The sequence below is a fragment of the Pedobacter miscanthi genome, assembly GCF_003315595.1.
Lineage (GTDB): Bacteria > Bacteroidota > Bacteroidia > Sphingobacteriales > Sphingobacteriaceae > Pedobacter > Pedobacter miscanthi.
The window spans coordinates 1-180,972 of the sequence record NZ_QNQU01000014.1 but is presented as its reverse complement, the minus strand read 5'-3'; the positions used below and the strand labels follow the sequence as shown (position 1 = coordinate 180,972).

At 38.9% G+C, this 180,972-nt stretch carries 170 protein-coding genes and 1 riboswitch; of the genes, 72 read left to right on the top strand and 98 right to left on the bottom strand.

Translation table 11 applies throughout. The features are described from left to right. Positions 1-882 precede the first annotated feature (882 nt). The 3 genes from DRW42_RS17100 to DRW42_RS17090 are packed head-to-tail and all read left to right on the top strand — an operon-like array spanning position 883 to position 2,293. Positions 883-1,686 (top strand): hypothetical protein, encoded by an 804-nt coding sequence (locus tag DRW42_RS17100; RefSeq protein WP_113950051.1) that lies wholly within the window; start codon positions 883-885, stop codon positions 1,684-1,686. Positions 1,687-1,727: 41 nt separating this feature from the next. Continuing rightward, positions 1,728-1,967, top strand: a complete 240-nt coding sequence (locus DRW42_RS17095; protein WP_113950050.1) for a hypothetical protein — start codon at positions 1,728-1,730, stop codon at positions 1,965-1,967. 32 nt (positions 1,968-1,999) lie between these two features. After that, a complete protein-coding gene (locus DRW42_RS17090) occupies positions 2,000-2,293 on the top strand; it encodes a type II toxin-antitoxin system RelE/ParE family toxin (protein ID WP_113950049.1) in 294 nt (97 codons plus the stop codon). Positions 2,294-2,306: 13 nt separating this feature from the next. On the opposite strand, the gene DRW42_RS17085 is transcribed toward DRW42_RS17090, so the two are convergent. The 6 genes from DRW42_RS17085 to DRW42_RS17060 form a co-directional block, all read right to left on the bottom strand. Further along, positions 2,307-3,515 carry an MFS transporter gene (locus DRW42_RS17085; protein WP_244215306.1) on the bottom strand — a complete coding sequence of 403 codons (1,209 nt, stop codon included), beginning with the start codon at positions 3,513-3,515 and terminating at the stop codon, positions 2,307-2,309. A 109-nt stretch (positions 3,516-3,624) separates the two neighbouring features. Next, entirely contained in the window at positions 3,625-4,278 is a 654-nt protein-coding gene (locus tag DRW42_RS17080) for a TenA family protein (RefSeq protein ID WP_113950048.1), read from the bottom strand. Continuing rightward, positions 4,275-5,090 (bottom strand): bifunctional hydroxymethylpyrimidine kinase/phosphomethylpyrimidine kinase, encoded by an 816-nt coding sequence (gene thiD, locus DRW42_RS17075; RefSeq protein ID WP_113950047.1) that lies wholly within the window; start codon positions 5,088-5,090, stop codon positions 4,275-4,277. Before thiD ends, DRW42_RS17080 begins: the two co-directional genes overlap by 4 nt. Before the next feature lie 420 nt (positions 5,091-5,510). After that, positions 5,511-7,058 (bottom strand): choice-of-anchor I family protein, encoded by a 1,548-nt coding sequence (locus DRW42_RS17070; protein ID WP_113950046.1) that lies wholly within the window; start codon positions 7,056-7,058, stop codon positions 5,511-5,513. Positions 7,059-7,488: 430 nt separating this feature from the next. Continuing rightward, complete coding sequence (gene lpdA, locus DRW42_RS17065) at positions 7,489-8,895, bottom strand: dihydrolipoyl dehydrogenase (protein ID WP_113950045.1); 1,407 nt, start codon at positions 8,893-8,895, stop codon at positions 7,489-7,491. A 348-nt stretch (positions 8,896-9,243) separates the two neighbouring features. Further along, positions 9,244-9,642, bottom strand: coding sequence for a hypothetical protein (locus DRW42_RS17060; protein WP_113950044.1), 399 nt, complete (start codon positions 9,640-9,642; stop codon positions 9,244-9,246). 146 nt (positions 9,643-9,788) lie between these two features. On the opposite strand from DRW42_RS17060, the gene DRW42_RS17055 reads away from it, so the two are divergent. Both DRW42_RS17055 and DRW42_RS17050 read left to right on the top strand, forming a co-directional pair. Further along, positions 9,789-11,804 carry a tetratricopeptide repeat-containing sensor histidine kinase gene (locus DRW42_RS17055; RefSeq protein WP_113950043.1) on the top strand — a complete coding sequence of 672 codons (2,016 nt, stop codon included), beginning with the start codon at positions 9,789-9,791 and terminating at the stop codon, positions 11,802-11,804. Next, positions 11,797-12,429, top strand: a complete 633-nt coding sequence (locus tag DRW42_RS17050; RefSeq protein WP_113950042.1) for a response regulator transcription factor — start codon at positions 11,797-11,799, stop codon at positions 12,427-12,429. The genes DRW42_RS17055 and DRW42_RS17050 overlap by 8 nt, the downstream gene beginning before the upstream one ends. Positions 12,430-12,915: 486 nt before the next feature. Here the strand turns inward: DRW42_RS17050 and DRW42_RS17045 are convergent, their stop codons facing one another. The 7 genes from DRW42_RS17045 to DRW42_RS17015 all read right to left on the bottom strand — a co-directional run bounded on the left by DRW42_RS17045 (position 12,916) and on the right by DRW42_RS17015 (position 18,079). Continuing rightward, entirely contained in the window at positions 12,916-13,272 is a 357-nt protein-coding gene (locus tag DRW42_RS17045; protein ID WP_113950041.1) for a bleomycin resistance protein, read from the bottom strand. 62 nt (positions 13,273-13,334) lie between these two features. Then, complete coding sequence (locus DRW42_RS17040; protein ID WP_113950040.1) at positions 13,335-13,883, bottom strand: Crp/Fnr family transcriptional regulator; 549 nt, start codon at positions 13,881-13,883, stop codon at positions 13,335-13,337. Between the two features lie 127 nt (positions 13,884-14,010). Continuing rightward, positions 14,011-15,942, bottom strand: coding sequence for an outer membrane beta-barrel protein (locus tag DRW42_RS17035; protein ID WP_113950039.1), 1,932 nt, complete (start codon positions 15,940-15,942; stop codon positions 14,011-14,013). A gap of 61 nt (positions 15,943-16,003) precedes the next feature. Beyond that, positions 16,004-16,456 carry a carboxypeptidase-like regulatory domain-containing protein gene (locus tag DRW42_RS17030; protein WP_113950038.1) on the bottom strand — a complete coding sequence of 151 codons (453 nt, stop codon included), beginning with the start codon at positions 16,454-16,456 and terminating at the stop codon, positions 16,004-16,006. 44 nt (positions 16,457-16,500) lie between these two features. Continuing rightward, positions 16,501-16,887, bottom strand: coding sequence for a hypothetical protein (locus DRW42_RS17025; RefSeq protein ID WP_113950037.1), 387 nt, complete (start codon positions 16,885-16,887; stop codon positions 16,501-16,503). 40 nt (positions 16,888-16,927) lie between these two features. Then, positions 16,928-17,470, bottom strand: a complete 543-nt coding sequence (locus tag DRW42_RS17020) for an outer membrane beta-barrel protein (protein WP_113950036.1) — start codon at positions 17,468-17,470, stop codon at positions 16,928-16,930. A gap of 153 nt (positions 17,471-17,623) precedes the next feature. Then, positions 17,624-18,079, bottom strand: a complete 456-nt coding sequence (locus tag DRW42_RS17015) for a hypothetical protein (RefSeq protein ID WP_147243769.1) — start codon at positions 18,077-18,079, stop codon at positions 17,624-17,626. Between the two features lie 247 nt (positions 18,080-18,326). On the opposite strand from DRW42_RS17015, the gene DRW42_RS17010 reads away from it, so the two are divergent. Next, entirely contained in the window at positions 18,327-20,273 is a 1,947-nt protein-coding gene (locus DRW42_RS17010) for a sensor histidine kinase (RefSeq protein ID WP_113950034.1), read from the top strand. A 37-nt stretch (positions 20,274-20,310) separates the two neighbouring features. Here the strand turns inward: DRW42_RS17010 and DRW42_RS17005 are convergent, their stop codons facing one another. Continuing rightward, positions 20,311-20,787: a LysM peptidoglycan-binding domain-containing protein gene (locus tag DRW42_RS17005; protein WP_147243768.1), complete on the bottom strand. Its 477-nt coding sequence runs from the start codon at positions 20,785-20,787 to the stop codon at positions 20,311-20,313. Positions 20,788-21,036: 249 nt separating this feature from the next. On the opposite strand from DRW42_RS17005, the gene DRW42_RS17000 reads away from it, so the two are divergent. Beyond that, on the top strand, positions 21,037-22,986 hold the full coding sequence (locus DRW42_RS17000) for a sensor histidine kinase (protein ID WP_113950032.1): 1,950 nt from the start codon (positions 21,037-21,039) through the stop codon (positions 22,984-22,986). Then, complete coding sequence (locus DRW42_RS16995) at positions 22,973-23,608, top strand: response regulator transcription factor (protein ID WP_113950031.1); 636 nt, start codon at positions 22,973-22,975, stop codon at positions 23,606-23,608. Before DRW42_RS17000 ends, DRW42_RS16995 begins: the two co-directional genes overlap by 14 nt. A gap of 3 nt (positions 23,609-23,611) precedes the next feature. On the opposite strand, the gene DRW42_RS16990 is transcribed toward DRW42_RS16995, so the two are convergent. The 3 genes from DRW42_RS16990 to DRW42_RS16980 all read right to left on the bottom strand — a co-directional run bounded on the left by DRW42_RS16990 (position 23,612) and on the right by DRW42_RS16980 (position 26,620). Continuing rightward, positions 23,612-24,277: an HAD family hydrolase gene (locus tag DRW42_RS16990; protein ID WP_113950030.1), complete on the bottom strand. Its 666-nt coding sequence runs from the start codon at positions 24,275-24,277 to the stop codon at positions 23,612-23,614. A gap of 24 nt (positions 24,278-24,301) precedes the next feature. Further along, positions 24,302-25,462, bottom strand: a complete 1,161-nt coding sequence (locus DRW42_RS16985; RefSeq protein WP_113950029.1) for an esterase-like activity of phytase family protein — start codon at positions 25,460-25,462, stop codon at positions 24,302-24,304. A 336-nt stretch (positions 25,463-25,798) separates the two neighbouring features. Next, on the bottom strand, positions 25,799-26,620 hold the full coding sequence (locus tag DRW42_RS16980) for a DUF6515 family protein (protein ID WP_113950028.1): 822 nt from the start codon (positions 26,618-26,620) through the stop codon (positions 25,799-25,801). 382 nt (positions 26,621-27,002) lie between these two features. On the opposite strand from DRW42_RS16980, the gene DRW42_RS16975 reads away from it, so the two are divergent. The 4 genes from DRW42_RS16975 (at position 27,003) to DRW42_RS16960 (ending at position 33,468) form a co-directional block, all read left to right on the top strand. Beyond that, positions 27,003-28,874, top strand: coding sequence for a CocE/NonD family hydrolase (locus DRW42_RS16975; RefSeq protein ID WP_113950027.1), 1,872 nt, complete (start codon positions 27,003-27,005; stop codon positions 28,872-28,874). A 117-nt stretch (positions 28,875-28,991) separates the two neighbouring features. Continuing rightward, positions 28,992-30,857 (top strand): CocE/NonD family hydrolase, encoded by a 1,866-nt coding sequence (locus DRW42_RS16970; protein ID WP_113950026.1) that lies wholly within the window; start codon positions 28,992-28,994, stop codon positions 30,855-30,857. Between the two features lie 70 nt (positions 30,858-30,927). Beyond that, the gene (locus DRW42_RS16965) at positions 30,928-32,580 is read left to right on the top strand and encodes a M1 family metallopeptidase (RefSeq protein ID WP_113950025.1); all 1,653 of its coding nucleotides are present in this window, start codon (positions 30,928-30,930) and stop codon (positions 32,578-32,580) included. A gap of 156 nt (positions 32,581-32,736) precedes the next feature. After that, positions 32,737-33,468 carry a head GIN domain-containing protein gene (locus DRW42_RS16960; RefSeq protein ID WP_113950024.1) on the top strand — a complete coding sequence of 244 codons (732 nt, stop codon included), beginning with the start codon at positions 32,737-32,739 and terminating at the stop codon, positions 33,466-33,468. A 496-nt stretch (positions 33,469-33,964) separates the two neighbouring features. Here DRW42_RS16960 and DRW42_RS28825 read toward each other — a convergent pair whose 3' ends face one another. Beyond that, complete coding sequence (locus DRW42_RS28825) at positions 33,965-34,120, bottom strand: hypothetical protein (protein WP_158544361.1); 156 nt, start codon at positions 34,118-34,120, stop codon at positions 33,965-33,967. Positions 34,121-34,473: 353 nt separating this feature from the next. On the opposite strand from DRW42_RS28825, the gene DRW42_RS16955 reads away from it, so the two are divergent. The 3 genes from DRW42_RS16955 to DRW42_RS16945 all read left to right on the top strand — a co-directional run bounded on the left by DRW42_RS16955 (position 34,474) and on the right by DRW42_RS16945 (position 36,519). Beyond that, a complete protein-coding gene (locus DRW42_RS16955) occupies positions 34,474-35,238 on the top strand; it encodes a hypothetical protein (protein ID WP_113950023.1) in 765 nt (254 codons plus the stop codon). A gap of 9 nt (positions 35,239-35,247) precedes the next feature. Further along, positions 35,248-35,697 (top strand): DinB family protein, encoded by a 450-nt coding sequence (locus DRW42_RS16950; protein ID WP_113950022.1) that lies wholly within the window; start codon positions 35,248-35,250, stop codon positions 35,695-35,697. A 441-nt stretch (positions 35,698-36,138) separates the two neighbouring features. Next, entirely contained in the window at positions 36,139-36,519 is a 381-nt protein-coding gene (locus tag DRW42_RS16945; protein WP_113950021.1) for a helix-turn-helix domain-containing protein, read from the top strand. A 16-nt stretch (positions 36,520-36,535) separates the two neighbouring features. Here DRW42_RS16945 and DRW42_RS16940 read toward each other — a convergent pair whose 3' ends face one another. Continuing rightward, positions 36,536-37,426, bottom strand: a complete 891-nt coding sequence (locus tag DRW42_RS16940; protein WP_244215305.1) for a hypothetical protein — start codon at positions 37,424-37,426, stop codon at positions 36,536-36,538. A gap of 85 nt (positions 37,427-37,511) precedes the next feature. Further along, positions 37,512-38,219 carry a DUF2490 domain-containing protein gene (locus DRW42_RS16935; protein ID WP_113950019.1) on the bottom strand — a complete coding sequence of 236 codons (708 nt, stop codon included), beginning with the start codon at positions 38,217-38,219 and terminating at the stop codon, positions 37,512-37,514. Positions 38,220-38,780: 561 nt separating this feature from the next. Between DRW42_RS16935 and fabV the strand changes: the two genes are divergently transcribed. From fabV to DRW42_RS16910, 5 genes are all read left to right on the top strand, one after another. Continuing rightward, on the top strand, positions 38,781-39,974 hold the full coding sequence (gene fabV / locus DRW42_RS16930) for an enoyl-ACP reductase FabV (protein ID WP_113950018.1): 1,194 nt from the start codon (positions 38,781-38,783) through the stop codon (positions 39,972-39,974). Positions 39,975-40,090: 116 nt separating this feature from the next. Further along, positions 40,091-40,621 (top strand): GNAT family N-acetyltransferase, encoded by a 531-nt coding sequence (locus DRW42_RS16925; protein ID WP_113950017.1) that lies wholly within the window; start codon positions 40,091-40,093, stop codon positions 40,619-40,621. Positions 40,622-40,996: 375 nt separating this feature from the next. Beyond that, on the top strand, positions 40,997-41,449 hold the full coding sequence (locus tag DRW42_RS16920) for a cold-shock protein (RefSeq protein ID WP_113950016.1): 453 nt from the start codon (positions 40,997-40,999) through the stop codon (positions 41,447-41,449). Positions 41,450-41,890: 441 nt separating this feature from the next. Next, positions 41,891-42,577, top strand: a complete 687-nt coding sequence (locus DRW42_RS16915; RefSeq protein WP_113950015.1) for an SIMPL domain-containing protein — start codon at positions 41,891-41,893, stop codon at positions 42,575-42,577. A gap of 97 nt (positions 42,578-42,674) precedes the next feature. Beyond that, entirely contained in the window at positions 42,675-42,989 is a 315-nt protein-coding gene (locus tag DRW42_RS16910; protein ID WP_113950014.1) for a hypothetical protein, read from the top strand. A gap of 234 nt (positions 42,990-43,223) precedes the next feature. Here the strand turns inward: DRW42_RS16910 and serS are convergent, their stop codons facing one another. Continuing rightward, a complete protein-coding gene (serS, locus tag DRW42_RS16905) occupies positions 43,224-44,495 on the bottom strand; it encodes a serine--tRNA ligase (protein WP_113950013.1) in 1,272 nt (423 codons plus the stop codon). 99 nt (positions 44,496-44,594) lie between these two features. Here serS and rsmI point away from each other — a divergent pair, with 99 nt between their 5' ends. The 6 genes from rsmI to DRW42_RS16875 all read left to right on the top strand — a co-directional run bounded on the left by rsmI (position 44,595) and on the right by DRW42_RS16875 (position 49,655). Next, complete coding sequence (gene rsmI, locus DRW42_RS16900; RefSeq protein ID WP_113950012.1) at positions 44,595-45,308, top strand: 16S rRNA (cytidine(1402)-2'-O)-methyltransferase; 714 nt, start codon at positions 44,595-44,597, stop codon at positions 45,306-45,308. Positions 45,309-45,347: 39 nt separating this feature from the next. Further along, positions 45,348-46,001 carry a PH domain-containing protein gene (locus tag DRW42_RS16895; protein ID WP_113950011.1) on the top strand — a complete coding sequence of 218 codons (654 nt, stop codon included), beginning with the start codon at positions 45,348-45,350 and terminating at the stop codon, positions 45,999-46,001. A 123-nt stretch (positions 46,002-46,124) separates the two neighbouring features. Continuing rightward, complete coding sequence (lnt, locus tag DRW42_RS16890; RefSeq protein WP_113950010.1) at positions 46,125-47,741, top strand: apolipoprotein N-acyltransferase; 1,617 nt, start codon at positions 46,125-46,127, stop codon at positions 47,739-47,741. Between the two features lie 30 nt (positions 47,742-47,771). After that, positions 47,772-48,293, top strand: a complete 522-nt coding sequence (gene lspA, locus DRW42_RS16885; RefSeq protein ID WP_113950009.1) for a signal peptidase II — start codon at positions 47,772-47,774, stop codon at positions 48,291-48,293. 99 nt (positions 48,294-48,392) lie between these two features. Then, entirely contained in the window at positions 48,393-48,809 is a 417-nt protein-coding gene (locus tag DRW42_RS16880; protein ID WP_113950008.1) for an OsmC family protein, read from the top strand. A gap of 156 nt (positions 48,810-48,965) precedes the next feature. Further along, positions 48,966-49,655: a lipoprotein gene (locus DRW42_RS16875; protein ID WP_113950007.1), complete on the top strand. Its 690-nt coding sequence runs from the start codon at positions 48,966-48,968 to the stop codon at positions 49,653-49,655. Positions 49,656-49,746: 91 nt separating this feature from the next. Here the strand turns inward: DRW42_RS16875 and DRW42_RS16870 are convergent, their stop codons facing one another. Continuing rightward, positions 49,747-51,387 (bottom strand): NAD+ synthase, encoded by a 1,641-nt coding sequence (locus DRW42_RS16870; RefSeq protein WP_113950006.1) that lies wholly within the window; start codon positions 51,385-51,387, stop codon positions 49,747-49,749. A gap of 135 nt (positions 51,388-51,522) precedes the next feature. Continuing rightward, positions 51,523-52,194 (bottom strand): porin family protein, encoded by a 672-nt coding sequence (locus DRW42_RS16865; RefSeq protein ID WP_113950054.1) that lies wholly within the window; start codon positions 52,192-52,194, stop codon positions 51,523-51,525. Between the two features lie 30 nt (positions 52,195-52,224). Here DRW42_RS16865 and gldB point away from each other — a divergent pair, with 30 nt between their 5' ends. The 4 genes from gldB to DRW42_RS16845 all read left to right on the top strand — a co-directional run bounded on the left by gldB (position 52,225) and on the right by DRW42_RS16845 (position 56,229). Beyond that, the gene (gldB, locus tag DRW42_RS16860; protein WP_113950005.1) at positions 52,225-53,259 is read left to right on the top strand and encodes a gliding motility lipoprotein GldB; all 1,035 of its coding nucleotides are present in this window, start codon (positions 52,225-52,227) and stop codon (positions 53,257-53,259) included. Between the two features lie 109 nt (positions 53,260-53,368). Further along, the gene (locus DRW42_RS16855; RefSeq protein ID WP_113950004.1) at positions 53,369-54,142 is read left to right on the top strand and encodes a patatin-like phospholipase family protein; all 774 of its coding nucleotides are present in this window, start codon (positions 53,369-53,371) and stop codon (positions 54,140-54,142) included. 311 nt (positions 54,143-54,453) lie between these two features. Then, positions 54,454-55,248 (top strand): M12 family metallopeptidase, encoded by a 795-nt coding sequence (locus DRW42_RS16850; protein ID WP_113950003.1) that lies wholly within the window; start codon positions 54,454-54,456, stop codon positions 55,246-55,248. Between the two features lie 69 nt (positions 55,249-55,317). Further along, positions 55,318-56,229 carry a hypothetical protein gene (locus tag DRW42_RS16845; RefSeq protein WP_113950002.1) on the top strand — a complete coding sequence of 304 codons (912 nt, stop codon included), beginning with the start codon at positions 55,318-55,320 and terminating at the stop codon, positions 56,227-56,229. Between the two features lie 474 nt (positions 56,230-56,703). On the opposite strand, the gene DRW42_RS16840 is transcribed toward DRW42_RS16845, so the two are convergent. Then, positions 56,704-57,420: a 2-phosphosulfolactate phosphatase gene (locus DRW42_RS16840; RefSeq protein WP_113950001.1), complete on the bottom strand. Its 717-nt coding sequence runs from the start codon at positions 57,418-57,420 to the stop codon at positions 56,704-56,706. 103 nt (positions 57,421-57,523) lie between these two features. Continuing rightward, complete coding sequence (gene gcvT / locus DRW42_RS16835) at positions 57,524-58,603, bottom strand: glycine cleavage system aminomethyltransferase GcvT (protein ID WP_113950000.1); 1,080 nt, start codon at positions 58,601-58,603, stop codon at positions 57,524-57,526. Positions 58,604-58,812: 209 nt separating this feature from the next. On the opposite strand from gcvT, the gene DRW42_RS16830 reads away from it, so the two are divergent. Beyond that, complete coding sequence (locus DRW42_RS16830; RefSeq protein ID WP_113949999.1) at positions 58,813-59,064, top strand: hypothetical protein; 252 nt, start codon at positions 58,813-58,815, stop codon at positions 59,062-59,064. A 66-nt stretch (positions 59,065-59,130) separates the two neighbouring features. Here the strand turns inward: DRW42_RS16830 and DRW42_RS16825 are convergent, their stop codons facing one another. Then, positions 59,131-60,333 carry a glycosyltransferase gene (locus tag DRW42_RS16825; protein WP_113949998.1) on the bottom strand — a complete coding sequence of 401 codons (1,203 nt, stop codon included), beginning with the start codon at positions 60,331-60,333 and terminating at the stop codon, positions 59,131-59,133. 22 nt (positions 60,334-60,355) lie between these two features. Further along, entirely contained in the window at positions 60,356-60,964 is a 609-nt protein-coding gene (locus tag DRW42_RS16820) for a ribonuclease HII (RefSeq protein WP_113949997.1), read from the bottom strand. 281 nt (positions 60,965-61,245) lie between these two features. On the opposite strand from DRW42_RS16820, the gene DRW42_RS16815 reads away from it, so the two are divergent. The 3 genes from DRW42_RS16815 to DRW42_RS16805 all read left to right on the top strand — a co-directional run bounded on the left by DRW42_RS16815 (position 61,246) and on the right by DRW42_RS16805 (position 62,925). After that, positions 61,246-61,587: a TfoX/Sxy family protein gene (locus DRW42_RS16815; protein WP_113949996.1), complete on the top strand. Its 342-nt coding sequence runs from the start codon at positions 61,246-61,248 to the stop codon at positions 61,585-61,587. An 87-nt stretch (positions 61,588-61,674) separates the two neighbouring features. Further along, positions 61,675-62,286, top strand: coding sequence for a carboxypeptidase-like regulatory domain-containing protein (locus DRW42_RS16810; RefSeq protein ID WP_113949995.1), 612 nt, complete (start codon positions 61,675-61,677; stop codon positions 62,284-62,286). A gap of 108 nt (positions 62,287-62,394) precedes the next feature. Continuing rightward, on the top strand, positions 62,395-62,925 hold the full coding sequence (locus tag DRW42_RS16805) for a DUF4251 domain-containing protein (RefSeq protein ID WP_113949994.1): 531 nt from the start codon (positions 62,395-62,397) through the stop codon (positions 62,923-62,925). A 191-nt stretch (positions 62,926-63,116) separates the two neighbouring features. Here the strand turns inward: DRW42_RS16805 and DRW42_RS16800 are convergent, their stop codons facing one another. The 14 genes from DRW42_RS16800 to DRW42_RS16740 form a co-directional block, all read right to left on the bottom strand. Next, on the bottom strand, positions 63,117-64,199 hold the full coding sequence (locus DRW42_RS16800; RefSeq protein ID WP_113949993.1) for a glutaminyl-peptide cyclotransferase: 1,083 nt from the start codon (positions 64,197-64,199) through the stop codon (positions 63,117-63,119). After that, positions 64,177-64,542, bottom strand: a complete 366-nt coding sequence (locus tag DRW42_RS16795) for a YraN family protein (RefSeq protein ID WP_113949992.1) — start codon at positions 64,540-64,542, stop codon at positions 64,177-64,179. The genes DRW42_RS16800 and DRW42_RS16795 overlap by 23 nt, the downstream gene beginning before the upstream one ends. Positions 64,543-64,697: 155 nt before the next feature. Continuing rightward, entirely contained in the window at positions 64,698-66,680 is a 1,983-nt protein-coding gene (gene dnaG / locus DRW42_RS16790; protein ID WP_113949991.1) for a DNA primase, read from the bottom strand. A gap of 423 nt (positions 66,681-67,103) precedes the next feature. After that, positions 67,104-67,403, bottom strand: a complete 300-nt coding sequence (locus DRW42_RS16785) for a GIY-YIG nuclease family protein (RefSeq protein ID WP_113949990.1) — start codon at positions 67,401-67,403, stop codon at positions 67,104-67,106. A gap of 238 nt (positions 67,404-67,641) precedes the next feature. Then, the gene (locus DRW42_RS16780) at positions 67,642-68,301 is read right to left on the bottom strand and encodes an SGNH/GDSL hydrolase family protein (RefSeq protein WP_113949989.1); all 660 of its coding nucleotides are present in this window, start codon (positions 68,299-68,301) and stop codon (positions 67,642-67,644) included. A gap of 40 nt (positions 68,302-68,341) precedes the next feature. Further along, a complete protein-coding gene (locus tag DRW42_RS16775; RefSeq protein WP_113949988.1) occupies positions 68,342-69,910 on the bottom strand; it encodes a serine hydrolase in 1,569 nt (522 codons plus the stop codon). A gap of 199 nt (positions 69,911-70,109) precedes the next feature. Continuing rightward, positions 70,110-71,051 (bottom strand): hypothetical protein, encoded by a 942-nt coding sequence (locus tag DRW42_RS16770; protein WP_113949987.1) that lies wholly within the window; start codon positions 71,049-71,051, stop codon positions 70,110-70,112. Between the two features lie 101 nt (positions 71,052-71,152). Further along, entirely contained in the window at positions 71,153-72,337 is a 1,185-nt protein-coding gene (locus DRW42_RS16765; protein ID WP_113949986.1) for a M20 metallopeptidase family protein, read from the bottom strand. Further along, complete coding sequence (locus DRW42_RS16760) at positions 72,324-72,767, bottom strand: SPOR domain-containing protein (protein ID WP_113949985.1); 444 nt, start codon at positions 72,765-72,767, stop codon at positions 72,324-72,326. The genes DRW42_RS16765 and DRW42_RS16760 overlap by 14 nt, the downstream gene beginning before the upstream one ends. A gap of 153 nt (positions 72,768-72,920) precedes the next feature. Beyond that, a complete protein-coding gene (locus tag DRW42_RS28820; protein ID WP_158544360.1) occupies positions 72,921-73,079 on the bottom strand; it encodes a hypothetical protein in 159 nt (52 codons plus the stop codon). A 167-nt stretch (positions 73,080-73,246) separates the two neighbouring features. Further along, positions 73,247-73,459 (bottom strand): hypothetical protein, encoded by a 213-nt coding sequence (locus DRW42_RS16755; protein WP_113949984.1) that lies wholly within the window; start codon positions 73,457-73,459, stop codon positions 73,247-73,249. Between the two features lie 224 nt (positions 73,460-73,683). Continuing rightward, positions 73,684-74,061 (bottom strand): PEGA domain-containing protein, encoded by a 378-nt coding sequence (locus DRW42_RS16750; RefSeq protein WP_113949983.1) that lies wholly within the window; start codon positions 74,059-74,061, stop codon positions 73,684-73,686. 227 nt (positions 74,062-74,288) lie between these two features. After that, positions 74,289-77,765, bottom strand: coding sequence for a preprotein translocase subunit SecA (locus DRW42_RS16745; RefSeq protein ID WP_113949982.1), 3,477 nt, complete (start codon positions 77,763-77,765; stop codon positions 74,289-74,291). A 140-nt stretch (positions 77,766-77,905) separates the two neighbouring features. After that, a complete protein-coding gene (locus DRW42_RS16740; protein ID WP_113949981.1) occupies positions 77,906-78,205 on the bottom strand; it encodes a hypothetical protein in 300 nt (99 codons plus the stop codon). 631 nt (positions 78,206-78,836) lie between these two features. Here DRW42_RS16740 and DRW42_RS16735 point away from each other — a divergent pair. From DRW42_RS16735 to DRW42_RS16725, 3 genes are all read left to right on the top strand, one after another. After that, a complete protein-coding gene (locus DRW42_RS16735) occupies positions 78,837-79,568 on the top strand; it encodes a dioxygenase family protein (RefSeq protein WP_113949980.1) in 732 nt (243 codons plus the stop codon). A gap of 70 nt (positions 79,569-79,638) precedes the next feature. Then, the gene (locus tag DRW42_RS16730) at positions 79,639-80,145 is read left to right on the top strand and encodes a hypothetical protein (RefSeq protein ID WP_113949979.1); all 507 of its coding nucleotides are present in this window, start codon (positions 79,639-79,641) and stop codon (positions 80,143-80,145) included. A 1-nt stretch (position 80,146) separates the two neighbouring features. After that, entirely contained in the window at positions 80,147-80,839 is a 693-nt protein-coding gene (locus DRW42_RS16725; protein WP_113949978.1) for a pirin family protein, read from the top strand. A 223-nt stretch (positions 80,840-81,062) separates the two neighbouring features. Here the strand turns inward: DRW42_RS16725 and DRW42_RS16720 are convergent, their stop codons facing one another. Together DRW42_RS16720 and rsgA are read right to left on the bottom strand one after the other, a co-directional pair. Further along, entirely contained in the window at positions 81,063-82,016 is a 954-nt protein-coding gene (locus tag DRW42_RS16720; RefSeq protein ID WP_113949977.1) for a Smr/MutS family protein, read from the bottom strand. A gap of 98 nt (positions 82,017-82,114) precedes the next feature. Next, on the bottom strand, positions 82,115-83,035 hold the full coding sequence (gene rsgA, locus DRW42_RS16715; protein WP_113949976.1) for a ribosome small subunit-dependent GTPase A: 921 nt from the start codon (positions 83,033-83,035) through the stop codon (positions 82,115-82,117). 267 nt (positions 83,036-83,302) lie between these two features. Here rsgA and fumC point away from each other — a divergent pair, with 267 nt between their 5' ends. The 6 genes from fumC to DRW42_RS16685 all read left to right on the top strand — a co-directional run bounded on the left by fumC (position 83,303) and on the right by DRW42_RS16685 (position 87,926). Beyond that, positions 83,303-84,700, top strand: a complete 1,398-nt coding sequence (fumC, locus tag DRW42_RS16710) for a class II fumarate hydratase (RefSeq protein WP_113949975.1) — start codon at positions 83,303-83,305, stop codon at positions 84,698-84,700. A 100-nt stretch (positions 84,701-84,800) separates the two neighbouring features. Next, a complete protein-coding gene (locus DRW42_RS16705) occupies positions 84,801-85,154 on the top strand; it encodes a hypothetical protein (protein WP_147243767.1) in 354 nt (117 codons plus the stop codon). Further along, positions 85,155-85,670 (top strand): fumarate hydratase, encoded by a 516-nt coding sequence (locus DRW42_RS16700; RefSeq protein ID WP_113949973.1) that lies wholly within the window; start codon positions 85,155-85,157, stop codon positions 85,668-85,670. Between the two features lies 1 nt (position 85,671). Further along, a complete protein-coding gene (locus DRW42_RS16695; protein ID WP_113949972.1) occupies positions 85,672-86,478 on the top strand; it encodes a S1/P1 nuclease in 807 nt (268 codons plus the stop codon). Between the two features lie 206 nt (positions 86,479-86,684). Then, on the top strand, positions 86,685-87,119 hold the full coding sequence (locus tag DRW42_RS16690) for a low molecular weight protein-tyrosine-phosphatase (RefSeq protein ID WP_113949971.1): 435 nt from the start codon (positions 86,685-86,687) through the stop codon (positions 87,117-87,119). Between the two features lie 39 nt (positions 87,120-87,158). Then, entirely contained in the window at positions 87,159-87,926 is a 768-nt protein-coding gene (locus DRW42_RS16685) for a ThuA domain-containing protein (protein WP_113949970.1), read from the top strand. A 244-nt stretch (positions 87,927-88,170) separates the two neighbouring features. Here the strand turns inward: DRW42_RS16685 and DRW42_RS16680 are convergent, their stop codons facing one another. Then, the gene (locus tag DRW42_RS16680) at positions 88,171-88,650 is read right to left on the bottom strand and encodes a hypothetical protein (RefSeq protein WP_208643579.1); all 480 of its coding nucleotides are present in this window, start codon (positions 88,648-88,650) and stop codon (positions 88,171-88,173) included. A 163-nt stretch (positions 88,651-88,813) separates the two neighbouring features. Between DRW42_RS16680 and DRW42_RS16675 the strand changes: the two genes are divergently transcribed. Continuing rightward, positions 88,814-90,265: an alpha-L-fucosidase gene (locus tag DRW42_RS16675; protein ID WP_113949969.1), complete on the top strand. Its 1,452-nt coding sequence runs from the start codon at positions 88,814-88,816 to the stop codon at positions 90,263-90,265. Positions 90,266-90,275: 10 nt separating this feature from the next. Here DRW42_RS16675 and DRW42_RS16670 read toward each other — a convergent pair whose 3' ends face one another. The 3 genes from DRW42_RS16670 to DRW42_RS16660 form a co-directional block, all read right to left on the bottom strand. Further along, on the bottom strand, positions 90,276-91,799 hold the full coding sequence (locus tag DRW42_RS16670; protein ID WP_113949968.1) for a rhomboid family intramembrane serine protease: 1,524 nt from the start codon (positions 91,797-91,799) through the stop codon (positions 90,276-90,278). A 7-nt stretch (positions 91,800-91,806) separates the two neighbouring features. Beyond that, positions 91,807-92,556 (bottom strand): class I SAM-dependent methyltransferase, encoded by a 750-nt coding sequence (locus DRW42_RS16665; RefSeq protein ID WP_113949967.1) that lies wholly within the window; start codon positions 92,554-92,556, stop codon positions 91,807-91,809. Positions 92,557-92,970: 414 nt separating this feature from the next. Beyond that, positions 92,971-96,168: a S41 family peptidase gene (locus DRW42_RS16660; RefSeq protein ID WP_113949966.1), complete on the bottom strand. Its 3,198-nt coding sequence runs from the start codon at positions 96,166-96,168 to the stop codon at positions 92,971-92,973. Positions 96,169-96,242: 74 nt separating this feature from the next. Here DRW42_RS16660 and DRW42_RS16655 point away from each other — a divergent pair, with 74 nt between their 5' ends. The 4 genes from DRW42_RS16655 to DRW42_RS16640 all read left to right on the top strand — a co-directional run bounded on the left by DRW42_RS16655 (position 96,243) and on the right by DRW42_RS16640 (position 100,215). Further along, positions 96,243-97,523 carry a glycosyltransferase family 4 protein gene (locus DRW42_RS16655; RefSeq protein ID WP_113949965.1) on the top strand — a complete coding sequence of 427 codons (1,281 nt, stop codon included), beginning with the start codon at positions 96,243-96,245 and terminating at the stop codon, positions 97,521-97,523. 111 nt (positions 97,524-97,634) lie between these two features. Next, the gene (locus DRW42_RS16650) at positions 97,635-98,726 is read left to right on the top strand and encodes a PDDEXK nuclease domain-containing protein (RefSeq protein ID WP_113949964.1); all 1,092 of its coding nucleotides are present in this window, start codon (positions 97,635-97,637) and stop codon (positions 98,724-98,726) included. A gap of 2 nt (positions 98,727-98,728) precedes the next feature. Beyond that, positions 98,729-99,475 carry a glycosyltransferase family 2 protein gene (locus DRW42_RS16645; RefSeq protein WP_113949963.1) on the top strand — a complete coding sequence of 249 codons (747 nt, stop codon included), beginning with the start codon at positions 98,729-98,731 and terminating at the stop codon, positions 99,473-99,475. A gap of 179 nt (positions 99,476-99,654) precedes the next feature. After that, positions 99,655-100,215 carry a type 1 glutamine amidotransferase domain-containing protein gene (locus tag DRW42_RS16640; RefSeq protein ID WP_113949962.1) on the top strand — a complete coding sequence of 187 codons (561 nt, stop codon included), beginning with the start codon at positions 99,655-99,657 and terminating at the stop codon, positions 100,213-100,215. Between the two features lie 146 nt (positions 100,216-100,361). Here DRW42_RS16640 and DRW42_RS16635 read toward each other — a convergent pair whose 3' ends face one another. From DRW42_RS16635 to typA, 7 genes are all read right to left on the bottom strand, one after another. Then, positions 100,362-101,405 (bottom strand): hypothetical protein, encoded by a 1,044-nt coding sequence (locus tag DRW42_RS16635; RefSeq protein WP_113949961.1) that lies wholly within the window; start codon positions 101,403-101,405, stop codon positions 100,362-100,364. A gap of 198 nt (positions 101,406-101,603) precedes the next feature. Continuing rightward, positions 101,604-102,794, bottom strand: a complete 1,191-nt coding sequence (locus tag DRW42_RS16630) for a serine hydrolase domain-containing protein (protein WP_113949960.1) — start codon at positions 102,792-102,794, stop codon at positions 101,604-101,606. Positions 102,795-102,824: 30 nt separating this feature from the next. Then, positions 102,825-103,739: a lysophospholipid acyltransferase family protein gene (locus tag DRW42_RS16625; RefSeq protein ID WP_113949959.1), complete on the bottom strand. Its 915-nt coding sequence runs from the start codon at positions 103,737-103,739 to the stop codon at positions 102,825-102,827. 85 nt (positions 103,740-103,824) lie between these two features. Then, the gene (locus DRW42_RS16620; RefSeq protein WP_113949958.1) at positions 103,825-104,751 is read right to left on the bottom strand and encodes a lysophospholipid acyltransferase family protein; all 927 of its coding nucleotides are present in this window, start codon (positions 104,749-104,751) and stop codon (positions 103,825-103,827) included. Positions 104,752-104,904: 153 nt separating this feature from the next. Next, complete coding sequence (locus tag DRW42_RS16615) at positions 104,905-105,483, bottom strand: NAD(P)H-dependent oxidoreductase (protein ID WP_113949957.1); 579 nt, start codon at positions 105,481-105,483, stop codon at positions 104,905-104,907. 63 nt (positions 105,484-105,546) lie between these two features. After that, complete coding sequence (locus DRW42_RS16610) at positions 105,547-106,107, bottom strand: Crp/Fnr family transcriptional regulator (RefSeq protein ID WP_113949956.1); 561 nt, start codon at positions 106,105-106,107, stop codon at positions 105,547-105,549. Positions 106,108-106,428: 321 nt separating this feature from the next. Next, positions 106,429-108,234: a translational GTPase TypA gene (gene typA / locus DRW42_RS16605; RefSeq protein WP_113949955.1), complete on the bottom strand. Its 1,806-nt coding sequence runs from the start codon at positions 108,232-108,234 to the stop codon at positions 106,429-106,431. 233 nt (positions 108,235-108,467) lie between these two features. Here typA and DRW42_RS16600 point away from each other — a divergent pair, with 233 nt between their 5' ends. Beyond that, positions 108,468-108,827, top strand: coding sequence for a DUF4180 domain-containing protein (locus DRW42_RS16600; protein ID WP_113949954.1), 360 nt, complete (start codon positions 108,468-108,470; stop codon positions 108,825-108,827). A gap of 270 nt (positions 108,828-109,097) precedes the next feature. On the opposite strand, the gene DRW42_RS16590 is transcribed toward DRW42_RS16600, so the two are convergent. Then, on the bottom strand, positions 109,098-109,550 hold the full coding sequence (locus DRW42_RS16590) for a VOC family protein (RefSeq protein ID WP_113949952.1): 453 nt from the start codon (positions 109,548-109,550) through the stop codon (positions 109,098-109,100). 132 nt (positions 109,551-109,682) lie between these two features. Here DRW42_RS16590 and DRW42_RS16585 point away from each other — a divergent pair, with 132 nt between their 5' ends. Further along, complete coding sequence (locus tag DRW42_RS16585; RefSeq protein ID WP_113949951.1) at positions 109,683-110,360, top strand: TIGR02117 family protein; 678 nt, start codon at positions 109,683-109,685, stop codon at positions 110,358-110,360. Positions 110,361-110,468: 108 nt separating this feature from the next. Here DRW42_RS16585 and DRW42_RS16580 read toward each other — a convergent pair whose 3' ends face one another. After that, positions 110,469-111,281, bottom strand: a complete 813-nt coding sequence (locus tag DRW42_RS16580) for an alpha/beta hydrolase (RefSeq protein WP_113949950.1) — start codon at positions 111,279-111,281, stop codon at positions 110,469-110,471. Positions 111,282-111,461: 180 nt separating this feature from the next. Between DRW42_RS16580 and DRW42_RS16575 the strand changes: the two genes are divergently transcribed. The 11 genes from DRW42_RS16575 (at position 111,462) to DRW42_RS16525 (ending at position 124,089) form a co-directional block, all read left to right on the top strand. Then, entirely contained in the window at positions 111,462-112,169 is a 708-nt protein-coding gene (locus DRW42_RS16575; RefSeq protein ID WP_113949949.1) for an esterase family protein, read from the top strand. A 123-nt stretch (positions 112,170-112,292) separates the two neighbouring features. Beyond that, a complete protein-coding gene (locus tag DRW42_RS16570; protein ID WP_113949948.1) occupies positions 112,293-113,348 on the top strand; it encodes an ATP-grasp domain-containing protein in 1,056 nt (351 codons plus the stop codon). Positions 113,349-113,377: 29 nt separating this feature from the next. Then, positions 113,378-114,478, top strand: a complete 1,101-nt coding sequence (locus DRW42_RS16565; protein WP_113949947.1) for a carboxylate-amine ligase — start codon at positions 113,378-113,380, stop codon at positions 114,476-114,478. Positions 114,479-114,485: 7 nt separating this feature from the next. Next, a complete protein-coding gene (locus tag DRW42_RS16560; RefSeq protein WP_113949946.1) occupies positions 114,486-115,337 on the top strand; it encodes a type 1 glutamine amidotransferase in 852 nt (283 codons plus the stop codon). Positions 115,338-115,528: 191 nt separating this feature from the next. After that, positions 115,529-116,716 (top strand): ATP-grasp domain-containing protein, encoded by a 1,188-nt coding sequence (locus tag DRW42_RS16555; protein WP_113949945.1) that lies wholly within the window; start codon positions 115,529-115,531, stop codon positions 116,714-116,716. Positions 116,717-116,977: 261 nt separating this feature from the next. After that, complete coding sequence (locus DRW42_RS16550) at positions 116,978-117,136, top strand: FeoB-associated Cys-rich membrane protein (protein WP_082458743.1); 159 nt, start codon at positions 116,978-116,980, stop codon at positions 117,134-117,136. Positions 117,137-117,148: 12 nt separating this feature from the next. Beyond that, entirely contained in the window at positions 117,149-117,736 is a 588-nt protein-coding gene (locus DRW42_RS16545) for a Crp/Fnr family transcriptional regulator (RefSeq protein ID WP_113949944.1), read from the top strand. Positions 117,737-118,137: 401 nt separating this feature from the next. Next, a complete protein-coding gene (locus tag DRW42_RS16540) occupies positions 118,138-118,668 on the top strand; it encodes a YceI family protein (protein ID WP_113950053.1) in 531 nt (176 codons plus the stop codon). Positions 118,669-118,735: 67 nt separating this feature from the next. Then, a complete protein-coding gene (locus DRW42_RS16535) occupies positions 118,736-119,605 on the top strand; it encodes a pirin family protein (protein ID WP_113949943.1) in 870 nt (289 codons plus the stop codon). 216 nt (positions 119,606-119,821) lie between these two features. Next, entirely contained in the window at positions 119,822-123,226 is a 3,405-nt protein-coding gene (locus DRW42_RS16530) for a trifunctional glycoside hydrolase family 18/polysaccharide deacetylase/glycosyltransferase family 2 protein (protein WP_113949942.1), read from the top strand. A gap of 404 nt (positions 123,227-123,630) precedes the next feature. Continuing rightward, positions 123,631-124,089, top strand: a complete 459-nt coding sequence (locus DRW42_RS16525; RefSeq protein WP_113949941.1) for a DUF1440 domain-containing protein — start codon at positions 123,631-123,633, stop codon at positions 124,087-124,089. Here the strand turns inward: DRW42_RS16525 and ispF are convergent, their stop codons facing one another. Together ispF and porV are read right to left on the bottom strand one after the other, a co-directional pair. Then, positions 124,090-124,569 (bottom strand): 2-C-methyl-D-erythritol 2,4-cyclodiphosphate synthase, encoded by a 480-nt coding sequence (gene ispF / locus DRW42_RS16520; RefSeq protein WP_113949940.1) that lies wholly within the window; start codon positions 124,567-124,569, stop codon positions 124,090-124,092. 48 nt (positions 124,570-124,617) lie between these two features. Further along, positions 124,618-125,808, bottom strand: a complete 1,191-nt coding sequence (gene porV / locus DRW42_RS16515) for a type IX secretion system outer membrane channel protein PorV (RefSeq protein ID WP_113949939.1) — start codon at positions 125,806-125,808, stop codon at positions 124,618-124,620. Between the two features lie 643 nt (positions 125,809-126,451). On the opposite strand from porV, the gene DRW42_RS16510 reads away from it, so the two are divergent. Next, positions 126,452-128,137 carry an SUMF1/EgtB/PvdO family nonheme iron enzyme gene (locus DRW42_RS16510; RefSeq protein WP_113949938.1) on the top strand — a complete coding sequence of 562 codons (1,686 nt, stop codon included), beginning with the start codon at positions 126,452-126,454 and terminating at the stop codon, positions 128,135-128,137. A 191-nt stretch (positions 128,138-128,328) separates the two neighbouring features. On the opposite strand, the gene DRW42_RS16505 is transcribed toward DRW42_RS16510, so the two are convergent. The 28 genes from DRW42_RS16505 to pckA form a co-directional block, all read right to left on the bottom strand. Continuing rightward, a complete protein-coding gene (locus tag DRW42_RS16505; RefSeq protein WP_113949937.1) occupies positions 128,329-128,829 on the bottom strand; it encodes an acyl-CoA carboxylase biotin carboxyl carrier protein subunit in 501 nt (166 codons plus the stop codon). A gap of 3 nt (positions 128,830-128,832) precedes the next feature. Then, positions 128,833-129,417, bottom strand: coding sequence for a DUF4159 domain-containing protein (locus DRW42_RS16500; protein WP_425273478.1), 585 nt, complete (start codon positions 129,415-129,417; stop codon positions 128,833-128,835). 128 nt (positions 129,418-129,545) lie between these two features. Beyond that, positions 129,546-130,250 (bottom strand): 16S rRNA (uracil(1498)-N(3))-methyltransferase, encoded by a 705-nt coding sequence (locus DRW42_RS16495; protein WP_113949935.1) that lies wholly within the window; start codon positions 130,248-130,250, stop codon positions 129,546-129,548. 8 nt (positions 130,251-130,258) lie between these two features. Next, positions 130,259-131,569: a hemolysin family protein gene (locus DRW42_RS16490; RefSeq protein ID WP_482811916.1), complete on the bottom strand. Its 1,311-nt coding sequence runs from the start codon at positions 131,567-131,569 to the stop codon at positions 130,259-130,261. 116 nt (positions 131,570-131,685) lie between these two features. Beyond that, positions 131,686-132,237 carry an inorganic diphosphatase gene (locus DRW42_RS16485; protein ID WP_113949933.1) on the bottom strand — a complete coding sequence of 184 codons (552 nt, stop codon included), beginning with the start codon at positions 132,235-132,237 and terminating at the stop codon, positions 131,686-131,688. A gap of 2 nt (positions 132,238-132,239) precedes the next feature. Beyond that, entirely contained in the window at positions 132,240-132,899 is a 660-nt protein-coding gene (locus DRW42_RS16480) for a DedA family protein (protein WP_113949932.1), read from the bottom strand. A gap of 47 nt (positions 132,900-132,946) precedes the next feature. Continuing rightward, a complete protein-coding gene (locus DRW42_RS16475) occupies positions 132,947-134,320 on the bottom strand; it encodes an NADH-quinone oxidoreductase subunit N (protein WP_113949931.1) in 1,374 nt (457 codons plus the stop codon). Between the two features lie 3 nt (positions 134,321-134,323). Continuing rightward, the gene (locus DRW42_RS16470; protein ID WP_113949930.1) at positions 134,324-135,787 is read right to left on the bottom strand and encodes a complex I subunit 4 family protein; all 1,464 of its coding nucleotides are present in this window, start codon (positions 135,785-135,787) and stop codon (positions 134,324-134,326) included. Between the two features lie 20 nt (positions 135,788-135,807). Beyond that, complete coding sequence (gene nuoL, locus DRW42_RS16465; protein WP_113950052.1) at positions 135,808-137,700, bottom strand: NADH-quinone oxidoreductase subunit L; 1,893 nt, start codon at positions 137,698-137,700, stop codon at positions 135,808-135,810. 19 nt (positions 137,701-137,719) lie between these two features. After that, positions 137,720-138,049: an NADH-quinone oxidoreductase subunit NuoK gene (nuoK, locus tag DRW42_RS16460; protein WP_055908793.1), complete on the bottom strand. Its 330-nt coding sequence runs from the start codon at positions 138,047-138,049 to the stop codon at positions 137,720-137,722. Beyond that, positions 138,049-138,552, bottom strand: a complete 504-nt coding sequence (locus DRW42_RS16455; protein ID WP_113949929.1) for an NADH-quinone oxidoreductase subunit J family protein — start codon at positions 138,550-138,552, stop codon at positions 138,049-138,051. The genes nuoK and DRW42_RS16455 overlap by 1 nt, the downstream gene beginning before the upstream one ends. A gap of 106 nt (positions 138,553-138,658) precedes the next feature. After that, on the bottom strand, positions 138,659-139,162 hold the full coding sequence (locus DRW42_RS16450) for a NuoI/complex I 23 kDa subunit family protein (RefSeq protein WP_113949928.1): 504 nt from the start codon (positions 139,160-139,162) through the stop codon (positions 138,659-138,661). 2 nt (positions 139,163-139,164) lie between these two features. Further along, positions 139,165-140,202, bottom strand: a complete 1,038-nt coding sequence (nuoH, locus tag DRW42_RS16445) for an NADH-quinone oxidoreductase subunit NuoH (RefSeq protein WP_113949927.1) — start codon at positions 140,200-140,202, stop codon at positions 139,165-139,167. Beyond that, positions 140,202-141,212 (bottom strand): NADH-quinone oxidoreductase subunit G, encoded by a 1,011-nt coding sequence (locus DRW42_RS16440; protein ID WP_113949926.1) that lies wholly within the window; start codon positions 141,210-141,212, stop codon positions 140,202-140,204. Before DRW42_RS16440 ends, nuoH begins: the two co-directional genes overlap by 1 nt. Before the next feature lie 70 nt (positions 141,213-141,282). After that, a complete protein-coding gene (locus tag DRW42_RS16435; protein ID WP_113949925.1) occupies positions 141,283-141,822 on the bottom strand; it encodes an ORF6N domain-containing protein in 540 nt (179 codons plus the stop codon). A gap of 109 nt (positions 141,823-141,931) precedes the next feature. Further along, positions 141,932-143,299 (bottom strand): NADH-quinone oxidoreductase subunit NuoF, encoded by a 1,368-nt coding sequence (nuoF, locus tag DRW42_RS16430; protein ID WP_113949924.1) that lies wholly within the window; start codon positions 143,297-143,299, stop codon positions 141,932-141,934. 75 nt (positions 143,300-143,374) lie between these two features. Beyond that, positions 143,375-143,890 (bottom strand): NADH-quinone oxidoreductase subunit NuoE family protein, encoded by a 516-nt coding sequence (locus tag DRW42_RS16425; RefSeq protein ID WP_113949923.1) that lies wholly within the window; start codon positions 143,888-143,890, stop codon positions 143,375-143,377. Continuing rightward, complete coding sequence (locus tag DRW42_RS16420; protein WP_113949922.1) at positions 143,883-145,097, bottom strand: NADH-quinone oxidoreductase subunit D; 1,215 nt, start codon at positions 145,095-145,097, stop codon at positions 143,883-143,885. Before DRW42_RS16420 ends, DRW42_RS16425 begins: the two co-directional genes overlap by 8 nt. 3 nt (positions 145,098-145,100) lie before the next feature. Further along, a complete protein-coding gene (locus tag DRW42_RS16415) occupies positions 145,101-145,601 on the bottom strand; it encodes an NADH-quinone oxidoreductase subunit C (protein WP_113949921.1) in 501 nt (166 codons plus the stop codon). Beyond that, entirely contained in the window at positions 145,601-146,143 is a 543-nt protein-coding gene (locus tag DRW42_RS16410) for an NADH-quinone oxidoreductase subunit B (protein WP_039472971.1), read from the bottom strand. The genes DRW42_RS16415 and DRW42_RS16410 overlap by 1 nt, the downstream gene beginning before the upstream one ends. A 227-nt stretch (positions 146,144-146,370) precedes the next feature. Next, positions 146,371-146,742 carry an NADH-quinone oxidoreductase subunit A gene (locus tag DRW42_RS16405; RefSeq protein ID WP_113949920.1) on the bottom strand — a complete coding sequence of 124 codons (372 nt, stop codon included), beginning with the start codon at positions 146,740-146,742 and terminating at the stop codon, positions 146,371-146,373. Between the two features lie 81 nt (positions 146,743-146,823). Then, a complete protein-coding gene (locus DRW42_RS16400; RefSeq protein WP_113949919.1) occupies positions 146,824-148,545 on the bottom strand; it encodes a tetratricopeptide repeat protein in 1,722 nt (573 codons plus the stop codon). A gap of 84 nt (positions 148,546-148,629) precedes the next feature. Continuing rightward, positions 148,630-149,526, bottom strand: a complete 897-nt coding sequence (locus DRW42_RS16395) for a PstS family phosphate ABC transporter substrate-binding protein (protein WP_113949918.1) — start codon at positions 149,524-149,526, stop codon at positions 148,630-148,632. A 241-nt stretch (positions 149,527-149,767) separates the two neighbouring features. Beyond that, positions 149,768-150,586, bottom strand: a complete 819-nt coding sequence (locus DRW42_RS16385) for an energy transducer TonB (RefSeq protein WP_113949916.1) — start codon at positions 150,584-150,586, stop codon at positions 149,768-149,770. Between the two features lie 18 nt (positions 150,587-150,604). Beyond that, positions 150,605-151,111, bottom strand: coding sequence for an ExbD/TolR family protein (locus tag DRW42_RS16380; RefSeq protein ID WP_113949915.1), 507 nt, complete (start codon positions 151,109-151,111; stop codon positions 150,605-150,607). 3 nt (positions 151,112-151,114) lie between these two features. Then, a complete protein-coding gene (locus tag DRW42_RS16375) occupies positions 151,115-151,729 on the bottom strand; it encodes a biopolymer transporter ExbD (RefSeq protein WP_113949914.1) in 615 nt (204 codons plus the stop codon). 78 nt (positions 151,730-151,807) lie between these two features. After that, entirely contained in the window at positions 151,808-152,638 is an 831-nt protein-coding gene (locus DRW42_RS16370) for a MotA/TolQ/ExbB proton channel family protein (RefSeq protein ID WP_108197404.1), read from the bottom strand. 298 nt (positions 152,639-152,936) lie between these two features. Continuing rightward, complete coding sequence (pckA, locus tag DRW42_RS16365) at positions 152,937-154,532, bottom strand: phosphoenolpyruvate carboxykinase (ATP) (protein ID WP_113949913.1); 1,596 nt, start codon at positions 154,530-154,532, stop codon at positions 152,937-152,939. Between the two features lie 319 nt (positions 154,533-154,851). Here pckA and DRW42_RS16360 point away from each other — a divergent pair, with 319 nt between their 5' ends. The 6 genes from DRW42_RS16360 (at position 154,852) to thrC (ending at position 162,003) form a co-directional block, all read left to right on the top strand. Then, positions 154,852-155,652, top strand: a complete 801-nt coding sequence (locus DRW42_RS16360) for a hypothetical protein (RefSeq protein WP_113949912.1) — start codon at positions 154,852-154,854, stop codon at positions 155,650-155,652. Between the two features lie 27 nt (positions 155,653-155,679). Then, on the top strand, positions 155,680-156,333 hold the full coding sequence (locus DRW42_RS16355; RefSeq protein WP_113949911.1) for a hypothetical protein: 654 nt from the start codon (positions 155,680-155,682) through the stop codon (positions 156,331-156,333). Between the two features lie 423 nt (positions 156,334-156,756). After that, positions 156,757-159,210, top strand: a complete 2,454-nt coding sequence (thrA, locus tag DRW42_RS16345; RefSeq protein ID WP_113949909.1) for a bifunctional aspartate kinase/homoserine dehydrogenase I — start codon at positions 156,757-156,759, stop codon at positions 159,208-159,210. A gap of 4 nt (positions 159,211-159,214) precedes the next feature. Beyond that, complete coding sequence (locus DRW42_RS16340) at positions 159,215-159,667, top strand: DinB family protein (protein ID WP_113949908.1); 453 nt, start codon at positions 159,215-159,217, stop codon at positions 159,665-159,667. A gap of 21 nt (positions 159,668-159,688) precedes the next feature. Next, a complete protein-coding gene (locus DRW42_RS16335) occupies positions 159,689-160,621 on the top strand; it encodes a homoserine kinase (RefSeq protein WP_113949907.1) in 933 nt (310 codons plus the stop codon). A 71-nt stretch (positions 160,622-160,692) separates the two neighbouring features. Then, complete coding sequence (thrC, locus tag DRW42_RS16330; RefSeq protein ID WP_113949906.1) at positions 160,693-162,003, top strand: threonine synthase; 1,311 nt, start codon at positions 160,693-160,695, stop codon at positions 162,001-162,003. A gap of 230 nt (positions 162,004-162,233) precedes the next feature. Here thrC and DRW42_RS16325 read toward each other — a convergent pair whose 3' ends face one another. From DRW42_RS16325 to murQ, 8 genes are all read right to left on the bottom strand, one after another. Further along, positions 162,234-162,647, bottom strand: coding sequence for a tail fiber domain-containing protein (locus tag DRW42_RS16325; RefSeq protein ID WP_113949905.1), 414 nt, complete (start codon positions 162,645-162,647; stop codon positions 162,234-162,236). 79 nt (positions 162,648-162,726) lie between these two features. Continuing rightward, positions 162,727-163,029: a hypothetical protein gene (locus tag DRW42_RS16320; protein ID WP_147243766.1), complete on the bottom strand. Its 303-nt coding sequence runs from the start codon at positions 163,027-163,029 to the stop codon at positions 162,727-162,729. 45 nt (positions 163,030-163,074) lie between these two features. After that, a complete protein-coding gene (locus DRW42_RS16315) occupies positions 163,075-164,472 on the bottom strand; it encodes a pyridoxal phosphate-dependent decarboxylase family protein (protein ID WP_244215304.1) in 1,398 nt (465 codons plus the stop codon). Positions 164,473-164,696: 224 nt separating this feature from the next. Then, a complete protein-coding gene (gene metF / locus DRW42_RS16310) occupies positions 164,697-165,650 on the bottom strand; it encodes a methylenetetrahydrofolate reductase [NAD(P)H] (RefSeq protein ID WP_113949902.1) in 954 nt (317 codons plus the stop codon). A gap of 74 nt (positions 165,651-165,724) precedes the next feature. After that, the gene (gene metH, locus DRW42_RS16305; protein WP_113949901.1) at positions 165,725-169,432 is read right to left on the bottom strand and encodes a methionine synthase; all 3,708 of its coding nucleotides are present in this window, start codon (positions 169,430-169,432) and stop codon (positions 165,725-165,727) included. A gap of 121 nt (positions 169,433-169,553) precedes the next feature. Next, positions 169,554-169,657, bottom strand: a riboswitch (SAM riboswitch). A gap of 287 nt (positions 169,658-169,944) precedes the next feature. Further along, positions 169,945-170,700, bottom strand: a complete 756-nt coding sequence (locus DRW42_RS16300) for a Bax inhibitor-1/YccA family protein (RefSeq protein WP_113949900.1) — start codon at positions 170,698-170,700, stop codon at positions 169,945-169,947. Positions 170,701-170,738: 38 nt separating this feature from the next. Continuing rightward, positions 170,739-171,305, bottom strand: coding sequence for a hypothetical protein (locus DRW42_RS16295; RefSeq protein ID WP_113949899.1), 567 nt, complete (start codon positions 171,303-171,305; stop codon positions 170,739-170,741). Positions 171,306-171,509: 204 nt separating this feature from the next. Next, positions 171,510-172,313: an N-acetylmuramic acid 6-phosphate etherase gene (murQ, locus tag DRW42_RS16290; protein WP_113949898.1), complete on the bottom strand. Its 804-nt coding sequence runs from the start codon at positions 172,311-172,313 to the stop codon at positions 171,510-171,512. A gap of 190 nt (positions 172,314-172,503) precedes the next feature. Here murQ and DRW42_RS16285 point away from each other — a divergent pair, with 190 nt between their 5' ends. The 4 genes from DRW42_RS16285 (at position 172,504) to DRW42_RS16270 (ending at position 176,911) form a co-directional block, all read left to right on the top strand. Continuing rightward, the gene (locus DRW42_RS16285) at positions 172,504-174,111 is read left to right on the top strand and encodes a S41 family peptidase (RefSeq protein ID WP_113949897.1); all 1,608 of its coding nucleotides are present in this window, start codon (positions 172,504-172,506) and stop codon (positions 174,109-174,111) included. Between the two features lie 152 nt (positions 174,112-174,263). Further along, complete coding sequence (locus DRW42_RS16280) at positions 174,264-175,397, top strand: histidine decarboxylase (protein ID WP_113949896.1); 1,134 nt, start codon at positions 174,264-174,266, stop codon at positions 175,395-175,397. 53 nt (positions 175,398-175,450) lie between these two features. Further along, the gene (locus tag DRW42_RS16275) at positions 175,451-176,074 is read left to right on the top strand and encodes a short chain dehydrogenase (RefSeq protein ID WP_341866235.1); all 624 of its coding nucleotides are present in this window, start codon (positions 175,451-175,453) and stop codon (positions 176,072-176,074) included. A gap of 330 nt (positions 176,075-176,404) precedes the next feature. Continuing rightward, positions 176,405-176,911, top strand: a complete 507-nt coding sequence (locus DRW42_RS16270; RefSeq protein ID WP_113949894.1) for a GNAT family N-acetyltransferase — start codon at positions 176,405-176,407, stop codon at positions 176,909-176,911. 219 nt (positions 176,912-177,130) lie between these two features. Here the strand turns inward: DRW42_RS16270 and DRW42_RS16265 are convergent, their stop codons facing one another. The 4 genes from DRW42_RS16265 to era form a co-directional block, all read right to left on the bottom strand. After that, positions 177,131-177,640 (bottom strand): GNAT family N-acetyltransferase, encoded by a 510-nt coding sequence (locus DRW42_RS16265; RefSeq protein WP_113949893.1) that lies wholly within the window; start codon positions 177,638-177,640, stop codon positions 177,131-177,133. 296 nt (positions 177,641-177,936) lie between these two features. Beyond that, a complete protein-coding gene (gene der, locus DRW42_RS16260) occupies positions 177,937-179,238 on the bottom strand; it encodes a ribosome biogenesis GTPase Der (protein WP_113949892.1) in 1,302 nt (433 codons plus the stop codon). 155 nt (positions 179,239-179,393) lie between these two features. Continuing rightward, positions 179,394-179,903, bottom strand: coding sequence for a TlpA family protein disulfide reductase (locus DRW42_RS16255; protein ID WP_244215303.1), 510 nt, complete (start codon positions 179,901-179,903; stop codon positions 179,394-179,396). 23 nt (positions 179,904-179,926) lie between these two features. Beyond that, on the bottom strand, positions 179,927-180,823 hold the full coding sequence (gene era, locus DRW42_RS16250; RefSeq protein ID WP_113949890.1) for a GTPase Era: 897 nt from the start codon (positions 180,821-180,823) through the stop codon (positions 179,927-179,929). Positions 180,824-180,972 lie beyond the last annotated feature (149 nt).

Genomic DNA, 180,972 nt, shown 5'->3' with positions numbered 1-180,972 from the left:
TGCCCCGCCGTGGTTCGCATCGCCACAAACCATTATTTTATACCATCTTCCAAAGAAGTCAAGTTTTAAGATGATGTTGTATACAACTGATGTACAAACTTAACTTCTTTAAAATAATGCCGCATCCCGCCGTGGTTCGCATCGCCACGAACCATTATTTTATCCCATCTCCCAAAGAAGTCAAGTTTCAAGATGATATTGTATACAACAGATGTACAAACTTGACTTCTTTAAAATAATGCCTCCCGTGGTTCGTGTCGCCACGAACCATCATATTATACCACCTCCCAAAGAAGTCAAGTTTTAAGATGATGTTGTATACAACCGATGTACAAACTTGACTTCTTTAAAATAATGCCCCGCCGTGGTTCGCATCGCCACAAACCATTATTTTATCCCATCTCCCAAAGAAGTCAAGTTTTAAGATGATGTTGTATACAACTGATGTACAAACTTAACTTCTTTAAAATAATGCCGCATCCCGCCGTGGTTCGCATCGCCACGAACCATTATTTTATCCCATCTCCCAAAGAAGTCAAGTTTCAAGATGATATTGTATACAACAGATGTACAAACTTGACTTCTTTAAAATAATGCCTCCCGTGGTTCGTGTCGCCACGAACCATCATATTATACCACCTCCCAAAGAAGTCAAGTTTTAAGATGATGTTGTATACAACCGATGTACAAACTTGACTTCTTTAAAATAATGCCCCGCCGTGGTTCGCATCGCCACAAACCATTATTTTATCCCATCTCCCAAAGAAGTCAAGTTTCAAGATGATATTGTATACAACAGATGTACAAACTTGACTTCTTTAAAGATAATTCTACAATGCTGTATCCAAACAAATTAGGTGCCCATATTGTATATTAGGGATTATGTTCAAAATCATTTTTAGCCTGTTCCTGATCTGTTTTTCCCTCGTTGTTAAAGCCCAGCACCCTCCTGTTTTCTCAGCAATGGAAACGGATTCGAGCTTTATTAAAATTTACAATTTCGATATCACCCTGGTAAAATATAGTTATAAACCCAATGGTGTAAAATTTTTAGTGGTGCACGACAACGAAGATACTGGTGTGAAAGCAGGTTTTGATTATATCCGCTGGAACGGCGGCGAGCTGATCGACAGTCAATATGGTGGTGTGCGCGATTATTATTTCAGTTATATGGACGATCAATACCGTATCGATCCGAATGCAATATATACCGAAGTGGGAGTAAATACCAGGTTAAAGAAAGACCTGTTCAGTTCTAACGAAGTTGAAAAAGCATTATTGGGCGCAGGCAAACAAATTGTCGATTTTTACGACCCCAAATCTACCGGTTACTTTTTAACCCTACATAACAATGCCGATGGCGGTTTTGGTATCTCCTCCTATCTTCCCGGGTATGATCTGGCCAGCACAGCCGATTCTGTTTACATTAACTTTCAGATGGATGGCGACGACCTGATTTATGTAACCGAACCCAGGTTATTTACAAGCTTAAAAAAAGCCAATGTAAATGTAATCCTTCAATCTAAATTTGCCTCTAATGATGGTTCGCTTTCAGTTTATGCCATGCAGAATAATATTCCTTACATTAATGTAGAGGTACAGCATGGCCATCTGGACGAAAATTTGAGGCTAATCGAACTCGCCGTTGCCACTTTAAAAGAACACGGGCTGGTTAAGAAGGAGTAGGATAGCCTATATTTATTCGTAAAATTTCGTTAAATTTGAGTATGAGTATATTGGTAAATACAAAGAACGAACAGGAAGAAAAAGTTCTTATTGCTTTTTTGGATAGCTTAGACTATAAATATCAATCTGATATTAATAATGATCCTGTGAAAGTTGACGAAGCATTCTTGAACCAGTATAATGATGAATTAGATCAGGCGGATAAAGAAATTGAAGCTGGAGACTTTATTTCACATAAGGATGTTGAACAGCTTTTTGAGAAAAGACGTAAGGTTTTTTAGTTAAAAATGATTGCTAAACCCAGCAATACTTGATGAGAATAAAATGGAATAAACTTGCAGTTAAACAGCTATTAGAAATTATTCAGTATTTAGAAGATAACGAACTTATTGACTATGCTGAAAAAATTGAAATTAGAATTTTATCAAAAATAAAAGGTCTTCCAAATCATCTTGATACTTTCCAAGTAGATCGCTTAAAGAAAAACAATGATGGAAGTTTTTTCGCTTTTGAAATTGATCGATACAGAATATCTTTCAGAAGAACCGATAAAGAAATTAGAATTCTTAGGGTTAGACATTCCAGCCGCAGACCATTTACGCGCTAAGCCATAAACAAACCTAATTTATCCCCTTTATTTTTGTAATTAAAAAAGTAATCAGGAGACCGAAAACAGAAATTATCCCAAAAGAATAACGCAAACTCGACAACTGCGAAACATAACCGATTAACGGTGGTCCGAAGAGAAATGCAAAATACCCGATACTAGAAACCATTGTTATCGCTTTACCCGCAGGCACTTTTTTATTATTTCCTGCAATACTGTAAACCATCGGTACAATACTGGAAACCCCCAAACCGATAAGCATAAAGCCAAAAATTGCGACAATGATATTCGGGAATATTACTGCGAGTGCCATGCCGATTGATATAATTGCACCACTGATTTGCAAAAGGTTTTTACGCCCAAATTTACCGATCAGATACACGCCTAAAAACCGGCCACTGGCCATCATAAACATAAAGGAAGCATAGCCGATAATTGCCTTGTTATGTGGCAATTTTACAACATCTTCGAAGTAAATGGCGCTCCAGTCGAACATGGTTCCTTCGGTTGCCATACTACAAAAAGCGATTATCCCCAATAAAACCAAAATTCCCTGGGGCATGGTAAAAAACTTTGTTTTTTCAGTCTGAGTATCTGGTTTAGGATTATGGTCTAATAATTTTTTCGAGCTAAGTACCACATTCGTTAGCGATATTAAGGCAATAATCCAGAAGTGGGTATACATCCCCAATTTTAAATTAACCAAACCCAAAGCAATTAAAGCTCCGGTTAAATTTCCGATACTCCAGGCTCCATGGAAAGAACTCATAATCGGTTTGCCATAATAATTTTCGCCTGCAACGCCCTGTGTATTTAAAGCAATGTTACAAAGGTTACCGGTTATACCAAACAGCACTAAAAAAGCGGCCAATTGCCAGCCTGCGGTAGCCAGTGCCAAAAAAGTTAAAGCAATTGCATAAAGTGGTGCAGTTGCCCTGAGCATTTTTTTACTACCAAAATGTGTAGTCAGCTTTGCAGAAAAGAACATCGTAATGATTTGCCCTGCTGGCAACGCGAAAAGAATTGAACCCAGTTCGGCATCGTTTAAACCCATCGAAGCTTTAAAAGTTGGAATCCTGCTGGCCCAGCTTGCAAAGCAAACCCCCTGCATAAAGTAAAAGGCAGAGATGGCTAAACGTACTTGTTTTGGAGAACTTTGCGCTAATACAGGCTTATTTTCTTGGTGAACTAAAATTTCCTTGTCTTGCGTATTGTCTTCCAAAATTGATTTCTTAATAATAGATTAAGCTACAAAGTTCCTTAAATCTATTGGAAATACAGACATTTTTTTGAATTTATATCAAAATATTTGCACAAAAACCTGTTAAAGTTTAAATTTTCCATTTCTCCATTTGGTACGCGCTGTCCCAGAACATCCATTCCAGCCGTGTAGCCATCTCGAAAGCAATCAACATTTTTTCCCTCATTGCACTGCTAGCCTGCGTGGCTAATTGATCGGTAATATCGATCGCTTTTTCTACCGCAGCTGCAAATTCGGCACCAGCATACATATCAATCCATCTTTTATAAGGGTTCTGATCGCCTGCTTGTTGGGCAAAAATATAATCACCTACCATCTTATAAATCCAGAAACAGGGTAAAACGGCCGCAGCGGCAACTTCAACATTGGCATAAGCCGCTTCACTAAGAATATAATTGGTATATAATAAGGTAGATGGTGTAGGCTGTACCTGATTGTTTAAACCAAATTCTACAAAATAACTTTCATGAAGGCTGCGTTCAGCAAAAATGGCTCCTGTAGCAAATCCGGCAAAATCCAGTATCAGGTCAGCATCTTGCATGCGACTGCTAATGGCACTTAATGTCCGGCCAAATGCTAAAAGATAATAGGCATCCTGTGCCAGATAGAAAATGAATTTTTCTTTAGGTAATGTACCATTGCTCAGTTCCTGATTAAAAGGCATGGCTAAAATCTGGTTATAAATGGGTTTAGCTCTTTCCCAGGCTTGTTCACTCCACTTCATTGTATGATTAGTTTTAGGGGATCAAAAAAATGATTCAGCGGACCGTTGCCTTTACCGGTTTCAACACTGCTACCAAATTGCAAAGCCTTACCGATGTAATCTTTGGCATTTTTTATTGCAGCGGGCAGGTTATTGCCTTTCGCCATTTCAGCTGCTATGGCCGATGACAAAGTACAGCCAGTTCCGTGCAGGTTTTTAGATTGGATAAAATTACTTTCCAATACCACAGGATCATTGTTACCATTTATATAAACATCGTAAATAACTGGTCCGGCCAAATGCCCGCCTTTTACCAGAACAGCTTTTGCCCCTTTTCCGACAATTTTTCTGCCCGCAGCAATCATATCATCTAGGTTATGGATTTCCTGGTCTGAAAGGATAACGGCCTCATCAATATTAGGAGTAACCAAAGTTACAACCGGGAATAATTTTTCGATTAGCTGATTAATGGTATCTGGTTCAATCAGCCGATGCCCGCTGGTAGCCACCATCACAGGATCTAAAATAACAGGAATATGATAATAAGCTTTTAGCTCATTTTCGATCACCTGCACCACTTCGGCACGGTTGATCATTCCTATTTTTATCGCTATTGGTGAAATATCTTCTAATACGGCCTGAAGCTGATCTTTAATCATTTCGGAAGGAATGCCATGTACCGACCTTACGCCCATGGTATTTTGAGCAGTTACCGCGGTAATTACCGAAGTGCCAAAGCAACCTAAAGCAGAAAATGTTTTTAAATCGGCCTGAATACCTGCTCCACCCCCACTATCAGAACCAGCTATGGTTAATACGTTAATATAATTCATAAGAGAAGACTCGTTTTGTGATATAACTTCAGGAGTCCTCAAATGCAGAACGCATTGTGCACAAACGTGCAGACAAACTAATTTCCTACGCCGGCATTATCCGGATCAGGTTCATTTGAAGTTGACGGTTGGAGGATTTTAAGGCCGGAAGGAGTTACCCTCTACCTTTATACCTTCTGCCTTTAACCTCAAAACGGGTATATTCTCAGCCTAATGATTTGAAGGCACCCCTAAAGTTTTATTTTGAGCGCAATATAGGGCTTAGTTTTTATTGTTGGGAGAAAAAAGGAAAAAAGACTGAAGTGGGAGGACTAAAGACCAAAGCGCCCCACTTCGCTCGAGATGACAGCAGGCTTAAAACAAAAAAATCCCGGTATCAATACCGGGACTAAAACATAATAATTAATAAAGGGATAGGGACTATATTTTATCGGGCTGATAGAACCGAACAGTTCCATCTGCTTCGTTAGAAACAATTAATAAACTTCTACCGTTGGGGCTATCTTTTGGTTTTACAAATAGCAAACCTTCAGGTGCATCACCAGTAGAAAACAGCTGAACAAATGTAGGTGCAGCCGGATTGGTAACATTATAAATGGCAATTGCATCGGCACGTTCCATACCGATAAAAGCCAGGGTTTGCCCGTTTACCTGCGCAACGGTTACACTTTCTACTTCAACACCTTTGTTATCAGAGCGGTCATCATCATACATATTGGCATCAATTACATGCTGCTCTAAATCTTTACCAATGTTTGCTACTAAAGCCCCGGTGTTTGCATTAAGAATGCTAACCGACCTGCCACCTGTTGAATATAATTCCTGATATACTTTATTGGCACCAACCATTGTAAAACCAGCGGTATTGGTTACAGTAAGCCGGCCTAAATTAGCATCTAACTGAAGGGTTGCAGCATTCGGAAATTTAACCGGATCCAATATAAGATCTTTTACACGTACTTCTTCTTTTGCATCTTTTGGGGTATAATCCTGCCTGGTATCTCCTTCATTGGCTAAAGCCAGATAGGCAGTACCGTTAGTAGTAAAATACGAGATTGCATCGGGCAGATAATAAGCCTTGATTGGCCAGGTACCCAGTACTTTTTTATTGTCTTTATCGCTTACATCAAACGCATTTTCTGCCAAACTGATATCCCTTGTACCCAAAGGATTAATCTTGGTAATCGTTCCGGCAATAATATCTACTTCGGCAACACCATTATTTTCCTGCAGGGTAACGTATGCCTTTTTAGAATCGCTGCTAATAGCAATATATTCTGGTTCAATATCCTGCGTAAAACTTGCATTATAACCATAAATCCTGAAACCACCTGCCAATAAAGTTGCTTTTTGCGATTCAAAAGCTGAAAAATCAAGGGTTTTTACTGAATAATTATCCTTAATGTTGATGATGGAGATGGTACCTTTCGGGTCAACGGTATAAGCAAGATTTGGTTCTCCCTCATTGGCCGATAAAATGTAATTTCCATCCGGACTGAAAGTAACCATATCGGGCATGGCACCTACAGTGATTTTCTTTACTTCTGATAAATCGGATGTTTTTAAAACCAATACGTCGCCATTGCCTTGTTTATCGGCACCATCCAAGGCGATAGCCAACAATCCATTGCTTACTGCCACACTATTGATTCCTGCGTTGTTTGGATATAATAAAGTTTTTAATTTAGTAACCGTTGGATATTTACTCATATCCACTACATCAACTTTGGTTCCGCCATCGTTACTTACTACAAATAATTGTTTGGTTAACGGATCGTAAGCAGAAATTTCTGAAGCAAACTCTCCGCCCAGATCGATAGAAACGATTTCTTTAAAGCTGTCGATTTTTTCCGGAACAACGGCTTCAACCGGAGGATCTACAATTGAATCATCAGTTTTATCTTTTTTGCAGGCAGCAAATGCCAACGACGCAATAAGGATTGCACCAAATAGTTTTTTACAGTTCATGGTTTATTTAAATATCTGAACCGCAAAAATAATCTGCTAAAACACTGTTTTTCAGCCTTCAGATGTTATCATTTGGTTAAGGAATTGTGAAGAAAGACTAAAGGGGAAAGACTAAAGACCAAAGCGGAAAGACTAAAGACCAAAGGGGACAAGATCTATCTTGCATGAAAGACCCTGAAACAAGTTCAGGGTGACGATGCGTCTAGAATGATCATCAAGACCTAGTAGTTTAAGTAGGAAGAGACCGCTAAATAAAAAGTGTTCTTGAGCCAGATTTCTTCGCTATGTTACCGATGTTAAATCGGAACAAGTTGCACTTCGCTCGAGATGACGGAAAGGGAGTAAAAACAAAAAATCCCGATATCAATACCGGGATTTTTTAAGATTTACTAAGCAAATACTGAAACAAGTTCAGTATGAGGCTTTGTGATTAAATATGTATCGCCCTGTTATCAGTTGCCGCAAGTGCAGCTTCTTTTAAGGCTTCGGTATAAGTTGGGTGCGCATGGCAGGTACGTGCAATATCTTCGGCAGATGCGCGGAATTCCATAGCGATCACTGCTTCTGCAATCATATCTGCAGCACGTGGACCAATCATGTGTACGCCTAAAACTTCGTCAGTTGCAGCATCGGCCAACACTTTGATAAAACCATCGGTATCCATACTTGCTTTCGCACGTCCGCTGGCTTTGAAAGGAAATGAGCCTGCTTTATATTTTACCCCTTTTTCTTTCAACTGCTCTTCGGTTGCACCTACTGAAGCAACTTCCGGCCAGGTATAAACTACGCCAGGGATTAAGTTATAATTAATATGTGGTTTTTGTCCGGCAATGGTTTCGGCAACATAAGTACCTTCATCCTCTGCTTTGTGGGCTAACATGGCTCCGGTAATAACATCACCAATGGCATAAACACCTTTAACCGAAGTTTCTAAATGTTCGTTAACCGGGATTTTTTTACCTCTTTCTTCTACGGTAATTCCAATTTTATCTAAACCTAAACCTTCGCTATATGCGGTACGGCCAACAGCAACGATACAATAATCAGCTTCTAAAGAAATGGTTTCTCCTTTAGGGGTTTCGGCAGTAACCGTTACGGTTTTACCTTTAGTGGTAGCGCCGGTAACTTTGTGGCCCATGTAAAATTCCATGCCCAAAGTTTTCTTTAAAACGCGTTGAAGTTCTTTACCTAAACCGGCATCCATGGTACCGATAATTGATGGTAAAAACTCAACTACAGAAACTTTTGTACCTAAACGGGCATAAACCGAACCTAATTCCAAACCGATAACACCACCACCGATTACGACCATCGATTTTGGAACTTCTTTAATATTTAAAGCTTCGGTTGAAGTAATGATACGTTTTTTATCGATTGGTAAAAACGGTAAAGCTGTTGGTTTAGAACCAGTAGCAATAATTACGTTTTTTGCACTTAAAGTTTCGGTAGAACCATCGGCTTTGGTAACCAAAATGGTATTTTTATCTACAAAAGAACCTACACCTTCGTATGAATCGATTTTGTTTTTCTTAAACAGGTAAGTAATACCAGCAGTATTTTGAGCAACAACATCGTCTTTACGGGCGATCATCTGTTTCATATCAACTTTTAAATCTTTTAAGTTGATACCGTGTGTGGTAAATGTGTGTGCAGCGTTGTGAAAATGCTCTGATGAATCCAGCAAAGCCTTAGATGGGATACAGCCTACGTTTAAGCAGGTACCTCCAAAAGTTTTATATTTTTCTACTACTGCAGTTTTTAAACCTAACTGAGCACAACGGATTGCGCCTACATAACCGCCCGGCCCTGAACCGATAACAACGACATCGTATTGCATAATTTCTTGATAATTTTAATTAGCCAAATGTATGGAAAAAAGGCGGAAAGCTGAAAGTGAATTGGCCAAATGTAAAGGGGCTTTTAAGTGGGTTGTAAACCGAAGTAATCAATAAAATGCCTTTATAAAGCCCAAAAGTCCATCGGCTTGATGAGCGTACCAAAACATTTTACTTTCAATGTATAAAATGTTCCGATAAACCCAAACCTGATGGACTAATGAGCAAAGGTTAGTAACCAATTTATCAGTTCGCAATTAGCAATTTACAGTGGGCGATTTACAGTGGGCGATTTACAGTTGGCAATTTGCTTTACCAATGAACAAATGACCAGTGAACTAATGACCTGCTTACAACCCAAATGATGCAGATGCACTTAAAACTGTGCCGCTTGAATTACCTTCAGCTTTCATTTCGCCATCTACAAAAATCTGGGCTTTCAATGTTGAATTTGCATTGGCACCTGTTGCGCCAGCGGCAATATTTAATGAAATGGTACCTGCAGGCGCAGTAATTTCGGGGCTTGTCCAAGTAGTTCCGCTTAGGCTGGTGGCGGTGGTAACCTGGCCATCATAACCATAAACCACGGTACTGATATTGCTGCCGGCAGAGGCCACAAGTTTAAACACAACCTTATGCGAACTTTTTGAAGGTGTTTCCGCATCATCTTTTTTACACGACATTAAGCCGGTAACCAGGATCATTGCAAAGAAAGAAAGTACAAATGTTTTAATTTTGATGTTTTTCATAATTAGACTTTAAAAAATAGAACTGCAAATAAACAAAGCTGTGTTTTGTTGTACAATAACCACAAAACACCATTTTTTTCTACCTGAATTCAGGTATATTTTGGTTTTATTTCGGGTTGATAGATAAAGCGTGCATTTTTAGTTCAATGAAACATTACATCCTTCTACTTTTATTACTGATTTTTTGCCGATTAACCATTAAAGCCCAGCTCCAGTCTGCCGATCAACAATATACCGATAGCCTCAACAGGATTGTTAATGGCGATATGCCCGACAGTTTAAAAGCTGCAGCTGGCTTTAAATTAACCGATTTCTGGGCTGAACTTGATAGCACAAAAGCCGTATTTTATCTAACGAAGGCCAGAAACCAGAGCCAGAAATATCCGCTTCTTTTTGCCAGATCCTACTGGTACGAATCTTTGATCTACATTGAAAAAGATTATACCAAAGCAGAAAAATTACTTATCCATGCCGATTCGTTATTGGCAAAGTTCAACACAAAATATGTTTACCGGTTAAGATCGATGGTTTGGCATAATTATGCGCTGATACAGCAGCATAAAGATGATCTGAAAACCACGCTCGACATCCTTATTAACCGTGTTTTACCACTTTCCAAAAAAGCCGGCGATAAGGAATTTACGGGAACGGAATATGTTTCTATCGGTACAATATTCACAAACATAGGTCAGTATGATAAGGCAGCTCCATACCTTCAAAATGGTCTTAATGCATTAAAAGATGCCAGTCCGGATAAATACTATCTTCTTGTCAATGTATACATATCCATATCACAAAACTATTATCACCAAAAGAATTATAGCCAGACCAAAAAGTATCTCGACCTTGCAAAAATAGTGCTGGATAAATCAGACCATGTTCGCACAGGTTACCCAATGGCTATATTCTGGCTCGATTATTATAAAAGTACCACCCGATATTTCATTAACACCAAACAGAAAGAGCTTGCTCTACTGGATGCCGAGAAAGCCATTAAACTGGCTGAAGAATTAAACGACAATTATACACTGCAGGAAATCGTTTTTGAGAAATACAGAATTCTTTTTGAGCAGAAAAAATTTGATCAGGCAAAAAAAACGCTGCTACAAATAGTTAACCAACCCGAAATAAACACCCTTGCTGCCAATAAACTAAAATTAACCGAATCGTTGTCGGAAGTAAACTATGCGCTCGGAAACATTAAAGAGGCATACGAGTTGCTCAAAAAAAGTAAAGTACTAGGCGACAGCCTAAACGAAGATAAAACCAAAGAAGAAATTAATGCCTTAGAAATTAAATACAAGAATGCCGAAAACCAGAAAAAGATTACCCACTTAAACGCAGAAAGGCGACAGAATGAAGTAATTATCAAAAAAAGCAAAACCACTACCCTGCTATTGGTTGCAGCATCTTTTTTTCTTCTGGTGATTATTGCGCTCCTGTATTTTTATTTTAACGGTTACAAAAAGCTGGCAGAGCAACGGGCCATTAACTACAGGCAAAAAGTAGCCGATATGCAACAAAAACAGCAATTGGAAATTAGTCGCGCCATGCTTAATGCCGAAGAAAAAGAAAGAAACAGAGTGGCGCAGGATCTGCATGATGGACTTGGGGGCATGCTATCGGGCCTAAAAATCAATTTATCCAACTGGGCCAAACACACTGAAATGCAATTGCACGATTTAGAATTGCAGCGCATTGTTAACCAGCTTGATAGTTCGGTTACTGAACTAAGGCATATTGCAAGAAATATGATGCCACAAACATTGTTAAAATTCGGCCTTGAAGTTGCGCTTAAAGATCTGGCAGAATCGGCAATGGGCAATAACCTGCATATCGATTTCCAGGCATTGAATATCTCCAAAAACATTGCACTTGAAGAACAGATTATCATTTACCGCATTGTACAGGAAATCCTCACCAATACATTAAAACATGCCCGGGCAAGTGAAGTAGTTTTACAGTGCAGCGAAAATGAAAAACACTTTTATATCACCATTGAAGATAATGGAATTGGTTTTGATACATCAACCTATAAAAAAGGAATGGGAATCGAAAACATTAAAAACAGGGTAGCCTATCTTAAAGGAAATTTAGAAATCGATTCCCAACCCGGCAATGGAACCAATATTAATATCGAAATCCCCATCAGTTATGAATAATATGATCAGATTGGCAGTTGTAGACGATCATCCGATCGTAATCCAGGGCATAGTATCGCTCATCAATAACTTCGATAATATGATGGTGACGGGTAGTTTTCAAACGGGAAATGAATTGATTTCTTTTTTAGAAAACAATAAGCTCGATATTGTATTGCTTGATATTATGCTGCCCGACATCAATGGTATCGAACTCTGTGCCCAGGTTAAAAGATTGTCGCCATCTACGGCTGTAATTGCCATTAGCAACCATACCGAAAGAAGCATTATTATGCAGATACTGCAAAATGGTGCCTGCGGGTACATCCTGAAAAATGCTTCGGTAGAGGAATTAAAAAACTGTATCGAAACCGTACTTAACGGCGAACTGGCTTTCAGTAAAGAAGTGATAGAAATTATTGCCAAACCATCCGTTAACGACTTAAAGGGGCGTGCAAAATTTACGAAACGCGAAAAGGAAATCCTGCTGTTAATTGCCCAGGGCAAAACAACCGCCAGCATAGCTGATGAGCTTTTTTTAAGCCCGCTTACCGTAGAAACGCATCGCCGTAATATGATGCAGAAACTCGATGTCAAAAACTCAATCGAACTTATTAACCTTGCTACTGAGCAGCTGTTGATTTAAATTACAAATGGATTAATGCTCAATAACCAAATCACAATGATCAATGAAACAGTTACCAGTTGGGAATTTGTTTTACCAATGAACTAATGACCAGTGAACGAATTAAAATGTTCAATAATCAAATCACAATGATCAATGAAACAGTTACCAGCTGGCAATTTGTTTTACCAATGAACTAATGACCAGTGAACGAATTAAAATGTTCAATAATCAAATCACAATGATCAATGAAACAGTTACCAGCTGGCAATTTGTTTTACCAATGAACTAATGACCAGTGAACGAATTAAAATGTTCAATAATCAAATCACAATGATCAATGAAACAGTTACCAGCTGGCAATTTGTTTTACCAATGAACTAATGACCAGTGAACGAATTAAAATGTTCAATAATTAAATCACAATGATCAATGAAACAATTACCAGTTGGCGATTTGTTTTACTAATGACCAATGAACCAATGAACTAATGACCAATAAACCAACCTAAACTCCCTGTCCGAAGGTTAATAAATTACTGTCCGGGTCGAGCATGGCAAATTCCTTTTGCCCCCAGGGTTTGGTCTGCAGGTGCCCGTTAGGATGAATTCCGTCTTTAACACCCGACATTGTTTTATAAAGTGCCTCAATATCATTGGTACGGATATACACCTGTCCGTAATTTTCTTTGGGGTTTAGCGCTTCAAATTCAAAAAAATGGATCTGGATATTGTCTTTTTGCAAAATCAGGTAATCTTTATAGTCGGTTTCACCAACATCCTTAAAACCTAACTTATTCACATAAAAATCTCTCGTGATCCTTTTATCACGCATCGGCAGTTTGGGATTAATTTCTGTAAGCATATCTTTTTTTAACAAAGGTGTATAATTTCCCCCGAAAGCACACTTGATCGAAATCAGGAAATTTAATGGTTTGCCCTTACACGGCTCAATGTTTCGGGGGCGATTTTAAGATAAGAAGCAATCATTTTTACCGGAAAAACCTGAGCAACGAGCGGTTTAACATTTTTTATGTAATTATATTTTTGCAGAGGATTAAATGAACTATCAAAAAGATAGGTTCTGGCGCTGGTTTGATTAAAAATTTTGGTCAGGAACAAAAAAGATTGAGATTTGGCTATCAGGTAATGCAGGCTGCTCAAACTCAACTCAATAACTTCTGAATTTTCGAATGCTTTGATCGTGGTTTCCGATGCGCGCTGTTCAATCAGGCTGGGATGGTTAAACATCCACTCGCTGGTTACATGTAAATCGATAATGCTTTCGGTAATTCCTTGGCTTTGATATTGGAAAAAAGATCCTGATAAAACAAAATAAACAGATTGGCAAACTGCTCCCTGCTTCAATATTATTTCATTTTTCCTGAAAGTTCTCCTAACAATATTTTCTTCGAAAAGAAGGGCCTCATTGGCTGAAAATTGCCTAAAACTGCTTAAAATTTCTTTTATCAACATACTACAAAAACTACTTTACGATGAGGCATTGTTGATTACAATATAGCTATTTTTCCAGAGATCAAAAAAGGCTGGTATTTCTACCAGCCCCCAATCACTAACAAACATTGAAGAGCATTTTTATAAATTAATTGTTGATCAAATCATCATTGTTCACCCCTTTTTTCTTCGACAGATCCTCTTTCAGCTTACCGAAATTATAAGTAGCCCCAACAAAAACAACCCTGAACGGAATGGTAGTGGTAGCATTTGTTGTGAAGTTAACATCTTCGGTATATAACCTGTTGGTAAGCGACTTACTAAAAAAATTATTGAAATTTACCGTCGTACTCAACTTATCATTAAAGAATTTATAACCTATGTTTACCTGGTAATATGGATTCGCTTTTAAAGTATTGATTAAATTATATGGCTGCCTGGAAATCCCCCCGCTTCCGCTTAATGAAAAAGATTTAGCCGGCTTATAAAAGAAGAATCCCCCTACCTGACCACTAAAGCCTTCTTCATGCTGTGTTAAAACTACCGTATTTTCAATTTTATTGTAACGCACAGTAGTATATGCACCACAATTGAGCTTTTTTAACGAAATAGCGGATGTAAACATAGCGCTTACCTCTCTGTTTCGTCCTGTATTGCCATATTGAGTAGTACTAACACCAGTATTTTCATTAAATATGGTGTATTGTACAATCATATTGCCCGAATAAGAGGCATTTAGCGCCAATGCAATAAAATTATTCCCACTGGCCAGCCGGTTCTGAAATGACAGGTTATGGATGGTTTGGGCATTCAGATCAGGGTTACCAAAAGAAATATTTAAAGGATCGTTATTATTGATAAACGGATTAAGTGCATTAATATATGGCCTTTGCAACCGCTTATTATACCCCATAATTATCGTATAATTTTTGCTTAGTTTGGTATTCACAGAAAAATCAGGAATCAATGTCGTATAATCCTGTTTTACGTTTGTTTTCGAACTAAAAAAATCCCCATCAACTGTTGTATGTTCTAAACGCAAACCTGTACGGAAATTAAGTTTATCCAGTGCAAACGATAGTGAGCCGTAACCACTGTACACCTGCTGTTTATAGGCAAAACGATCAGAATTTGAGTAATCAGGCTCAAAGGGCGATTTTTCATCCGTCCGGCTCAAACTTGAATAGTCGGCATTGGCATCCCTAAAAATAAATTTCGCCCCGGTTTCCAGTTTAAGTTCTTTGCTAAAAGGTTGTATAAAATCTGTTTGTAAGGTATATTCCCTGTTTTCCGAAAAGCTATCATTCTGCCTGAACAGATCGGTACTGGCCATATCGAGCATACTTGTATTCAATCCGTCGTTCCTGCTAAACTGACCATTAAATCTAAAACTCAGCTCTTTATCCGGATTTCCCTTAAATTTCTTGATAAAATCACTTCCGAGTCCGTAGGAAGGAAAATTATTCTTTAAGTTTTGCGTAAAAAAATCCTCCTGTGGCAATTTATCTGTAAAACTGGTGGTAATATTCTGCGTAAACCTGCTTTTGTTGTTACCCCCATCCACATTGGCATAAAGTACAAGGGTTTGCAACGAATCGATGTTGTAGCTCATTTCCAAAATCCCGCTGTTCGAAAAACGATTGGTTATGCGCTCACCATCGAGAAACCTCCTTTGATAAGCAGCCGTTTGCACCGGCAGGGTTTCGCTGGTTACCTGAGCTTTGTTGTTATGGTTTCCACTTAAAAAATAGGTAGCTGTAACTGCAAACCTGCCTTTCCGGAAACTCAGATTAGTATTGGCAGAATAATTTATATTGGAATAATGAAGTCCCAAATAACCATTATAACCGAATATCGCCTTTTTGGTAATAATATTGATCAAACCTCCGATACCTTCGGCATCGTATTTTGCAGATGGGGAGCTAATCACCTCAATTTTTGATACTACAGCACCGGGAAAGCCATTAAGTGCATCTTTTACGCTTTGGGCAAACATGGCGGTTTCGCGTCCGTTTAATAACACCTTAAAATTACCCTGCCCGTTTAACCGTACATTACCTTCGCCGTCTACGCTTAACATGGGTACTTTCCTAAAAATTTCAGTCAGGCTTTCTCCTTTGGCAGCCGGATCCTGCTCTACATTATAAAACCAGTTTATCCCTGTCTTGCTCTATCAAAGGTTTTTGTGCCGTAATATTTACCTGCTGCAACTGATTGGCTGATGGTTTGATTAAAAAAGTGCCCAGTTCGGTCAACATTCCCGCGTAAACCCTGATGCTCCTGGTTAACCGGTTATACCCCATCAGATCAACAGAAAGCATATAATTGCCGGTATCGCTGTTAAGGATAAACTGCCCTTTGTTATCCGAAAATGTATTGATAACCAATGATTTAGCATCATATTTTTTAAACAAGCTCACGGTTGCGTAAACGATTAACTCCTGGTTTACACTGTCTTTAACTAAACCCTGTAACTTTATTTTTTCCTGTGCCTGAGCTGGTAAAACAGAGAAGAGCAACATGGCGCTTACAACTATGAATATCCATTTATTCATCATTATGCTGATAAAAACAGTGATAAGAATATTGCCCATCTGTTTATTTTATCGATAGTTACTTTATTGAAATGCCCGAAATATTATTTCTCCAATTCAGCTTTTACCTCTTCGGCAACCTTCTTTAAATTTAAGAAACCAGTGCCTACTTTTACAAAGGTGATTGTAACCTTGATCTTTCCATCTGCTTGTGCAGCTGTAGCATCGGCAACAAAATAATCGGCTTTAGACATGGTGGTCCTGATCGCATTAAGAGAGTTTTTTTGAACACCATTGGCGGAAATAAATTTCTTTTGAAGCAAAACCATTTTTACCGCCGTTAGTGCTTCCTCTATCGTTTTCTGCCTGGCGGTTACTTCGATCACAACAGGGTCTTTGGATTTGTAACTGAATGCCGACGAATATTGAGGCAATAAACTTCCTAAAAGGATTAACAGGGTTAAGGCAATTAATTTAACTTGATTTTTCATATTTGATTGGATTAGATATAAACATTAAGAATTTTTTATGTTAAAATTTAAAGGCGATCCCAACATTTAAAAAGGAGAGACTCTGATAACCCAATTCTGAGTAAATGGCCGTACTTTTTCCCAGGTAATATTTTCCACCGGCATAAAAACCAAATCCGAAACCACTTGCTGTACCTGTAACAATGCTTTCGCTATCACTGATGCTTACCGTAACATACCCCAAACTTAACCCGCTGTAAAGGTCGAATTTTGGGTTAAGTTTAAGCAGTTGGTTAAAATGGTACGACCCCCTCGCCCCAAAGTAAATGGCACTTTCTTTAAAAGTATAGTTATAGCCGTCGTATTTAGAACTTGCACACGAAACCTGTCCGCCAACACTAATTGCGTTAGATACACCAATTTCATAACTCACCGATGGATTAACCGGCAATGATGAGCTATAACCAGTTCCAAAATACGGACTGCCAATGCCTACGCCAACGTTAAATAGATTGTCACCTTTGCTAAATGAAGATTTAGACTGAGCGTTAACGGCTGATACAGAAAAGATAAATAATGCAATAAGTAATAGTTGTTTTTTCATGTTGGTTTGATTAAGTAGCTATTTAAAATAGATTTTCTGATTGGAATTAGGTAAGCTGCATAAAATTTGAGGCACTACTGTGTGCCCCAAACCCATTATTAACTACCTAGTTTTATAATTTTGAGCTCTAATTAAGGCAATACAAGTACTAACCTAATAATCGTAAGCTTGATAGAACGTTTGTGTAGTAAAGGTTTTAGATACTGTTGTTGCGGGTGTGCCATCAACTACGGGTACTACTTTTACAACAAAAGTATGCCCTGCTGTACCACTAAAGCCACCAAGGTCAAATCCACATACAATCAAAGGCAAAGCTGACTCTACAACTGTACCACCCGATTTTGTAATTTGTGCCCTAGTAAGCGTTACTATCTGCTGGTTATCTTGTGTTACACCATCAACTTTAAGTAATGTTTTAGCATTGGTTGACGATCCTCCTTTAAATGTAACATCTATATTATCTGTCGCTAGTATGCCTGTGCTGGTAACGGTAAACTTATATGTTTTTCCTCGTACATCAGGTTCATCAACGTTACCTTTCTTTTTACAACCATTAAAAACTAGTGTACTAAATCCTAATAGGCATAACACTAAACTCAATTTTTTCATAGATATTTGTTTTTCAATAAGCCTACTCTTATCAACAGTTTTCGGCATCCCTGATCATCTGTAATCAAAGTTACCTTCATCAAGCCGTATAATTATAGCTACAAATAACTGTTTTCCCGTATAGCTATAAATAGCTATATAATGTGTTTTTTTTAGTTTAAATTAGATTGTCCCTTGAATTATTGTTATGGCCTTTGTGCTTATCCCCTTAACTACCGAGCATTAAATTAATCTTGAATTTTAACAGATGAGAAAGCTATTTTTATTTTGTTTGTTATTGGCTAATAGCTACCTGTATACATTTGCACAGCTTCGGGTGACGGATAAGCGATACCCTGATAGCTTATTACAACTTTCAAATAATCTCCAAAATGATAGTGCAAAAGCACAGATTTTGTTTAAGCTAGCTGATTATTGGGCCAAAATAGATTCCACAAAAGCCAAAATTTATCTTGCCAAATGCTTAAAGCCAGGATTAAAGAACCCTTATCTCGAAGCTCTTTATTATTATTTTCGAGCACGGGTTTATAGCCCTTTAAATTCAAAAATAAGTGAACAGTGTTACATAGAAGCTGATAAGCGATTATCTAAATTTAATACCAACGAGGCCTTTTTGATTAGGGCCAAAGCGTGGGCTAATTATGCCAACATACAGCAAAAAAAAGATAACGAAGACTTAATGGTCTATATTCTACTCAACAAAGCCATACCCATGGCTAAAAAAGCAAATAGTAAAGAATATTTAGGCAAGTTTTACGGTGATTTGGGCCTTGTATTCGGGAATAAGTTACAATATAACAAAGCAGAAGAATATTATCTCATGGCCATAGCAATTTTAGAACATACAGAAATCAGCGATAAAAGTATTCTGTTTTTGATATACCTCTATATTTCGAAAGCATACATCCACAATCACAATGATAAAATATCCTCAACGAGAAATATATTGGATAAAGCTAAAAACATTTTGCCATCTTGTTCAACCCCTATAAATCAAATCGAATATTACTGGGTTGAAAGCATGTATTATCGAAAAATAAAAGCTTATAACAAGGCTCTTAGCTATATTGCCGCAGGGATGAACTTTGCAAAAAAACAAAAACCATATTATCAAGAGAAGCTGAATGGAGAGAAAATAAATATCTTAACAGCCAAAGGTGATTTTAAAAAAGCGGCAATTTTTTTAGAATCACTTATTAAAAATCCACAGTCTAAATACTCCATTAATTTATTAAATTATTACAAAGAACTAAGTCGTGTTTATGATACGTTAGATAACAGTAAAGCAGCCTATCAATGGCTCAACAAATACTCAAAAATAAAAGACAGCCTAACAGAGCGGGGTTTCTTTGACCGTATAAATGCCCTCGAAATAAAATTCAAAACTGCCGAAAACCAGAAAAAAATTGCAGAATTGAATGCGGCCAACCAAAAGGCCAATTTATCAGCTAAAAATAGTCGGTTGCTAAACTGGTTATTGGGTGTAGTAAGTTTATTAATCTTATCTGTATTTATTTTTGGCTTTTATTATTACCGCAATCAGAAAAAACTTGCTACACAGCGTGAAGAAATCAGGTTAAGCAATGCCATGCTCCAGGGCCAGGAAACCGAACGTTACCGTGTAGCAAGGGATTTGCATGATGGTTTGGGAAATTTACTTACCGTAATAAAATTTAATCTTGGACAACTGGCGAAAGAAAAGCCAGCTATTGAAGTTAATGAAATTGCCCGTCAGCTGGATCATTCCATCAACGAACTGCGCCGTATTGCACATGATATGATGCCCGAAATGCTCCTAAATATCGGTTTGGAAGCCGCACTTAAAGATCTTTGCGAATCGCTCACATCCAATGATCTGGAAATAGATTGTCAGCTTATTAAGCTGAAAAGTACCATCCCACAACCAACCCAGGTATCCATTTACCGCATTATACAGGAACTGCTAACCAATGTGGTGAAACATGCCCAGGCTAAAAATGTACTGCTGCAATGTACCCAGCATAAAAATACATTTTATATTACGCTCGAAGACGATGGTAAAGGATTTAATACTGATCAACTCAAAGAAAAAGCTGGAATCGGGCTCAACAATATCAAAAGTCGAGTAAATTATCTCAACGGAAAGATGGAAATTGTTTCCCGAACAGATCAGCCGGGCACTTCTCTCAATATAGAATTAAATGTAAAAACTTAACATTATGTGCCATCCCTATTTTAAATAAGAAATGTTGTTATTTTTTTATGCCAATTGATATCGATATCTGCCCCTCTTCCATTCCTGAAATATTTTTTTCGGCAAATACGGTAGGGTTGGTTCTTTGAAGGGCTTTTAACAAATCCTCAGAGGTACCGCTGTGCTGTACCTTAATGCTGGAACCTCCAGTACTAAATTTCGTTTTTGCACTGGCAACGCCTTTTGTACTTTCTGCCTTTTCTGCAATGCTTTTTAATGTAGCAAAATCAACCCCATTGATATTGATAGTTGTTTGTGTTTCTGCTGTTACACTGTTTTTATCTTTCTTTTTACCAAATAAACTACCGATTTTACTACCGGTTTTCCCAGCTTTATCCGCCGTACTTCCTGCCTTATCAACTTTCTCACTTGCCTGATCTATTTTACCCAACAAGCGATCAAGAGCACCTTGTGCATTTGCATTTACTACGCCAAACAATAGCATGGCGAAGCATAAAATTCCAATCTTTTTCATTAATAATTGTTTTTATAATGAGCCTACTCTTTACCAACAGTTTTCGGCATCCCTTATCATCTATCACCAAAGTTAACTTCAATAAAATCAGGTAACTATAGCTATAAGCAACCTTTTTCTTATATGGCTATAAATAGCTATATAAAGTGTTTTTTTTAGCTTAAATTAGATTATCCCTTGAATTGTGTTATGGCCTTCGTGCTTATCCCCTTAACTACCGAGCATTGAACTAATCTTGAATTTTAACAGATGAGAAAGTTATTTTTATTTTGTTTGTTATTGGCTAATAGCTACCTGTATACATTTGCACAGCTTCAGGTAACGGATAAGCGATACCCGGATAGTTTGCTGTATCTGGTTAAAAATGCACCCACAGACAGCATTAAGATTGTATCCAATTTAGCTTTATCAAGATTTTGGAGTAAAAACGGAGATACAATAAAAGCAAATTATTTTTTGGCTCAAGGAAAAAAACGCATAAAAAAAACCGGCTATCTCTATGCTTTATACTTTTATTCTATTGGCACAAATGCGGCATACCAGAATGATAACCGAACAGGTGCAAAAAAATATTTGTTAAAGGCAGATAGTATTTTTGCACATATCAAGACCAAAGAATGCTATATCTTAAGGGCCAAGCTTTGGAATAACTATTCTATTTTATTATCAAGGGAAAACAAACAGCAACAATCAATAGATGTGCTTATAAGTAAGGTAATTCCTTTATCCCGTGCTGCAGGAGACCCATTGATGGAGGGAGTGGCATATCATTCTATTGCTGTTTTTCTCGATCTGGTGGCAGAAAATGAAAAAGCTTCAATATATTTCGAAAAAAGTATTGGCATACTGGAAAGTATCAAAACTGACACAATAATGCTGGCAAGGGTTTATAACAATAGCGCAAGAAATAGTATGGCCAGAAATAAATTTAATGAGGCCAAAATTTTACTTGATAAATCTAAATCATTATTAAAAAACCAGCTAAACACACCATCTTATATTTATTTCTGCGGATTCGAAAGTTATTATTTTTTAAAGTTGAAACAATATGACAGATCGTTAATAGCCTTAAATAAGGGACTGGAAATCGCAAAAAAATTAAACCTTGTTAAAGAACGTAATGATCTTTTAAACCAAAAATATAATATATTAAATTCTCAGTTCGACTATAAAACAGCCAAAGACGTTATTTTGGAAATCATAAAAAACGACGCTAATACATATCTCGAAAACAAAGCAAATCATTATAAACAGGCTTATGAAAGTTATGAACTACTTAATGATTTGCCAGAAGCTTTTAAGTGGTTGAAAAAATATGCCATTTTAAGAGACAGTGTTAATGATACTAAATTAAAAACGGAAGTAAATGCCCTCGAAATCAAATTCAAAACTGCCGAAAACCAGAAAAAAATCGCAGAGCTTAATACGGCCAACCAAAAGGCAAACCTATCAACCCAAAATAGTCACTTGCTAAACTGGTTATTAAGTGTAGTAACCTTATTAGTCTTATCTGTATTTATTTTTGGCTTCTATTATTACCGCAATCAGAAAAAACTTGCTACACAGCGTGAAGAAATCAGGTTAAGCAATGCCATGCTCCAGGGCCAGGAAACCGAACGCCATCGGGTGGCCCGCGATCTGCACGATGGTTTGGGCAATGTGCTGGCGGTGGTTAAATTTAATTTGTGGCAATTTGCAAAAGAGAAACCTGCTGCTGAGCTCGATGAGATTATAAATCAGGTAGATCATTCGGTAAGTGAACTCCGGCGTATTTCGCATAATATGATGCCTGAAATGTTATTGAATATAGGCCTCGAAGCTGCGCTTAAAGATCTCTGCGAATCATTAAATTCTGATGAACTGGAAATCGACTGCCAGCTTATCGATATCAAAAATAATATTCCACAACAAACACAGGTATCTATTTACCGCATTATACAGGAACTACTTACCAATGTGGTAAAACATGCGGAAGCAAAAAGTGCATTTCTGCAATGCACTCAGCATAAAAATGCTTTTTTTATAACACTTGAAGATGATGGCAAAGGATTTAACAACCCTCAACAAACAGATAAAACAGGTATCGGACTTAACAACATTAAAAGTCGAATAGCTTATTTAAATGGAAAAATGGAAATCGGGAAACGTATAAATCAGTTTGGTACTTCAATTAATATAGAACTCAATGTTAAAGCTTAAACCAACACTCGTTATTGCTGATGATCATCCGATTATTATAGAGGGATTGACCAAGTTACTAGGCAAAAACGAAGGATTTGAAATTATAGCCAGTTTTAGCAACGGGCAGGATCTGCTTACTTATATTAAGAAAAAACCCGTCAGCATTACCCTTATTGATATCATCCTGCCCGATATCAATGGCATGATATTATGCAAGGAAATTAAAAGGATAGCGCCCGATACCATCGTAATAGCTTTAAGCAACCACCAGGAAAGGAGTGCCATTACCAAAATGCTCGAGAACGGTGCAAATGGTTATATCCTAAAAAATGCATCGATAGATGAAATCGGCAACTGTATAAACGAGGCACTGGAGGGCAAAATCACCTTTAGTAAAGGGGTTACCGATGTAATATCGAAATCGCCGGCGAAAACCAAATGGGGCTTTGTAAAACTCACGTCGAGGGAAAGTGAAATCCTGAAACTGGTTGCACAGGGTTTAACTGCCTCAAAAATTGCGGAAATCCTTTTTCTGAGCAAGTTTACCGTTGATAACCATAAAAAGAACCTGTTGCAAAAACTTCACGCTAAAAATATTGCCGAACTGATCAGCAATGCAACAAGCCAGGGATTACTTTAATGGTTAGATCAATTCCTTTTGAAGCATAAATTCTTTTGCGTTGGCAAAACTAAGAAACAGTTCATCAGCAATCTTTAATTTTTGGTGTGCACGCACATTGTTCTGAATTGCATAACAGGTTATACCCGCGGCCATGGCCGATTTAACACCATTCAGGGTATCTTCAAAAACTATGCACTCGTCTTTTTGCATGCCTAAACGCTCCACGCAGAGGTTGTAACTTTCAGGATCGGGTTTTGATTTACTTACATCTGTACGGGTAATGAACAAACTGAAATATTTTGCCAAACCATTGCGTTCAAAAACCGCTTCAACATCCATTTTGGGGCTGGCCGTAACCACCGCCAGCGTAAGCCCTTTTTCGTATGCAAACTGCACAAATTCTAAAGCATGAGGCATTAACCGGATATCGGTTGTCCTAAAACCATCAAAGGTTATTTTTTCCCTTCTATCAATAAAGCTATCTAAATCTTCATCAATTTTATACCGGTCTATAATGGTTTTTGCATTCTTCGGCAACGGGATTCCTGCATAATTGCTTAGCCAGTCCTTAAAATCAATAGTCACACTATACGCACTTAAAAACGTATTCCAACAATCGAAATGAAATTTTTCTGAATCAATTAATGTACCATCTAAATCGAAAAGCAAAGCTTTTATTTTACTCATTATCTATTTTAAATTGGAACTGGATTAGGGAATAACCTCAAAAAGAAAAAACTGCTGTACCTGCGATTTTCCGAAATTATTATCTACACAAAAAATTAAAGATTGATGTCCGTTTGCAAGTTTCGGACCAAATGTTACCCCTTCGAAATTATCGATATGCCTGTTTAAGGTATCAAAATCGAAAAGTAATTTCTTGGTTAAAGGTTTTGGAGGATTTTTCAGGAATGATGCATTATTAATCTCGTTTTCGGCACCTTGCAGATCAACCAAGTAAAGTTTTAGAAAAGTATGATCATCGTGTCCTTTTGCCCAGGCCCTTTCCATTACCAGAAGAGTATGTTTGTTAACCGCCAGTATTTCGGAAATGCCATTTACATTCCAGTCGTTATCTACAGTAGGTTTAACCGGCAGAGCCCCCAGGTTGTAGGCGTATTGCGCAATGTTCTTTTTCGTAGCGACATCAAACTTTAAAATCCGCGTTAAAGCCTTATCGTAACCAAAAGAAGATTGTGGTCCATCCTGATAAAGGGGTTCTTCCAGGCTGGCATATAATGTTTTATAATTATCGGCATAAGTTAACCCTTCGAACAGTGCATTTTTACGCGGACCGCTCTCCGTCTTTGTAAAGTGAAAACCCTTGGGCAACGGAATGGTATCTAAAAACTTGCCTGCTGTAGAAATAAAAGTTAAACCAGGCTGAACAATAATGGTATCGCCATTTTTAAATAACCGCTCCCCTTCACTACTCCAGATCAATTGTTTGGTATTCGGGTTGTAACGTACCGATTCGCCATCCGGCTTTACCGTTTTATCGGTTCCATATTTAGGGTATTGTTTCCCATTTTCCTGTAAGAGATAACTAACGCCTATGATGCGGATGGTATCGATTTTATTTTCTTTAAGATCAATTTGTGCCGTGTAAATCCTTGCCGGACTAAACTGCGATGGATCATCGCTGATGAGGTAATATTGATTTTGTGCTGCATCATAATCAATCCCCGATAAACCGCCAACAACCGAATTCTCAAAAACCGGGTTTAGCGGCATCACATATTCGTGCAAAAATTTAACCGACGAAATACTCGTTTCGTTTTGCCTAACCGCCACTTGCTTTGTTGCAGTGCATGAAGAAAGCACAATCGCAAAAAAAGCGTAAACAAAAAAGTGCTGAGCTATGGATTTCAAATCGACATGTTTAGGATGTAAAAATATGGATTTTTGGTGGCCCGCAGTACGTCAACCTGAATTTATTTCAGCGTCTTCCTGCTCCCACGACGGCGGTGCAAACACAATCCGGCCATGGAGGCACAGATTAACCCGGAGAGCCTAGCTCGAAGTGGTTTTTCGCACACATACATTGATATATTTATTAGCGTAAAAATCTATGTTAATCCGTGCATCCGTGGCTAACAAATAGTTGACCACAAACGAATTGAAATAAAATAAAAACAGTCGGATGTTTCCATCCGACTGCACTTCTTTTTTAAAAAGATACTGAAACAAGTTCAGTATGACGTATTGCTAAAACAACTTACCTATTACGCGATAAGTAATGTTTGTTCCATCTACTATTTCTTCGTAGTAAACATCATCAGGCGATACAAAGTATTTTTCGTTTTTAATCGTCACTTCCCTGCATCCTTCCGGCAATTGATTAATAATATCACCAATATTGTGTGCATCAGCGGTACCATCGCCTGTGTTTAAAACACCATCTTTTCCGGCAACCACATAAACCGTTTTGCCGTCGGCATTTTCCTTCTGGGTATAATAAACGCCTTTGTATTCATAATAATCAACACCGTTAATGGTTACCCTGTTGGCATCCGATGGTAAATTCGGAACTTCGGCACCAACTGGTGGGGTTACCACTTCATATTGATCATTATTTTGTTGGTAGAATAATCCGCCAGAATAGTAAAACTGGTTCGGGCCATACCAGAACGGATAATAACCATAAGGCAATACGCCGATCCTGAAACCTAAAAACGGTCTGTAAAAATTATAATAACTGTAGTAGGGTCTGTAATATGGTCTGCCGAAACCTGGTCTGTAACTATAACCTGGTCTCACAAAACCTGGGCGATAACCCGGTCTGCCATATCCATAGCTTGGTCTTACCGATCGTACCCCTGGAGAAAAACTGCCCCTTCCTGGTGATACACGTGCAATAGAACCTCCTCCTCTTAACGAACCAATAGAGCCTGATCGTCCGCCACCAAAAGAGCCTCCGCCACCTCCACCCCTGCTTGGTCTTTGTGCAGAAACATTTTCGATACTCAAGGTTGCTATCATCGCTGCTGCAGCAAAAACAACCAATCCTTTATTTAATAACCTATTCATTTTTTTGTGTTTAATTCGATTATCAATATGACGCTTAAAATGTTTAAAAGATTATCCCTTAACAAGATTTAACTAAATTTTGATAAAGCAATGACGAATAGCGGGTTAAGCTACATCATTTACCATCAAGGCAAGCCAACACAAAGTTTTTTTTGCACACCAGGCTTCCGACTTTCTGACTACTCCATCATTCATCACACATCTTCCATCTTACATCATTTCACTACTAAGTTCTTTTACACACCAGGCTTCCGACTTTCGGACTATTCCATCACACATCTTCCATCATACATCACTTACTAACAAACCTTTTACCGGCTATTTTCACTAATCAATCCCGAATCACCTATATTTAAAATTTTATTCCCAAAAACTAAAACAAATGAATCTTCAAAGAATTTTCGGTCTTCTATTTTGTCTGTTTATTTCCACTGAATTACTGGCCCAGCAAACTGATTCGGCCTATGTGAGAGAAAACTACACTAAAATAGAACGCAAAATCCCTATGCGCGATGGGGTTAAGTTATTCACATCCATTTACATACCCAAAAATCAAACCAAAAAATATCCATTTTTAATTAACCGTACCCCTTACACCGTTGCCCCTTATGGCGAAGATAAATATAAACTAAGCCTGGGTAATTTTCCGGCGATGATGCGTGAAGGATTTATTTTTGTTTATCAGGATGTGCGTGGCCGTTGGATGAGTGAAGGAACATTTGCCGATATCCGCCCACAGGTGGTGGGTAAAAAGGGCAAAACAGCCATTGATGAGAGTACCGATACCTACGACACCATTGATTGGTTGGTTAAAAATATAAAAGGCAACAACGGGAACGCCGGTATTTATGGCATTTCTTATCCTGGTTTTTATTCTACCACTTCATTACCCAATGCGCACCCTGCCTTAAAAGCGGTATCGCCGCAGGCACCTGTTACCGATTGGTTTTTAGGCGACGATTTTCACCACCGCGGCACCTTATTTTTAATGGACGCTTTTAGTTTTATGGGCAGTTTTGGTGTACCGAGACCTAAACCGATTACACCCGATAAAGGCCCTAAGGCTTTCCAGTTCCCTATTCAGGATAATTACCGTTTTTACCTGGAAGCTGGCTCGGTTAAAAACCTAAAAGACCGTTATTTTGCCGACAGCATTAAATTCTGGAACGATTTATTTAAACATCCTGATTTGGATACCTTTTGGAAATCGCGTTTAATTACCCCACATTTAACCAATGTAAAACCTGCGGTTATGGTAGTTGGCGGCTTTTTCGATGCCGAAGATGCTTATGGTACATTTGCTACTTACAAAGCAATAGAAAAACAAAATCCAGCTGCAAATAATATTTTGGTTGCCGGCCCATGGTTTCATGGTGGCTGGGTACGCAGCGATGGCTCTTACCTTGGCGATATCAACTTTGGCAAAACCACCAGTATCGATTATCAGCAACAGTACGAATTACCATTCTTTAAACATTATTTAAAAGGCGAAGGCAATTTCGATGCTGCAGAAGCAAATATTTTTATTACCGGCAGCAACGAATGGAAAAAATTTAAAACCTGGCCACCACAGGAAGTAGAAACCAAAAACCTGTATTTGCAACCCAACGGGAAACTGGCTTTCGAAAAAGTAGGCAGAACCGATAGCTGGGACGAATATGTAAGCGATCCGAATAACCCGGTGCCTTACCAGGACGGTATTCAGGCTAAACGTACACGCGAATATATGATCGACGACCAACGTTTTGCTGCCCGCAGGCCAGATGTTAAAACTTATCAGACTGATGCCTTAACAGAAGATATTACCCTAACCGGTCCGGTATTGGCCAATCTTGTGGTTTCTACCACCGGAACAGATGCCGATTATGTGGTAAAACTGATTGATGTTTATCCAGAAGATGCACCAAACCCGGTTCCTAATCCTAAAAATTTAATGATGGGCGGTTACGAAATGCTGGTACGTGGCGAAATTATGCGTGGTAAATACCGCAACAGTTTCGAAAAACCAGAAGCTTTTGTTCCCGGAACCATTACCAAAGTAAATTATCCTTTGCCTGATGTAGCGCACACCTTTAAAAAAGGACATAAAATTATGATCCAGATCCAGAATTCATGGTTCCCTTTAGCCGATCGTAATCCGCAGAAATTTATGGATATCTACCAGGCCGAACCAGGCGATTTCCAGAAAGCAACACATAAGATTTTTCACGATGTACATAACAGTTCGTTTATTACTGTTTCGGTATTAAAATAAACCCGCCCCCACTCCGGTTCGTGTCCTCACGAACCGGAAGGCAAACTTTAACTATTGAGTTGTCATCCTGAGCCTGTCGAAGGACTACAACAACAACTTAACTTTTATTCAAAAAAAATGAAATATCTTAAACTCATCATCATCCTGCTATCGGCATCTTCTGCCTTTGCACAAAGCGATACAGGATATCCCAAAGCAAATTATACTAAAAAAGAAGTTTATATCCCCATGCGCGATGGCACTAAACTTTTTACCGCAATTTACACCCCTAAAGATGCGGCAAAGGATAAAAAATATCCTATGATTATGCAGCGTACCTGTTATGGAGTGGCGCCTTACGGGGAAGATAAATTTCCGGCACGTTTAGGCCCTTCAGAACTGATGATGAAAGAAGGTTATATCGTGGTCATGCAGGATGTGCGCGGACGCTGGAAAAGCGAAGGCACCTGGACAAACATGACACCAGTAATCGACAATAAAAAAAGCAAAAAAGATGTAGACGAAGGTTCGGATACTTACGACACCATCGACTGGCTGGTTAAAAATGTGGCCAATAACAACGGTAAAGTGGGGCAATGGGGAATCTCTTACCCGGGCTTTTACACCGCAGCAGGAATTTTAAGTAATCACCCGGCGTTAAAAGCTTCATCTCCGCAGGCACCTATTTCTGATTTCTTCTTTGATGATTTTCACCACAACGGATCATTTTTGCAGAGTTACTTTTTTACTTTCCCTGTGTTTGGTGTACAGAAAACAGATACCACCTCAAAACCCTGGTACAACAACCAGATGATTTTACCAAAAACCAAAGATGGTTATCAGTTTGCTTTAGATCTTGGTCCTTTAACCAATGCCGATAAATATTATAAAAATAATTTCTACTGGCAGGAAACCGTTAACCACCCAAACTATGATGAGTTTTGGCAAAAACGTGGTTTGTTAAAACATTATAACACCATTAAACCTGCAGTAATGCTGGTAGGCGGCTGGTACGATGCCGAAGATTTATCAGGCCCGTTAAACATTTATAAAACCATCGAAAAGAAAAATCCAAATGCCTATAATACCATCGTTATGGGACCATTCGGGCATGGCAGATGGAGCCGCGAAACAGGCCATACCACGCACAGCAATGTATATTTCGGCGATAGCATTGCCACTTTTTACCAAAAAGAAATTGAAGCTAAATTCTTTAACCATTTCTTAAAAGGCAATGGCGATAAAAACTCGGGCCTGCCAGAAGCCTATATGTTTGATACCGGCAAAAAACAATGGGAAACCTTTAGTAAATGGCCGACAGAAAAAGCCAGCAAACAAAAATTATATCTGGGAGTAGATGGTAAACTGAGCATGACTGCTCCTGCAACTGCGGGTTCTGTAAACTACATCAGCGATCCGTTAAAACCTGTTCCATATACCGAAGATTTAACCACCACATTGGGTTTTACACCGCACAATTACATGAGCGAAGACCAGCGTTTTGCAGGCAGAAGGCCTGATGTTTTGGTATATCAAACCGACATACTGGATAACGACATTACCTTGGGTGGCGAGATCATGTCGCACCTTAAAATTGCTACCACCGGTACCGATGCCGATTTTATCGTAAAACTAATCGATGTATACCCTGCTGATGAACCGAATAACCCCTATATGCCGAACAAGAACATTACCTTGAGCAATTACTGGCAAATGGTACGTTCGGAGGTAATGCCGGCCCGTTTCCGCAACAGTTTCGAAAAACCGGAAGCTTTAGTAGCCAACCAAAAAACAGAGGTGAACTTTCAATTGCAGGATGTATTGCATACCTTTAAAAAAGGACATAAGATTATGATCCAGGTGCAAAGCACGGCATTTCCGTTATTTGCCCGTAACCCTCAAAAGTTTGTAGAAAACCCTTATAAAGCAACCGAAGCCGATTATATTAAAGCCACACAAACCGTTTTTAACGACAGCTTTATTGAGGTTGATGTGATAAAATAAGCTAAATCGTTATTGCAAAAGCCCCGGTTTGTGTCGCCACGAACCGGAAATTTATCCAATTAATAAATAAATGAAAAAACTATTTATTCTTTTCGCCCTTGCTTTCAGTATTCCTGCTGCAAAGGCACAACTACTCGGCAAAAACCAGGTAAATTCAAGGGCCGATAGCCTGCGTGGAACACTTACACCTTTACGTAGCTGCTACGATATTAATTACTACCACCTGGATGTGAAAATCGATATTGACCAGAAATCAATCGCCGGAAGCAACGAATTTGCCTTTACCGCCACACAGGATTTTACCAAACTTCAGTTCGATCTTTTTGATAACCTAAAAGTAGATAAAGTTGTATACAAAGGAACCAACCTGCCTTTTACCCGCGAGTTTAATGCTGTTTTTGTAACCTTCCCCAAAGCAGTAAAAAAAGGTAGTAAAGATAAATTCACCGTTTTTTACTCCGGTAATCCAACTGTCGCCAAAACACCACCCTGGGATGGTGGTTTCATTTTCAAAAAAGATGCGGCAGGCAATCCTTTTGTTTCTGTAGCCTGCCAGGGTTTAGGTGCCAGTGTATGGTGGCCTAATAAAGATCACCAGAGCGACGAGGTAGATAGCATGTTGATCAGCATCAGCGTACCTAAAACCTTGCAGGAGATATCGAACGGTAGATTAAGGAGTACTGTAGATCAGCCCGATGGTTATCAACAGCACAACTGGTTTGTAGGCAATCCCATCAACAATTACGATGTAACCTTTTATATTGGCAAATATGCGCACTGGCAGGATAGCTATAACGGAGAAAACGGGAAACTAAGTATCGATTTCTGGGCCTTACAAACCGACAGCGCAAAAGCCCGTCCGCACTGGGATGCTGATGTTAAACCCATGATAAAATGTTTCGAATACTGGTTCGGCCCTTACCCCTGGTATAAAGATGGTTACAAACTTGTTCAGGCACCGCATTTGGGTATGGAGCACCAGAGTGCCGTAGCTTATGGCAACCAGTTTAAACAGGGTTATTTAGGACGCGATTTAAGCGGGACTGGTCATGGATTAAAGTGGGATTTTATCACCATACACGAGAGCGGCCACGAATGGTTTGGCAACAACATCACTTCAAAAGATATTGGCGATATGTGGGTGCACGAAGGTTTTACCAATTACTCGGAAGTATTGTTTACCGAATGTACCGAGAGCAAAGCTGCTGCCGATGAATATGTAATCGGACTGCAAAAAATTATCCGGAACGATATTCCGGTAATCGGTCCTTATGGTGTAAATAAAGAAGGTTCGGGTGATATGTACCCTAAAGGAGCAAACCTGATTAGCATCATCCGTCAGCTGATCAATAATGATGAAAAATTCAGACAGATCCTCCGCGGACTGAACAAAACTTTTTACCACCAAACCGTAACCACGGTGCAGATAGAAAATTATATCGCCAAACAAAGCGGTTTAAAACTCGATAAGATTTTTGATCAGTATCTACGCTATACCAAAATTCCTGTTTTAGAATATAAAATAGATAAGGGTAGTTTATCTTACCGCTGGATAACCGATGTTAAAGGTTTCGATATGCCTGTGCGCGTAACCTTAAAAGCCGGCGCTTATACATTAATTAAACCTACAAACGATTGGAAAACCATTAAAATTGATGCCAGCATAAACGCGGATAATTTTAAACACGATCCGCTCTTTTATATTAACGTTAAGAAAGGGTAACTCCCGGCCCAACTTCCGAAGTTTCACCGGGGCTATAACCTGGCCAACTTCGGAAGTCGGTTAGTTGCGATAATTTTGCATTTGTGCAACTTTTCTTAAAAACAACCGTCTTATAAGAAAAGACCATTATTCATCTAAAAAATAAAATCTATAACCATGAAAAAAGTATTTGCAATATTATTGGCATCATTAACCTTAACCGCTGGCTTTAACGCAATTGCAAAAAACAGTACCGGTATCAGTATATCAGGCAGCAGAAGTGACGAGCGCGACGTTAAAAACTTCAATGGTGTGGCAGGTGCCGGCCCTATTAATGTAATTATTACTTTAGGAAATACCGAAAGCTGCCGTTTAGAGGGCGACGCTGAGGCCATTGCCACCATCGTTACAGAAGTAAAAAGTGGTGTATTGGTTATCCGTCCGCAAACCAGCATCCGAAGCTGGTCTAACAAATACGAAGGCAAAAAAATCACGGCTTATGTAACGGCAAAAGAACTGGCCAGCTTAACCATAAGCGGTTCTGGTAACCTAACCGTTAACGGAAAAATCAGCACGGGCAATTTAACAACAACTGTAAGCGGTTCGGGCAACATTAAAGTCTCGGCCGATGTAGACGATTATAGTGGCGTAATCAGCGGTTCAGGCTCCATAAACATTACAGGTGGTGCAGATCATGCCAAAGTGGTAATCAGCAGTTCCGGTACGCTGTCGGGTAGATCTTTTTCTACAAAAACATTAAACAGTACCATTAGCGGATCAGGAACCGTAAATATGGCGGTAAGCGAAAGCATCAGGGCTGTGATCAGCGGATCAGGAAGTGTAAATTACGCTGGTAATCCAACCATCGATAAAACCGTTATCGGTTCGGGTGGTGTAAGGAAATTATAAAATCAGATGACCAACGAAAAGAAAAGCCTCGAAGAAATTTGGGGCTTTTTTGGTACATATCGCCATGGATAATATTTTTTCAATACTATATGGCTAGGGCTCATGTCTCCAATCGCCATGGTTCGTGTCCTCACGAACCATGATTCTTCATACATTAACCTATATCTAGAAGGGTTTTTTAACCACAGATGCACACAGATAAACACAGATTTATATCAATCGCATGGTTTGTGTCCTCACGAACCATAATCCAATCGCCTTGTTCGTGTCCCAATCGCCATGGTTCGTGTCACCACGAACCATAATCTTTTCACCATACAACCCCCAATATGAAATACTGCCCCTGCCATTTAGCCCCCTGCCCGTTGCAGGCGGGCGGTTGAAGCGGTACCCTGCAGCAACGAGGTATCCCGAAATTTTCGGGAAAGCGTACAAGCGTAAAACGGGACGAAACTTATTGCTATGCACAAACCCTGCGCTTCCCTAAAAAACAGATTTATTCAGGAATATGGAAATGAACGTGCAGTAATTCCTGGCGGCTTTCAGTCCCGCTTTTCGCTTTACTCCGTTTCACTTCGTGTTCGCTACAATCGGGTTTATTTACAACAGTTTCTGCACCCAAAACCCCAATATGAAACACTGCCCCTGCCATTTAGCCCCGGTTGAAGCAGTACCCTGCAGCAACGAGGTACGAGGTAGCAAAGCGTACAAGCGTAAAACGGGAAGAAAATTATTGATATGCACAAACCCTGCGCTTCCCTAAAAAACAGATTTATTTAGGGATATGGAAATGAATGTGCAGTAATTCCTGGCGGCTTTCAGTCCCGCTTTTCGCTTTACTCCGTTTCACTTCGTGTTCGCTACAATTGGGTTTATTCACAACGGTTTCCGCTCCAAATCCCACCAATCGCCATGGTTCGTGTCACCACGAACCATCAAATTCCAAAACACATTGATCTGTTTTTATATTAAAACAATTATCTTCGTTTACCTACACATCACCTTATGAAAAAAATATTATTTGCAGTTTTATTAATAAGTATCGCCAGTTTAACGCACGCACAGGATCAAACACTCGATAAAAAATACCGCCCCGTGGTTACTGCTTTCATCTCTGTTGTTAAAAGTGGCAATATCGAAAAACTGAGCAGTAAAATTGCCTACCCCTTAAAAAGGGCTTACCCTATCCCAGCCATTAAAAACAAGCAGGAATTTATAAAACGTTACAAAGAGATTTTTGATGATAACTTAACCAAAAAGATCGTCAATTCTAAACCCGATACCGATTGGGATGCGGTTGGCTGGCGTGGCATTATGTTTTTAAACGGCGAGTTATGGCTCGACACCAATGGCAAACTCATTGCCGTTAACCATCAATCGCGGTTAGAAGCCAAAGAACAGGCCAGGTTAATCAACGCCGAAAAAACCAGTCTTCACCCCTCCTTAAGTAATTTTATACAACCGGTTTTGGTTTTCGAAACGGCTCAATTCCGCATCAGGATTGACGATCTTGGCAATAACAATTACCGTTATGCCGCCTGGCCACTAAAAAGTAAAATGAGCGATAAACCTAAACTGGTTTTAAATAATGGCAAGTGGACACCCGATGGCAGTGGGGGCAACCACAACTACCAGTTTAAAAGCGGCGATTACCTTTATACCTGTTTCATTACCGTAATGGGCGAAAAAGATTCTCCACCTGCATTATTGGTGATCAGTAAAGCCGGTACAGAAATTTTATCACAACCTGCTAAAAAAATTACCTTTTAAAACCTGAACATGCTTACCGAAACCCTAAAAAAACTCTTTAACCGCGATCTAACCAGGCTGAAAGCAGAGATAGAAGCCTACCGGAATGAAGCTAACCTATGGCGTATAGATCAGGCAATAACAAATCCGGCAGGTAACCTTTGTCTCCACCTTATCGGTAACCTGAATACTTACATCGGTGCAACCCTTGGCGGCACAGGTTATATCCGGAACCGAGAACTCGAATTTTCGTTAAAAGATATCCCAAAGCAGCAACTCATTAACATGATCGAAGAAACGGCAAAAGCTATTGACGAAACTTTAGAACACCTTACCAACGAACAAATTGATGGTGAATATCCGCTATTGGTATTTGAAGAAAAAACCACAACCGGATTTTTCCTCGTTCACCTCGCCACACATTTAACTTACCATTTAGGACAAATCAACTATCACAGGAGGTTGCTGGATTGTGAATAAAAGCCAGACGTTATGCAACCTGCGTAAAGCGATTATGGCGTACTCAGCCAGTGAAACAATCCGTTATATAATGAAGCTCCTGAAATAAATTCAGGGTATCGACAATCAATTTTTGATTAAAATTTTTAGTTTTTATCAATTTCATTTGTGTTTTTCTCAACTATATTTATACTAACTGAAAGCTATATTATTTTAATTAAAACATACTTTTAGTTTATACATACTGCGTTTATCTTTCTTCAAACTGGATTTAAGTTAGTTTAAATGTATTTTTAATTTCTTCAAAATACGTTTATGTTTCTCCTTACTACATTTTATATTTTTAATCCTTATATTTAAACTATGCAATGGTGCATTGCGGTTTGAGGTACCGCGATACATATTGTTAAATCATCCCTGATAAATTGAATGTTATTTTTTATCACTTAATAGATTTACAATATGTTACACCTAAATGTAGGCGCCATTTTTGTTGCAAGAGGCATCGAGCGCCCTTCTACCTTTCTGATTAAAGCGGGTTTCAGCACGCATTCGGCACACTTTATTTTGAATAGCAAAACCCGGTCGATAAAACTGGATCATATCGAGAAATTATGCAAATTGTTAATCTGCGAGCCGAGCGATCTTTTTGCATGGCAACCTGATAAAGATGAAACTATTCCCGATACCCATCCCATTACCAGACTTAAAAAGAATTTAACGCAAGAAAGTATCCGCAACTTAATTGCCGATGTTTCTTTTAAACAGATTGTAGAAATTGCAGCCTTAATTAAAGAGAGAAAAGAAGAAGCATTATCTGCTAAAACAAAAAAGGAGGCTTAAGCCTCCTTCAATATCTTTAAAACTGAACCCCAACCAGCCACATATTTTCGATGTAGTTAATTTTTTGGCTGGCTTTATCGTATTCATCCCAACCGGTGGTATGTACATTGGTTAAGTTGGTTGCACCAAACTTGGTGGTATTCTGCAGGTAAACATTTTTCCATACGTAAAATTTCAGCCCTACTTTGGCCGAAACACCATAACCCGAAATGCTGAAATGGTTGTTCCTCCCCTGACCGAATAAACGTACATCAGAACGCGGAACCATTAAGCCACCACCTAAACCGGTTTCTAAGGTTAGAGATGTATTGCCACCTGGTGCTACCCAGATATCATCGTAGCGCTCTACCTCTATATTTGCATAATTAAAACCATCGGTATGCTCATAAGTAAGCATACTTTCTTTTACGTTGATTTGCTGTCCGTTATAGTCGCCGGCCAGATTACCCGTAGGTGTGTTGGTAGGAGAGATATTTGGTCCGATATGACCGGTAATGGCTACCGTTTGTGGGATATCCATTACATATTTCATGTGGTCCCAGCCAATAGAAATGCTATAATTATCTTTGATAAAATAACCCAGACGGATATTATATTGTGGTACCGTAATCAAACCAGGGTTTAGATAAGCCCAGCTTAATTTCGATTGCCTGTCGTGCGCAACTACGTCTTTCAGCGTAAAATCGTAGTTCGGTCCTTGAAATCTGATATCGCTTTTACCATACCACGAGCTGTTATATCCCCAGTGGAAAAAGAAATCGCCTTTACGCGAGAAATTCCTTTTATGTTCAGGGTTAAATAAACTTTTCGAAGTTGGTGAGTGGTCGGTTGAAGCGCTTTGGATCTCCTGTGCCTGCATCCGCTTGCCAAACAAGAGTGCTAAAAATAGAATGGTAAATCTTTTCACGCGGCAAATTGAGCAAAAAGACCAGTCATTTACAACATCTTTAACATTTGGCGGGCTTCATGATCAAAAAAATGACTTTAAATCATTAAAACCTGGTATAAACAGCCAGTTGTACAATATTATTAATCGTATTATTAGTTAAGCCATGCGATGCCTGGTTCATATAACCCGCTTCCAGATCAAACTGTTTCGAAAAGCGGTAGCCTGCGGCAAGGTATGCCCTATTCTGATCAAAAACACTGTTATTGATTTTACTTTTGTTTTGTAGATTTAAGAAAATTTCGTTCTGTAAAGCCACAAAAACACCTTTTGTAAAGGTAGGCTGCGTTTTCTGCAAAGGTTGTATCAACCTGAAAAAATAACGGAACCGCTGCGAAAATACGTCTTCACCTGTTCTACCGATAAAACGTTGCTCAACCCTAAACCTATGACTGGCAAACACCGAGCTGATTTTATGGTTATAAATATATTGCTCAAAAATGCGGTGTTCGTGATGTGTGAGATCATCTGCCCCCGCTACTTCAGTTGTTGTAGTTTGCCACAGATAGCCCAATGCCACATTACTTTTATTGTTGATGAAATATTGCAGGGCAGGCCTAACCAAAGTATTGCGCACATACCCCCAATCATCTGCAGAACGGATTTGAAGATCGAACTGCAATCCCCATTTATCATTAAACTTCGTATTGTTTAAAAACATAAACCAACCCGAATTGTGGTATTGGGTTTGCGCATATAACTTTCCAGATGCCATGATGAATACCATCGAGGCAAGTAATAATATTTTTCTCATAAAAAGATAAACCGGTTTTATCTGTGTGCCGCTAAATTAGGAGAAATATAGTTAAGTCCAAAGTCCTTAGTCTATAGTCTTAAGTCCAAATCGCAGATTAGTCCGAAGTCAATGATGGAGGATGGAAATTAGTCCGAAAGTTGGATGACCGATGTCAGAAGCCTGGGTATAAACAACTTTGTGTCTTCGTGCCTTAGTGGTGAAAGATGGAAAATGGAAGATGGGTGATGGAAATTAGTCCGAAAGTTGGATGACCGATGTCAGAAGCCTTATGTACAAACAACTTTGTGTCTTCGTGACTTAGTGGTGAAAGATGTATGATGGAAGATGTAAAATGGATGATGGAGCAGGTAGTTGTTTGATCCAGCTCATAAAATCTTCCACTATGTTTCTCTGTGTAAAACGATGCGTCCTCAATGGTTAAAAACCCTCATTATTTAAATTTCATTTAACGTTAAACAATTAAAAATATATCTTCGTTAAAGATTTGGGCATTAAGGCATTTTCAATTACCTTAAAGTTGCGCTTATTTAACATTACAAAACGTAAAAAAGAACAAAAATGATTATCGAACCTAGAATGAGGGGCTTTATCTGTTTAACTGCACATCCTGATGGCTGCGCACAGAACGTAAAGAATCAAATTGAATATGTAAAATCAAAAGGAGCTATCAACGGTCCGAAAAAAGTATTGGTAATTGGCGCTTCAACCGGTTTCGGTTTAGCTTCGCGTATTGCTGCTGCTTACGGATCAGAAGCTGCTACCATTGGCGTATTTTTCGAAAAAGCTCCTTCTGAAGGCAAAACTGCTTCACCGGGCTGGTATAACAGTGCCGCTTTTGAAAAAGAAGCACACGCAGCAGGTTTATATGCAAAAAGCATTAATGGCGATGCCTTCTCAAAAGAAATCAAAGCAAAAACCATCGAATTAATCAAAGCCGATCTTGGCCAGGTTGATCTGGTAATTTATAGTTTGGCTTCTCCGGTAAGAAAACACCCTGATACAGAAGTATTACACCGTTCTACCCTAAAACCGATTGGTGGTACTTATACCAACAAAACAGTCGATTTCCATACCGGTAATGTGACCGAAATTTCCATCGAACCAGCTACCGAAGAAGATATTGCCAACACCGTTGCGGTAATGGGTGGCGAAGACTGGTCGATGTGGATTGATGCCCTGAAAGCAGAAAATTTACTTGCCGAAGGTGCAACTACAGTAGCCTATTCGTACATCGGCCCTGCTTTAACAGAACCGGTTTACCGCAAAGGAACCATAGGCAGGGCAAAAGACGATTTAGAGGCAACAGCATTCAAAATCGGCGATAAATTAAAAGATATCGATGGTAAAGCTTATGTATCGGTTAACAAAGCCTTGGTTACACAGGCAAGCTCGGCTATTCCGGTAATTCCATTATATATTTCATTGTTATACAAAGTAATGAAAGCAGAAGGCGTGCACGAAGGTACGATTGAGCAGATACAGCGTTTATATGCCGATCGCTTATTTACCGGCGGTGAAGTTCCTGTTGACGAAAAAGGAAGAATCAGGATCGACGATTGGGAAATGCGTGAAGATATCCAGGCCAAAGTTGCAGAACTTTGGAAAGAAGCCACAACAGAAACTTTACCTGCAATTGGCGATTTACCAGGTTACAGATCTGATTTCTTAAGCCTTTTCGGTTTCGAAATTGATAAGGTAGATTACCAGAAAGATGCCCAGGAAGTAGTAGAAATTGAAGGTTTGGTAAACTAATAACATCATAACCACGAGATGTCGTCATTTCGACTTTAGCGCAGCGGAATGGAGAAATCTATAAGTTAATTACAAACGGCTGGCCCTAGAGCCGGCCGTTTTTATAACCAAATAAAATGAAATTCGATTTACAGCCCACATTAGAAAACGATTTAATTAAAGTAGTTCCTTTAAAAGAAACAGATTTCGAATCCCTTTTTGAAGTTGCTTCCGATCCATTAATCTGGGAACAGCACCCCAATAAAGACCGTTACAAAAGAGAAGTTTTCGAAAATTTCTTTAAGGGAGCAATCGAATCAAAAGGTGCTTTTATCGTTTACGAAAAAGAAACCGATAAAATAGTGGGCAGCTCAAGGTACTATGAACTAGACGAGGAAAATAGTTCCGTTGCAGTTGGCTACACTTTTATCGCACGCGAATTTTGGGGCAAAGGACATAACAGGGCCTTAAAATCTTTGATGCTCGATTATGCCTTCCAGTTTGTGAATAAAGTGATCCTGCATATTGGTGCAACCAATTTCCGTTCGCAAAAAGCTACTGAAAAACTGGGTGCAGTTAAAATCTCTGAAATTGAAGTGGCCTACTACGGCGAACCCGTAAAATGGAATTTCGTTTACCAGATTGATAAGGCAAAATGGGTAGGTTAAGCTCTCCCAGGTCGTCATTTCGAGCGAAGTGCAATTTGTACCGATTTTACATCGGTAACGTAGTCGAGAACCACATAGTGCTCAGCGAAGCTAAATCTATCTCGAGATAGATCTCTCCACTCCACTACGTTTCGGTCGAGATGACGTAATTAAAAAACTCCGCCCATATATGCCAACCCCTCTATCTGTGTTCATCCTCTTTATCTGTGGTAAAAACAAATAAAGAAATATTCCCATTGTAATCGGTACATCTAGGACTAAAATACAGTACTTTAATCTACTACCCGAATAAAATCGTGTTTATCCTTTAGTATTGTTATATTTGTATAATTCTCCATTCCACTCACCTTTCAAAACAAAACAATTAAATAATATATGGCTAAATCTCAGGCAACATACAGTAAAAAAGAGAACGAAAAAAAACGGTTAAAAAAGAAAAACGACAAACAAGAGAAAAAAGAAGAGCGCCAGGCAAATGCTAAAAAAGGCTTATCGCTTGAAGATATGATGGCTTACGTTGACGAGAACGGAAACATCTCTTCTACCCCACCAGATCCGAAAAAGAAAGTTGTAATCAATACAGAAGATATTCAGATCGGTATTTCAAGACAAGAAGACATCATCGACGAAAATCCGGTTAAAAAAGGCACAGTTACTTTCTTTAACGACAGCAAAGGTTACGGTTTCATTAAAAATACCGAAACTCAGGATAGTATCTTCGTACACGTTAACGGTTTAACAACCCAGATTAAAGAAGGCGATAAAGTTACCTTTGAAGTAGAAATGGGCCAAAAAGGACCAACCGCTGTTAAAGTTTCAAAGGTTTAATTACCTTCATCCAATTCTTTTTGCAGTTCCAAACTGCAAAATATGATTAAAATTAAGCAGAAATCTCTGCTGCGCTTGGTTTTATAACCATATATAATTCCGTCTATTTAAGCATAAAACCTTGCGCATAATTTTCTTCATCAGGTGTATTTCTGATGTATCATTCAGGATTTTAGATTTCCCTCAAATAACTTCCTTTATCCCCAGTTCGTAGAGATACCATTTGCTTACCAAAGCTCCCTGAATCTGCCTTTCGAATATTTTATTTGAAATAATCATATTCAATTTATCATGCTGTGAGTAAACAACATAGACTTATTATGTAACAAAACTGTAGCATTTAATGATGTAATATCGTTTATGAAATAAAAAAATATAAATCCCGGTGTGGAATTTGTGCATGGTTTACATCATTACAGTACACACAAAGAAAAATATATTATGAAAAAGTTAATAGCATTTGCACTGGTTGCAGTTTTAGGATTATCAACAGCGATGGCCCAACAGGTAGATTTACGTAGAAAAATCAATGTAAGCGGAACCGCCGAAACAGAAGTTACCCCCGATATTATCTACATCGGTATTTCACTGAAAGAATACTTAAACGGAAAGAAAAAAACAGACATTACCGAACTGGAAAAACAATTATTTGCTGCGGTACAAAAGGCAGGCATTGCAAAAGAAAACTTAACCATCAGCAATTTAAGTAGCTGGAATTACGAAACAGAGAAAAAGAAAAATCCTGATTTTCTGGCCAGTAAACAGTACCGTTTGAAAGTGAGCGACCTGAACAAATTTAATGCAATATTAGAAGCAATTGATGCCAAAGGAATTGCTAATACCAATATCGAAAGCTACGATTACTCTAAAATTGAAACCCTAAAAAAAGACCTTAAAATTAAAGCCTTGTTAGCTGCAAAAGAGAAAGCAGCTTACATGGTTGAAGCTTTAGGTGATAAGTTGGGTGCCGTAATTGAAATACAGGATGGTGGAGACAATGTTATACAGCCGGTTTACAGAAATTTCGCAATGAAAGCTGAAATGGCCGATGCAGGTAGCGCTCCTGAAATTGATTTCAAAAAAATTAAACTGAATTTTACGGTTAATGCCGTTTTCGAGATTAAATAATTTTTTTAGGCATTTAAATTCATGCTTTTTAAACCTACCAGAACATTTTGGTAGGTTTTTTGTTAAGTAGAAGTCGAACACTAAAAAATTAGATATTATGAAAAAATTCATCTACACGTTAGCCTTGATTTTCTCCTTGGGCATTAGTTTTAATTCAGTACAGGCTGCTGATAAACCTGCGAAAAACACTACAGAATTAACCGCAGAACAGGCGGTAAAACTAGAAAGGATTAAAACCCGTGTTGAAGAAATCAGAGACATGGATAAATCGAACTTAACCAGAGCAGAACGTAAAGCATTACGTAGCGAGTTAAGAGAGCTAAAAAGCCAGGCCCGTGCAGTTTCTGGAGGTGTTTACCTTTCAGTTGGTGCAATCATCATCATCATTTTATTATTGATCTTGATTTTATAAGAAAAATAAAAACATTCATCTATCTATAAAAACAAAAAGCTTTGCAACAATGCAAAGCTTTTTTTATGCTTTCTTACGAAGTTAGCTCAGGCCAAAAGGGCGGCAAACTTCGTAAGTCTTAACAATGAAGTATTTCTGCTTTATACCCTCAAACCTAAGTTTGAGCCCTTGCTAAACTAACGAAGTTTCCCCCACGCGCTAATCCTCACCGAAACTTCATTAGTTGCCCGCAGGTTAGTTTATAACATCAAATCCTGTATATTTTACCAAAACCTCAGGAATTTTAATTCCATTTTCGGTTTGGTAATTTTCTAAGATAGAAGCCACAATACGCGGTAAAGCCAATGCACTTCCGTTTAATGAGTGGGCCAGTTGTGCTTTGCCTTCTTTTCCTTTAAAACGTAATTTTAAACGGTTACTCTGGTAAGTTTCGAAGTTGGATACAGAAGAAACCTCTAACCAGCGCTCCTGCGCAGCACTCCAAACTTCCATATCGTATGTCATGGCAGAAGTAAAGCCCATATCGCCGCCGCATAAACGCAGCACCCGGTAGTGTAAACCAAGTTCCTGTAATAGCGACTGAACATATTGGCTCATATCTTCCAAAGTTTCGTAAGATTTATCCGGATGGGTAATCTGTACCACTTCTACCTTATCAAACTGGTGCAAACGGTTCAAACCACGTACGTGTGCACCATAAGAACCTGCTTCTCTACGGAAACACGGTGTATAAGCGGTATTTTTAATCGGTAAATCTTCTTCCTTAACAATTACATCGCGGTATAAATTGGTTACCGGAACTTCAGCAGTTGGAATTAAATATAAATCATCAACGGTTGAATGATACATCTGTCCTTCCTTATCTGGTAACTGTCCGGTACCAAAACCCGAAGCCGCATTAACAAGGTGAGGTACCTGCATTTCTTTATAACCTGCAGCTGTAGCATGATCCAAAAAGAAATTGATTAAGGCACGTTGTAATCTTGCACCTTTTCCTTTATAAACCGGAAAGCCGGCACCGGTAATTTTTACGCCCAGTTCGAAATCGATAATATCATATTTAGCAGCCAATTCCCAATGCGGCAATGCTTTGCTAGGCAATTTTGCAGGCTCACCATGTGTTAAAACCACTTCGTTATCTTCTGCTGTAGATCCCTGTTTTACCAGATGATACGGCAGGTTAGGCAACTGTACAATTAAGTTATGCTGAGCGGTTTCCAGCTCATTTAACTTATCGCTCAGGTTTTTGATATTTTCTTTATGAGAAGCCGTTTGTGCCTTAATGGCTTCGGCTTCTTCTTTTTTACCTGTACGCATTAAATCGCCAATCTGTTTGGCTGCTGCATTTGCTTCAGCAGAAATACTATCCAACGAAGTTTGAGTGGAACGGCGGTCTTCATCAATTTTAATGATTTCGTCTACCAGTTCTGGCTGTTTAAAATTACGGATACTTAAACGTTCTAAAACTTTCTCTCTATTTTCGCGGATATAGTTAACTTGCAGCATTATTTAATTTTTTAAAGCAAAGATAGCAAGAGTTTGGAGTTTGGGGTAAGGAGTTTCGAAAAAACTGCAAACCGTTAACTGTAAACTGCAAACTGAAATATGGATGGCAAACTATTTCTCGTACCAACGCCTATAGGCAATTTGGAGGATATGACCTTTAGGGCAATCCGTATATTGAAAGAATGCGATTTAATCCTGGCGGAAGATACCCGCACCAGTGCCCCCATGCTCAAACATTTCGGCATTGATAAAAGGGTTTTCTCGCATCACCAGCATAACGAACACAAAGCAACTTCTGAGATTATTAAATTTTTAAATGAAGGACAGAAAATTGCCTTAATATCCGATGCCGGTACACCTGCCATTTCCGATCCGGGTTTCTTTCTGGTGCGCGAGGCCATTAAAAATGATATTGCGGTAGAATGTTTACCCGGTGCAACCGCTTTTGTACCAGCTTTGGTAAATTCGGGTTTACCTGCCGATGCCTTTTGCTTTGAAGGGTTTTTACCGGTAAAAAAAGGCCGGCAGACCAAATTTAAAAAACTGGCCGAAGAAGACCGCACCATTATACTTTACGAAAGTCCGCATCGTTTATTAAAAACTTTAGAGGAGTTTGCGCAGTATTTAGGGGCCGACAGGCAAGCTTCGGTAAGCCGGGAACTCACCAAGATGTTCGAAGAAACCGTTCGCGGTACCTTGACAGAAATAAAATCACATTTTGAAAACAATACATTAAAAGGAGAATTTGTAATTTGCATAGCGGGAAAACCCAATGTTAAAAGCAAAAACAAATATGAAGATGCTGAAGAGTAGCATTTAAAACATAAACAACACATCAATTTTAAAAACATTATGATTGCAATAGATAGATTTTTAAGTGACGAACAAGACCCGAAAGCGGTTGAAAAAGTTATTGGAAAACTAAACGACCTGTTAACCGCGGGCGAAGAGATTTTATACCTGGCTGTACAGAAAAAACCTGCTGTAAACTTATTGCCCGATAGTATCGCGATATCTAACAAGCGTATTTTTTACTGCGAACCAGGTAACCTGGGATTAACCATGAATTTTAAAGACATTTCGTGGAAAAGCATTAAGGAAGTTTCTTTTAAAGAAGAGTTTTTCGGTTCTAAATTCATCTGTGTACCACAACACGGCGAAAATATTGTAACAGAATATATTCCAAAAGTACAGGCCCGCAAACTGCATCAGGCAGCCAATCAGCAGCTGGAAGAATATAAAGAACTGTTGCGCCAGCAAAAACTGGAAGAAAATCGTGCTACGGCATCTCCTATTAATTTAAATGCGCAACCCTTAGCCGAAATTCCCACCTATGAACCAGCTCCGGAGCCTGAAAAACCTCTAATCCAGATTGCTGAAGTGGTGGAGGAAGCAGAGGATGAAACTACATTAAAACTACGCAAACTTAAAACTTTGTATGATAAACACCTGATCACACAGGAAGAATACGAAGCTAAAAAATCGGCTATTTTAGATAGTTTGTAAACACTGTCATGCTGAGGCACGAAGCATCCCTAGCATAGTTGCACAGTACTTATAATAATAGAACAAGGTCGGTTCTCTGTCGCATAGAGATTCTTCCTGCGTCAGAATGACAAGTAATTTTATATGAAATCCAAACAAACCTATCTCCTTGCCTTAGTCAGCGCATTTTTGCTTTGGCTCGCCTGGCCACCAATGCCCTTTACCACGCCATTGCTATTAATTGCTTTGGTACCGTTATTTATCGCTTTCGATAACATTGCAAACGATACGACTAAAAAACAGGGGAAACGGATCTTTTTAACAGCAGGTTTAACCTTTTTGGTGTGGAATACGGCATCTATCTACTGGGTGTACAATGCCATAAGCGCTTACAATGGGTGGGCTGTAGCTTTACCGGTTTCATTAATTCCGTATGGTTTAGGTGCACTGTTAATGACATTTGCTTTTTGGTTGTATTACCGTTTGGGCAAATACATCAACAAAAAAATTGCATACCTGGGTTTAATCGCCTTTTACATTGCTTTGGAATATTTACAGCAAACCTGGGACCTCGCTTTCCCATGGATGACTTTAGGTAATGGTTTAGCAGGCATGCACCAACTGGCGCAGTGGTATGATCATACCGGTATTTACGGCGGTTCGTTATGGATTTTAGCAAGTAATATTTTAGCTTTTGAAGCTTATAAAAGGCTTAAAACGCAAACGGGCTATTTAAGATTTAGAACTTTTGGCATCTGGATTTTGGTGGTGATTATTCCTATCGCTATTTCACTAACAAAATACTTTAATGCCGAACAGAAAGGCACACCGAGCAATGTTGTGGTGGTTCAGCCAAATATCGACCCCTATCAAAAGCTGGAGAATATTCCGCCTGCCGAACAAATTGCTATTTTAACCCATTTATCCGATTCTATTGGTCAAACCAATACTGAGTATTTTATCTGGCCGGAAACAGCAATACCAAATTATGCCGACGAAGACCGTATCAGAAGTAATGCCGATTTCATTACGTTACAAAGTTTTCTGTCGAAATATAAAAACGGAACATTGATTACAGGTATCGAAAGCATCAAGACCTATCAGGATAAAAAAACCATTACGACCAAATTTGATAATCAGAGTGGCATTTATTTCGATAATTTCAATACCGCCATGCAGGTAGAAAATTCTGCAAATGTTCAGTTTTATCATAAATCCAAATTGGTACCAGGGGTAGAAAAAATGCCTTTCCCGAAAGTATTTTCATTTTTAGATGGTGTTTTCGCCCAATTGGGAGGTACAGTGGGCGGATGGGGCTGGCAGGATAAACCCAGTGTGCTCTACGCCCAAAGTGGCATCGGTGTTGCCCCTGTGGTTTGCTACGAAAGTTTATGGGGGGATTGGATTGGCGAACAGGTAAATGATGGCGCACAATTTATCGCTATTATTACCAATGATGGCTGGTGGGGAAATACAACAGGCAAAGATCAGCATGAAATGTACGCCAAACTCCGGGCAATTGAAACCCACCGCGATGTGGCGCGGTCTGCCAATACCGGTATTTCATGCTTCATCAATCAACGGGGCGATGTAACACAACAAACCAAATGGTGGACAAGGACAGCGTTAAAAGCCAACATTAACCTAAACGACGAGATTACTTTTTACGTAAAAAGCGGAGATATTATTGCAAAAATATTCAGTGTTTTAGCCATCATCTTAGCCTTAATTATTCCTTACAGAAAATGGGTAAAAAAATAAAAGCCCTAATTATTTTCCAATTTTAAAGCCATGCAACAAATAAAAAATATTAGATGGTCATTCCTGTTATTGATGTTAACACTAAATTTTGGTTGCGATCAGATTTCAAAAAAAATTGTCCGTAGCGAAATCAGCGATTACGAACACATTAGCATCATTAAAGACCATTTTACCTTATTAAAGGTAGAAAATACCGGTGCTTTTTTAAGTCTGGGCGATCAGATGCCATACTTTTTCAGGTTGATTGTTTTAACGGGTCTACCGCTTTTATTTCTGTGCTACGGCTTATATTATTTATTCGTTAAAAAGAATCTTCCTGTAACCATGCAAATTGCTCTTTGCTTTTTAATAGGTGGTGGTATTGGCAACCTCTACGACAGGATTATGTACGGATCGGTTACCGATTTTATGCACATGGATTTTTATATTTTCCAAACAGGCGTTTTTAATTTTGCCGATATTTCCATCATGATCGGAATTGGGATATTGCTGATTCAATCGTTCAGAAGCAAAGTGGTGAAAGAAGAAGCAACAGAGCCCGAAGTAGAATAAAGTCAATATTTCTTAACAAAAGAATTACCGGCTATACACAAACATATAATTATCTTTAGCTGTTAAACAATCTAAAAAACAACCAAAATAATTCCAATCATGAAAAGAAATGCAACAGCCGTTTGGCAAGGTTCTATTAAAGATGGCAATGGAAACATTACCACTCAAAGCACTACTTTAAACAATACCCAATATTCTTTTAACTCGCGTTTTGCAGAAGGTGTAGGAACAAATCCTGAAGAATTGATTGCTGCTGCACATGCCGGCTGTTTCACCATGAAACTATCTGCCAACCTCACAGGAGCAGGATTTACTGCCACTAAATTAGAAACCAAATGCGAAATCAACCTTGATCCTTCAAAAGGTGAAATCGTAGAATCGCACTTAACTTTAACTGCTTCGGTACCTGATCTTACACAGGAAAAATTTGATGAACTGGTTGCAGATGCTGAAAAAAACTGCCCGATTTCTAAATTATTGAATACAAGCATTACAGTTGATGCTACTTTAGCATAACACTTTCGTCATCTCGAGCGAAGCCGAGAGATCTGTCTCGAGATAGATCTCTCCGTTCCGCTGCGCTTCAGTCGAGATGATGTTTTTTATTGTATAATTACAAAAACTAAAAAATTAAGATTTATTATATAACTTAGCTTAATCATCTAAGTTAACATGAAAAAATCTCTTCTATTTTTAAGCTCAGCCTTACTTTTAAGCGGCTGCATCAGCTTTGCCCAAAAAAACGAACAAACCTTTACAATTACTTCAGACAATTATGCTGATAGTATCGATTTTAGTAAACCAATTACTGAAGGAGAATTACTCACAATAGCAAGAACGAGCAAAAATGAAAAAGTTAAGACTTTAGCCGTTCAAAATTTGACTGATGAATCCAATCTGTTTCACATTGCCGCTTTTGATAAAGATACCGTGATTGTAAAAATTGCCGTTGGTAAAATGAGCGACCAGTCTAACCTGTTCCATATCGCCAGTTTTAATCAGAATATTGCTACAAGAAAAATTGCAGTTGGCAAAATGACCGATGAATCAAATTTATTCCACATCGCTTCATTTGATAAAGATGCCGAACTAAGAAAACTGGCAGTTGTAAAAATGAACGATCAGGCTAACCTATTTCATATCGCCAGTTTCGATAAAGATGCTGCAACAAGAAAATTGGCAGTGAGTAAAATGGATGATCAGGCAAACTTATTCCACGTGGCCTGCTTTGATAAAGATGTAGCAACAAGAAAACAAGCTGTTAGCAAGATGAACGATCAGGCTAATCTAAATCATATCATCTCATTCGAAAAAGAAAGTGAGATCAGAGAACTTGCGTTAAATCAGCTGAGCCGCAATTAGTCAGTTGGCAGTTGGCAGTTAACAATTAGCTAAAAAACAATACAACAATTTAGCAATCCTAACAATCAACATTACAATCCAAAAAAACGCCCTACGCCATATATTTCCCTACAATAGGCATTCTTCTTCCCATGCCGAATGCTTTTGGCGATACCCTTAAAATAGGTGGCGTTTGGTAGCGTTTAAACTCGGCGATATTAACCATTCTCAAAATGCGCTGTACCAGTGCTTCATCGAAACCCTGCGCAATAATCGCTTTCGAACCTTGTTTTTTTTCAATATGCTGATATAATATTTTATCAAGGATTTCGTATTCAGGTAAAGAATCAGAATCTTTTTGATCAGGCCTTAACTCTGCTGAAGGTGGTTTAACAATGGTATTGATCGGGATGATTTCCCTTTCCTTATTGATATATCTGGCCAACTCGAAAACCTGCATTTTATACACATCGCCAATTACCCCGATTGCCCCGCACATATCGCCATACAGAGTACCATAACCTACAGCACACTCACTTTTATTTGAGGTATTAAGTAAAATATAACCAAATTTATTACTCATGGCCATATTAATGATGCCACGGATACGGGCCTGGATATTCTCTTCGGTAAGATTAAATGGTAACCCTTTAAAAGCCGGTGCCAAAATATGATCAAAAGCTTCTGCAACCTCTTTAATTGGTACAATTTCGTGCATGCAGCCAATGTTGTTTACCAAATCCAATGCATCCTGAACGGAATGATCAGAAGAAAACTTAGAAGGCATTAAAACAGCCATCACATTCTCCGGACCTAACGCCCGACAAGCCAGTGCGCAAACCACAGCAGAATCAATCCCGCCTGATAAACCTAATACCGCTTTACTAAAGCCCGATTTCCTGAAATAATCCTTGATGCCTAAAACAAGTGCGTCATGAATCTGTTCAATATCCGTCAGCCTTTCCGATTTCGGGTATTTATTGCGTACATTTTCAACTTCTTCGAGATCAAATACCTGAAGATCTTCTTCAAAATATTTCATTTCGGCTTTCATTTCGCCATCGGCATCGAAAACCAATGATCCTCCGTCGAAAATAATTTCAGTCTGCGCACCAACCTGATTTACATAAAATACGGGTAAATGGTATTTTTTTGCGTTATCGGCCAATACTTTAATGCGCTCATCATCGTGGGTATAAGAAAACGGCGAAGCAGCAATATTGATCATTACATCGGGCTGTTCTTTAATCAGCTCATCCATCGGGTTCGATACATACAAAGGATTATCGTTAATATTCCAAAGGTCTTCGCAAATGGTTAATGCAATTTTTTTCCCTTTAAAATCGATACAACTAAACTCTGTAGCAGGCTCAAAGTAACGGTATTCATCAAATACATCATAAGTTGGCAACAATGCTTTTTTTACTACAGCCTTTACTTTCGCATCTTCGATAAAATAAGCAGCATTAAACAGGTCTTTTCCCTGTAAAATCTCATTTTTAATCGGCAACCCCACAATACAGGCAATATCTGTACAATGTTTAGCTATTTCCTGCGCCGCATTTTCGCAAAGCACAATAAATTCATCAAACTCCAAAAAATCTCTCGGCGGATAGCCACAAATAGCCAGTTCGGCAAAAACAACAAGATCGGCTCCTTTAGCTTTCGCCAGCTGAATATGCTCTGTTATTTTTTGAGTATTGTTCTCAAAGTTTCCGATGTGGTAATTGAGTTGTGCTAGCGCTATTTTCATGCTGTTGGTATCAAGTATTGAGAAATAAGTATCAAGATTTAAGTATCAAGTGTTGAGTATCAAGATTTAAGTATCAGGTATCGAGAGTTAAGTATCAAGATTCAAGTATCAGGTATTGAGAGTTTAGTACAAAGATTAAAAGAACACACCGAAATTAAGTGCCAGATAGTGGTTTTTAACGGTCCTGTTTTTGTCGGTTACAATATTGGTAAAGCCATTATTAAAAGTTAAGCCGGCTACAATGCTGGTATTACCCGAGACATCAAATTCGCCACCACCACCGATAATCAATCCGGCACGGTAAAATTTGGTATAATCATTTATTTTCTCGTTGCTCAGGTTGGTACCACCGCCCACTGCGTCCTGTTTTGCACCTAAAAGAAATGAATTGGATAAACCAAACTGACCATACCAGCGCCTTCCCTCTTCTTTTATTGTTTTTAGTTTTACCGTTAAAGGCAAATCCAGATATTGAAGTTTATACTTTAAATCGTATGCTATCGGCACTGCAGCAGTATTCGGTCTGGTAATATTAGCAGGATCTACCTCTGTACTTTTACCGTTAATGGTTGTAATGGTTAAAGCAGTTGAAAAACTATAGTTTGGGGCAAAATTAAAATCGCCTATCAGTCCATAAGAAAAACCCAAAGCAATGCCATTGGTTTTACCCTGATCAGGTTTAATCCATCCAAAAGTTGGCGTAGCGGTTAAACCTAACCTGAAACCGTAATTGGTTAAAGGAGAATTTTGCGCCCAGGCGCCGAAACTCAGAAGAGACAAAATTAAAATGGTCGATATTCTTTTCATGCTATAGCTGTTTATATATATTTGTTCTACATGACTTATAACGTAAAACACTGGCAAATTTATCTAATTTTTCTTTTTGCCATCACATTTATTTCCTGCACACATAACAACAGGCCTGATGTAAGTAATATACAGGTAAATATTAAGATCGAAAGATTTGACAACGAGCTTTTTGCAGGGAAAAATAAAAATACCGATGCAGTTAATCAACAGCTTAGTTCGAAATATGGTGTGTTTTATGACGATTTTATCCACCGGATATTAGACAGTAAATACTCCAATACCGAATCGCTGGCCAATTTATACCGCGACCAGGCTTATACAGATTTAACCAAAGAAGTAGACAGCGTATTTCCGAACCTGAAAGCACAGGAAGAAGATTTGAACGAAACATTTAAATACATTAAATACTATTACCCAAAGGCGAAAATACCAAGGTTTATTTCCTTTGCATCGGGTTTTGCCTATCAAATGCCTGTTGGCGACAATTATTTGGGCATTGGCCTGGATATGTTTTTGGGGAAAGACAGCAAGTTTTACAAAGCCATCGTGCAAAGCATTCCGATGTACCTTTCTCGCAGGTTTGCACCCGAATATATTCTACCACGCGTGGCCGAAACCTATGCACATGAAGAACTTTTTGCAGAACCGGATGATAACAGAACACTTTTATCGAAAATGATTTTTCAGGGGAAAATTTTATATTTTCTGGATCAGGTGTTGCCGGAAAAAATAGGTGATTCTACAAAAATTGGTTACACGCAGCAACAACTAAATTGGGCCCAGAATTTTGAAGGTGATATTTGGGCATATTTTTTGGAGAACAACTTCCTGTATGAAACCGATTATCAAAAAATACAGGTGTTTTTATCTGAAGGACCGTTTACGCCGGGTTTAGGCGAAAACCGCGATTCAGCACCAAAATTGGGTGTATGGATGGGCTGGCAGATTGTAAAAAAATATATGGCGACGCATCCTGACGTTACCCTGCAACAATTGATGGCCAATAACGATACACAGAAAATTTTAAATCAATCGAAATATAAACCGAAGCAACAGAAGTAGTTGGCAATTTTCAGTTTACAGTTTTCAGTTGGTAATTATCAGTTTTGAGGGTCAAAAAACAATTTAACAATACACCAATTAGCAATATTAATCATCCTAAATTAAATCTATGAAAGTTGGCATTGTATTATCAGGCGGAGGCATCAGGGGAATAGCCCATTTAGGCGTTTTAAAAGCCTTTAGCAACCTGGGCATTACCTTTAGCCACATTAGTGGAACGAGTGCTGGTGCCATAGCTGGTGCTTTTTTTGCCGCTGGTATAGATCCGGAAGAAGGGCTTAACATTTTCCTTAAAACCAAACTCTGGCGTTTTGTTCGTCCGGCAGTAGGCTCTTTGGGGCTGATCAATATCGAAAACACAGCGCTGATTTTAAAGGAGTATTTTCCTGATGATACAATCGAGAAATTAAAAATACCCTTAACCATTGCCGCTGTAAATTTTAGCGAAGGCAGGTTGGTTTATTTTACCAAAGGACCACTAATCAGGGCGGTACACGCCTCGAGTTGTATCCCCGGGATTTTTAAACCCATTATGATTGACGGACAGATGTACGTGGATGGTGGAATTTTAAATAACTTTCCTGTAGAACCTTTAATGGAAGATTGTGATTTCATTATCGGCTCATCCTGCAACCACCTGAAACCTGTAGATAAAATTACCGGAATTACCAATTTAATGGGGCGTGCAGGTATTATGTCTATTAACCATGATATGGAAAGAAAGGCAAAATTCTGCAATGTATTAATCGAACCAAAAGGTCTGGGTGCCATCAGCACTTTTGATATGAAACGTGCTGAAGATATTTACTGGCTGGCGCACGAAGAAGCATTAATTACCATCAAAAATAGTCCAACCATTTCTGAACTCATCACAAAACCTTAGTTCATATCAGTTGATACTTAAATATAAGTAGTATTAATACTACTTATATTACACATAAAATAACATATATAAATAGTGTTTAAAATACACTATTGCAATAAAAATATTACATTTCTCTTGTAAGTATTGTAATATTATTTTACTTTAGGATTATACTTTGCAGATGCAGCGTATATAACCTAAACGTCTATCTATGTTTTTTAGTCTGATTATTCTTTTTCAGCAGAGAAGAATTCCTGTTTTTACGATCTTCTAACTTGATTTCCGTCAAAATAACAGATCATTAATTTTTACCTAAAAAAACCTAAAACATGAAATTCTTAAAATTAAATAAAACCCTGATTGCTGCATTGGCATTAACTACTGTATTATACTCTTGTAAGAAAGAAAAGGCTACTGAAGCGGCAGATTTGCAAAAACCAGAGCCCATGAGTGTTAATCAGCTTAGCAGCATCAAAATTTGTACAGAGAGGACTTTTGATGATGGCACTACTCCAAGAGGTGCGGTTATAAGATCATCAAAATGGACTAATGGCTCAACCATTAAAGTAAGCTTAAACGGAGGCACTGCAACTGTAAGGGCCAAAGTAATTCAGTTTGCCAAACAGTGGGAACAGTACGCCAACATCAAATTCAATTTTGTAACCAACGATAATACCGCTAAAATCAGGGTAACCTTTGCCAGCGGCGGTTCATGGTCTTACATCGGAAAATCGACACCAAGCACAGGTGCAACCATGAATTATGGCTGGCTAACAGATAATACTGCAGATTCTGAATATAGCCGTGTGGTAATACACGAATTTGGCCATGCCTTAGGTATGATCCACGAGCACCAGCATCCGTTAGTTAGCATCCCATGGGATAAACCAGCCGTTTATGCTTATTATGCTGCTGCACCTAATTACTGGGATCAGGCAACAACCGATAATAACATCTTTGCTAAATACAGCACCACACAAACCAACTACAGCGCCTACGATAAAAATTCAATTATGCACTATTCGGTTCCTAATGAATTAACTATCGGCGATTATGAAGTGGGATGGAATACTGTTTTATCACCAACCGATAAATCATTTATTGCTTCAGTATATCCGTTCTAGAAAATAATTATTGCACATAGTGGTTTTAACCGGCCACTATGTGTATTTTGCTTTGATAAAGCTCAAAAAATGCAAATTACTTTACGCACTTCCTTTTTAAGATATGCCATAACATGCCTGCTCTTTTTTCTGTTTTGCAATGCTTTTGCGCAGGAAACCCGTAAATGGAGTGTAAAACCATACCTTGGTTTTCAACAATCACGGTTCGATTGGTCTATAGCCGGCAATGCAAACGGAACCAACCCCAATGTGCTGTCAGAACTGATATGGGAGAAACTAAAAGGTCCCAGCTATGGTTTGGATATCAGTTATAAAATTATAGAAAAACTAACCGTTAAAGTTGCCAACCAATACAGCAACATTAGCAAAGGAGAGGCTACCGACACCGATTATGCCGATGACAACCGTCAGGGTGCATTTTATTATGATTTACTTAATGCTAATAAAGGCTATTTGTACAATATTGATCTGCAACTGAACTATAAACTGCTAAAAATGGGGGAATTTAGTATCAATCCTATCGTAGATCTTTCTTACAACCAGCAGAAATTCTACCTGTTAGAAAGTGCCAGTAACCCGGCAAGCAATGGCTTAAACTCTACTTACGAAGTCCGGTATAAAGATTTTGATTTTGGTAGTGAATTTGTTCTGAAAATGGATGCATTTAGCATCGGAGCTACAGTTTTAGGTGGATTTTACACCTACTCGGCCAAAGCGAACTGGAATTTAATCCCCGATTTTGAAAAACCGGTGAGTTTTACCCACAAAGCCAACTCTTTTGCTTTAAGTGGCGATATCAACCTTTCAGTGCCGTTGAATAAAAGTTTAAGTATAGAAGCCGATTATAAAATCAATAATATCAACACCTATTCAGGCGTTGATAAAGCTTATTTTAATAACCGTAATACTGAAGAAACCCAGTTTAATGGCGCAAGTTTTAGAAAAAATGCTGTTTTTGTGGGGTTGAAGTTTGATTTTTGATACAAGTAGTAGAAATGCATCGCATAATTTTAAGGAAAATCCTTCGACAGACTACTATTGACATTATCTAGTAATTCATTAATAATAAGCACCTTAACTTCCACCTGCATTTCTGACTGGATAGGCCAAAGCACTACCTCACCGTTCTCCTTAGTTCCGGCCTAATAAATTTTTTGGGCTGAACTGACCAAGCTAACTTACTGGCTTCCATAGAAAAATTTTCAGCCGGCGTTTTTTGGTTCTTTTTGACGCCAAAAAGAAGGAGCCCTTCGGCGGCGGCGAGCCGAGGCAAGATTGCGCAGTAGGGCAAAAAAAATAACTAGAATTTCGGTCGGTGTGACACCGACCAATAGAATCAAAAACGCGTTCTTTGTGGGTTTAAAGTTTGGTTTTTGATACGAATAGTCAAAACGCCTCGCATAAAGTTAAGCAAGATCCTTCGACAGGCTTAAGGATGACAGCTCAATCCGTCGCTTATTTTTTTAAAGCAACCAAACGCTCTCCTTCTAAAACCGGAATGGCTTCGCAAACATTTAATTGCAAACAGAAAACCACATCTTCTTCAATATTCAATTGAGCCAAACGATGACTATGCGACGATTTATGGAGATATTTCCTTAAATCATCTTTAGCCAGCAGGTATAAATCCTCAGCAGCTACACTCGAATCGTCAAAGTGTTCGAAATTTTGACGGAGTTTTGCCACAACCGCCCCGGCAAATAAGGTATCTTCCAAATTAAACTGGTCTTTCCAGCCGGCACACAGTAAAAGCACATTTTTGTCCTGACTTTGCAGATAAGCGCAAAGTGAATCCAAATTAAGAAATGATCCGATTACGACCTGATATGCTTTCTTTTGTGCCAAATGAAGGGCTTTAGTCCCATTGGTTGTAGTAAGTACAACCGTCTTTCCTCCTACTTTTTCTTTGGTATATGAAAAAGGTGAGTTACCGAAATCATATCCAGTTACCACTTCCCCATTTCTTTCTGCAGCCAATAAAAATCCGCTGTCGCGATAGTTTAAGCAATCTTCTACATTAGCAACCGGAATAATTGCTTCAGCACCATTATCTATCCCGTAGGTAATAGATGATGTAGCTCGTAAAATATCAATAACCACCACAATGCTCTGCTCGATATCGTATAAATCAATTAGCGCAGGTGTTAAACAAACTTCTATTTTTTTTGACATTTGGGGAGGATGCAAGTATTGAAGTATTAAGTAGTGAGTATCAAGTAGTGAGTATCAAGTAGCAAGATAAGTTTGTCTTGCTACTTGATACCTGATACGCCATCTATTTATAAAAAGGAAACTTAACCACTTTTGCCTTAATTGGCGTGTTGCGGATGAGGATAAAAACTTCTGTTCCTTCTTTGGTGAACTCTTTTGAGATGTAGCCCATACCAATTGCTTTTTGCAATGATGGTGCTTGTGTACCAGAGGTTACTTTACCGATGATATTGCCTTCAGCATCAGCAATCTGGTAATCGTGACGTGGAATACCGCGGTCGATCATTTCGAAACCTACCAGTTTCTTTTGTATCCCAGCTTCTTTTTGAGCTAATAAAGCTTCAGAATTGGTGAATGATTTAGAAAACTTGGTAATCCAGCCTAAACCGGCCTCGATAGGAGAAGTGGTATCATCGATATCATTTCCATATAAACAGAAACCCATTTCTAAACGCAGGGTATCGCGTGCACCCAAACCGATCGGTTGAATGTTATAAGGTGCACCTGCTTCAAAAATGGCGTCCCAAATCTGATCAGCATATTGGTTTTCGAAATAAATTTCGAAACCACCTGCACCGGTATAACCTGTTGCAGAAATTACTACGTTTTCAATACCAGCGAAAGTGCCTTTAACGAAAGTATAATATTCCATCGATGCCAGGTCAACATCGGTTAAACTTTGCAAAGCATCTGCTGCTTTTGGGCCCTGGATAGCCAACAAAGAAGTCTGATCAGAAATATTGTGCATTTCTACTCCCTGGGTATTAAACTGCTGAATCCAGTTCCAGTCTTTCTCAATGTTTGATGCATTTACCACCAACATGTAGGTTTTATCGTCTATTTTATAAACCAAAAGGTCATCTACAATACCACCATCCTGGTTTGGCAGGCAAGAATACTGAACTTTTCCATCATATAATTTAGATGCATCATTACTGGTAACGCGTTGGATTAAATCCAGTGCATTTTCGCCTTTCAGGATAAATTCGCCCATGTGGCTCACATCAAAAACACCTACACCGTTACGAACAGTTGCATGTTCTACGTTAATACCTTCGTAAGTAACGGGCATATTATATCCTGCAAATGGAACCATTTTAGCGCCTAAAGCGATGTGTTTTTCTGTTAATGCGGTGTTTTTCATCCGTGAATTTTATTTTTTATGATAATGAAGCAGTTTTAGTTCGTTTATCAGTTGATTAAGCTGCAAATTATAACGTTTTTGTACTTATTCTTCTAGGGCGCAAAACTACTAAGAAAAAGACAAAACTTTGGCTTAATTTTAATGAGTTTTCACATGAACTTACCTACTTATTAAATAGATAAATATCAAAAAACAATAACCCAGATGTAATGAACAAAAAAAGTAGGGTTTTAATTACATTAATTGGTAGTGCCATCATTTTCAGATTTTTCTGTGGAATTTATGTTCATGATGAGTTTGGCGGAAAACATTTTTTCATTAAACATCGTCCAACCTGGAAATGGAAGTTTTATTCTCCAGTCGGAATGTCGGATACTAAATTCGAAGAACTATCTGAAGAGGAGAAAATTGAGCAAAAATATTTTAACGAATTTGTAAAGGATAAAAAATTAAGTTTATAACCTGAAATCCAGAGTTGACAACTTCCATTCTTGATGCCTATAAAAGTTGTCAACTCATAACTCCATCTAAGCGCTCACCAACTCTTCGTAAATCTTCAACATTTTACCCGAAATCAAATGAACACCGTGATCGTTTTCAACGGTTTTACGGGCATTTTCACCAATTTCCATCCAGCGTTTGGGGTTGATGATGCATTGCAAAATTGAACGGTAAAATTCATCTGCCGAATCGGCAATTAAAATATCATGACCATGCCTGCAGTTAATACCTTCGGCAGCAGTAGTGGTGGCAATGATGCATTTTTTCATCGCCATACCCTCAATAATTTTAACCCTCATACCCGTACCCGAAATTAATGGAACGATCATAATGGCTTTCGAATTCATAAACTCTACCGCATCAAAAACTTCTCCTTCTACAATCAGGTTTTCCGAATCGTATTCGAAAAAATGTTTTTGCATATTTTTTCCGGCAATATAAAAACGGAGGTCTTTGTTCAGTTTTTCGATATCAGGCCAGATATCATCCAAAAACCACTCTAAACCTTCCTGATTGGGCCGCCAATCCATCGCACCTAAATGAAAGAGTGTTGGAAAACTCGTTTTGGTTTTATCAACCTTATATTTTTCGAGGTCAATGGCCACCGGAAAAACCGACATCGGCACTTCGCAGCCAAAGCGCAAGATACTCTGCCTGTCGGGCTCGCTTATGGCAAAAATCTGGTGAAAGCGGTTAATCTGATCGGTTTCGTAAGCTTTAAGCCTTTGGGCTAAAAAGGCCAGGTATTTACGCCGGACGAGAAACTTTTCTGAATGCGAAAGGCGCTCCCAAAGGGTAAATTCGATATTGTGTGCCCTGTAAATCAGTTTGGCATTACTGTTTGCTTTTACCACATCTAAATAGGGTACCACGAAAAGACCTTCGAACTGGATAATATCAAAAGCATTTTCGCGCAGAACATTTTCCAGCTGCCGTGCTGCATCTTCGCTGTAATAGCGCGAAACATTATAAGACTCGTTGGTAAAAATGTTAAAAAACGCCGACCATACATTTACATCGGTATCTAAATCGTAAGTGTGGTATTTAATCTGTTCAAAAATAGGATCGTAAATATCTTCAATATCGATGCGGCCTTTTGTGGGGTTTAGGCTAAACAAAGTGATATCTGCGCCAAGCTGCAGCAAACCTTTTATGGTGTTATAAACCACGATCGGATAACCACTATTTGGCGGAAAGGGAATCCGCTTAGTAATCAACAGAATTTTCACAATGTTGTGAAATTACGAAATTTTAAGCGTTTTTTGAAAACAGATCTAACTGAGGGTCGCTTACGTTGAAAGTTTTGCGGTGAAAGGGCGATAATCCGATCTCGATCACAGCCCTGCGGTGTGCCGTTGTTGGATAACCTTTATTTTGCATCCAGTTATAATGAGGATAATCGGCGTGCAGATTGGCCATGTATTCATCGCGGTGTGTTTTGGCCAATATCGAGGCTGCAGCAATGTTCAGGTATTTACCATCGCCTTTAACAATACAGCTATGTGGAATCTGCGGATAAGTTTTAAAACGATTTCCGTCAATAACCAGGTATTGCGGTTGGGTATGCAGTTTCTCAATGGCCCTGTGCATGGCCAAAAAGGATGCATTTAAAATATTGATGCGGTCTATTTCTTCGTGATCGCAGGAAGCTACCGCCCAGGCCAAAGCTTCCTGTTCGATAATCGGCCTTAACAAAGTCCTTTGATCGTGTGATAACTGCTTAGAGTCGTTTAAGCCTTCGAGTACAAAACCCTTTGGCAAAATTACCGCAGCCGCAAAAACAGGTCCGGCGAGGCAACCTCTCCCGGCTTCATCACATCCGGCCTCTAATAATTCTTCCTGATAGCAGTTTAACAACATGTTGCAAATTTACTGAAATAGAGATACTAAGAAAATTATTTTGTTCAACATCTTTTAAACATTAATTTTAAGGATAACTTGTTTGAAGTTATAATGAGAATGATGTTTTAAAAGTGCCTAGTCCCTATTGATTCGTCATGCTGTCCCGATTTTCACATCGGGATCAGCCTCTTTTTAGCATGAAAGACCCTGAAATAAATTCAGGGTGACGACCAGCTAGTTCAAACTGTCCAAAGGAAATATCAATTATCTAACTTATGTTAACACAAGAATTTTAAACCATGAAATACAACGAAACCCTCGCTCTCCGGGTAGCTGAACGTTTAATGCACATAGCCGATGGGGAAGAAAAACTGATGTTCAATGGTCTGGTATTTATGGTGAACGGCAAAATGTGCCTCGGCGTTTCTAAAGATGGCATGATGGTGAGGCTGGATCCAGGTACACTGGAAAATTTATCAGATAAAGACGGCTGGGAGCAGATGGTAATGGGTGGGCGGCCAATGAAAGGCTATATTTCGGTTTCGGAGGATGTATTAAGCCGAAATGATGAACTCGATTTCTGGGTGAAACTTGCACTCGATTTTAATCCTTTTGCAAAAGCATCCAGGAAGAAAAAGTAAGTAAAAGGGTTGCCGGGCCGCTAAAAGGATCAAAAAGTAGCAAGAGCCAGATTTTTTGATTAATTTTACTGTTCTAATCGAATATCAATGAAAAAAAGGGCTGTTATAGCAGCATTCCTGCTATTTACTTCGTTTATTGTTCTGGCTCAGGTTAAAAATTCAACATTAACAGAAACCCAACAATCAGCTAAACCATCAAAAACCAGTGTACAGGAAGGACATTACTGCGAGTATTGTAAACTCAGTTATCCTGAATCTCATTTTCCCTGCATTATGAAATCAATAAAAGGTAAGCTTGATGCAGCAACCGGCGATATCAACTTTACCGCTGGGCAGCCTGTTGCAGGCATTGTGGTAAAGGGAAACACAAATACCGGAGACTTACTTGCTCTAACTACCAACGAAAAGGGTGAAATAGAATTTAACAATGCAAGTACAGGAAATTACAAATTTGTAGTTTCTGTTCCGTCAACCAATCCAAATTCGAGGGTGGCAGGCTCTCCGATTGGCGGCATACTGATTAAAGGAGGTAAAAATCCTGGAGGAAATTCAATTATCTTAATTACCAATGAAAATGGAGAAATCGAACTTCAGAATATTTCGGCAGGGAAGTATAAATTTATTGCATTGGGCGCTTCTGAAGATGAAAAAACCAACTCCTTATATAAATCGGTCTATTCGGAAAAGGTAAATCCCTAATATCAATCATAAATTCGTTAAATTTACGCTACATTCCATTTCTGGCACTATTATGGAATCTTTCAAATCTGTGCATCTTTAAATTGTTACACATTTAAAACACACATTATGAAACGTTTAAATTTAATATTGAGCCTTGGCTTACTTGCTTTTGGGGTTCAATCATTTGCCCAAACCAATAAAGAAACTACAGTAAAAATTGTAGCTGATAAACACTATACTTTTGTTGCCAATACTGCACTGCCAATGTCGAACAATGATGTTAGCAGAATATTGGCCCAAATGCCGGGCAGCCAGGGAGGAGCCACTATTAACCTCACAGGATCGCAATATGATGTAAAGGTAACCAAAGATAGTGTGGTTGCTTATCTGCCATATTATGGAAGATCTTTTTCTGCCCCTATGGATCCAACCCAGGGTGGTATTAAATTCACCTCAAAGAATTTTACCTATACCGAATCTAAGAATAAAAAGGGTGCTTATACCATCCAGATTAATACCAAGGATGTGCAAAGGGAAAACTATCGCTTTACGATCAATATTTCTACAAACGGTTATGCCTCATTAACGGCAAGCAGTATGAATAAACAGCCGATTATTTTTAACGGTTACTTAGATGAGCCGAAGAAACAGGATTAGAAAATCAAAGTTATTGTCATTTTTAATATAAAACCGTCATCTCGAGCGGAGTGTAGCGTAGTCGAGAACCACGTGAGTGCTCAGCGAAGCTAAACCCATCTCGAGATAGATCTCTCCGTTCCAGTCGAGATGACGATGTTTTTATGAAGTTAATCGCTGTGAAATAATGTACCGCAATTACGGCTTTTCAATTATTTCTTTACCAATTCAATCTGGAAAATGTGCGGCCACTTTTTACCGGCCACAAAAAGCCTTTTGGTTGCTTTATCATAAGCAATTCCATTTAATACATTATTGGCCTTTTCATCTTCCGTTTTGAAATAATCAGCAGGCAGTAATCCTGATAAATCAATCTTACCTTCTACAACACCGTTTTCAGGATTGATAATCAGAATATTGTTGGTCGTATACACATTGGCGTAAATCTTCCCATCAATCATTTCCAGTTCATTCAGGTTCTGGATGGCGCCTTTATCATCAAAAACATCAATCGATCCTATTTTTTGGTAAGTATCCTTGTTCAGGAAAAATATCGTATTAGATCCATCAGTATTTAATACTTTCTGTCCGTCGAAAGCCAATCCCCAGCCTTCTCTGCCTGTGGTGTAAGAAAAATCTGAAAGCTTTTTAAAGGTTGCTTTATCATAAACAAAACCCACTTTTTCGCGGTAAGTTAACTGGATAATTTTGTTACCGATTACAGTAATACCTTCGCCAAAATATTGTTTATCCAGGTCTGCTTTCTGCAGGACTTTACCACTTGCAGGATCTACTTTACGCAAACTCGAGTGACCATAATCGCCGGCACTTTCGTAGAAAAAGCCATCGTGGTATTCTAAACCTTCTACATACGAAGATGTATCGTGGGGCAATGATTTAATTACTTTATAACCATATTCAAGCGGAGCCTGCGCTGCCAGAACATTGATGTTGGAAGTTAAATCTTCCGATTTTCCTTCGCCGAATATTTTTGCAGTTAGCAGGTGGTTACCCAGTTTTAAACCTTCAGTTTTAAGTTTTATACCCGAGGTATCGGTTTTAGAAAGCACTTTAACGGTATCGATCAGATAAACTACCGAATCTACCTTTTGCTCGGCGCCAAACTGTACTTTAACATCAAACTCTTTTCCTGAGGCTACATTTAATCCGGTTAACGGCGAAAGAAAACTACGGTAGGTTGTGCTGGTATTTTCTTTACACGAACTAATAAAAGCAAGGGTAATTCCGACAAATATGAAATTTTTAATGGGGTTAATCTTCAGGCCAAAACGCATCTTCAATATGGTTTAAATTATAACTTTTGTTTTTTGTAAATGTAATTGCTATGATATCAAAACGGATTTCATTTTGATGGTTCATGATGTCAATATAGGCATTTGCTGCCAATTCCATCTGTTTCTCTTTGGCTTTATGCACAAATTCTTCCGGTTCGCCAAAAGCGACAGAACTCCGTGATTTAACTTCTACAAAAACCATAATTCCGCTTTTATAAACAATTAAATCGATCTCAGCCTTTCCGTGTGTCCAGTTTTCATCCAAAACCTCATAACCCTGATCTTCGAGATATTGCTTAGCAATACTTTCGCCGGCTTTACCTAAATCGTTATGGAGCGCCATACTTAATAATTATTTAATGAGAGAATGAGTGAATTTTATAGTTTTTCCAGAACGATCGTCATGCTGAATTTATTTCAGCATCTTTTTCGCTATATAGACCCTGAAATAAATTCAGGGTGACGGCACGATGGTTAGTTTGCTCTAGTAAAGTTAATTTACTTAACAATAACAGAGCCCAAAAACTTCGAAATTTCCCTTTCTACCCCTTTAATTACGCCATAGCGTTGCATCAAAATCATCTGGTTATCCTCGTTTTTTTCTTCTTTTATTTCTTTTAAAAGGTTCATCAATATTTTTTCAACCTTACGCTTTTTCAGGTGAAAAATACCACCCAAAATAGTCGCTTTTAAGTTCATTGATTCATCTTTAACATAAATCAGGTGTTTATTTAACCAGTTTTCGCTTAAAGCATGCTCTGATGTTGAAAGCGTAATGGCTAAGTCAGCAATCGCCCTATCTTCATGTTTAACAAAATGGTTCGATGTTGGTAAACGGCCATTATCAATCTCCGTTTTATAATAATTAATAATCTGTTTACAAAGCGGATCATCAAATTCAACATCTGCCAGGTTCTGCATAATAAACGGACCGATGTACATATCATCAATCTTATCCCAGTTTACAAATTCGTGTCCGTATGCCAATAAAAGCCTTACAATTTCCTTTTCCTGAAACTCTTCTTCTTCTACTGTTTCTTGCACGTAACCCATCGGGCCTGCGCTATCATCCCATAAATCATCAGGCGGGCCAAGCGGCTCGGGTGGACCGGAAGAATAAGGTTTAGTATTGGCTGATTGATTAGCCCTTTGGTTATTGTCGAAGTTTTTCTTCAGCTTGGCCGAGCGCATTTTATTCAGCTCACCCAATAAAATATGTTCATCAATTTCGAGCAAACTGCTGCACTCGCGGATAAAAACGGAAGCCTTGATCTGATCGGGAATCTTTGCAATACTTTCTACAATATCGCGGATAATGCCCGCACGTTTGATGGGATCGTTGCCGGCATCCTTAAGCAGCACATTAGCTTTATATAAGATAAAATCTTTTCTGTTCTGCTCGAGATAGGTTTTAAAAGCTCCGGCGCCCACGTGGTGCATATACGAATCGGGGTCGTGACCATCAGGAAAAGAAACGATCTTTACGTTCAATCCTTCCTCCAAAATCATATCCAAACCACGGAGTGAGGCTTTAATACCTGCCGCATCGCCGTCAAACAAAATGGTAATATTCTGGGTAAAACGCCCGATCAGTTTGATCTGCTCTACGGTTAATGAAGTACCCGAAGAAGCCACTACATTTTCTATCCCGGCCTGGTGCACCGAAAGTACATCGGCGTAACCTTCGGCCAGATAACAGTTATCGAGATCGCGAATGGCTTTTTTAGCATGGAATAAACCGTAAAGCACATTCGATTTATGGTAAATTTCACTTTCGGGCGAGTTTACATATTTCGGAACGTTTTTATCGGTTTTTAGTGTTCTACCCCCAAAACCAATAATTCTCCCGGTAAAGTTATGGATGGGAAACATCACACGCCCGCGGAAACGGTCGTAAATTTTGCCGTTATCATTTTTAATCGATAATCCGGTAGCTTCTAAAAATTCTAATTTATGACCTGCGTTAGTGGCACTCTGTGTAAGCGCATCCCACACATCCGGCGAGTAGCCCACTTCGAATTTTTTAAGGATATCTTCTCTAAAGCCACGTTCTTTAAAATAGCTAAGGCCAATTCCCCTACCCTCATCGGTATCCCAAAGTTGTTTTACAAAGAACGCGCTGGCGTATTGCGAAACTACGTAAAGGCTTTCTTTGGCGCTCTGCGCTTCGGCATCCTGCGGACTGAGTTCGGTTTCTTCGACCTCTATATTGTATTTGTTGGCTAAAAATTTAAGCGCTTCGGGATATGAATATTTTTCATGATCCATAATAAAGCGCACTGAATCGCCTCCTTTACCACAACCAAAACATTTGTAAATACCTTTGGTTACGGATACGTGAAAGGAGGGTGTTTTTTCGCCATGGAAAGGGCAATTACCGATTAAACTGGTTCCGCGTTTTTTTAAGTGCACAAAATCCCCAACTACCTCCTCAATACGGGCGGTATCCATTATCTTATCTATTGTTTCGCGGTTTATCATATTTGTTATTGCCCGTCATTGCGAGGAGGTACGACGAAGCAATCTATTTTGCTATTTTATTTTTAAACTATTAATGGCGTGCAGGAAAGATTGCTTCACTTCACCACACAATCCCCTTCTTCGGTTCGCAATGACGTGCCAGAGATCGTCATTGCGGGGAGGCACGACGAAGCAATCTATTTTGCTATTTTTATTTTTAATTTGTTATCTCCAAGCATGAAAGATTGCTTCACTCCACCACGCATCCCTTGCTTCAGTTCGCAATGACGCACAAAGATCGTCATTGCGAGGAGGCTTTTTCAGCCGACTAAGCAATCTTTTTCGCTATTAATTTATCCTTAAACTATTTTTACCTACCGGAAAGATTGCTTCACTCCACCATGCAAACTCTTACTTCGGTTCGCAATGACGACAATGAGCGTATTACCATTCTTTCACTATCTCCCACAAATCTTTCCATTCCGGATTCATAGAATCTATTAACTTTATCTTCTTTTTCCGGCTTCCGCCTTTAATTCTCTTTTCTTCTGCAATTGCTTCTTCTATTGAATCGTAAGAACAAAAATAAACAAGTTTAACTGTATTGTATTTAGCGGAAAAAGATTTAGGATATTCCTTGTCTTTATGCTCTTTAATCCTAAACATAATATCTGAAGTAACCCCGGTATATAACGTTGTATGGGTGAAATTAGTAATGATATAAACTGTTCCGCCACGCTCCATTATTATATTCCAAATCCAATGTTTATAGGATAGATTGCTTCACTCCAACACACATTCCCCTGCTTCGGTTCGCAATGACGTTGCAAAGGTCGTCATTGCGAGGAGGCTTTTTCAGCCGACGAAGCAATCTTTTTTGTTATTATATATACCCTTAATCTGTTATCGCCTTGCATGCAAGATTGCTTCACCCCACCACACATCCCTTGCTTCAGTTCGCAATGACGATAGAGAAATACGATTACTTTACTAAAGGTAACAACTGCTCAGCCACTAATTTATTACCGGTTTCGTTTAAGTGTACCCTATCAACGGTTAAAATACCTTTTTCTTTATCTTCCGGATTGTTTTTAGCTTCATAATCGGCAAAAATCTTCCTTAAATCACATACCGGTAAATTGTTTTTTGCAGCCAGTTCCCTGATTCCTGCAGCATATTTGTTCAGATCAGCATCAAGCTCGTTGGTACCATCTTTTTTCTCGCCCACAACCGATGGAGTAACCAGTACCACTTTGCTGCCAACGCCTTGTATTTTATTGATCAAGGCCTGATAAAATTTTAAATATTTATCGTAATCGGTTCCGGTGTGTGATGATTGTTTGTGCCAAACATCATTAATTCCTACATAAATAACCACTAAATCGGGTTTCTTGTTTAAAACATCGTCTTCCAAACGGAGGTAAAGATCGTAAACCTTGTTACCGCCGATACCAGCACCGATTACGTCGTATTTGGTAGAGTCGAGTGATTTTTTGATCAGGGTTACATAGCCGTTTTTAGAAACACCCTGTTGGGTAATCGAATCGCCGAAAAAGATAATCCGTTTTGGTTTAAATGTCATTGAGGTTAAAGCAATTAAGCAAAAGCTTAGTAAAATACTCGTTTTTAATAGTGTTTTCATGTGTTTAAATTGGTTTCAATTGAGTATATAATTGGTTAGGTTATTTTTTATCTATCTTTTTGAAATCAAGGTCCTGAAAATCGAAACTGAAATCGGTTAAAGGCGAAATAGCTTCGATTTTAAAACCATCGGCCAGGGCATTGTTATCTAAACTAAAATTAACAAAGGCATCTGCATCCAAACTTCTGTCGTACCATTTTACAATAAAAGTATTGCCCTTATAGTAAGTCATATCGCCTCTCAGTTTTGGTGCATTTTTAGCCCGGAAATGCATTTTGCCATTTACTTCGCTAATGGTTACATCGCCGAACCACGAATCGTGGAAAGTACCATAATAATTTTTAACATCAGGTTTTGCAGTTGATAATTTTTGTTGTGCGGCAATATCATTCCAAACCTTGCTCACCATTTCGCTGGCCTGTTTTTCATTACGGAGCCTGTTATCGTTATAGGTTTTAATACGGTCTTGTCCTTTAATTCCCAGGTAACCATCTTTAATCGAATTGGTAATGGCGTTAAAGGCTGCACCCGATTGCTGATTGGTTAACACGATAATACCGAGTTTCAGTTCGGGAAGAATGGTAACCTGCGTTACAATACCCGATAAACCTCCGGTATGCGTAGCCTGAAAATTACCGTTCACATTACTCAAAAACCAGCCCAAACCATAACTGCTAAAAGCTGCGGGATTACCACCGGCAATAATCGTCTGCGGTGTCCAAAGCTCTCTTGCAACAGCCGGGCTGAACAGTTTTTTATCCAAGGTTTCTCCATATTTACCTCCATTAATCATGGCTGTTACCCATTTACTCATATCAGTAACATTTGAATAAATTCCTCCCGCTGCATTGGCAATTTCGCCAAAACTTAAACCTACAGAAAGTAATTTGCCTTCGTAAGGTGCATGACCATCGATTACATTCGATTTATCTTTTAAGCGATACCAGGAAGCGGCAGTTTTGGTCATCCCTAAAGGTTTAATGATCCTGCTTTCGATAAAATCTTCATAAGTAATCCCTGAAACTCTTGCCACCACTTCGCCGGCAACGATATACATCAGGTTATCATAATCGTATTTGGTTCGGAAAGAGGAAACAGGTTTTAAATAGCGAAGGTTATGAATCAGCTGTTTTTTATCAACTGTTGATGAATCAGGCCAGATCATTAAATCGCCAGCCCCCAAACCTAAACCACTGCGGTGCGTAAGCAAATCGCGGATGGTAAATTCGCTGGTTACATAGGCATCGTACATTTTAAATTCGGGAATTACATCGGTAACTTTTGTATCCCAGGTGATTTTTTTCTCATCAACCAGCATACCCAAAGAAGCTGCGGTAAATGCCTTTGTGTTTGACGCCACGCCAAAAAGGGTATTTTCGTCAACCTTTTTATTGGTTTTGATCGAACTTACGCCATAACCTTTTAAATGGATGATTTTACCATCCTTGATTACAGAAACTGCAATGCCCGGAACATTAAAGGTGCTTAATGTTTTTTCGACCACGCTATCGATCTGTTTTGAAGTAAGCACCTGTGCATACACATTGATGCTAAAAAACAGCGATAAAGCAATTGATATTTTAAATTTTAAGGAAGAAAAGAGTTGCATGTTTATCGGGTTAAATAATCGTTTAAAGATAACAACCAGAATTCGATTAATATTTATTCGTAATGATAAAGTTTCATCTCCTCATCTCAACGCGATCATCATGCTGTTCCGATGTGTCGAGGTTGGCGCTTTTTATGCAGAATAGACCTGATCCCGATGTTAAATCGGGATAGGGTAAAGGCAGGCAGTAGTCGAATCTTTATTTGCCTTTTTCAAGTTTGTAATCTTTGTGCACAATTAAAAAACTTGCCCGTTCTTCTTTTTTGAAAGGGTAATCCCAGTTACCCTGGTAGGTAATTTTAGTTGGCAGTTTATCTTCCCCAAAATAGCCCATTTCGATATTCATCTGCACATCAAAATCGAACAGCATGTTACTGTATTTCATATCGATGTAACGACCAAGAATATTAAAATTGCGTTTATCAAAAATAGTTACCAGTTCTTTGATCATAATGCCATCTTTTGTCCAGCTGCTTAAATCAGGCTTAACCGATACCCTGAACCGGTAAACCGGGATAGAATCCAGGTAAGTGCCACTAATAAAACCATAATCGTAATACTGGCGCATATTGGCAGAAAATATTTCGGTTTTGCTACCGATAAACGGCACTTTTACCGGCCTTCCGGGATTAAAAACCAGGGTTTTCAGCTTGTCCTTATAACTTTCGTTTGTACCGCCTTTTCCGTCAGGTTTTGGTGCATTGGGAACAAAATCGGTGTTATACGAATTCATAAAAATGTAATCGAACATTTCTACAGTGTATAACTGATACTTACCGTTCTTCTTATAAATTTTCCCGGTATCCTGTTTTACCAGGTATTCCATTTTGTAAGGCCCACTATTGTTATGCCTTATTTTACGGTATATTTTTCCATCAACCTTGTTCTTTTTGTCGTAACTGTAAATCCTGTTTTCGGCAATGAAAGTATAACGTTTCATATCCCTGAACGACTGATAAAAAGAAGTATCGTACATTACTTTCCTGATGAAAGTCTCCACATTCAGTTTTTCGGCCTTGATGTTCACTGTTGAATCGAGCGTAATGGTTTTAATCGTATCCGGATTGAAACGCGGGATTTCCTGTGTAAAACCTTTATAAACGAGTGCGGTAAACAGTAAAAACAAAAATAATTTTTTCATGGAAGAAATATGTAAATAGATGATGGACGATGTGAGATGGAAAATGGATGATGGAATAAAAACTCCTCCATCACCCATATTACATTTTTACGTCTTACATCCTAGTTTCCTAGTTGTTTTAAAGCAATGTAAGCCATTAACCCCGTTGAGATTTTCAGGGCATCTTCATCTACGTCAAATCTTGGGGTATGTACCGAGTATTGTGTGTCTTTTGCAGCATTCCCGGTACCTAAACGATAAAAACAGGCATCTGTTACCTGCGAGTAGAAAGAAAAATCTTCGGCAGCCATCCAGATATCTAAATCAACCACATTTTCTTTACCCAAAAACTCTTCTGCAAAAGCCCTTGCATTGGCCGTTAGTTTTTCTTCGTTGATTAAAAATGGATAACCTCTGTGGATGTCGAAATCGCAACTTCCGCCCATGCTTTCGGCAATGCCCTCTGCCATTTTTTTCATGCGTTTGTGTGCTTCGTCTCTCCACTCCTCGTCTAAAGTCCTGAATGTGCCTTCAATTTTTACTTCGTTCGGGATAATGTTGGTTGCACCATTGGCAATTACCTTACCAAAAGATAAAACAGATGGGATACGCGGATCGGCATTACGGCTTACCACTTGCTGCAAAGCAATTATAATATGCGAAGCGATTAAAACAGGATCGATATTCTGGTGTGGTTGTGCACCATGACCACCCTTTCCGGTTACGGTAACATATAGTTCATCTGTAGAAGCCATATAAATACCCGAACGGAAACCCACTTTACCGGCATCGATTAAAGGCATTACATGCTGACCAACAATATGGTGAGGTTTCGGGTTTTCGAGTACACCTTCCTTGATCATGATGCTTGCTCCACCGGGTAAAAGTTCTTCGGCAGGCTGGAAAATCAGTTTAATGGTTCCACCGAAATCATCTTTTAACTGGTTTAAGATATAAGCCGTTCCTAAAAGTGAAGAAGTGTGTACATCATGTCCGCAGGCATGCATTACGCCATGGTTTTTAGAACGGTAAGGTTTATCGTTTGCTTCGTGGATAGGTAAAGCATCCATATCGGCACGTAAGGCAATTACCTGATCAGAAGGTAAATTCCCTTTAATTAACCCCACTACGCCCGTATTGGCACAATCGGTATATTCAATTCCCCATTTTTTTAATTTGTCCTTAATGAATAACGAGGTTTCGAATTCTTTGAATGATAATTCGGGATTGGCATGGATATGTTGACGATAGCCCACTACATCATTAAAAATGTGAGCGGCCAGTTCCTGTACTTTATTTTTGATCATTGGTTGTTGTGGTATCTAAAGTTGGTGCATTGATTTTTTCCCTAAAAATAAATAATGTTGGGAAAGCTGGTCTGAGTTCGTTGATAAGACGTTGTGCCTCTAAGCGGCTCCTGAAATCGCCCACCCGAACATAATAATTGGGTTCTTTGTAGGTGAGGTAAGTATTTAATTGCGGGTATAAGCCTTTAAAACGAGCCTGCTCATTAAAAACCTCGCGCCGGTCTGATCCGTAAAAAATCTGTACCCGGTAACCGTATGCAGAAACAATGGGTTTGCCTGGTTTTACTTCGCCTGTGGTTTTATAAACTTCGAGGCGCTTGGCAATTAAACTATCAATCAAAGAATCTTTTATAACCGTTACTTCTCCTTTTTGTGCAAAAGCAGTAATGGTAAAGAGTAGACAGAGTATAAAAGTTATTGTAATTTTCATCAGCAAAATAATTGGCATTTGGTGAGCGATGTATCATCTCATTTCTTCTTAACAACAAGAATGCCGAAATCGTTGCAAAAATCGGCATTCTTTATGGGTTAAGCAAATAGTTTAATCTGTGGGTATTTGAATAGCTAGTCCTACTCAGCCAAATTATTTATTTAGCCATTTATTTATTTCATCATCCAAATCTGACTGGGTTACAAACAAACCATTATTAATTTGTTCATGGGATGAAATAATTTCTTCTTGTTGTTCTTCAGAAAGCATAGTAGCAATAGAATCAGAAATTATTCTAATAATTGTAGTCATAATTAAAAATACGACTTTAATTTGAAAGATATTTTGATGATTAGCTTTTCCCCCGAATCGTCATTTCGAGCGGAGTGCAACGCAGTCGAGAAATCTGCCTTGAGATAGATCTCTCCATTTCGCTACGCTACAGTCGAGGACGACCACTTATATAAAATTGTCGGTAGTTATTCCCACTCGTTCCGAATATTATCTAATTGTTTGTCAACTTCAGAAATTGACTGTTTTTGTATAACACCCTTATATTTTGAGATTAGATTATCGCCAGATACATCCTGCACATTAGAATCTATTCTTAAACGGATAATTTTAAGCAACTCTAAATCTTTCAAAAGATCCAGCGCTTTATCATTTAAAATATCTAAGGTTACTGTTCTCATACTCAAAAATACTAAAAATATAACTATATATCAACAATATACGATTCTCAAACGTTTCGTTAATACAGAAAAATTAATTGAAAAATATTAATGTATAGATCTCTCCATTTCGCTGCGCTTCAGTCGAGATGACGATTTTTAGAGAATGTTATTGTTAAGAAAACAAAAAAGCCAGACTCCTTTCGAAATCCGGCTTTTTGAATTATTTCCATTAAGAAAATAAATTAATTCGTTTTCTTTTGCTCTAAGGTAAATTCGTATACCGCGGGGTCATATTTCATCATTGCACCTGTAGCGGCATCGATTGCGAAGCCAAACAAACCTATAACATTCAATACAGCAACAGGATTAAATGTAGTTTGGGGCTGGAATGTTTTGGTTTCGTAACCATCAAGTTTTAAACTGATGGTTTGCCCGGTAAAACCTTTTTTCAAGGGCACAGCCATGGGTGTTATCCCTGCTTTAACCCCATCCACCTCAATAGTAGCGGCCGGCGGATTGGAGTTGACCTGAACGGTTTGCTTTGTGCCGGTAAAAATAGTGGCGCAGCTCGATAGCAGCAATGTCGCTGAAACAGCGGCAACGTTAAAAATTCTTTTCATTTGTGTGTGTGTTGTGTGTGTCCTTACTCTTATGGCTTTTCAGTTACGCCCCGTTTTTTATGGTTTCCAGACTCCATTTTTTAATTTTATTAAGGTCATTTGAAAATTGCCTACCAACTTCAAATTGATCTTTACTAAGATAGGAGTTTACCTGATAATTAAAAATTTAGTTCAATAAAAAAGCCCCGACAAAAAATGTCGGGGCTTGGTATGTTATAATATGCTAATTATAAGCTAGCACCGTGGCAATTTTTATATTTTTTACCACTACCACAAGGGCAAGGTTCATTTCTGCCAACAGTTGCTTCCTTACGGACAGGTTGTTGCGGAAGTGCCTCACGTGTATCGCCAAATTCGATGCCTGGTTCTTCTCTACCGAACTCCTGTTTGGTGGTTTGCAATTTTGGCTGTTTTACCGGAGCTGGTGCTTCTCTCACCTGATCAGGCTCCTGCTGAACAGGGATTCCACCTTTGTATAAGAAACTTACTACTTCTTTATTTACAACATTAAGCATGCTTTTAAATAAATTGAAGGCCTCCATTTTGTAGATTACCAATGGATCTTTCTGCTCGTATACCGCATTCTGAACCGATTGTTTTAAATCGTCCATTTCGCGTAAATGCTCTTTCCAGCTGTCATCAATCAGGGCGAGTACAATGGTTTTTTCGAATGCACGAACCACTTCTTTTCCTTTATTGTCGATAGCTTTTTTCAGGTCAACTGCAACCTGGATACCTCTAATACCATCAGTAAAAGGCACTACAATCTGCTCGATGTGCGATCCGCGTTCTTCGTAAACCTGAGTTAAAACAGGTAGTGATTGTTGAATGATCGCTTCTGATTTACGTGCATAAAATGCTTCCGCTTCTTCGAACAATATTTCGGTTAACTGAGGGATGCTTGTCGACGTGAATTCTTTTTCGGTAATGGCTGTATCCAAAGAGAAGTTTTTAATCACTTCTAATTTAAAGCCATCAAAATTAGCTTCCTGTTTGTATTCGGTTACGATATCTTCGGCAACGTCGAAAACCATGTTGTTCATATCCACATCTAAACGTTCGCCAAATAAAGCGTTTTTACGTTTAGCGTAAATTACAGTACGCTGCGAGTTCATCACATCATCGTACTCCAGTAAACGTTTACGGATACCAAAGTTGTTTTCTTCTACTTTTTTCTGTGCACGTTCGATTGATTTGGTAATCATAGAGTGCTGGATCACCTCGCCATCTTCGATACCCATACGTACCATGATACTGGAGATACGCTCAGACCCGAATAAACGCATTAAGTTATCTTCCAGTGAAACGAAGAACTGAGATGAACCCGGATCGCCCTGACGACCTGCACGACCACGTAACTGCCTGTCTACACGACGCGATTCGTGACGCTCGGTACCAACGATGGCTAAACCGCCAGCTTCTTTAACACCTGCGCCTAATTTAATATCGGTACCACGACCGGCCATGTTCGTTGCAATGGTAACCGTTCCGGCCTGACCAGCTTCGGCAACGATATCGGCCTCTTTCTGGTGCATTTTAGCATTCAGTACGTTATGTTTAATTCCACGTAGTTTAAGCATACGGCTTAACAATTCCGAAATCTCAACAGAGGTTGTACCCACCAATACCGGGCGGCCTGCCTGTGGCTGTAATTGTCCTGTTTCAGGATTAACCGCAGGAATTAAAGCCCCTTTAGCATCCAGTTTTGGTACAGCTCTGCCGGTTTGATCGTATTTAACAACCGGTTTACCATCTTTTTGCTTGATATTACCTTCTTTATCTGTTTCATATTCAGTTTCGTAATGAGAATATGGGAAAACAAGGTATTGTATCTCTGCAGCAACGGCATTATATTTTTCGCGAACGGTACGGTAAACATAATCCTGCTCATCAATCCTCGAAATGTTCCTGTTAGTAGGGATTTCTACCACATCTAATTTATAGATCGACCAGAACTCTCCTGCCTCTGTGGTTGCAGTACCCGTCATACCGCAAAGTTTGTGGTACATACGGAAATAGTTCTGTAAAGTTACAGTTGCATAAGTTTGGGTAGCATCCTCAACCTTTACATTTTCTTTTGCCTCAATGGCCTGGTGTAAACCGTCAGAATAACGGCGGCCATCCATAATACGGCCGGTTTGCTCATCTACAATTTTGATTTTCCCTTCGTCGATGATGTATTCTACATCAATTTCGAACAAAGTATAAGCTTTTAATAACTGGTTAACCGAGTGGATACGTTCTGCCTTAACAGAATAATCGCGCATTAAAGCATCTTTTTGAACAACCTTATCTTCTAAAGCGATATCAGATTTTTCAAGTTCTGCAATTTCAGTGCCTACATCAGGCAATACAAAGAAATGTGGGTCTTCGCCAGATTGCGTAATCAGTTCGATACCTTTTTCGGTTAATTCTACCTGGTTATTTTTTTCATCGATATAGAAATACAATTCAGAATCTACCTTAGGCATATTCTTAGATTGATCTGCCATATAATGGTTCTCTGTTTTTAATAACAGGCCACGGATACCGCTTTCGCTTAAAAATTTGATTAAAGCTTTATTTTTTGGTAAACCACGGTAAGCACGTAATAAAGCCAAACCACCTTCGCCCTCTTCAGTTCCGCTGTTACCAGCGTTAATTAATTTCTTAGCCTCGTTTAACGCCTGGGTTACATAAGCTTTTTGTGCATTAACCAAACGTTCGATACGTGGTTTCAACTCATAAAACTCATGCTCATCTCCGCGTGGGATCGGACCGGAAATAATTAAAGGGGTACGGGCATCATCAATTAAAACTGAATCGACCTCATCCACCATGGCAAAATGCAACTTGCGTTGTACCAACTGATCTGGTGTTTGCGACATATTGTCACGCAGGTAATCGAAACCGAACTCATTATTGGTTCCGTAAGTGATATCTGCAGCATAAGCTTTTCTTCTTTCTTCCGAGTTTGGCTCATGTTTATCGATACAATCAACCGTTAAACCATGGAATTCAAATAACGGACCATTCCACTCACTATCCCTGCGTGCAAGGTAATCATTCACCGTAACGATGTGTACACCCTGTCCGGCCAATGCATTTAAATAAGCTGGCAATGTACTAACAAGGGTTTTACCCTCACCGGTAGCCATCTCGGCAATTTTACCGCTGTGCAATACAATACCACCAATTAACTGTACATCGTAATGTACCATGTTCCAGGCTACTTCCGTTCCGGCAGCATCCCATTTATTGGCCCATTGTGCTTTATCGCCAACAATTTTCACATTGTTTCTTCCTGCGGCATAATCCCTGTCGAACTGGGTTGCAGTAACCTCTAAATAATCGTTTTCGCTTAAACGGCGTGAAGTTTCTTTAATTACAGCAAAAGCCTCCGGAAGAATTTCCAACAGTACTTTTTCTAATTCTGCATCGCGGTCTTTACCTAAAGCATCAACCTGATCGTAAATAGCTGTTTTTTGGTGAAGATCTAATTCTTCGCTTTCTGCTTCAGCTTTTAAGGCTGAAATTTTCCCATCGATTTCGGTTAAGAAGGCAGCAATCTTCTCTTTAAACTCAATGGTTTTACCACGTAACTCATCGTTGCTAAGCACAGATAATTTACTGTAGTGTTCGTTTATCTTTACAACCAGGGGCTGTATGGCCTTTATATCTCTTTCTGATTTACTTCCGAAAATCTTCGCTAAAAATCCTAACATTATGTTTTAATTCGTATTTATTATTAAAAAATGGTGTGTTACAACAACCAAGCCATTGTCTTCCTTAAGTCAGATTGGCAGTTGCTGATATAAATAAGGGGTAAAAAATCTTCTAAAAGATTTTATCTGTGAATGATAAACTAGGGACTATTGTTCTTCGGTTTTTTCCTGATTGTTAAATCGGCGATTACCTGGTTTACACATACATATTTTTCGACCTTTAATTGAGGCTGAACACCAATTAAGGCCAGTTTGGTATAGGATAACAGGTATGGATTACGATGTTCGTTAAGCTGATTGGATGTTTGGCCAGCCGCATTAACACTGATTTTGCATTCCTTACAATACTCGTTCAATATCCTCAGCCCTTCAACGCGTTCGGCTTTTGCCAAATGTGTTAAGCTAAAAAATACAAGCGATATGGTAACAAAGTGTTTCATTAATAGCGGCAAAGCTACTTTTAATCTTTTATAATATAAAACGAAATCTGCCTAAAGCAAAAAGCGTGCCCCTATCCGCCCCAACCCCTATCCGTCTACCGACACCTCCCCCTGAAAGGGAAAGGCTCGAGGAAAATATTTATCGCACCCTGCTATCGAATCATGCTATCTGCACCTTGCCATCCGGCATAGGAGATGGTGGAAGGATAAAACATTAAAGTTTTTGCACCCCCATTCAATCAGCACTGCCCCGAGGCAGCACGCCCTACCCGATTTTTCATCGTGGGCTTGTGCTGGCGACCAAAAAGCTTTGACGAATTTATCCGACATCAGATCCAAGCCTTGATCTTTTGTTTCTTTTCTATCAAGAGAAAAGAAAGAGCCCCTCGGCGGCGGCGAGCCGAGGCAAGACTGTGTGGATGGGAGAAAACTATACGATAAGGGTAAACTAATCGATTAGAGCGAAATGATGATATTTTAAAGATCCTTCGCTGCGCTCCGGATGACAGAATCGGAGAAATGACAGGCTCCCAAGGCCTTTAACGGTTCAAATCTCGTGTTTGTCGATACAATTGTTACAGTTAAACCCTTTTGCGGCAACTTTAATCCAACGAAACAAAACGCATTGACTATGGAAAGAAAAAATTTCATCAGAAGCTTAATGATCGGAGCCATCTCAACTCCTGTAATTATTGAGGCCTGCAAAAAAAGCAGCATCATGGATGGGACAAACACATCAGGATCAGGCACTGCCGGAACAACAGCCAGCACCAACGGAACCTGTACTGTAGCACCTACAGAAACCGAAGGGCCTTTCCCAACAAAAGTACCGGCGTCGTATGTGCGTAGCGATATTACGGATGGTCGCTCAGGCTATAAACTCACTGTAAAAATCACCATCGGTAACCTGAACAACAATTGCGCAGGCCTGGCGGGGGCTATAGTCGATATCTGGCATTGCGATGCTGAAGGCAATTATTCTGAATACGGGGGCACTGGCATGCAGAGTACCAATTATCAATCGGTGCATTTTTTGCGGGGCCGCCAAACTACAGATGCCAATGGCCTGGTAACTTTTACAACCATTTTCCCGGGCTGGTACAGTGGTCGTGCAACACACATCCATGTGCATGTTTATAATGCTGCCGGTACTTCATTAATGGTTACACAAATTGCTTTCCCTGAGGGCGCCGGAACATCGGTAGCATTGGTAAACGGCTATAGTAAAGGCTTAACCGGCTATACCTACAATAATGCCGACAATGTTTTTAGTGATGATAAAACAGGTATAGAAATAGCTACGGTGAGCGGAACACTGGCCGCAGGTTTCGATCTTACATTTAAAGTAAATGTTAAAGCATAGTATATCCTTATAATTGTTTTATTTTTATGAAGGCGCTAGGAATTCTTAGCGTCTTTTTTAATTTTATGCCATGTTGAAAAAAGTGATTACGCTTTGCTACCGGAAAATTATCGATGCAGGCAATACCAGTTATTGGGATAAGTTTGTACACGAAGATAGTTTTGCAGAATTTAAAATGCAGGCGCAGTTTTATAATCAGGAACAACAGTTTACCACTTTTGCAGAAATGCTGTTGAATATACCCGAAGCCGAGAAACTTCATTTTTTAGTAAGTGCAGCCATTACAGGCTATTTAAGGCAGCTGAATGGAATTATCCCTGATATACTCGATAACCTGGGCAGGCGGTTTTTGACTTTTGAAAATTTTAAGTTCGAGATCATTAATTCGGACATTAACGACCCGGAGAAGCATAAAGTAGCCGTAAATTTCTTTTCAAAACCATTAATATGGCACAGTACAATTGATAACCTGCTTTTAGTATCACAATTTAAAGAAACAGATGAAGAGGAAACGTTCACCAACCTTTTTCAGCTACAGCCTTTTGTAAGCATCCACTCCATAAAAAACATGCATTAAAATGGAACTTAGCCCTGGGAAAATATTTTTGGCCGACGAACGCGGGTTAACCGAAACTTCGGTATTAAGAAGGTACAGCACTTTTAATTTCGAGAAATATTACAGCGAACATAAAGAAGCCCTTGGTAATTTATTTTTATGCAACGATGAATCGGTTTTGGGTGGGAAAGTTACTTTTTTTCTATGCAAAGAAGATTCGCTGCAGCTATTTATGCCCATTACCGGTGCTATGGATATTGTTGCCAACGGAAAAGAATTTGCCTTAGAAACCGGGCAGGTACAGGTATTGAATATGGGAAAGGGTGAAGTACTCGAAATCAGCAATCCTTACCCAAATGATGTGATCAATTATATCCAGTTCGGAATTAAAACGGATATGTTTTTAATGCGGGCGAGTGAAATGCTTTTTAATTTCGACTTCGGACAGAACCAGAACCAGTTAATCGAAATTATATCCAACCCGAAATTACCCTTTAAATTAAGTGCAGGTATTTTTGCCGGCAGAAAAGAGGCTATTTATAAAATACAGCACAAGCAGCGTCAGTTTTATGCTTTTATTATTGATGGTGCTTTCGAAATTGAAGGTCGTTTAATGCATGCCAGAGACGGTCTCGCCCTTTGGGATATTGAACAGGTAGAGCTGGAAGCCCTGAGCAATAATGCGATTGTGGTGGTTTTGGAGTTTGGGTTTTAGCGGATTATTGTTCTAATTTTTCCCGCAGATTTAGAAGATTACCGCTGAGTCCTTCGACAGGCTCAAGGATGACATTCATTTTCTGTCATTCTGAACGCAGTGAAGAATCTTTAATTTACTGGATAGATTCTGAAACAAGTTCAGAATGACGAATGGCGTGGTCGAAATGACGAATGGCGGGAGAAAGCTCCTCCATCATCCATCTCACCTCTTCCCTTTTACATCATTTAAACACAACTTCGGTAGCGCCATAGCCGAATTTTTCTTTCCGTGCATCCATATAGGTTTTCACATGCGGGTTTTTACTGATCAGTTTATGGATTTTATCCCTTAATGTACCATTGCCAGAGCCGTGAATAAAAACAATTTTATCAAAATGATGGACTACCGCAGCATCCATGGCATTCTGAAAATAGTTGATCTGTATCTGCAACATTTCATCCGCTTCCAAAAAATGGTGATCATCTCTGAGTTTTTCGATATGCAGATCTATTTCTTTCTGTGGTGCTTCAACCGTTCTTTTCTCTTCTGCAGATTTAAAAAAACTTTCTTTTAATTTCTGTGCATCAATCGTTACCGGAACCAGGTCGTCTAAACGGATCAGCCAGCCTTTATTTTTTAACTGGGGTAGTTCTTTCTGTTCGGTACTAAAATCTTTTGCCCTGAATTTCTTGCGGATCACCAGCGGATCAATCGGCTTAACATCAGCTTTGTTAAATACCAGCACCTGAAAGTTAAATTCGGGCCAAAGATCCAAATCAGCCAGCGAGGCAGAATAAACCAGGCTTGAAGCGTAAGCCTGGATGATGCCATGAAAAGCACCTGTATATTTTTCTTTCCGCTCAATAGTGAGACTTACCAGCAAAACATTTGGCGAATGATTCTGCAAGTGAAAATGTACCACATTGCCAGCTTTATCATCGGTAGCAACAGCTACATAAATGCCATTTTCGATTTTGCTTATATTAGGAATATTTACATGGATCGGTTTAGGGGTATCCAATTCTTCGGCAACCACACCATGACCATGTACAGAAGTTAGATTACTTACCGCAACAGGAATTTCAAAACCATCCTCATCCGTAACGCCTAAAGTTTGCGCATCAATAATTTTGGTTACATATCCTTCACGTTTTTCATCAACAAAACGCACAAAATCTCCCAGTTTAAACTTCATCTCTTTATTTTTTAAGCAAAGGTTTTTAATAATTTATTGGTTCAATTAAGAGTTGTCTATCGCACATCATATCTTCGGACTCCGAATTTCCAACTCCATTAATGACGCGTATCGTTACCGTGATAAATACTCAGGTAACTTTCGTATCTCGAAATGGCAATTTCACCTTCATTTACGGCTTCGATAACAGCGCAGCCCGGTTCGTTAACATGCCTGCAATTGTTAAACCGGCAATCGTGAGAGGTTTTAAAAATTTCCCTGAAAAAATGCCCTAATTCATCCTTTTCGATATCGATAACACCCAATTCCCTAATCCCCGGAGAATCTACAATGAATCCACCCTGTGGTAATTCGAACATCTCTGCAAAAGTAGTAGTATGCTGCCCTTTATCGCTCCAGTCTGAAACTTCTCCTGTTCTCAAATCGCGATCGGGTAATAAAGCATTGATCAGACTTGATTTTCCTACACCTGAGTGCCCGGAAATTAAAGTAATTTTATTGGTAATCAACTCCTGAATAACCGGAATATTAATTCCTTTTAAAGCAGAAACTTCGTAACAGGCATAACCGATATTCTCGTAAATATCTTTAAATTCCTGCAAAATCTCCAACCCTTCTTTGCTAAACAGATCAAGTTTATTGAACACCAAAACTGCAGGAACATCATAAGCTTCGGCAGTAACCAAAAAACGGTCGATAAAGCCTAAAGAAGTTCGTGGCGAGGCCAGTGTAACCACCAGCATTGCCATATCTAAATTGGCTGCCAATATCTGAGCCTGTTTGCTCAGGTTGATGGATTTACGGATGATGTAGTTTTTACGCGGCAGCATTTCGTTAATCAAGCCCTGGTTACTGTCTTTTTCCAGATCAAATTTTACCTGGTCACCAACCGCAAGCGGGTTGGTGGTTTTAAGTCCTTTAATCCTGAATTTACCCACAATCCGGCAATCGTAGCGTTCGCCATTATCGGCCAGAACACTATACCAGCTTCCTGTAGATTTGATAACTAATCCCTGCATATTTGCGGTAAAGGTATGAATATGATTTCATTGACAGAAACGGGCCCTGGTGGCAATATCATTAATTTAAGCCATTAAACTGATAAAAAGCCTGCCCTGCCGTTCAGATGGGGATGCATACTGATATAAACCTGCGTTTATCTGCGTGCATCCGTAGGTAAAAATGCCGAACTTTAAGATATTTTATTATCTACCAAATATCTTACATAAATTCAACGCTTTAAAGGGCAAAAAACCTAAATTTGCGACAACAAAAATCAAAATATAATGAGTTTCAGAATAGAACACGATACCATGGGCGAGGTGCAGGTGCCTGCCGACAAATACTGGGGTGCACAAACCGAACGCTCACGCAATAACTTTAAAATCGGTCCGGAAGGTTCGATGCCAAAAGAAATTATCCATGCTTTTGGATACCTGAAAAAAGCAGCAGCTTTGGCAAATACCGAACTTGGTGTATTGCCTGCAGAAAAAGCAGAATTGATTGCTAAAGCCTGCGACGAAATTATTGCCGGCCAATTGGATGATCAGTTTCCATTAGTCATCTGGCAAACAGGATCGGGTACGCAAAGCAACATGAACGGAAACGAGGTAATTGCCAACCGTGCGCATGTAATTAACGGCGGTGCACTGGCCGACGATAAAAAAGTGCTTCATCCTAACGATGATGTAAATAAATCACAATCATCAAACGATACTTTCCCAACTGCAATGCACATTGCGGCATATAAACTTACCGTAGAAAATACCATCCCCGGCTTAACACAATTAAGAAATGTTTTAGCTAAAAAAGTGGAAGAATTTGCCGGCATTACCAAAACCGGACGTACACACTTTATGGATGCTACACCGCTTACCCTGGGCCAGGAATTTTCGGGTTACGTACAACAGATCGATAACAGCATCAGGGCCATTAAAAATGCTTTGATAATGGTTGCCGAACTGGCTTTGGGCGGTACTGCTGTGGGTACAGGTTTAAATACACCAAAGGGATATGATGTTTTAGTGGCTAAAAAAATTGCTGATTTAACCGGATTACCTTTCGTTACGGCCCCAAATAAATTTGAGGCTTTAGCTGCACATGATGCAATGGTAGAACTTTCGGGCGCATTAAAACGTACAGCGGTAGCTTTAATGAAAGTTGCCAACGATGTTAGGATGTTAAGCTCTGGTCCGCGTTGTGGTATCGGCGAAATCGTGATTCCTGATAACGAACCTGGATCATCAATTATGCCGGGTAAAGTTAACCCAACACAACCAGAAGCTTTAACCATGGTTTGCGCACAGGTAATTGGTAACGATGTAGCGGTTTCGGTTGGCGGAATGAACGGCCATTTCGAACTTAACGTATTTAAACCTGTAATTGCAGCCAATGTATTGCAATCGGCACGTTTAATCGGCGATGCCTGCGTTTCTTTCACTGTAAAATGTGCGGAAGGAATTACAGCTAACCTGCCTGAAATTGAGAAACATCTTCAAAATTCTTTGATGCTGGTTACGGCTTTAAATCCGCATGTGGGTTATGAGAATGCCGCTAAAATTGCTAAAAAAGCGCATAAAGAAAATAAAACATTAAAAGCGGCAGCCGTTGAGCTGGGTTTATTAACTGCAGAACAGTTTGATGAATGGGTACGCCCTGAAGATATGGTTGGCAGCTTAAAATAACAGCTATTTAAACCGCTATGGCTAAATGCTTTAGCGGTTTAAAACATTTACAGTAGTAGGCGGTTATAAATCAATACATTTCATCTAAAAATAGACAAATATGAATTCAATATTCGCTACGCTCATGAGCATGATATCCATTATTTCACCATGCATCATTTTCGGAACCTGCTGTTATTTATTAAGCAAAAAAAACACCGCTGAAGCTGTTCTTATGACCATTGGATCAGGAATAGGATTACTTACACACTTGTTTTATATTTTAGTGCCCTATTGGATAAGCAGCAGAAATATGCCTTACACAGATGTTTCGAAATATTATACCGTAACGGGCATCATTAGTTTTATTGCAAGTATTTGTTTTGCTGCGGGTTTTTTAATCCTGGTTACCAACATCCTTAAAAAGAACAACATCATCAAAGATCAGTTCCCTAAAAGCAACGATTTACCATAAATGAATAAAGCACTTCCCCGCTTAAAGGGTTTCTACATCATCCTTTTTACATTTTCCATTTTACTTGTGGCCTGTAGTCCGAGGCCAAACATCCAGGGCAAGGGCGAAGATTTTATGCAGGGTGTTTGGAACGAAGATTCGGTGGCTTTTAGCAATAAACTGAGCAATTACACCCGGCATCACTTTAAATTTACCTGCGATTCAGTCTACATCGATATGGTTACACACAGCAAAGTGAACCTGTACGAAGATTCGTGCTATAATAATGGCATCTGGAAAGAATATGCAAAAGGTGTTTATGCAGTTAGGGGTGATACGCTCTTTGTTGGAGCCACTTTTACACATGCCAATTACAAACAAAAAATATCGGGTTGTTACCGCATCGGCAGATACGAAAAGAATTTCCTGATTAAAAAACGTTCAGCAGATACCTTATCTTTAGAGAGTTTAAGCGATCAGCGCGAAATCAAATTAATCCTCAAACAAAAAATCACCTGCGTACAAAAAGAATTATAAAATGATTTTAGCATCAATTAAAAAGAAATTAGCCACGGCTGTTGCCGTTGGTTTTCTGGCTTATTTACCTATGCAGGCAAATGCCTGGGGAACCATTGGCCACCGTGTGGTAGGCGAAATTGCCGATAGCTATTTAAAGGCAAAAACGCGCAAAGCCATTCAGGATATTTTAGGCTACGAAACTTTGGCCATGAGCGCCAATTGGGGCGATTTTATCAAATCAGACTCTACTTACAATTACATGTACAACTGGCACTTTGTTAACCTTCCGGCAGGATTGAATAAAGACGGCGTTTATAACTTTCTGGAAACGGAAAAATCGCCAAGTCTTTACACCAAAATCCCTGATTTAATTGCCGTTTTAAAGAAAACAAGTAGCACACCATCCGAAAAGAAACTGGCTTTACGCATGTTGGTGCACCTGGCGGGCGATTTATGTCAGCCCATGCATGTTGCACGTAAAGAAGATTTAGGGGGTAACCGCGTTTCGGTATTATGGTTTAACGAAAAATCGAACATTCACAGGGTTTGGGATGAGCAGCTTATCGAGTACCAACAATTAAGTTATACCGAATATGCAAAAGCCATTAACCACGCTTCGGCCGTGCAGCTTTACAACTGGCAGAACACGAATTTAAAAGATTGCATTTACGAATCGTATACCATTTGCAATAAAATTTATGATACCACCAAACCCGATTCTAAATTAAGTTACCGTTACAACTTTGATTGGGTTGACACACTGAATAATCAGTTATTAAAAGGTGGTGTGCGTTTAGCAAAAATGCTGAACGATATTTACGGATAAATTACTTTATCATTATTCGATGCCCCAATGCTAACAGGCTTGGGGCTTTTTTGCAGGAAAGATGCTGAAATAAATTCAGCATGACGGTCGCGATATAGGACGCACAATTAAAAATTAAATCATTACAATTAAATATAAATACGTTTTGAGCGGAACAATACTACATATACCGTAACTTACGTGTTTACATTAAAACCCAAATAATATTGAAAATTTTAATGGTTTGCCTCGGTAACATCTGCCGTTCGCCACTGGCCGAAGGCATTATGAAACACCTGGCAGATGAAAAACATTTAAACTGGGAAATTGCTTCGGCAGGAACGGGTAACTGGCACATTGGAAAAGCCCCCGATCATAGGAGTATTGCAGCTGCTAAAGCAATGGGCTACGATATTAGCAAACAACGGGCGCAGCAGTTTAACCATGCAATGTTTGCCCGGTACGACCTGATTTTAGTAATGGACAGGAACAATTTAGCAGATGTGAAAAATCTGGCTAAAACCGATGAAGAGCGAAAAAAAGTTAAACTTTTCCTTGATAACGACGAAGTTACAGACCCATATTGGGATAATACACTGTTTAGCCCTGTTTGCAAACAGGTTGAAGAAAGATGTATGGAAATTATCAAACAACTTTCTTAAATTTAAGGCTTACAATTCATCATCCTAACCAAGTTAAAAATGAAAAAGTACCTATCCCTGTGTTTATTAATCGCATCTGTTTTTTTATTCCAGGCATTTACCACCGCAAAAAAACAAGCTAAAGTTTTGGTTTTTTCCAAAACAAAAGGTTTCAGACACAATTCTATTGAAATCGGTAAAGAAATTATCCAGAAACTGGGAACAGAACATCACTTTGACGTAGATACAACCGAAAATGCTGGTCTATTTACCGAAGATAACCTTAAAAATTATGCAGCTGTTATTTTTTTAAGTACAACGGGTGATGTACTCGATAACAAACAACAGGTTGCTTTCGAAAGGTATATCCAGGCAGGCGGAGGTTACGTGGGCATCCATGCTGCAACAGATACCGAATACGACTGGCCCTGGTATGGTAAACTGGCCGGTGCGTATTTTATTAGCCACCCGGCGGTACAGGAAGCTAAGTTTATCATTAAAGACAAAAAACATCCTGCTACCAAATTTTTCACTGATTCGGTTTGGATGAGAAAAGATGAACTTTATAACTTTAAAGATATTAACCCTGATATTAAAGTACTGATCACCTTAGACGAAAAATCGTACACCGGTGGTAAAAACGGCGATTTCCATCCTTTTAGCTGGTACCACAACTTTGATGGTGGCAGGGCATTTTACACCTGTATGGGCCATACCAAAGAAGGTTGGGCTGAAGATAAATTCCAGAAACATTTATGGGGAGGCATTGAATATGCCATCGGCAAACAGAGCAAATTAGATTACAGTAAAGCCCACTCTAAATTCTAAATATACCATTGGGCTTACTGAATCTCCATCGGCAAGCTCAATGATAAATCACTTCTGCACTTTCTTAAAGTTAACCAGATAAATATAGTTCAGCATACAGAAAGATGCGATTGCCCCGAAAGTATGCCATAAAAAATGAGTACCCATAGTTAATATGTCCCATTTATCCGCAATGCGGAAAGTAAGCGCAAATATGAAGGCAATCAAAGCAAAACCCACCCATTTACCATTTTTCCATTCGGTTTTAATCAGGTAACCAAACACGGGGGAACAATACCAGCGCTGCCATAAAAGCATAGTTAATGTTGATGAAAATCTGAAAATCGCCATGACTAAAAAGCCGCCTCACATAAAACTGAAAGAAAGCGTAAACCGCCACAATCAGCACGGCGAAGTACCACTTCGTAAGTTTCGACAGGAAATAAACACCAGCCGAAAGACACAGGAGCATAATCGGCATCCAGTCCATCATGATAAAAATGGGCCAGCGTCTTAATCCGTGATAAGTGGTGCCGCCAATACCACCGATATAAAGCAGTACCAAAGCGATGCTTAAAAAAGTATGCTGTTTAAAATTACCCCAAAGTTTAATGGTCCAGAACACGGCAATAGCCAGAAAAAAGCAGCTTGTTATGGTATTAAAAGGCTCCGGAAATAACTGGTTCAGGTTGGTTTCGGTATACATTGTACCGCCATCTGGAGGGTTCTGGATAAAAGCGCTCATGACTAAATAACGTAAGGAAAAATTAAATGTTTGATTAGCTTATGTAACGATCAAGATGGAAAATAATCTGGCTTTTACTTACAAAACAAGTTAAATATTGATTAACTCTTAGCGTAGCAACCGTATTTATTTGTACTTTAGTTACATCTAAGCTATAATAATTATGAAACCTTTATTAATTCTTTTTCTATTTATTACAACGGCAGTTTATGCCCAAACAGCGCCAAAACCTTATGGTGCATTACCCTCTAAAAGGCAACTGGCCTGGCATGATATCGAAGTTTACGGACTGATCCATTTTACACCAACCACTTTCGAAAACAAAGAATGGGGCTTTGGAGATGCCGATCCGAAAACCTTTAACCCTACCGATTTTAATGCCGACCAGATTATTAAAGCTGCAAAAGCTGGTGGATTACGGGGTATTATCCTGGTGGCCAAACACCACGATGGTTTTGCCCTATGGCCAACAAAAACCACTGATTATAACATTAGCAAAAGCCCGTTCAGGGCAGGCAAAGGAAATTTGGTTAAGGAGGTAGAACAGGCCGTGCGCAAAAACGGTTTAAAGTTCGGGGTATATTGCTCGCCCTGGGACAGGAATAACGCACTTTATGGTACCGATAAGTACCTGGCCATTTACCAGGCCCAGTTAAAGGAGCTTTACAGCAATTTCGGCGAACTTTTTATGAGCTGGCACGATGGCGCTAATGGCGGTGATGGCTATTATGGCGGTGCTAAAGAAAAACGTTCCATTGACAACACCACTTATTACGATTGGAAAAATACCTGGGCCATTACACGCAAAATGCAGCCAATGGCCAATATTTTTAGCGATATCGGTTTAGATATCCGCTGGGTGGGCAATGAAAATGGAAATGCAGCAGAAACCTCATGGGCCACTTTTACACCAATGGCACCAGATGGGAAAAGTGAAGCTGTGCCCGGACAGGCAAATTATCCGCAAAGCCCTGCAGGAATCAGAAACGGAAAATTCTGGATGCCGGCAGAATGTGATGTACCCTTAAGAAAAGGCTGGTTTTACCATGCCAGCGAACAACCAAAAACACCGGAGAAATTATTCGATCTGTATTTAAAAAGTGTGGGCAGAGGCGCAGGATTAGATCTTGGCCTGGCACCTGATACCCGTGGTCAGCTGCACGAAGATGATGTAGCCGCTTTAAAAACCTTTGGCGATATGGTTAAACATACCTTCGAAAATAACCTTGCAAAAAACGCCGGAATTAAAGCAGGCAATAGCCGTGGCAAAAAATTTAACACCGCAAACCTCCTTGATGGTAACAGGGAAACTTATTGGGCTACAACCGATAATGTACACGAAACAAGCCTCGAACTGGATTTAAAAACACCTAAAACTTTCGACATCATCAGTTTGCAGGAATACATTCCTTTAGGCCAGCGTATAGAAGCTTATACGGTTGAAGTATTAGAAAATAATACCTGGAAAAAAATTTATGACGGTACCAGTATTGGTGCGAAACGTTTAATTAAACTCGACAGCCCGGTAAGCACAAATAAAGTTAAAATAAACATTACTAAATCTCCGGTTTGCATTACATTGAGTGAAATCGGATTGTATAAAAAAGCAGGCTAAGCATTTATTCTTATGGTTTATAAATTATCTCAAACACCTGTGCTAACGCATTAGAGGTTTGTTTGCTATAACGATAAGTACTATCAGCTTTAATATCGCGGTACATTAACATCACTGCACGGTAAGATACCTTGCTCAGTTTTATTTTCTCTTCACGTTCTTTAGCATCTTCGGGCCTTAAATTTAAGGCCTGCATTTGCTTAATCACAACCAGATTTCTTTCCATAGGGATAATGCCTTCCTGTTTGATAGAAACCAGCTTAACATCCTTTGGTAAGGAAATTTTTAAATTCATAATGCCGTTAAGCGAGCCCATATTACTGTTAAAGGTATCTTTTAATTTGCGGTATTCTTCGGTCCCGTATTTCGGACTAAAATGCACAACACCGCTAAAAAACATCAGAAATAAAAGGATCGAAACCGCATATCTTGTCCAGGTTTTAACTTCGAAAGCCTTGTCCCACTTAAAGGTAAGCAGGTAAGTAAAAATAAAACCTGAAACAAAGCCGCCAATATGTGCAGCATTATCTACCCGTTTACCAAATGCACCGTTTATCAGCACCAATAACGATACAATTAATGTACTTACCAGCAATGCTTTGGTGGCTTTCTGCTCGAAAGTTTTGGTCATCAGTAATGCGATAAAAGCACCATACAAACCCATTATGGCTCCTGATGCGCCCATCATTACCCCTTCCTGGTGAAAAATTAAACTCACCAAACCACCGCAAACGCCACTCATTAAATAAATAAAGAGGTATTTTTTCCAGCCCAGTTTATTTTCGATCATCAAACCGAGGTAAACTAGGGCATACATATTAAAAAATAAATGTGATTTGGATCCGTGAATAAATTGGTAAGTAATTAAGCGCCAGTAGTCGCCACCTAATACAAGATTACGCTGGTTAACACCAAAATTTAACGATATCTTTTTAAGCTCTTCAATAAATTCAGGATCATAACTGCTTCCATTTCTTACAAACTGATACCGCAACCAAACAATCGAGAATAGCACCAGAGCCAGGTAGTAAAAGATATTGAGAAGCACCAAAATCGGTGTTACGGTATATCCTTTTTGAGGCAAAAACAAGAATAATACATTTTTGATCTTATTTTTGGTTGCTAAGGGTGCTTTTTCGAAATAATGATCATCCTGCGTTTCTATAAACCGGTGGAATTTAATCAGGCTCTCCTCCCAAACATCTTTCAGGTGAAATTCGACGTATTCAAACTCGTGAAAAAACTTTTCAAGATTTAAACCATTTTTACCGTAATCGTTAAAAAACATCTGGATACCCACACATTCGCTTTTTACTACTGCAAAATTTCCGTGGATACGGATCGATATTTCTTCGCTGTACGATTGAAAGGAGATCGGTGTATAGGCAATTAAGCCGGTTTCGGAAACGTGACTCAGGCTCCAGCCCAGGTTTTCGATAGCCTGTTTGGCTACTATTAAATATTTATCTGCCGGAAAATCGGCCAAAGGAATAAATTTTTCAATTTTAGGCGAGTAACCCCAACTTACCAACATTAGCGCGTTAATTTTTTTTCGCCTCTAAGATAATATAAGGTGATAGATTTTTGCTCTCGAATGGAATAATCTTGGTAAAAATTTTTCCGGTCAGCCAAACAGCTTTTTTAAAAAGACGCACACCTGCCGATTTCTGATCTTCGTTTTCCAACCAAACACTAAAGCGACCAAAATAACCCGATTTCACTTCTTTAAGTCCCGCCTGCTCACAGATTGATTTCAGCAACGCAGGGTCCATGCTATCGATATTATGTTTATCGTAATTTTCTTTATCGAAATTCTTTTGAAACCAACCGTTAACGGCTTTAAAATTTGGCAGCGTGATAAACAAAGTTCCGCCCGGTTTTACAAAAGCAATGTGGCGGTTAATAATATCTGCAGTATCGTTAAAATGCTCTATTAAACCGCAGCTTAATACCAGATCATACTGTTTTTCGGGTGTATAATTAAAAAGATCGGTTTCGATGATATGGATATCCTTTTCAGTTAAGTCGTTCTTCTCTAAAAGTTCTTTTACCACAGGTGGGTGAACAAAATAATCCAGAAGGGTAACATCAAGCTTAGAATACTTTTTCAGAAATACGGCATAATAGCCGGGAAAACCACCCAGTTCGATGGCCGTTTTAACCTGATCTTTCTGGATCACATCAGCCAGCTGGCGGTGAAATAAATAATTTGAAGGTAGCTGAACCGCAAGCCCTTTTTTACTTTCCCAATAATTTACCCAAAAAGCCCTGTCGGTTAATAAATTTGCCATGTTTTAAATAATTCCAATCCCAAAGAAACGGAAAAATTTGCTGGATTGTTAAATTGTTTGATTGCTAATTTAAACGAATACCAAGATCAATATTCTTTTTGTATTGTTTGATTGTTGAATTGCTATAAACATTACTGAATTGTTTGATTGCTAAATTGTTCAGCAATTAGCTCGAAAACGAAAATTGTTTTATGATCGGCAGTCAACAATTTAACAACCCGACCATAAAACAATCTCTCTGCTCAGGAATTGTAACAATATAACAATCCAGCAATAGAACAATCTTTCTGCACCGGAATTGTAACAATATAACAATTCAGCAATAGAACAATCTTTCTACACCATTCCCGATTAACCTCCTGAGTGTAGCCGAAGGATAAACAGTTAACTGATTAACCATCCCTTCACTTAACCCTATTTCAAATCTTTCAAAATTTCTGCCACTGCTTTTTCCAGTTGAGGATCTTTATCTGCCAGGCGATCTTCGAAGGTGTTTTTCACAAAAATATCTGGTTTTACACCTTCTTTTTCGATGTTTTTGCCATCCATCGTATAACATCCCCACGATGGTAAACGATAAGAAGAACCATCAACCAAACCTTTTGCCGAAGTAAAAATAATCCAGCGGTAAGTTTCCGTACCGATGATTTTACCCAGCTTTAACTGTTTAAAACCTGCTGCAGTCATTTCGGCATCACTTAACGATTGTTCGTTAACCAGCAACACAATCGGTTTTACGGCCGGACCAAAATTACTTTGCGGGGCCAGTTTACCTCCACGGTATTTCCATTGCAGATAAGGGCGTTGCGAAAGGAATTTCAGTACGTCATCGTGTACATTTCCACCCGTGTTGTAGCGGAGATCGAGGATAATGGCTTCCTTATTTTCTTCCTGCGCAACCATATCCAGCAAAAAGGTTTCCAGCTCGCCCCCGCTCATGTTCTTCATATACGAATAAGCAATGCGGTTATTGCTCCATTTATCAACATTCTGGTGGTTTTTAGTAATCCATTCGTCGTAAAGGTTTCCGCGTAAAGTACCCGAACTTTCAGGATGTACGTTTACATAAACATCTTTTCCATTACGTTTAAATGTTAAGGTCATTTCACGATCCAGCGATGGCTTACTGAAATAATAATCGCGGTCAATCTTTTCATCCACTTTAACACCGTTCACTTCGGTTAAAATATCACCAGCCAAAATGTTCGTTCCGGTACGGGCGGCATTACTTTTCGCCGCGATGCGCTCTACCTTTAAAGGATTTTCGTTATCGAAAATAATCCCTGTTTCGTTGGTTATATAATTCAGGTTTTTGCGTTCTTCTGCTCCTGAGCTGTTAAAGCCCATGTGCGAAGAGTTCAGCTCACCCAGCATATCATTCAACAAAATCCTTAAATCGCTTCTGTTGTTTACATAAGGCAGGTATGCAGCATAACGTGTTCTCATTTTATCCCAATCTATGCCATGGAATTTTTCATCGTAGAAATTTTCATCCAAACCTACCCAGGTTTCGTAAAACATCTGGTTAAATTCGGCATTCAGGTTGCGGGTAAATTTGTAGCCATGATCTACCCTATCTAACTTGTTGCCTTCGAGGCTATATTTGTTAATTACACCCCGCGATAGCACAAAAAACTTATCACCGGCCGAAACAATGGAATAATCGCCACCATCAGCAACTTTTTCAGTTTTATTGGCTTCAAAAGGCTCTATGGTAGTGCGGTAAAGTCCTGGTGCACCACCTTCGTGGTTAGATGAATAAAAAACATAGGTTTTATCGCCTTTGGCGTAAGCGTCGGTACCGTACTGACCGCCAAAAGAAGGGCCAACCTGTTCTACCCTGTCTAAAATATCCTGCGTATTAATTGTAATTACATTGGCCGGTTTAGGTGTAGGCTTAACTTCTGTTTTCTTTTTAGTGGTATCGGTTTTTCCTTTTTTATCATTTTTAGTTTCGGATGTTGCGGGCTTAACCTCTGCTGGCGCAGGTTTTGTTTCTTTAAACAGATCGTCGAACTTATCAGACCGGTATGGCTCATCGTAATTGTTCAGGGCCATGCGGTAAATGTGCGCATTCTGCATTCCGGTTGGGTACGAAGGTTTGGTACGGGCACTGGTAAAGAAAATATATTTACCATCAGGCGACCATGCCGGTCCGGTTTCGGTAACACCGGTATTGGTTAAATTAATGGTTTTATTGTTTTTAATGTGATGTACTACAATGTCCTGCTCAAAATTGCGGTAAACGGTAAAAAGCACATATTCGTCATTTGGCGAAAAGCTCGGTGCAGCACTTTGCAGCGCCCAAAACTCATCAGTTACCAATGTTTTTGCATCAAAAGTTTTAAGGTCCATCAGTTTGAGCTCATTTCTGCCACTTAAATACACCGCCATGGTTTTGGTTTTGTTCAAAGTGATATCGCGTACGTTTGCCTTATCTTTTGTAAGCTGTTTTATAGCACCTTTTCCATCACCGGTAATGGTAAACCAGTTTTGATAACCATTAGCGGTTTGACTGAACAAAATAGTTTTATTATCGGCCAGCCATTTACATTCTAAGGCACGTTCGCCGCTGTTGGTAATTTTGCGGATAAACTTTCCGTCTGCATCGCTTACAAATACTTCGCCGCGAGAAACAAAAGCCATCTTTTTGCCATCTGTAGAAACATCAAATGCTGAAATATTTCCGCGCACATCATACTCTTGCTCTTTACTCAATACCTGGTTGCGTGAGGTACTGATATTGATTTTCTCTGTTTTTTTTGAAGCTACATCGTAGGTATATAACTGATAATCTTTTTCGAATACTACCGTTGTTCCGTTTGCAGCAACAAACGGACGTTTAACGGAAGTATCGAAATTGGTTAAACCCGTTTTTTTGCCGTTGATAAAAGTATAGAGGTTGTATTCGTCGTTACCTTCATCCGATACAAAAAAGATATTACCTTTCTGATCAACACTGGTCCAGAAATCTTTTCCGATATAATCTGTATAACGTTTATAATTTTTGGTTTTTGGATTATAGGATTGGATATCGGGATTATAAGCGCCTTTATAATGTTTACGGTTTGCAAAACGGTAACTCTCCCAGGTATCGCTAAAAAACAACTCACCTGTTGGCGATTCGGCAATATGGTGCGTAGTATTGAAATAATTTTCAAATAGCCTAACAGCTGTACCACCATTTACGTTTACCTTATAACTCGAAAAAGAATTGTAGCGGCCAGAAGTAAAATAAATTGTTTTCGAATCCCAGCTCCAGTTATCTACTTCATCACTGGCATCGTTAAAAGTTAACTGTTTAATATCTCCCCCAGATAAAGGCATTACATAAACATCGTAATTGCCAAACTGATTGGAAGAAAAGGCCAGCCACTTCCCATCAGGAGATATTTTCGGGTTAATTTCTTCGCCCTGCATGGCTGTAACCCGCGATGCCACACCTCCTTTAACCGGAACTTTCCAGATATCTCCGTCGTAACTGAATACTATTGTCTGCGCATCAGGCGTTAATGCAGGGTATGCCGCAAAGTAGGTCTGGCCTTGTGCAAAAGAATAAACAGGCAATAAAAAAGCTATTGCCGCAACCGATTTTAAGAACGATTTGATCATGATTTATTTTGTTTGGCTTTTGATGCCTCAAAATACGCAACAGATTTTATATTCGTAAACAATAAAATGTATTTTTGATTGATTTGAAAGTAGTACACCTAAATACCTACGATGGAAATGGCGGAGCAGGACGTGCCTGCTTGCGTTTAAGTGATGCCTTAAAGGCTAGTGGAATCGATTCGAAAGTATTGGTTTACTATAAATTTGGCCAAAACCCAAAGATTGATACTTTTAGCAAATCGCCGGTTCAAAAGGCCAGAGCGGTTTATAATATTTTATCTGAAAGATATTTTGCCAAATGGCTAAGTAAATCGGTAAAAACGCCGTTTAGCCTGCAATGGTTTGGCTGTTCGGTAATTAACCATCCGGATGTTAAAAGTGCAGATATTATCCATTTACACTGGGTAAACCATGGCTTTCTTAATCCTAAATTTTTAGCACAGCTTGATGAACTGGAAAAACCAATTGTTTGGACCTTTCATGATAGCAATGCTTTTACTGGTGGATGCCATGTGCGTTATGGCTGCGAAAACTTTCACCATCAATGCGGAAACTGCCCGATTTTGAAAATCAGTGGTAAAAATGATATCTCGCATAAAACCTGGTTGCGCAAACAGAAAGCTTATATCGAATTGAATTTTCACATTTTGGCGCCGAGCAAATGGATGGCTGCATCGGTGAAATTCAGCAGTTTGCTGGGCACAAGGAAAACTACTGTGATCCCGAATACGATCGAAACAAAAATTTTTAAACCTTATGTTAAATCGGAAGCCAAAAAAGTCCTGAAAATCAATCCGGATAAATTTGTGCTGATGAGCGGTTTTATGCCTTCAAAAAATGATAAACATAAAGGAACACCTTATCTGATCGAAGCACTGGAAATCCTTTCGCGCCGAAAAGGGATACAAAAAGAAAATATCGAATTGGTTATTTTCGGGAATAAGGAAAATGCAGAAATGCCCGAATTCCCCTTCAAAACCACATTTTTGGGCACGATTAATAAAGACGAGCATTTAGCTAAATGTTATTCGGCCGCCGACGCTTTTATCACACCTTCATTAGAAGATAATTTACCGAATACGGTGATGGAAAGTTTATCATGCGCTACACCCGTGGTTGCCTTTACCACCGGCGGCATTCCAGACATGGTAAAACACATGCAGAACGGTTACCTGGCCGAATATCAAAATGCAGAGGATCTGGCAAACGGTATCGAATGGCTTTATCACCACCCTAATAAAGAAGAAATCCAGAAAGCGGCACGGTTAAGCATTTTAACCAATTTTTCGGAAGAAGTTATTGCTGCTGAACATATCCATTTGTATGAAACACTGATTGATTTACAGCCGAAATAAAATCAATTTTTAATCAAGGTTTTATAATTTAGTTGGCAAAGTCTCATTTTCTTGCCAGCAAATAAAAATTTGGCCAATCTTTATTAGATTTATACCGGTTGAAACTGTTAAATGGAAAGCATCACTAATTATTCTGAAAGTATTAAGGCATTAAAATCGGCTATTTTATCGAGCCGGTATAAAGCAGCTGCTTCGGTAAACAAAGAGCTTTTGCTACTCTATTTTACCGTGGGCAAATTTATTTCGGAAAAGGTAGAAAAAGAGAAATGGGGCGCTAAAGTAATAGATAACCTTTCCAGTGATTTACAATTAGAATTACCAGGCTTACGCGGATTTTCAGGAACAAATATTAAACGGATGAGGTTCTTTTTTGAGTGGTGGCAAGAGCATGTGCTAATTAGTCCGTCACTGACGGACCAATTACAATTAATTGATATTCAGAACATTAAATTTAGTCCGTCAGTGACGGACCAATTGGAAAAAACATTTTTCAATATCAGTTTCACCCACCACATCGAAATTTTACAAAACTCACAATCGGTAGAGGAAAGAACATATTATATCCAAAAAGCAGCTATCGAATTTTGGAGTGTTGGTACCCTAAAACATCAACTCAAAAACAAATCATTCAGTAACTCAGGCAGTTTACCGAACAACTTCCTAAAAACGATTTCTAACGAGGAATTAAGGAATAAAGCGCTCCAATCATTCAAGGATGAATACCTGTTGGATTTTATTAATTTAGAAGAACCTGATGAAGAGGATGAACGCATTTTAGAAAGCGGAATTGTACAGAACATCAAAAAATTTTTAATGTCGTTAGGAACCGATTTTGCATTTATCAGTAACCAGTACAGACTAATTGTTGAAGATGAAGAATATTTTTTAGACCTTTTATTCTTTAACCGCCGTTTACAATGCTTGGTTGCTTTTGAACTCAAAACCGGAAAATTTAAACCCGAGTATTTAGGAAAAATGAACTTCTATTTATCGGCTCTGGATGAATATGTTAAACAGCCCCACGAACAGCCATCAATAGGAATCATACTCTGTAAAGAAAAGAAAAACAAGATTGTGGAATTTTCGTTCCGCGATTTTAGCAAGGCCATGGGTGTTTCTACGTATACCACCAGCCAAATATTACCAAAAGCATTTAAAGGTTTAATCCCCGATGCAGAAACCTTTAAAAAATTAATGGACTAAGCATGCCCAAATTAACAATCATCACCATTGTGTACAATAACGTTCGTGATATCGAACGTACCATCCAATCTATCCTTAAACAGACTTATAAAAAAATTGAATACATCGTAATAGATGGTGCATCAACGGATGGTACACTGCAGGTTGTTGAGCATTATAAAGATCGCATTTCAACAATTGTTTCTGAACCCGATAAAGGCATTTATGATGCCATGAATAAAGGTTTGGCCTTGGCTACCGGCGATTATGTTTTATTTATGAATTCCGGCGATGAAATTTACGACGAAAATACGGTAGAAGATGTTTTTGCTTCAGCACCCGGCGCTGATATCTATTACGGAGAAACCGAAATGTACAATGATAACTGGGAAAACCTGGGCCGTAGAAGACATGAAGCACCGGAAGAATTTGACTGGACGAGCTTTAAATACGGCATGAGCATCAGTCACCAGGCCATTTACATCCGCCGCAGCATTGTTACTCCTTACGATTTAACTTATAAATATAGTTCTGATATCGACTGGATTATTAAAGCAGCAAAAAAAGCTTCGAATATTGTGAATGTTCACCGATATGTAGCCAAATACCTGGTTGGTGGCATGAGTAAGAAAAAACACCGCGAAAGCTTAAAAGAACGTTTTAAAATTTTTACCAAATATTATGGTTTATTGCCCAATATTTTTAACCATATCATTATTGCCGGTAATTTAGCCTTATATTTTGTGAAGCATCGCAGAACGAACGACTAGGTATTTTTCGCTACTACGTCATTCTGAACTTGTTTCAGAATCTATCTAATTTTGTAATGTATCTCTTAATAGATGCTGAAATAAATTCAGCATGACGATTAGATTAATCTCAAATTTTCTGAAACAATATTTTTCCCTAACTGTCTTTTAATATATCACCTGTTAAAACATTAAAGATTATGGGACAATTAAGTAACCGCATTATTGCTGTACTTTCAGAAAGCGGATTTGAAGAAGTAGAATTAACCGAACCGGTAAAAAGGTTAAAAGAAGAAGGAGCCACCGTTCACATCATCTCCTCAAAAAGTGGTAAAATAAAAGCCTGGGACCAGGATCATTGGTCGATAGAAGTTGATGTAGATAAGACCATTTCTGAAGCCAATGCTGAAGATTATAATGGTTTACTGCTACCTGGTGGCGTAATTAATCCCGATCAGTTACGGGTTAACGAAGATGCCCTGGCTTTTGTAAAATCTTTCTTTGCCGATGGAAAGCCTGTTGCAGCCATTTGCCATGGTCCGCAAACGTTGATTAATGCCGATGTGGTTCAGGGCAGAAAATTAACTTCAGTAAAGAATATTTCTCAAGACCTGATCAATGCAGGTGCACTCTGGTCGGATGAAGAAGTAGTGGTAGATCAGGGCTTGGTAACTAGTCGCACACCGAAAGATTTACCTGCATTTAACGATAAAATTGTAGAGGAATTTGCCGAAGGTGTTCATGAAGGGCAGCACGCCTAAAAACTTTGGACGCTCTTTCTAGATTCACTCAAAAACGGCCGGCAACTTGTCGGCCGTTTTTCTTTTCTGCTCTTTTTTATGCAGTCAGATGTTGCCATCTGACTTAGTGTTTTTTTTCTGTGTCGGATGGTAACATCCAACACCACTTACAACTTAACTTGTCTGATAATATTTTTAATATTCAGTTCAATAATATCAGTCATGGTATTACAGCGCAGGTAATTTGTATCCTTAAAATAATCGCTCATCCCTTGTTTTAACAAAGCAATATTTTCGGGCGTGGTAAGTTCTTCTTTATTCGAAACATCACGAAGATCGGTTAAGCGGTGGCGTTCGCTCCTTACCCGGTGCACAATTGACGAACGTTCTTCCTGCTGATATTGCAGTACCGTTTTCTCCGTTAATTGCTCCATACTCATTTTTACATAAGGTAAGTTTTCCTTAAAAAACTGTGGCAGGTAAACTTTTAAATTTCCTTCGTAAAACTGCTGGTCAAAATCTATTGCCCTGATGCGGAACTGGATATCATCAAAATCGGGTGTAATCTGCACCACAAAATTATAGGCACGCATATCGCCCAAAAGCATAATCAAACAGCGCTCATTAAATTTCACAAACTCTTTGGCAATCCGCGTAGGATTAAACTCGGGGGTATAAAGCTGGCCTTTTGTGAAAACATCTCCCGGGATGCCGGCAATATGCTCCTCCACCAACGTATCGCCATCAACCAGATAGTTTACCTGGTTAGGCGAAAGGATTTCTTCCATTTCCAAGCCGTATATACGCGATGCATCAGCCTTTTTAATATAGAAATAATCGTAAACATCATTTAAGCGGTTTACAATCCTGATGCGGAATGGATGTGTATTTCCAAAAGTGCAGTATTCAATTTTATCAATGTATTTATGCTCTACAATCCGGAGGTTACCAGATGCCTTTAGGTTGGCGTAAATTTCCTTTAAACCTTCATGCAGAGGTCCGATTAAATCCTGTGCATAAATTGGGCCTTCCCAAAGCGAATCTTTACCAAATTTATCCATTAACGGGAAAGCCTCATTAAACTGCATCAGGTCGTTATAACCAATGGGCAATTTCGCTTCGCGCTGATAGGTACGCAGATATTTCTGCAAAGCAGGTGTAACCGGAAAAATCGGTTTCTTTTTTGAAATTTTTACATCATTGTTTTCCATGCAGCAGCAATGTACAGTTTTAAAAATTTAACCACAAAGAACACAGGATTCTTTCTTTTTCTACCACAAAGTATATCGATTATCAACCAAAGTGGCATGGATATAACATTTAACCACAGATAAAAAGGATGCACACAGATAACAATACGTGTTCATCCGTGCGCATCAGTGGTAAAAAAAACATTTGTTCGATGGTTATCATCCTTTTGGATAACTAAACGGCAAAGCGCTCAAATACCTGCTGATTTTGCGGTAAGGATAATTACCGGCACCATGATCGGCAAATTGTACAATAATGGTATTTGTTTTCGGATCGACGTATAACCTTTGCCCCAGCATCCCTTCTGCAGCATAATCGCCTTTATCACCTTCCTGCGGAACCCACCAAAGGTAATGATGGGCCGACTTTTGCCAGCCTTTAGCCGACGCAGGTTTTTCGGTACCAATATTGACCGATTGATTTACCCAGTTTTCGGGAACAATCTGCTTGCCATTGTATCTGCCCTTATTTAGATATAAGCGACCGATTTTAGCAAAATCTATTGCGGTTACCTGAAAACGGCTGGCCGTATTTGTTAAACCATTTACCTGATCGAGCCCCCAGGTTGCATTATATTCGGTTCCGATCTGTTTCCATACATTGGCTTCGAAATATTGTGCTACAGATTTACCCGTTGCCTTTTTTAAAACCCAACCCAGTAAAATGGGATCGATACTTTTGTAAACCCAAACTGTACCTGGTTTATTTACCAGTTTAACTTTCATTAACTGTGCCTGCATATCATCGGTATAATAATATTTAGCTTCGTCAGAAAAAAATGCCTTAACAACCCCTCCGAGCGCATCCTTAAATTCGAGTCCCGATTTCATATCCAACAGGTTTTTTAAAGTAATCTGTTCGAAAGCAGGATTCGATTTTAATTCGGGGATATACGTTGTTACCTTATCGTTTAAATTTTTAATGCTACCATCAGCCAGGGCCTGGCCAATCATAATGGAGATCATACTTTTCGCTCCCGAAAATATGGTACTCAAGGTGCTATCCCTATAACCTTTATCATATTTTTCGTATAAAATACTATCATTCCTGATTACAATAAAAGCGTTGATTTGCCCATTTTTTAAATAAGTTTTTAATGGAATTGACCGGTTATTTCCATCAAGTACGTGCAAAGTATCTAAATCATTACGTGGTTTTGTTGCACGGACAAAATGAAAGGCCGAATCGCTTTTACGTGAAATTTCCTGAGGAAAAATTTTATAAGTTTCGGCACCGGGTGTTCTGTATTTTAATACATTTAAAAGGTAAGGTTTCCAGAGAAATAAGGCAAATAATGATAAAAAGAATGCATATATAAATAGCAGCAATAATTTTTTGAACGTTTTCATTTACAGGCGTTATATATACAAATATAAATATTATGCCTGTTTTAACATTTCATTCCTGGTAAAAAGCAGTTCCTTTTTAGGCTGGTGTTTCCATCTTTTATGGCTCCACAACCAGTATTCGGGTTTATCTTTGATCATCTGCTCCAAAAAACGGGTGTGCATTTCGGTAATTTCAAATTCAGCCGTTTCAGCAGGGTTTAAACATAAGGGCACACAGTCCACTTCATAAAAGCCACGCTTTAATACATTAATCTTAAAATAAAATATCGGCTGCCCCATACGTTTTGCAATTTTCTCTATCCCCAGCTGAACCGAAGTATGCTGATGCATAAAAGTGGTCCAGTAATGTAATTCATCTTTTGAAGGCGACTGATCATTACCAAAACTGAACATGCTGGGTTTGCCTTTACTGCCCTGTAAGGCACGCATGGTTTGCCGCATGGCAATGAGTTTATTTCCAAATTTGCTTCGTACTTTTTTAAACCAGTGATCGAATGTTGGATTGGTTAGGGGCTTATAAATTGGATAATGATCTGCTGTAAAATTAAGTCCGATGCCTAGTGTACCCCACTCCCAGTTACCATAATGTGCCGCACAGATCAATACACTCTGACCACGATTTAAATAGGCCTGAACCTGTTCTTTATTTTTAAATACAAAACGTTTTTTTATTTCTCCTTTTGAGAGACTGGTCATTTTAACGATTTCGAATATCAATGATGCCAGGTACCGGTAATAACGTTTCTCGATAACTATAATTTCATTTAGTGTTCTATCAGGTAGGGCATTTAATAAATTTTCCCTTACCACTTTACGGCGATAGCCGATCACAAAATAAAGCAGCAGATAAGCCCCGTCGGCCAGAATGTATAAAACAGATAATGGAAACAGAGATAATACGCCTAAAAAAAATATTCCCAAACGGGAAATCCCCTTTTTAATCATACCATATTAGTTGAAATGCTAAATTAAAAAGCACTCCAAAAAATTATGCCACAAAAATGTTAGATTTTAATTTCAGACAAATGGATTATGCCATGGCATCTATCATATTCTGATCTTCTTTTAGTGTTTTAGAAATTTTTGACTCGGGTTTATACTTCCACCTCCGGTGACTCCACAGCCAATACGCCGGTGCTTCTTTAATCATATCTTCCAAAAAGCGGGTATGCATTTCGGTAATTTCAAATTCGGCAGTTTCAGTAGGATTTAAACAGATTGGTACACAGTCTACCTCATAATAGCCCCTTTTTATGGTATTAATTTTAAGGTAAAATACCGGGCGGTTAGTCTTTTTCGCAATCTTTTCTACCCCCAGCTGAATAGCAGATTCCTGATTTAAAAATGTTGTCCAATAGGTCGAGTCGTCTTTTGAAGGTGCCTGGTCGCTCCCGAAAGTGAACATGGTTGCTTCGTTTTTACTCGCCTGGATGGCCCTTAAAGTTTGGCGCATCGATACCATGTGGTTACCGAACCTGCTCCTCATATCCAGAAACCAGTTATCGAAAGCATCGCTGCTTAAAGGTTTGTAAATTGGGTAGTGTTCGCCTGAAAAAGCTAAACCAATAGCCATACAAACCCACTCATAATTACCGAAGTGCGCCGAACAGAAAATTACACTCTCCTTATTTTTGAGGTAGGCTTCAACAAGATCAACATTCTTAAATACAACCCTTTTATTAAGTTCTTTTTTTGATATACTCTTCATTTTGATCACCTCGATAAAAAGTGAGGCCAAAAATTTATAGAATCTTTTTTCTATGGCTTTGATTTCGGCAGGACTTTTTTCAGGGAAGGCATTAACCAGGTTTTCTTTAACCACTTTTCGGCGATAGCCAAAAACATAAAAAATCAGCACATAAAAAGCATCTGCCAATCTGTATAAAATGAATAGCGGTAATAGAGAGAGTAAATTCAATAAAAATATACCCGCCTTGGATAACGCTTTATTAATCATTGCATTATGATGTTTTGGTTATAACATACAAAGTTACAGATGAATAAAATATCAATTGCCATAAAATTGTTAGATTTTTATTCCTGCAGGTTTTATAGAATATTACTTACAAAAACCAATTTGGGTATGAATAATAAAAAGACCATTAAGATGTTAACTTAAATTTTTACCCAGCTTAAATGCCGCATTAATCCACCTCTCCCGTTGCTTTTTGGTTGATTTTTTAACAATACCTACATAGGTAACTTTAACAGGATTTATCCCACAGAACTGGAGTACACTTTTTTTTAGCTGATTAACGCTTGGCCGGCCGAAAAATATGCGATAATACCACGAGGGTTGATCTAAAGTGGTAATAATCCGGGCAGTTTTGCCTTTAAATAGTTTATCCCACCAAACACTGTTTTCGCGGTATTTAAAGGCAATCCCAGGTAGAAATAAACGATCAATAAAACCTTTCATCAAAGCAGGTAAACCGCCCCACCATACCGGATGCACCCAAACCAGATGATCGGCGGCTTTAATTTTTTCCAAACTACTTATCAGATCAGGCTCCAGATCCATCCGTTGCTGATAACCAAACTGTAAGTTGGGGTTAAAGGTTAAATCGGCAATGTTGATTAACGAAACATTGGCACCCGCATTTACTGCTCCTTTATAATATGCTTCTGCAAGAGCAAAATTGATACTGGCTTTATTGGGGTGGCCATTTATGATTAAGATATTTTTCATGCTGTTTTTATTTTCAACATAAAAGTAGCTTCGATTTTTTGCTCAACAGGCAGACAAATGTCCTTAAATAATTTCCTTCCGCAGCCTGCTTAAATGCCGCGGCGTAATGGCAAGAAAAGAGGCGAGGTACTTTACCGGAATCTGTTTAATATACTCGGGATAATTTTTGAAAAGTTCCAGGTAACGTGCTTTGGCGGCATCTTTCTGGTACATGAAAACCCGTTTTTCCAAATGAAGATATTGTTGTTCAGCTATGGTTTTTAACAGTTTTAATCCATTTATGCTAGAATTGGCTAAATCATCAATAACTTCTTTTTTAATGATCAATAAATTTACATCACTCATAGCCTGGATATTTTCGACAGTTGGATTTCCGGTAATCAATGATGAATAAGCCGTCATAAACTGGTTGGGAAATGTAAGGCAGTAGGTATACTCTTCTGCATTGGCAGCGGTATAATAAGAGCGCAAAATACCCGATTTAATAAAAGCTACCTCTTTACAGGTATGATGCTCGGTAATAAAAAATTCTCCTTTTTTTAATGTCCTCGGTGTAGCATTCGCTGTAAAAACATCAATTTCTGCCGGCGAAAGAATATTAAAGGACTGAAGGTAAGTTTGCATTGTAAAAATTTTGCAGGGGCAAGATAAGCAAAACTTAAGGAACCTATTACCACAGCCTTGACCAACCTAAACCTTATTGCAGCGGTATCCCCCGATTCTTCATCGGGGATTTAGCGGAAAGAAGGACTAACATTAAAAGTGCACTGAAATTGCTTTACAAATTATTTTATCAGGACCTAAAACCCCAGCTAATCTTTACTGTAAGAGTAGACAACTTTCTGGCCTTGTTTACTGCTAAAATTGTCAACTCTAATAAAACCATTTTAAACGCAAAAAGCCCCGATTTACATCGGGGCTTTGATATTTGTATGCTTAAAGGGTTTAAGCGAATTGCTTTCCTTTAACTTTACGTTCTTGCTCTGTTAAATAGATTTTACGTAAACGCATGCTTGCAGGTGTAACCTCGATGTACTCATCAGCCTGGATATATTCCATAGCTTCTTCTAACGAGAATTTAATTGCCGGTGCAATACGGGTGTTATCATCCGTACCAGAAGCACGCATGTTGGTTAAGGCTTTACCTTTTACCACGTTTACCACTAAATCGTTATCACGGATGTGCTCACCCATAATCTGACCTTCGTAAACATCAGCTCCCGGATCGATGAAGAAACGACCTCTATCCTGTAACTTATCGATTGAATAAGCGGTAGTTTGTCCTTTTTCCATTGAAACCAATACACCATTTAAACGACCAGGGATTGTACCTTTCCAAGGCTCGTAAGCTTTGAAACGGTGTGCCATAATCGCCTCACCAGCAGTAGCAGTTAATACGTTGTTACGTAAACCAATGATACCACGTGAAGGGATTTCGAATTCTAAGTGCTGTAAATCACCTTTTGGCTCCATAATTAACAACTCACCTTTACGTTGAGTTACCAACTCGATTACTTTACCAGAAACTTCACCCGGAACATCAACGATCAATGTTTCAATCGGCTCATGTTTTTTACCATCGATTTCTTTAACGATAACCTGTGGCTGACCAACCTGGATTTCGTAACCTTCGCGACGCATGGTTTCGATCAATACTGATAAATGGAGAATACCACGACCATATACCAACCACGAATCAGGAGATGCAGTTTCTACAACTTTTAAAGCTAAGTTTTTCTCCATCTCTTTGTATAAACGTTCTTTAATACGTTGAGAGGTTACTAATTTACCTTCTTTACCGAAAAACGGAGAGTTGTTGATGGTAAACAACATATTCATTGTTGGCTCATCAATACTGATTACCGGTAATTGTTCTGGTGCTTCGAAATCAGCGATGGTATCACCAATATCAAAACCATCAATACCTACAACCGCACAGATATCGCCCGAACTTACTTCTGTAGTACGGATTTTACCTAAACCTTCGAAAGTATATAATTCTTTTACCCTTGATTTTACGATTTTGCCATCACGTTTAATTAAAGTTACCGGTTGGTTTTCTTTAATGGTACCGCGGTGAACACGACCAATTGCGATACGACCTACGAAAGAAGAATAATCTAACGAAGTGATCTGCATTTGTAAAGTACCTTCGTTAATTGGTGCTGGTGGAATGTTAGCCACAACCGCATCCAATAAAGCAAAAATATCTGTAGTTGGTTTTTGCCAGTCGGTACTCATCCATCCTTGTTTAGATGAACCGTAGATAACCGGGAAATCCAATTGCTCTTCTGTTGCTTCAAGGTTAAAGAACAATTCGAAAATCTGCTCATAAACCTCTTCAGGGCGACAGTTTTCTTTATCCACTTTGTTTACTACCACAATCGGTTTTAAACCAAGGGCTAAAGCTTTTTGCGTTACGAAACGTGTTTGAGGCATTGCACCTTCAAAAGCATCGCAAAGTAAAAGTACACCATCTGCCATTTTCAGAACACGCTCTACCTCACCGCCGAAATCCGCGTGACCAGGAGTGTCAATAATGTTAATTTTTACGTCTTTGTACTGAACAGATACGTTTTTAGATACAATCGTGATACCACGCTCGCGCTCTAAATCGTTGTTATCCAATATCAGATCTCCTGTTTGTTCGTTGTCACGAAAAATAGAACAAGAGTGTAAAATCTTATCAACCAACGTGGTTTTACCGTGGTCAACGTGTGCTATAATAGCTATATTTCTAATCTTTTGCATAAAATGCGCCTCAAATTTGGCGCAAAGATAGTGTTTTGAAATGGATTTTCTACTATATCTCACACTATTTAATACGATGATAATGTTGCAATTATCTCATTTTTAAACAGAAACATACAGCATCTCATTTTTCGGCCCAATAGCAGGTTTTAACACAATGCCTCGTTCATAAACATAATGGTTAAATTAGTCCGGTTAAAAGATCAAAAATCTACCAGATACGCTATCCTAAAATGAAAATCGAAAGCCATACCATAAATGACATCAGTATTGCCGAAATTATTTCGGAAGAAATCGTAATCAATAATACCGAAGATGGATTAGACCTCCTGGGAAATTTATACTACCAGGGTTTTGATAAAATCATCATTCATCAACAAAATATCACCCCTAATTTCTTCGACCTGAAAAATGGAATAGCGGGAGAAATTCTTCAAAAATTTTCGAATTACCGCGTAAGCCTGGCTATTGTTGGCGATTTTAGCACATATCAAAACAAGAGTATTAAAGATTTTATTTACGAAAGCAATAAAGGCAAACACATCAATTTCCTGACATCAACAACCGAGGCTTTGCAGAAGTTTGGTGGTTAAGCTATTGGTTATGAACTTTGTCACATTGAGCTTGTCGAAATGTTTTTAGCAATACTTCACCCTTCGATAAGATACAATTGCCAGCCTCTAATAATAAAGCGTCGTCATCTCGAGACGGATTTAGCTTCGCTGAGCACTTACGTGGTTCTCGACTTCGCTGCACTCCGCTCGAAATGACGGTATTTTTTGAGTATACGCATTCCCCCCCGTCATTCATATTGATTCGCAACAAATTCAAGCTCAAGATGCCAATTCTGTATAAGATTACATTTAAAGATCTCTATTCAACCAGTCCAGGTAAGAAATCACGCCTAACTCTGGCCTGGCCTCACCTTCTAAAATAGCGATGAATTCCAATGCATGCCCATCGGGATCATCAAAATAAATGGCTAAAGCAGGCATCCACGCAAAAACCATAGGTTCGTGATCGCTGCTTTTAAGAAAATTATAGGGATGGAGGTTATTAGCTTCTAAAAACTGAACAGATTTATTCAGTACATCATCAACATCGCAACAGAAGGCAAAATGCCTGATATCGATTTCATCTTTTGGCTTTTCCCAGATCCCCAGCATGGCTTCCTGCGGTTTACCGATCCAGAAAAAGGCAATTCTTCGCCCTTCTTCATAATGGCATTGTGCTAAACCCAAAACATTGCTATAAAAATCAATCGATCTTTCCAAATCCTCCACATAAATATGTGTTTCAAATAATCCTTTTATCATACGATGAAAGTAGGAATAACTAACTCCTGCTAAAAATCATGTTTTTCGATACTTGCATCAATAAAATTGATATACACCAGAAATGGGTTACCAAAAACACCTACGCTGTATTAAGATAAAATCAAGGGCAGCATGAACAAACGGTTTTTAAAATATACAGCAAGATTTTTCATCATGTTTACGGCTTTGATCGGGATTTATTTCCTCACAGCCTTTTGCTGCTCACGAATCACTGTAAACCCTAATCCTGCAAACCCAAAGGAAATTGCCATTTACATTATGACGAATGGTGTACACACCGACATTGTAGTACCTGCAGTTACCGAACAGATAAACTGGACGAAAGAAATCAGTTATCAGAATACGTTAGAAGCCGACAGCACTTATCAATACCTGGCCATGGGCTGGGGAGATAAAAAGTTTTACCTCGAAACACCCGAATTTTCGGATCTGAAACTCAGCAATGGTTTAAGGGCCATATCCGGTTTAAGCACATCGGCGATGCATACTACCTATTACAAAAACATCAGGGAAGATGCCAGCTGTAAAAAAATCATGATCAGCAAAGCGCAATACCTGCTATTGATCGATTACATTTTAAGTTCATTTAAAAAAGATGAAGCAGGGCACCTGATCAGGGTTAAATCAGATATCCATTACGATATAGGCGACGCTTTTTACGAAGCCAAAGGTAGTTACAGCATTTTTAAAACCTGTAATACCTGGGCCAACGGTGCATTAAAAAAGTGTGGTCAGCGCAGTTGCTTATGGACGATTTTTGATACGGGTATTTTTTTGAAGTATAAGTAATTTCAATACCGTCATGCTGAATTTATTTCAGCATCTTCTTGCTAAAGACCCTGAAATAAATTCAGGGTGACGAAACGCAGGAGAATAAATAGAAGTTAATCAACGTTACTAAACCTCAAACGCCCAATCCAAAAAAGCAGGCATTACACTTTCCCAGGTGGGTACATCATGTTTACCACCTACTTTTTCATAATAAAAAACATTTTCAGGTCTTTTATAACCTTTATCGAGAAGGATTTTTACAATATCAATGGTATCATCAATCGAATCGATGATCATGTTTTTATTCCTGTCAGCTTTTTCATCCTCCGTTCCGGTCATTAACCAGAATTTCATATCGGGTTTGGTTGTGGTATTTTCAATTTTCGCATGCATAATGCGGTCGGCATCGGTATAACCATCTGCCAGGTCTTTTTTTCTCCACCAAAATGCACCTGAAAAAACTCCAATGGCATCAAAAGCGGAAGGATTATTCCATGCAATATCAAAGGCAGATAAACCACCCAAAGAAAAACCTGCAAAACCCACTTTTCCTGAAATCGGCATCGCAATTTTCTTTTTTACAAAAGGGAGGAGTTCTTTAATTACAAAATCGCTGTAAGCTTGCGCTTTGGCGCCGCGACCTTTAAAATCGGGTACTCCGGCAACGCCATATTCCATTAAACGTTCTTCGGATGCTTTAATGGCCACAACAACCAGCCTGTGGTTTCTTTTACCATGATGCGCATCTTCCAAAATCCGGCTAAAATCCATTTTAGCTACATCCTGACCATCGTTTAGCAGTAAAAGCTCTATTTTCTCATTCCCTAAAATACCTTCAGGAGTATAAATATCTATCTCCACCTCGTGCTTTAAATAAGCCGATGGAATTTTAAAGTTGTTAATATTAACCTTTACCGATAAAATTGTTGTGTACATCATAATCAAATCCCCTAACACGTGGCTGTAGCCCCAGAATTTCGGTGCAAAGGTACAAATCTCGCTAAACTATTAATTACCAAACCTTAATTTTTACAATATGCTTTGATTTGCATCAATTATGCGCTTAAACAATTCTTTTTACAGATTTAAATTTATATCTTAAATCATTCAATTTTTATTATGGTTAAAGAAGAACATAAGAAATGGTACAGCCCGAATTTAAGTGGCGAAATCGACATGCTCATCTTTGGTCACGGTGGTATCCCTATCCTACTGTTCCCCACGAGCATGGGGCGATATTTTGAAAATAAGGATTTCAGGCTGATCGATTCTGTTGAAGGATTTATCAATGAAGGAAAAATTAAGATCTATTGCCCGGATGGCGTCGACAAATTGAGCTGGTACAACAAAAGTATCCATCCTGCAGACCGGGTGAAGAACCACATTTGGTACGACAAGTATTTATTGGAAGAAGTTGCCCCTTTAGCACGGCATGAAACCGGACACAGCAAAATTATTACGGCTGGTTGTAGTTTCGGAGGTTATCATGCGGCAAATTTCGCTTTCCGGCATCCCTGGCTGGTGAGCCACATGTTTAGTATGAGCGGTGCTTTCGATATTTCGGGACAACTGGATGGTTTTTACAACGACGATGTGTATTTCAACAACCCTGTAGATTATCTGTTAAACAACAGCAACCCCGAACTGCATTATATGAAAATTGTGTTAGGCACAACCGACCGCGACATGTGCCGGCCGGATAACGAGCGTTTATCAGACATTTTAAGCAAAAAAGGAATTGACCACTGGCTGGATATCAGGCAAAATGCCGACCACGACTGGCCAATCTGGCGAGAAATGTTTCCGAATTATATTGCACAGCTTTAGGTTAGTCCTTAGTCCCGAGTCCTAAGTCTAAAGTCGATTAAATCGTATCACTCAAACAATTAACAGATTAACCAGTTAAACAATTAACCATATTGGGTTAAACCATTAAACTTAATTATACCAATGAAAAAAATAGGGATTTTATTCGGGCAGGAGCGTTCTTTTCCTGAAGCCGTAATTGAAAGGATCAACCAGAAAGCAGAAAAAGGCATTACTGCCGAAGCTGTTAAAATCGACAAAATATTTCAGAATGCACCTTTGGGTTATTCGGTAATTATCGACCGGATTTCACAGGATGTGCCTTTCTACCGCGCATCGTTAAAAAATGCTGCCATTACCGGAACCGCCGTAATTAACAATCCATTTTGGTGGAGTGCCGATGAAAAGTTTTTCAATAATGCACTGGCCGAACAGATTGGTGTACCCGTACCTAAAACAGCATTAATTCCTTCGAGAGAACACCCTACAGGAACCACGTCCGAATCGTTCTCTAACCTCGAAATGCCGTTAAATTGGGATGCCATTTTCGAATATGTGGGTTTTCCGGCCTATATGAAACCTTATGACGGTGGCGGCTGGAGAGATGTTTATAAATTACACAATAAAGAAGACTTTTTTGATAAACACAGCGGCACACAGCAACTGGTAATGCTTTTACAGGAAGAAATCATTTTTGAAGAATATTTCAGGTGTTATTGTATTGGCGGCAAACATGTTCGCATTATGCAGTACGATCCGCGCAACCCGCACCATTTGCGTTATGCAACGGAGGGAAAATCGCCTGATCCGAAATTGCTTAAAACAGTAGAAGAATACACCCTTAAATTATGCCAGTATTTAGGTTACGATTTTAATACCGTCGAATTCGCCGTACGTAATGGCGTTCCTATTGCGATTGATTTTTGTAACCCTGCTCCAGATGCCGATATTAAAAGCGTTGGGCAGGAAAATTTTGACTGGGTAGTAGAAACCACAGCAAATTATGCCATCGAAAGGGCGAGAGCACAAAAAGACGGGCAGGATAATTTAACCTGGGGCGAATACATTAAAGCTTCTGTTGGTGGTAAACCTTTAATTGCAAAAGCGGCGCCCAAAGTAGCTAAAACTGCCGCGCCGAAGAAAGCCACCGAAACAGAAAAAGCACCTGCAAAACCTAAAAAAGCAGCACCAAAAAAATAATTGGGATTTAAATTCTAATCAATATTAACATGAACGAGTTTACGCTGGGCATTGAAGAAGAGTACATGGTAATTGATCCCGTTACCAGAGAACTTACTTCGCATGACCAAAAAATTGTAGAGGCCGCACAAAAAATACATAAAGACCAGGTAAAGGCAGAAATGCACCAGGCCGTGGTAGAGGTTGGTACCGGCATCTGCAAAACCACCACCGAAGCCCGCAAAGAAATTTCGCAGCTGCGTTACACCGTTTCGCAGCTTGCCGGAGAACAGGGCTTGAGGATTGGTGCTGCAGGCACACACCCATTTTCGCACTGGGAAAAACAGCTGATTACCGAACATCCCCGGTACAACGAAATTGTTAACGAACTGCAGGAAGCCGCCCGCTCAAACCTCATTTTCGGCTTACATGTACATGTAGGTTTTCAGTCGCGCGAGTTGGCTATCCATATCGCCAACCAGGTGAGGTATTTTTTACCCCACGTTTTTGCCCTGTCAACCAATTCGCCTTTCTGGGAAGGCAGAAACACAGGTTATAAATCATTCAGGACTAAAATATTTGATAAATTTCCGCGTACCGGTATCCCCGATATTTTTAACAGCATAGAAGACTACGACAATTATGTAAAACTGCTGATTAAAACCAACTGCATGGATAATGCCAAAAAAATCTGGTGGGATATCCGTGTACATCCGTTTTTTGATACTGTTGAATTCAGGATATGCGATTGCCCCATGTTGATTGATGAAACCATGGCTTTTACAGCACTATTTCAAGCATTATGTGCCAAATTGTATAAACTTCGGTTGCAGAATATGGAGTTTATCAGTTACTCCAGGGCATTAATCAACGAAAATAAATGGCGTGCTGCACGTTATGGTATTGATGGTAATTTGATCGATTTTGGTAAAGAGATGGAAGTAAACTGCCGCAACCTCGTGCTAGAATTATTAGATTTTGTAGATGATGTGGTGGATGATTTAGGTTGCCGTGAGGATATCAGTTACGTGCATAAAATCCTCGAGCATGGTACTGGTGCCGACAGGCAGTTGGCTGTTTACCAGCAAACTGGTAACTTTGAGGCCGTGGTAGATTACATTACCACCCAAACACTTATAGGCGCAAAGTAATTTTACAATGGATAAAAGAAGCTTAAAGGTGGCTGTTATTGATATGAATAATGGCGCACCTAATCAGGGCATGCGGGGTATTCAGGAGATTTTATCCCGTTTTAAAAACGAAAACCATATTGGTTTAAGCTTTGATATTTTTGATTTAAGGCAGAAAGGCGAAATACCGGGCATTGAATATGATGCCTATATTTCGAGCGGCGGTCCGGGGAGCCCGATTGAAAGCAAAGGCGAGAAATGGGAAAATGATTTCTTTAACCTGCTCGATCAGATTGAAGCTTTTAACCGGGAAAATGAGGACAGAAAAAAATATGCTTTTTTAATCTGTCATTCCTTCCAATTGGCTTGTAGGAAATACGAATTGGGCAATGTAACCGAGAGGAGATCTAATGCTTTTGGGATTTTCCCCATTACGCTGACCGACGATGGAGAAAAAGATGAAATTTTTAATGGCATCACCAATCCATTTTTTTCTGTTGATAGCCGCGACTGGCAGGTGATTGAACCCGATTTTGAAGCTTTTGAAAAAAAAGGTGCTAAACTTTTAGCCATCGAAAAAGAACGCAAACATGTTGATTTGGAACGCTGCATGATGTCGATCCGCTTTTCTCACGAAATTATTGGTACACAGTTTCACCCCGAGGCCGATCCCGTAGGTATGAAAATGTATTTATTACAGGAGGAAAAGAAAAAAGCGATTGTTGATATGCATGGGGAACAGAAATACCTCGATATGCTGAACAGTTTGGATGATCCGGCAAGGATTGTACTTACACAAAGCATTATTTTGCCTAATTTTTTACAAAAAGCAATCGGGAACCTCCAAAAATCGTCATTGCGAACAGAAGAAGTAGATTGAGCGATTGGGCGAAGCAATCTTTCTTTCACCAACTTGTCATTTCGGCCTCAACTTGTCTCGTCATTTCGACTGGAGCACAGTGGAACGGAGAAATCCATTAAACAACTTTATGATAATTATCAATAGATTTCTCCACTACGGTCGAAATGACGGTTCTGTTTTGACTAATAAATTGTAAACTAAATACAACTATGATACCTGTACAGCGCAAAAAATACAACCAGCAGTTTACTACTGAAAAGTATCAGGCTTTTTTAACTCAACTTGTTTTAGGCTATCCTGAAATTCCTTTCCGTGTTGCAGAAACTCCGATTTTTGTTCCAAAGGCATTAAAGGAAAAACTGATTGCTGCAGGCGAAGAAATTATCAATCTGATTAAACAACCCAATTTTAAAGCACTTACGCAAAAAGCAATCCCGACCGATTGGAATGTACCAAACGAAAACGAACAGCCACACTTTTTAACTTTCGATTTCGGGATCTGCAAAAACAAAAATGGCGAACTTATGCCAATGCTGATAGAAATGCAGGGTTTCCCGTCATTATACGGCTTTCAGCACCATCTGGCCAAAACATTTAAAGCAAGTTTCGAAATAGATGATTCGGTCAATTATTTTTTAAATGGCTTTAACGAAGAAAAATACGTTGAGTTACTTAAAGAAGTAATTATTGGCAAACATCGGCCTGAAGAAGTAGCATTGATGGATGTAGATGCACCAAATCAAAAAACGGCTATCGATTTTTTCGTCACCCAGAAATTACTGGGCATCAAGATTCTGGCATTAGAAGATATCAAAAAAGTAGGCAAACAGTTATTTTACGAAGATAATGGTAAGCAGATCCGCTTAAAAAGGATTTATAACCGTTTAATTTTTGATGAAGTTGCCGATAATACCGAAATTTTTAAAAATAGTTTCGATCCGCGTGAAGAGTTGGATATCGAATGGGTAACGCACCCTAACTGGTTCTACCGGATCAGCAAGTATACCATGCCTTTTTTGAAAAGTGAATTTGTACCCGAAACACGCTTCCTGAACGAAGTAAAAGCCATTCCAGCCGATTTAGAAAATTATGTACTAAAGCCATTGTTTTCTTTTGCGGGCATGGGGGTGATTATCGATGTAACTGAAACAGACATTACCAGTATAAAAGATCCCGAAAACTGGATTTTGCAACGTAAAGTAAACTACGAACCTGCTGTTGAAGCTCCTGATGGTGGCGTAAAAGCAGAAATCAGGATGATGTATTTATGGCCCGATGGCGGCGAGCCTCAACTCTGCATAAACCTCGCCAGGTTAAGCAGGGGTAAAATGATCGGTGTCCGTTATAATGCCGATTTCGATTGGGTTGGGGGCACAGTTGGATTTATGGAGGAGTGATTCTCCTTTTCTTAACCACAGAGCACACAGAGAAAAGACACAGAGAAATAATTTTTCCGTGTTTTCGGTGAATCCGTGGCAAAAAATAAAAAATAGTGGAAGCGCCAATGTTATTAATATTCATTCTGCCACGGAGACACGGATAGCACAGAAAACTGCTCCGTGTCCTTGATGTAAACTTAGTGTCCTCTGTGGTGAAAACAAGCAATATATTTACATTCAACTGAACACCAAAGCACTAAAAGCCCTTATATTTGTGTTATGGATATTCAAACGATTTTAGTCTTTTTACTTTTTGCGGTAGCATTGGTATATGTTGGCCGTTTGGTTTTTAAATCTTTACAGGTAAAAAAAGATGGATGCGGCGGAAATTGCAAATGTGGTGTAGATTTTTCCGATATTAAGCCCGTAAAAAAATAACGTCCCATTTTTATGATCCATCAGTTTAAAGAATACTTTCAATCAAAAATAGAATTAACTGATGAGCAGTTCGATAGTATTTCCAGCCCCTTAAAAGTCAAGAAATTCGAAAAAAACGAAATCATACAATATAAAGGCGACATCTTAAAGTATGGCTTTTTTGTAGGCAAAGGTTTATTAAGGTCTTACTCCATCGATTCGAAAGGCAAAGAACATATTATTCAGTTTGCACCCGAAAACTGGTTCGTTTCCGATCGTAACCAGATGCACAATGAACCTTCCGATTTTTTTATCGAAGCTATAGAAGCAACAGAAGCTGTTATTGTTCCTGATAATTTTATGAGTGAGGCTTCTCGTAAAGTGCCCTGTTTACTGGCCTTAAATGTAACCATGCTGCACAATTCTATCCGCTTTATGCAAAAAAGGATCAACATGCTTTTAAGTGCAACCGCCGAAGAACGCTACCTCGATTTCATCAAACTTTATCCTAACCTTACCCTCCGCGTACCTCAATGGATGATTGCTTCTTACCTGGGTATTACTCCTGAATCATTAAGCCGCGTGAGAAAAGAATTGGCGAATAAACATTTTAGGCCATAAGTTTAATTTTTGAATGAGTGAATTTTGAATGATAGAATTTTGAATGAGTAAATAATTTTGAATGAGTGAATGTTTTAATTAAACCTAACATTTCAACTTTACAACCTCTAACCTTTCAACATTACAACAAATTAACGAATGTGTGAGTTTTGAATGAATGAATGGGCCTGCGAAGTTTAACCTTCCAACCTTAAAACAAATTAATGATTGAATTTTTATTGAACGAATGGTTTTCAACATTTAATCAATCTATCCTTCTTTCATTCAATCCTTCATTCATTTCTTCAATCATTCATTCCTTCAATCATTCAATCAATTACTTACCATACATCAATCCCAACTTTAAACCTGCGCTGTACTTTTGTGTTGTAAATATTAAACATCTCAAAAAAACAAAAGATATGGCAACTACAAAATGGACATTAGATCCAACCCACAGCGAATTACAATTTAAAGTAAAACACTTGATGATTACTACTGTAACCGGTAGTTTAAAATCTTTCTCTGCAGAATTAACATCTGAAGGTGACGAATTCGAAAATGCAGAAATTTCTTTCAAAGGCGATATTGGTTCGATTGATACCGGAAATACCGATCGTGATAACCACTTAAAAAGCGGAGATTTCTTTGATGCAGAAAAATTTGCCCACATCGAATTTAAATCCAGTTCAGTAGAAAAAGACGGTGGTGATTATATTGTTAAAGGTGATTTAACCATTAAAGGCGAAACCAAACCGGTAAAATTAACAGCTGAATTTGGTGGTATTGCTACCGATCCATGGGGAAATACCAAAGCTGGCTTTACCTTAAGCGGAAAAATCAACCGTTCTGAATTTGGTTTAACCTGGAATGCTGCTTTAGAAACCGGTGGTGTAATGGTAAGTGAAGAAGTTCGCATTTTAGGCGAATTGCAGTTTGTAAAAAATGTATAAGCGATAGGCGTTTGGCGAGCAGCGTAATTCCCGCCAAACGCCAAACGCATAACGAAAGGTTCCGATAATGGAAACAAAACAAATAAAAAACGTACTTAAAGCACCTGCGCCGCACATGGTTGGCGATGGTTTTAGGGTACACAATTTTTTCCCAGGCGGCTACGAAATCGATATGAGTCCATTTTTCTTATTGGATTATGGTTCAAAAATCGAGTTTTCGGCACGCAAAAAACCCCGGGGTGTTGGTGTACATCCGCACCGGGGTTTCGAAACTGTAACCATTGCCTATCATGGTGCCGTTGCGCATCACGATAGTTCAGGAAACAGTGGTGTAATCTATCCGGGCGATGTACAGTGGATGACCGCGGCAGGTGGTGTATTGCACAAAGAATACCACGAAGAAAATTATAGCCTAACTGGCGGACCTTTTCAAATGGTACAGCTATGGGTAAATCTTCCGGCAGCAAATAAAATGTGCCGGCCAAAATACCAGACCATTAAACAGGCCGATATGGCTCATTTTGATTTGCCTGAAAATAAAGGGAAGATTGAAATCATCGCGGGCAATTATAATGGCATAAAAGGCAATGCTACAACTTTTACTCCTATTGAGCTGTATAATGCACGATTGAATAAAGGTGGGGAGGCCACTTTTAATTTTCCAGAAAATTTTAATACCGGATTTATGGTGATTGAAGGCTCGGTTAAGGTTAATGGTTCCGAAAACATAGCAGCCGATAACTTTATTTACTTTGAAAATAAAGGCGAAGAAATTAAATTAGAGGCACTAGAAAACAGTGTGATCCTAATTTTAAGCGGAGAACCTATTAATGAGCCAATTGTTCAATATGGTCCGTTTTTGATGAATACTGAGGCCGAAATCCGTCAGGCAATAGAAGATTATAATCAGGGGAGATTTGGTTATTTAGAGGAATAATTACAGCAAACATCCTGCTGAACTTGTTTCAATTTAAATTATTAGAGCCGGCATTTTTATAAAATCTGCCGGCTTTTTTATACCTGTTTAGAAACAGAGCCGTAAAAACAGTATATTAGGATAAACTAACGATCACTCATCCCAGCCGCTTCTTTTCATCATTCATTCAATCTTCATATTAGTTAGTGACTTTTGATTATAAATCAGAATAGAAAAATGTCCGGAAAACAAATATTTCAAACTGAGACTAAAAGACGCTGGAATACTTTTACATGGGTTAGCCGCACTTTCTTTTTAGTTTTCATTGGCGCTATCATTTGCGTAGTGTATACCCTATCGTCGGTACAGGCACCCAATTTACCATTTATTGATACGAATTCCCCTTTAACCCAAAAACAGCTGAATAAGTTAAAAAAATCTCAGCAGTACAAAGATTTCGCTATTCAAAAATCGCAACTTCAGAAAATCAAAAAAGACCGTGAGCACCGCATTCTAACCCACCGCGGTAACAGCAAACGGATTAATATGGCTTTTTATGTAAGCTGGGCTGCAAGTAAAGAATCATCTATATCGGATTTAAAGCGCAACATCAGCCATTTAGATATGGTAGCTACCGAATCGTTCTTTTTAAATGGCGATTCAATTGTAAACAAAGTTGATACTGCAGCACTAAATGTTATTCATGCAGGAAAAAAATCAGCCATTGCTGTAGTTTCCAACTATAATAAAGACCATTGGGATGGTGCAGCGGTAAGGCGCTTGCTAAATAATTTACCTGCACAGCAAAAATTAATTTATGATCTGATCGCGATCACTAAAAAATATGGTTACTGTGGTATAAATATCGATTTTGAAGAGCTTAATCTCGAAAACAGCGATAGTTTTAATGCTTTCATGAAAAATTTGTACAGTCAGTTTCATGCCGAAAAACTGATTGTTTCGCAGGATATTTCACCTGAAAATGACGATTATAAACCAGAAATACTTCAAAATTACAACGATTATATCGTTTTGATGGCTTATGATCAACATACCGATCAAAGTAATGCTGGTGATATTTCGCACCAGGAATGGGTTGAAGAAAAACTCGACGATATCTGCAGCAAAGTAGATGCTGATAAAGTAATTTTGGCCCTGGCCTGTTATGGCTACGATTGGCCAAACAAAAGCGTTGGTCAACCGATTACATACGAACAGGCCATGACCACTGCTGTTAATTACAAAAGCAAAATCAATTATAATCCTGCTTCTGCCAATTTAAATTACAGCTATAAAGATGGCAGTGGCATTAATCACGAAGTTTATTTTACCGATGCAGCAACCTATTTTAACCTTATCCGTAAGGCCGATGACTGGAATATTGCCGGTATAGCGCTGTGGCGTTTAGGTTCGGAAGATAAACGTTTATGGTCTTTCATTTCCAACGATCTTAGCCTCGATACCTTAAAGAAAAAACCTTTCGATCTGCGTAAAATAGCTTCACTCAACATGGGAGGCATTTCTTACCTGGGCGACGGCGAAATATTGGATTTAATTTCTACACCAACTCCCGGTAGTGTAAAATTTACCTTGAATAAAGATGATTTTTCTATTGCCGACCAAAAATATATCAGGTTACCTGAACAATATGTAATTAAAAGATTTGGTGAGGCTGATAAAAAAATCGCCTTAACCTTTGATGACGGGCCAGATCCTGTTTATACTCCGCAGGTATTAAATATTTTAAAACAGGAAAAAGTACCAGGCTGTTTCTTTGTGGTGGGCATTATGGCCGAAAAAAACATGGAACTTTTGAGGCAGGAATATAATGATGGCTACGAAATCGGCAACCATACCTTTTTCCACCCGGATATGTCGGCCATCGGCCCAAGGCGTGTACAGTTTGAGCTGAATGCTACCCGCCGCTTAATCGAAGCGGTTACCGGCCACAGTACCATTTTGTTCCGTGCGCCATTTAATGCTGATGCCGAACCACAGAATATTTCAGAAATTTTACCGGTTGCACAAAGCCGTAAAGAAAATTATATCAACATTGGAGAATACATCGATCCTGAAGATTGGGAGCCCGGAAAAACCGCCGACCAGATTTTTAATGAGGTGGTAAAACAACAGGACAACGGAAATATCCTTTTATTGCACGATGCAGGTGGTAACCGCGAAGCTACAGTTGCCGCTTTACCCAGAATTATCAAATTCTTTAAAGCTAAAGGTTATACTTTTACTACCGTTGGCGATTTAATGGGCAAAAAAAGATCTGAGTTAATGCCCGCCGTTAAATCAACTGCCAACAGCGGCTTTTCTGGTTCGGGGGATTATTTTTTCATCAATTTCTTTTACTACGGAAATATGATCTTAAACATCATCTTTTCTGTAGCAATTGTACTGGCCATTTTAAGGACTATTTTTATTGCTTATCTGGCCATCAGACAGCGAAAAAGAGCAAAACGCAATGTAGGTAAACTAATTGCCCAGCCATCTGAAAAAGTGAGCATTATTATCCCTGCTTATAACGAAGAAATTACTGCGGTACATACGATTAACAGCCTTTTAAAAACCACCTATCCCAATTTCGAACTGATTTTTGTTGATGATGGATCGAAAGATAAAACCTTCGAAATTATTAACCAACATTTTGGCAACCATCCGCAGGTAAAGGTTTTCAGAAAAGAAAATGGGGGTAAAGCATCTGCATTAAATTACGGGATTGCAAAAGCTTCTTCCGATTTTGTAATCTGCATCGATGCCGATACCCAGCTAAAAAATGACGCGGTTACCGAGTTGATGCGTTATTTCTACAGCGAAAAAATTGCTGCCGTAGCCGGAACCGTAAAAGTTGGGAATGCTCACAATATCATCACCAAATGGCAGTCTATAGAGTACATTACGGCTCAAAATATGGACAGGCGTGCTTTTGACCTGTTGAATACCATTACCGTTGTTCCCGGGGCAATAGGTGCATTCAGAAAAAGCGTAATCCTCGAAGTTGGCGGCTTTACTGTTGATACACTTGCCGAAGACTGCGATTTAACCATGCGTATTTTAAAAGCAGGGTATAAAGTTAAAAACTGCGATAGTGCAATTGCTTACACGGAGGCCCCTGAAACGGTAAATATGTTGTTGAAACAACGTTTCCGCTGGAGTTTTGGTGTAATGCAGAGCTTCTGGAAAAACAGAAAAACCTTGCTGAATAAAAAATATGGTTATTTTGGAATGGTAGGAATGCCGAACATCCTGATTTATCAGATCATTTTACCATTATTTTCTCCATTGGCCGATCTTTTTATGCTGATTTCGTTAATCAGTGGCTTATTTTCACTGAGTGCCATCAATAATTTAACATTAACCGGTTTTTCAGGCATTTTAAGCTTGCATAACGGTTTTGGTCAGGTGTTATTTTATTATATTATCTTCATTGTAGTGGATATGTTTTTTGCGGCTATTGCCTTCCGGATGGAAAAAGAAAAATACACCAACCTGCTTTACATTTTCCCTCAGCGCTTTTTTTGGAGACAATTAATGTATGTAGTATTGTTCCGTTCGTTCAGGAAAGCAATAAAGGGTGAACTGGAAACATGGGGCACCTTGAAAAGAACCGGTAATGTAAAAGAGCAAACGAATTAAAAGTCTTAAGAGAAGTCAAGTTTTAATAAACTTGACTTCTTTTTTACTCATGAATTGTCCCGATGGGACGGCCAGGAAAAATAATCCTAAATCGTCCCGTAGGGACGTTTCGTGGGTAGCAAATAACATTTTGTTATTTGCGCAACGTTCCGTAGGAACGTTTGGTATTAAAAACGTTAACAACATCCCTATCCCTGCCACATAAACCTGATTGGAGCGAATGCCGATTTTTCATCGGCAGCAGCGTAAAGCAGGACTGAACAATCCTAAGACCACTGCACTTGCTTTTCTAAAAAAAGGTATATAACAAAGAAGTCAAGTTTTAAAACCTGACTTCTCTGGTTATAACGAATAAAAACATAAACAATTAATACTAAGTACTTTAAAAATATTTATTATTGTTAATGGAAAATTCTAATCAAACATCATTTTCAATTAAAAAGGTGTTATTGATCGCCCTCATTGCCAGTACTTTAGATGGTTTAGCAGCAGTGATATTCCTGGCTAAAATGAACTTTACTGGTGTATTCCAATATATCGCGAGTGCCATTTTGGGGAAAGATGCTTTTTCAGGAGGAATTAAAACAGCACTTATAGGCTTAGCGTTACATTATTTCATTGCTTTTAGCTTTACCCTATTTTATACGTTTGCGGCTACAAAAATAACTTTACTTAAAAGGCATTTTATACTACCAGGTATTATTTATGGTTTACTTGTTTGGGCAGTTATGAACTTAATAATTGTTCCGCTCACCAAAATACCACATGCGCCGTTTCATGCCGAAAAGGCCATTTTGAATGCTGTAATCCTGATTTTCTGTATTGGTTTGCCGATTTCTTATTTAACGGCCCGCAAAAATTAATTAAGCCTTTTCGATTAAACAAACGGCATAAGCAACAACGCCTTCTTCCCTGCCAATAAAGCCCATCTGCTCGTTGGTGGTTGCCTTGATCGAAATATCTTCGGTAGAAATGCCAATTGCATCGGCGATATGCTGCTGCATGGCAGGAATATGTGGATTAATTTTAGGTGCTTCAAGGCAAAGCATAGCATCAATATTTCCTACCTGCCAACCTTTTTCGGTCAACAGCTTAACGGTTTCCTGCAATAAAATCAAGCTACTGATGCCTTTCCAACGGTCGTCGGTATTTTTAAAGTGGAAACCAATATCGCGTAAATTTGCCGCACCTAAAAGTGCATCACAAATGGCGTGAAGCAAAACATCGGCATCAGAATGGCCATAGGCGCCTTTGTGATGATCTAATGTAACCCCACCAACTACAAATGGATGCTGATCTTTTAACTGATGAACGTCGAATCCAAAGCCTACTCTAATTTTCATGGAAATTTTGATTAATTGTGAACACGCTAATCAGTTAATACAGCTGAATTACTTTTTAACGATCCTTTTTTCGCCAAAGTTAAACAATAGACCAAAACGTAGGGTATTTGCAAGCGGACTTGTTTGCGCATTTGCAATTAAATAGGAGAAATCGATATTAAAAACGTTGTATTTTAAACCCAGGCCTAATGTAAAATAGCGGCTATCGCCCTTCATCGGGCTTTGGTAATTGTAACCAGCCCTTACGGCAAACTGCTGATTGTACCAGTATTCCAGGCCTGTTGAAATGCCAACCTCCTTTAGTTCTTCTTTAAAGCCTCCGGGCGCATCACTAAATGAACCAAAAATTCCGGCAGGTACCGAACGGTTAGGATCTTTTCCACTTACAATGTTATTGTTAGAGTCGTATATCGGCTGGGTTGGCACCAAAAGTTTATTAAAATCAAGTGCAAAGGTGATGGTACTGAAATCATCTACAGTAATGGTAGACGCACCACCGAGCTTAAAATTGGTAGGCAAGAAAAAATTCTGTCCACCATCAGAATAGCTCATTTTCGTTCCGATGTTCGAGATATTTGCTCCTGCAGAAAGCACGGCCTGTTTGCCAAAAAGTGTTGTAGAAGTTTTATATAATCCAGAAACATCAACAGCTACCGCGTTTCCGCTATGTACCTGCCCGGATGATGAGAACTGCCCTGAAACCAGATTTGAGTTGATGTACCTTAAAGAAGTTCCCAAAGAAAATTCTTCGCCAAAATTACGGGCAAAAGAAACATCAAAGGCCAGCTCATTTGGGTTAGAAATACCAAGATCCTGCTGATTGATATCGGTTAGCTGGATAGAACCAAGCGAAAAATATCTTAATGAGGCGCCAATGGTATTGCGGTCGTCTAATCTATAAAAACCGCTTAAGTAAGCAAGGTTGATATCAGGCACAAGATTTTTTAACCACGGACTGTAAGAAACAGAAAATCCATAAGGTTTATCTAAAAAAGCAAGTTTCGAAGCATTTATACTGGCTGAATTTACATCTCCTGCAACGGCCACACCAGCATCACCCATGGCTCCGGCACGGGCATCAGGCGTAATAAGCAGAAACGGAACTGCCGTTATAATATTATTTGACTCGCTACCGTTTGTCTGGGTATTACCTATGGTTACCTGTGCATTTGTTTTACCAAATACCAAGGCCATTGAGAGTGCAGAAAAAGCAAGTTTACTAATGTACTTGAAATTCATCCTTTAAAGGTACGTAATTTTAGATTTCGGTATTAAGCATAAATCAGAATATATACTGTAACGCAAAACCAAAACTTATATTTCACCAAATTACGAATTCTATGATTATTTACTAATTAAAGCTACTATTTTTACACGGGGGTGTGACAAGCAAAAACACAAAATACTGTACAACAATATATTAGAAAATTTTTATATTCACCTGGGTATGGTTATAATTTTAATTTAAACCGGCTAACAGTCAATTTTGAGTGGCAAATCCGGTCTATACTTGATCTGAAACAACAAAAATTACGGGTAAACATATATTTTAGCTTCAAATGATGTAGAAATGTTAAGGTGCATTCGATTCAGCAGGTTATCAGTGAACAAAAAGCAGGCTATATAATTTATTTCTTTAATCCTAACAGAAAGCCAAAAACTATACTCAACAATAATAAAAAACCATTTTATTTAGCTTATTTATAATTATTTAGCTAAAATTTCGTTTAAAATAGAAACAGACACAATACGCCATAAAATAATACGTTATGGGTTAAAAATATAATCGGTATTTTATTGTCACATAATTTATATATTCATTTAAAATTTGTTTAATTTTATCGTCTGAATTGCCTATAGGTCAATTTTCCCAACGTATTATATGAAAAAACTATTACTATATTCTTTTACCTGTTTATCATTGGCCGCCCTGCTTTCGAGTTGTAGCTCAAAAGGTGGGAACAGTTCGAGCAAAACAGGTATTCCTTATGCAGATAGGAAAAGTAAAAATAACCAGTCTGGTGCATTTGCTGTAGCCACTCAATACAAAAGGGCACCAGGACCAGGTTTGATCCCGATTGAGGGTGGGGTGTTGGTTGTAGGTGGCAGCGCCATTGAGGTACCGGGTGTTGAGCCAAACATTTACAATTACAAAAGACAGGTTACCGTTCCTTCTTTTTACATGGACGAAACTGAAGTTTCGAACACGGATTGGTTGGAATATTTACACTGGATCAGGTACAACTTCCCTGAAGACCGCGAGTATTATTACAATGAACTTCCTGATACACTAGTATGGCGCCGTGCCTTATCTTATAACGAGCCTTACGTAGATAACTACCTTCGCCACCCGGCCTACCGCGATTATCCGGTTGTAGGTGTTTCTTGGGAACAGGCTTCGCGTTATTGCGAGTGGAGAACATCGAGAGCCAACGAATTTATTTTACGCGAAAAAGGCATTTTAACAGATTATAAAACATTGGCTGGTAATGGAAAAGCCAATAACAATAATGCTACAGCTGCAGCACCAAAGCCAACTAATCCATTTAATACTGATGCTTATTTGAACGGGCAGTATGATGATAAAGGTAAAAATGCGCCTGTTGATTATAATACCAAATCGGGTGCCGCTACAACTACTGCCGGAGCAGCAACAGCCAGTACCGGTAAAAATGGCCAGCCAAGAAGAACTGCAACATTAGAAGATGGTGTAATTATGCAGCCATATCGCTTGCCTACAGAAGCTGAATGGGAATATGCAGCTTTAGGTTTGATCGGTAATACAGAATACGAGAACATTAACCAGAATAAAATCTATCCGTGGAATGGTTTGGGTGTGAGTTCAGCCAAAAAGAAAACCAGGGGTATGATTCAGGCCAACTTTAAACGTGCGCCTGGTGATTATATGGGTGTTGGCGGTTCATTGAATGATAAAGGAGATTTAACCGTACCGGTAATCCAGTACACACCAAACGATTTCGGATTATACAACATGGCCGGAAACGTTAACGAATGGGTTAATGATGTTTACAGAACAGGTACATTTACCGATGCTGATGCATTTAACCCTTACCGTGGTAACTATTTTACCAACAAAAAATTAGAAGACTCGCAGAACGGAAAGATAGCGCTTGATAAGTATGGCAACCCGCTTAAAGAAAATGCTTATTCAGGAAGAAAACAAACCTGGGCTGAAAAACAGGCGCAGGCAAAACGTGCTGATTCGATTTCTAAATCCACTGATCCGCAGGCTGTAACTGCAACGGCTTCTACAAGTTACCAGGCCGATCAGAGGGGTTACCGCGATAACCAGAAGCTTTTACTTAATGAAGAAGGTGTAACCCTGGTAAACGATAAATCGAGGGTTTATAAAGGCGGTTCGTGGAATGACATGGCTTACTGGTTAAACCCGGCAACACGCCGCTTTATGCAACAGGATGAATCATCGGCAGAAGTTGGTTTCCGTTGTGCTATGACGATGCTTGGCGCTCCGGAGATTAGTACTGCAGGTAAAAGAAGTTTTAAAAATCCACCGCAGAAACCTTACAGGGTTAGCAGAGGCAAATAAATTAAAAAGGTCCCGATAACTTCGGGACCTTTTTTTATGCGTTGTATTAAACAAAATTCATCATCTAGAACGGAACGCAGTGAAGTGGAGAAATCTATCTTAAGACAGATCTCTCGGCTACGTTACACTTCGCTCGAGATGACGAATCGCGGGCGATTTAGCCTTCGCAACGACGTATCGTAAAGCAAACTCTACTTAAACTGCACCAATATCTGGTTCTTCTCTACTTTATCTCCCTGTTTAACCAATATTTTTTTAATTACCCCATCGGTTGATGATTTTAAGATGTTCTCCATTTTCATGGCTTCGAGGATAAGCAGATTATCCCCTTTCTTCACTTCGGCATTTTCTTCAACCAGCACTTTCAATACCAGGCCAGGCATTGGGGCTTTAATTTCAGAAACTTTATTCGCAGCTAAATTATCCAGCCCCAGTTGTTTTAATAGCGTATCAAACTGATCTTCTACACTAATCTGGTAAATGTTCCCGTTAACTTTTATTTTGCAGGTTTTATCAGCTTTGTTAAGCTCAATAAGCTCGGTATTAAAAGAATTATTCTGATATAAAACATGCGTGCTATTGTTGCCAATTTTGCTCAGATCAACCTGAACCGGATTTCCGTTTACCAAAAGAACTGAATCTTTATCTTCTATTTCGAATAAAAACTGATCGTTTACTTTTACTTTATGCATGGCTTATTGAGTTAAGGCAAATTGAACCAGGTTTGCGCCCATTTTAAGCGCTTTGGTCCGCGTTTCCTGTGTATCTTCAGGATAGGTACCAAAGTCTTCCCAGCCGTTCCCTAAATCGCATTCATAAGTATAATAACAAACCACCCGGCCTTTATAAATCAGGGCAAATCCCTGCGGACGTTTATTATCATGCTCGTGGATTTTTGGCAAACCTGCAGGAAATTTAAATTTCTGGTTATATATGGCATGGTTGGCCGGTAATTCTACAAAACTTAATTCAGGAAATACTTTTTTCATCTGCGGCCTGATAAACTTATCCAGTCCGTAGTTATCATCAATGTGCAGAAAGCCGCCACCGGCCAGGTATTGCCTCAGATTTTTCACTTCCTGATCGCTGAATACTACGTTTCCATGCCCTGTCATATAAATAAAGGGGTAGTTAAAAATTTCTTTCGAACCCACTTCAACAATGCTTTCTTCGGGATAAAAATTAGTTTTAAGATTAGTATTACAATAAGAAATTAAGTTGGGCAACGCCGTGCGGTCGGCATACCAATCGCCCCCACCGCTGTACTTTAATTTTGCCATCCGATAGGTAGGTGGAAAAGCGCTAAAAGAAAAGAGCAAAAAGCTGAAAGCTGAAAGGCCAAAGCCTAACATAAAAAGCTTTATCGTTTTTGAAAACTGAAAACTGGGAATTGAAAACTTCAAACTTACTATCGGTTAAGGTAATTGATTTCAAAACAAACAGCCAATGCAGCCGTTTCGGTGCGTAACCTGTTATCACCTAAAGTTAGTGCTTTAAAGCCTTTGTTCAAAGCTAAATTCACTTCTTCTGGTGTGAAATCTCCTTCGGGACCAATCAGTATGAGATATTTTTGATGCGGAGCTACCAATTTCGATATATATTGCTTTTCTCCGTTATCGATACAATGGGCAATCAGTTGCTCTCCTTCAAAAGGTTCTTTTAAAAAATCGTTAAAAGAAATGGCATCGTTTAATTTGGGATGGTATGCTTTGATGGATTGTTTTACGGCAGAAGTGATTACTTTGTTCAGACGGTCTTCCTTAACGATCCTACGTTCTGACCGATCGGTAATAATGGGTGTAATTTCATCAATGCCCAGTTCGGTTGCTTTTTCTAAAAACCATTCGATGCGATCGATATTTTTAGTTGGGGCAACGGCTATATGCAGGTAATGGTTCCTTTTATGAAACTCCTTTTCTACATTTAATATAGATAACGAAACTTTTTTCGGATTATCGGAAGTAATTTCGGCGGTATAAAACCCACCTTTTCCATCAACCAGGTTAACAACCGAGCCCACTGCAACGCGTAGTACCCTAACGCAATGTTTACTCTCTTCTTCGTTAAGGGTGTAAGTATTCTGGGTGATATCTGGCGTATAAAAAATATGCATCGTTGAAATTAGTGATTATCAACCATATCTTCTTTATTTATGACTAGCTCTAATTTGATGGTTTCGATATTCTGCTCTGTTTTTTTAAGAATGGTAAACAGGTAACCGTACGATTCGTTGCTTTCGCCAACTTCGGGGATACGCTCAAAAATGTGTGAAACCAAACCACCTACAGTGTCAAAATCTTCATCTTCGGGTAAATCGTGTGGTAAATGCTCATTTACATCATAAACCGTTGCAAATGCATTTACGATAAACTCATTATCCGAAACTTTTTCTACCAATGGTTTTTCTTCATCATATTCATCCTGGATTTCGCCAACCAGTTCTTCAACAATATCTTCTAATGTAACCATACCGGCCGTACCACCAAACTCATCCAAAACAATGGCAATCTGTATGCGGTTACTTTGCAGTTCGCTCATCAGATCATTGATCTTTTTGGTTTCTGTTACGAAATATGGTTTACGGATAATATCATTAACGGTCCAGGTTTGATTGCCGGCAGCCACTAATGGCAGGATATCTTTTGCATGGATAATACCCACAATTTTATCCATTACATCATCGTAAACCGGTAAACGCGAATAGCCTTCTTTGATAATGGTATCAATTACTTCTTCTTTTGGAGAAGTTAATTCGATACCGGAGATCTTCGTTCTCGGTACCATGATATTTTTCACCACACGTTCGTTAAAATCGAATACGTTTTTAATCAGTTCGTGCTCATTGTTATCCAATGCACCGCTTTCTTTACCCTGATCAAGCAGGTATTGTAATTCTTCGGTACTGTGGATCGATTCGTGCCCTGCAGAAGTATCAATACCAAAAGGTTTTAGGATGATGGAGGCAAGACTGTTAAGTGTCCAGATGAATGGACGGAAAACCACATAAAACAATTGCAGCGGCACAGACACGAAAAGTGTTGTAGCCACTGGTCTTTGTATAGCGAATGATTTTGGAGCCAGTTCGCCAAATACAATGTGCATGATGGTGATTAGAGAGAAAGCTACAATGGTTGATGCCGTGTGGATACTTGCATCACTCAGTCCCCAGTGCAAACTATCAAAAAGATTTTTAAAGATAGTATGCATAACGCCTTCACCAACCCAACCTAAGCCAAGTGATGCAAGCGTTATACCTAATTGCGTTGCCGCTAAATAACCGTCGAGATTATGGATAATGGTTTTAGCCATTTTACCTACCCTGCTGCCCGATTTTGCTTTAATTTCTATTTGTGATGCGCGGACTTTTACGATGGCAAACTCTGCTGCCACAAAAAAACCATTTAACAGTACCAAAAATAAGGCGAAGAACAAACGCCAGCCAACCGATCCTGTATCTGGTTCCTGTAAGGCTACCAAAACTACATTTGCTGGAGGCAATATTGTACTTAATGCTGAATTTAAAAACAAACAGACCGTGGGTAAATCCATTAAGCTAATTCTCTAAATGTTGTGTTATAAAGTTCTATACTTTCTTTAATTACCTTATGTGCATAACGAACACCCAATAAATGTTCGATGGTTACATTTTTATCCTCCAGGGCTTTATAATCCTGAAAGAAACGAACAATCTCTTTCATTTGGTGCGGAGGTAATTCGTCTAAATCATTGATGTAGTTTACCGACATATCGTGAGCGGCAACAGCGATAATTTTATCATCCTGCTCTCCGTTATCAACCATGTGCATTACACCTACTACCTTAGCCTCGATCAATGTCATTGGATATACATCAACCGAACAAAGTACTAAAATATCTAACGGATCTTTATCATCGCAATAAGTTTGCGGAATAAAACCATAATTAGCTGGGTACATTACTGATGAAAAAAGAACCCTATCCAATTTAATCAGGCCTGATTCTTTATCTATTTCGTATTTTGCTTTTGAACCTTTTGGAATTTCAATAATTGCGTTAACAATTTCCGGAACGTTTTTTCCAGGGGATACGCTATGCCACGCGTGGGTTTCTTCTTTTGCCATTTTTAATTTAAATCTGTTTTATCCTCTTCGGTACCACTCACTACTTTTCTTTTTACAAAGGTAATTAATAATGGTATAGTTGTAATAAGGATAAAGCCAATAATAATATATAATAAATAATCGTTTATTTCTTTTTCGAATCTTCTGCCCAAAAAGTAGCCAAGTAAAGTTAAGGAGCAGATCCAAAGCACACCGCCAACAATATTGTACAAGGCGAACTTTTTAAACTCCAGTTTTACTACTCCAGCAAAAATCGGTGCAAAAGTTCTAACAATAGGTACAAAGCGTCCCATAATTAATGCGAAAGCTCCCTGTTTGTTATAATAATCTTCTGCGGCTTTTAAATAACGTTTCTTAAAAAAGAAACTGTCTTTTCTGGTATACAATAAGGGGCCTGTTCTTCTACCAAACCAATAGCCCGTAAAATTACCCGAAATTGCCGCAACACAAAGTCCGGCTAAAAGGAGGGCAATATTTACATCCAGTTTACCGGTTGCCACAAACATTCCGGCTAAAAACAACAGATAATCACCAGGGAGAAAGAACCCGAAAAAAAGGCCCGTTTCTGCATAGATAACAAATATGACGAGATAGAAACCGCCCTCCCTCAATAATTTCTCGGGGTCAAGTAGTTGATGCAGGTTATTCCAAAAATCGTGCATATTCAATTATTCGTAAAACTACAAATAATTATTAAACAACAGCATACCTATATCAGGTTTAAAATAATTGCAGGGTAAATACCTAAAATAAGTGTGATAACTACTGATACCAATAGCACAATTTTATATTGCGCAGGAGCAGAAAGCTCTGTTTCTGCGCCATCTTTAAACCATACGGCAACAATTACCTTAAAGTAATAATAGAAACCAACCAGTGCATTTAAAATGGCAAAGCCAACCAATAGCGACTTATATTCTGTCATTACGTTCAGGAACATCAGGTATTTTCCGATAAAACCAGCAGTTAAAGGAATACCGGCTAAAGAAAGCATGGCAACGGTTAGAGATAAGGCTACCAAAGGATTTTTCTTACCCAAGCCATTAAAACTCTCGAAGCTATCACTACCGGTTTTTTGTTTAACCAGGATTAATACCGCAAAGGCGATGATTGATGCAAAAGTATAAGCTGCTGCATACACCAATACATTGCTGCCAGAGTTTTTAGTTAGTACAATCAGCGAAAATAACAAGTAACCCGCATGCGAAATACTGGAGTAGGCCAACATGCGTTTAAAGTTCTTTTGGAACAGGGCAGTTACGTTACCAATAAATAAGGTTAAGCAAACAATAACAGTTAAAGGTGCAACCCAGAAATCGTGAAGGGGTGCAAATGCACCGCTAAACAACCTTAAAAAAGCAGCAAAACCCGCTGTTTTAACCACGGTACTCATAAAAGTGGTGATTAAAGATGGTGAACCTTCGTATACATCTGGCGTCCAGAAGTGGAAAGGAGCAGCACCAACTTTAAAACATAAGCCGATCATCATCAGGATTACACCCGGATAAAATATCGGCGAAACTGATGTGGTATTGTTAACCAGATAAGCCTGGATTTTATCTAAATCGAATGAACCTGTAGCACCATAAATTAAAGTAATACCGAACAATAAAAAGCCTGTTGAAAAAGCACCCATCAGGAAATACTTTAACGAAGCTTCGTTTGAGGCAAAATCCTTTTTACGGATACCCGCAAGGATGTATAAACTTACCGACATGATTTCCAGGCCTACAAACAGCATGGCCATGTTTTTATATGATACCATCATGATCATCCCGGCTAGTGCGAAAAGGATCAGGGTATAATATTCGGCTACGTTATCGCTTTTAGCGTGAAAATAATTTTGTGTTAATAAAAAGATTAAAAGTGTACCCACAATGCAAACGCCAGAAAAAGCAAGTGCAAAGTTATCGGTCTGCATCATCCCGAAATGAACAGCATTGCCGTTCCACGCACAGAAAGTAAATCCTAATGCAGTAAGTAAGCCAACAACGGTAAGTGGTAGTAATGCTTTATTTGCCTTAAACAAACCTGCATAAAGCACTATAAAAGCTGTTATACTAATGGTTATAATAATATTCATTGCTTAATTTACTGTGTTTAATTTTTGATTTACCTGTTCTAATAAATGTTGTACAGATGCCTCTGTTAAGTGCAAAACCGGTTTCGGGTAAACACCCAGAACAATAATTAATGCACAGATGGTATAAAGAACCAATTTTTCGGTTCCTTTAATGTCGGTGAAAGTGATGGTTAAACTATTGGTTTGGCCAAGCATTACATTCTGGTACATGCGCAACATGTAAACCGCTCCGAAAATGATGGTTAAACCTGCAATGGCAGCTGCCCAGATACCGTAATTGTAAACGCCCATCAGCAATAAAAATTCGCCGATAAATCCGTTTGTTCCTGGTAAAGCCACCGTTCCTAAAACAATAATCAGGAAAGTAATCGCTAATTGTGGTGCAACTTTGGCAATTCCGCCTAACTCTTCAATTTTGTTTGTTTTTAACCTATTAAAAATAATATCGAGGACGAAAAACAAACCTACTACGTTTATACCATGACTTAACATCTGAACCATGGCACCCTGCATGCCCTGTTGGTTAAATGCAAAGATACCTGCAGCAATTAATCCAACGTGGGCGATAGACGAATAAGCCACTAAACGCTTGGCATCTTTCTGCGTAAAAGCAATCAGCGAGGCATAAACAATACCGATAATAGATAAGACAATGGCTACCTGTCCCCAATCGCGAACGCCAAATGGAACAATTGGCAATAACCATCTGATTACTCCGTAAATACCCATTTTTAGCATAATACCTGATAACAGCATTGTTCCCTGTGTAGGAGCAGCTGTATACGTATCAGGTTGCCAGGTGTGGAAAGGGAAAATTGGCATTTTAATGGCAAAAGCAATAAAGAAAGCCCAAAAAATCCATCCCTGTTGTGCACTATCTAAATTTAAAGCATAAAATGCCTGGATATCGAAATTATGTGCAGGATTTTGAAGATACAGGTAAATAATGCCCATCAACATAAATAAAGAACCTGCAATGGTATACACAAAAAACTTCATGTTAATACGGATACGGTCTTTTCCTCCCCAAATGGCACAGATAAAGTAAATTGGTATTAATGCAGCTTCCCATCCGATGTAGAATAAGAAAGCATCTAATGCGGTAAATACCAATAATAAACCCGTTTGCATAAATAAAATCAAGGCATAAAATGCAGCCGGATTTTTATACTCGTGATTGAAGCTCGATAAAATGATAACCGGTACGAGTAAATTGGTAAGTAACACCACCAATAAGCTAATGCCATCGATACCCGCATGGAAATTGATGCCTAAATCAGCAATCCATGGTAAATTAACCTCAAACTGGGTACTTGCATTTGGAATGAAATTACAGGCGATAACCAAAGCCAGCACCAAAGAAACCACCGAAAATACAGTAGAAACGATTTTAGCCGACTTACCAGCAAATGCAGTAATAATTGCACCTACAAGCGGTAAAAATATAAGTAGTAAAAGTTGTTCCATTATTTAATTTTGAACCCTTTTTATATGTATAAAAATGTATATAATAGCAATGCGACGATACCGAATACCATCATAAATATGTAGAAACCTACGTTTCCACTCTGTAACAAACGGATCCCTTTACTGGCTTCGTTTGTGCTCCATCCTAATCCATTCACAATTCCATCAATAAATTTATTGTCGATAATCCTGTAAAAGAATTTCGAAAGTGCATCCAAAGGTTTTGTGATGATGAAATCATAGATCTCATCCAGATAAAATTTGTTGTATGATAATTTTGCCAATGGCGAACGTGGTGCTTCATCAGCAACGGGAATGCGTCCTCCTCTTACATATCTGCCGTAAGCATAAAATAAGGCTGCTACAGCGGCAGTTACAGATATTGCCATTAAACCTATTTCAGTTGAATGATTCAATTCCAGTTCGTGCTGTTGCGAAACACCTGCACCAGCCAACCAATGTGCCAACCATTCGTTTCCACCGAAAATATGAGGGAAATTAATTGCGCCACCAATTGCAGCAAGGATAGCTAAAATGATTAAAGGTAATGTCATCGCTGTTGGCGATTCGTGTACATGGCTTTCTTCATGATGTGTGCCTCGGTATTTACCAGAGAAAGTTAAGAACATCATCCTGAACATATAAAATGCGGTTAAGAATGCAGTTAATACCCCAACTCCCCATAAAATCGGACTAGCTTGGAAAGCATGTGCCAAAATTTCGTCTTTAGAGAAGAAACCAGAGAATGGTGGTAAACCTGCAATTGCAATGGTACCGATCATCATGGTTAAGAAAGTGATAGGAAGTTTTTTTCTTAATCCCCCCATGTGGCGCATATCCTGCTCGTGGTGCATGGCATGGATAACCGAACCGGCACCCAGGAATAATAATGCTTTAAAGAATGCGTGGGTTAATACGTGGAAGAACGAACCTGTATAAGCACCAACGCCTAAGCCTAAAAACATATATCCCAATTGAGATACGGTTGAATAAGCCAGTACTTTTTTAATATCAGTTTGGGTTAAGGCAATAATTGCTGCTACCAAAGCAGTTGCGGCACCAACAATAGCAATGATGTGCTGGGTAAGTGGTGCAAGATCAAATAGAACGCTCGAACGGGCAATCATATAAATACCGGCAGTTACCATGGTTGCAGCATGGATTAAAGCTGAAACAGGTGTTGGTCCGGCCATCGCATCAGGCAACCAGGTAAATAATGGCAATTGCGCCGATTTACCACAGGCACCGATAAACAATAAAATGGTAATTAAAACCAAGGTATCTGTGCTACCGCTGGCAGCCTGAGGGAAAATTTTAGCAAACTCAACACTTCCAAAAGTATTGAAGATTAAAAATACGCCTAATAAAAAGCCTAAATCGCCGATACGGTTCATTACAAAAGCTTTTTTAGCAGCTGATGCATAAGCACTGTTGGTAAACCAGAAACCGATTAACAGGTATGAGCATAAACCTACACCTTCCCAACCGATAAACATCACGATATAGTTGGAACCCAATACCAATAAAAGCATAAAAAATACAAACAGGTTTAGGTAAGCGAAAAACTTACCAAAGCCGGCATCATCGTGCATATAACTGGTAGAATATAAATGGATCAGGAAACCAATTCCGGTAATGATCAGCAGCATAATTGAGCTTAAAGGATCTACCAGGAAAGATAACGGGATATGCAATGTACCTGCACTGATCCAATCGAATAAAAATACTTCGTGAGATTTTTGTGTGTCGCCTTGTAAACTAAAGAAAATAACTACGCTGATAACGAAGGATGCCAGGATAACCCCGCTTCCGATAATACCAACAAGTCCTTTAGATAAAGAGTTTCTGCCTAGTCCATTGATTACAAACCCTAAAAAAGGAAGTAACGGAACCAACCAAATCAATTGTTCTATTGTCATTCTTATTATATATTTACCACTTAAGGCGATTTAAAACATTAATATCTATCGATTTCGTATTGCGGTAAACCATTACGATGATGGCTAATCCTACTGCAACCTCTGCAGCTGCCAGAGCCATAATGAAGAATACGAAAACCTGTCCGGATGGATCGTTGCTATGAACCGAAAAAGCGGTTAAAAGTAAATTAACGGCATTAAGCATCAGCTCAACCGACATGAAAATTACGATGGCATTTCTGCGGGTAAGTACACCAATTACGCCAATAGAAAAAATGATGGCACTTAAATAGATGTAGTGGTTTAGCGGAACGCCCTGAAGTTGTGATGTTAAATTTTCCATTATGCTTCTACCTCATCTCTTTTAGATAATAAAACGGCTCCAACCATTGCTGCCAACAGTAACAGAGATGATAATTCGAACGGTAATAAGAATGGGCCAAACAGCTCTTTCCCTAAATTTTCTACCAATCCTAATCCCTGGTTTTTCAAAACCAACGGACTGTTAATACTTGCCGATTTTAATGAACCAATTAAAGTTACCACTAAACAGCAGCCTGCAATTACCCCTACAATTTTGATCAGCGGCGACTTACTTGGCTCGGTATCTTTGTTCAGGTTAAGTAACATCAGTACAAAAAGAAAGAGTACCATAATTGCCCCCATGTAAACAATAAAGTTTACCACTGCCAAAAATTGTGCATTTAACAGCACATAGTGAACTGTGAAGGTGAAAAAGGTAAGGATTAAGTATAATACGCTATGGATCGGATTTTTTGCAAAAATCACCATCAGCGAAAAGATGATACTTAATGTGGCTACGAAATAGAATACTTGTGTACTCATTAATTTGTTATTTGTTTTATTTGTTTCGTCACCCTGAATTTATTTCAGGGTCTTGCTTAAGAGATGCTGATCCCGAAACTTCGGGACAGCATGACAATTCTATTTACTATTTTTTTATTTCCAATGGCGCCTCTACCAACTTGTCTTTACCGTAAATAAAATCTTTACGTAAATAATCGGCAGGTACAATTGGTCCATCCAGGTAAATTGCCTCTTTAGGGCAGGCTTCTTCACATAATCCACAGAAAATGCAACGCAACATATTGATTTCGTATGTTGCTGCGTATTTTTCTTCGCGGTACAAGTGTTTTTCTTCAGGTTTGCGTTCAGCAGCAATCATAGTAATGGCCTCTGCAGGACAAGACAAGGCACATAAACCGCATGCAGTACAACGCTCTTTACCATTTTCGTCGCGTTTAAGCGAGTGCATCCCTCTAAAGTTGGTCGAGAATTCGCGTTCTACTTCAGGATATCTTACGGTAGCCTCTTTTTTAAATAAGTGACTGATGGTAATGCCCATACCTTTGGCAATTGCCGGCAGGTACATCCGTTCCATAAAGCTCAACGGCTTTTGTTCCAGTACTTTTTTCTTATTACTTAATGATTCCATAATTAAAACTTCTCAATAATCGCAATCACAACACCTGTTATTATAATATTGGCAATAGCCAAAGGTATTAAACCTTTCCATCCCAAGTTCATCAACTGATCATAACGGAAACGCGGGATTGTCCAACGTACCCACATAAAGAAAAAGATAAACAATACAATTTTCAAAAAGAACACTCCAGTTCCGATAAGCGGTGCCCAGGTTGGACCCAAATGTGCAGCAACATAATCCATACCAGGATAGTTATATCCGCCCCAATATAAGGCTGCCATTACTGCCGATGATACAAACATGTTGATATATTCCGCAAACAGGTAAAAACCCAATTTCATTGACGAATATTCCGTATGATAACCACCGATTAATTCGGTTTCACATTCAGGTAAATCGAATGGGGCACGGTTGGTTTCTGCGAAAGAACAAACCATAAAGATTAAAAATCCAAGTGGTTGATATAAAACGTTCCATCTCCATCCATGTTGCTGATCAACAATTTCTTTTAAACTTAATGTATTGGTCATTAAAAGCAATGCGATGATCGATAATCCCATTGCAATTTCATAACTGATGTTCTGCGAAGCGGCACGAATAGCACTTAACAAAGAGTATTTGTTGTTTGAGGCCCATCCACCAATCATTACACCATAAACACCTAACGAAACCACACCAAAAATGTATAAAACACCTACATTGATATCAGAAACTTGTAAAGGAATGGTTTTACCACCAATTTCAATCGGGCTGCCCCATGGAATAACTGCAGTACCGATACAGGCACAGAGTAATGCTAAACCCGGTCCGGCAACAAATAAAAACCTGTTTGATGTTGTAGGAATAATTTCCTCTTTCATAAACATTTTAACACCATCGGCCAGTGGCTGTAAAATACCAAAGGGACCAGCTCTATCCGGACCTAAACGATCCTGTAAATATGCTGCAACCTTACGTTCAGCATAAGTAGAATACATGGCAATAACTAAACTGATGCCGAAAATTACAGCTACCAGGATAAATTTTTCTATAACAAAAGCGCTATCCATTAGTATTTAACTGTTTTATGGAATTCAACTTCATTTGCAGCCTGTAAAGCAGCATTCGGCTGGATTACGTGCAAAGGGATTAATGTTTCGTAGTGGTTTGATGCAATTACCGAAGTATCATCAATATGTGTTGGGTGTTCGATTACCCAATCGGCTGTAGCTTTTTTATCAAAACGGCAGGTATTGCAGATAAATTCTTCAACCTCGCCAAACTGATCTTTACGTGCAGTTACACGCAATACATCAGCTCCTTTATACCAAAGCGTTACCTTACCATTGCATTTTTCGTGATCGCAATCGCGGTGTGCATCAACTGGTTTGGTAAACCAAACACGGTTTTTAAAACGGAAAGTTTTATCGGTTAAAGCACCAACAGGGCAAACATCGATAACATTTCCAGAGAAATCGTTATCAACAGCATGTTGGATATATGTAGAAATTTCAGAATGATCTCCACGGTTTAGGATACCATGAACGCGTTTATTGGTAATCTGATCAGCTGTAAATACACAACGATAGCACAAAATGCAGCGGTTCATGTGCAACTGGATTTTATCGCCAATATCGATACGTTCGAAAGTACGGCGCTCAAACTCATAACGTGTTTTTTGCAAACCATGCTCATAACCTAAATTCTGAAGATCACATTCTCCAGCCTGATCGCAAACCGGGCAATCTAAAGGGTGGTTGATCAATAAAATCTCTACAACACCTGCACGTGCTACTAAAACTTCCGGAGAAGTAATGTTAAGCACTTCCATCCCATCCATTACCGTGGTACGGCAAGAAGCCACCAATTTTGGCATTGGGCGTGGATCTTTCTCCGAACCTTTAGTCACTTTTACAATGCAGGTACGGCATTTACCGCCACTGCCCTGTAATTTAGAATAATAGCACATTGCTGGCGGAACAATATCACCTCCGATCTGCCTTGCAGCATTCAGAATGGTTGTTCCGTTGTCAACCTCTACAGTTATCCCATCTATCGTAACCTTAACTTTTTCACTCATGGTTAATGATATTCTTTTATTTCTTTATCTCGCTTTGGTTTGTGTCTTCACGAACCAATTCTATTTTATATTAATTCCCTTTCGGGATTTTATAACCAATTTCTTTTCTTGGCCTTTGTTGTTGTTCAAGTAGTTCGTCAAAATACCTGAAGATTACTTCAATATTCTTATCCTGATTATCTACTTTCTTTTTTATCTTTTCTACTTCTAACCTGATCTCCGTATTACTTAAAACCATTGTTCTAAGCTGCACAAATACATCAATAATTTTAATACTTACTTCTACCGCTTGTTTACTTTTTAAAACATTTGATAGTTGCAAAATACCATGTTCACTAAATGCAAACGGTAGGTACTTTGAGTGTTGTCCGTGTCTTAAGGTCGCAAATTGCGTCCTTAAGATTTCGTTTTCTTCTTTAGTTAATTCGAACATAAAGCGCTCCGGGAAGCGTTCTATGTTTCTTCTAACCTGTTCTTTTAATCGTTTAGTATCAACGCCAAAGAGTTCTGCCAAATCCGAATCCAACATCACCTTAACTCCCCGGAAAAGATATATTTTATTAATAATTACTTCGTTTGGGACAATTACGGATGTTAATTCTTCTTTCATTTACATATTCTTAGTGTTAAGTTAAACTTTCTTAAGGTCACAAAATGTGACCTTAGATTTTATTTCTATTTCTTGCTTTCGTTTCGTGGCAACACAAACCGAGGCGCGTTTATTTTTCTTCCGTTACCGGAGCTTTTTCAATCGGTGTTGCATAATTTGCGATGCCATAATTTTGGCTCTGGCTTTTAACCGGTTCTTTAATATGCCATTCAAATTCATCCCTGAAGTGACGGATAGCACTGGCAACCGGCCAAGCCGCTGCATCACCTAACGGACAAATGGTATTTCCTTCAATTTTACGTTGGATATCCCACAATAAATCTACATCTTCCATCGTTCCATGACCATGTTCGATTTTGTGTAACACTTTTTCCATCCATCCTGTACCTTCACGGCATGGCGAACACTGTCCACAGCTTTCGTGGTGATAGAATCGAGAGAAGTTCCAGGTATTGCGAACGATACACTGATCCTCGTCGAAAGCAATAAAACCTCCCGAGCCCAACATCGTTCCGGTTGCAAAACCACCTTCTGATAATGATTCGTAACTCATCAAACGGGGTTCGCCGTTTGCTAATTTTAAAGTTAAGTTAGCAGGTAACACAGGAACTGATGATCCACCTGCAACTGTTGCTTTTAAGCGTTTGCCGTTGGCGATACCACCGCAATATTCATCAGAGTAGATAAATTCTTCAACTGGTAAACCTAATTCGATTTCGTAAACACCCGGTTTTACCAAATTACCAGATGCAGATATTAATTTTGTACCTGTACTTCTACCGATACCGATTTTTGCATATTCATCGCCCCCATCGTTGATAATCGGCACAACTGCAGCGATCGATTCTACGTTATTTACTACCGTTGGGCAGCCATATAAACCTGCAATTGCCGGAAATGGCGGTTTAATACGTGGATTACCTCTTTTACCTTCAAGTGATTCTAACAACGCAGTTTCTTCACCGCAGATATAAGCACCACCACCCGGCTGAACATATAATTCAAGATCGTAACCGGTACCCAAAATGTTTTTACCCAACCATCCGGCAGCTTTAGCTTCAGCAATTGCTTTTTCCAAAATACGGATCTGAGGCATCATCTCGCCGCGTACATAGATGTAAGAAACCTTGGCACCTAATGCGAAACTCGATACAATCATTCCCTCGATTAAAGCGTGGGGAATGTATGTCATTAAATAACGGTCTTTAAAAGTTCCCGGCTCAGATTCATCAGCATTACACACCAAATAACGTGCAACACCTTCTGGTTTGGCCAAAAAACTCCATTTCATCCCGGTTGGGAAACCCGCACCTCCGCGACCGCGTAAGCCTGATTTTTTTACCTCTTCAACAATCTCTTCAGGTGTTAAGGTTTTCAGGGCTTTTTCCACAGCACGGTACCCGCCTTTTTGGCGATAGACTTCAAGCGTGTTGATGCCCGGTACGTTTATATGCTCAAGTAACAGTTTTCGAGACATTTTAATTAGTCTATAGTCTGTAGTCAATAGTCCTTAGTCCTGAATCAAAACGATTCACAACTTAAAACTTCGGACTTAGGACTTATTTTTCAAATCTTCAATCAATTTATCTACACTTGCCTCAGTAAGGTTTTCGTAGAAAGTATATTCAGGGCTGATCTGCAAAACCGGGCCGTAACCACAGGCTGCCAAACACTCCACCCCTCTAAAACTGAATAAACCATCAGCCGTAACTTCACCTTCCTTAACCCCTAACTTGTTTTCCAGGTGGCTTAAGATCTTTTCGGCACCGACCAAACAGCATGGACCAGTACGACAAACCTCTAAAGCATATTTACCCTGAGGTTTTAAAAAGTACATGGTATAAAAGGTTGCTACCTCGTAAACTTCAATGGGCTGAATATTCAGATATTCGGCAACTTTATCCATAGCCGAAGTTGGAACCCAAAGAAACTCTGCCTGCACTAAATGTAATAGTGGCAACAATGCCGATTTTTGTTTACCTTCCGGGTAACGGCTTTTAACATCATCAAATTTGGCCAGCAACTCTGATGAAAACTCTACAGGTGTTTGTTCTTCTACTTTAAGCATCTAATTCTCCTGCAATAATATTCATACTACTCATGTTGATAATGGCATCAGACAATAACATGCCTTCGCTCATTGGTGCAAACATCTGGTAGTTTATAAAACTTGGTCTGCGGAAGTGTAAACGGTATGGTGTACGGCCTCCATCATTAATCAGATAGAATCCCAATTCACCATTTCCACCTTCTACAGCATGATATACTTCTGCTTTTGGCGCATCAATCTCACCCATCACAATTTTGAAGTGATAGATCAATGCTTCCATATTGTTATAAACTTCCTGTTTTGGAGGAAGATAAAATTCAGGAACATCGGCATGGAAAATACCTTTTGGTTCTGATTTTAATTTTTCAACGGCCTGCTCAATAATGCGCAAACTTTGCCACATTTCTTCGTTACGAACCAAATACCTGTCGTAAATATCACCGCTCGTTCCAACAGGTACTTCAAAATCGAAATCCTGGTAAGAAGAATACGGATCGCTAACACGAACATCATAATCGACGCCGGTAGCACGTAAAAGCGGACCTGTCCAGCTGTATTCTAAAGCAGTTTCTTTTGTTACTTCTGCAACTCCGGCCGTTCTGTCGATAAAAATACGGTTACGGGTTAACAGGTTTTCAAATTCTTTTAACGCAACAGGAAACTCTTTTAAAAACTTATTGATTTTCGCAAAAGCGATATCGTTGAAATCTCTCTCAAAACCACCAATACGACCAATATTTGTTGTTAAACGTGCACCGCAAACCTCTTCAAAGATTTCGTAAATGTGCTCGCGGAACTGGAATAAATAAAGGAAAGTTGTTGTAGCTCCTGTATCCTGACCAATAATCGTGTTACAGATAATGTGATCGGCAATACGTGAAAGCTCCATTACAATAACGCGCAAATAATCTACACGTTTTGGCATTTGAATATTCAACAACTTTTCAACCGTCATGTGCCAGCCCATATTGTTAATAGGCGAAGAACAATAGTTTAAACGGTCGGTAAGTGGTGTAATCTGATAAAAAGGGCGATGTTCAGCAATCTTTTCGAAAGCGCGGTGAATGTACCCAATCGTAGAAACGCCGCTTACAATACGTTCGCCATCTAATTGCAGAACATTTTGAAAAACGCCGTGGGTTGCAGGGTGTGTTGGGCCTAAGTTTAAGGTTACCAGCTCACTTTGCGGGTCGTTATCTGTAAATACCGGATGGTTATGATTCATAGTTTACCTTCCAAAAAATTCGTCTTTTTTATCTACTCTGTTCGGATCTTCCAATGGATATTGCTTCAACATCGGGTGAACCCCTAAATCATCCATATTTAAAATACGGCGTAAATCAGGATGCCCCTCAAATTTAACCCCAAACAAATCATAAGTTTCGCGCTCCATCCAATTGGCACCTTTCCATACTGTTGTAGCGGTAGGTATAGTAGGATTTTGTTCAGAAATAAAAACTTTAATCCTGATCCTTACTTTTTCTACCATATTATGCAGATGATAAACAACAGCAATGCCGTGGTCTTTACCAGGGTAATGAACTGCAGTGATATCGGTAAGGAAATTAAATTTTAATTCTTCTTTAAGATGCGAAAGCACATTGATGATAACATCTTTATAGGTTACAAAGGTTAATAAACCATAAGGCTCAGAAACAGCAGTAACTTTTTCGCCAAACCTTTCGGTTAGCTTAACATGGATGTCGTTATTTAGTGTCGTTTCTTCCATTATTTAATGCCGTATTGACCTAAAAGTTCTTTGTAATAATCAGAGTTCCGTCTTCTGCCCGATTCGTTTTTCACTAAATCCTGAATACGCTGAAAGCCATCCAAAATGGCTTCAGGTCTTGGCGGGCAACCCGGAACGTAAACATCCACAGGAATAACCTCATCAATACCCTGCAGCACAGAATAGGTATCGAAAATACCACCACTGCTTGCGCAGGCACCAACAGCCATTACCCAACGTGGCTCTGCCATCTGGATATAAACCTGTTTTAATACCGGAGCCATCTTTTTAGCGATGGTTCCCATTACCATTAAAACATCGGCCTGGCGGGGAGAAAAGCTTAAACGTTCTGCTCCAAAACGACCTAAATCGTAGTGCGAACCCATGGTAGCCATAAATTCGATTCCGCAACAAGAAGTTGCGAAAGGCAATGGCCATAAGGAATTTGAGCGGGCCAAACCAATCACCTTATCTAAGGAAGTGGCAAAATAGCCAGGTCCTTCGGTTCCTGGAGGCGCATCAACTATATTAATTTCACTCATGTTTATAAACAAAAAATGCTCATCCCTTTGCAGAATGAGCAACAAATTTACAATATTTTAAAGGCAATTAAACTAGCTTTACCAGATTTAGAACCTTTCTAAATAACCTAAAGTGGTTGAAGATAGTGTAAGTGATACACATTTCAGTTTGCAGTTGCCATTTAACAGTTACCAGTTCTAAAATTGGACTAAAAACGGCCTGTTGCGAACTGAAAATTGCTAACTGATTAGTTCCAGTCTAAAACTTTTTTCTTGATTACGTAGATAAAACCTAACAATAAAGTGCCCATAAAAATGAACATCTCAATCATCCCATCCATTTTTAAAGCACGGAAATTAACCGCCCAAGGATACATAAAGATTACCTCTACATCGAAAAGCACAAACAGGATGGCTACAACAAAATATTTGATAGAGAAAGGCTGACGGGCATTACCTACCGATTTAATACCGGCCTCAAAAGTTTCCAGTTTATCGGCTGTTTTACGTTTCGGGCCTAATAAGTGGGTTGCAACCAATGTGGTTACCACAAAACCTAAAGCAACGATTACCTGAAATATAATGGGTAAAAAATCTATAGAGGAACTTTGCGCTTGCATATGAATTATTTTATGATGCAAAAGTAAAAGAAAAAGGCAGAGTAACCAAACTCTGCCTTTTCTAAATTATTTAACTTTTAATTATTTGCCTTTTGCTTTCGCTTTTGGAGCGGCGGCAGGAGACTGCAGTTCTTTAAGCTTAGCTGCTGCAAATGGTCCTTGTGGATCAAGCGCTATACTCTTATTTAAAAAATCAATAGCTTTTGCTTTATCCTTATCAGCATAATACGCACCTAAGTAATCGTAAGATTCTACAAGGTTTGTTTTATTAGTTGCTTGCTCTTCAGGTTTAACTAAACTAATGTATTTTTCAAAATATGGAATAGATGCATATTTTGGATTTGCTTTATCTTCTAACAAATTAGCAATCCTGGCTCTTGTAAAATAACCTAAAGCAAACTCCGGTGAAACTTTATTTAAGTGACTCAATGCTGAATCCGCTTCAACCAATGCAGCTGTGTTTAAAGGTTTCTTATCTTTTTGTGCAAAATACCCTTCCAAGAATCTAGTTTGACCTATATAGTAGTAATTGGTTAATGAACCTTTACCATTAGGATTATATTTAGTTGCTAAAGTATAAATCTCTGCTGCTTTGCCATATTTCTTAGCTTTGTATAATGCTAAACCTGCTTCAGCTAATGCATCCGCATTGGTAGAATCAATTTTTGCAGCTTCAATAATATTATTTACACCTAAACTATCCTGACCAGCTTTTAATTGAGCTTTACCTAAATAAAGGTAATCGTTGCCTAAAATTTTAGTTTTATCTTTTTCTTTTGCGAAAAATTCTGTTAAACTGGTTAATGCCTGAGGGTAGTTACCGTTTTCATAAGCTGCCCAGCCTTTCATCCTGGCAACAACATTCCCTTTAGGATCGTTTGCAGGAACTTGTAATGCAGTTGCCACTTGTTCAAGTGTTTTGTAATCTTTAGCATAAAATAAAAACTGTGCATAACGTAATTGAGATTCCAAAGATTTATCGGTTAAATCCATGTATTTTTTATAATTCTCAATCGCTTTAGCTGCTTTTTCTTTATCTGTACCAAAGCTACTCCACTGTAAGTATAACTCACCTAACTCACGGTAAGCCGGACCATAATTTGCATCAGCTGCAATTACATCCTGTAATTCTTTTTCACCTTCAGGAAATGCTCTAGACTCTTTATACATCTTACCAATCTGAGTTTTTGCACGTCTGTTATTAGGATCAACATCTCCAACACGCATGTATGGACCTAATGCTTCAGAATTTTTCTTCTGCAAAGCATAGGCGTCACCTTGAGCCAAGAAAACTTCGGCGTCTTTATCTTTCGAATCCAACTCATCAGCTTTGGTAATATTCGCTAAAGCGTTTGTAAAATCAGGTTTAGATACGTCATCACTTGGTTTATCCTGCGCTAAATAAGCTTTACCGATATACAAATAAGTCTTGTAATCTTTCGGTGCCAATGCAACAGCTTTATCAAAATTAGATTTTGCTGATGTTGGATTGTTAGATAACATATCTGCTTCGCCTAAACCAATTAAATTTAGGTTATTTTTTGGATCGGCAGTTACACCTTTGTTAAATACCGCTCTTGCAGAGTCGATATAACCGGTTTTTAAGTAAACCAAGCCAAGATTGTAATAATTATTACCATCTGATGCTTTGGAGCTCACCAACGATTTAAGCACTGATGATGCTTTTTGGTACTGTTCAGCGTCAATGGCTTTTTTCGCGTCATTTAAATCTTGAGCAAAAACTGCAGAACCCATCAACACCAAACCTACATTTAAGGTTATTGCTTTCTTTAAAATTTTCATCGGATATTCTGTTTTTTTTTAATAAAAATGAAGTGTCTCTTTAGATTTACTTCGTGGTTCAATTTATAGTTTTTTAATTTAATTTCACTTTGTCAGGTGAAGTTCCCTCGGCATCAGCTTGTGCGGACCGAGTCCAGATTTAAGTACAATCAACTGTCCTCTCTGACTTCTTAACCATGTTGCAAATCCTGTGCCTAAACCATCCCTGCCTTCGCAGTCGATGATATTTATATTTCGTAGGAAAGGATAAACACCATTGATCAGATTATCCTGGGTTGGTTTATAAAACTGGTCATCTCCAACCTTGCCCTTCAGATTTTTCACTCCCAATACTTTTACCTGCGAAAGGTATTCACTAGCTTCTGTATTCTGATCGGCAATCCAATTTACGCCCAAAATACCAATAAAATTTTTATCTTCTGCAATAAGTTTAATTACTTCTTTGCTGGAATTTTTAGAGTAAACACCTGTAGCTGGAAATTGACTGATTTTAGCCAGTTCTTTAAAGTATTGAAAAGTGCTTGAATAAGCATTATCGAACACCAATTTTTTATCTGATTTCTTCCCCTGTAATATATCAATCACCTCTTTAACGGTAATAGTGCTATCAATATTGCCCTGGTTAGTAATTAAAGCAATTCCATCAATGGCAAAACGCGATGTATTGATTTTAATATTCCGCTGGTTGTAATACTTTTCTTCTGCTTTGGTTAATAACCTCGGTAACACAATTACCCTCACACTATCGTTTAAAAAAGCGGGCAAAAGTTTCTCTTCAGGTTTAACAGTAAGCTGAAATTTGGCCTGCGGATAATCAAGATTGAATATATCAATCTGATCCTGTACAATCGGGCCTACACTTTCATCCACCAGCATTTTTAGTGTACCGCTGGTGCGTGTTTCTTTAACCGCATCTGTTTTTGCTTTACTCTTACAGGATACCAGAGCAAGTACACATAATATAAAAAGGAAATTTCTCATTAATGATTTAGTCGCGCCTACCCAGGCTTAATAATCTTACAAAAGCATAAATAATCAGGAAGATACCTATTGCGATTCTGCCCCATTGTGGAATTGTACTTAAACGGAGGGCAATCGGCTCGTAAAAAATGAATGCAAAGCCCAGAACCACATAAAAGACAAACATGATAAGGCCTAAAATGAGCAAAAACCGCTGTTTAGGCGATTTTTGCTTAAAAATATCAAAATTTAACATCTACTATTAGTTCAATGTAAAGTTAACGTTGATGTTGTATTTTACCCTTACCGGCTTACCATTTTGGATACCTGGGTTCCAACGTGGACTAGCTTTCAACACACGGATGGCTTCTTCATCAGTTCCGCTACCCAAACCGCGGGTAACCTGGATATCTGTTAATTTACCATCTTTTTCAACAACGAAAGATAAGAATACTTTACCCTGAACGTTGTTTTCCTGTGCCATTGGCGGATATTTAATTGCTCCTCCTAAATACTTATAGAATTTCGCAATACCTCCCGGATATTCTGGTTGTTTCTCGATACTAACAAAGTCGTAAACTTTATTATCATCAACCGCAACAGCAGCTTCTCTTTTTGGTCCTTCTCCAACCGGTTCAGCGATATTGATCTCTGCAGTTGGATCACCTTTGATATCCCTCTGACCTGGGTCAGCTTCTTTCAATTTTTCAACTGTAGGTGGTTCATCACGAACCTCGATATCAGGTTTTACAATTGGAGGTGGCATTTTCACCTGATCTACCTTTGGTGGCGGTGGCTCTACCGGTGGCGGTGGAGGTGTTTCGGGGTTAACCGGTGGTGGTGGAGCTAAAATTACTTCCTGTGCTTTTACCTGATCTTCCTGCTGATCCATTGAACCTTTGATAAGGCTATAGATTTTTGGAGAGAAAAATAATACAAGGAAGATAATAGATCCAATAATTAAGGCTTTAGTAGTGTTGGCACCATTTGTTTTACGCAATTGGTACGCACCATAGTTTTTGTTTTTATCGGCAAAAACCACTTCAAGCCATTCTTTTCTGAATATATCTAACTTCGACATAACTATTGGTTTTACTGATTATAAAATTCCCTTTTCTTTCATGAACTGTTTCTCATTGTCAAGGATGTTATCATCATCAATCTGACGAACCTTTACTTTAAGAATTTCTAACTCGTCCATAATATCAACAAAGTTCTGAAAGGTAGAACCTGATGTTGGTTTTACAAGTACAACAAAGTCGCCTGCAACACCCGAAGCATCAGCTGTTTTTCTATTTTTTACAATAGCGTCTTCAATTTGTGATGCTGATTCGATAGTTGGAGCACTTTCACCAGCTACTCCCATGTACCATGCTACTTTATTGTTTTTACCCAATAATATGGTCATTGTTTTACTTGCTTTCAGCTCTAATCTGTTTTCAGGTAACTTTTCGTTTTTATCCGGTTTTGCAATATCCATCGCCTGTGGCGTAGAGATTACTGTTGTTAAGATAAAGAATGTTACCAAAAGAAACATTAGATCCACCATCGGGGTCATATCAACCCTTGGCGTGGCTTTCTTCCCGCCCGTGTTTAATTCTGCCATTTCTTATTTCTTTTTAGCTTCAGAGTTAGTTACCAACAAGAATTTGTTTACACTTTGTTTCTGAAGTACATCAATAATCTTTTTAACTACCGGATATTCTTCTTTAGCATCACCTTTGATACTGATACGCATATCCTGATTGTTGATTTCTTTAGTAGCTTTACGTGCATTTAAAACCCAGGCATTTAACTGATTGTCAGTCGAATCTGAAGGTATACCCGGTTGTACTCCAGGTTTCATACGGTCAGCTCCGTTTAATGCAATCAGTGATTTTAAATTCTGGATTGGCACACCGAAACTTCCTATCGCCGAAAAACGTTGTACTTCTAAAGGAGTGAACGATATTTTGTACTGTTCGCCCATTAGCTCTAATGTTTTCGCTCTTACTTTAACACCTGCTACTTCAAAGAAAACTTTACCCTGCCCAATGGTTAATATCGCATTGTTTTCTACCGGTACCTTAAACTCATACGTAGATGAAGGTGTAGAAACGGCTAGTGGTTCTGGTTGCCTCGCTGTAGCAGTTAAGATGAAGAAAGTAAGTAACAATGAAGCCACATCACACATGGCAGTCATATCTGTTACTGTACTTGTTCTTTTAACTTTAATTCTAGGCATAATATTTTTACTAGTTTTTAATAATGATGATCTTTTTTCCGGTTTTCCATAAAGCCGGTAAAAATTTTTTCAAAATTCTTATTTATGCGAACTAGCGTATGTTTGAACGATGCTGAAACCAGCCTCATCGATTGCGTAAGTTAACTTGTCGATTTTAGAAGTTAATACGTTGTACATGATAATTGCCACAGTAGATACCAAGATACCAGTTGCAGTGTTGATAAGTGCCTCAGAGATACCTACCGCTAATGCCGACTGATCTGGAGCACCAGAGTTTGCTAAACCGGCGAATGCACGGATCATACCTGTTACTGTACCCAATAAACCTACCAATGTACCGATTGATACCAAAGTTGCAATTACAGTTAAGTTTTGCTCTAACATTGGCATTTCTAAAGCTGTAGCTTCTTCAACCTCTTTTTGGATGGCAACGATTGATTGCTCAACATCCATGTTGGTATCAGCTTCAACTTCGCTATATTTTTTCAAACCAGATTTAATTACGTTAGCAACTGAACCTTGTTGTTTGTCACACTCCGCTTTTGCAGCTTCGATGTTTCCTGCGCTTAATAAACCTTGTACTTTACGGATGAAAGTATCTAAGCTTGATTTTCCACTTGCTTTACCAATAACGATGAAACGCTCGATAGAGAATACAATTACTACCAATAGTAATCCAACCAAGATCGCTACGATAGGGCCTCCTTTGTATGCTGTTCCAAGATAGTTACCAGGTAATGGTAATTTTTCTCTGTCACCATCGATAAAGTTACTTCCTTCTCCGAATACGAATCTCCAAACACAGAATCCAATAACAATACAGATTGGAATAACGAATGTTGCAAATACATTTGAAGCACTAGAAGAGCTCTCTTTTTTAACAGTTGTTGGTTTTGGTGCGTTTGCCATTTTTTTTGAAATTTTAGTTTTAGTTCTTGTTTTTAATTTTTAGCTGTTTTTTCTTACTGTAATACACACAACGTTTCTTATCCGAAATTGTTGCGAAAAACAAATTTATAAATTGATTTTAAATTACAAATTAATAAATCAATAAGCAATTAAATCGTTACTTAGAATTTAGTTTCGGTAAACCAATTTGGGTGTATAACAAAAAAATTGCCCCAGCCGAGGCAATTCTTTCACAATAAAAACTAAAAAAAAATCGAATTGCAAATTTTTTGTTCAAAAAATGCATTTTAAAGCACATTTAACATAATTTTAACGCTTCGTGTCTGCTTTTTGACACTTTTGTCAGTTCGAACTGTTTAAAATTCTCTTCGAAGGCATCAGCCAGCTGATAAGCCTTTAAAAAATATTCTTCCTGATTATCCCATGTTTTAGAAGGATCTAAAATATCACTTGGAACACCCGGACAATTTAACGGCATCATTAATTTAAATACATGGTGCTGTTTATAATGGTTATGGTTTAAACTTCCGTTTAAAGCAGCCTTGATCATGGCACGGGTGTAGCTTAACTTCATCCTTTTGCCTACACCATAAGCCCCCCCGCTCCATCCGGTGTTTACCAGCCAAACGTTTACCTCGTGCTTTTTCATTTTTTCGCCCAACAAAGCCGCATATTTTGAAGGGTGCAACGGAAGAAAAGCTTTACCAAAGCAGGCAGAAAAGGTGAGCTGAGGTTCGGTAACACCTGCTTCGGTTCCGGCAACCTTTGCGGTGTAGCCACTCATAAAGTGGAACATGGCCTGCTCAACATTTAATTTTGAAATTGGTGGCAAAACACCAAATGCATCGGCAGTTAGGAAAAAGATATTTTTAGGAACAGCTGCTATTGATGGTATAATTGCATTATCAATATAATCTATAGGATAAGCAACGCGTGTATTCTCTGTTTTATCGATATTGGCATAATCAACCTCTTTTGTACCCGGAAAAAAGTTGATGTTTTCTAATAAGGAACCAAATTTAATGGCCTTAAAAATCTGTGGCTCTTTCTCTTCGGTTAGATCAACACATTTTGCATAACAGCCGCCTTCGAAGTTAAATACCGAATCGTTACCCCAGCCATGTTCGTCATCACCAATCAAACCTCTTTCGGGATCGGCAGATAATGTGGTTTTACCTGTTCCGGATAAACCAAAGAATATGGCCGTATCGCCATCTTTGCCCACATTGGCAGAACAGTGCATAGAAAGCGTATTCTTATATACAGGCAGGATAAAATTTAACACCGAAAAGATTCCCTTTTTAATTTCGCCAGTATAACCCGTACCACCAATCAGGATCATCTTTTTGGTAAAGTTGATCACGGAGAAATTTTCCTGACGGGTTCCATCAACAGCAGTATCGGCCAGAAAACCTGGTGCCGCAATGATGGTCCATTCTGGCATACCCACCAAACCATCTTCATCAGGGCGGATAAATAAATGATGAGCAAAAAGATTCTGGTAAGCCGTTTCTGTAATTACCCGGATGGAAATCGAATAATCAGGATCGGCACATGCTGTAGCATCACGCACATAAATTGTTCTGTCGCCAAGATAACCGGTGATCTTACCATATAACTGGTCAAATTTTTCCGGACTGATTTTGATGTTCACATCTCCCCACCATACTTGGTCCTCTGTTACATCGTCGCACACGATAAACCTGTCTTTAGGCGAACGTCCGGTAAATTTCCCGGTATCAATAGCCAGCGCACCCGACGCGGCCATGGTACCTTCATTATTTAATAAGGCTTCATCAATTAACTCTTTTGGAGACAATTGGTACTTTACAGCAATGTTCTCGCCGAGATTTAAATAGCCTAAATCTGGCGCTTGCAGCTTCTTTTTGCTCATAACAATAAGTTAGTTAGTGGAGCAAAGGTAAAGACTTATCTTCCACAAAAACGAGTTTTAAAACGTAAATTTTTACATATTGTAGCAAATACACTATCACATAAATATCTTATTATCAGTTTATTATTACGTATTTTTAAACTTAAAAAAAATTAAAAATATACACTAAGTAAAATCTGGTAAATGGTTTTAGTGTAATTAAATTTTTGAGAGATAGGGTTTTAATACTGCAAAAATCTTTACTAATAGCAATAAAGGATCAACATGTCATTTAGGAATGAAATAAAGATTTATACTTTTATCGAGCAAATAATCGAGAATGAACTGGGAAACACTTAGAAAAAAGATATATTATATTGATGGTTCTTTAAGGGATATATATGTTAAAAATACAAATATCGAAGATTGGGAGAAATGGATAGATCTTATAAACACCGGTTATAAAGTGGCGTTTTATAATGGCCTATCGGGTGAAACGGAAAGCCAGATTGATAAAAGTATTGTTTTTGATTACTTGAATGGCAAGTCAGATTTATTAAGAGGCGTTAATATACACCTGGAGGGTATTCTTATTAAATGCCATTTTTTTGGAGGTGATGAAATCGAAAATGACATTACTCCTTTAGAAATTAACTCGATTGAGGATCATAACAGGCTGGTAAATTATTTAAAAGATGTTTCGGTCTGTTTGGGTAAAGAGGTTATGTTAACCCCCGAAAATTATTTGGATTACGAAAGGAAATTAATTGTTGTTAATGGTAACGATATTGAGTTTGATGTATCTGGCCATATTATGCCTGAACACTTAAATCAGGATAAAGTTAAAAACGACAGCCCAAAAAAATTATCCATCATTTTTTTAACCATTTTATTATGTCTTTTAATCTGGAACATCATTCCAATCATACAGGTAAAAATGCAGTTGGTTAGCGATTTTATTCCCAGCAGTATTTTTTATGAAGTAGCTAAACCTTTTATATACATCAGCACTGTTCTGTTGTTGGTAAACATCGTGGCTTTTGCCTTATTTTTCAAAAGAAAATATCTAACGGTGATAATTTTGGGTGGGATTGCCATTTGCTTAAACCTGCTATATACCTTTTTTAATCATTTTTTATAGCCTTATCATTCAAATTAACACTCAAATATGAAAGCAGTCAATACTCTCTTATTAATTTTTATGTTATGTTCTATCCTCGCCTGCCGTGATCAAACATCAGGAAAAAGTGAAACGCAAAAAGGTGCCATAAAAATAGATACCACTAAAGCCGTAAAAATAGATGGTTACTGGGCTGTTCCAAAACCATCGTTTGATTTTAATACTTGGATAAAAAACACCAAGGACACTTTAAGATTGGTAACCTGCTCAAAATATGTTTACTCACCATTTGGAGAATTAAAAAGTAAAAATGCGATCACTAAAAGCCTTCTGAATAAGTTTTTGATCAAAGACTCGGTTATTAAATATGAAAACTATGCTTCAGCATATCATTTCTTAACACATAAAACCAGTAAGTTAATTCTATATTTCGATAAAGACGGACCAACACATTCTTATATTTTTAAGGGTTTAATAAATAATGCAGATGTTGATCTTGAAAATGGAATTAAAATAGGAATGGATAAAGCTGATTTTTTAAACCATTTTTTCAATTCTTTCCCAAAAGAAATTATGGATAAATACAATTTTATTAAATTCGATTCCTGTATACAGGATATTATCCACAGTTATACTTTTAAACAAGGCAAACTTGTTTCCGTAGATTTTATAACGGATAGCTATTTGGATATTAATTTCTAAGATAGAGAACTTTTGACCTCCCCCTCCTGCAGATACCCTCCAAAAAATCGGAGCAGGCGCTCCAAAGGAGGAAAGTAATTAATGCGGTTATTTCATCCACTTAAACGTTTTAGTATAAATTTCGAAATAAAATTTAAAAAACATTTGCATTTTAAAAAAATAATCTCCTACTTTACGGTGTACAAAGTACACGAAGACAAGATGAAATTTAATACTTCAATTATTACAACAATTATTATTACCACCGGTATATACCAGCGGAACTAATTTGTTGTGAGTTGAAAAAACATAAAACACAGAAAGCGTTCCGATGAAAATCGGGACGCTTTTTTTTTTAAACCCATGCTGAATGAAACCTGTACAAACGAGCATTTTAAACCACACATCGGTACGGTTACAAACAGTTAAACCCAATATAAACTAATGAAAGTACTCAAATTCGGCGGCACATCCGTAGGTTCGGCCGAGAACATTAAAACCCTCTTACGCCTGGTTGGCGAAGAAAAACAGAAGAACAGCCCGGTAGTTGTATTATCGGCAATGAGCGGTGTAACCAATTTGCTAACTGATATGGCTGAAAAAGCCGAGCGTGGTGAAGATTACGATGCTCATTTAAAAGAAATTGAGGCAAAACATTTTGCTGTAATCCGCACGTTGTTGCCAGCTGCTGCACAAAACCCGGTGTTTACGCGTTTAAAAATCTTTTTTAACGAGCTGGAAGACCTGTTGCAAGCGGTAACCAATTTGCGTGAACTGAGTTTGCAAACAAAAGATCAGATTATAAGTTATGGTGAGCGCTGCTCAACTTTTATGATCAGCCATATTGCTTCGCAAAGTTTGGGCAATGCACTTTATGTAAACGGATCGGAACTGATTAAAACCGACAGCAACTTTGGTCAGGCGAAAGTTGATACCGAGCTTACCGAAATGCTGATCAATAATTTTTACCAGGAAAATAAAGACAAGGTTCTCTTTGTAACTGGTTTTATTGCCAGTAATTCAGCTGGAAGGGTTACTACACTAGGCCGCGGTGGTTCAGATTATACCGCAGCGGTTTGCGGTGCAGCCTTAAATGCTGAAGAAATAGAAATCTGGACGGACGTAAACGGCATGATGACTGCTGATCCGCGGATCGTTAAAAAAGCCTTCTCTTTACCTGAGTTAAGCTATACAGAAGCCATGGAATTAAGTTATTTTGGTGCGAAGGTAATTTATCCGCCAACTATGATCCCGGCTTTCATGAAAAAAATCCCGATCGTGATCAAAAACACTTTCGAACCGGATTTCGGCGGAACCTATATCAAAAGCGATGTAAAACCATCAAGTTTACCAATAAAAGGGATTTCTTCAATCGATCATATCAGCATTATCAACTTAACCGGCAGCGGGATGGTTGGTAAAGCTGGTTTTAGTGGCAGGTTATTCTCGCTCCTATCGCGCGAGCAGATCAATGTAGTGCTGATTACACAATCTTCATCAGAGCATAGCATTACTTTTGCGGTTAAACCTACCGATGCATCACAGGCGATTTCTTTAATCAAAAAAGAATTTGAGCTAGAGCTGGATGCCAAAAAATTAGAACTGCCGGAAGTTGAAAATAACCTGGCTGTTTTAGCTATAGTAGGCGAAAACATGAAACGTACGCCGGGCATGAGCGGACGTTTGTTCAATGCACTTGGTCGAAATGGTATCAATGTAAGGGCTATTGCGCAGGGTTCGTCAGAATATAACATTTCAGTAATCATCAATAAGGATGATTTATCAAAAGCGGTTAATGCTGTACACGATGCCTTTTTTACCGACCTGAAAAGGACTTTGAATGTATTCTGTTTGGGTACAGGAAATATCGGCAAAACCTTATTTAACCAATTGAAGGAGCAGATGCCATTTTTGGCAGCCAATAACGATTTACAAGTAAAGGTTACCGGTATTAGCAATACAAGGAAAATGATCTTTAATGCTGATGGTTTATCGCTCGAAAACTGGGAGACCGAATTGGATGCCAATGGCGAAAAAGCAGATTTAGCAGGCTTTGTTGCCAAAATGAAGGCTTTAAACTTACCAAACTGTGTTTTTGTAGATAATACCGCGGCAGAAGCGCCGATAGCTTTTTATCAGGGCATATTCGAAAGCAGCATTTCGGTGGTAACCTGTAATAAAAAAGGAAACTCTGCCGATTATGCACAATATAAATCGTTTAAAGATACTGCCCGCAAATTTGGTGTCGACTTTTATTACGAAACCAATGTTGGCGCGGGTTTGCCGATTATCCGTACGTTACGCGAACTGATGATGAGCGGTGATAAAGTAGCACGGATTGAAGCCATTTTATCAGGTACGATTTCTTATATCTTCAATAATTTTAAAGGCGAAGCCGGTTTTTACGAAACAGTAAAAGAAGCGCAGGAGTTGGGTTATACAGAACCTGATCCACGTGATGACCTGAACGGAAAGGATTTTATGCGCAAAATGCTGATTCTCGCCCGCGATGCAGGTTACCCATTAGAAGCCAGTGATGTAAAAATTGACAATATTTTACCGGAAGCCTGTTTAAATGCGGCAACTGTAGAAGATTTTTATTCGGAACTTAAATCTAATGCGGCTTATTTTGAAAACCTGAAGAATACAGCTGCCAATGATGGAAAAGTTTTACGTTACATCGGCAAGTTAGAAGATGGTAATGTAGAAATCAGCCTTCAAATGGTTGATGATAGCCATCCTTTTTATATGCTATCGGGAAGCGACAATATTATTTCCTTTACCACCGATCGTTATAAATCGCGTCCGCTGGTAGTAAAAGGCCCGGGAGCAGGTGCCGAAGTTACCGCCGCCGGTGTTTTTGCCGATATCATTAATGTAGGCACTTTAAACAATTAGATCGATGAATCCGGTTTTAGCGTGTAAAAATGAAATTCTAAGTCTGGTTAATCAGGCCATGACTGATTTTGAAAGCATCACAGAAGAAACATGGAACGACAAGCCTCAGCCTGCAAAGTGGTCTAAAAAGGAGTTATTGGGTCATTTGATTGATAGTGCATCGAATAATATCCGCCGATTAGTTGTCGGACAGTATACACAAGGCGTTAAAATCATTTATCATCAGGATGAATGGGTTTTTTATCAAAATTATCAGGAGGCCGATATTGCCGAAGTTAAAACACTTTGGAAGTTATTGAACTACCAGATTTGCCGTGTAATTGAAAATATCCCGGAAAAAAGGCTTCAAAATACCTGCGATACCGGCAAAGGAAAAACAGAGCTGCACACACTTTCATATTTTATTGAAGATTACGTTGTGCATTTAAAATATCATTTAAACCAAATAACCGCTTAATAATAGTTAAGCCAATTAATAATGAAAAATAGTATAAAAGTTTTCGCTCCTGCAACCGTTGCAAACGTTGTTTGCGGTTTCGATGTACTGGGTTTCGCTGTAAACGAACCTGGCGATGAAGTTGAAATGCGGTTTACTGATACGCAAGGAGTGGTAATCAAAAGAATTACCGGAGATGATGGCCGCTTACCCTTAGATGCCGCTAAAAACACAGTTAGTGCCAGTGTGCAGCATTACCTAAAGCACATTAACCGCTTAGATGTTGGGGTAGAAATTGAACTGCATAAAAAAATGCCCATTGGCAGTGGCCTGGGCTCAAGCTCGGCCAGTACCGTTGCAGGATTGTTTGCTATTAATAAACTAATGGGCGATTTATTAACGCCTACCGAACTGGTTCCTTTTGCAATGAAGGGTGAAGAACTGGCCTGTGGTTATGGTCATGCAGATAATGTTGCTCCTGCTTTATTGGGTGGTTTTGTACTGATCAGAAGTTACGAACCACTCGATGTAATTTCGTTACCAACGCCTGTGGGTATGTATGCTGCAATTGTATATCCGGAAGTGGATGTACCCACAAAAGATGCCCGCCAGATGATCCGCAGTAAGGTTGCCTTAAAAGATGCAGTTACCCAATGGGGAAATGTGGCAGGTTTGGTAAGCGGTTTATTTATGAATGATTTCGATCTGATTGGCCGCAGCATGAAGGATGTATTGGTAGAACCTACGCGTTCGATCCTAATCCCAGGTTTTGAGGAAATGAGAAAACTGGCCATGGATAACGGGGCAATCGGTTTCGGAATCTCAGGTTCTGGACCATCTGTTTTCGCTTTAACCAAAGATGAAGAAACCGCAAAAATAATAACCAAGGCACAACAACAACATTTACACAAAATAAATATTAACAGCAAAGCTTTTGTTTCTCCGGTTAACGCGGAAGGACCCAAGATTATGTAAATATGGAAAATGTAAGATGTATGATGTAAACCCATTTTCCATCATACATTTTCCATCATACCTCATTAACAATGAAACTATACTCAACCAACAATAAAAATTTACGTGTTTCTTTTAAAGAAGCCGTTTTTAACAGCATGCCGCAGGATAAAGGCTTATATATGCCTGTCGAAATTCCGCAGCTTGATGCAGATTTCATAGAAAATATCGAGCAATATTCTTTACCAGAGATTGCTTATAAAGTTGCTTCCACCTTATTAAAAGATGAGATTCCGGCTGAAGACCTAAAGGCTTTAATTGACGACGCCATTAACTTTGAAGCTCCGGCGTTAAAACTAGATGATAAAACCTTTGTTTTGGAATTATTCCATGGCCCGTCTTTAGCTTTTAAAGATTTTGGCGCCCGTTTTATGAGCCGGGTGATGGCCTATTTCTTAAAAGACGGCGAACAATTGCTTGATGTTTTAGTAGCGACTTCAGGCGATACCGGTGGCGCGGTAGCTTTAGGGTTCTTAGGTGTACCCAATACCAGGGTTACCATTTTATATCCGGAGGGAAAAGTAAGTCCTATACAGGAACTGCAGTTAACCACCAACGGACAAAATATCAGAGCAATTGAAGTAAAAGGCACTTTTGATGATTGCCAGGCACTGGTAAAACAAGCTTTTGCAGACGATGAACTTAACGCGAAATTCCGCTTAACATCTGCCAATTCGATTAATATATCGAGGTTAATTCCTCAAACATTTTATTATTTCAATACTTATGCGCAACTGAAAAGACAAGGGTTAAACGATGTGGTATTTTCGGTACCCAGCGGAAACTTTGGAAATATTGGTGCAGGTTTATTGGCTTACAAATTGGGCTTACCGGTTAAACAGTTTATTGCAGCAACCAATGTAAACGATACTGTACCACGCTTTTTGGAAAGTGGCGTTTACGAAACCAAACCATCAACACAAACCTATTCGAACGCGATGGATGTTGGCGCACCAAGCAACTGGATACGGATTATGGATTTATTTAACCAGGATACTGAAGCCATTAAAAAAGTGGTTACGGCTTACCGTTTTACCGATGACGAAACTTTGGAAGGCATTAAAGAAATCTATAGCAAATTAAACTACGTGGCCTGTCCGCATACCGCCATAGCTTATTTAGCTGTTGAAAAATACAGAAGTGAAAACCCAACAGATGAAAGTGCAGCAGTTTTCCTTTCAACAGCACATGCCTGTAAATTCCCTGATATTTTTCCGGCAGACATCGCGGCTAAAATAGAAATCCCCGAGCAGGTAAAAACTTTGGAAAGTAAACCGAAACAGGCTGATCAGTTAGGGGTAGATTTTGAAGGATTTAAAAGTTATTTGTTAAAAGGGGAATAAATTGATCATTGTTTGGAGCGGAGTGCAATCCCGAATATTCTGAAGAGAGATCTTTACATATATTTCTTGGTTTCGTTGCGCTTCGTTACATTGACAAAATTAATAAAAGTACCGTCCTCTCGACCGAAACGCAGTGAAGCGGAGAGATCTATCTCGAGACAGATTTCTCGGCTGCGTTGCACTCCGCTCGAAATGACGGTATTTTTGGGGTACGCGTTAACTGTTCTTTGTTATTTCGCGCTTTGCGATTTTAGTGCTTTAAGTTCGCGCTTTAGCTCCTCAATCTGTTGCTGTTGTTCTTTTATACTCGCTACTAAAAGCGGCACCAGATTTTCATAATCTACCTTGGTAATGGTAGCACTTTTAAACGCATTTTTACCCGCGGGGTAATCTTTGGCTTGCACCGAAACAATTTCCGGAACCGCGGTTTTAGCATCTGCGCCTACGAAACCGTATTGCGGTCTTGCTGATAATTTTAATTTTTCGGCCCAGGTTTTATCATAATTAAAGCTTACGGGTTGAAGTTTAGTTACCTGACTCAGGGCATTTTCTACAGGTTTTACATTGTTCTGCACAACTTCCTGTGCACTTATTTTTATAGATGCAGCGATTAATAGCACTACAAATGAAATTGCTCGTTTCATATCTGTTGTTTTAATTTTTTTAAATAGACTATAGATTCCACTTTTGTGGAAAAGGGTATACACTAAAGAATGAATGTGTTTAAACGGAAGGTGGCGGCGTTAAAACTTCAGGAAAGTAGGCCACTTGAAAGGAATGATCAGGAACAATTATTTTTTTTGAAGTTTGAACCGGGCAATAAACTATTGCATGAAATATGTTCTGGTATACTGCATATTCAGTTTCTGATTTTTTCTCTTCCTTTTCTGTTGCATCATCATTAACAGATAACAGCTCAACATGATCGGCCGAGTAGCTTAAATACGAAAGCACATGGCTCACCTTTACAAAAAACGTTACCGCAATGCAGGCAATTAACATGTATTTAAAAGCACAAAACTTCATTGTTGCAAATATAAGCTGTATGCTTTTAAAACAATAAAATATGGGTTAAAGTTCTGTAAGAATTTTTGACATAATTGCTGTAACCAGATCAACATCTTCATTTTTTGTTCTACAGTTTACAAAAGCAGCCCGTATTCCTTTCTTCCCGTTATAAAAGGTAGGCGTCATAAATACTTTTCCGCTTGCATTAAGTTTATCCAGGAATGTTGTTACTAGATTATCATTTGTTAGCGAAAAGCAAACCGTATTTAAACGAACAGGGGCCAATAATTCGAAATTTGGATTTTCATTGATAAAATCAGCAAATTTTAAAGCGGTTTCAACGTTGCTTTCTACAATTTCCTGATAACCATCTTTGCCATAACTTGTGAGGGTAAACCATGCAGGTAAAGCTTTTAAGCGGCGCGAATTTTCCGGCAGGAAATTTAAGTAACTGAAATTCTCCATCGGATTACCCAAGTAAGCTGCATTCGAATTCTGAAAAGTTGCTACCTGTAACAACTGGTGTTTCTCTTTTACAAAAAATACAGCACTCTCATAAGGTACATTTAACCATTTATGGCAATCTACCGTGATACTGTCGGCATTTTCCCAGCCTTTAACTAAATGGCTGTATTTTGGCGAACAGGCTGCAAAGCCGCCAAAGGCAGCATCTATGTGCCACCAGAAATTGTATTTCAGTTTTAAATGATTAATGGCCTCAAAATCATCAAAATCTACCGTATTTACTGTTCCGGCACTAGAGATTAGGATAAAAGGTTCATCATTCAATGCTTGTATCTTACGTTCGAGATCGGTCACATCCAATGCCTCACGGTTACCGGGTAACACATTTACCTGAATTACATTTCCACTGCCCAAACCCAGCATCGATAGAGATTTTATTGATGAGGAGTGTGGCGTAGCCGATAATACATTTACCTTACCTGATAAGCCTTCCCTTGCAAAATCCTTACCCATCTGTTTACCAATCCACTGCCTCGCTACAGCCAAGCAGGTAAAGTTAGATAGGGTAGCTCCGGTTACAAAACCACCAAAATAATCTTTAGGCAGGTTAAATAATGAAAGCAATAATTGAATAGCCTCCAATTCAATAATAGCCGAAACATCGCCATTTCCTTTTGCACTTTGTGTGTTCTGATCGTAGGTGGATGCGAGCCAATCGCCGGCAATGGCTGCCGGTGTGGTTCCTCCGGTTACAAAACCCCAGTATCTCGGCCCCGATGAAGCTACCATAACTGGTTCGAAACGCTCGTTAAATTGTTTCAATGCTTCAATGGCGCCAATTCCTGTTACATTTAGATCACGGATGATCTCCACTTCTCCGCTGCTCGCCGTAGATCGTTCCTCAACATTGTTCAAATAATCTATCCCCTGCTGTTTAACTGTTGTTAAAATGGCATCAAGGTTTTGTAAGTCGGTAGTTAGCTTGTTCGTCATCATATGCGTCCTTCTGAACTTGTTTCTGGATCTATTAAGAGATAATTTATTTTGATATGGGCGTTACCCTAATCCCGATGAAAAATCGGGAAAGGGTCGGGCTTTTCAGGGCTGCGCTTCGCTCCGGTACCGATAAAAACCGGTACTGAACCCTTACAATCCCTAACGCAAAACCCATAGTTTTAAATTAGACCTCGCAGGTTTTTAAAACCTACGAGGTCTTTTTACTAAAAAATAGCTTTCGCAATCTTTTTGGTCTGCTCAGGGCGGCCCATGGTATAAAAGTGTAATACCGGAGCGCCAAAATCAATCAGCTCTTTACATTGTTTGATCATGGCTTCTGTACCAATTTCTTTTGCCTCGTTATTATTTTTTGCATGAGATAATGCATCAGTTAATTCATCAGGTAAATCGATGTGAAATATTTTGGGTAGCACATTTAATTGTGATAAGGTACTGATTGGTTTCAATCCCGGGATAATCGGAATATTGATGTCATTTTCGCGACATTTTTTTACAAAGTCAAAATATTTTTGGTTATCGAAAAACATTTGCGTTACGATAAATTCAGCACCTGCATCTACCTTTTTCTTCAAATATTTGAAATCGGTACTCATGTTAGGTGCTTCGAAATGCTTTTCGGGATAGCCGGCCACACCGATACAGAAATCGCTTTTAAAGGTTTCTACATCTTCGTGCAGAAATTTACCTTCGTTATGGTTTTTAATGTGCTCAATTAAATCTGTCGCATAACAATGTCCGCCGGGAGTTGGAACAAAATTCCCATCCGCTTTGCGGGCATCACCGCGCAAAGCCAGAACATTATCGATGCCTAAAAACTGCAGATCAATCAGCGCATTTTCGGTTTCTTCTTTGGTAAAACCACCGCATATTAAATGTGGAACGGCATCAACCTTATATTTATGGATAATGGCTGCACAAATGGCAATGGTACCCGGACGTTTGCGGTATGATACCTTTTGCAGCAAACCATTGGCTTGTTCTTTATAAATATAATCTTCGCGAAGCGAGGTAACGTCGATGAAAGGTGGGTTAAACTCCAAAAGTGGTTCTATGGCATCGTAAATCCATTGGATGCTCTGCCCTTTTACAGGTGGTAATAATTCAAAAGAGAATAAGGTTTTACCCTTTGCATTTTTTATATGGTCTGTAATCTTCATAACCCTAATCCCGAATAATCGGGACCTTAAATTTTAATTTGTATACAATTCCCTCCCCCTTCAGGGCCTGGGGTTTAATAAGCTAAATTCGGACTCAACCAGCGCTCTACTTCTTCAATCGACATACCTTTCCTGATCGCATAATCTTCAATCTGATCTTTGGTTATTTTTCCAAGACCAAAATACCTCGAATCAGGATGTGCGAAGTAAAAACCACTTACTGCTGCAGTTGGATACATGGCATAACTTTCGGTTAAGCGCAATCCGATTTTATTTTCAGCATCAAGTAATTCGAATAAAGTTCCTTTTTCGGTATGTTCGGGACAAGCCGGATAACCCGGTGCCGGACGAATACCTGCATATTCCTCTTTGATCAATTCCTGATTGGTAAGATTTTCATCCTGCGCGTAACCCCAATATTCTTTACGCACACGTTCGTGCATACGCTCTGCAAAAGCCTCCGCTAAACGGTCGGCCAAAGCTTTTGCCATAATGCTATTGTAATCATCGTAATTGGCTTCGAACTCATTTACCAGTTCATCAATCCCGATACCCGCTGTTAGGGCAAAACCACCAAAATAATCCTGAATTCCGCTTTCTTTTGGCGCGATAAAATCAGATAATGCGTAATAAGGCTGTCCATCTACTTTTTCGGCCTGCTGGCGGAGAGTATGGATTGTTACGGATGATGTCTGATGTGAGATGGATGATGGATCTTCATTTCCATTATCCATTTTACCTTTTACATCCAAAACAATATCGTCTTCAACCGAATTTGCCGGCCAGAAACCAATTACTGCCCTTGCGTTTAGCAATTTTTCATCGAGGATCCGTTTTAACAATACCTGTGCATCGTCAAAAAGTTTCTTCGCTTCATCACCTACATTTTTATCGTCGAAAATTTTCGGATAACTACCCCTGAGTTCCCAGGTATGAAAAAATGGTGTCCAATCGATGTAAGGAACGAGTTCTTCTAACGGATAATTATCAAAAACCCTTGTGCCTGTAAATTCAGGAACAGGTAGGTTGGGCTGAAAATCAATTTTAAATTTGTTTTCGCGTGCCTCATCCAATGTTTTAAAGCGTTTGTCAGAGCGTTTGTTTAAATGCGCTTCGCGTGCTTTATCGTATTCGACCCTGATGCTCGCTACATATTCATCTTTCGTTTCAGGGTTCATCAAAGTACTGCAAACAGTAACACTTCTTGAGGCATCTAACACATGGATAGCTGGTCCGGAGTAATTCGGTGCCACTTTTACCGCCGCATGGATCCTCGAGGTAGTAGCCCCACCAATAATTAACGGAATGGTAAAACCTTCGCGTTCCATTTCTTTGGCAAAGTGAACCATTTCATCGAGTGAAGGTGTAATTAAACCACTTAATCCAATAATATCGGCATTAACTTCTTTAGCTTTTTTGATGATTTCCTGTGCGGGCACCATCACACCCATATCTATAATTTCGAAGTTATTACAAGCCAGTACTACGCCCACAATATTTTTTCCGATATCGTGTACATCGCCTTTAACAGTAGCCATTAAAACTTTACCTGCTGAAGAATTCTGATCCTGATCTGGGTTATCCAGTTTTTCCTGCTCGATAAATGGTAAAAGATAGGCTACAGCTTTTTTCATTACCCTTGCCGATTTTACTACCTGCGGCAGGAACATTTTTCCGGCACCGAATAAATCACCTACGATGTTCATCCCATCCATCAGCGGACCTTCAATCACTTGAATTGGTCGGGCATATTTTTGCCGGGCTTCTTCCACATCATCATCCAGGTACTCTACAAGGCCTTTTACCAGCGAATGAGATAACCGCTCCTCCACGGTGCCCTTGCGCCATTCTTCGTCTTTTACAACTTCTTTACCTTTTGATTTTACGGTATCGGCATATTCTACCAATCGCTCGGTGGCATCATCCCTACGGTTTAAGAGTACATCTTCTACCCTTTCTAACAGTTCGGGTGGAATTTCCTGATAAACCTCCAGCATCCCTGCATTTACAATTCCCATATCTAAACCTGCATGTATGGCATGGTAAAGAAATGCGGAGTGCATGGCTTCGCGGACGGTATTATTTCCTCTAAAAGAGAAAGAAATGTTCGACACCCCACCACTTACCTTGGCATGTGGCAGGTTTTCTTTAATCCAGCGGGTAGCATTTATAAAATCGACCGCATAGTTGTTATGTTCCTCTAAACCGGTTGCTACGGTTAAAATATTAGGATCGAAAATGATATCCTCTGGCGGGAAACCGATTTCATCCACTAAAATATCGTAACTCCTTTTACAGATTTCTTTTCTGCGTTCATAATTATCGGCCTGGCCCTGCTCATCAAAAGCCATTACCACAACGGCAGCACCATATTGCATAATTTTACGGGCACTATCGCGGAATTTTTCTTCGCCTTCTTTTAAGGAAATGGAGTTTACAATTCCTTTTCCCTGTAAACATTTCAGGCCATTTTCAATTACCGACCATTTTGATGAATCGACCATGATGGGCAATTTGGCAATATCGGGCTCTGAAGCGATGAGGTTTAAGAACTTGGTCATGGCTGCTTCCGAATCCAACATCCCCTCGTCCATATTCACATCGATTACCTGTGCACCACCTTCTACCTGTTGTAAGGCAACGGCTAATGCAGCTTCGTAATCGCCGCCTAAAATAAGTTTAGAAAATTTCGGAGAACCTGTAATATTTGTTCTTTCGCCAATGTTTACGAAAATGCTTTCGGGTGTAATGGTTACAGGCTCCAGTCCGCTTAAACGCATATAAGGTTCCAGAACAGGAATCTTTCTTGGTTCTGCTTTTCGAGCATTTTTGGCAATACAGCCAATGTGCTCCGGAGTGGTACCACAGCAGCCACCTACGATGTTAACAAAACCAGAGGTGATAAAATCATCAACCAAATGGGCTGTTTCGTGTGGTTGTTCGTCATAAGCACCAAACTCGTTCGGCAAACCAGCATTAGGATAGGCCGAAACATAACAACCGGCTTTTGCAGCCAGTTCTTCGATATGCGGACGCATTTCTTTTGCTCCCAAAGCACAGTTAAAACCAATGCTTAATGGTTTTGCGTGCATTACCGAATTTAAGAAAGCTTCGGCAGTTTGTCCGGAAAGCGTTCTGCCGGAGGCATCGGTAATGGTACCCGAAATCATGATTTCGAGCTTACGGCCAATTACCTCTTCATATTTTTTAATGGCTACAATGGCCACTTTGGCATTTAAGGTATCGAAGATCGTTTCGATCAATAATACATCCGAACCTCCATCTACCAAACCGCGCACCTGCTCATAATAGGCTGCTTCGAGTTCGTCAAAATAAACTGCCCTAAAACCAGGGTCGTTTACATTTGGCGACATAGATAGGGTACGGTTGGTTGGTCCGATGGCACCGGCAACAAAACATTTACGATCGGGATTAGCCGCCATAAACTCATTTGCAGCTTCTTTTGCCACACGCGCACCTTCGAAACTCATTTCGTAAGAAAGGTCTTCCATCTGGTAATCGGCCATGGAAATGCGCTGTGTACTGAAAGTATTGGTTTCGATGATATCGGCACCGGCTGCCATATACTCCAGGTGTATTGTTTTTATAATATCCGGACGTGTGATGTTAAGCAAGTCGTTATTGCCTTTTACATCACAGGGATGGTTTTTAAATCGCTCTCCCCTAAAATCTTCTTCGGTTAAGGTATATCGCTGAATCATGGTACCCATAGCACCATCAATCACCAAAATACGTTTCTCTAATTCTTCTCTTATACCCATTTGTTTTGTAAAATGTGGGATGTAAAATGGAATATGGTAAGACACATTATACATCTTCCATTATACATTATTACATCCTAAAAGGCTTATTTAAAAAGTTGGTACGTGAATCGTAATCCTAAACTTATCTTTTTCCGCTATTTGCAGAATAGAATTTAGCACCTTGTAGGTTACAGGTTGCTAAGACTTCGTTGGGTCTAATCCCTCCGTCTTTCTTAATAAGCGTACAAAAATGCAACAAAGCTACATCAATTCCAAAAATTATCGCTTTGGCACCAAATAAAATTACAAAGGCCATGCAAAACTGCACAGCCTTTAAAATATTGTTCTGTTTTTTAATTAGCTAACTGTCTTCTTTCCAAATTTTTTATTGTACCATATCAACATGTAGCTCATCCATATCCCACTTGCCGAACTTACTACAAAAATATTATCAGTAACAAAAATTGTAACCAGGAATTGAATACAGGCGCCAATTAATAGAAAACCGACAATTGCTAAAAACTTATCCATTATCTTCTATTACCAAAAACACGCAATAGTGACATAAATAAATTTATAAATGTTATGTATAATGACAACGCACCAATAATTGCTAATTTCTTACTATCTGCTAGAGCAATTTCATTTCCATTTCCATCCAAACCTTCACCAATTCTTTTCAGTTCCTGAACCTTGTAAGCAGTTAGTGCAGTGAAAACTGCGACTCCAACTATGCCCAAAATATAACTTAGAGTAGAACTACCTAAAAAGAAATTGATGACACTTATGATAACCAAGCCCATTACTCCGGCAAATAATATTGGACCAAACTTACTCAAATCTGCATCCGTAGTATAGCCCATTATGGCCATTACTAAAAATATTGCTGTTGCAGCTGCAAAACAAATAACAATTGAAGTAGTTGCATATAGTAAAAGAACAAAGCTTAACATTACTCCTGTCAGAACTGAATATAGTAGGAACACTGCAACCAATGAGCCGTAAGACATTGTCTGCATTCTTGAGCCTAACAGCAGAACTAATCCAAGCGGAGCAAATATCGCAATATAACCTAAAGCAGTAAAGCCTCCTTTTCCTGTTTGCGGATTGTAAGATAAAAGATAATCTAATACAGCGGGCGTACTTGCAATAAAATAAGCTGCTACCGTTGAGATAGCCAGTGCCACAAACATCCACAAGAAAACATTTCCGAAGAAACGTTTAGATTCAGATCTTTCCTGTACAAAAACACTGTTTTTTTGATATTCGAAATTTTGTTGTTCCATTTTAAATTTTGTGTATTTAACTATATAAAAATAAATATTTAGTTTAATCTTTTTGTCAACAGTTCTTCAACTTTTTTAAAGAACTGTAAGGGTTTCAAGGTGCGCCATGGCAGATTATCGAAAGCACCTCCAAAGTTAATGTAATAATCGATGTTATTATCCCTGAATTCGGCAATTACATGTTCCTGGAAATTTACCCCAACAATCCAGCCATCTTCTACTTCCTGAAACCATTCTTCGTAATAACTATCATCAGAGGCATGAAAATTCAATACATTTTCACCAATCAGGATAAACTTATTAATGCCTTCATCCATCATCAGTTCCAAAATATCACGTTTCAGCAACATAATGTCGTTATTAATGGCATCGTTCCACTCGCCTATAAACTCTACAATGGCATAACTGCGGTCGTAATCTGCGTATAATACTTTTAGGTAAAGCGTATTCGAACCAAATTCATCCCATTGCGGGTGCAATAAAAAGTTATAAATCTGCTTATCGAAATAGAGTTCCGAATATTCGGTATTGTAAAAGGGCGAACGCTCGTCTTCTGCCGAAATATAATCATCTCTCCACTGGTAATAAGGCTCAATTTCGTGCATAAGTTTTAATTATTGAAGGATTGAATTTTGAATGAGCGAATAAATAAATTATTGAATGAATGAATTTTGAATGAATGAATTTTGAATGAGAAAATATTTAAAGCCACTTCCAAATTCCATCATTCAAAACTTTCTAATTTCTTCATTCCATCCTTCTCTCATTTCTCCATTCAATCAATCATTCATTTCATCATTCAATCATTTTTAGTGCCCTGCTTCTACTGCTTTGCGTACGCTTCCGTAGCGGGTCAACAATTCGGCGGCTTCATCATAACCGATATTCAGTTCGTCGGCAACCATTTGCGTTCCGCGATCTACAAGTTTATGATTGGTTAACTGCATATCAACCATTTTATTGCCAACCACGCGCCCAAGTTGTACCATAACCGTAGTACTCAGCATGTTTAAAACCAGTTTTTGTGCCGTGCCCGATTTCATACGCGTAGATCCGGTAACGAATTCCGGTCCAACCACCACCTCAACCGGAAAATCAGATTCAGCAGCTATTGGTCCGCCGGTATTACAAACAATACAACCTGTTAAAATGCCGTGTTTACGTGCAGTATTGAGCCCGCCGATTACATAAGGTGTAGTACCCGAAGCGGCCAAACCTACCAGACAATCCTTTTCGTTGATATTAAATTCCTGAAGATCTTTCCAGGCTTGTTCGGCATCATCTTCGGCAAATTCTACTGCTTTTCTGATGGCGGTATCGCCTCCTGCAATAATACCTACAACCCAATCAAAAGGCACTCCATAGGTTGGCGGACATTCTGATGCATCTACCACGCCTAAACGGCCACTGGTACCCGCGCCGATATAAAAAAGACGACCGCCTTTTTTCATCCGTTCGGCAACTGCAACAGTTAATTTCTCTATTTGAGGCAAAGATTTCTCAACGGCGAAAGCCACCGTTTTATCCTCGTTATTAATGCCCTGCAAAACTTCCAAAACCGACATCTGATCGATGTGGTTATAGTTTGATTCTTGCTCGGTAACTCTGTTCATAAATTTAATTTTGATAAAATTCGGTAAATTCTTTCTAAAATCTGCCCTAAAAAAACAAAAATATCTCTTACAGCATTCGATAAACAACTGCAAGGCATTAATTATTGTTAAATATTATAAACAAAAGACACGAAAATGCAGTTAAAAAATAGATCAACCCGCTAATTTTCATAAATTTGCAATAACGCTAATGAAAAAAAATACCCGTACCAATATACTGATCGCTGTAAGCTATTCTGTAATTTTAATAGCCGGTATGTTTTTGGGCATAAAATTCATTAAAGACCAGGGTTTTGGCGTTAAAAAAAGTCCGCAGCTGGCCAATAACAGCGAAGAGAAATTAAACGAAATTCTCCACATCATCAACGGCAATTATGTTGATGACATCAACACTGATTCACTTCAAAATTTACCAATCGACAGTGTTCTTCACCAGCTCGATCCACATAGTGTTTACCTCCCGCCAACGGATGCGCAGGATATGACCGATAATCTTGAAGGGAATTTTGAAGGTGTAGGTATAGAATATTATATGCTTAACGATACCATGATGGTTACCGGGGTGGTAAAAGATGGACCAGCTTACCAGGCAGGCATAAAACTGGGAGACAAAATTTTAAGCATCGATAGCACCACAGTAAGCGGCAGAAATTTACCAAAAGATCAGTTAACCGGTCGTTTTAAAGGCAAAGCAGGAACCGGCGTAAGTGTGGTATTATTACACGCTGGTAATGCGCAGAGCAACCGCATTATGGTTACCCGAGGCAAGGTAAACATCAGCAGTATAGATGCCGCTTACATGATCAATAATGAAACGGGCTATGTACGTATCAGTAAATTTGGTGCCAATACCGATAACGATTTCTCTGTTGCAGCAAATAACCTCAAAGCCAAAGGAATGAAAAAACTCATCCTCGACCTGCGCGACAATGGAGGTGGCTATTTTACTGCGGCAACAGGACTGGCTGATCAGTTTTTACCCGAAAACAAACTGATTGTTTACACACAGGGCAAACACGAACCGCGCACCGATTATTTCTCTACCGGAACAGGTGCTTTTCAAAATGGTAAACTTGCAGTTTTGATTAATGAAAATACCGCTTCTGCAAGCGAAATTGTGGCGGGAGCCATTCAGGATCTGGGACGGGGGATTATTGTGGGCCGCCGTTCTTTCGGTAAAGGTTTGGTACAGGAACAATTTGCCTTTGGCGATGGCTCGGCACTTAACTTAACCATTGCCAGGTATTATACACCATCGGGCCGGAGCATTCAAAAATCTTACAAAAAAGGTTATGATGCTTACAAACATGAGCTGGATGAACGTATGACGGATGGTGAGCTTACTGGCGACCGCACTTCATTTCAGGATTCTATCGAGAAAACAGAAGGTGTGAATGTTCAGCCAATCAAAAAAATTAAACCCATCGGCGGTATCCAACCTGATATATTTGTAAAGCTTGACACTACTGGATACAATAAATTTTACAGCAACCTGGTAAGCAAAAAAATCCTGTCTGATTATGTATTTAATGTGCTTACAGCAAAATATAGTGCCACTTTTGTAGACCAGTATATTAATATCTTTACCTTAAACGATAATGATTTTAAGGATTTTATTGGTTTTCTACAACGGAAAAATATTCCGATAGACCGCTTTCAGCTTTATAATTCGAAAACAGTAATCCTGAATGATTTAAAAGCATTACTTTGCCGCTATTATTTGGGTGATGTGGGCTACTATAAAGCAGCCAATCAAACCGACAATGCAGTAAGGCAGGCACTGCTTAATCTGCAATAGCCATATTTTATACTTTACTTAGCTAAAAAAACAAGGCTTAATAAAATTTAAATTCCGAAATAACACTAAAAATCAACATAATATTCTTATTAAAATCAAAACAAGGAAACTATATTTTGATTTACTAATTTTGCCTGCAAATCATATCAGTTATGGAAATAGGCAGATTACAGGCAAAAGATCAAGAAGTTTTAAATGATTTATTGGTAAAAGTTAAAGAACAAACGGAATTGTTTCTGGGTTATCCGGTATCCAAAGACTTTGATTACCAGGCATTATCCGATTTCTTAAAATACCCAATGAACAATCTAGGCGATCCGTTTGTGACTTCAACTTATGGTGTTGGCTCGCGTAACCTGGAGAAAGAAGTAGTTGAGTTTTTTGCCGAACTTTTCCGTGCTCCCAAAGATAACTGGTGGGGCTATGTAACCAATGGTGGCTCTGAAGGTAATCTTTATGGTTTATACCTGGCAAGAGAACTGCATCCAAAAGCAATGGTTTATTATTCGGAAGCCACTCACTACAGCGTTCAGAAAAACCTTCATTTGTTAAACATGCCCAATATTGTAATCCGTACGCAGGAAAACGGCGAAATTGATTATGAGGACCTGGAAAACACCATCAGGATGAACCGCCAGATCCCTGTGATTATTATGGCAAACATTGGCACCACCATGACCGAAGCACGCGATGATGTGGCAAAAATCAAAAACATTTTAAAGAGGATGGCCATCCAGCATTATTATATCCACGCTGATGCAGCACTTTCGGGAACATACAGCGCTTTGGTCGACCCCAGACCTGCTTTCGACTTTGAAGATGGCGCAGATAGTATTGCCATTAGCGGACATAAGTTTTTTGGTTCGCCGATGCCCTGTGGTGTAGTAGTTGCCAAAAAATCGAACCGCGACCGGATTGCACGTTCAGTTGCTTATATCGGAAGCCTTGATACCACCATTACAGGATCGAGAAATGGCCATAGTCCGTTATTTTTATGGCATACCATTAAACGTTTGGGACTTGCCGGCTTAAAAGACCGGGCGATGCATAGTTTGGCAACCGCATCATATACCGAAACAAAACTTAAGGAAATGGGCATAGCCGCATGGCGAAACCCAAATGCCATAACAGTGAACTTCCCTACCCCATCGCCGGCGATTTTCAAAAAATGGCAATTGGCAGCAGAACATGGAAATTCGCACATCATCTGTATGCCTAATGTAACTAAAACACACATTGATTTATTTGTAGGCGATTTAAAGTCAGAAATCATTTTGCAGGATTAAGGTGATACAAACTTTTGATTAACCGGAATGTTTAATAGCAAGCTTAACTTAGTATTGCAAAAATCTTTAAACATATAAGCATGAAAATAATAATTGTAGGTGCAACAGGAACATTAGGCAAAAAAGTGGCCCATGCCTTCGCCGAAAAGCATGAGGTAATCCGCGTGGGAAACACCAAGGGTGATGTTCAGGTAGATATAACCAATGAAGCATCGATTAAAGCCATGTATGAGAAAATAGGCGCTTTTGATGCCCTGATCAGCACTACTGGAAAAGGCCCATTTGTACCGGTAACGCAATTAACGAGTGAGGCGTTTAAAAGCGGATTACTGGATAAATTATTAGGTCAGGTTAATCTGGTGCTTATTGGTCAGCATTACATTAATAAAGGTGGATCTTTTAGCTTAACTTCGGGCATATTGGCCGATCATCCGGTTGCTGCAGGTTCTGTTTTAAGTACGATAAACGGTGGCTTAAATTCTTTTGTGATAGCATCAGCACCCGAACTTGAAAACGGTGTGCGTATCAACGCGATCAGCCCAAATGTGGTAGAAGATTCTCCATCCTATTTTGATTCATTCCCGGGAGAAATCCCTGTTACTATGGAAAAAGTGGTTAAAGCTTTTGAAAAAAGTGTTTTAGGCATTATTACCGGGCAGGTAATAAAAGTTTATTAATTTTCTTTAAAAAAGGTTGTATCATAAGTTTAGTTTTACTATGAGTAGACTCTAATAGAAAACTCGTCATTTCGAGCGGAGAGATCTACCTCGAGACAGATTTCTCGACTGCGTTGCACTCCGCTCGAAATGACGGTAGCTTTAGGGAGTTAGAGTCAGAGACTTTCTGTCAATAATATTGACTTTATGCAATAAATTATTCCTCGGGATGACAACTCAATATTCATGATACATCCTCTATATTTTTAAGTTTTTTAACAAAAGCTTATTCTAAAGTTTTGGTTATTCAAAACCCAAACTATTATATTAGTCTATTCAACAATCTCAAATATGATAGAAACCGAACGCCTCATTTTAAAGCCCTTAACGCATAACCAACTTTTAAAATACATTAAAGATGATCATTCGCTCGAAAAGGAGTTTGATCTTTTACCCACCAAGAAAAATATCTCCCCTTCCTTGCACGATGCTTTAGAAGAAACCATTTTACCCAATGTTTTTGATACGGATAAGGATTACCTGTACCATACTTTATGGACCATTATTTCAAAACCTGATCATCGGATGGTAGGCGATATCTGTTTTGTAGGCGAACCTGACCCCAATGGAGAAATTGAAATCGGTTATGGTACTTATGAAGAATTCAGGGGAAAGGGATTTATGACCGAGGCGGTTGGCAGAATAATTGAATGGGCGAAGGAACAACCAAAGGTGAAATCTATTTTTGCCGCAACAACCAAAGATAATGTGGCCTCTTATTCTATTTTAGAAAAAAACAATTTTATCCATATCGGAGAAGTTGATGATATGCTGAGCTGGAAAATTGAGTTAAAGTAAGTTTTAGGCAAAATTTAACCACAGATGCACACAGATAAACACAGATTAATATCTCCAAATCGATTCTGTCATCCTGAGCGCAGCGAAGGATCTTTAAACACAAACAGCAAGTTCACTGCCTCCGATAAAAATTGGGCAAGTAGTTGCAGCGCTTAGAATAGCACTAGTATAGATCCTTCGACAAGCTTAGGATGACAATACGATATTAATGAAACTTCGCTACACCACAATCTCAAACAAACTTAGACTGATCCCTTCATAATGTTTAGGTAATCCGTCAGTTTTTTCCATGGTAACTACACCCACATAATCAAAGCCACAGCCAGTATAATATTCGAGTAGTTTTTCGTTATCTGCCCAGGTATCCATCCTGATAAATTTAATACCCTTTTTGGCTGCAAAAGCTTTAGCCCATTTAATAATTTCTTTTACAAAAGAATATCCCCTGAAATCGGGATGTGTTACAATCCTATGAATATAAATGGCATCATGATCGCGTTCGCCCCAGATTAACTGATCATTAAAGGTAACCGCGAATACACAGGCAACAACACCATCAACCAGAATTTTATATTGACGGTTTTCATCAATTTCAGTTTGTACCAATGTTCTGCTAAAGCCCTGCCAATGTTTATTAAACACCTTCTTTTGATGCGCAATAGCCATATCATAAAATTCGAAAATGGTGCCGATATCAGTTGAATCGCTGTTTTGTACCTGTAATTGCATGTGGTAAAGGTAAGGATAATACTCATGCTACCGTCATTTCGAGCGGAGTGTAACGAAGTCGAGAAACCTATCTCGAGTTAGATCTCTCCGCTCCGCTATGCTTCGGTCGAGATGACGGCGAATTATTGAAGTCTGTCAATTGGATAACAACTCTCCAATTTAAAGATTCTTCACTACGTTCAGAATGACAATAACAAAAACAGGGCTGCTCCATAAAAGAAACAGCCCTATTCATATCATATTTGCTATAGGCAGTCAGGCCTTCAACCTTCCGCCTCTAATCCCTCAACCTTAAATTATTTCTGTCTGAAATAAATCTGGATGGGTGCACCAGAAAAATCGAAGTTTTCCCTTAATTTATTCTCTATAAAACGTTTATACGGATCTTTAATGTACTGAGGCAGGTTGCAGAAAAAGGCAAACATTGGTGATGTAGCATTAATCTGTGTGATGTATTTAATCTTAATGTGTTTTCCTTTTAATGCCGGTGGCGGGAACTTTTCAATTAAAGGCAACATTACATCATTTAATTTAGATGTAGGGATTTTTTTGCTACGGTTTTTATAAACGTCTAAAGCTGCTTCAATTGCTTTGAAAATACGTTGCTTGTTCAGCACCGAAGTAAATACAATCGGCACATCGGTAAAAGGACGGATACGTTCGTGAATTTGCTCTTCGAAAGCTTTCATCGTTTGGGTATTTTTCTCAATCAAATCCCATTTATTCACCAAAATTACGATACCTTTTTTATTCTTTTCTGCCAGGTGGAAAATATTAATATCCTGACTCTCGATCCCTTCTACAGCATCGATCATTAATACCACTACATCAGCCTCTTCTAAAGCCTTAATGGTACGCATTACCGAATAAAATTCTAAGTTTTCTTTAACCTTTGTTTTTTTACGTAACCCGGCAGTATCGATCAGCATAAATTCGTGACCGAACTGGTTGTAATGAATTTTAATCGAATCGCGGGTGGTACCTGCATTGGCGGTAACGATATTACGCTCTTTACCGATTAAGGCATTAACCAAAGAAGATTTACCTACATTCGGACGGCCTGCTATGGTAATTTTAGGCAACTGGTTTTCTTCTTCAGGAATATCCTCGAAATTTTTAACAATCTCATCCAATAACTCCCCTGTTCCAGAACCCGTCATCGATGATAGTGGATAAACTTCGCCTAATCCAAAGCCATAAAAAGTATGGATTTCGTTATAAAGTGCGGTATTATCTACTTTATTAGCTGCTACGAAAACAGGTTTATTACTTCTGCGCAATACCTGTGCAATGTCATCATCTAAATCCGTAATGCCTGTAGTTACATCAACCATAAAGATCAATACACTGGCTTCTTCGATGGCGATCATTACCTGCTCGCGGATTGCTGCTTCGTAAACGTCTTCTGAGTTGGCTACATAACCACCCGTATCAATTACGGTAAAGTTTTTGTCAATCCACTCGCCCACGCCATAATGCCTGTCGCGGGTTACGCCGCTCATGTCGTCAACAATGGCTTTACGACTTTCGGTTAATCTGTTAAAAAGGGTGCTCTTGCCTACGTTTGGCCTGCCTACGATGGCTATAATGTTACTCATTGGTGTTCTATTGATAGTTAATGGCTTATAGTTAATGGTCGTGGTGTTCGGGCAAGCTGCTCAAACTATTTGGCTATCAGCCATTGACTATCAACTACTAACCGATTTATTTCGGGCTGCAAAGGTACGCTTATTTTTCGTAACCTTCATCAATATTAATTTTTATACTTCTCTAAAAGTCCTTTTACCACATCTTCAGTTAGCTGGTTTCCCTGCAATAAAGGAAAGCCTTCCCACCTCACAATGCCTTTCGGATCGATCAGGATGGCGTGTGGAATGCCTTTAACCTGGATCGAATCTTTAACGGTTCCTTTGGTATCAATGGCTTCAAAATAACTGATCTTTGGATTATCAAAAGCTTCAACTTTTTCTGCCGTTTCATCAGAAACTCCGATAATGACCAACTTATCGGCATATTTTTTCTGAAGATCGTTCAGCGTTGGAATATATGCCCTGCATGGTCCGCACCAGGTTGCCCAAAAATCGATCAGTACAAATTTGCCTTTAGTATCCGGTTGTTTCGAGATCCATTTCTCGACAACCAATTCGGGGGCTTTTTCGTTCAGTATCGATTTTGCCCAGAGTTTTTTTCCATTGTTAGATTCCTGTGCAAGAACTACCGTACTTACAAGCAATAAGAGAAGCGTTAAACCTTTTTTCATCATTGATTTTTTAATAAAAATCAGAATTAATTATCGTAACCAAAGCTTTTCAGGTAGTTCTTTTTGCTTCTCCAATCGGGAATCACCTTTACAAACAGTTCTAAGAAAACCTTGCTATCCAAAAATTTCTCGATCTCCAAACGCGCCTCAGTACCTACCTTTTTCAACATACTGCCACCTGTACCGATTAAAATGTTTTTTTGCGAATCGCGTTCAACCACAATTTCGGCTGTAATCCTGATCATAGAACCTTTACCGTTTTTCAGTTCTTCTTCTTTAAAGCTTTTAACAATTACCTCGGTACTATAAGGGATTTCTTTCTGATAATTGAGAAAGATTTTTTCGCGCACCATCTCCGAAACAAAGAAACGTTCGGAGCGATCGGTTAAATCTTCTTTATCGTAATACGGCGGATGCTCGGGCAACATTTCGAGTACGCGATCCAATAATCCGTCTACATTGTGTTTATGAAGTGCCGAAATTGCATAAATGGCAACCGGATTCAGTTTTTCCTGCCAGTAAGCAATTTTTTCATCAACCTGCTCCTGCAATGCTTTATCTATTTTATTGATCAATACAATTGTTGGGATATCGCGGTTCAGGATTTTCTCCAGAACATCATCTTCATCGTATTCTTCATTAATATCGGTTACAAATAAAAGTACGTCAGCATCAGTTAAAGATCCGTTCACAAAGCTCATCATACTCTCCTGCAAGCTGTATTTTGGCTTGATTATACCCGGGGTATCAGAAAAAACGATCTGATATTCTTCTTCATTTACGATCCCCAAAATACGGTGCCTTGTGGTTTGTGCCTTAGGAGTTATAATGCTAAGCCGCTCGCCTACAAGCACATTCATGAGGGTGGATTTACCTACATTTGGTTTACCTATTATACTAACAAAACCTGCTTTATGCGCCATTAAAATATTTTTTAAAAAAAATTTGCAGTACAAAGAAACGAATTATATCTTTGCATTCCAATTCGGAAACAGAGTTAAGGATTTAATTCAAAAGAAAAAACGAGTTGTATAGAGTGCGGGGTGGAGCAGTTGGTAGCTCGTCGGGCTCA

Bases quoted from the DNA above. Each gene is read 5' to 3' on its own strand.
- DRW42_RS17100 (WP_113950051.1), top strand. From the start codon at position 883: ATGTTCAAAATCATTTTTAGCCTGTTCCTGATCTGTTTTTCCCTCGTT.
- DRW42_RS17095 (WP_113950050.1), top strand. From the start codon at position 1,728: ATGAGTATATTGGTAAATACAAAGAACGAACAGGAAGAAAAAGTTCTT.
- DRW42_RS17090 (WP_113950049.1), top strand. From the start codon at position 2,000: ATGAGAATAAAATGGAATAAACTTGCAGTTAAACAGCTATTAGAAATT.
- DRW42_RS17080 (WP_113950048.1), bottom strand. From the start codon at position 4,278: ATGAAGTGGAGTGAACAAGCCTGGGAAAGAGCTAAACCCATTTATAAC.
- thiD (WP_113950047.1), bottom strand. From the start codon at position 5,090: ATGAATTATATTAACGTATTAACCATAGCTGGTTCTGATAGTGGGGGT.
- DRW42_RS17070 (WP_113950046.1), bottom strand. From the start codon at position 7,058: ATGAACTGTAAAAAACTATTTGGTGCAATCCTTATTGCGTCGTTGGCA.
- lpdA (WP_113950045.1), bottom strand. From the start codon at position 8,895: ATGCAATACGATGTCGTTGTTATCGGTTCAGGGCCGGGCGGTTATGTA.
- DRW42_RS17060 (WP_113950044.1), bottom strand. From the start codon at position 9,642: ATGAAAAACATCAAAATTAAAACATTTGTACTTTCTTTCTTTGCAATG.
- DRW42_RS17055 (WP_113950043.1), top strand. From the start codon at position 9,789: ATGAAACATTACATCCTTCTACTTTTATTACTGATTTTTTGCCGATTA.
- DRW42_RS17050 (WP_113950042.1), top strand. From the start codon at position 11,797: ATGAATAATATGATCAGATTGGCAGTTGTAGACGATCATCCGATCGTA.
- DRW42_RS17045 (WP_113950041.1), bottom strand. From the start codon at position 13,272: ATGCTTACAGAAATTAATCCCAAACTGCCGATGCGTGATAAAAGGATC.
- DRW42_RS17040 (WP_113950040.1), bottom strand. From the start codon at position 13,883: ATGTTGATAAAAGAAATTTTAAGCAGTTTTAGGCAATTTTCAGCCAAT.
- DRW42_RS17035 (WP_113950039.1), bottom strand. From the start codon at position 15,942: ATGTTAAGCGTAGACGGCGAAGGTAATGTACGGTTAAACGGGCAGGGT.
- DRW42_RS17030 (WP_113950038.1), bottom strand. From the start codon at position 16,456: ATGGGCAATATTCTTATCACTGTTTTTATCAGCATAATGATGAATAAA.
- DRW42_RS17025 (WP_113950037.1), bottom strand. From the start codon at position 16,887: ATGAAAAATCAAGTTAAATTAATTGCCTTAACCCTGTTAATCCTTTTA.
- DRW42_RS17020 (WP_113950036.1), bottom strand. From the start codon at position 17,470: ATGAAAAAACAACTATTACTTATTGCATTATTTATCTTTTCTGTATCA.
- DRW42_RS17015 (WP_147243769.1), bottom strand. From the start codon at position 18,079: ATGAAAAAATTGAGTTTAGTGTTATGCCTATTAGGATTTAGTACACTA.
- DRW42_RS17010 (WP_113950034.1), top strand. From the start codon at position 18,327: ATGAGAAAGCTATTTTTATTTTGTTTGTTATTGGCTAATAGCTACCTG.
- DRW42_RS17005 (WP_147243768.1), bottom strand. From the start codon at position 20,787: ATGAAAAAGATTGGAATTTTATGCTTCGCCATGCTATTGTTTGGCGTA.
- DRW42_RS17000 (WP_113950032.1), top strand. From the start codon at position 21,037: ATGAGAAAGTTATTTTTATTTTGTTTGTTATTGGCTAATAGCTACCTG.
- DRW42_RS16995 (WP_113950031.1), top strand. From the start codon at position 22,973: ATGTTAAAGCTTAAACCAACACTCGTTATTGCTGATGATCATCCGATT.
- DRW42_RS16990 (WP_113950030.1), bottom strand. From the start codon at position 24,277: ATGAGTAAAATAAAAGCTTTGCTTTTCGATTTAGATGGTACATTAATT.
- DRW42_RS16980 (WP_113950028.1), bottom strand. From the start codon at position 26,620: ATGAATAGGTTATTAAATAAAGGATTGGTTGTTTTTGCTGCAGCAGCG.
- DRW42_RS16975 (WP_113950027.1), top strand. From the start codon at position 27,003: ATGAATCTTCAAAGAATTTTCGGTCTTCTATTTTGTCTGTTTATTTCC.
- DRW42_RS16970 (WP_113950026.1), top strand. From the start codon at position 28,992: ATGAAATATCTTAAACTCATCATCATCCTGCTATCGGCATCTTCTGCC.
- DRW42_RS16965 (WP_113950025.1), top strand. From the start codon at position 30,928: ATGAAAAAACTATTTATTCTTTTCGCCCTTGCTTTCAGTATTCCTGCT.
- DRW42_RS16960 (WP_113950024.1), top strand. From the start codon at position 32,737: ATGAAAAAAGTATTTGCAATATTATTGGCATCATTAACCTTAACCGCT.
- DRW42_RS28825 (WP_158544361.1), bottom strand. From the start codon at position 34,120: ATGGCAGGGGCAGTGTTTCATATTGGGGTTTTGGGTGCAGAAACTGTT.
- DRW42_RS16955 (WP_113950023.1), top strand. From the start codon at position 34,474: ATGAAAAAAATATTATTTGCAGTTTTATTAATAAGTATCGCCAGTTTA.
- DRW42_RS16950 (WP_113950022.1), top strand. From the start codon at position 35,248: ATGCTTACCGAAACCCTAAAAAAACTCTTTAACCGCGATCTAACCAGG.
- DRW42_RS16945 (WP_113950021.1), top strand. From the start codon at position 36,139: ATGTTACACCTAAATGTAGGCGCCATTTTTGTTGCAAGAGGCATCGAG.
- DRW42_RS16935 (WP_113950019.1), bottom strand. From the start codon at position 38,219: ATGAGAAAAATATTATTACTTGCCTCGATGGTATTCATCATGGCATCT.
- fabV (WP_113950018.1), top strand. From the start codon at position 38,781: ATGATTATCGAACCTAGAATGAGGGGCTTTATCTGTTTAACTGCACAT.
- DRW42_RS16925 (WP_113950017.1), top strand. From the start codon at position 40,091: ATGAAATTCGATTTACAGCCCACATTAGAAAACGATTTAATTAAAGTA.
- DRW42_RS16920 (WP_113950016.1), top strand. From the start codon at position 40,997: ATGGCTAAATCTCAGGCAACATACAGTAAAAAAGAGAACGAAAAAAAA.
- DRW42_RS16915 (WP_113950015.1), top strand. From the start codon at position 41,891: ATGAAAAAGTTAATAGCATTTGCACTGGTTGCAGTTTTAGGATTATCA.
- DRW42_RS16910 (WP_113950014.1), top strand. From the start codon at position 42,675: ATGAAAAAATTCATCTACACGTTAGCCTTGATTTTCTCCTTGGGCATT.
- serS (WP_113950013.1), bottom strand. From the start codon at position 44,495: ATGCTGCAAGTTAACTATATCCGCGAAAATAGAGAGAAAGTTTTAGAA.
- rsmI (WP_113950012.1), top strand. From the start codon at position 44,595: ATGGATGGCAAACTATTTCTCGTACCAACGCCTATAGGCAATTTGGAG.
- DRW42_RS16895 (WP_113950011.1), top strand. From the start codon at position 45,348: ATGATTGCAATAGATAGATTTTTAAGTGACGAACAAGACCCGAAAGCG.
- lnt (WP_113950010.1), top strand. From the start codon at position 46,125: ATGAAATCCAAACAAACCTATCTCCTTGCCTTAGTCAGCGCATTTTTG.
- lspA (WP_113950009.1), top strand. From the start codon at position 47,772: ATGCAACAAATAAAAAATATTAGATGGTCATTCCTGTTATTGATGTTA.
- DRW42_RS16880 (WP_113950008.1), top strand. From the start codon at position 48,393: ATGAAAAGAAATGCAACAGCCGTTTGGCAAGGTTCTATTAAAGATGGC.
- DRW42_RS16875 (WP_113950007.1), top strand. From the start codon at position 48,966: ATGAAAAAATCTCTTCTATTTTTAAGCTCAGCCTTACTTTTAAGCGGC.
- DRW42_RS16870 (WP_113950006.1), bottom strand. From the start codon at position 51,387: ATGAAAATAGCGCTAGCACAACTCAATTACCACATCGGAAACTTTGAG.
- DRW42_RS16865 (WP_113950054.1), bottom strand. From the start codon at position 52,194: ATGAAAAGAATATCGACCATTTTAATTTTGTCTCTTCTGAGTTTCGGC.
- gldB (WP_113950005.1), top strand. From the start codon at position 52,225: ATGACTTATAACGTAAAACACTGGCAAATTTATCTAATTTTTCTTTTT.
- DRW42_RS16855 (WP_113950004.1), top strand. From the start codon at position 53,369: ATGAAAGTTGGCATTGTATTATCAGGCGGAGGCATCAGGGGAATAGCC.
- DRW42_RS16850 (WP_113950003.1), top strand. From the start codon at position 54,454: ATGAAATTCTTAAAATTAAATAAAACCCTGATTGCTGCATTGGCATTA.
- DRW42_RS16845 (WP_113950002.1), top strand. From the start codon at position 55,318: ATGCAAATTACTTTACGCACTTCCTTTTTAAGATATGCCATAACATGC.
- DRW42_RS16840 (WP_113950001.1), bottom strand. From the start codon at position 57,420: ATGTCAAAAAAAATAGAAGTTTGTTTAACACCTGCGCTAATTGATTTA.
- gcvT (WP_113950000.1), bottom strand. From the start codon at position 58,603: ATGAAAAACACCGCATTAACAGAAAAACACATCGCTTTAGGCGCTAAA.
- DRW42_RS16830 (WP_113949999.1), top strand. From the start codon at position 58,813: ATGAACAAAAAAAGTAGGGTTTTAATTACATTAATTGGTAGTGCCATC.
- DRW42_RS16820 (WP_113949997.1), bottom strand. From the start codon at position 60,964: ATGTTGTTAAACTGCTATCAGGAAGAATTATTAGAGGCCGGATGTGAT.
- DRW42_RS16815 (WP_113949996.1), top strand. From the start codon at position 61,246: ATGAAATACAACGAAACCCTCGCTCTCCGGGTAGCTGAACGTTTAATG.
- DRW42_RS16810 (WP_113949995.1), top strand. From the start codon at position 61,675: ATGAAAAAAAGGGCTGTTATAGCAGCATTCCTGCTATTTACTTCGTTT.
- DRW42_RS16805 (WP_113949994.1), top strand. From the start codon at position 62,395: ATGAAACGTTTAAATTTAATATTGAGCCTTGGCTTACTTGCTTTTGGG.
- DRW42_RS16800 (WP_113949993.1), bottom strand. From the start codon at position 64,199: ATGCGTTTTGGCCTGAAGATTAACCCCATTAAAAATTTCATATTTGTC.
- DRW42_RS16795 (WP_113949992.1), bottom strand. From the start codon at position 64,542: ATGGCGCTCCATAACGATTTAGGTAAAGCCGGCGAAAGTATTGCTAAG.
- dnaG (WP_113949991.1), bottom strand. From the start codon at position 66,680: ATGATAAACCGCGAAACAATAGATAAGATAATGGATACCGCCCGTATT.
- DRW42_RS16785 (WP_113949990.1), bottom strand. From the start codon at position 67,403: ATGGAGCGTGGCGGAACAGTTTATATCATTACTAATTTCACCCATACA.
- DRW42_RS16780 (WP_113949989.1), bottom strand. From the start codon at position 68,301: ATGAAAACACTATTAAAAACGAGTATTTTACTAAGCTTTTGCTTAATT.
- DRW42_RS16775 (WP_113949988.1), bottom strand. From the start codon at position 69,910: ATGCAACTCTTTTCTTCCTTAAAATTTAAAATATCAATTGCTTTATCG.
- DRW42_RS16770 (WP_113949987.1), bottom strand. From the start codon at position 71,051: ATGAAAAAATTATTTTTGTTTTTACTGTTTACCGCACTCGTTTATAAA.
- DRW42_RS16765 (WP_113949986.1), bottom strand. From the start codon at position 72,337: ATGATCAAAAATAAAGTACAGGAACTGGCCGCTCACATTTTTAATGAT.
- DRW42_RS16760 (WP_113949985.1), bottom strand. From the start codon at position 72,767: ATGAAAATTACAATAACTTTTATACTCTGTCTACTCTTTACCATTACT.
- DRW42_RS28820 (WP_158544360.1), bottom strand. From the start codon at position 73,079: ATGACTACAATTATTAGAATAATTTCTGATTCTATTGCTACTATGCTT.
- DRW42_RS16755 (WP_113949984.1), bottom strand. From the start codon at position 73,459: ATGAGAACAGTAACCTTAGATATTTTAAATGATAAAGCGCTGGATCTT.
- DRW42_RS16750 (WP_113949983.1), bottom strand. From the start codon at position 74,061: ATGAAAAGAATTTTTAACGTTGCCGCTGTTTCAGCGACATTGCTGCTA.
- DRW42_RS16745 (WP_113949982.1), bottom strand. From the start codon at position 77,765: ATGTTAGGATTTTTAGCGAAGATTTTCGGAAGTAAATCAGAAAGAGAT.
- DRW42_RS16740 (WP_113949981.1), bottom strand. From the start codon at position 78,205: ATGAAACACTTTGTTACCATATCGCTTGTATTTTTTAGCTTAACACAT.
- DRW42_RS16735 (WP_113949980.1), top strand. From the start codon at position 78,837: ATGGAAAGAAAAAATTTCATCAGAAGCTTAATGATCGGAGCCATCTCA.
- DRW42_RS16730 (WP_113949979.1), top strand. From the start codon at position 79,639: ATGTTGAAAAAAGTGATTACGCTTTGCTACCGGAAAATTATCGATGCA.
- DRW42_RS16725 (WP_113949978.1), top strand. From the start codon at position 80,147: ATGGAACTTAGCCCTGGGAAAATATTTTTGGCCGACGAACGCGGGTTA.
- DRW42_RS16720 (WP_113949977.1), bottom strand. From the start codon at position 82,016: ATGAAGTTTAAACTGGGAGATTTTGTGCGTTTTGTTGATGAAAAACGT.
- rsgA (WP_113949976.1), bottom strand. From the start codon at position 83,035: ATGCAGGGATTAGTTATCAAATCTACAGGAAGCTGGTATAGTGTTCTG.
- fumC (WP_113949975.1), top strand. From the start codon at position 83,303: ATGAGTTTCAGAATAGAACACGATACCATGGGCGAGGTGCAGGTGCCT.
- DRW42_RS16705 (WP_147243767.1), top strand. From the start codon at position 84,801: ATGAATTCAATATTCGCTACGCTCATGAGCATGATATCCATTATTTCA.
- DRW42_RS16700 (WP_113949973.1), top strand. From the start codon at position 85,155: ATGAATAAAGCACTTCCCCGCTTAAAGGGTTTCTACATCATCCTTTTT.
- DRW42_RS16695 (WP_113949972.1), top strand. From the start codon at position 85,672: ATGATTTTAGCATCAATTAAAAAGAAATTAGCCACGGCTGTTGCCGTT.
- DRW42_RS16685 (WP_113949970.1), top strand. From the start codon at position 87,159: ATGAAAAAGTACCTATCCCTGTGTTTATTAATCGCATCTGTTTTTTTA.
- DRW42_RS16680 (WP_208643579.1), bottom strand. From the start codon at position 88,650: ATGAGCGCTTTTATCCAGAACCCTCCAGATGGCGGTACAATGTATACC.
- DRW42_RS16675 (WP_113949969.1), top strand. From the start codon at position 88,814: ATGAAACCTTTATTAATTCTTTTTCTATTTATTACAACGGCAGTTTAT.
- DRW42_RS16670 (WP_113949968.1), bottom strand. From the start codon at position 91,799: ATGTTGGTAAGTTGGGGTTACTCGCCTAAAATTGAAAAATTTATTCCT.
- DRW42_RS16665 (WP_113949967.1), bottom strand. From the start codon at position 92,556: ATGGCAAATTTATTAACCGACAGGGCTTTTTGGGTAAATTATTGGGAA.
- DRW42_RS16660 (WP_113949966.1), bottom strand. From the start codon at position 96,168: ATGATCAAATCGTTCTTAAAATCGGTTGCGGCAATAGCTTTTTTATTG.
- DRW42_RS16650 (WP_113949964.1), top strand. From the start codon at position 97,635: ATGGAAAGCATCACTAATTATTCTGAAAGTATTAAGGCATTAAAATCG.
- DRW42_RS16645 (WP_113949963.1), top strand. From the start codon at position 98,729: ATGCCCAAATTAACAATCATCACCATTGTGTACAATAACGTTCGTGAT.
- DRW42_RS16640 (WP_113949962.1), top strand. From the start codon at position 99,655: ATGGGACAATTAAGTAACCGCATTATTGCTGTACTTTCAGAAAGCGGA.
- DRW42_RS16635 (WP_113949961.1), bottom strand. From the start codon at position 101,405: ATGGAAAACAATGATGTAAAAATTTCAAAAAAGAAACCGATTTTTCCG.
- DRW42_RS16630 (WP_113949960.1), bottom strand. From the start codon at position 102,794: ATGAAAACGTTCAAAAAATTATTGCTGCTATTTATATATGCATTCTTT.
- DRW42_RS16625 (WP_113949959.1), bottom strand. From the start codon at position 103,739: ATGATTAAAAAGGGGATTTCCCGTTTGGGAATATTTTTTTTAGGCGTA.
- DRW42_RS16620 (WP_113949958.1), bottom strand. From the start codon at position 104,751: ATGATTAATAAAGCGTTATCCAAGGCGGGTATATTTTTATTGAATTTA.
- DRW42_RS16615 (WP_113949957.1), bottom strand. From the start codon at position 105,483: ATGAAAAATATCTTAATCATAAATGGCCACCCCAATAAAGCCAGTATC.
- DRW42_RS16610 (WP_113949956.1), bottom strand. From the start codon at position 106,107: ATGCAAACTTACCTTCAGTCCTTTAATATTCTTTCGCCGGCAGAAATT.
- typA (WP_113949955.1), bottom strand. From the start codon at position 108,234: ATGCAAAAGATTAGAAATATAGCTATTATAGCACACGTTGACCACGGT.
- DRW42_RS16600 (WP_113949954.1), top strand. From the start codon at position 108,468: ATGAAAATCGAAAGCCATACCATAAATGACATCAGTATTGCCGAAATT.
- DRW42_RS16590 (WP_113949952.1), bottom strand. From the start codon at position 109,550: ATGATAAAAGGATTATTTGAAACACATATTTATGTGGAGGATTTGGAA.
- DRW42_RS16585 (WP_113949951.1), top strand. From the start codon at position 109,683: ATGAACAAACGGTTTTTAAAATATACAGCAAGATTTTTCATCATGTTT.
- DRW42_RS16580 (WP_113949950.1), bottom strand. From the start codon at position 111,281: ATGATGTACACAACAATTTTATCGGTAAAGGTTAATATTAACAACTTT.
- DRW42_RS16575 (WP_113949949.1), top strand. From the start codon at position 111,462: ATGGTTAAAGAAGAACATAAGAAATGGTACAGCCCGAATTTAAGTGGC.
- DRW42_RS16570 (WP_113949948.1), top strand. From the start codon at position 112,293: ATGAAAAAAATAGGGATTTTATTCGGGCAGGAGCGTTCTTTTCCTGAA.
- DRW42_RS16565 (WP_113949947.1), top strand. From the start codon at position 113,378: ATGAACGAGTTTACGCTGGGCATTGAAGAAGAGTACATGGTAATTGAT.
- DRW42_RS16560 (WP_113949946.1), top strand. From the start codon at position 114,486: ATGGATAAAAGAAGCTTAAAGGTGGCTGTTATTGATATGAATAATGGC.
- DRW42_RS16555 (WP_113949945.1), top strand. From the start codon at position 115,529: ATGATACCTGTACAGCGCAAAAAATACAACCAGCAGTTTACTACTGAA.
- DRW42_RS16550 (WP_082458743.1), top strand. From the start codon at position 116,978: ATGGATATTCAAACGATTTTAGTCTTTTTACTTTTTGCGGTAGCATTG.
- DRW42_RS16545 (WP_113949944.1), top strand. From the start codon at position 117,149: ATGATCCATCAGTTTAAAGAATACTTTCAATCAAAAATAGAATTAACT.
- DRW42_RS16540 (WP_113950053.1), top strand. From the start codon at position 118,138: ATGGCAACTACAAAATGGACATTAGATCCAACCCACAGCGAATTACAA.
- DRW42_RS16535 (WP_113949943.1), top strand. From the start codon at position 118,736: ATGGAAACAAAACAAATAAAAAACGTACTTAAAGCACCTGCGCCGCAC.
- DRW42_RS16530 (WP_113949942.1), top strand. From the start codon at position 119,822: ATGTCCGGAAAACAAATATTTCAAACTGAGACTAAAAGACGCTGGAAT.
- DRW42_RS16525 (WP_113949941.1), top strand. From the start codon at position 123,631: ATGGAAAATTCTAATCAAACATCATTTTCAATTAAAAAGGTGTTATTG.
- ispF (WP_113949940.1), bottom strand. From the start codon at position 124,569: ATGAAAATTAGAGTAGGCTTTGGATTCGACGTTCATCAGTTAAAAGAT.
- porV (WP_113949939.1), bottom strand. From the start codon at position 125,808: ATGAATTTCAAGTACATTAGTAAACTTGCTTTTTCTGCACTCTCAATG.
- DRW42_RS16510 (WP_113949938.1), top strand. From the start codon at position 126,452: ATGAAAAAACTATTACTATATTCTTTTACCTGTTTATCATTGGCCGCC.
- DRW42_RS16505 (WP_113949937.1), bottom strand. From the start codon at position 128,829: ATGCATAAAGTAAAAGTAAACGATCAGTTTTTATTCGAAATAGAAGAT.
- DRW42_RS16500 (WP_425273478.1), bottom strand. From the start codon at position 129,417: ATGGCAAAATTAAAGTACAGCGGTGGGGGCGATTGGTATGCCGACCGC.
- DRW42_RS16495 (WP_113949935.1), bottom strand. From the start codon at position 130,250: ATGCATATTTTTTATACGCCAGATATCACCCAGAATACTTACACCCTT.
- DRW42_RS16485 (WP_113949933.1), bottom strand. From the start codon at position 132,237: ATGGCAAAAGAAGAAACCCACGCGTGGCATAGCGTATCCCCTGGAAAA.
- DRW42_RS16480 (WP_113949932.1), bottom strand. From the start codon at position 132,899: ATGCACGATTTTTGGAATAACCTGCATCAACTACTTGACCCCGAGAAA.
- DRW42_RS16475 (WP_113949931.1), bottom strand. From the start codon at position 134,320: ATGAATATTATTATAACCATTAGTATAACAGCTTTTATAGTGCTTTAT.
- DRW42_RS16470 (WP_113949930.1), bottom strand. From the start codon at position 135,787: ATGGAACAACTTTTACTACTTATATTTTTACCGCTTGTAGGTGCAATT.
- nuoK (WP_055908793.1), bottom strand. From the start codon at position 138,049: ATGGAAAATTTAACATCACAACTTCAGGGCGTTCCGCTAAACCACTAC.
- DRW42_RS16455 (WP_113949929.1), bottom strand. From the start codon at position 138,552: ATGAGTACACAAGTATTCTATTTCGTAGCCACATTAAGTATCATCTTT.
- DRW42_RS16450 (WP_113949928.1), bottom strand. From the start codon at position 139,162: ATGGAATCATTAAGTAATAAGAAAAAAGTACTGGAACAAAAGCCGTTG.
- nuoH (WP_113949927.1), bottom strand. From the start codon at position 140,202: ATGGATAGCGCTTTTGTTATAGAAAAATTTATCCTGGTAGCTGTAATT.
- DRW42_RS16440 (WP_113949926.1), bottom strand. From the start codon at position 141,212: ATGAGTGAAAAAGTTAAGGTTACGATAGATGGGATAACTGTAGAGGTT.
- DRW42_RS16435 (WP_113949925.1), bottom strand. From the start codon at position 141,822: ATGAAAGAAGAATTAACATCCGTAATTGTCCCAAACGAAGTAATTATT.
- nuoF (WP_113949924.1), bottom strand. From the start codon at position 143,299: ATGTCTCGAAAACTGTTACTTGAGCATATAAACGTACCGGGCATCAAC.
- DRW42_RS16425 (WP_113949923.1), bottom strand. From the start codon at position 143,890: ATGCTTAAAGTAGAAGAACAAACACCTGTAGAGTTTTCATCAGAGTTG.
- DRW42_RS16420 (WP_113949922.1), bottom strand. From the start codon at position 145,097: ATGAATCATAACCATCCGGTATTTACAGATAACGACCCGCAAAGTGAG.
- DRW42_RS16415 (WP_113949921.1), bottom strand. From the start codon at position 145,601: ATGGAAGAAACGACACTAAATAACGACATCCATGTTAAGCTAACCGAA.
- DRW42_RS16410 (WP_039472971.1), bottom strand. From the start codon at position 146,143: ATGAGTGAAATTAATATAGTTGATGCGCCTCCAGGAACCGAAGGACCT.
- DRW42_RS16405 (WP_113949920.1), bottom strand. From the start codon at position 146,742: ATGCAAGCGCAAAGTTCCTCTATAGATTTTTTACCCATTATATTTCAG.
- DRW42_RS16400 (WP_113949919.1), bottom strand. From the start codon at position 148,545: ATGAAAATTTTAAAGAAAGCAATAACCTTAAATGTAGGTTTGGTGTTG.
- DRW42_RS16395 (WP_113949918.1), bottom strand. From the start codon at position 149,526: ATGAGAAATTTCCTTTTTATATTATGTGTACTTGCTCTGGTATCCTGT.
- DRW42_RS16385 (WP_113949916.1), bottom strand. From the start codon at position 150,586: ATGTCGAAGTTAGATATATTCAGAAAAGAATGGCTTGAAGTGGTTTTT.
- DRW42_RS16380 (WP_113949915.1), bottom strand. From the start codon at position 151,111: ATGGCAGAATTAAACACGGGCGGGAAGAAAGCCACGCCAAGGGTTGAT.
- DRW42_RS16375 (WP_113949914.1), bottom strand. From the start codon at position 151,729: ATGCCTAGAATTAAAGTTAAAAGAACAAGTACAGTAACAGATATGACT.
- DRW42_RS16370 (WP_108197404.1), bottom strand. From the start codon at position 152,638: ATGGCAAACGCACCAAAACCAACAACTGTTAAAAAAGAGAGCTCTTCT.
- pckA (WP_113949913.1), bottom strand. From the start codon at position 154,532: ATGAGCAAAAAGAAGCTGCAAGCGCCAGATTTAGGCTATTTAAATCTC.
- DRW42_RS16360 (WP_113949912.1), top strand. From the start codon at position 154,852: ATGAACTGGGAAACACTTAGAAAAAAGATATATTATATTGATGGTTCT.
- DRW42_RS16355 (WP_113949911.1), top strand. From the start codon at position 155,680: ATGAAAGCAGTCAATACTCTCTTATTAATTTTTATGTTATGTTCTATC.
- thrA (WP_113949909.1), top strand. From the start codon at position 156,757: ATGAAAGTACTCAAATTCGGCGGCACATCCGTAGGTTCGGCCGAGAAC.
- DRW42_RS16340 (WP_113949908.1), top strand. From the start codon at position 159,215: ATGAATCCGGTTTTAGCGTGTAAAAATGAAATTCTAAGTCTGGTTAAT.
- DRW42_RS16335 (WP_113949907.1), top strand. From the start codon at position 159,689: ATGAAAAATAGTATAAAAGTTTTCGCTCCTGCAACCGTTGCAAACGTT.
- thrC (WP_113949906.1), top strand. From the start codon at position 160,693: ATGAAACTATACTCAACCAACAATAAAAATTTACGTGTTTCTTTTAAA.
- DRW42_RS16325 (WP_113949905.1), bottom strand. From the start codon at position 162,647: ATGAAACGAGCAATTTCATTTGTAGTGCTATTAATCGCTGCATCTATA.
- DRW42_RS16320 (WP_147243766.1), bottom strand. From the start codon at position 163,029: ATGAAGTTTTGTGCTTTTAAATACATGTTAATTGCCTGCATTGCGGTA.
- DRW42_RS16315 (WP_244215304.1), bottom strand. From the start codon at position 164,472: ATGATGACGAACAAGCTAACTACCGACTTACAAAACCTTGATGCCATT.
- metF (WP_113949902.1), bottom strand. From the start codon at position 165,650: ATGAAGATTACAGACCATATAAAAAATGCAAAGGGTAAAACCTTATTC.
- metH (WP_113949901.1), bottom strand. From the start codon at position 169,432: ATGGGTATAAGAGAAGAATTAGAGAAACGTATTTTGGTGATTGATGGT.
- DRW42_RS16300 (WP_113949900.1), bottom strand. From the start codon at position 170,700: ATGGAACAACAAAATTTCGAATATCAAAAAAACAGTGTTTTTGTACAG.
- DRW42_RS16295 (WP_113949899.1), bottom strand. From the start codon at position 171,305: ATGCACGAAATTGAGCCTTATTACCAGTGGAGAGATGATTATATTTCG.
- murQ (WP_113949898.1), bottom strand. From the start codon at position 172,313: ATGAACAGAGTTACCGAGCAAGAATCAAACTATAACCACATCGATCAG.
- DRW42_RS16285 (WP_113949897.1), top strand. From the start codon at position 172,504: ATGAAAAAAAATACCCGTACCAATATACTGATCGCTGTAAGCTATTCT.
- DRW42_RS16280 (WP_113949896.1), top strand. From the start codon at position 174,264: ATGGAAATAGGCAGATTACAGGCAAAAGATCAAGAAGTTTTAAATGAT.
- DRW42_RS16270 (WP_113949894.1), top strand. From the start codon at position 176,405: ATGATAGAAACCGAACGCCTCATTTTAAAGCCCTTAACGCATAACCAA.
- DRW42_RS16265 (WP_113949893.1), bottom strand. From the start codon at position 177,640: ATGCAATTACAGGTACAAAACAGCGATTCAACTGATATCGGCACCATT.
- der (WP_113949892.1), bottom strand. From the start codon at position 179,238: ATGAGTAACATTATAGCCATCGTAGGCAGGCCAAACGTAGGCAAGAGC.
- DRW42_RS16255 (WP_244215303.1), bottom strand. From the start codon at position 179,903: ATGATGAAAAAAGGTTTAACGCTTCTCTTATTGCTTGTAAGTACGGTA.
- era (WP_113949890.1), bottom strand. From the start codon at position 180,823: ATGGCGCATAAAGCAGGTTTTGTTAGTATAATAGGTAAACCAAATGTA.